194 protein-coding genes, 5 tRNA genes and 3 pseudogenes (1 of these 202 cut by a window edge) are annotated in these 230,686 nt (G+C 69.8%); 111 read left to right on the top strand and 91 right to left on the bottom strand.

Features of this window, described 5'->3' with window-relative positions:
- Positions 1 to 230: 230 nt before the first annotated feature.
- Entirely contained in the window at positions 231 to 851 is a 621-nt protein-coding gene (locus F9278_RS14935) for a hypothetical protein (RefSeq protein ID WP_226966746.1), read from the bottom strand.
- A 184-nt stretch (positions 852 to 1,035) separates the two neighbouring features.
- Here F9278_RS14935 and F9278_RS14930 point away from each other — a divergent pair, with 184 nt between their 5' ends.
- Positions 1,036 to 1,524 (top strand): hypothetical protein, encoded by a 489-nt coding sequence (locus F9278_RS14930; RefSeq protein ID WP_152168776.1) that lies wholly within the window; start codon positions 1,036 to 1,038, stop codon positions 1,522 to 1,524.
- Positions 1,525 to 1,700: 176 nt separating this feature from the next.
- Here the strand turns inward: F9278_RS14930 and F9278_RS14925 are convergent, their stop codons facing one another.
- The 3 genes from F9278_RS14925 to F9278_RS14915 form a co-directional block, all read right to left on the bottom strand.
- Positions 1,701 to 2,270, bottom strand: a complete 570-nt coding sequence (locus F9278_RS14925; RefSeq protein WP_152168775.1) for a hypothetical protein — start codon at positions 2,268 to 2,270, stop codon at positions 1,701 to 1,703.
- Positions 2,271 to 2,333: 63 nt separating this feature from the next.
- Positions 2,334 to 2,570, bottom strand: a complete 237-nt coding sequence (locus F9278_RS14920; protein ID WP_152168774.1) for a DUF397 domain-containing protein — start codon at positions 2,568 to 2,570, stop codon at positions 2,334 to 2,336.
- Positions 2,567 to 3,424 (bottom strand): helix-turn-helix domain-containing protein, encoded by an 858-nt coding sequence (locus tag F9278_RS14915; RefSeq protein ID WP_152168773.1) that lies wholly within the window; start codon positions 3,422 to 3,424, stop codon positions 2,567 to 2,569. The genes F9278_RS14920 and F9278_RS14915 overlap by 4 nt, the downstream gene beginning before the upstream one ends.
- A gap of 246 nt (positions 3,425 to 3,670) precedes the next feature.
- Between F9278_RS14915 and F9278_RS14910 the strand changes: the two genes are divergently transcribed.
- From F9278_RS14910 to F9278_RS14855, 13 genes are all read left to right on the top strand, one after another.
- Positions 3,671 to 4,051, top strand: a complete 381-nt coding sequence (locus F9278_RS14910; protein ID WP_193241489.1) for an ATP-binding protein — start codon at positions 3,671 to 3,673, stop codon at positions 4,049 to 4,051.
- A gap of 237 nt (positions 4,052 to 4,288) precedes the next feature.
- Entirely contained in the window at positions 4,289 to 5,026 is a 738-nt protein-coding gene (locus F9278_RS47055) for a hypothetical protein (protein ID WP_226966745.1), read from the top strand.
- A 5-nt stretch (positions 5,027 to 5,031) separates the two neighbouring features.
- Complete coding sequence (locus tag F9278_RS14900) at positions 5,032 to 5,697, top strand: dTMP kinase (RefSeq protein ID WP_152168771.1); 666 nt, start codon at positions 5,032 to 5,034, stop codon at positions 5,695 to 5,697.
- Positions 5,694 to 6,569, top strand: coding sequence for an isocitrate lyase/phosphoenolpyruvate mutase family protein (locus F9278_RS14895; RefSeq protein WP_226966744.1), 876 nt, complete (start codon positions 5,694 to 5,696; stop codon positions 6,567 to 6,569). Before F9278_RS14900 ends, F9278_RS14895 begins: the two co-directional genes overlap by 4 nt.
- 113 nt (positions 6,570 to 6,682) lie before the next feature.
- A complete protein-coding gene (locus tag F9278_RS14890) occupies positions 6,683 to 7,153 on the top strand; it encodes an NUDIX domain-containing protein (protein WP_152168770.1) in 471 nt (156 codons plus the stop codon).
- A 2-nt stretch (positions 7,154 to 7,155) separates the two neighbouring features.
- Positions 7,156 to 7,845 (top strand): TylF/MycF/NovP-related O-methyltransferase, encoded by a 690-nt coding sequence (locus F9278_RS14885; protein ID WP_152168769.1) that lies wholly within the window; start codon positions 7,156 to 7,158, stop codon positions 7,843 to 7,845.
- On the top strand, positions 7,842 to 8,786 hold the full coding sequence (locus tag F9278_RS14880) for an NAD(P)-dependent oxidoreductase (RefSeq protein WP_193242113.1): 945 nt from the start codon (positions 7,842 to 7,844) through the stop codon (positions 8,784 to 8,786). The genes F9278_RS14885 and F9278_RS14880 overlap by 4 nt, the downstream gene beginning before the upstream one ends.
- Positions 8,783 to 9,691 carry a nucleotidyltransferase domain-containing protein gene (locus F9278_RS14875; RefSeq protein ID WP_152168767.1) on the top strand — a complete coding sequence of 303 codons (909 nt, stop codon included), beginning with the start codon at positions 8,783 to 8,785 and terminating at the stop codon, positions 9,689 to 9,691. Before F9278_RS14880 ends, F9278_RS14875 begins: the two co-directional genes overlap by 4 nt.
- Positions 9,692 to 9,725: 34 nt before the next feature.
- Positions 9,726 to 11,606 carry a radical SAM/SPASM domain-containing protein gene (locus tag F9278_RS14870; protein WP_226966743.1) on the top strand — a complete coding sequence of 627 codons (1,881 nt, stop codon included), beginning with the start codon at positions 9,726 to 9,728 and terminating at the stop codon, positions 11,604 to 11,606.
- The gene (locus F9278_RS14865) at positions 11,603 to 12,316 is read left to right on the top strand and encodes a 2OG-Fe(II) oxygenase (RefSeq protein WP_152168766.1); all 714 of its coding nucleotides are present in this window, start codon (positions 11,603 to 11,605) and stop codon (positions 12,314 to 12,316) included. The genes F9278_RS14870 and F9278_RS14865 overlap by 4 nt, the downstream gene beginning before the upstream one ends.
- 81 nt (positions 12,317 to 12,397) lie before the next feature.
- The gene (locus tag F9278_RS46160; RefSeq protein WP_193241488.1) at positions 12,398 to 12,574 is read left to right on the top strand and encodes a hypothetical protein; all 177 of its coding nucleotides are present in this window, start codon (positions 12,398 to 12,400) and stop codon (positions 12,572 to 12,574) included.
- A gap of 94 nt (positions 12,575 to 12,668) precedes the next feature.
- Positions 12,669 to 13,577, top strand: coding sequence for an aKG-HExxH-type peptide beta-hydroxylase (locus tag F9278_RS14860; RefSeq protein WP_152168765.1), 909 nt, complete (start codon positions 12,669 to 12,671; stop codon positions 13,575 to 13,577).
- Between the two features lie 104 nt (positions 13,578 to 13,681).
- Complete coding sequence (locus F9278_RS14855; RefSeq protein ID WP_152168764.1) at positions 13,682 to 14,287, top strand: 2'-5' RNA ligase family protein; 606 nt, start codon at positions 13,682 to 13,684, stop codon at positions 14,285 to 14,287.
- Here F9278_RS14855 and F9278_RS14850 read toward each other — a convergent pair.
- The 29 genes from F9278_RS14850 to F9278_RS14710 form a co-directional block, all read right to left on the bottom strand.
- Complete coding sequence (locus F9278_RS14850; protein ID WP_152168763.1) at positions 14,284 to 16,731, bottom strand: site-specific integrase; 2,448 nt, start codon at positions 16,729 to 16,731, stop codon at positions 14,284 to 14,286. The two genes, F9278_RS14855 and F9278_RS14850, sit on opposite strands and share 4 nt — an antisense overlap.
- The gene (locus F9278_RS14845) at positions 16,728 to 17,081 is read right to left on the bottom strand and encodes a helix-turn-helix domain-containing protein (RefSeq protein WP_152168762.1); all 354 of its coding nucleotides are present in this window, start codon (positions 17,079 to 17,081) and stop codon (positions 16,728 to 16,730) included. Before F9278_RS14845 ends, F9278_RS14850 begins: the two co-directional genes overlap by 4 nt.
- A gap of 66 nt (positions 17,082 to 17,147) precedes the next feature.
- Positions 17,148 to 18,110: a tyrosine-type recombinase/integrase gene (locus F9278_RS14840; protein WP_319023107.1), complete on the bottom strand. Its 963-nt coding sequence runs from the start codon at positions 18,108 to 18,110 to the stop codon at positions 17,148 to 17,150.
- Between the two features lie 203 nt (positions 18,111 to 18,313).
- Positions 18,314 to 18,832, bottom strand: coding sequence for a 2'-5' RNA ligase family protein (locus F9278_RS14835; protein WP_152168761.1), 519 nt, complete (start codon positions 18,830 to 18,832; stop codon positions 18,314 to 18,316).
- Positions 18,829 to 19,806, bottom strand: a complete 978-nt coding sequence (locus F9278_RS14830; protein WP_152168760.1) for an endonuclease/exonuclease/phosphatase family protein — start codon at positions 19,804 to 19,806, stop codon at positions 18,829 to 18,831. The genes F9278_RS14835 and F9278_RS14830 overlap by 4 nt, the downstream gene beginning before the upstream one ends.
- Before the next feature lie 42 nt (positions 19,807 to 19,848).
- Positions 19,849 to 20,409: an NUDIX domain-containing protein gene (locus F9278_RS14825; protein WP_226966741.1), complete on the bottom strand. Its 561-nt coding sequence runs from the start codon at positions 20,407 to 20,409 to the stop codon at positions 19,849 to 19,851.
- On the bottom strand, positions 20,406 to 20,573 hold the full coding sequence (locus tag F9278_RS46155) for a hypothetical protein (protein WP_193241487.1): 168 nt from the start codon (positions 20,571 to 20,573) through the stop codon (positions 20,406 to 20,408). Before F9278_RS46155 ends, F9278_RS14825 begins: the two co-directional genes overlap by 4 nt.
- Positions 20,574 to 20,639: 66 nt before the next feature.
- A complete protein-coding gene (locus F9278_RS14820) occupies positions 20,640 to 21,809 on the bottom strand; it encodes a bifunctional class I SAM-dependent methyltransferase/NUDIX hydrolase (protein WP_152173869.1) in 1,170 nt (389 codons plus the stop codon).
- Between the two features lie 406 nt (positions 21,810 to 22,215).
- Positions 22,216 to 24,129 carry an ATP-binding cassette domain-containing protein gene (locus F9278_RS14815; RefSeq protein WP_404818888.1) on the bottom strand — a complete coding sequence of 638 codons (1,914 nt, stop codon included), beginning with the start codon at positions 24,127 to 24,129 and terminating at the stop codon, positions 22,216 to 22,218.
- A gap of 663 nt (positions 24,130 to 24,792) precedes the next feature.
- A complete protein-coding gene (locus F9278_RS14810) occupies positions 24,793 to 27,285 on the bottom strand; it encodes a DEAD/DEAH box helicase (protein WP_152168759.1) in 2,493 nt (830 codons plus the stop codon).
- Positions 27,286 to 27,458: 173 nt separating this feature from the next.
- Entirely contained in the window at positions 27,459 to 28,343 is an 885-nt protein-coding gene (locus F9278_RS14805) for a zinc-dependent metalloprotease (protein WP_193241486.1), read from the bottom strand.
- A gap of 369 nt (positions 28,344 to 28,712) precedes the next feature.
- Positions 28,713 to 29,942 carry an acyl-CoA dehydrogenase family protein gene (locus F9278_RS14800; protein ID WP_226966740.1) on the bottom strand — a complete coding sequence of 410 codons (1,230 nt, stop codon included), beginning with the start codon at positions 29,940 to 29,942 and terminating at the stop codon, positions 28,713 to 28,715.
- A gap of 65 nt (positions 29,943 to 30,007) precedes the next feature.
- On the bottom strand, positions 30,008 to 30,544 hold the full coding sequence (locus tag F9278_RS14795) for a GAF domain-containing protein (protein ID WP_193241485.1): 537 nt from the start codon (positions 30,542 to 30,544) through the stop codon (positions 30,008 to 30,010).
- On the bottom strand, positions 30,541 to 31,170 hold the full coding sequence (locus F9278_RS14790; protein WP_152168756.1) for a GTP-binding protein: 630 nt from the start codon (positions 31,168 to 31,170) through the stop codon (positions 30,541 to 30,543). Before F9278_RS14790 ends, F9278_RS14795 begins: the two co-directional genes overlap by 4 nt.
- Positions 31,151 to 31,516, bottom strand: a complete 366-nt coding sequence (locus tag F9278_RS14785; protein WP_152168755.1) for a DUF742 domain-containing protein — start codon at positions 31,514 to 31,516, stop codon at positions 31,151 to 31,153. Before F9278_RS14785 ends, F9278_RS14790 begins: the two co-directional genes overlap by 20 nt.
- A gap of 1 nt (position 31,517) precedes the next feature.
- Positions 31,518 to 32,000: a roadblock/LC7 domain-containing protein gene (locus F9278_RS14780; RefSeq protein ID WP_193241484.1), complete on the bottom strand. Its 483-nt coding sequence runs from the start codon at positions 31,998 to 32,000 to the stop codon at positions 31,518 to 31,520.
- Between the two features lie 88 nt (positions 32,001 to 32,088).
- A complete protein-coding gene (locus F9278_RS14775) occupies positions 32,089 to 33,573 on the bottom strand; it encodes an ATP-binding protein (RefSeq protein WP_193241483.1) in 1,485 nt (494 codons plus the stop codon).
- A gap of 300 nt (positions 33,574 to 33,873) precedes the next feature.
- Positions 33,874 to 34,050 (bottom strand): hypothetical protein, encoded by a 177-nt coding sequence (locus tag F9278_RS14770; RefSeq protein WP_404819043.1) that lies wholly within the window; start codon positions 34,048 to 34,050, stop codon positions 33,874 to 33,876.
- Between the two features lie 447 nt (positions 34,051 to 34,497).
- Entirely contained in the window at positions 34,498 to 35,634 is a 1,137-nt protein-coding gene (locus F9278_RS14765; protein ID WP_152168751.1) for a hypothetical protein, read from the bottom strand.
- Positions 35,631 to 36,632 (bottom strand): thiopeptide-type bacteriocin biosynthesis protein, encoded by a 1,002-nt coding sequence (locus tag F9278_RS14760; RefSeq protein ID WP_152168750.1) that lies wholly within the window; start codon positions 36,630 to 36,632, stop codon positions 35,631 to 35,633. Before F9278_RS14760 ends, F9278_RS14765 begins: the two co-directional genes overlap by 4 nt.
- Complete coding sequence (locus tag F9278_RS14755; RefSeq protein ID WP_152168749.1) at positions 36,614 to 37,840, bottom strand: lanthionine synthetase C family protein; 1,227 nt, start codon at positions 37,838 to 37,840, stop codon at positions 36,614 to 36,616. The genes F9278_RS14760 and F9278_RS14755 overlap by 19 nt, the downstream gene beginning before the upstream one ends.
- Positions 37,837 to 40,887 (bottom strand): lantibiotic dehydratase, encoded by a 3,051-nt coding sequence (locus tag F9278_RS14750; protein WP_152168748.1) that lies wholly within the window; start codon positions 40,885 to 40,887, stop codon positions 37,837 to 37,839. The genes F9278_RS14755 and F9278_RS14750 overlap by 4 nt, the downstream gene beginning before the upstream one ends.
- Before the next feature lie 87 nt (positions 40,888 to 40,974).
- Positions 40,975 to 41,181, bottom strand: a complete 207-nt coding sequence (locus tag F9278_RS14745) for an FxLD family lanthipeptide (RefSeq protein ID WP_107446631.1) — start codon at positions 41,179 to 41,181, stop codon at positions 40,975 to 40,977.
- 58 nt (positions 41,182 to 41,239) lie between these two features.
- Complete coding sequence (gene fxlM, locus F9278_RS14740; RefSeq protein ID WP_152168747.1) at positions 41,240 to 42,463, bottom strand: methyltransferase, FxLD system; 1,224 nt, start codon at positions 42,461 to 42,463, stop codon at positions 41,240 to 41,242.
- A gap of 584 nt (positions 42,464 to 43,047) precedes the next feature.
- Complete coding sequence (locus F9278_RS14730) at positions 43,048 to 43,890, bottom strand: SAM-dependent methyltransferase (RefSeq protein ID WP_152168745.1); 843 nt, start codon at positions 43,888 to 43,890, stop codon at positions 43,048 to 43,050.
- A complete protein-coding gene (locus F9278_RS14725) occupies positions 43,880 to 45,049 on the bottom strand; it encodes a protein-L-isoaspartate O-methyltransferase family protein (protein WP_152168744.1) in 1,170 nt (389 codons plus the stop codon). The genes F9278_RS14730 and F9278_RS14725 overlap by 11 nt, the downstream gene beginning before the upstream one ends.
- Positions 45,046 to 45,537, bottom strand: coding sequence for a LuxR C-terminal-related transcriptional regulator (locus tag F9278_RS14720; RefSeq protein ID WP_152168743.1), 492 nt, complete (start codon positions 45,535 to 45,537; stop codon positions 45,046 to 45,048). Before F9278_RS14720 ends, F9278_RS14725 begins: the two co-directional genes overlap by 4 nt.
- 312 nt (positions 45,538 to 45,849) lie before the next feature.
- Entirely contained in the window at positions 45,850 to 46,515 is a 666-nt protein-coding gene (locus F9278_RS14715; RefSeq protein WP_152168742.1) for a DUF6415 family natural product biosynthesis protein, read from the bottom strand.
- A gap of 578 nt (positions 46,516 to 47,093) precedes the next feature.
- Entirely contained in the window at positions 47,094 to 47,528 is a 435-nt protein-coding gene (locus F9278_RS14710) for an ATP-binding protein (RefSeq protein ID WP_152168741.1), read from the bottom strand.
- A gap of 206 nt (positions 47,529 to 47,734) precedes the next feature.
- Between F9278_RS14710 and F9278_RS14705 the strand changes: the two are divergent.
- From F9278_RS14705 to F9278_RS14695, 3 genes and pseudogenes are all read left to right on the top strand, one after another.
- Positions 47,735 to 48,538, top strand: a pseudogene (locus F9278_RS14705) (aminotransferase class IV family protein).
- A gap of 15 nt (positions 48,539 to 48,553) precedes the next feature.
- Entirely contained in the window at positions 48,554 to 49,312 is a 759-nt protein-coding gene (locus tag F9278_RS14700) for an SUMF1/EgtB/PvdO family nonheme iron enzyme (protein WP_226966739.1), read from the top strand.
- 40 nt (positions 49,313 to 49,352) lie between these two features.
- Complete coding sequence (locus tag F9278_RS14695) at positions 49,353 to 50,594, top strand: helix-turn-helix transcriptional regulator (protein ID WP_152168740.1); 1,242 nt, start codon at positions 49,353 to 49,355, stop codon at positions 50,592 to 50,594.
- Between the two features lie 46 nt (positions 50,595 to 50,640).
- Here F9278_RS14695 and cutA read toward each other — a convergent pair whose 3' ends face one another.
- Complete coding sequence (gene cutA, locus F9278_RS14690) at positions 50,641 to 50,964, bottom strand: divalent-cation tolerance protein CutA (protein WP_152168739.1); 324 nt, start codon at positions 50,962 to 50,964, stop codon at positions 50,641 to 50,643.
- Positions 50,965 to 51,311: 347 nt separating this feature from the next.
- On the opposite strand from cutA, the gene F9278_RS14685 reads away from it, so the two are divergent.
- The gene (locus tag F9278_RS14685; RefSeq protein ID WP_152168738.1) at positions 51,312 to 51,677 is read left to right on the top strand and encodes a hypothetical protein; all 366 of its coding nucleotides are present in this window, start codon (positions 51,312 to 51,314) and stop codon (positions 51,675 to 51,677) included.
- Positions 51,678 to 51,742: 65 nt separating this feature from the next.
- Here F9278_RS14685 and F9278_RS14680 read toward each other — a convergent pair whose 3' ends face one another.
- Positions 51,743 to 53,188 carry an NF041680 family putative transposase gene (locus tag F9278_RS14680; protein WP_152168737.1) on the bottom strand — a complete coding sequence of 482 codons (1,446 nt, stop codon included), beginning with the start codon at positions 53,186 to 53,188 and terminating at the stop codon, positions 51,743 to 51,745.
- 261 nt (positions 53,189 to 53,449) lie between these two features.
- On the opposite strand from F9278_RS14680, the gene F9278_RS48705 reads away from it, so the two are divergent.
- From F9278_RS48705 to F9278_RS14665, 3 genes are read left to right on the top strand one after another with little or no spacing between them, the layout of a single operon-like run.
- Entirely contained in the window at positions 53,450 to 53,878 is a 429-nt protein-coding gene (locus F9278_RS48705) for a transposase (protein WP_404818886.1), read from the top strand.
- A complete protein-coding gene (locus F9278_RS14670; protein ID WP_152168736.1) occupies positions 53,875 to 54,279 on the top strand; it encodes a hypothetical protein in 405 nt (134 codons plus the stop codon). Before F9278_RS48705 ends, F9278_RS14670 begins: the two co-directional genes overlap by 4 nt.
- Positions 54,276 to 54,845 (top strand): class I SAM-dependent methyltransferase, encoded by a 570-nt coding sequence (locus tag F9278_RS14665; protein WP_152168735.1) that lies wholly within the window; start codon positions 54,276 to 54,278, stop codon positions 54,843 to 54,845. Before F9278_RS14670 ends, F9278_RS14665 begins: the two co-directional genes overlap by 4 nt.
- Positions 54,846 to 54,885: 40 nt before the next feature.
- Here the strand turns inward: F9278_RS14665 and F9278_RS14660 are convergent, their stop codons facing one another.
- On the bottom strand, positions 54,886 to 55,575 hold the full coding sequence (locus F9278_RS14660) for an HAD family hydrolase (protein ID WP_152168734.1): 690 nt from the start codon (positions 55,573 to 55,575) through the stop codon (positions 54,886 to 54,888).
- 108 nt (positions 55,576 to 55,683) lie between these two features.
- Between F9278_RS14660 and F9278_RS14655 the strand changes: the two genes are divergently transcribed.
- Together F9278_RS14655 and F9278_RS14650 are read left to right on the top strand one after the other, a co-directional pair.
- Complete coding sequence (locus F9278_RS14655) at positions 55,684 to 56,433, top strand: helix-turn-helix domain-containing protein (RefSeq protein ID WP_152173866.1); 750 nt, start codon at positions 55,684 to 55,686, stop codon at positions 56,431 to 56,433.
- 15 nt (positions 56,434 to 56,448) lie between these two features.
- Positions 56,449 to 56,919 (top strand): NUDIX hydrolase, encoded by a 471-nt coding sequence (locus F9278_RS14650; RefSeq protein ID WP_152168733.1) that lies wholly within the window; start codon positions 56,449 to 56,451, stop codon positions 56,917 to 56,919.
- A gap of 15 nt (positions 56,920 to 56,934) precedes the next feature.
- On the opposite strand, the gene F9278_RS14645 is transcribed toward F9278_RS14650, so the two are convergent.
- Together F9278_RS14645 and F9278_RS14640 are read right to left on the bottom strand one after the other, a co-directional pair.
- A complete protein-coding gene (locus F9278_RS14645) occupies positions 56,935 to 57,492 on the bottom strand; it encodes an HD domain-containing protein (RefSeq protein WP_152168732.1) in 558 nt (185 codons plus the stop codon).
- A 126-nt stretch (positions 57,493 to 57,618) separates the two neighbouring features.
- A complete protein-coding gene (locus F9278_RS14640) occupies positions 57,619 to 58,632 on the bottom strand; it encodes an NAD(P)H-dependent glycerol-3-phosphate dehydrogenase (protein ID WP_152168731.1) in 1,014 nt (337 codons plus the stop codon).
- A 920-nt stretch (positions 58,633 to 59,552) separates the two neighbouring features.
- Here F9278_RS14640 and F9278_RS48700 point away from each other — a divergent pair.
- Both F9278_RS48700 and F9278_RS14630 read left to right on the top strand, forming a co-directional pair.
- Positions 59,553 to 60,002 carry a helix-turn-helix transcriptional regulator gene (locus F9278_RS48700; RefSeq protein WP_404818884.1) on the top strand — a complete coding sequence of 150 codons (450 nt, stop codon included), beginning with the start codon at positions 59,553 to 59,555 and terminating at the stop codon, positions 60,000 to 60,002.
- Positions 60,002 to 61,396: a tyrosine-type recombinase/integrase gene (locus F9278_RS14630; protein ID WP_226966738.1), complete on the top strand. Its 1,395-nt coding sequence runs from the start codon at positions 60,002 to 60,004 to the stop codon at positions 61,394 to 61,396. Before F9278_RS48700 ends, F9278_RS14630 begins: the two co-directional genes overlap by 1 nt.
- Before the next feature lie 252 nt (positions 61,397 to 61,648).
- On the opposite strand, the gene F9278_RS14625 is transcribed toward F9278_RS14630, so the two are convergent.
- Positions 61,649 to 61,724: transfer RNA gene (locus F9278_RS14625), tRNA-Arg, on the bottom strand.
- A 272-nt stretch (positions 61,725 to 61,996) separates the two neighbouring features.
- On the opposite strand from F9278_RS14625, the gene F9278_RS14620 reads away from it, so the two are divergent.
- The 7 genes from F9278_RS14620 (at position 61,997) to F9278_RS14590 (ending at position 71,120) form a co-directional block, all read left to right on the top strand.
- Positions 61,997 to 63,667 carry a dynamin family protein gene (locus F9278_RS14620; protein WP_152168729.1) on the top strand — a complete coding sequence of 557 codons (1,671 nt, stop codon included), beginning with the start codon at positions 61,997 to 61,999 and terminating at the stop codon, positions 63,665 to 63,667.
- Complete coding sequence (locus F9278_RS14615; protein ID WP_152168728.1) at positions 63,664 to 65,706, top strand: YfjP family GTPase; 2,043 nt, start codon at positions 63,664 to 63,666, stop codon at positions 65,704 to 65,706. The genes F9278_RS14620 and F9278_RS14615 overlap by 4 nt, the downstream gene beginning before the upstream one ends.
- Before the next feature lie 223 nt (positions 65,707 to 65,929).
- Positions 65,930 to 66,427, top strand: a complete 498-nt coding sequence (locus tag F9278_RS14610; protein WP_152168727.1) for a single-stranded DNA-binding protein — start codon at positions 65,930 to 65,932, stop codon at positions 66,425 to 66,427.
- A gap of 262 nt (positions 66,428 to 66,689) precedes the next feature.
- Entirely contained in the window at positions 66,690 to 68,123 is a 1,434-nt protein-coding gene (locus F9278_RS14605; protein WP_226966737.1) for a TQXA domain-containing protein, read from the top strand.
- Between the two features lie 226 nt (positions 68,124 to 68,349).
- Entirely contained in the window at positions 68,350 to 70,014 is a 1,665-nt protein-coding gene (ettA, locus tag F9278_RS14600; RefSeq protein WP_152168725.1) for an energy-dependent translational throttle protein EttA, read from the top strand.
- Positions 70,015 to 70,020: 6 nt separating this feature from the next.
- Entirely contained in the window at positions 70,021 to 70,431 is a 411-nt protein-coding gene (locus F9278_RS14595; protein ID WP_152168724.1) for an acyl-CoA thioesterase, read from the top strand.
- Positions 70,428 to 71,120, top strand: coding sequence for a hypothetical protein (locus F9278_RS14590; RefSeq protein ID WP_152168723.1), 693 nt, complete (start codon positions 70,428 to 70,430; stop codon positions 71,118 to 71,120). Before F9278_RS14595 ends, F9278_RS14590 begins: the two co-directional genes overlap by 4 nt.
- 19 nt (positions 71,121 to 71,139) lie before the next feature.
- On the opposite strand, the gene F9278_RS14585 is transcribed toward F9278_RS14590, so the two are convergent.
- Positions 71,140 to 71,544 carry a globin gene (locus tag F9278_RS14585; protein ID WP_152168722.1) on the bottom strand — a complete coding sequence of 135 codons (405 nt, stop codon included), beginning with the start codon at positions 71,542 to 71,544 and terminating at the stop codon, positions 71,140 to 71,142.
- 119 nt (positions 71,545 to 71,663) lie between these two features.
- Here F9278_RS14585 and F9278_RS14580 point away from each other — a divergent pair, with 119 nt between their 5' ends.
- Positions 71,664 to 72,644 carry a methyltransferase domain-containing protein gene (locus F9278_RS14580; RefSeq protein WP_152168721.1) on the top strand — a complete coding sequence of 327 codons (981 nt, stop codon included), beginning with the start codon at positions 71,664 to 71,666 and terminating at the stop codon, positions 72,642 to 72,644.
- A 64-nt stretch (positions 72,645 to 72,708) separates the two neighbouring features.
- Here the strand turns inward: F9278_RS14580 and F9278_RS14575 are convergent, their stop codons facing one another.
- From F9278_RS14575 to F9278_RS14505, 15 genes are all read right to left on the bottom strand, one after another.
- The gene (locus tag F9278_RS14575; protein ID WP_152168720.1) at positions 72,709 to 74,412 is read right to left on the bottom strand and encodes an FHA domain-containing protein; all 1,704 of its coding nucleotides are present in this window, start codon (positions 74,410 to 74,412) and stop codon (positions 72,709 to 72,711) included.
- Positions 74,413 to 74,484: 72 nt separating this feature from the next.
- The gene (locus F9278_RS14570; protein WP_152168719.1) at positions 74,485 to 75,831 is read right to left on the bottom strand and encodes a vWA domain-containing protein; all 1,347 of its coding nucleotides are present in this window, start codon (positions 75,829 to 75,831) and stop codon (positions 74,485 to 74,487) included.
- Positions 75,832 to 75,940: 109 nt separating this feature from the next.
- Complete coding sequence (locus F9278_RS14565; RefSeq protein ID WP_152168718.1) at positions 75,941 to 77,260, bottom strand: PP2C family serine/threonine-protein phosphatase; 1,320 nt, start codon at positions 77,258 to 77,260, stop codon at positions 75,941 to 75,943.
- Positions 77,261 to 79,960, bottom strand: coding sequence for a serine/threonine-protein kinase (locus tag F9278_RS14560; RefSeq protein ID WP_152168717.1), 2,700 nt, complete (start codon positions 79,958 to 79,960; stop codon positions 77,261 to 77,263).
- Complete coding sequence (locus tag F9278_RS14555; RefSeq protein WP_152168716.1) at positions 79,957 to 81,282, bottom strand: hypothetical protein; 1,326 nt, start codon at positions 81,280 to 81,282, stop codon at positions 79,957 to 79,959. The genes F9278_RS14560 and F9278_RS14555 overlap by 4 nt, the downstream gene beginning before the upstream one ends.
- Before the next feature lie 81 nt (positions 81,283 to 81,363).
- A complete protein-coding gene (locus F9278_RS14550) occupies positions 81,364 to 82,413 on the bottom strand; it encodes a glutamate ABC transporter substrate-binding protein (protein WP_152168715.1) in 1,050 nt (349 codons plus the stop codon).
- Between the two features lie 20 nt (positions 82,414 to 82,433).
- Positions 82,434 to 83,915: a hypothetical protein gene (locus F9278_RS14545; RefSeq protein ID WP_193241481.1), complete on the bottom strand. Its 1,482-nt coding sequence runs from the start codon at positions 83,913 to 83,915 to the stop codon at positions 82,434 to 82,436.
- Positions 83,916 to 84,192: 277 nt separating this feature from the next.
- Complete coding sequence (locus F9278_RS14540; RefSeq protein ID WP_152173863.1) at positions 84,193 to 85,149, bottom strand: N-acetylglucosamine kinase; 957 nt, start codon at positions 85,147 to 85,149, stop codon at positions 84,193 to 84,195.
- 104 nt (positions 85,150 to 85,253) lie between these two features.
- Complete coding sequence (locus tag F9278_RS14535) at positions 85,254 to 86,519, bottom strand: 6-phospho-beta-glucosidase (RefSeq protein ID WP_152168714.1); 1,266 nt, start codon at positions 86,517 to 86,519, stop codon at positions 85,254 to 85,256.
- 7 nt (positions 86,520 to 86,526) lie between these two features.
- Entirely contained in the window at positions 86,527 to 87,441 is a 915-nt protein-coding gene (locus F9278_RS14530; protein ID WP_152168713.1) for a carbohydrate ABC transporter permease, read from the bottom strand.
- Positions 87,441 to 88,421: a carbohydrate ABC transporter permease gene (locus F9278_RS14525; RefSeq protein ID WP_152168712.1), complete on the bottom strand. Its 981-nt coding sequence runs from the start codon at positions 88,419 to 88,421 to the stop codon at positions 87,441 to 87,443. Before F9278_RS14525 ends, F9278_RS14530 begins: the two co-directional genes overlap by 1 nt.
- 39 nt (positions 88,422 to 88,460) lie before the next feature.
- Entirely contained in the window at positions 88,461 to 89,798 is a 1,338-nt protein-coding gene (locus F9278_RS14520; protein ID WP_152168711.1) for an ABC transporter substrate-binding protein, read from the bottom strand.
- A gap of 147 nt (positions 89,799 to 89,945) precedes the next feature.
- Positions 89,946 to 91,178 carry an ROK family transcriptional regulator gene (locus F9278_RS14515; RefSeq protein WP_152168710.1) on the bottom strand — a complete coding sequence of 411 codons (1,233 nt, stop codon included), beginning with the start codon at positions 91,176 to 91,178 and terminating at the stop codon, positions 89,946 to 89,948.
- 152 nt (positions 91,179 to 91,330) lie between these two features.
- Complete coding sequence (locus tag F9278_RS14510; protein ID WP_152168709.1) at positions 91,331 to 92,170, bottom strand: hypothetical protein; 840 nt, start codon at positions 92,168 to 92,170, stop codon at positions 91,331 to 91,333.
- A 198-nt stretch (positions 92,171 to 92,368) separates the two neighbouring features.
- The gene (locus F9278_RS14505) at positions 92,369 to 92,905 is read right to left on the bottom strand and encodes an HNH endonuclease (RefSeq protein ID WP_152168708.1); all 537 of its coding nucleotides are present in this window, start codon (positions 92,903 to 92,905) and stop codon (positions 92,369 to 92,371) included.
- A gap of 315 nt (positions 92,906 to 93,220) precedes the next feature.
- Between F9278_RS14505 and F9278_RS14500 the strand changes: the two genes are divergently transcribed.
- Positions 93,221 to 94,318: a mechanosensitive ion channel family protein gene (locus F9278_RS14500; protein WP_152168707.1), complete on the top strand. Its 1,098-nt coding sequence runs from the start codon at positions 93,221 to 93,223 to the stop codon at positions 94,316 to 94,318.
- 65 nt (positions 94,319 to 94,383) lie between these two features.
- Here F9278_RS14500 and F9278_RS14495 read toward each other — a convergent pair whose 3' ends face one another.
- The 3 genes from F9278_RS14495 to F9278_RS14485 are packed head-to-tail and all read right to left on the bottom strand — an operon-like array spanning position 94,384 to position 97,018.
- On the bottom strand, positions 94,384 to 95,742 hold the full coding sequence (locus F9278_RS14495) for an ABC transporter permease family protein (RefSeq protein WP_152173862.1): 1,359 nt from the start codon (positions 95,740 to 95,742) through the stop codon (positions 94,384 to 94,386).
- Between the two features lie 32 nt (positions 95,743 to 95,774).
- Entirely contained in the window at positions 95,775 to 96,488 is a 714-nt protein-coding gene (locus F9278_RS14490) for an ABC transporter ATP-binding protein (RefSeq protein WP_152168706.1), read from the bottom strand.
- Positions 96,485 to 97,018 carry a PadR family transcriptional regulator gene (locus tag F9278_RS14485; RefSeq protein ID WP_152168705.1) on the bottom strand — a complete coding sequence of 178 codons (534 nt, stop codon included), beginning with the start codon at positions 97,016 to 97,018 and terminating at the stop codon, positions 96,485 to 96,487. The genes F9278_RS14490 and F9278_RS14485 overlap by 4 nt, the downstream gene beginning before the upstream one ends.
- Positions 97,019 to 97,180: 162 nt before the next feature.
- On the opposite strand from F9278_RS14485, the gene F9278_RS14480 reads away from it, so the two are divergent.
- The 3 genes from F9278_RS14480 to F9278_RS14470 all read left to right on the top strand — a co-directional run bounded on the left by F9278_RS14480 (position 97,181) and on the right by F9278_RS14470 (position 100,037).
- Entirely contained in the window at positions 97,181 to 97,417 is a 237-nt protein-coding gene (locus F9278_RS14480; RefSeq protein WP_152168704.1) for a hypothetical protein, read from the top strand.
- Positions 97,418 to 97,447: 30 nt separating this feature from the next.
- Positions 97,448 to 99,505, top strand: coding sequence for a 4-alpha-glucanotransferase (malQ, locus tag F9278_RS14475; protein ID WP_152168703.1), 2,058 nt, complete (start codon positions 97,448 to 97,450; stop codon positions 99,503 to 99,505).
- Positions 99,506 to 99,773: 268 nt separating this feature from the next.
- Positions 99,774 to 100,037 (top strand): hypothetical protein, encoded by a 264-nt coding sequence (locus F9278_RS14470; RefSeq protein ID WP_152168702.1) that lies wholly within the window; start codon positions 99,774 to 99,776, stop codon positions 100,035 to 100,037.
- 67 nt (positions 100,038 to 100,104) lie between these two features.
- On the opposite strand, the gene F9278_RS14465 is transcribed toward F9278_RS14470, so the two are convergent.
- Positions 100,105 to 100,692: a TetR/AcrR family transcriptional regulator gene (locus F9278_RS14465; RefSeq protein ID WP_152168701.1), complete on the bottom strand. Its 588-nt coding sequence runs from the start codon at positions 100,690 to 100,692 to the stop codon at positions 100,105 to 100,107.
- Between the two features lie 123 nt (positions 100,693 to 100,815).
- Here F9278_RS14465 and F9278_RS14460 point away from each other — a divergent pair, with 123 nt between their 5' ends.
- A complete protein-coding gene (locus F9278_RS14460; protein ID WP_152168700.1) occupies positions 100,816 to 102,357 on the top strand; it encodes an FAD-dependent monooxygenase in 1,542 nt (513 codons plus the stop codon).
- A gap of 25 nt (positions 102,358 to 102,382) precedes the next feature.
- Here the strand turns inward: F9278_RS14460 and F9278_RS14455 are convergent, their stop codons facing one another.
- Positions 102,383 to 102,901 (bottom strand): MarR family winged helix-turn-helix transcriptional regulator, encoded by a 519-nt coding sequence (locus F9278_RS14455; protein ID WP_152168699.1) that lies wholly within the window; start codon positions 102,899 to 102,901, stop codon positions 102,383 to 102,385.
- A gap of 112 nt (positions 102,902 to 103,013) precedes the next feature.
- On the opposite strand from F9278_RS14455, the gene F9278_RS14450 reads away from it, so the two are divergent.
- Entirely contained in the window at positions 103,014 to 103,997 is a 984-nt protein-coding gene (locus tag F9278_RS14450) for an EamA family transporter (RefSeq protein WP_152168698.1), read from the top strand.
- 98 nt (positions 103,998 to 104,095) lie between these two features.
- Here F9278_RS14450 and pepN (F9278_RS14445) read toward each other — a convergent pair whose 3' ends face one another.
- On the bottom strand, positions 104,096 to 106,675 hold the full coding sequence (gene pepN, locus F9278_RS14445) for an aminopeptidase N (protein WP_152168697.1): 2,580 nt from the start codon (positions 106,673 to 106,675) through the stop codon (positions 104,096 to 104,098).
- A gap of 315 nt (positions 106,676 to 106,990) precedes the next feature.
- Here pepN (F9278_RS14445) and F9278_RS48160 point away from each other — a divergent pair.
- Together F9278_RS48160 and F9278_RS48155 are read left to right on the top strand one after the other, a co-directional pair.
- Positions 106,991 to 107,134: pseudogene (locus F9278_RS48160) on the top strand (type II toxin-antitoxin system PemK/MazF family toxin); the annotation flags it as partial.
- A 22-nt stretch (positions 107,135 to 107,156) separates the two neighbouring features.
- Entirely contained in the window at positions 107,157 to 107,345 is a 189-nt protein-coding gene (locus F9278_RS48155) for a type II toxin-antitoxin system PemK/MazF family toxin (RefSeq protein WP_264300168.1), read from the top strand.
- A 55-nt stretch (positions 107,346 to 107,400) separates the two neighbouring features.
- Here the strand turns inward: F9278_RS48155 and F9278_RS14430 are convergent, their stop codons facing one another.
- Positions 107,401 to 108,420, bottom strand: coding sequence for an aspartate-semialdehyde dehydrogenase (locus tag F9278_RS14430; protein ID WP_152168696.1), 1,020 nt, complete (start codon positions 108,418 to 108,420; stop codon positions 107,401 to 107,403).
- Positions 108,421 to 108,778: 358 nt separating this feature from the next.
- Between F9278_RS14430 and F9278_RS14425 the strand changes: the two genes are divergently transcribed.
- Positions 108,779 to 109,309, top strand: a complete 531-nt coding sequence (locus F9278_RS14425) for an RNA polymerase sigma factor (RefSeq protein WP_404818882.1) — start codon at positions 108,779 to 108,781, stop codon at positions 109,307 to 109,309.
- 1 nt (position 109,310) lies between these two features.
- The gene (locus F9278_RS14420) at positions 109,311 to 110,300 is read left to right on the top strand and encodes a hypothetical protein (RefSeq protein ID WP_226966736.1); all 990 of its coding nucleotides are present in this window, start codon (positions 109,311 to 109,313) and stop codon (positions 110,298 to 110,300) included.
- A gap of 111 nt (positions 110,301 to 110,411) precedes the next feature.
- Here F9278_RS14420 and F9278_RS14415 read toward each other — a convergent pair whose 3' ends face one another.
- A complete protein-coding gene (locus F9278_RS14415) occupies positions 110,412 to 113,756 on the bottom strand; it encodes a S8 family serine peptidase (protein WP_152168694.1) in 3,345 nt (1,114 codons plus the stop codon).
- A 228-nt stretch (positions 113,757 to 113,984) separates the two neighbouring features.
- On the opposite strand from F9278_RS14415, the gene F9278_RS14410 reads away from it, so the two are divergent.
- The 3 genes from F9278_RS14410 to F9278_RS14400 all read left to right on the top strand — a co-directional run bounded on the left by F9278_RS14410 (position 113,985) and on the right by F9278_RS14400 (position 117,875).
- The gene (locus tag F9278_RS14410) at positions 113,985 to 114,449 is read left to right on the top strand and encodes an NUDIX hydrolase (RefSeq protein ID WP_152168693.1); all 465 of its coding nucleotides are present in this window, start codon (positions 113,985 to 113,987) and stop codon (positions 114,447 to 114,449) included.
- 327 nt (positions 114,450 to 114,776) lie between these two features.
- Positions 114,777 to 116,558: a TIGR03767 family metallophosphoesterase gene (locus F9278_RS14405; RefSeq protein WP_152168692.1), complete on the top strand. Its 1,782-nt coding sequence runs from the start codon at positions 114,777 to 114,779 to the stop codon at positions 116,556 to 116,558.
- A 114-nt stretch (positions 116,559 to 116,672) separates the two neighbouring features.
- Entirely contained in the window at positions 116,673 to 117,875 is a 1,203-nt protein-coding gene (locus tag F9278_RS14400) for a serine hydrolase domain-containing protein (protein ID WP_193241479.1), read from the top strand.
- 90 nt (positions 117,876 to 117,965) lie between these two features.
- On the opposite strand, the gene F9278_RS14395 is transcribed toward F9278_RS14400, so the two are convergent.
- From F9278_RS14395 to pepN (F9278_RS14385), 3 genes are all read right to left on the bottom strand, one after another.
- Positions 117,966 to 118,433 carry a hypothetical protein gene (locus F9278_RS14395; RefSeq protein WP_152168691.1) on the bottom strand — a complete coding sequence of 156 codons (468 nt, stop codon included), beginning with the start codon at positions 118,431 to 118,433 and terminating at the stop codon, positions 117,966 to 117,968.
- Positions 118,434 to 118,615: 182 nt separating this feature from the next.
- Entirely contained in the window at positions 118,616 to 119,677 is a 1,062-nt protein-coding gene (locus tag F9278_RS14390; RefSeq protein ID WP_152168690.1) for a hypothetical protein, read from the bottom strand.
- Positions 119,678 to 120,013: 336 nt separating this feature from the next.
- On the bottom strand, positions 120,014 to 122,620 hold the full coding sequence (pepN, locus tag F9278_RS14385; RefSeq protein WP_152168689.1) for an aminopeptidase N: 2,607 nt from the start codon (positions 122,618 to 122,620) through the stop codon (positions 120,014 to 120,016).
- A gap of 161 nt (positions 122,621 to 122,781) precedes the next feature.
- Here pepN (F9278_RS14385) and F9278_RS14380 point away from each other — a divergent pair, with 161 nt between their 5' ends.
- Positions 122,782 to 123,447, top strand: a complete 666-nt coding sequence (locus F9278_RS14380; protein WP_152168688.1) for a mycothiol-dependent nitroreductase Rv2466c family protein — start codon at positions 122,782 to 122,784, stop codon at positions 123,445 to 123,447.
- A 42-nt stretch (positions 123,448 to 123,489) separates the two neighbouring features.
- On the opposite strand, the gene F9278_RS14375 is transcribed toward F9278_RS14380, so the two are convergent.
- The 8 genes and pseudogenes from F9278_RS14375 to F9278_RS14340 all read right to left on the bottom strand — a co-directional run bounded on the left by F9278_RS14375 (position 123,490) and on the right by F9278_RS14340 (position 130,883).
- Positions 123,490 to 123,723, bottom strand: a complete 234-nt coding sequence (locus tag F9278_RS14375; protein ID WP_152168687.1) for a hypothetical protein — start codon at positions 123,721 to 123,723, stop codon at positions 123,490 to 123,492.
- A 138-nt stretch (positions 123,724 to 123,861) separates the two neighbouring features.
- Positions 123,862 to 124,221: pseudogene (locus tag F9278_RS14370) on the bottom strand (superoxide dismutase); the annotation flags it as partial.
- 31 nt (positions 124,222 to 124,252) lie between these two features.
- Positions 124,253 to 125,203 (bottom strand): TauD/TfdA dioxygenase family protein, encoded by a 951-nt coding sequence (locus tag F9278_RS14365; protein WP_226966735.1) that lies wholly within the window; start codon positions 125,201 to 125,203, stop codon positions 124,253 to 124,255.
- Positions 125,204 to 125,214: 11 nt separating this feature from the next.
- Positions 125,215 to 126,621 carry an LLM class flavin-dependent oxidoreductase gene (locus F9278_RS14360; RefSeq protein WP_152168686.1) on the bottom strand — a complete coding sequence of 469 codons (1,407 nt, stop codon included), beginning with the start codon at positions 126,619 to 126,621 and terminating at the stop codon, positions 125,215 to 125,217.
- Positions 126,621 to 127,430, bottom strand: coding sequence for an ABC transporter ATP-binding protein (locus tag F9278_RS14355; protein ID WP_152168685.1), 810 nt, complete (start codon positions 127,428 to 127,430; stop codon positions 126,621 to 126,623). Before F9278_RS14355 ends, F9278_RS14360 begins: the two co-directional genes overlap by 1 nt.
- Complete coding sequence (locus F9278_RS14350; RefSeq protein WP_404819011.1) at positions 127,406 to 128,347, bottom strand: ABC transporter permease; 942 nt, start codon at positions 128,345 to 128,347, stop codon at positions 127,406 to 127,408. Before F9278_RS14350 ends, F9278_RS14355 begins: the two co-directional genes overlap by 25 nt.
- Before the next feature lie 5 nt (positions 128,348 to 128,352).
- Entirely contained in the window at positions 128,353 to 129,417 is a 1,065-nt protein-coding gene (locus tag F9278_RS14345; RefSeq protein ID WP_152168683.1) for an ABC transporter substrate-binding protein, read from the bottom strand.
- Positions 129,418 to 129,647: 230 nt separating this feature from the next.
- Complete coding sequence (locus tag F9278_RS14340; RefSeq protein WP_152168682.1) at positions 129,648 to 130,883, bottom strand: ROK family protein; 1,236 nt, start codon at positions 130,881 to 130,883, stop codon at positions 129,648 to 129,650.
- Positions 130,884 to 131,345: 462 nt separating this feature from the next.
- Between F9278_RS14340 and F9278_RS14335 the strand changes: the two genes are divergently transcribed.
- Positions 131,346 to 131,927, top strand: a complete 582-nt coding sequence (locus tag F9278_RS14335) for a biotin transporter BioY (protein WP_152168681.1) — start codon at positions 131,346 to 131,348, stop codon at positions 131,925 to 131,927.
- Positions 131,928 to 132,126: 199 nt separating this feature from the next.
- Here F9278_RS14335 and F9278_RS14330 read toward each other — a convergent pair whose 3' ends face one another.
- Positions 132,127 to 132,864 carry a cell wall protein gene (locus tag F9278_RS14330; protein ID WP_152168680.1) on the bottom strand — a complete coding sequence of 246 codons (738 nt, stop codon included), beginning with the start codon at positions 132,862 to 132,864 and terminating at the stop codon, positions 132,127 to 132,129.
- Positions 132,865 to 133,092: 228 nt separating this feature from the next.
- Here F9278_RS14330 and F9278_RS14325 point away from each other — a divergent pair, with 228 nt between their 5' ends.
- Entirely contained in the window at positions 133,093 to 134,775 is a 1,683-nt protein-coding gene (locus F9278_RS14325; RefSeq protein WP_450372066.1) for a serine/threonine-protein kinase, read from the top strand.
- A gap of 125 nt (positions 134,776 to 134,900) precedes the next feature.
- Here the strand turns inward: F9278_RS14325 and F9278_RS14320 are convergent, their stop codons facing one another.
- Entirely contained in the window at positions 134,901 to 136,340 is a 1,440-nt protein-coding gene (locus tag F9278_RS14320; protein ID WP_152168678.1) for an amino acid permease, read from the bottom strand.
- 277 nt (positions 136,341 to 136,617) lie between these two features.
- Here F9278_RS14320 and F9278_RS14315 point away from each other — a divergent pair, with 277 nt between their 5' ends.
- On the top strand, positions 136,618 to 137,103 hold the full coding sequence (locus tag F9278_RS14315; RefSeq protein ID WP_152168677.1) for a ribose-5-phosphate isomerase: 486 nt from the start codon (positions 136,618 to 136,620) through the stop codon (positions 137,101 to 137,103).
- Positions 137,104 to 137,321: 218 nt separating this feature from the next.
- The gene (locus F9278_RS14310) at positions 137,322 to 138,143 is read left to right on the top strand and encodes an Fpg/Nei family DNA glycosylase (protein ID WP_152168676.1); all 822 of its coding nucleotides are present in this window, start codon (positions 137,322 to 137,324) and stop codon (positions 138,141 to 138,143) included.
- Positions 138,144 to 138,300: 157 nt separating this feature from the next.
- Here the strand turns inward: F9278_RS14310 and F9278_RS14305 are convergent, their stop codons facing one another.
- Positions 138,301 to 139,548 (bottom strand): GNAT family N-acetyltransferase, encoded by a 1,248-nt coding sequence (locus F9278_RS14305; RefSeq protein ID WP_152168675.1) that lies wholly within the window; start codon positions 139,546 to 139,548, stop codon positions 138,301 to 138,303.
- Between the two features lie 225 nt (positions 139,549 to 139,773).
- Between F9278_RS14305 and F9278_RS14300 the strand changes: the two genes are divergently transcribed.
- Together F9278_RS14300 and F9278_RS14295 are read left to right on the top strand one after the other, a co-directional pair.
- Complete coding sequence (locus tag F9278_RS14300) at positions 139,774 to 140,946, top strand: PP2C family protein-serine/threonine phosphatase (RefSeq protein ID WP_152168674.1); 1,173 nt, start codon at positions 139,774 to 139,776, stop codon at positions 140,944 to 140,946.
- Between the two features lie 251 nt (positions 140,947 to 141,197).
- On the top strand, positions 141,198 to 141,686 hold the full coding sequence (locus F9278_RS14295) for an HD domain-containing protein (protein ID WP_152168673.1): 489 nt from the start codon (positions 141,198 to 141,200) through the stop codon (positions 141,684 to 141,686).
- A gap of 16 nt (positions 141,687 to 141,702) precedes the next feature.
- Here the strand turns inward: F9278_RS14295 and F9278_RS14290 are convergent, their stop codons facing one another.
- Complete coding sequence (locus tag F9278_RS14290) at positions 141,703 to 142,905, bottom strand: acyltransferase family protein (protein WP_152168672.1); 1,203 nt, start codon at positions 142,903 to 142,905, stop codon at positions 141,703 to 141,705.
- Positions 142,906 to 143,484: 579 nt separating this feature from the next.
- On the opposite strand from F9278_RS14290, the gene F9278_RS14285 reads away from it, so the two are divergent.
- Positions 143,485 to 143,679: a hypothetical protein gene (locus F9278_RS14285; RefSeq protein WP_152168671.1), complete on the top strand. Its 195-nt coding sequence runs from the start codon at positions 143,485 to 143,487 to the stop codon at positions 143,677 to 143,679.
- A 103-nt stretch (positions 143,680 to 143,782) separates the two neighbouring features.
- On the opposite strand, the gene F9278_RS14280 is transcribed toward F9278_RS14285, so the two are convergent.
- Positions 143,783 to 143,853: transfer RNA gene (locus tag F9278_RS14280), tRNA-Gly, on the bottom strand.
- Positions 143,854 to 144,041: 188 nt separating this feature from the next.
- On the opposite strand from F9278_RS14280, the gene F9278_RS14275 reads away from it, so the two are divergent.
- The 5 genes from F9278_RS14275 (at position 144,042) to clpX (ending at position 149,015) form a co-directional block, all read left to right on the top strand.
- A tRNA-Pro gene (locus F9278_RS14275) sits at positions 144,042 to 144,118 on the top strand.
- Positions 144,119 to 144,316: 198 nt separating this feature from the next.
- Positions 144,317 to 145,741, top strand: a complete 1,425-nt coding sequence (gene tig / locus F9278_RS14270; protein ID WP_152168670.1) for a trigger factor — start codon at positions 144,317 to 144,319, stop codon at positions 145,739 to 145,741.
- A gap of 409 nt (positions 145,742 to 146,150) precedes the next feature.
- Positions 146,151 to 146,765, top strand: a complete 615-nt coding sequence (locus F9278_RS14265) for an ATP-dependent Clp protease proteolytic subunit (RefSeq protein WP_152173859.1) — start codon at positions 146,151 to 146,153, stop codon at positions 146,763 to 146,765.
- Between the two features lie 79 nt (positions 146,766 to 146,844).
- Positions 146,845 to 147,525 (top strand): ATP-dependent Clp protease proteolytic subunit, encoded by a 681-nt coding sequence (locus F9278_RS14260; protein WP_152168669.1) that lies wholly within the window; start codon positions 146,845 to 146,847, stop codon positions 147,523 to 147,525.
- Between the two features lie 203 nt (positions 147,526 to 147,728).
- On the top strand, positions 147,729 to 149,015 hold the full coding sequence (gene clpX, locus F9278_RS14255; RefSeq protein WP_086762710.1) for an ATP-dependent Clp protease ATP-binding subunit ClpX: 1,287 nt from the start codon (positions 147,729 to 147,731) through the stop codon (positions 149,013 to 149,015).
- 76 nt (positions 149,016 to 149,091) lie between these two features.
- Here the strand turns inward: clpX and F9278_RS14250 are convergent, their stop codons facing one another.
- Positions 149,092 to 150,042, bottom strand: a complete 951-nt coding sequence (locus F9278_RS14250; protein WP_152168668.1) for a hypothetical protein — start codon at positions 150,040 to 150,042, stop codon at positions 149,092 to 149,094.
- A 137-nt stretch (positions 150,043 to 150,179) separates the two neighbouring features.
- Between F9278_RS14250 and F9278_RS14245 the strand changes: the two genes are divergently transcribed.
- From F9278_RS14245 to F9278_RS14170, 15 genes are all read left to right on the top strand, one after another.
- Positions 150,180 to 152,810 carry a valine--tRNA ligase gene (locus F9278_RS14245; protein WP_152168667.1) on the top strand — a complete coding sequence of 877 codons (2,631 nt, stop codon included), beginning with the start codon at positions 150,180 to 150,182 and terminating at the stop codon, positions 152,808 to 152,810.
- A gap of 196 nt (positions 152,811 to 153,006) precedes the next feature.
- Positions 153,007 to 154,515 (top strand): bifunctional tetrahydrofolate synthase/dihydrofolate synthase, encoded by a 1,509-nt coding sequence (gene folC / locus F9278_RS14240; RefSeq protein ID WP_152168666.1) that lies wholly within the window; start codon positions 153,007 to 153,009, stop codon positions 154,513 to 154,515.
- A 10-nt stretch (positions 154,516 to 154,525) separates the two neighbouring features.
- A complete protein-coding gene (locus F9278_RS14235; protein WP_152168665.1) occupies positions 154,526 to 154,873 on the top strand; it encodes a DUF4233 domain-containing protein in 348 nt (115 codons plus the stop codon).
- Positions 154,874 to 155,090: 217 nt separating this feature from the next.
- Complete coding sequence (ndk, locus tag F9278_RS14230) at positions 155,091 to 155,504, top strand: nucleoside-diphosphate kinase (protein ID WP_152168664.1); 414 nt, start codon at positions 155,091 to 155,093, stop codon at positions 155,502 to 155,504.
- Positions 155,505 to 155,880: 376 nt separating this feature from the next.
- Positions 155,881 to 156,900: a rod shape-determining protein gene (locus F9278_RS14225; protein WP_005479350.1), complete on the top strand. Its 1,020-nt coding sequence runs from the start codon at positions 155,881 to 155,883 to the stop codon at positions 156,898 to 156,900.
- Between the two features lie 174 nt (positions 156,901 to 157,074).
- Positions 157,075 to 158,028 carry a rod shape-determining protein MreC gene (mreC, locus tag F9278_RS14220; RefSeq protein WP_152168663.1) on the top strand — a complete coding sequence of 318 codons (954 nt, stop codon included), beginning with the start codon at positions 157,075 to 157,077 and terminating at the stop codon, positions 158,026 to 158,028.
- Positions 158,029 to 158,056: 28 nt separating this feature from the next.
- Positions 158,057 to 158,728: a rod shape-determining protein MreD gene (gene mreD / locus F9278_RS14215; protein WP_152168662.1), complete on the top strand. Its 672-nt coding sequence runs from the start codon at positions 158,057 to 158,059 to the stop codon at positions 158,726 to 158,728.
- A gap of 117 nt (positions 158,729 to 158,845) precedes the next feature.
- Complete coding sequence (gene mrdA, locus F9278_RS14210; RefSeq protein WP_152168661.1) at positions 158,846 to 161,116, top strand: penicillin-binding protein 2; 2,271 nt, start codon at positions 158,846 to 158,848, stop codon at positions 161,114 to 161,116.
- The gene (gene rodA, locus F9278_RS14205) at positions 161,113 to 162,309 is read left to right on the top strand and encodes a rod shape-determining protein RodA (protein WP_152168660.1); all 1,197 of its coding nucleotides are present in this window, start codon (positions 161,113 to 161,115) and stop codon (positions 162,307 to 162,309) included. The genes mrdA and rodA overlap by 4 nt, the downstream gene beginning before the upstream one ends.
- Before the next feature lie 95 nt (positions 162,310 to 162,404).
- Positions 162,405 to 164,006, top strand: a complete 1,602-nt coding sequence (locus F9278_RS14200; protein WP_152168659.1) for a CYTH and CHAD domain-containing protein — start codon at positions 162,405 to 162,407, stop codon at positions 164,004 to 164,006.
- Positions 164,007 to 164,084: 78 nt separating this feature from the next.
- Positions 164,085 to 166,025 (top strand): TIGR03960 family B12-binding radical SAM protein, encoded by a 1,941-nt coding sequence (locus tag F9278_RS14195; protein WP_152168658.1) that lies wholly within the window; start codon positions 164,085 to 164,087, stop codon positions 166,023 to 166,025.
- 283 nt (positions 166,026 to 166,308) lie between these two features.
- The gene (locus tag F9278_RS14185; RefSeq protein WP_226966734.1) at positions 166,309 to 166,914 is read left to right on the top strand and encodes an SMI1/KNR4 family protein; all 606 of its coding nucleotides are present in this window, start codon (positions 166,309 to 166,311) and stop codon (positions 166,912 to 166,914) included.
- Between the two features lie 611 nt (positions 166,915 to 167,525).
- On the top strand, positions 167,526 to 169,640 hold the full coding sequence (locus tag F9278_RS14180; protein WP_152168656.1) for an ATP-dependent nuclease: 2,115 nt from the start codon (positions 167,526 to 167,528) through the stop codon (positions 169,638 to 169,640).
- Positions 169,637 to 171,418 (top strand): UvrD-helicase domain-containing protein, encoded by a 1,782-nt coding sequence (locus F9278_RS14175; RefSeq protein ID WP_152168655.1) that lies wholly within the window; start codon positions 169,637 to 169,639, stop codon positions 171,416 to 171,418. Before F9278_RS14180 ends, F9278_RS14175 begins: the two co-directional genes overlap by 4 nt.
- Before the next feature lie 312 nt (positions 171,419 to 171,730).
- The gene (locus F9278_RS14170; RefSeq protein WP_152168654.1) at positions 171,731 to 172,645 is read left to right on the top strand and encodes an aminoglycoside phosphotransferase family protein; all 915 of its coding nucleotides are present in this window, start codon (positions 171,731 to 171,733) and stop codon (positions 172,643 to 172,645) included.
- A 5-nt stretch (positions 172,646 to 172,650) separates the two neighbouring features.
- On the opposite strand, the gene F9278_RS14165 is transcribed toward F9278_RS14170, so the two are convergent.
- On the bottom strand, positions 172,651 to 174,024 hold the full coding sequence (locus tag F9278_RS14165) for a sporulation protein (protein ID WP_152168653.1): 1,374 nt from the start codon (positions 174,022 to 174,024) through the stop codon (positions 172,651 to 172,653).
- Positions 174,025 to 174,230: 206 nt separating this feature from the next.
- On the opposite strand from F9278_RS14165, the gene F9278_RS14160 reads away from it, so the two are divergent.
- Positions 174,231 to 174,788, top strand: coding sequence for an ATP-binding protein (locus tag F9278_RS14160; RefSeq protein WP_152168652.1), 558 nt, complete (start codon positions 174,231 to 174,233; stop codon positions 174,786 to 174,788).
- Positions 174,789 to 175,117: 329 nt separating this feature from the next.
- Positions 175,118 to 175,417 carry a hypothetical protein gene (locus tag F9278_RS14155; protein ID WP_152168651.1) on the top strand — a complete coding sequence of 100 codons (300 nt, stop codon included), beginning with the start codon at positions 175,118 to 175,120 and terminating at the stop codon, positions 175,415 to 175,417.
- Positions 175,418 to 175,827: 410 nt separating this feature from the next.
- On the opposite strand, the gene F9278_RS14150 is transcribed toward F9278_RS14155, so the two are convergent.
- Positions 175,828 to 176,607, bottom strand: coding sequence for a GntR family transcriptional regulator (locus F9278_RS14150; protein WP_152168650.1), 780 nt, complete (start codon positions 176,605 to 176,607; stop codon positions 175,828 to 175,830).
- A 180-nt stretch (positions 176,608 to 176,787) separates the two neighbouring features.
- Here F9278_RS14150 and F9278_RS14145 point away from each other — a divergent pair, with 180 nt between their 5' ends.
- From F9278_RS14145 to F9278_RS14130, 4 genes are all read left to right on the top strand, one after another.
- Complete coding sequence (locus F9278_RS14145; protein ID WP_152168649.1) at positions 176,788 to 177,138, top strand: SCO3933 family regulatory protein; 351 nt, start codon at positions 176,788 to 176,790, stop codon at positions 177,136 to 177,138.
- Positions 177,135 to 178,436, top strand: a complete 1,302-nt coding sequence (locus F9278_RS14140; RefSeq protein WP_152168648.1) for an FtsK/SpoIIIE domain-containing protein — start codon at positions 177,135 to 177,137, stop codon at positions 178,434 to 178,436. Before F9278_RS14145 ends, F9278_RS14140 begins: the two co-directional genes overlap by 4 nt.
- On the top strand, positions 178,433 to 178,630 hold the full coding sequence (locus F9278_RS14135) for a hypothetical protein (RefSeq protein WP_152168647.1): 198 nt from the start codon (positions 178,433 to 178,435) through the stop codon (positions 178,628 to 178,630). The genes F9278_RS14140 and F9278_RS14135 overlap by 4 nt, the downstream gene beginning before the upstream one ends.
- Positions 178,631 to 178,934: 304 nt before the next feature.
- Positions 178,935 to 180,308, top strand: coding sequence for a replication initiator (locus F9278_RS14130; RefSeq protein WP_152168646.1), 1,374 nt, complete (start codon positions 178,935 to 178,937; stop codon positions 180,306 to 180,308).
- A gap of 200 nt (positions 180,309 to 180,508) precedes the next feature.
- Here the strand turns inward: F9278_RS14130 and F9278_RS14125 are convergent, their stop codons facing one another.
- On the bottom strand, positions 180,509 to 182,128 hold the full coding sequence (locus F9278_RS14125; RefSeq protein ID WP_152168645.1) for a recombinase family protein: 1,620 nt from the start codon (positions 182,126 to 182,128) through the stop codon (positions 180,509 to 180,511).
- Between the two features lie 226 nt (positions 182,129 to 182,354).
- Complete coding sequence (locus F9278_RS14120; RefSeq protein ID WP_152168644.1) at positions 182,355 to 183,878, bottom strand: collagen-like domain-containing protein; 1,524 nt, start codon at positions 183,876 to 183,878, stop codon at positions 182,355 to 182,357.
- A gap of 252 nt (positions 183,879 to 184,130) precedes the next feature.
- Between F9278_RS14120 and F9278_RS14115 the strand changes: the two genes are divergently transcribed.
- From F9278_RS14115 to obgE, 6 genes are all read left to right on the top strand, one after another.
- On the top strand, positions 184,131 to 185,111 hold the full coding sequence (locus F9278_RS14115) for a hypothetical protein (protein WP_152168643.1): 981 nt from the start codon (positions 184,131 to 184,133) through the stop codon (positions 185,109 to 185,111).
- A 48-nt stretch (positions 185,112 to 185,159) separates the two neighbouring features.
- A complete protein-coding gene (locus F9278_RS14110; protein ID WP_152168642.1) occupies positions 185,160 to 185,984 on the top strand; it encodes a TIGR03936 family radical SAM-associated protein in 825 nt (274 codons plus the stop codon).
- A 245-nt stretch (positions 185,985 to 186,229) separates the two neighbouring features.
- A complete protein-coding gene (locus tag F9278_RS14105) occupies positions 186,230 to 190,351 on the top strand; it encodes an Rne/Rng family ribonuclease (protein WP_152168641.1) in 4,122 nt (1,373 codons plus the stop codon).
- Between the two features lie 280 nt (positions 190,352 to 190,631).
- Complete coding sequence (rplU, locus tag F9278_RS14100) at positions 190,632 to 190,952, top strand: 50S ribosomal protein L21 (protein ID WP_007381993.1); 321 nt, start codon at positions 190,632 to 190,634, stop codon at positions 190,950 to 190,952.
- Positions 190,953 to 190,966: 14 nt separating this feature from the next.
- A complete protein-coding gene (gene rpmA, locus F9278_RS14095) occupies positions 190,967 to 191,221 on the top strand; it encodes a 50S ribosomal protein L27 (protein WP_020115438.1) in 255 nt (84 codons plus the stop codon).
- A 198-nt stretch (positions 191,222 to 191,419) separates the two neighbouring features.
- Positions 191,420 to 192,856, top strand: a complete 1,437-nt coding sequence (gene obgE, locus F9278_RS14090; protein WP_152168640.1) for a GTPase ObgE — start codon at positions 191,420 to 191,422, stop codon at positions 192,854 to 192,856.
- Positions 192,857 to 192,971: 115 nt separating this feature from the next.
- Here obgE and F9278_RS14085 read toward each other — a convergent pair whose 3' ends face one another.
- A complete protein-coding gene (locus tag F9278_RS14085; protein WP_152168639.1) occupies positions 192,972 to 195,029 on the bottom strand; it encodes a hypothetical protein in 2,058 nt (685 codons plus the stop codon).
- Positions 195,030 to 195,456: 427 nt separating this feature from the next.
- Here F9278_RS14085 and proB point away from each other — a divergent pair, with 427 nt between their 5' ends.
- The 5 genes from proB (at position 195,457) to F9278_RS14060 (ending at position 200,599) form a co-directional block, all read left to right on the top strand.
- On the top strand, positions 195,457 to 196,563 hold the full coding sequence (gene proB, locus F9278_RS14080) for a glutamate 5-kinase (protein ID WP_152168638.1): 1,107 nt from the start codon (positions 195,457 to 195,459) through the stop codon (positions 196,561 to 196,563).
- A 173-nt stretch (positions 196,564 to 196,736) separates the two neighbouring features.
- Positions 196,737 to 197,204, top strand: a complete 468-nt coding sequence (locus tag F9278_RS14075) for a hypothetical protein (RefSeq protein WP_152173857.1) — start codon at positions 196,737 to 196,739, stop codon at positions 197,202 to 197,204.
- Between the two features lie 84 nt (positions 197,205 to 197,288).
- Positions 197,289 to 198,575 (top strand): glutamate-5-semialdehyde dehydrogenase, encoded by a 1,287-nt coding sequence (locus F9278_RS14070; protein WP_152168637.1) that lies wholly within the window; start codon positions 197,289 to 197,291, stop codon positions 198,573 to 198,575.
- A gap of 229 nt (positions 198,576 to 198,804) precedes the next feature.
- A complete protein-coding gene (locus tag F9278_RS14065; RefSeq protein ID WP_152168636.1) occupies positions 198,805 to 199,407 on the top strand; it encodes an SCO2584 family spore wall biosynthesis protein in 603 nt (200 codons plus the stop codon).
- Between the two features lie 121 nt (positions 199,408 to 199,528).
- Entirely contained in the window at positions 199,529 to 200,599 is a 1,071-nt protein-coding gene (locus F9278_RS14060) for an SCO2583 family membrane protein (protein ID WP_152168635.1), read from the top strand.
- Between the two features lie 187 nt (positions 200,600 to 200,786).
- Here the strand turns inward: F9278_RS14060 and F9278_RS14055 are convergent, their stop codons facing one another.
- On the bottom strand, positions 200,787 to 201,884 hold the full coding sequence (locus F9278_RS14055; protein ID WP_152168634.1) for a M48 family metallopeptidase: 1,098 nt from the start codon (positions 201,882 to 201,884) through the stop codon (positions 200,787 to 200,789).
- A gap of 98 nt (positions 201,885 to 201,982) precedes the next feature.
- Between F9278_RS14055 and F9278_RS46145 the strand changes: the two genes are divergently transcribed.
- The 9 genes from F9278_RS46145 to F9278_RS14015 all read left to right on the top strand — a co-directional run bounded on the left by F9278_RS46145 (position 201,983) and on the right by F9278_RS14015 (position 207,538).
- Positions 201,983 to 202,153 carry a hypothetical protein gene (locus F9278_RS46145; protein WP_193241477.1) on the top strand — a complete coding sequence of 57 codons (171 nt, stop codon included), beginning with the start codon at positions 201,983 to 201,985 and terminating at the stop codon, positions 202,151 to 202,153.
- A 177-nt stretch (positions 202,154 to 202,330) separates the two neighbouring features.
- Positions 202,331 to 202,498 carry a hypothetical protein gene (locus tag F9278_RS14050; RefSeq protein WP_045557516.1) on the top strand — a complete coding sequence of 56 codons (168 nt, stop codon included), beginning with the start codon at positions 202,331 to 202,333 and terminating at the stop codon, positions 202,496 to 202,498.
- 58 nt (positions 202,499 to 202,556) lie between these two features.
- Entirely contained in the window at positions 202,557 to 203,267 is a 711-nt protein-coding gene (gene nadD, locus F9278_RS14045) for a nicotinate-nucleotide adenylyltransferase (protein ID WP_193241476.1), read from the top strand.
- 16 nt (positions 203,268 to 203,283) lie between these two features.
- Positions 203,284 to 205,107 (top strand): LCP family protein, encoded by a 1,824-nt coding sequence (locus F9278_RS14040; RefSeq protein ID WP_152168633.1) that lies wholly within the window; start codon positions 203,284 to 203,286, stop codon positions 205,105 to 205,107.
- 155 nt (positions 205,108 to 205,262) lie between these two features.
- A complete protein-coding gene (gene rsfS / locus F9278_RS14035) occupies positions 205,263 to 205,709 on the top strand; it encodes a ribosome silencing factor (RefSeq protein ID WP_152168632.1) in 447 nt (148 codons plus the stop codon).
- Positions 205,706 to 206,374, top strand: coding sequence for a histidine phosphatase family protein (locus tag F9278_RS14030; protein WP_152168631.1), 669 nt, complete (start codon positions 205,706 to 205,708; stop codon positions 206,372 to 206,374). The genes rsfS and F9278_RS14030 overlap by 4 nt, the downstream gene beginning before the upstream one ends.
- A gap of 139 nt (positions 206,375 to 206,513) precedes the next feature.
- Positions 206,514 to 206,586, top strand: a tRNA-Ala gene (locus tag F9278_RS14025).
- Between the two features lie 399 nt (positions 206,587 to 206,985).
- A complete protein-coding gene (locus F9278_RS14020; RefSeq protein WP_005479297.1) occupies positions 206,986 to 207,219 on the top strand; it encodes a hypothetical protein in 234 nt (77 codons plus the stop codon).
- 246 nt (positions 207,220 to 207,465) lie between these two features.
- Positions 207,466 to 207,538, top strand: a tRNA-Ala gene (locus F9278_RS14015).
- A gap of 122 nt (positions 207,539 to 207,660) precedes the next feature.
- Here F9278_RS14015 and F9278_RS14010 read toward each other — a convergent pair.
- Both F9278_RS14010 and F9278_RS14005 read right to left on the bottom strand, forming a co-directional pair.
- Positions 207,661 to 209,274 carry an NADH-quinone oxidoreductase subunit NuoF family protein gene (locus F9278_RS14010; RefSeq protein ID WP_152168630.1) on the bottom strand — a complete coding sequence of 538 codons (1,614 nt, stop codon included), beginning with the start codon at positions 209,272 to 209,274 and terminating at the stop codon, positions 207,661 to 207,663.
- Positions 209,271 to 210,713, bottom strand: coding sequence for a ferric reductase-like transmembrane domain-containing protein (locus F9278_RS14005; protein WP_193241475.1), 1,443 nt, complete (start codon positions 210,711 to 210,713; stop codon positions 209,271 to 209,273). Before F9278_RS14005 ends, F9278_RS14010 begins: the two co-directional genes overlap by 4 nt.
- 413 nt (positions 210,714 to 211,126) lie before the next feature.
- Here F9278_RS14005 and leuS point away from each other — a divergent pair, with 413 nt between their 5' ends.
- The 8 genes from leuS (at position 211,127) to holA (ending at position 222,219) form a co-directional block, all read left to right on the top strand.
- Positions 211,127 to 214,006, top strand: coding sequence for a leucine--tRNA ligase (gene leuS, locus F9278_RS13995; RefSeq protein WP_152168628.1), 2,880 nt, complete (start codon positions 211,127 to 211,129; stop codon positions 214,004 to 214,006).
- 217 nt (positions 214,007 to 214,223) lie between these two features.
- Positions 214,224 to 215,048, top strand: a complete 825-nt coding sequence (locus F9278_RS13990) for a hypothetical protein (protein ID WP_152168627.1) — start codon at positions 214,224 to 214,226, stop codon at positions 215,046 to 215,048.
- 99 nt (positions 215,049 to 215,147) lie between these two features.
- A complete protein-coding gene (locus tag F9278_RS13985) occupies positions 215,148 to 215,993 on the top strand; it encodes a DegV family protein (protein ID WP_152168626.1) in 846 nt (281 codons plus the stop codon).
- A gap of 162 nt (positions 215,994 to 216,155) precedes the next feature.
- Entirely contained in the window at positions 216,156 to 217,262 is a 1,107-nt protein-coding gene (locus F9278_RS13980) for a ComEA family DNA-binding protein (RefSeq protein ID WP_152168625.1), read from the top strand.
- A 95-nt stretch (positions 217,263 to 217,357) separates the two neighbouring features.
- A complete protein-coding gene (locus F9278_RS13975) occupies positions 217,358 to 219,838 on the top strand; it encodes a ComEC/Rec2 family competence protein (RefSeq protein ID WP_152173853.1) in 2,481 nt (826 codons plus the stop codon).
- A gap of 4 nt (positions 219,839 to 219,842) precedes the next feature.
- Positions 219,843 to 220,661 (top strand): arylamine N-acetyltransferase family protein, encoded by an 819-nt coding sequence (locus F9278_RS13970; protein ID WP_152168624.1) that lies wholly within the window; start codon positions 219,843 to 219,845, stop codon positions 220,659 to 220,661.
- 155 nt (positions 220,662 to 220,816) lie between these two features.
- Positions 220,817 to 221,062 (top strand): hypothetical protein, encoded by a 246-nt coding sequence (locus F9278_RS13965; protein ID WP_152173854.1) that lies wholly within the window; start codon positions 220,817 to 220,819, stop codon positions 221,060 to 221,062.
- A 170-nt stretch (positions 221,063 to 221,232) separates the two neighbouring features.
- The gene (holA, locus tag F9278_RS13960) at positions 221,233 to 222,219 is read left to right on the top strand and encodes a DNA polymerase III subunit delta (protein WP_193241474.1); all 987 of its coding nucleotides are present in this window, start codon (positions 221,233 to 221,235) and stop codon (positions 222,217 to 222,219) included.
- A 338-nt stretch (positions 222,220 to 222,557) separates the two neighbouring features.
- Here holA and rpsT read toward each other — a convergent pair whose 3' ends face one another.
- Entirely contained in the window at positions 222,558 to 222,824 is a 267-nt protein-coding gene (gene rpsT / locus F9278_RS13955; protein WP_152168622.1) for a 30S ribosomal protein S20, read from the bottom strand.
- A 228-nt stretch (positions 222,825 to 223,052) separates the two neighbouring features.
- Between rpsT and lepA the strand changes: the two genes are divergently transcribed.
- Together lepA and F9278_RS13945 are read left to right on the top strand one after the other, a co-directional pair.
- Positions 223,053 to 224,921 carry a translation elongation factor 4 gene (gene lepA, locus F9278_RS13950; protein ID WP_152168621.1) on the top strand — a complete coding sequence of 623 codons (1,869 nt, stop codon included), beginning with the start codon at positions 223,053 to 223,055 and terminating at the stop codon, positions 224,919 to 224,921.
- 300 nt (positions 224,922 to 225,221) lie between these two features.
- Positions 225,222 to 227,111 (top strand): AMP-dependent synthetase/ligase, encoded by a 1,890-nt coding sequence (locus F9278_RS13945; protein WP_193241473.1) that lies wholly within the window; start codon positions 225,222 to 225,224, stop codon positions 227,109 to 227,111.
- 96 nt (positions 227,112 to 227,207) lie between these two features.
- On the opposite strand, the gene F9278_RS13940 is transcribed toward F9278_RS13945, so the two are convergent.
- Together F9278_RS13940 and F9278_RS13935 are read right to left on the bottom strand one after the other, a co-directional pair.
- Positions 227,208 to 227,780: a response regulator gene (locus F9278_RS13940; protein ID WP_152168619.1), complete on the bottom strand. Its 573-nt coding sequence runs from the start codon at positions 227,778 to 227,780 to the stop codon at positions 227,208 to 227,210.
- Entirely contained in the window at positions 227,777 to 229,945 is a 2,169-nt protein-coding gene (locus tag F9278_RS13935; RefSeq protein ID WP_193241472.1) for an ATP-binding protein, read from the bottom strand. The genes F9278_RS13940 and F9278_RS13935 overlap by 4 nt, the downstream gene beginning before the upstream one ends.
- Before the next feature lie 235 nt (positions 229,946 to 230,180).
- Here F9278_RS13935 and F9278_RS13930 point away from each other — a divergent pair, with 235 nt between their 5' ends.
- A protein-coding gene (locus tag F9278_RS13930) for an ATP-binding SpoIIE family protein phosphatase (protein ID WP_193241471.1) crosses the window boundary here: on the top strand, positions 230,181 to 230,686 show its 5' portion. Its footprint extends 1,615 nt past the window's final position; 506 of the gene's 2,121 nt are visible here — the first part of the coding sequence; it begins with the start codon at positions 230,181 to 230,183; the stop codon falls past the right edge of the window.

Genomic DNA, 230,686 nt, shown 5'->3' with positions numbered 1-230,686 from the left:
GGGGGTCGGGGATCTCGCCGGCCTGCTGAGCGCCTGGACCCGTCGTTCGAACTCGACGCGGAGGTGAGCGTAGGGGCGGGTGCCGTAGAACGCGGTGCGGTCGACGGCGGCTTCGTTGGCGAGGGTCTTGATGTCGCACTTTCCGCCGGGCGGGATCTCGCCTCGGAGGAGCCGGTCCATAGCGGCTCGGATGCGGTTCTCGTTCTCGGTCCGCTGGGCTGCGGAGATTCTCATGCGGATTCCTCGTCCATGGTGGCGCTGCCGGCGTCGATCTCGGCGACGACACGGAGAGCCCGGTCGTAGTCGGCCTGGAGCCGGGTGCGTTCGGTTTTGCGTGTGGTGCCGAGCTGGCCGAGGAAGGTCTCGGTGCGTTCTGCGTGCTGGGCCCAGACGGGGCGGTGACAGGGGTGATGGGTGGGCTGCGGGCAGCGGGCGGACTCACACATCCCGACGAGCGGACGGTCTGCCGTCGGGGTGCCGGCCAGCTTGAGGCAGAGTGCCCGGGACGGGTCGGTGAACCAGCAGTAGTTCGCGGGCCCGAGGTGGAGGACCTTGGCGCGTTTGGTCAGCAGGTTGAGCACGTCGCGGTCGCTGCGTTGGGTCTTCGGCGCTTTCACGGCGGTCGCGTCGAGTTTGGCGTCGATGCGCGCGAAGAACTCGGTGAGGCTGCGGGCTCCGGGGCCCGCTGGGAGGATGCCCTGCTGGTAGTTTCGGAACTCGGCGAGGACGAGGTCGAGGTTGCGGTCGCTCTCATGCTTGTTGACCTCGGCGAGAAGCTCAGCCTGGGCACCGCCAGGGCGGGATAATGGTGCAGTCGGGTATCGGAACTCTCCGAATAGCTCGGACAGCATGGAGACTCCTCTGTCGGGTCTGTACATGGCGAGTTGGGCTGGCGGAAGCCTCGGCACGGATGTCCAGAGCGGGCCCCTGTGCTCCGGGCGTTGTGGTCCTGCCGAGCGCGTGTCCCATCTCCGCAGGGTGATTTGACGCTGAACGGGGCAGTCAGCCTCGGTCGGAGCTGTCACGCTGGGAGCTGTGAGCGGTGCCCAGCGCGGTGATGACGACCTTCTCGATGAGTTGCTGGCTCTCCGGCGGGAGACTATGGCGCGTGTTGTCGAAGAGCTGTATCAGTGGTGGCCGTGGGACAAGCACCGCGAGATGCACCTGTGGAGCGAATACAACGACGGCATCACCGATCCGGAGCCTCCAGATGTCCGCCTGACGGATGCCGCCCTGGCGTTGCCGGCGGCCAGTGACCCTGTGGCCTTGGCGATGCTCCAGGAACTCGGTGAGGTGGCGGAGGAACACGCAGCCGGTCTGATGGCCAAGGAGGCTGTGCAGGTGCGTCAGGCGTGGCCACCGGGTGGTGACGTCAAGGTGCTGCTGGTCACCACCCATTGGTGGAGTCTTGCCGCCCGGCACCCCGGAGGCCCCGTGGTGGTGATGATGGACGGCATCCTCGGCTTGTATGACGTGACCGGAAACCCGCAGGCCACCGGGCCGGTGGCCAGGCTGTCCAGCTGATCCAGCCCGACGGATGTGACGGGTGCCGGGGGCCGGCTGGCGGCCTCGCGTGGCGGCATACGTGCATCCACGCTGGGGTGGGTTCGTGAGCGGACGGGCTGTCGGGACAGGCCGCGTCGTCGGGCTGCCGTGGTCAGGCGCTGGAGGTAATCGGTGGGCTGTGGCCCGTTCGGGGCTCATGTCCGTGGTCCGAGCCGGGAGGCGATGCGCCGTGCCAGGGTGTCGGGCAGTGTGATGTCGGCCTTGTGGTACTCCTCGGCGAGATAGGCGTCGAACTCTTCCGGGTGGGCCTCCCGCAGGCGCTGGACCGCGAGCTGGCCGACCTCGCCGCGGCGGCGGCGTTCCGCGGTGGATTCCTCCAGCCGGTGTTCCCGCTGTTCCGGGGTTTCTGCGGTGTGCCGGTTGCGGGGGTTGGCGGCTTCGGCTTCGTACTTGCGTTGACGCAGCGAGCTGTGCACGGTATTGGCCCGTTTGCGCCATTCGTTCGCGGCCGGATCGTCCTTGTTCTGCGCGAACTGGCGGTCGAGGGCGGTGATCGCGGACTTGATGGCCTTCAGCCAGCGCACGCGCATGTCGGGGTGGCGCAGGGCGAGCACGGTGAGCGGGTCCGCCCGCCCTTTGGCTTCAGCCATCACCGCTTCCAGGAACGCCTCCTCGGCCATCCCGGCCAGCTGATTCACTCTGCTGAGGAGCGCGATCTGCTCCTCGCCGAGGATCGCTCGCAGTTCCTGCCCCTCGTCGTGCATCGTGCCGAGTCCCCCTTCATCAGGCCGTACTGGTGTGTGGTGGGCGCCCGCTGTGGGGGAAGGTCAGCGGCGGCGGAGTTCGCCGTGCATGATGCCGCTGACGAACATGTCGTACTCGGAATCAGTGAACAGATGTGCGGGCTTGTTGGGATTCTTCGAATCGCGGAGGGCCACGATGCCGTCGTCGAGGAAGGCGATCTGGACGCAGTTGGTGCCGCCGCTGCTGAAGCTGCTGGTCTGCCACTGGGCGTCACGCAGCTGGGACTCGACCCAGGCCGGGTCGAGTTCGTTCTTGTTCATGCAAGGTCCTTGGCGATGGTGGTGAGAAGTGGCAGCGACGCTTTCTGGGAGAGAGCGTCGGATTTGAGCAGGTCGCTGGTGGTGCGGTACACCTCGACCGTCTCCGGCTCGTTGAGGTGGAGCGAGGCCCGCATGGACTCGATGCACACCAAGTCCCGCCCGGTCGGGAAGGATATGAGCATGAACGGCCCGTCCATCCCGGCGTGCGCGCCGGCCCGGTGCGGCAGGACCTGGATGGTGATGTTGGGGGCCGTGCGGGCGAGGTCGATCAGATGCTCAACCTGGGCGCGCATGACGGGCCGGCCGCCGACTTCCTGACGCAGGAGCCCTTCGGGAAGGACTGCCCAGATCTTCAGCGCCGGGTCGCGCTCCAGCATGTTCGTCTGGTGCTCCTGGCGCATGGACACGAAGCCGTCGATGTCCTCGGGTGTCTTCCAGGCCCGGCTGCCTTCGGTCACGGCGCGGGCGTACTCCGGGGTCTGAAGCAGTCCGTGGATGGCTGCGGGGTTGAAGACGAACAGGTTGCTGGCGGTTTCCACCAGGGAGAGGTAGTCGCCGAGCGGGTCGTCGACGACGCCTTGGTAGCGCTGCCACCAGTCGGCTTCCCCGGCCCGGCGGACCAGGCCGCGCAGTTCCTCGCGCAGTTCGGGGTCGGTGATCCTGTATACCTCGAAAAAGTGCGGCAGCTGCTGGATCTTGAGGCCCTGCACCCCCTTCTCGATCTTGCTGACCGTCGAGAAGGACCGGTAGCCGAGATGGCTCGCCGCCTCCTCCTGCGTCCAGCCCAAGGCTTCGCGGATGCGCCGGAGTTCAGCACCCAGGCGTCGGCGCCGAGGTGTCGGCTCGACCGGCATCCCTCACCTCCTCCTCAATCTTGACGCCAGACTAGCGGCTGGGCCAGTTCGTGAATATGCCAAGTCCCCGAGAGGAATGACTTTCCTCAAGGACTGCTTGTCGAAAGGGTAGTTGGCCGTCATTATCGAAGCTCACCCAGCGGACGGTGGCGCCCCGGTTACGCCGCGCCATCTCCGCCGTGGACGCACGCGCCACCTGGAGGGTCAGTGCCTGTGATGGCGGTCAGCCCAGTTCGGCAGCACCACATGGTGCTGCCCGCAATCGGCCCCGAGAGCATGGAATGCGTCCGGGAGATCGTGCGGGTCCTCCTGCGGATGTGGCGCAAGAGCGAGCTGGAGTTCGTCACCGAGCTCGGCGTCACCGAGCTGCTGACGAATGTCTTGAAGCACACGCCGGGCGACTGCGAGCTGCTGGTGCGGGAGACGCCGGACGGCATCCTGGTCGGCGTCACCGACTTCGAGGACGCGCTGCCGACCGTGAAGGACCCCGACGGGGACGCCGAGGGCGGCCGGGGCCTGTTCCTGCTGTCCTGCCTGGCCGACGAGCTTCAGAGCCAGCCCCTGCTGTACGGGAAGCAGGTCTGGTTCCGGATCGGCCATGCCGCAGGCCGGGAGGAAGGTCGATGACGGTCGCTGGCGCGATGGCTCCGATCGAGCCAACTTCCTTATTACGTACGGAAGTTCGAGCGCTCTCGTGCTTCGGTGGCACCCTCCCGCGAGATCTAGAATCAGAGTCGTTTGCCCGGTTTCGGCCTCCAGCTGCCCGGGCTGCACGCGGCCGTGCCCCATGATCGCGGGCACTGTGTCGCGTCCGGTCCTGACGAATCCAGAAAGGGCGTCCTCACGCCCGAGAAAGGAGCCCGTGTGGCCCTCTCCCCACCCGGCCCGAACCTGTGCGCGTCCTGGGAGACGCTCGCTGACGGACTGCAGGTCCAGCGCCTGGCCCTGCACCTGCCGCAGCTGCGCGAGCAACTCCTCGCACCGCCCAGCAGCATCGCCTTGTTCGCGCAGACCCCGCCGAGCGCGCTGACCGCGCGCCCCGCCCCGCTCGCCGAACCGCCGGCCGAGGCCGTCATCGACCAGGCCGGCCTTCAGCACTGGCTGCACATGCCGGCCGAACACGGAACGACCGACGCCGGGACGAACCCCTTGGCCGCAAGCGCCGACCAGGTCGCCGACACCCTCCTCGAGGGCGTCACCGATCCGGTCGTCCGCGCTGCGGTGGCCGCCGTGTGCACCGCGTCGGCCTGGTGGACGGGCGCGTTCGCTGTCATCCGCCACCTCGGCGTCCACCACACCTCCCTCCAGCCCGTCGATACCGCGATCACTCTGAACACGCTGCAGAGCGCGACGAGCATCGTGGCCCTCGGCACCGCCCAGCGGATCCTCTCCGAACAGCTGCGCACCGCTTCGGCGGACGAGGCCGTACGCATGGCCTACTGCCGCGCGATCACCGAGAGCATCGTCATCGAGAGCCGACTCCCCGAACTGCTGGACGAGCTGGGCGAGCTGCGGCTGGTCGACCTGGTATCGACGTCGATCCCATGGCGTGGCCGGTTCACGAAGTACGCCGGGGGCACCGGCGCCGGGCAGGTGGAGTAAAGCCGATGGACCGCTACCCCTTCATCGTCGTCGAGGGCCTGGACGGCACCGGCAAGACGACCCTCCGCAAGGGCCTGTTCCGCCTCTTCGAGGGCCTGTACCGCATCACGCCACTCGCCGTGCTGACCACCAACTTCCTCAACGCGGCAGTCGCGCTGGACCTGGTGGAGGGCAAGTACCAGCCCACCGAGGAGAACCGGGACCGCTACCTGGCGGCACTCGCGGCGGACAAGCAGGCCACCGCCGACCGGCTGATCGCCCCCAGTCTGCCGACCCGCCCGGTCATCGCGGACCGGTGGCTGCTGTCCGAACTGGCCTTCTTCGCGGTCAAACACGACCGCGCCCCTAAAGAGACATACGCCCATCTCACCGAGCAGCTCCACCTGGTGCCCGACCTCACGCTCGTCCTGGACATCACACCTGAGACCGCGATGGAACGGGCTGCCGACCGCTCGGGGGACGCCACCCGCCCCGACTGGGACGTGATGGACGTTCAGACCAGGGTCCGGGAGGTCTACCAGTCCGTGGCCGACACGCCTGGCGCGTTCCCCGCCTTGGGAAAGGTCGTCCGGATCAATGCCGCGCAGGACCGCGCCACCGTCCTGCACACCGCCTGGGAGGCCCTGACCCAGCACGGCCTGCTGCCCGACCGTGAAGGAGCCGCGTCGTGACCGCCCCCACCAAGGCCGACATAGCCCCGCTCGTTGCGCGGCTCACCGCCGCGGCGGACGCCCGCCGCCCGCTGCGGGCGATCGGCGCCGCGAGCGCGGTGGCCGCCAAGGTCGCCGTGGAGACCGGCTTCGACGCCCTGTGGGTGTCCGGCCTGGAGGTCTCCACGGCCTTGGGCCTGCCGGACGAGAACGTGCTGGGACCGCGCGACCTGGCCGACACCGTCCTCGCCCTCACCCGTACGGCGGCGCTGCCGGTGATCGTGGACATCGACAACGCCGGCGGCACCCCGGCCACCGCTCGCCGGTTCGCCGGTGACCTCACCCGCGCCGGAGTCGCCGCCCTCTGCCTGGAGGACAGCGCCTACCCCAAGGTCAACTCCTTCGCCCTCCACCGCAGCCAGGCGCTCGCCCGCACCGACACGGTGACCGAACAGCTCGCCGCGATGCGCGACGTCGCCGGCACTCAGGTAGCCCTGATCGCGCGGACCGAGGCCCTGATCTGCGGCGGGAGCGTCGCAGAGGCAGTGGAGCGGGCCGCAGCGTACGCGGCTTGTGGAGCGGACGCGGTGCTCATCCACTCCAAGGACCCCACCGGGCAGCAGGCCCTGGCCACGGCCGCAGCCTGGACGGGCGCGGTGCCGCTGGTGACCGTGCCCACCGCGTTTGCGCACCTGGCCCCGGACGATCTCGGCACGGCCGGATTCGCCCTGGCCATCTACGCCAACCAGCTCTCGCGCGCCGCGCTCGCCGCCATGCGGCGCGCCGCAGCATCCTTCCAGACCACCGGCTCCTTCACCGCCGACGGAACGCCACTGTCCGACGTCGCCGACCTCCTCCAGATCGCCGACCCGACCGCCCGCGCCTGCCTGTAGAAGGCGCCGGGCTCCGCTGCTCCACAGGTTTCGCTCTGCTCCATCCCCGCACCACCAGCACTCGCCGGGCAGTCGGCCGCGGCGGGCTCGACGAGGGAAGGAACACCCGCGCCATGACACCTCTGCCCCGCATCAGCGTGTCGGTCAAGGCCGCGATCGTCCACCAGGGCCGCATCCTGCTCATGTCGTACGACGACCACTCCGGCTTCCACTACAACCTGCCCGGCGGCAAGGCGAAGGTGGGTGAGCCGCTGCGCGACGCGGTCGTGCGCAAGGTCAAGGAGGAGACCGGCCTGCGGGTGCGCACCTCGCGGCTGTTATTCGTCGTCGAGTACGTCCCCGAGCAGTACAACGACGAGTTCGGCACCGTCCACAAGACCCAGCACAACTTCCTCGCCGAGCTCCTCGACGAGGACACCACCCCGCGCAAATCCGATCCACCCGACCCGATCCAGGTCGGCTTCGAGTGGGTGCCCCTGGAGGAGTTCGGCGGCAAGTACCTGCTGCCGCGGGTCAACCAACAGGTGCTCGACGCACTCGCCGGGAACCCGGCCGACCGCGACGTCCTCGTGGACCGGTGGTGACGATGCACCTCCCTCCCACCACCGTGCCGAGCCTCGCGGAACTGCACGACTGGCTCCTCGAACACCACGGCGACACCGTGGATGCCGACCGCCTGCCCGCCATCCGCACCGAACTCGAACAGCTCGCAGCCCGTAAGGTGCCCGGCGCCGTGATCGAACTCGGCTGCTACCAGGGCGCCATGGCGCTGTGGATGCGCGCCGTCCTCGATGCCACCGGACAGCACCAGCGGAGCGTCCACGTCTACGACTCCTTCAAGGGCCTGCCCGAACGCGGAACGAAGGACCCGGACCTGTTCGAGACCGGGTACCTGCGCGCCGAGCCGGAACAGGTGCTCGCCCTCCACGACCGCTGGGGCCGCACCCCGCCGGCGATCCACCCCGGATGGTTCGCCGACACCCTCCCCGGCCGGCTCCCGGACCAGATCGCCTTCGCCTACTTGGACGGCGACTACTACGAATCCATCCACACCTGCCTGACCGCGTGTGTCCCGCGCATGGCCCCCGGCGGCACGCTGATCGTCGACGACTACGCCGACCTGGAGGCGAACCCGAAGGCATGGAACGGGCTGCCCGGCGTCAAGACAGCCTGCGAGGACTACTTCCGCGCGCCCTCACCCCTTCAGGTCATCACCGGCGCCGGGGACCTGGCCTTCGGCCGCTACACCGCGCCCGCCGACGGGACGCAGCAGTGAGCGCGGTGCGCGAGGCGCCGCTGCTCGTGAGCGTGCGGGGCGCGGCCGACACCGCGCTGTTGCAGCAACGCCTCCCCGGCTGCGCGATCCGGGAGATCACCGCGCTCGCCACCGCGGATCCGGAACTTGCCGCCCGGGCCGAAGTGCTGGTGCTGCGGTCGGGGCACCGGCTGGACACCGAGCGCCTGAGCCAGTGGCCGGCGCTGCGGCACGTGATCCGGGCCGGCTCCGGACTGGACGGCATCGACATCGACGGCCTGGCCGCGCGGGGCATCAGCGTGCACCGCAACCCTGAGCCGGCCGCCGGCGCGGTCGCCGAATGGGCCCTGGCCGCGCTGCTCGCGCTCGCTCGCCGGATCCCGTACGGGCACGCCGCCCTGCTCCAGGGGCGGCACGCGAAGCAGCATTGCCTCGCCCCGCCCGTCTCCGCGATGCGGCTGGCGATCTGGGGCGCCGGGCCGGTCGGCCGGGCCTGCGCGCACGCCCTCGCCCCGCATGTCGCCGAGATCGCCTTCGCCGCCCGGCCGAGCCTGCCGGACACCCTGCCCTCGCGGCCCGGCAACGAACTGCCCGCCTGGGCAGACGCCCACGTCGTGGCGCTCCCGCTCACCGACGAGAACCGAGGCTGGTTCGGGACCGGGTTCCTCGCCGCGGCGCGGCAACGGCATCCGCTGCTGATCTGCGTCGGCCGCCTTGGCACGCTCGACCTCGATGCCTGTCTGCGCGCGCTCGCCGACGGCCGGCTCGGCGGTCTCGCCCTCGATCCCGTCGAGGAATCGGATCTGCCGCTGTGGCCGGCTGACGCCCTGCCCGGGCCGCTGAACCTGATCGCCACCCCGCACATCGGCGCCCAGCGCAGCGACGTCCGCGCCCTCCTCGACCGCTGGGTCGCCACGACCGCCGCCGGTGTCCTTGCCGGTGCAGACAGGACAGCCCGATGACCGCCACCCCGTGGCTGGATACGCGGCTTGCCGTCGCCGGGCACGCCGCCGCTGCCCTGGCAGACGAGTACGCCGGTGCCGACGTGTGGCTGGTGGGCGCGCTCGCCGAAGGTCTGGCCCACCAGCACAGTGACGTGGATCTGCTCCTGATCACCCCCGAGCCCGTCCCCGGGCCGGGCTCCCGCCTCATCCGCGGCATCCGCGCCGACGTACGGGCGGTGAGTGAGAGCACCGTGGACGACTGGCGCACGCTGCTCGACGCGTTCACCGTGACCCGCGACGGCATCGAGACGTTCCGCACCGTCCGGGCCCGGCTGAGCGACCTGACCCTCCTGCGCACGGCCCGGCCGCTCTCCCCGGTACCGGCCCCTGCGGAGGTCCTGGTGCCCGGGCAGCGGGCGGCCTATCAACGGTGGGCGCTTGCGGACCGATGCGAGGTGGCGGCGAGCCTGGCCGAGGACCTTCTCGGTCTGGCCCAGGCGGGCCTGTACCCCCACGCTGACCTGGTGTGGGACCAGCTCGCCCGCGTCGTTGCCCAGGCCGAGACCGTCGCCGCCGGCGCTCCGTTGCTCGGTGAGAAATGGCTGCCGAGCCTGCTGAGCCAAGACGACGCTGAACCGTTCAGGCCCGTGCCCGCGTTGCCCGAGCCGCGGTGGCTGAGCGCCGCCGCGCACAGTCCCTTCTTCGCCTCCGTCCAGACCCGTCTCGCCGACGCCCTGCTCGCGCTGTGGCCCACCGATGCCGAGCCGGAGCCGGTCGACGAGGCAGGGCTCGGCGGCTTCGGCTGGCTGCCGCAGCGATACAGCGACGGCTGGTTCCTGCGCCGCGGCGATGACCGCGTCCCGCTCACCGACGGCCGGATGCGCGCCTGGCAGCAGTCCGCCGCACGACGCGCCCGCACCTGAACCCATCCGCCCACCCTCGACCGGGGAGGTCCCGATGCCCAGCACGCTCACCACCCCCACGACGACCGTCGGCGCCGAAATGTGGCGGCCTCTGGAGGACACCGACCACGCCGCGGCGGTCTCCGTCGTCCTCAAGCTGCGCGGCGAGACCTGCGACGTCGACTGCCTGTACTGCTTCGAGAAACGCAAACTCGCCCCCGGCGGCGCCCAGATCACCGTCAAGCAGATACGCCGCCTCGGCCAGATCTTCGGTGAGCGGCCTCTCGCGATCGAACTGCACGGCGGGGAACCCCTGACCGTCAGCAAGGACGCCATGGCCGCCCTCCTCGACGAACTCGCCGCCCAGCCCACCGTGCACCGCGTCCACCTGCAGACCAACGGCGTGCGGCTGGACGGCGAGTGGCTCGACCTGTTCGACGCCCACTACCCGGGCCTGCACATCGGCATCTCCATGGACGGCGACGAACAGGGAAACTCCTGGCGGATCGGCTACGACGGCACCGCTATCTACCCGCACATCGTGAACGCGCTGAATCTGCTTGCCGAGCGCGGACGCACCTGCGGCATCGTCACCGTGGTCACCCCCGCCGTCCTGGGCCGCGCCGCAGAGGTCATCGACCACATCGCCACCTTCGACGCGGTACGCGCCGTGCACCTCCTGCCCGCCTTCGACACCACCGTCACCCGACCGCTCACGGCGTCCGGCCGCCGTACCAGCCCCAGCCGCCTCCTCCAGGCCCGTGCGGTCGGCACCGACGGCGCGGCCTGGGCGATCACTCCCGTCCAGTACGCCGAGTTCGTGCTTGAGGCCGCCGCTCGCTGGATCGGCGCCGGCCACTTCCGGCGGATCAAACTCGACCCGGCCGTCGCCACGATCCGCCGACTCAAGGGCCTGGACAGCGCCCACTGCCACTTCGCCGCGCACAAGTGCTCCCACGTCTTCACCGCCTACCCCGACGGCCGCTTCGGCTCATGCGACGAACTTCCCTGGCCCCAGGCCCACCTGCTGCCGCTCGCCGCCGCGCGCAGCGAGAGGGACGTCACCGAGGCCCAGCACGCCAACCCGCAGCTCACTGCCGGACGGGAGCTGATGACGAAGTGCGTCTCCTGCCCGTACCAGGCGGTCTGCGGCGGCGGGTGCACCGCGACCCGCTGGCGCATGGTCCAGGCGACCGGCAGCGATGACGCGTACTGCGACCACCGCGGGCGCCTCATCGACGGAATGGCTCACCTGCTCGCCGCCCCCGCCCACCCGGCCGGCGCTCACTGCCTGCGCGCCCACTGGCGGCCCCTCGGCCCGAACGTCATGGACGACGTGGACGCCTTCCTCGCCCGCTGGGACGATCCGGCATCTCCCCGTTCCCCGGCCCGGCTCCGGGCGAGCTACCACGGCAACATCAACGCCGCCGGCCTGCCCGGCGAGCAGGCGGCCGACGACCTTGACCCGCACCACCCCCAGTGGGGCGAGGGCATCGAGGACCGCGTGTGGCCGCTGGTCGACACGATCACCCGCAGCTGGAAGGCCGTCACCTACGACTCCTGCCAGGGCCACGCCCACACCGGCACGAGCCTGCCCCCGTCCGCGTTTCGCGTCGGCCTGCTGCCGCGCACCCGCACCGAGTACGCCGCGCTCGCCGCCCGACTGTGCCACACGCTCGCCGCCACCGACGGCTACCTGCCCGCCGCCATCACCGCACACATCGCACGCACCGACCTGACCAGCGCCCACACCGGCCACCACCACTCCGTCCTCAACCTCACCCTCACCCCTGCCCCCGGCAGCACATGGGCCGACTACTTCACCGGCCTCGACCAGGCCGTTCGCACGCTCACGCACGTCGCCCGCCACACCCCGGCGGTCACCGGATGCGCCTGCGCCCTCCGCCCGCCCCGCCCTACCCGGGAGGCACGATGATCCACATAGCGGAGACGCTCACCGTCTCCAGCATCGAGAACTTCCTCACCCCCGGCGAGATCACCACCCTGATCAGCGCCGTGGACGACGCCCTCGGCGATGACGGCCTGCGCCGTTTCGACACCGAGCGCACCACCACCCTGCACTCCATCCCCGGCCAGACCAGCGAGCAGGCCATGGCCGTCTACGAACCAGCCGGCCGCCTCGAAATCCACCCGCCGCCCGAGACCGCGGCCAAGGTCCTCGCCCACGCCGTCGAGCGGGCGATGCCCGTACTGCGGCGCGCCCTGCCCGCCCTGACCTCCTGCCGCGAATGGATGTACGTCGAGTACGCGCCCGGACAGCACATCACCCCGCACGTCGACGGCATCGCCCCCCACCCCGCCGACCCTGTCCGCCAGCTCGCCGGGATCAGCGTCGTCCTCGAACACGCCGAAGACGGAGGGGAGTTCTTCGTCGAAACCACCTCCAACCCCGCCCTGTGGAGCGACCAGCACGGCGGCGACGGCTACGACCCGGCCATGGCGTTCACCCACGACGGAGCCGACCACTCCGCCGACTGGTTCCGCACCATGCCGCGCACCCGCTGGAACGTGCACCCCGCCCCCGGCACCGCGCTGCTGTACGGATCCCAGGTCACCCACGGCACCGAGCCGGTCCGCACGGGGCGCGAACGCAAGTTCATCAGCTGGCTGATCAGCGAAGCCTGACCGGCCATGTCCCCGCCCATCCGCAGCCCGCCCCTCGCGGCGCTACGTCCGGACCAGTCCCTGCAACCCATGGAGGAAGAGATGACGACCGATGCGTGCGGCGAGTTCCTCGCCGCGGTGGACCAGCTGCGCGACGACGACGGCACCGTCCGCCTGACCGCCCACACCTCCAGCGTCTCCGCAGACGCCTGGAGCACCCCGGCCACCGGCGCCGAATCGGCGCCGGCCGCCACCGCGGAGGCGGACAGCGCCAGCTGATCGGGCCGGGCCACTCGGCCTGCCCCACATCTCAGACCCGGTGCCGGCGCCCCACGGCCTGGCACCGGGGCCCGCTGCCAAGGAGCCTCCCGACATGAACGACGTCGCCGCCGCCCTCGATCTGGACGCCATCACCACCCACCGCCGCGAACGCACCGCCGCCGCGCTGACCCTGCTTCACCCCGGTTCCGTCACACCTCCGGACGACGAGGCGCTGCCCTTGGCCTACGCCCTGGCATACCACAGGCTCGAAGGCGCCGAGAGCGCCGCCCGCCGCCGCGACACGACCACACTCGACTGGTACCGCAACACCGCCGGGCCTACCCTGGCCCGCCTGGCCCACTCCTCCCGCCTCGGCCCGCGCATCGTGATCGCCCCGAATGCGGACGAGATGATCCGCGGCCCACACTCCGACACCCCGTACTACGTCCTCGGCCCCGACATGACCGGCGCCGCCGAGTCCCTGGCCGTGCTGGCCGACGATGCCTTCGGCCACATCGCAGCCACCGGCCTCGACGCTCTCGTCGCAGCGCACGCCGCCGTGATCTGCCTGACCGGCCGACGCCGTCCCGACCAGACCCTGCGCAGCTTCGCCATCACCCGGCTCCCGGCGACCGTCTTCACCGACCACACCGGTGACGCTGCCGTACTGGGCCGAGACCTTGTCCACGAAGCCGCCCACAACTGGCTCAACGACGCCCTCGCCGCGCTCCACATCACCATCCCCGACGACGAGACGTACTTCTCCCCGTGGCGCGGCACCCAGCGGCCCGCGTACGGGTTCCTCCACGCCTGCTTCGCCTTCCCCCTCACGATGATCTACGCCGCCCGGGCCCGGCCCGGCGCCACCGGGGCCGCAACCGTCCTCGCCGACCACGAACGCCAACAGCGGCCCCAGCTGGCCGCCGCCCAGGACGACTTCACCCGCGCCGTGAAGTTGATTCCCGACCCCGCGCTGCGCGAACGGCTCAACAACGTCTTCCAGCACGCCCGCACACTCTGAACCACCCGCAGAGCGCGAGAACTTCAAGAACCTCCCGGCGCAGAACACACCCAGCCTGCCGCCACTGTCCAGGACGGCAGCTTCACCACATCAGGAGCCCGACGTTGGAGAACTTCTTCACCCCCAAGAAGATCTGGAAGGACGGAGGCCCCTTCCCGCACGTCCTCGTGCTCCTCGGCGAATACCCGGAGTTCCGCGAGTACGCCCGCGCTCACCACGAGCTGCTCTCGCAGTATGCGGAACAGCTCGGAGTGATCCCCGAGGAATGGCTGCACTCCACGGTCCAGGGCATCCACCACGCGGTCGACGATGGCCAGACGGACAAGCTACGCGTCACCCTGCACGAGGAACTGGCCGACATGCAGCCGTTCCAGGTCCAGCTCGGCCCCGTATGGCCGGGTATCACCGCCGTCACTGTCGCGGTCTACCCGGAGGACGGAATGGCCGAGCTCAACGGGCGCGTCCGCACGGCGATGGAGAAGGTTCCGGGGGTCACTCTGAGGGCCCCTGAGCTGCGGTTTTGGTCCCATGCGTCGCTAGCGTATGCGCGTCAGGACTTCACCGACCGAAAGCTCAACCGGGCGCTTCGCGCGCTGCGCCCCCCGCGGGTGGACATCACGATCGACCGCGTCCACCTCGTCAACCAGTACCAGCGCCCCGACCTGGGCTATTACACGTGGGACGAGGTCGAAGAGGTGCAATTCGGCTAAGAGGAAGGGGCGGTCGCCGGTTTGGCGCGTGTGGCGGATCGGGCGGCGACGGCGGCAGCGTACGTCATCCAGTCCCCGCCGCTCGCACGCTGCCAGGTGACGGCCACCCCCACGTGCACGCCGAGCATCTTGGCCAACTGCCCCGCCGGGAGTTGCTGGGCGAGCGCGAACAACGCCGTGCTGCGGCCCTGGCGCGACTTGACGCCCACCGCGTGAAGCCGTCGCAGCAGCTGCGTCTCGTGGATCGGCCGGCCTACCGAGCGGCCGGGGAAGAGCCAGTCGCCCTCATGGCGGATCAACGTGTCGGTGCCCCTGGATGCGACCAAGTCGAGCATGAAGCGGTCCAGCGGCGCTGGCAGCTGGATCGGCTGGTCGCCCAGGTGGAGCAGGACGTGGTCGTCGTCCTGTGTGACGCGGTCGGTGGTCAGGCGGTGGATGCTGCTGGCCGTCTGCGCGTACAGCAGCACCAGGAGGCCGGCGACACGGTCCGCCGTGGCGACGGACTCGTCGTTCAGCAGCCGCCGGGCGACGGCCCACCGTTCGTCCTGGTCGTGCGGGCCGGCCGGGCCCGTCCAGCGGATCGCGGGTGCCTTGATGCCCTTCGGGGCGTACCGGCGGCGCACCGCCCACCGGACGAAGGCAGAGCACTTCTTCGGGTGCGCGGGCTTGGTGCTGAGGTAGCTGTCGACGTCCGTCTGCGTGCAGCCGCTCAGCGACTTGTCCCGGCCTTCCAGCCAGCGCAGGAGTCCGTCGGCCCCCGCCAGGTGGGCGCGGACATTCTGGATCTGCTGGACGCTGGTGGGCTTGTCCTGCAGCCGCCCGCGCAACCTCCGCATCAGATGCCACAGGATGAACCCGCGCAGAGCTCGCGGGTGCTCACCCGGGATGTATCCGTCGAGGGTCTCCTTCAGCTCCCGCTCGAGACGTACCAAGCCCTCGTCACGAAACTCCAAGGCGCCGACGGAGACCAGCATGGAGCGGAAGTGATCAAGCGTCTTGCTCGGCGGCATGGCGTCGAGTGCGGCGTGGCTGATCTGGGGGTGCTCGCGCACCACTGCGGTGATGGTGGACTGGACGTTCGCCTTCCGCAGCCAGGTGATCGCGTAGATCGGACGGTCGACCTGGACAAGGCGCTCCCGCAGCCGGTCGAGCTCGGGCGCGATGGTGCCGTCGTCGGCCGCGAAGACCTTGCGCAGACGGGCGTCGAGACTGCATCGGGTACAGGGCGCGGTCGTCAGCTGCCACGTCGTGTTGCAGATGCGGCATCGCTTCCAGAAGTCCGGGTCGGGGTTGACGCAGCGGGCGCACAGCGGCTCCTTGAGCGTCCCTCCGCGGACGAGGCCGCCGTCTCCGCACCCGGAACAGACGATCCAGTGCCCCTTGCACAGGTCACACAGCGGTTCTCCGGTGGCCCGGGAGATGGTGACCCGGCCGGTGCGGCCGCAGATGCCGCACACCCGCTCGCTCCGCGGGCGGCACCGCAAACAGACCGCACCGTCGCCGGTCCGTCCGTAGACACGGCGCCGATTGCCGCATCCGACACAGACCTCCAGGTTCCTCGAGTCACTCGCCCAGCAGTACTGACAGAAGGCGTCGCCGTTCTCGTCGCGATGGTTGATCGGCTTCTGTTTGCCGCAGCGGGAGCAGATCGAGGCCCCCGCCTTCGCGGCGCAGTTGCTGCACACGCGTACGGCTCCGAGCGGTCGCTCCAGCGGCCTGGCGCGACCGCAGCCGGGGCACGGCGGAACGACCACCGACGTAGCCCCGGCCCTGCGCAACTCGTCGAGGAAACGCAGGACCCCCTGAACGGGTGCCAAGGCGCCTTCGCCGGTGAGGAGTTCAGGACGCTCGACTACAGCGGCAGCAATCTGGCGGCGCCCGACCTGGCGTTGGTGGGCACGCTCCAGAGCCCCGAGAACCACCTCAGCGTTCACCTCCGGCGCGATCCCGATCACCACGTCCGCCAGCAGCTTCGCCACGTCGTCGTCGACGAAGCACGTCCGGCAGAAAGGGCGGCCGTCCCGGTCCCGCGCATGCACATCCCGTTCCTGCCCACACCCCGTGCAGGCGGCCAGACTCGGCGATGAAACACAACGCGAACACCCCCACGTGCGCCTCGCGAAGGCCAGGGTGCGAGGCTCTCGCCCGCACACGCCACAGACTGGGGCGGCGAGTTGTTCCGCGCCGGCTTCCTTCAGGGCGAGCAGCAGCTTGCCGACCATGATGGCCGCGGGCGGCCTCCCGGTGCGCAGCACGTCGGGAGCCTCGGCCAGTTCGGCGGCGAGCCGGCGCTGCCGAGCACGTTGCCGAACGACACCGGCCGTCACCGCACGAACGGCTCCACGGCCGAGTGACGTCTCGACCTGGCACAGCACATCCACAAGCGCGTCCAGCGGCTCCCGCTCCGCCTCCGCGTTCCGATCGTGCGCGGCGGCCGTCGTCACTGATCACTCCTGATGATCCTGGCCCGCTTGGGCCGCAGATCCCCCAGGCCCGTCGACGACGGCTCGGCCGAACTTCCGCCTGCCGCCGCCTTCTTCGGGCGAGCACCGGCCCCCGCCGCCCTGACGGGCTCGATCAGCTCGTCCATGCGGCAGTCCAAGATGTCCAGCAGGGCCATGAGGATCTTGAGGCTGAGGCGCTCCGGACGTTCCACGACCAGGCGGTAGATCTGACTCGAGGAGAGCTGGATACCGCGCTCCTCCAAGGGCTCCGTGAGGTCGGTGGTCGAGAACATCCCACGGTCGGCCATGACCTTGCGCAGGTGCCACTGATAGTCGAGCTTGGCAGTCATCGCGGTATCCCTCTTCTCGTCACACCCCAGCGAAGGCCGGAGCCAGGGCATTCTGCAGAGAAGTGTTCATGAAGTCGTTGCTGACGTGCGTGTAGATGGCCAGGGAGCTATCGCACTCGTGGCCGACCTGCTGCTGAAGCGCTGCGGGTAGTCGAACTCCACCAGGTGCGTGATGTACGAGTGCCTTGTGTCCGCAGAGGTCAACTCCTTCGGCAGCCCCAGGGCATCGCGATACTCCTCGAACCGGTCGTTGATCGAACCCGGTCTGAGCCGGCCGCCGCGCTCGGTGACCCACAGCGCGGGCTGGTCCGGAAAGCCGAAGCGAGGCCGCACGTTCACGACGTAGTCCTCGACCGACTCGACGGCCCAGTCCATGACAGACAACACGTTCCGCCGACGCGGCGGCTGCCCCTTCTTCGCCTTGCCGTAGCGGACGTTGAGCGTCCCGTACCGGCCGAACTGCGGCGCTTTCGGGTTCCTGCCGAAGTCCACTAGGTCCAGCTTCGACGTCTCAGTCCGGCGAAGCCCCCACCCGTAGATGACCTTGAACAAGGTGGCGTCCCGGTAGGCGGCCAGCGAGCCCTTACGCCCGCTGCGCTGCGCCCGTTCGACCTGGTCGTCCGCGAAGTCGAGGAACATCTGCAGTTCCTCGCGCGTGAACGGGCGAGCCTCGGGATCGCCTTCGTAGCCCTGGAGATGCGGGATTGTGTTCCACTCGTGAGCGATCGCCACGGGGTACGTCCCGAACTGCTCCTCGCAAACCAGCGCCCAGTCATAGCGGGGGTCGATGAGGTACTCGGAGAACAGCCGCACCGTGCCCTGGTAGCCGCGCACCGTCGACGGCGCGAGGCCCTTCTCCGAGGTCAGGCTGGCCGACCACTCGTCCATGTGGGCCGGCGTCCAGAGCCACGGGTACTCATTCGTGTACGTCTGGAAGGCGCGGACCAACTTCTCGCGCGGCTCGTACGTGCCCTTCTTGAGGTTGCGGGCCTGCTGCTGCGACCTCCAGCCGTTAGCATCGCTTCCCACACCGTGTCCTCAGGCCGAAAGCGCAGCAGCCCGGAGACGAGCTCCAGATTGGCCGATCCGGCCAGCTCCGTACCCGGTCGTCGCATCATGGCGCGATCCCTTCTGACGCGCAAATCATGCATCAGAAGGGATATACTTGACAAACTTGCAGGTGGAGGCGGGTAGTTGTGGTGCTGTGCGAGTAGGATCGAAGGGCTCGCCGATCAGGCGACCAGCACGAACGCTCTCATCTGATGCAATTCCCGAGGCTTGCCGTAGCCGCCGGTCATGTGGCACCAGTAGGGTCTCTCGGCCTGGGGGAGGGATAGCCCGGCTGTCAGGAGCCCCGCGCGGACCCGGTCATAGAGGTCCTGCGGACTCGGTTCCGGCCAGATCTCCACGACGGCTGCCGACCCGCTGGCCCGCGCCGGACCGATCTCGATACCGAAGGGTTCCAGAGATGCCAGTTCCGCGCGGAGCGCGTCGGCTGCGGCGTGGAGGCGCGTGCAGGTGACGGGCTCACCGTGAATGTCGTGCGTGTCGATCTTCTGGAGGGTCATGTGCAGGTCCGCGTCGGCGACCGGGGTGATGACGTCGGGGTAGCGGGCGAGGATGGCCCTGAGCCGCGCGAAGTAGGCCAAAACCTGGGGTTGGCGGTGCGGAAGCCACAGCACATGCGCTTTGACCCGGTCGCCTCGGGCGTCGGGCTCCCACAGCCGGGTCTCGCTCAGGAAACGTCTCACCAGTGTCCTTTCTGTATCCGGGAGGGGTCGACGGTGATCCACGGCATCAGGTGGTCGGATGCGGCCCGCGCGGCGGTGCTGCCGTGGATCCCGTACGCCGTCAGGGCGGGGGCGACGGGGCGGCTGGCGAGGATGAGGTCGATTCGGCGCTTGCCCCACGGGTCGGGGTCGCCCTGGCCGTCTTGCACGTGGCCGACGGTGGGATGCCAGGGCTCATCCAGGTGCGCGGCGGCGTCGACCATGTACCCGCCTCGCAGCAGGTTCTCGGTCTGCTGTCTGTATGCCAGTTGTCTGCGGAATCGCTTGCCGATCCGGTGGGGCTGGACCTGGTATTCGAGATCGTCGTGACGCTGTTTCAGATACGGCTCGGCGTCGTAGTACTTTCGGCGCCAGTGCCACCATCGGCGTCGCCTCAGAGCAGCGGACACGGAGTTGAAGTCGCCGACTACGACGGCGGGATTCACGCCTCCGGTGCGGCGCAGGAGGCCCTTGATGCGCAGGCCCTCCTCCGTGCGCCAGTTCGGACGGAACGGGTCCCCGTGGTAGACGACGACGATGAGGAGCTCACCGACGCCGATATCGAAGGCCACGACGGTCAGCCCGTGCCAGAAGTCCGGGCTGCCCAGAGGCCGGTAGCTGCCCGGGGCGAAGGGCATCGTGTCGGGGTTCCACAGCGCGGCGGTGTACCAGGCGCGGTGTGTGTTGGCGGCCATCGCGACCCCGTGGGGCCGGCCGGGGGTGGCGGGAACGGCCGCGGTCAGTCCGCAGTCTGCGGCGAACGCGGCGATCGTCTCGGCGGCCTCGGCATCCCACTGGTCGCGGGATGTAGCGGCCTCGTCGATCACGACTTCCTGGAGGCCGAGGAAGTCAGGAGCCAGCTCGCGGACGGCAGTGACGCGTGCTTTCCAGGCGTCGGTGCCACGGTCCTTGAGGCCGAGTTTGTAGGCGTTGAAGTTACCTATGCGTAGAAGCACGAATGGCCTTTCACAGAAGGCAAGTTGACCTGAGCCGGTGAGTCAGGAAGTGGGTGGCGGCGGTGTGATCGGATAGCAGTCGTTGAGCACCACCGCGCCGTCGATGGCGCGGGCGTGGAGAGCGGCCAGGGCACGGCGGGCGTTCCCTGGAGCCATCAGGTCGGGAAGGTCGGCAGGGTCGACGAAGTCGATCGCCTCGATCTCGCTTGTGCGCAGACGGATCGAGGCGATCTGTTTGCTGCCCCAGGTGCCGCCGTCGAAGACATAGATGATCTCGCCGGGAAAGTGGACGGCGGGGTCGTTTCCAGGTGTGCTGAACGGGACCCAGTCCACAGCCAGGGCCCGGCTGATCGGTAGGCGGACGCCGAGTTCCTCCAGGACCTCGCGTGCAGCGGCCTCGGTGGGGGCTTCCTTGGCGTCCACGCCGCCACCGGGCAGCAGTCGCGTGGTGCGGTAGGTGACACGCTGGAGCAGGATGCGGCCGACCGTGTCGGTGATGAGCACGGACACACCGGTCCACAGGGTGGCCCGGGAGGCCCCGTACGCGGCGGGCGACATCGCGGTGCCGTGTGGCGCGGGGCCGCTGGACGGTGAAGAGGTCATTCGGGCTCCGATTCATCAGAGGCATGCGGGACTTCGCGGTCGATCGGGCGGAGGCGCAGGGAAGTGCCGGACGGTGGCGGAAACCAGTCGGAGGCGCGGAAGGGCGTTTGCTGGTTCCGGGTGAGGAAGAACTGGGTGTGGTGTTCATCCAGTGAGGTGGTCATGGCGAAGTTCGTCGATGGTGCGGGTTGCGGGCTGGACGGTGAGGTGGGCGGCTGTCTGCCACGTCATCACGCGACGGTGTCCGCCGTGTCGGCGAAGGGGGTGAAGTGTGCGGGCGGGTGGTCGATGTTCAGGTCGGGCCGCCAGGTGGTCAGGACTTGGGCGCTGCACTCGAACAGGCCGGAGGGCAGTGCGTCCAGGGGCCACCAGCGCCAGTCGCTCACGCTCTCGTCCTTCTGGTCGGCGGGGGTTCCCTGCCACGTGGTGAGGACGGCGGCCACGGTGATGCGGACGACGTCGCCGACGTGGTCGAGAAGCATGCCGAGCAGGCGTACGTCCTCCGGGCGGCCGGTGAGGCCGGTCTCCTCGGCGAGTTCGCGCACGACGGTCTCCCGCAGTGATTCGCCGGGCTCAACGGTGCCGCCCGGCAGCTCAATCGTGCGCCGGCGGTGCCGGCCCAGTAGTACGCCGTCCGGCCCGGACAGGATGATGCCGACGCCGACTGCCGCGTGCGCTACGGGCGGCCGGGTGGTGCGCGGGCGGGACGTGACGCGTACGGGGCGGCGGACCTGGAAGAGCCGGTAGGAGGCGTGGTTGCCCTCTTCCGGGGCGTCGAGGACGGTGATGCTCTCCACTCGGAGCCCGTAGTGGACCAGCAGGTCCTCCCACAGTTCGGGTGTGAGGACCCACATCTGGACGGTCAGTTCCGGGCCGTCGGCCAGCCGCAGGGTCTCCGACCGCGGGACGAGCGCGGTGGAGGGTCCCTCGCCATGGGAGTTGGTGTGCAGGACGGTGAAGCACAACCTGGCGCCGGGTTTGAGCGCCGCGCTCAGGGCGGGCAGCAGCCGGTGCGGGTCGATGTAGGGGACGGAGTGGACGGAATAGATCACGTCGTACGGGGCGGCGGCGCGCAGGTGCTCGACGGCGTCAGCGAGTACCACGTTCAGACCGGGCAGCTGGTCGTAGCGGGTGCGGGCGCGTTCGATCTGCGTGGGTGAGGAGTCCACGGCGTCTACGAGCGCGCCGTGGTCGCGGGCGAGGTGGGCGGCGTGCCGGGTGAGCCCGCAGCCCAGGTCCAGCACCCGCCGGCCGTCAAGGTCGCCGAGGATCGCATCCCCCGGACCGGTGGCGCCGGGGCCCCAGTCGATCCGGTCGACTTCCGGCAGGTGGGTGCCTCGCCGGCGGTGGTGGTGGCCGTAGGCGGTCCATGCCTCGGTGTTGATCTCCTCGGGCTTCATCGCGCCGTCCTCCCGGCCGGCGTCGACCAAGCGAAGGCCGACTGTGGCTGCCGGGCGTCTTGCTCGTGTCGTCTGGTCGTCATCAAGGTCCTTCGGGAAGGGGGAATCCGGGATCGGTACGAAGGCGGGTGCCGCACCGGCATATGACGGGGCGGTGTAGGTTCCGCGGTTCTGTGAGCACTGCGTCCTGCAGAAACGCCGGAATCCGGGCTTCATTAGCACTGCCCCTGTCGGCCGATCATGAGCACCAACGTGGTCACGAAGCTGGGAGCCGGGCCCGTGGATACGGCGAGCCCGCAGGTGATGAGACCGACTGCTCATCGAGCCGCGGATTTGCTACTCCACTGCTAACGAACTCCTCTCATTGCTAACGAAGTCGCGGACCCTACAGGCGGCACCCGGCCGGTCAGCGGTCTTGTGACAGGGCCAGCAGCCGCGCGAAGGTTCCGTCGCCGCAGGCGAGGTCCTCGTAGGTGCCGTGCTCGGTGACCCGGCCTTCCTCCATCACCACGATCTCGTCAGCGATCTTGGTGTTCTCCAGTCGGTGCGTCACCACGATCGTGATGCGGTCCGCCGCCATGGCTTTGAGCGTCTCGAATGCCCGGTGTTCGCCTTCCGGGTCGACCTGAGAGGTCGGCTCGTCCATGATCAGCAGCTCCGGGAGCCGGTGCAGCCCCCGGGCGCACGCCACCCGCTGCCACTGTCCGCCGGACAGCTCCACCCCGCTGAAGATCTCCCGCGCCAGCAGGGTGTCGAGCTGGTCGGGCAGGTCCTCGACCGCCTCGCGCAGTCCGACGGCGTCGATCGCCTCCCACACCGGCACATCGCCACCGGAGCGGGGCTGGCCGAGATTGACGTTCTCCCGCAGCCTGAGCGGCCACTGCGCGAAGACCTGCGGGACCAGACCGGTAAGCGCCCACACGGTGTCCGGGTCCACCTCGGCGAGGTCGGTCCCGTTCCAGGTCACCGTGCCCTCGTCGGCCAGGAGGATCCCGGCGAGCAGGCGAGTCAGGGTGGTCTTGCCGGAACCGTTCACGCCGACCAGCGCCAGGATCTGCCCGCGCTTGAGCGTCAGCGACACCCCGTCGAGGGCCGGCTTGTCCTTGCCCGGGTAGTGGTACACCGCCCCCCGCACGCAGACCTCGTCGAGGGGCGCCCGCACCGTCAACTCCCCGCGGTGAGGGGCCTTTTCCTGGGCCTCGTCGAGGAAGGTGGTCATGTCGCCGAGGTAGAGGCTGGTGTGGAAGACCGCGGCGGCGCTGCGGACCAGCTGGGTCAGCGCGCCCAGGGTGGTCCGCACGGCGAAGACCGCGGTCGCGGCGATCGCCACCGCGATCTGGCCGGTGGCCGCCAGCCAGTACAGCGCCGCCCAGGTGGCCACCAGGAACAGCCCGCCGCACGCGGCTGAAGCGAGGTTGATCCGCAGGATCCGGGGAGCTGCGGCCAGCGAGCGCTCGTCCGCCTGTTGCGACAATATCCGGTACCAGTACAGCAGGTAGCCGGACATCGAGTTGGCGCGGACCTCGTCCCCGTATTTCGGGCTCGTCGCCCACCAGCGCATCATCCCCCGGGCGTTGCGGTTGGCGATGTTTGCGTAGTGGATCTCGTAGTCGACGCGCGCGGTGAGCACCGAGCCGACGCCGGCCGGGAGGACGGCCAGCAGCAGGAACGGCAGCAGCCGCCAGTCCAGCACGGCCAGGACCGAGCACGCCGTGACCAGTTGGATCAGTGAGGACATCAGCTGCTGGGCGTCGGCGACCATCACATGGGTGCGGATCACGCCCATCTCGGCGGCTTCCTGCCGGTCGTGGAATCCGTCCTCGCTGTAGGCGGCGGCCTCCACCTGGCACACCGAGGAGACCAGTGTCGTGTCGGCCTCGGTGGTCAGCTTCGGGGTGATGCGCCGGTCACCGTAGGCCGAGACCGCACTCGCGGTGCGGGACAGGGCGGCCATCACCGCGACGAAGATCAGCGCCGGCAGCGCCTGGTGCAGCCGCTCCTGTACCGTTCCGTCGCCGAAGAGCGAGCGCATGACGTCCGACGTGGCGGTCAGCTGTCCGGCCGCCGACAGGCCGACCGTCACCTGGCATACCACCAGCAGGACGACCGCCGTCCGGTCGACCGCCCATGACATGCCCGCGATCCGTTTCATCACCGACGGGATCCGGGCGCACAGGGCCCTAAACGAGACCCCGTCCATGGGGTTGACCGAGTACTGGCCGGTGTACTTGATCTCCGCGGGTGCCGGCGGCGCAACTGCGGTCATGGCGGCGTCGGACGGGGGGCGGGAGCCCTGCGCGGGCACCGTCGGCTGCGTCATGACGTGCCTCCGCTCGCCGACACGGTGAGAGCGGTGTATCGCCGCCCGGCGGAGATCCTCTCCAGGACTGCTCGCTTATAGGGGTGGCAGCCCCCGGGCGGGTTCATGGCGGCGCTCATGCCCCCCACCTCGGATCCGGGTGTGACATAGCCGTGGTGCCGGCCGCGGCGCTGTCGCGCATCGTCACGAGGGGTCGAGCAGCAGCCGTCTGGACGGCCCAGCGCGCTCCAGGGAGGGGAGGAGGGGCGATAGCGAGGGCGGGGTTCATCGAGACTCCTGACGTTGACCGGACGAGAGAACGCAGGCGTGCCGGTGGCTGGCGCGCACGGCGGCCACCGGCACGCATCACCAACAGGGCAGCCTGCAGGCCGGGTTGGGGATGACTGATGATGACCGGGACAACGAGCCGGCCACCGCTTTCGAACGCGCGTGTTTGAGTCGTGTCCGTGCCCCACGGCTGTGGGCCGCGGATGTCGCGCATCCCTGAATTGAGCCGCGGACGAGGGTCCAGGTTGTGGCCGAATCGCTGCGGACCGGTAGCCCTGTGCCACGCAACGTGACGGTGCTACGGGACCTGGACACCCGGACCGGTTGGAGTGCCGGCCCTCGATGGCTTCGAGTGAGCGGTGGGGGTCCAGGGGGCTTCGGATGCGACTTCGTCCATCAGGCCCTTTCTTCCGCCGCGGCCAAGGGGCGACTCTGCTGCTGAAGAGCGGATTTCAAGCGGGCATCGAACTGGGCGTCTTTCTTTCGCGCCGTCGCAATGGAGGAAGCGGACAGGGAGAGAATTTGGCGGGCTTTTCGGATTGAGGTTCCGGATGCGACTTCGTCGATCAGAGCTTGCTTTTCCGACTCGTCCAGGACGCGGTACTGGGCCCGGAGAGCGACTTTCAGGCGGACGTCGAACTCTGTGTCCTTCTGCCGTGCCGTGATGACTGCGGAATCGCTGATGCCGAGTGCTTTGCGGGCGTCCTTGAGTTGCGTTCCGGCTTGGACTTTCTCGACCAGGGCCGTCTTGAGGTCCTGGTCCAGGGCAGTGACCCGGAAGTCCAGGACAACTCCACGTCTCTCCAGCTCGGTACGCTGGTCGGCATCCAGGGTCCGCGCGTTTCCCTCCCGGTCTTTGACGGTGCCCTGAGCGACGGAGCGCACGTAGGAGAGGGCCGGGCCGAGGCGGTAGCCTTCGGTGTCGACGTATTTGACCGGTACTTCGAGATTTCCGAAACGCTGGAGGTAACGGTCGCAGGCGTCCAGCAGTTCCTGCTTCTTGGCGGCTTGCGGGTCCCAGCGCATTCCCAATTCGTCCAGCGCGCGGACCAGGGGCTGGTGCAGGCGGCCTTCACGGTAGGCGGTACGCAGTGCCTTGAACTGCGAGCCCAGCAGCCTCCCCTCGGGCGTGACATGGCTGTCGGGCACGTCGATGTTGCCGTGTTTTTGCTGGTAGGCGCGGGCATCGCTGAGCAGTTGCTGCCGCCGGGCATCCAGTGGTTCCCACTCCATGCCGATGCGGTCCATGGCGTCGATACGGTCCTGGGGAACCCACCCCTTGCGGCGATGCCTGCGCAAGGTGGCTATCCATGCGGTCAGCTGGCGGCCACTGGCGCCGAGCTGGTTCTCCGGCACGTTCAGGTGGCCGTGCTCCTTGTGGAAGGCGACCGCGTCCGCGTATCCCTCCCACCAGGAGGAGGTGGAGTTGCGTACCGTTAGCAGACGCAGCTGATGGAGGATACGGTCGGATGTGCCCTCCGGCAGGTGGAAGGTGATCCTCTTCGGTAGGTCGGATTCCTCCCCTTCCTGCGCTCCGGGTCCCTCGGCGCCCTTCCTGCCGGCGGTGCGCAGCGACAAGTTCGCGCGTTCCCGGTCCAGTTCGGCGCCGAAGACGTCGTCGTGGGCCCTGAGGGCACGTACGACTTCGAAGAGAGCTTCGAAGTCGCCGGCGTCGAGTTCGTCGTCGACCTCGGCGGTGGTGTCCGGAACGATGACCGGCACGATGATCGTGGCGATGGAGGCTGTGTGGCGGCTTCGGCGCATGGCCCGGCCCACGGCCTGGGTCACCTTGGCCGCGGACCGGGACGGGTGGGTGAAGACGATCGTGTCCACCGCCGGAACATCAACGCCCTCGGTCAGGCACTGCGCGTTGGAGACCACCGTCCATCCGCCGGCGGGCGGCTGCGCCAGCCGCGCCATGATGCCCTCCCGCTCGGCGGTGTCCATCGCCCCGCTGATGTGGGTAGCGTGGACCATGCCCGCCGGCTGCTTGGCGGCGGGCAGGCGGGCGATGGTGGCGGGAAGGGTGCGTGCGAAGTCGGCGGCCTGCTGCACCCGGGGGTGGAAGGTGATGGCGCGCTCGGTGCCGTAGGTGTTGCGGGCGTGTGCCAGCGCGGCCTGCGCGACGACGGTCCTCAGAGCGATCTCGCCGTCTACGTAGTCGGATGCGGTGTCGGCGAGCAGGGCACGGGCCTCGGCGTCGCTGATGCCCAGCACCACCAGCCGGTAGTCCTTCAGATACCCCTCGGCGATCCCGCGGGCGAAGGGGTACCGGTACAGCACCGGCCCGAACAGTTCCTCGCTCTGCCAGGTCAACGCATCCCCGGCCTGGCCGCCTGTCACGTTCGGCGTTGCCGTCATCACCAGTCGGCTGCGGTGGGGCAGGAAAGCCGAGTCGGTGACGACCCGACGACGGGCGGCATCCCGTTTGCCGAACAGGTGGTGCCCCTCGTCGCACACCAGCATGTCGACTTCGAGACCGGCCTGCCGCAGACTTTCACCGATCCGGGCGGCAGATGCGTAGGTGCCGAAGATGATCCGGCGCCTGCCACCGCTCAACCAGGAGGTGATCACGTCCGGATCAGTACTGACCGGCACCTCGAAATCCTCGGTCCGTACCGGGACGTCGGAGACCTTCTCGTCCGAGCAGACCGCCATCGCACGGAACCCGACCACGCCGGCGTCCTGCCACTCCCGCAAGATCTGCGCGACCAGAGCCAGTGACGGGGCCAGGACCACGATCATCCCGTCTCCCGGGACCAGTTCCTCCACCGCACGCAGCGCCATGAAGGTTTTGCCGGACCCGCACGCCGCGTGCAGTTGTCCCCGGGTCCCGTTCGTCAGCCCGGTGACAACCGCGTCGTGCACCTCCTTCTGATACGGACGCATCGAGGGAAGCTTCCGCGGGGCGGAACGACGGGGTGTGTCCGAGGCGGTCAACCGGGTCACTGATGATCCTTTCGTGCTGGTGTGGTCGGTATGGGAATGGCGTTACGCGGGACTGAGGCCGAGAGGGGCCCGGCCGGGGGAGTGGGAGCGGAGGCTCCTCAGCGCGGCGGCGGTTACAGGAGCGCTGGTCCTTCGATGCTGACGCGGCTGAACCATGCCTCGGGATGGGTGATTTCCCGGTTCGTGGGGGCGAGCGAGGGGTCGGTCCAGATCCGGTTGAACGGGGCGACGCTGCCGGAGACTTCGATGACTGCCTGGACAAAACTCGCGCCGTCTTCGCGGGCCGGTGGACTCGGATCCGCTGCTCGCGCGCACATCAGCGAGGTGAGATCCGCAGGGGGCTGCAACCAGGGGATCAGTCGGGCATGCTGCCGGTACCGCCATGAGCGCGGCACTTCTCGGGGCCGGTGCTCCCGGCAGAATCCGAAGTAGGCGCCTGCCACTTTCTGTTCGGCCCAGGTGGCATGCCCCTCCATCAGGGTCCTCGTGGCCGAGTCCTCGTGCACGCGGGCAGCAGCACGGATCGGGGGCGGGGGGAGCGTGCCTGTGCTTGCTGCGATCTGAGCGTGGTGGACACCGGCGTGGACGACGAAGCGGATCAGCGCGGTGCGGTCGTAGCGGACCCCCGTGTGGTGCAGGGCCTGCGGTGTGATCAGCGTGCGGGGTTCGCCGTAGTGGTCGGTGATCGTCAGGCCGGGGTTCATCGGCCAGCCCGGGCGCAGGTCGCTGGCGTCCCATGCCGTGAGCCGGCCGCGCACCCGGTCGGCTTCCGGCGCGGTGAGGCGGGCCTGTGCAAGGTCTTCCTCCAGCGACCGCTCGGCCCATGCCCGGATCTCGGCCCTCCAGGCGCGGGGAGTGAGCAGCCGGAACACCAGCGTCGGGCAGGACAGGTCCGTGACCTCCTGGATCAAAGACGCGGTGTCCCGCAGGATCTGCTCGATTTCCTCGGCGAGCCCGGAGTGGCCCCGTGTCTCATTGGGGACGTCGATGATCGTCACACCCCCGTCCCCCTGACCGTGATCGGTACCTGGCCGGGCTGTGGGCAGATTGGGACGGCGGCGCGTGTGACCACGAGGTTGCTGCTCGGTGCGGCGCTGAGGTGGAGGTGTCCTGGGAATCCATGCCCGGTGCGGGCTTTGGGCTGCCACCACAACAGGGGAGACAGGGGCGCTCGGCTCTTCATCAACTGGCTTTCGGCGGAACGGACAGGGAGGCGGCTGGTGGCGGGCACCGGGACCGGCCGCGCGGTTGGCAGGCCCCACGTGGCGGGTGGGGCCTGGAGGCGGACGGTGGGTCCCGGAGGAAGACATTGCGGGCGGGAGTTCCCGCAGCTGGTTGTTGTGTTGGAGGGCGTGGGTGTCTGGGAGTCAGGCGGCTGTGCTGGTGGGGAGGAAGAGCGAGGTTTTGGCGGCGAGCCGTTCGGACCACTGGATGGGAGGGGCACCGAGCTCGGTTTCCGCCAGGCGCTGGCGCTGTACCTCACCGGTTCCGGCGGGCGCGTAGGTGTGCTGGACGTCCCGCCACAGCCGTTGGAGGGGGTAGTCCGTGCGCAGGGCGTGGGCGCCGTGCAGTTCCATGGCGTCCTGGCCCGATTGCACGGCCCATTTGTGGTTGAGGTACTTGGAGTTGATGAGGAGGTCGTCGCAGGGGCGGCCGGAGTCGAGCATGCGTACGGCGTGGTGGGCGAGGTCGCGGCTCGCCATGAGCCGGGACTTCATGTCGCCGACCCGGTCGCGCAGGACGGGAAGGTCGGCGAGGGCGCCGTTGTAGCGGCGGCGGCCCTGAAGGAAGCCGGCCGCGCATTCCATGATCGCTTCGTGGATGCCGAGGGAGACCGCGGCGAGGTTGGGCCGGCCGTAGAGGATGCTGCTGCTGTAGGCGATGTCTTTGCCGTCGCCTACTTCGCCGATCACGTTGGCCTCGGGTATGCGTACGCCGTCGAAGGTGAGCTTGCCGAAGGTGAAGCCGTGCAGGCCGAGGGCGGGCCGGTGCGGTTCGACGGTCAGTCCGTCGCGGTCGTGTTCGACGAGGAACGCGGTCAGGGCGCGGGAGCCGGCCGTGTCGGCGGAGGCGGTGCGGGCCACGACGCAGTGGAAGTGGGCGATGTGGCTGTTGCCGATGTGGACCTTGCTGCCGTCGAGGATCCAGTCGTTGCCGTCGCGGCGGGCGGTGGTCTCCATGCCGAGCACATGGCTGCCGGTCTCCTCTTCGGTCACCGCGATCGACAGCAGCGTGTCCCCGCAGGAGACCTGGGGCAGCAGCAGGGCCTTCTGCTCGTCGCTGCCGAAGTGGATGAGCATCGATACGGGCAGCTGGCTGGCCTGCAGGATGGCGCCGGCCGCGCCCGAGGCCCGCGCCATCCTCTGGATCATGAGGGTTTTGGCGAGATGTCCCGCGTGCATACCGCCGTACTGGCGGGGGATCGTGGCGCCGAACCATCCCTGTTCGGCCATGAGCAGGGCCAGGTCGCGTTCCACGGCGTGGGGGGAGGACTCCATGCGCTGGACTCGGGGGGCGACTTCCGCGGTGGCGAACTCGTCGAAGTGCTGGACCAGGGCTTCGTAGTCGGGCGTGAGATCCGCAGTCGTGGACGACATCGTGGGCATCGTGGTCTCCCCCTTGGGGTGGTGGTCGCGAACGGTGCTGCTGGGCGCGGGTCCTGCTACGGGCTGGTACGGAGGTAGAGCTCGGTCATGAGCAGGTCGCGCATGTGGTCGATGCGCGTCCACACCGGGCGGCCTTGCGAGCGAGCGCGCGGCTCGATGTCGATCCCGCAGACGGTGCCCCAGACGTGGTTCGTACGCTTGTCGATGAGGGGGGCTCCTGCGTACATGCGGACCCCGAGTTCGTCGACGACCGGGTTGCCGGCGAAGGCATCGAAATCGAGGACGTCGGTCAGAACCAGCGAGCCCCGGCGCTGGACGACGTGCGGGCAGAAGCCGTGGGTCAGCGGCAGGGTGCGGCCCAGCACGGGCAGTTCGCTGTCGGCGGGATTGGCGAGACCGAGGAAGTACTGTTCGTCGCCGACCCAGTTGAGCATGGCGTAGGGAGTGCCGAGCACGTCGGCGACCTGCCGGGCGAAGGCGTCGAACGCCTCCACGGGCGGAGCCATGGGGTCGAAGACCTCGGGCAGGTGGCTCTGCCAGTCGGTGTCGTGCCTGGTGGTGGACAGGAGATCGGACGGAGCGTGGGGGTTCACAGCTGTGCTCCCTGGAGAACGGCGGCAGGAGAATACGAGTGGGTGAGCACGTGGTCGATGAGACGGGCGAGTACGCCGGTCGCGTCCGTGCTCAGACGGGCATCGCACAGCACGACCGGAACCGTGGACGGCAGCGCCAGGGCGGAGGCGACTTCGTCGGGGTCGTAGTGGCTGGCGTCGTCGAACACGTTCACAGCGACCAGGAAGGGCAGGCCGAGCCGCTCGAAGTAGTCGACCGCGGGAAAGCTTTCGTCGAGGCGGCGGGTGTCGACGAGGACCACCGCGGCGAGGGCTCCTCGCGTGAGCTCGTCCCACATGAACCAGAACCGGGTCTGCCCCGGGGTGCCGAACAGCATCACGACCGCGTTCAGCTGAGGGAAGGTGATCCGGCCGAAGTCCATGCCGACGGTGGTCGCCGTCTTGTCGACCAGCAGGCTGAGGTCGTCCACGCCCTCGGAGACCCTGGTGATCACGGCCTCGGTGCGTAGCGGGGTGATTTCGGAGACGGCGCTCACAAACGTGGTTTTGCCGACCCCGAACCCGCCGGAGACGACGATCTTGACGGGGGTGGGCTTCGCGCGGCCGAACCGGCGTGCCGGCCGGGGGTCAGAGCTTGAGGAGTCCATTGCGAAGGGCCTTCAGGAGAGCGACGTCGGGAAGGTCGGCGGAGTGCGGGGTGGTCACGGCGCTGAGTGCACCGATGTCGATCAGCCGGGACATGAGGATCCTGGTGATCTGGAAGGGCAACCCGATCAGGGCGCTGATCTCAGCGACGGCCAGGGGCTGCTCCCGGCACAACGCCATGGCCTGGTCGGCTTCCGGCGGCTGGCCGGAGGGCGGTTCTCCCTCGGCCCACAGCAGCGTCTCGATCTGTAGGTCGTGTGTGGGCCTGGTCTGGCCGCCGGTCAGGACGTAGAGGCTGGGGGCCTCGGTGTCCTCGACGGTCCAGGCCGGGCTGCTTGCGGACGCCATCTCACTGGCCGTCACCGGAAGGGGCCCCGCCCGCGCGCGCTGGTGTGGCCAGCAGCTCGCCCATCCGCTTGATCATGTTGGCCATCGCGAAACCGACGGTTCCCTCGTCCGCCCGGGTGTTGGTCAGCACCCCCAGGACGCTTTCGACCTTGTCCGGGTCGCGGCCCGCGTTCAGGGCCACCGCGGCCGGCGGGCTCCCGGCGCTCATGATGAACAGCAGGAAGTTGGTCTTCCTGATCAGGACCTGTTCGACACGGCCCTCGCCGTCGTCGACTCCGTGAGCGATCGAGTACAGGCCGTTGATCACCGCGGCCAGGCGGTCAACCATCTGGCCGTCCATACCCGGTCCCGCATAAGCCAGCCGCAGGCCGTCCTGCGAGCCGAGCAAGACGCCCGTCACGTCGGGCACCTTGGCGAGGTCGTTGAGGAGCTCGTCCACAACCCGGTCCGGCTGGGCTGCCGTGGAGTCGGTGGTCATCGTCATCGCAATTCTCCGTATCTCCGTACGTCGTACGGACTGGTGCTCAGGCGCGAAACCCGGCACGAAAGATGGGTGGGGCGCGCTGCGGGGGTCAGCCCGCGCTCGCCTCGGGCGGTCGTGCCTCGCGGCCTGCCGCGGCTTGTTCCGCGCGATGCACGCCCTGGGCGAACTTGCTGACGAAGGATGGATCCGGCGGCGCGAGCGGGACGGGAGTGGCCTCAGGCTCCGCAGGGGCCGCACGCTCATGGACCGTTGCCTGTGGCGTCCGCTGCGGCAACCGGGGGCGAGAGCCAGGTGCTGCTCCCCGGGAAGGCGTTGCCCTGGTCGTTGCCGAAGCGGCGGGTTGCTGAGCCGGGGCGCGCCGGGCGTTACGGGAGGGCAATGACGCCGTCCCTACCGGGGCCGGGGGACTGGGCCTCGGCCCGCCGGCCGGCCGGGGGCCGGGGCGTCCCGCGGACAGCGCCGACGGGCCCGGTACCGCGGCAACGTCTGCGGCAGGCTCAGCATGGGATACGGGCGCCGACTCGCCCGCCCAGAGCAGGAGCTTGTCCGGCACCACCACCAGTGCTGTCGTGCCGTGCATGAGATTCTTCTGCAGCTGCACGTGGATGCCGTACCGGCGGGCGAGTTTGGCCACCACGAGCAGGCCGGTCTGGCGCTGGGCCAGCTGCTCGGCCAGGTCCCTGTCCCGGGGATCGGCGAGCATCCGGTTGTAGCGGTCGAGTTCGCCCTGGGCCATGCCGATGCCCCGGTCCTCGATCTCCACAGCCAGACCCGCGGTGACCCTCGACGTGCGCACCACGACCTTGCTGTCCGGCGGCGAGCAGAGGGTGGCGTTCTCCTCCAACTCGGCCAGCAGATGGATCAGATCGGGTCCGGCGAAGCCCGGTATCTGCACATCCAGGGTGGACGTATGCATGCGAACCCGGGCGTACTTCTCGATCTCGCCGGATGCGCCACGCAGCAACTGCACCAGCCCGAGCGGCTGGTGCAGCGTGCGCGCCTTCACGCCACCCAGAACCGCGAGGCGTCCGGCCGACCGCCGCATCCGCTTGAGCAGATTGTTGACGTCGTACACGCGGTACAGCAGGTCCGGGTCCTGGACCTGATTGGTCAGCTCGGTCACGATGCCCAACGCGCGCACGAGCAACAGGGTCATGCCCCCGGCGATATAGACGAGCGCTTGCGGCAGCTCCGCCTGCCGCCCGTTCACCACCGCCCGCCATGCCTCCGCGTGCAACTGGTAAAGAGCGACCTCCGCGTCGCTCCACGGATTGCTGCCAGAGCCCGCCTGTCCCGCGCTGAAGGCGGGAGGAGTAGGCCGCTCACCCCGGTTGAGCTGCTCAACAGCGGCGCTGATGCTCTTGCGGCCTTCGTCCACACCGGACTGGAAGTGCCGCAGCCAGCCATGCACGGAATCGCTGTACTCGCTGCGCTGCCGGTGCAGCTCAGCCGCCGTGCGCACGGCCAGCCAGTCCGCGCCGACCAGCACGCCCAGGCCAGCGGCTGCCACCACCGCTCCGATGATCCAGCCATCCACATGGACGCGTGCCGTCGTGCCGACGGCCACCGCCATACACACGATCGCCGTGACCAAGAAGGAGGGCACAAGCACCAGAAGCCTCAACCGCAGGCGCAGCCCCTTCTCGGTGCGTAGCGGCTCAGCGCCGCGCGCACGCCGGCGCTGGCCACGTCGGTGACCGACTGGTCGCGGGCATGGCAGATCAGACATGGGTGACCTCGCGGAACGTGGTCCTGACAGGGAGGAGGGAATGCCGGGCATGGGGGAGTGGCCGCCGGGGCACGCGCGCCAGACTGCAGCCGACGGGGGAGGCGGCGTACGGCCCGGGCCCACAGGGGTGCCCCGACGCCCGGTCTATATACGGATCCCGCTGAGCATCTCGGCCACACTCTGCACACCGCGGCTGATGGACGGAGCGAGCGAGCTGTCGCGGAGATAGAAGCCGAGGAGCACGGCCGCTATTGCGTGGCCGACCTTGAGACCGCCTTTGCGGATCAGCAGCCACACCGCGACGGCCAGCACAACACCCAAAGAGAAAGTGACGCTCACGGAATCGGGTTTCTGCTGGGCGATTACGTCCGCGGGGCCCCGTATTACCAAGCAGGTCGGCGGCGATGACCTTCGCAGCTGCGGGACTTGAGGCGTCAGCGCGCCTGAAGGATGGCGCGCCTGCGCAGCTGGTGACCGCATTGGTCCAGGCGCGGCCTAGATAGGCCGCCATGCCGGCTACGGCGAGAAACGGGGCGGGCACGATGTCCTCCGGGGGCGCAGACTTGTCGTCTCGCGTCATGTCCGCGACGCCCGGGTGACCGTTTCCGGCCTTCGTTGATTTTACAGGTAAACCAGGGAAATAATCGATGCTCTCAGGTCAGAAGCCTGTGAAAAATACATGGTGCACAAGGAGGTTGGCTCCCAGAACGGAAAATAACGTTGTTCTGCCTGATCGGTGATGCTGGTCACCCGGGCTGAAATTCCTCTTCAATCCTGAGTGAGGCACTGGGCGAGGTTCGCCCCAGCCGTGCTGACAGCCCGCATCATCGTGGACAGCACCGGTTCCGGCAGCGTGCCCCGGCCGAGGCCGCTGTCGTGGACGATCGCCTCCAGTTCGTGGCGTGACCGCTGTTCGGCCGGTGGGGCGGGGTGGCGGAGGATTTCGCGTGCCGCGTACGCGTCGCACGCCTGTGTGGTGTCGCTGACGATCGCGTCGTACAGGGGACGTGCGAGGATTTCGCAGCCTTCCGGTACCAGGTCGATCGCCGCCAGAGCCAGCCGCACCCGGAACATGCGTAGATGCGGCGGGGCCGGTTCCAGCGCATCCCGCACGGCGAGTGCCGTAGCGGCGAACCCCTTTGCTGTGGCGCGGCACGCAAGGCGGTCGGCGTAGTGGCGGAGGATCTGCGCGACGGCTTCCTCCCACGGTTCGGTGATGGTGGCCTTGTCGATCAGAAAGTTGGTCATGTCCTGGGCGTCCGTATGCAGGCTCGCCACGACGTGTGCTTGCCTGCTGCCGTACAGCCGCTCGGGTTCCTTGTCGTAGGCGGTCGCGTGCTCTGCCGCTTGACGCCAGTGGCCGGCGGCGACCAGGAGCCGGGTTCCGTCGTCGAGCAGGAGGTCGTGGAGCCAGGGCCGGATGTGGTCCAAGGTGGCTTCGGTGGTGAAGCCGGTCAGGTCGATGGTCTGCCCGTGGACGGTCACGGTGCCGCCGTCATGCGCGGCGCGGTGCACGTTCATGAGCTGCTGATAGGCCGCCTGCGGGTCGCCCGTTCGGGCGGTCAGTCGTACGAGGTTGACGATGGGCTGGAGGCTGGCGATGGCGGTGTCCTCGGTGACGGGCCATGCTGCCTGGAAGAGACGGAGCTGACGCAGGCAGAGGTCTGTCGCCAGGTTGGTCAGCCCGCAGTCGGAGGCGATCAGTGCGGACAGGTTCCAGGTGGCGCATGCGAGGTTGATCCGGTCAACGAGGGGTCCGTCCTGCGCCGACTTCTCCCCGCAGGTGCGGACTTCGTCGATCCGTGCGGCGAAGCTGGGGTAGACGAGGTGGGACCGGCTGACCAGGGGGAAGCGCCTGGAGAGCCGACGGATCCTTGCCTGTGAATGGTGTGGTGGCGGGGTCACAGCATCGGCCTTTCCGTGGGGTCAGCGGGATGCAGGATCGCGGTACGTGCCGCGTGAGCGAGAACGCTCTGGGTGCGGGCGGACAGGCCGATCCGGTTCCAGTGGAAGATCACGTGGTAGGAGATGACCTCGCGCAGGCCGCGGTCGAGGGCTCCGTCCCGGGCGGCTGTGCCGAGGTCTCCTCCGGCCTGCCGAAACGCACTCACCCAGTCGGTGGCGGGCTTGAGAGTGCGGTCCGAGTGGAGCATGGGGCCAGAAGCGCTGGTATCGGCGATGAGCAGCTGTCGGAGGCTGTCGGCCATGGCGTGGACTTTGGCGGCCGGTACGTCTGAGAGGAGGGGCCGTTCCCGGGTGACGCGATGCCAGACGTCTCCTTGCTCGTACCACTCCAGTCCGGCGGCGCGCATCAGGGTGGCGCACAGCAGCAGTGACAACTCTCGGCGGCCCAGCTCGCCATGAGTTGTGGTGAGGATGGCGTGGCTGTCGGCGTGGAACAGGGTGTGGGCGATGGTCATGCTGGTGTCGCCGCCGAACGCTGCGGTTTCGGGCTCGTAGATGCCGGGCCACCAGCGGTGGACTCGCCCAGCAGCCGTGAGTTCGTCGAGCGTGTCGGCCAGTGCCGGGGGGAGCTGTGTCCCGACGGCCGGGAGCAGCCGCATCCGCCAGCACGGGTGCTTACGGATGAACCACCACCCGTTGATCAGAGCGTCCTGCTGGGCCAGATCAAGGACGGGGGCGATGTACTCGGCGGCGGTCTGCTCGGCCTTGCCCCAGTCGGTGAACCGGATGAACAGCTGACGCCATGCCAGGGGCCCTGACTGCTGGGCGAGGGCCTGTTGCCCGGCCTGCTGATAGACGGCGACGGCGGCGTCCAGGTCGGCGGGCTCGAGTCCGGCGCGGGCTGCGGCGGTGTCCGTGTCGGTGCCGGCCAGGACGTCCAGCACGGCGTGCAGAGTCGCTTCCAGGAGGGAGGGTTGGTTCAGTCGATCAGTAGGCATGTGTCCCATCCCGAGGTCGGCGCAGCGTCGTGGGCCGCGGTGGTCAGGGCGAGGGCGGTGCCCGCGGCGCCTTGCAGGAGGCCGGGGTCGTGGCCGGGTTGGGTGTGCCGGGTCAGGGCGGCGGCCAGGTCGGGCAGGGTGGCGCGCAGGGCCGGGGTGGCGGCGTCGTGGGCGGCGCGGAAGGCGGTCTGGTAGACGCCCGCCCAGCCGTGGCACAGGCCGGCGTCGGTGATCTTGGACAGCTGATCGGGATCGGTCAGGCAGCGGACCAGGGCGTCCTCGTACAGGCGCTGGCGAGCCGGGTCGCGGCGGGCGAGGGCGGCGAGCTGTCCGGCGCGGGCGATGCCGGGGGCGCCGTAGCACCAGCTGGGCCGTGCCGGGCCGCGTTGGGAGGGACGGCCGGTGCGGAGTTCACCGAGGCGGAGGTGCTCGGGCCACCAGAATCCGGCGGGTCCGTCCTGCCGCCACGTATCGAGCCAGTGAAGGATGGTGTCGATGGCGTCTTCCTGGCTGTCGACCTTCACGTCTTGGCGCAGGGCGCGGGCAAGGAGCAGCAGCGGGCCGGTGATGCCGTGGGCGGCTCCGAAGTTGGCGTGGCCGGCGGGGACGGTGGACGGGGTGAGGTCGGGCTGGTGATCGACCCACCAGCCGGGCAGCATCCCCTGGTCGCCGTGGCGGATGGGGCGGGTGAGCTGTACGAGGTAGGCCAGGACGCGTGCCATCGCGGTGCCGGACGGGGACCGGCGCAGCAGGTAGGCGCCGATGCCGGTGAGCCCGTAGAAGATGTCGTACTCGTGGAAGCCGGCTGGACGGCCTTGGCGGATGCGAGTTTGCGCTGCGTCGCATCTGCGGTGGGCGAGTTGAGCCACATGGTGGTCCAGGGCTGCCAGCGCGTCCTGATACCGGGGTGCCTCGGCGGTGACGGCGCATTCGAGCATGAACGCCGCCGCAGGCGCCCCCAGGTACAGGCCGCTGGTGTCGGCGGCGCTGACGGGGGTGGCGACGGCGGTCTTGATCCAGGGGTGTGCCTGCTGCCAGGTGCCGTCCCCGGTACGGGCGCGCTCGATGTGCAGGAGCGCGGATCCCGCAGCGCCGGCGGCTAGGTCCTGCGCCGCCCAGGGCTGGTCTTCGGGCGGCGGGACCGGGGTGGCCAGGTGGCGGGCGAAGGTCTCCGCCAGCACGGCTGGGCTGGTTGTTGCGGTGGTCACGGCTGCCGCTCCCGGTGTCGCAGGGCACAGGCCCGGGCGAGCCGGCCGGTGGCGCGTTCGTGATCGGGGGCGACGGGCAGCGCCCGCACACAGTGCTCGTGCAGCAGCGACCGCAGCACGCTGTCGGCGTTGCGCTCGGTGGACAGCTGCTGCCGGTAGGCGGTCAGGGCGGCAGCGCGCTGCCCCCAGGCGGCGATGACATCGGGGCCGCCCGGCAGGGCTTGGAGGACAGCGTGCTCGGGATCGGCCAGAGCCAGGGCCAGCGTGACGCGCTCCCGGGCGAGAGGGCCGTGTTCTTGAGGCAGGGCGCGGATCAGCCAGTCCGACGCCTGATCTGCGTCGCCGGTGAACCGCACCGTCAGGTCGAACATGCTCGCAGCGGTCAGGGCCTGCCCGATGGCGGCGTCATCCGCAGCGGCACGGATCTGCGCCACGCCGGCGGCGGAGTCCGCGGCGAACACCAGGTGCGCGGCGTCCAGAGCGGAGCCATGCCCATACGGGCCGGACTTTGGCGGGTAGGTGGTCAACTCCAGGTGGCTCGCCAGACGTTGGCTGCCGAGGGCGTCTGCCCAGCCGGTGACCTGTTGGGCGGCTGCGCCGAAGGCGGCTGGATCGGGGAGGCGAAGGTACAGATCCAGATGCTGGTCGGAGGCCGGGCGGATTGTGTCGCGATGGCGCCTGAACCACCAGAGCGGCATGGTGTCAAACTGGTCGAGCAGAGTGGGCAGGTGGCCGGTCAGGATCTCGTCGTAGCGCTGGGGGTGCGCGAACAGACGGGCATACAGGACGGTGGGCTGGCTGGGCGTCCCGGTGGCGGCGGCAGCGGCCTCCGGCAGACGGGGCGCGTCGGCGGGGGTGGAGTTCGCTAGAGGGATCAGGAGCTCGTGGGGGCGGCCGATCCATGCCCAGTCCCGCGCAGTGGTGCTTTCGCGTAGTTCGACAACGCGGTTGCGGTCCACGCCGGCGCGTAGCAGCGCCCGGTGGATGCGCTGGTCGAAGTCGAGGGGCAGCTGCTGGCCGTCTTCGACCAGAGCAAGGTGATCGGGGACGCAGAGCCGTTCGCGCCATCGGGCCAGTGCCTTGTCCCAGTCGGCCATGGGGGCGGACCGGCCGGGCAGTTCCTCGGCGGACAGCAGCCAACGGGCAGGCGCGAGGATCGTCCGCTTGTACCGCACGCGTGGCAGGTAGGGCAGGGTGGCGGCGACGCCGAAGGTGAACGCCCTGTAGGCGGCGCTGCGGGCGGTGGTGATCTCCGCCAGGAACCGGGCGAGCGGCGGTGTGTGGACGGACGCTTCCAGCGCATGGGTGACGCGAGGCTCGACGTGCTGCCCCGTTGACCTGCGCACCAGATAGAACCGGCGGGTATCGGCGGTCACCGCCAGGTCGTCGAGCGGGATCACGCCGGGGCCAGGCTCGTGGTGCTGGCCGAGAGGGATGGTGAAGGGCAGGACCTGCATGGTGCGGGTGATGTTCTCGTTGCGGCGCCGGCGAGGGGTGAACGACAGCTGCGCCGCGATGGCGCCGGGGCCGGCGGTCGCGTACGAGTCGGTGAGCGCGCTCTGCGCGGACGGCGGGAGCAGGTGCGCGAACCGGCCGAGCATGCTGCTGCCGGGGCGGGGGGCGCCGGTGACCAGCAGCCGGTAGTCGCCGCCCTGCACGGCCTCCAGGCTGGGGGCGTGGATCTCCACGGCGATCTCGGCCCGGGGCATGGGCAGGAGCGGTTCGGTGTGGCCGGCGGTCAGGTCGGCGATCGTTGCCCGGGTGAGGAGCAGCTCGCGCCTCCCGTCGAGCATCGCCTCCTGGAGCAGGCGCAGGATCTTCTCGTCCCGGTCGGTCATCTCATATGGCGGGCGGGCGCGCTCGGAGCCCAGGAAGCCCGCAGGCAGGCCGAGGCCGCTGTCCGCGATCAAGTCCAGTACGGACACGATTGCCTCGCTGCCGTATCGGTCGAGGAACCGCTGGTGGTAGTCGCGCCATTGGGGATACCCGTATGGATGAGGCGACAGCTGATGCATGACCTGGGCTGCCTCGGCGGCTTCGGCCAGGAGGGCTTCGGGGATGTGGGTGGTGCAGTCCAGTGCGGCGTCGACCAGTAGCGGGACGCGGCCGGTGGCGATCACGTGCTGCATGCTCTGCGTCAGCGGGTCGCTGAGCGTCCAAGGGGCGACGGTGTCCGGGTGCTTCAAGCCGCCCCGGATCGAAGCGAGCTGGGAGGCCAGCTCTGCGCTGTCGGGTATGCCGGTGGCGTCTGCTTTCTCCAGCTCATCGCATATGTGGGCGAGCGTGTCGACGGACGTCATCGGGGGCCACAGGCTGCTGATCAGGATGTGCTTGTTCAATAGGTCGGCGATCAGGCCGGCGAGCTGCTCGGGGCGTGCGGTGGGGAACTGCCCGGACAGACGGTGCACGAGCAGCTCGTACGGGATCGGGGTGCGGGCAGCCTCCAGCACGGCGGCCACGGGCCGGGTGAGGCGGACCGACAGCTCGATGGGGGCGTAGCCGGAGGTGTGCGCGTCGGCAGGCATCCCGTCCACCACGTGCCGGTTGCCGCGGGAGCGGCCGGTGTTGTTGGCCACGACCGTCAGCCGGGCCAGCAGAGCGGGGTGGCTCTCCAGGCGGGTAATGACGTCCGTCAGCCAGTCGGAATCAGGCCGCAGAACAGTCCGGTACCCCTCACCCCACAGAATGTGGGCGGCTTGAGCGGGCTCAGCGGGGGCGACGCCGGCGAATACCCCGAACGGGGTGGGCCGGTGGTTCCACCGCAGGAGGTACGCGGCAACAGACCGGACGGCCCGCCTGATACGGCGGCCGTCGGTGACGGTGCCGTTCAGGATCTCGGCGACGCGCTGACACAGGACGGGGCTGGCTGCGGACAGCGCCGTCGGCACTGGAGCGCGCCATACCTCCTCCAGCCACTGCCGACTGCGGATCGTGGCGTCGTCGCCGTGCAGGTCAAAGTCCGGCACGGGGATCGGCCGGGAAGCGGTGGAGGCGCGCAGCAGCATTCCGGGCTGCCACTGATACGTGAGGGGTATTCCGTGGGCCACCGGTGTCCCTTCCTGTTGTGGGGTGCGCGGACGGGGGGTGCCGGGGCGGCAGCGATGATCGGCTGTCGCCCCGGCGGACGCCGCGTGTCAGGCGGCGTCCTCGATGGAGGACTGGCAGGCGCTGGCCCCGTTCACGCAGGTGTTGCCGCAGCCGTCGCTGGTGGGGCACATGAAGACGGTGAGGGGGCTCTCGGAGATGACGACCCGGATGTCGAGCTCGAAGTCGTCGTCGGCGAGGGCGTCGACCGGCAGGCCGACCGGGGCGGGGACGCTGTGCAGTACGGCGGTGGTCATGTGATCACTCTCTTTGTCCGATGGGATGGTGCAGAACGCCCTGGCCCAGCGCCGCGGTTCAGACGGCCGGCCAGGAGATCGAAATCCGGCTGTGCCTCTTGTCGATGATCCGGTCGCCGGTGATCCGGTCATCGGGCGTGCCCGCCGGGTAGACGGCGATGCGCGGGCCGTCACTGCCGCGGACCTTTTCGCCCCAGGTGCGGAAGATGTCGGTGATTCGCTCAGCGAACTCGGCCGCGTCGGGTCCGAAGGCGTGGACCCCGTACTCCGCGGTCTTCTTCTCGGTGTCGCGGCGCACGACGGTGTAGGCGAAGTGCGGCCCGTCGATGGCGACCATGGACCAGCCGCTGCCCGTGGGACCGATCCTGCCGGTGGTCAACTCAGGGTCGGCGGACATGAAGCAGTACGTCGGGACCTGCGTGGACAGATACATCTGGAGGGTGCCGATGGGCTCCTGGCTGGCGACGGTCACCCCGGTCCACGTCTCGGCGCGGGCGCTGTCCAGTACGCCGTCCAGCAGCGACGGGTTGGCGGGCAAGCCCTCGTCGAAGCGCAGCGTGACGCCCTCCTCTCCGGGGAACTGCATGACCTGCTGCGTGTGCGAGCCTGCGCCCTGTGCCGCCACGAAACCGCACACGTGGGCGCTGGTGGCGACGAGATGGTCAGCCTGCCGGACGAACCCGTACGTGCGGGTGAGGCCGTTGATGCGCAGCGGCACGACAAGCCGGCCGTCGTCCTTGAGCTGGTCGATCCAGGCGGGCGGGATGTCCCAGGCGCCGACCGTCACCACGATCGCGTCGTAGGGGGCGTTCCCGGGAAGTCCGTTCTCGGCGTCGGCGACGACGACGTTGACGCCCGTGTAGCCGGTCTCGGTGAGGAACCGCTTGGCTCGGTCGGCGGGCGCGGGGTCGATGTCGACGGTGGTGACCTGACCGGTGGGCCCGACCAGCTCCGCGAGGTAGGCGGCGTTCGGCCCGTTGGTGCCGATCTCCAGCACGTTGTCGCCCGGGCGGATGCTGGCCTGCTCCAGCTGCATCGCCTGGATCTGCGGAGCGGACACCGAGCTGGTGTGATTGCCGTGCTCGTCCTCCTTGGTGATCACGGCATTGTACGTGCTGTATGCGTCGCTGAGCGGCGCCTCGGGCACGGCTAGGTGCCGGGGCACCTTACGCATGGCGGCTTCGACCGCCGGCGACACGATCGTGCCGTCCTCCTTGAGCTGGTCGACGACCTTGTTGCGGAGCCGGGTGGCCTCGTCGGGGGCCACGGTCACATCGGTCATAGAGGGGTTCCTTACGGGGCCTCGTGCGCCTTCGCCTCCGGCGTCGGCGCCAATTGCAGGGTGGTTCGGCGATGGATGCCGACTGGCGGAAGCCGGCTGCTGTTCAGCGCCCCAGGGGCAGCTCCTGGATCCGTTCGAAGGTGTAGGCGTGGCGGTCGGGATTCTGGGTTTCCAGGCAAGCCCAAGGCATAGGTGTCGCCCGCCCTCCGGCTCAGCAGCACCTCGCCGCCACGCCGCAGGATGAGATGGACGCCGACCGGCTCCCGGTGGCGCTGCGCCATGTCGTCCCCGCCTCGATGCGAGGCTGTCGGCCTGTTCACCGCTGGCCTGCCAGACGGGGGTGCGGCCGACACCGACTCGCGTCCGGGCACCATGGCGTGGCATCGGCCAACCGACCCACAAAGGGGTTTATGGGAACGCGCGAGAAGGGACGGGTATTGGGCATGCGGATCTCCGGGGTGCAGACGTGACGTCCAGCGTCAGTGACCGCGACGCCCGGGTGCCCGTTTCCGGACGCCACGGATTCTAGCCGGGACACCATGGGGAGTTGGCTGGTCACCGGCTTGATCACGTCGGTCTTCTGATCAAACAGCTCGGCCATGCGCGGTCTCCTTTCGGGCCGTGCCGGCGTACGAGGCTGCCTGGGGCAGGACCGGGTATTCGAGTGTCAGTGTCTGTGGCGCGGTCAGGCCCGGGGCGGTCAGTTGCCAGCCGTCGAACAGCCGGGAGATCTGTTCCTTCGTCCGCAGGTGGACGGGGCAGCCGGCTGCCGTCATGGTCTTGGCGAATTTGCGTACGGGTTTGCCCGAGACGTCGGCGGTGGCGTGCGTGATGACGAGAGCGCTGCCGGTGGCGGCGACGTGTTTGTATTGGTCGACGAGGACGGTCAGGGGCTGCGTCTCGGTGTCCTCGATGTGGTGGAGCACGCTGCCGAGGAGAAGGATGACCGGTTCTCGCCAGTTGATCGTCTCCAGGATTTCTCTGGAAACGAGGATCGATTCGGGGGCGCGTACGTCGGCGCACAGGCTCGCCACGACAGCGGGCGCCTTGGCCGTCATCATTCCTTCGGCGTGGGTGTGCACCAGCACGTCGTTGTCGATGCACACGGCGCGGGCGTCGGGATGAATGCGGGTCAGGACATCCACCGGCGTTGGGCCGTGGGGAAGGCCGCAGCCGAAGTCGACCAGCTGCCGGATGCCCGCGATGGCCAGGGCCTGCACCATCAGGAGCACGTACCTGCGCTCGTGGCGGACGGCGCTCTCCAGGAACGGCATCCGGTCGGCCGCCCGACGGGCGCCGTCACGGTCGACGATGTAGTTGTCCCGCCCGCCGAGCAGGTAGTTCTGCATCCGGGCGCTCGACGGCCGTGCCTGCAACTCAGCGATCGCTGCGGAGGGGTGGAGGAGCATCGGATGGTCAGGTCGCATGCCGCTCCACCTCGCCGGTGATCGTGTGGAGTTCGGGCAGACGCCACGACGGACCGTCCGGTGCACCCAGCCACAGTGTGTGTTCGGTCTCCGTGATCGTCACGCCCAGTTGCTCAACCTCTGGTTCTCCGGCCGCGTGCCACTGACCGAGCGCGTCGAACAGATCAGAGCCGAGATCGCGCGGCCCCCACTCGTAGATGCGGGGGGAGTGTAGGAAGACCACTGCCCGAGACGCCTGGTGGTCATGAATACGCAGGCGGTCGGCAACGTCGCCTTCGAGCTGCGCAACGCCGCGCACGACCTGCATCCGAAGGTCAGGGCGAAGCAGACCGGCGAACAACCTGGCCGCCGGCCGTACGTGCGCCCTCCTCGCGTCCAGGGCTTCCGACGCCCGCGGGCTGCCCTGCGACTCGACGGAGGTGCCCTCACCAGGGCGGTGCTCGCGAAGCCACACGGTCTGCGGAGCCGGTCCGGCGTGGAACCGTCCACTGGCCGACGCCCCGTCCCGCGCCACGGTCAGGACGAGCAGCGTGCTGGATCCGCCCAGAGCGGTACGCACGGGCAGGCACACTCGGCCGCCCGGACGAACCCGGGTGACCCACTCCCACGGCACGCGGCGTACCGCACGATGGGACAGGAGCCCGTGGAACGAACCCGCCGGACCCAAGACCCCGGCGGCGGGCCCGCTGACCACCCGCACCCGCGGGTAGGGGCGCAGGCGCTGCCGGGCGATCTCGGCGAGACGTTCTGTGTCCGCGACCGTCACCACCTGGCCGCCCTGGAGAAGGTGCTCCAGACAGGCTGCCGTCCAGCCGCAGTCCGTGCCGATCTCGGCCACGGCCGTCCCCAGCACTGGAGCGAGTGCGGCCAGGCGCGCCGCAACGTCTTCTTTGGACGAGATCACTCCCGTGACGATGCCGGGGCCGCCCTCCCCTCCGTCGTCGACGTCGAACACGAGCATCTCGGAGCGATGGACGAACTTCGCCCACTCCCCGGCGTTCTTACTCCGGTCCACCCTGCGCCAGCGCCCACCTCGGTGCGTACGGATCACGTTGGGCACGAAGTCCTGTCGCCGGTCGCAGGTGAACACGTCCCCCGCGTGCTGGTGAACGTGGCCACTGCCCGGTCGCAGGCTGCCGGCCTCGACGCGGGCGTTCATGCCTGTCCTGCCACGGAGACGACGTTTCCGGAGTTTTCACGGCCAGTCGCGGGGCCCAGGAGACGGAACTGCCATCCTCGCGTGACCGTGTGCGCGGCCGAGGAAGCACCCAGCGCCCGCAGCAGGCGTCGAGCGTCCTTGCGCACGTCGTCCAGCGGACGCTTCTCGTCGGCCGCGATCTCCTCGACGGTCTTTCCGCCGGCGAGCCCGGCCAGGACGGTGCGCTGCTCCTCCGGCAGCTCGACGACGTGGTCCACAGGCCCGGGGACGTCCAAGTGCCCGTGACGGTAGGCGAGGTCCACCATGCCCGCCCGCTCGCAAGTTCCGAGCTTTCCGCCGATCCGGAGGATGTACGTCTTGACCGTGCTGTCGGACACTCCCATGTCGCAGGCCGTCTCTGAGGTCGTCCTCCCCTGAGAGATGCCCAGCAGAGCCTCCCGCTCCTGAGGGGAAAGCGGCGGCGAGATGGTCTCGTCCGGGGCCGGCATGGTCGTACTCCTTCGGTGTTCTGGAACAGTCGTCGTCTTATCGGGGCCGGCCCACTTTGCTGGTCGGCTGGTTGGGGCGTGAGCTACGAACCGCCGTAGAGCTGCAGGGCGAGTTCGGCGAGGACGTAGACGGTAGGCAGGCTGATGGCGGTAGCGAGGAGGACGGCGCCTCGGTGCGCGCGAGCCTGTCGCCAGCCACGTCGGACGCGCCCTGGGGCTGGCTCGTCTTTGCGGGGGGAGCCCGAATTTGGTGGGGAGGCCGGAGCACGGTGAATCCGCTGAGGGTGCGCCGCGCGATAGGTCCTGGCCATGTCACTCACCGTCCCGCTCGCAGTCCTGTTCGGCGTAGCGCAGCAGGGCCTCGGTGTGGACCGCGAGACGGTATGCGTGCTTCCTCGCCGCCTTGAGCCCCTCTGCCGGAGCGACATCGCGGGCCTCCTGCGAGCGTTCGATCGCCCCACCGCATGCGGACCACCCTCGACTCCCGGCGGAGAGCGATTCCATGTGGATCGAGACGTAGGGGACGAGCGTCGTGACGTAGCCGCTGAGCGCTTGCGTGACCGCCGCGAGGGTGTGCGGATGCGGGTACACCCCCGCCTGCTCCCAGGATTTCGCCGCACGAATGGCTTCGCGGATACGCGTCGAATCGAACCCGGCGCACACAGTCCTGCCCCACCCGTCGACCACGTCGTCAGAGGCGTCGACAGTAGGAAGGATGGCGAGCAGTTCCCGCCCGACCTCGGACATCCGCCGGTGCAGGGGCGCCGCATGCACGGCGTCGCCGGGAATCTCTTCGTCGAGTAGGGCACGCACGCGTGAGACCAATCGATCCCCTTCTAGGGGAGGCTCGTTGGCATCGACGGGAACGACTGCTCCGAGCAGTCGCATCAAGTGGCCGCGCATGAGAAGTAGTTGGACATGTCGCTCGTCCGGGTCTTCGCTGACGGAGGCAGTCTCGATGAAGACCAGTCTGGTCACTTCATGATGAAGGGTCTCCTGCACCGCGAGGGGCGACGGCCTGGGTGCGAGGGTCGATACAACGGTCCTCAGTTCACAGCCAAGTTCCTGGAATGAGCCCTCCGGCCAGGAGCCGCCGTCCACCTGCCGACCGCCGACTGGAGGGGCCGAGGTTGTGGTGCGAGGCATAAGGACAACTCCACTAGCTAGGTCCGAAGTTGGCGATCGGGGCGTCGCCTCGGCGGCCCCTGAAGAGGAGCCGCCGAGGCATTTCGAGCCGCCACTCGCCGACAAGGGCGGTTCGTTCAAGGAGGACACGGTGCGGCGAGCTACAAGGGCATCGTTCAGGGAGCTCGGAGACGCCGGTACCGCCGCACAGGACTCTGTCGGGACGTCCTGGGACGTCCTGCCGTCCGGATCACTATCGGGGTCAAGCAACCCAACCGCGGCGCGTCGTTGAGGCTGAGGCTTTCTGATCCGCCCCTCAGATGGCGCTGTTGAGGACATGGAAGGGGATGAGGATGCAAGTAATGCATTCACATCGTTGGTGGAGCGTCGCTGGCTCATTCCTGCTGCGGCTTCAGGAGTGACTGGGGTCATCACGACCTCCTCGCAGGGACGCGGAAGACGCACCACGTCGTCCTGCCGTCGTCGCTGACGCCCCACGTCCGTGCGAGGACGGCGATGAGGAACAGGCCGCGGCCCGACAGTTCCTCGTCGTCAGCGTGGCGCAGTTCGGCTGGGGCCGGGTTGTCGTCAGTGACCTCGATCCGCAATTCGCCGTCGGGGTACTGGATCCGGAGTCCCACGTCTCCGGTCCCGTGCTCGACGGCGTTGGTGACCAGCTCGGAGACGGCGAGCACGATGTTCTCGGCCAGTTCGCCGTTCACGTTCCACAGACGCAGGAATGCGCGGGTGATCCTGCGTGCCTGTCTGACAAGGGGTGGGGCAGGGGTAAAGGCCAAGTCGAAGGCGCGCGACGTCTGCGGCGGCGCCTTCGTGGCTGCCGGCGCGACGGCTGTAGCCGGGCTCATCGAGGGCCTCCCGAGTGGGCGGTGTGGGGGATCGTGCGGCATACGTCGTCATTGCGTCGCGTGGCACGCCTCGTTCCATCGATCACCAGGCGTGTTCGCACGGTGACAAGCGAACACTGTGTGGCATCGCAATGGGAAGGAAGTTTCAACGAAGTTGACTCGTCAGTAACCCCGATTGGGGTGCCGGAGGAATGGACGGCCCTGAGATGCTGGGTGGCGTGGCAACTCTTGATGGAAACCCCGTGTCCGCAGACGACTTGCTCCCCCTGGCCCTGACCAACTTCGGTCACTTCACGTCCATGCGCGTCGATGGCGACGGCAGCATCCGGGGCCTGACGCTGCACATGGAACGACTCGTACGGGACTGCAAGACCGTGTGGGGCGCGGACCTGGACACCGCGCTCGTTCGCGATTACGTCCGCCGGGGCCTGGAGGGGCAGAGCGGCCCGTGCGTCGTCCGAGTCACGATCTACGACCCGAGGGCCGAGATGGGACACTCGGCCGACGCCGACGAGCCGCACATCCTGGTGTCCGTACGCAGTGCCGGCGCCCTGCCCCCAGAACCACTGCGTGCCATGAGCGTGCCGTACGAGCGCGACCTGCCCGAGGTAAAGCATGTCGGCCTCTTCGGTGCCCTGAACGCCTGAGGGGCAGCGCAGCGCGCAGGGTTCGGCGACGCCTTGTTCGTCGGCCGCGACAGTCTCGTGAGCGAGGGCGGCACCTGGAACGTCGCCTTCATCGACGGCAACGGAACGGTGGTGTGGCCGCAGGCGCCCGTCCTGCCCGGTGTGACGATGGCGCTCCTCCAGAAGCACGCCAATGGCGTCGAGCACCGCACCGCCCCCGTCACCCTCGATCAGGCCAAGCAGATGGCGGCGGTCTTCGCGACGAACACCAGCATCGGGGTTCGGGCCCTGTCTGCGATCGACGATAAGGAACTGCCGACTGAACACCCCGTGCTGACTGTGCTCCGTGAGACGTACCTGGCCATCCTCGGCGAGACCCTGTAGCCGTAGGGGGCGAGCGTGACAACGGGGGTCACACGGTGGACCGGCCGGGAAGTCGCTCTGCTGCGCGAAGCGCTGCGCATGATCGGTAAGGACTTCTCCGCCAAGGTCGGCATCAGCACCAGGCAGCTCGTGAACTGGGAGGGGCGGGGTGAATCGATCAAGCCCCACCCCAACAATCAGGCCGCGCTGGACACCCTGCTCTCCACATCGTCCCCCGACGCCCAGTGGCGGTTCGCTCAGCTCCTCACCGAGCAAGCCGCGGTGGGGCACGACGAGCGAACCGAGGAGCTGCTGCGCCGCGATCCGCGCACCATAAGACATCTGGTCGACGGCAAGGTCATGGTGCTGATCGAGGAAGGCATCTACCCGACGACTAACCTTGACTACGAGCAGTTCATCCGTGCCACGGGGCACCGGCCCCCGCAGCACTGGACCGGGCGGCGTTGCCCCAGTGCCCTGTACGACCATCCCGTGGTCTGGGTGACGTGGCACGACGCTGACGCGTACGCCCGCTGGGCGGGAAAGGCGCTGCCCACCGCCAGCCTTCTCTTGGGCAAGAAGGAGCGAGCCTCGACCCGACAGCCTGGCTGCGTTGCAGAGTCGGTCTCTCCTCAGCCAAGGTCCGGCCGACGGGATGGTCCTCCTCGTGAGCGGGGGCGGTGCCGCCCTGCGGAACGTCGTCATGGGCCCATCGCATCGCGTGTCCGGGCCCCGGACCAGGGGAATTCGGAGGGGGAAAAATCTGTCAAGGGGGGAAACTGGAGGGGGAATTGAAGCCATGATTGGATTCCACTCCCGGACAGAGGTCACACTCATGGCAGATCCGTTCGCCGAACTGCTCCTCCGGCTCCGGAAGGACGCAGGCCGGACGCAGGAGCAGCAGGCAGCCGCCATCAACGCTGTCTCCGGCCGGGACACCATGACCCGTCGAGAGATCAGCCGTTACGAACGGTTCGAGAACGTCCCGACCAACCACACGCTTGAACAGATCGCGGCGGCCTGCGGCGTCTCATTCGAAGACTTGAGGCGGGAGGCCAAGGCCGCTCGCGCCAGGAAGAGAAAGGACTCCGCTCGTGAAGAGGAGGACCAGGAGGACGTGAAGCGCCGCACGTTGTTGGGGGGCGCTGCCATCGGAGTGAGCGCGGCTGCCGAGCCATGGGGACGGCTCGCTCTCGCCCTCAGTAGGGGTTCCAAGGCCGACGCGCCTTCCGTGGCCGCTCTCGTCGACCGAGCCGCTGAGTTGCACATCCAAGAACTCGGACTCAGCGCACGCCGGTTGCAGCGCACGGTCGAGTCTCACCTTGACGCGATCACGGCAGCTTTGCCCCGTGCCGGAGAGCACGAACGGGCTCTTACTGTCGCCGCCGGAGAAACCGCAGCCCTGGCCGGGTGGGTGGCCTGGGACCTGGGGGAGACCAACAAGGCTGATGCTTACTACCAGGTCACGTCGGAGTGTGCATCGGCTGCCGGACACCCTCCGCTCCGAGCCCTGGCCCTGACCTACGCCAGCTACGGAACTCCGACGCCCAAGGAGAGGCTGAGGCTTCTTTCCCAGGCAGCCCAGGACGTTCGAGGCCACGGCAACGCCACGGCCGCCGCCTGGGTGCTCGGCAGGCACGCCGAGGAGGCTGCGGCGCTCGGCGACGACACAGAGGCACTGCGTGCATTGGAACGAGCGCGTTTCGCCTACGACTTTGCGGATCACACAAGTGAGCAGGCATGGGTCCGATTCGTGACGCCTTACCGCATGGACTCACTGGCACTCTCCGTGTACGGACAGTTGGGACGATCCGAGCTGAGCGCCACGGCCGACACCGCCGTCGAACGCCTCGGGGATGGCCTATCGGATGGAGGTGTTGTCGTGCTCGGCGACCTCGCTTCCGCGCTGCTACGCGGTGGAGATGTCGAACAAGGTGTCTACGTAACACGTCAGTTTGCGGCTGCGAGTCAGGCCAAGCCCAATACGATGGGCAAGGAGCGTGCCCGAGCCATCGCGACCTGGCTACCCGACAACGAGCGAGAACTTGCCGATCATCTAAGGAAGTTCGCGTCTTGAGGCTCGTGCCACATCCGTCGCAGAACTCGCCCAAGAGGCGAGCGCGTCAGCGCTGGGTCGTCTGCTCAACGACCCAGGACAGGTAAGCGTCCGATCCGCCTGTCACGGGAAGGGTGACCCACTGGGGCACCTCGTACGAGTGCCTCTCGGACACCCACGCCTCCAGCTCCGGCAGGCGGCCTGCGGTCGTCATGTACGAGATCCGCCACTCCCGCGCCGTCTCGATCTCACTCTTCCACCAGTAGACGGCGGTGATGGGTGCGTCGATGTGAGCGCCCGCTGCCAGCTTGCTCTCAACCGCGCCCCGAGCCAGTGCCTTCGCCTGGTCCTCGTCGTCGATGGTCGTCTGTGCAATCACGATGTCGGTCATGCCACTTCCTCTCAAGCTGGGAGTACCCGACCCTATCCAGCGGCTTCCCGTGGGTGCGCACGTACCAGACTGCGAGCTGACCAGAATGCGCACGGGCCCGATGCCGCACCCATTTGGGGAGTTGGAGACTCAGCGCGGGGATGGGTGCCGGTGACCTCCGCCGGCCATTGGGGCCACCGACGAATCCTCCCTCATCGCACCGACGAAACCCTCGGGCGGAGGCACGAGGAAGGACCTCGTGAGCGCGGCTCCGCAGTCCGGCAGGTGGTGTGACTTGCATCACAAATTCAAGATTCATTGCCGGTTTGGGTCCGTGCCGAGCCTGAAGAGTGAAGGTATCGCTCAACTTGGCGCTGGAGGACTTGATGATCCCGTCGAAGATGCTTCTGCCGACGATTACGCCGGAGGGGACGTACGGGCAGCTCGTGGAGCTGATCACGGCTGTTTCGGAGCTCGACGATCAGGCGGCAGAAGGGCTTGTGGACAGCCTGCTGTCCCGGCTGGGGCTCTATGGCCCTACCCCTGAACGGGTGGACGATCTGTGTGCGGCGATGTTGTTCGACGCCGACCTGGAGGACGGCGGCTGGGTGCAGTGCGGCAAGACGCCGGGGCACATCCGGCGTGGAGACCCGTTGCACGAGGGCTGGTGGAGCGGACGGTGTTGGCGCGACAACCACCGGCAGGCCGTGGCCGCTGACGACGAGGAGGGCTGACATGGCGGCGGCCGGAGCAGCTGGCTCCGGCCGCCGCGCCAGCCTTCGGCCCCTTAGCTTGACGTTTATCCTCGGCGGGCCTGGTGTTCCTTGATGGTTTCGGCGCGTTTGACGGTCTTGCCGACGTCGTGGCGCTTGGCGCGGTTGCTGTTCTTCGAACCGGGTGGCCGTCCCGGGCCGGGGCGGGACGGTTTCGGCGCGGCTGCCGGGCAGGCCGTGGTCGGTCGGAGGTTGCGAAACCCGCGGCGGACGCGGGCGGGAGTGAGGCGGCGGGGTTCGGTGCGCCGTTCCCAGGGGCGGCGGAGGTCTTCGGCGAGGGGGCGGGCGAGGCGGAGCTGGGTGTGGGCGGCGATGACGAGCCAGGTCCACAAGTCGGCGGTGTCGGCGTGGCGGACCTGCGGGGCGGTCCACCCGAGTGTCTGTTTCATCAGCCGGAATGTGTGCTCAAGATCGAATCTGCGCAGGAAGGACTGCCACCACAGGTCCACCTGAGCGCTGGTGGCGGCGGTGGCGGAGCACCACAGCCAGACCGGTTTCGGGTCACGGTCGCCCGGCAGGCGCTCGACCTTGAGACGGATCAACGTGCCGTGCAGAACGGGCAGTTCCTCCTGAGCGTGGTCCAGCCATGGACCGCGGTGGGTGAGCCTTGGGTGCATCCGGTCCCAGGCGATCGCTTGGGCCTTGCCGTAGCGGGTGGTGTCCGTGACCGCGGTGACGTCGGGCTCGTGCCAGCTGTCGGGCTTGGCGAAGGTGAGGACGCCGCCGTGCCGGCGGGGCCGTCCGCCCTTCGGCCCGGAGCGGGCCGGGCCCGGGTCGCGGAGCATGACGCGGTCCGAGCGCAGGCGCCCGACCAGCACGACCGGCAGATCCGCGAGGGCGTGGGAGAGGTAGGCGACGTCGTAGCCGGAGTCCATCACGATCAGGATTTCGGGATCGCCGGGATGCCAGTGCCCGGCCTGCGTCAACCGCCGGATGACATCGCGTAGTTGGGCGGCGGTGACGGCGGTCGCGTCATCGGCGGGGCCCAGGCGCACGGCGTCCAGCAGCGCGACCCACGAGGTGCGGCCGGTCTCCATCGCGCCGACGAAAGAGTACGGCCATCCGGGAATCAGCTGGTCCGTCTTGCGGTCACCGCGTCCATAGACGTGGCAGAACAGCCGGTCGTCGCTGGTGGGAGCGTCCGGGCGCAACCAGTTGGACACGTCCACGGCCAGCACGACGCGCCCGTCGGCCGCCCTTGGCAGCGGCAGGCCGGCCAGGGCCCGGCGCAACCGCGTCGGCTCCGTCCAGCCCCGGTCCAAGGCTGCGTACAGGGCACCGTGCCCACGGCGATGCTCGACCGCCAGCGACAGCTCGACCAGCGTCTTCACCGGCCCGTCCGCGCACAGCACCGCGTCGGTGAGCTCGAAGAGCGCATCCGCGCGGGCGTAGAGGCATTCGTAGAACTCGACCCGAAAGCGGGACAACACGTCCAACGCCTCGCCTGCGGGCGCGTCGACAGACAGACTCATACACAGCGGCCGTTCTCTTGTACTTCATGACTCGACATCTCGAAGCGTGGAGAACGGCCGCCTCCGCTGTCCGGGAAAGAACAGCAGGTCGGGTGACCTGCGACGTTAAACGTCATGCTTAGAAGCTGTTGTCTTTTCGATCTTGAGAGATGCGCTTCGAACGGGAGTCCCGATCGGGTGGTCGTGAGGCGCTTGGCGCATACGGACAGGGCCTCCTGAACAGCTCGTTGGTGTCGAATCACCGAGCAGCAGGAGGCCCTGATGCAGCAGTCTTCCGTGTTGGCGGTCGGGCAGTCCAGCTCGGTCACCTGGGAGTGTGACTGTCTGGCTCACCGGTTCGGAAACGCCGCCGACAACGGGTTGCGGCAGCCGCGCTACCCGACGGACATGACGGACGCGGAGTGGGCGGCCGTCCGGCCGTTGCTCCCGGTGCCGGGCTGGATGCGCGGTCGCGGCGGCAGGCCGGAGGCGTACTGCCACCGGGCTGCACTCGATGCGATCCGCTACCTCGTGGACAATGGCATCAAGTGGCGGGCGATGCCGGCCGACTTCCCGCCGTGGGACCGGGTGTACACGTTCTTCCGCCGCTGGCGCGACCATGGCCTGGTCGAGGAGTCGGCGGCGTCGGCGGCATCCTCGGAGCCCTCGTCTGGCAGCCCCTGGAACGACGCTGGGGCCCGGGCCGGGTGATGCTCGGCGCGCTCGCCCTCAACCCACTCGCCCAGATTCCGCTCGTCCTCGCCGGCCCCGGGCTCGGCGGGCAGATCGCCATCGGTGTCGGCATGGTCATCCAAACCGGCGCCGCCGTGTGCCACGGCGGACTTCAGCGTGCCGTCCGCCAGGAACTCGCCCCCGACTATCTCCAAGGTCGGGCCCAGGCCACCGGCTCCTGGCTCGCCTTCAGCCTGCGCCCGTTCGCCGCGCTCGCTGCCGGCGCGCTGGGAACCCTGTTCGGCCTGCGCCCCACGCTCACGCTCATTACCGCGGCCCTGGCCGTCCCGTTCCTCGTGCTGTGGAAGTCGCCCGTTCGGACTCTCGGCTCGGCCGCCGCCATCTCCCTGACCCCGACCGAGGAGCCCGCCAACCCATGACGATCACCAACCCGGCCGAATACTGGGACCCGCTGTGGGCATCGGGGCGCCGCTACCGCGGCGTCGGCCCGGAGGAACGGCAGCTGACAAGCCGCTTCCTCGGCGCCGGCAGGGGCCGGCCTGCGCTCGACATTGGCTGCGGCGACGGTGTCCTTGCCCGGTACCTGCATGGTGACCTGGGATACCGCACCACAGCGATCGACTGTGCCTCCGCCGCGCTGGAGATCGCCCAGGCCGAGCAGGACACGTCCGACGGTCCACATTTTCAGCGGCTGGACGTCGAGACCGAGGACATCCGAACGTTGCCGGAGGCGGGCTACGCCGCCGTCACCTGCCGCTTGGTGTTCGCCTTCATCAAGGACAAGGCGGCCTTCCTCGCCCGCATCCGATACCTTCTCCCACCCGGCGGGACGTTCTGGGTCGTCACCCCACTCGCTGAACGCCTCCCGGACGAAAGGAAGTCCATCGGGATCAGCCCGCAGCACGCCGAATTGCTGACCGCGTCCTGGTCCTCGGTCCACAGCGAAGACCTGGACACGCTGCGCTGCTACGCGTTGCGCCCCTGACCCGGCCACCGGTCTCTGGTTACGGAGCTCCGCTGTCCACTCAGGTCAGGACTTCCCGCAGGAGGGTCAACAAGCCCTCCGTGTCGGTCAGATCAGGGACGACAACGTCGGCCCCGGCGGTGCGGAGTTCTGCCACCGAGTGGATCCCGGAGGCGACGGCGATGCAGTGTGCCTTGGCGTCATGCGCGGCGCGCACATCGCGGGGCGTGTCCCCGATCAGGACGGTCGGCGCAACGAGTGGGATGCCGTGGGCTGCATGGATACGGGCACGGGCGGCGTCGACGAGACGCGCTCGATCGTCGCTGTCCTCGCCGTACCCGCCAACAGCCATGTCGAGCAGGCCATCAAGCCCGAACGCACGGAGCTTGACGCGGGCATTGGCCGAAATGTTGCCGGTGAGGACCGAGGAACAGATAGCTGGGTCCGCCGCGAGTGCCTTCAACGCGTCCTCGACACCGGGCAGGACATGACCCCGCCGTCGCAGATCTTCCTCGCGGCAACGGCCGGCTTTCTCCAGCGCCTGCTGCGCCCGCTCCCAGTCAGGATCCGGCAAACCGTGCCGGGTGAACATCTCGCGCATGATCGCCCGATCCGTACGCCCTTCCGTTGGAGCAGGCAACTCGGCCTCCCGCCCAGCTAGTGCCTTGAAGGCGCTGGCGTAGATCTCCTTGCTCACACCGGAGTTTTCTACAAGGGTGTGGTCCACGTCCCACAACACAATTCGCTGCACGGGACCAGGGTAGGCAGCGTGAACTACCTGTTAGAAGTGACCTTGTGGGACGTCCTGGCGTCCCGCAAGATCTTGCCGCGTCCCCGGACGTCCTGCGAGGATGCGATGGTGAACGAGCGGTTGCGTACGGTGATGCTCCAGCGGCAGGTCACCCCCGAGGACCTCGCGGCCTCGTGCCAAGTTGATGTCAAGACGGTGGAGCGCTGGATCAGCATCGGCCGACAGCCACTCCGTCGGCACCAATGGGCGGTTGCGAAGCATCTCGGTGTGGACATGTCGTACCTGTGGCCGCCCGAGGAGGACGAGGCGCAGGGGCAGCCGACCGAGCAGACCGAACTGGTCGCTGCCTTCCCGAACCGCGCGAGCTTCCCGCAGAAGTCCTGGGTCCGCCTCCTGAAGACCGCTCAGGAACATATCGACGTACTGGTGTTCAGCGGCACGTTCTTCGCCCAGACCAACCCGCGCGTTGCAGCGATGCTTGCCGAGCGCGCCGACGCCGGAGTTCAGGTCCGCCTCTGTTTCGGTGACCCATCGGGCAAGGCGGTCGCCGTCAGGGACGATGAAGAAGGCATCGGCGGCACCCTCTCAGCAAAGATCAGGGCGTCCCTCACCTACTACCGCAAGCTGATCGGCACGCCCGGGTGCGAGGTGCGCCTCCACGACACCACCCTCTACAACAGCCTCTTCCGCTTCGATGACGTGCTCCTGGTCAATCCGCACGTCTGGGGGCAGCCCGCCAGCGCAAACCCCCTGTTCGAGCTGCGGCGCCTGGAGGAAGACGGCTGGTTCGACCACTACACCGGCAGCTTCGACGCGGTCTGGGAGACTGCAAAGCCCTGGTCACCCGAGTCCATGTGAGGAGCGCAGCCCGCGATGGGACGTACGGAGTACTGGTACGACGAGAACGCACCCAAGCCGAACACTTTGATCCCGGCGTGCAACATGCTGGTAGTCCGGGAGGCGGACGGGGCGATCCTCCTACAGCGGCGCCGCGACACGGGGCAGTGGGCTCTGCCCGGGGGAGCCATGGACATAGGGGAATCCCCATCGCAGTGCGCAGTCCGGGAATGCAAGGAAGAGACCGGAATCGACGCCGAACCCACCGGGCTCCTCGGCGTGTACTCGCTCCCTGAGCATGTGGTTGCCTATACGGACGGGGAGATCCGGCAGGCATACGAGGTCACCGTGATCGGCCGGCCGGTCGGAGGCGAGCCCACGATCAACGACGAGGCCGATGGCGTCCGCTGGATCCTGCCCGGCGAACTGGACTCCTACGACATCCACCACTCCATGCGGAAGCAGATCGCCCACTACCTGGACGGGATGTTCCCTCACGTCGACTGAGTACCGTGCCCTCCCTTACCGCTCTGCCAAGATCAGCCGGGCTTCGACTCTGTGTACAGCAGCTCGGAGATCCTCATCGGCTCGGCGGATGAATCGGCCGACGACACTGTCGCAGTCGTACCGAGTGACGATCTCCGCCAGCCGGGCATCCACGGTCGTGGGGGTACCGTCCGGGGTGGTGGTCATGTCGCAGTACACGAGAGCATCCACCAGCCCGGCGTGGTCGAGGATCGGGAACTCGCCCTCCAGCTCTTCCCGCAGCCCGCGCTCCTCCGCCTCCAACAGCGCGTACGAGTGGTTGGCGACCAGCCGTACCAGGCGCTCGTCCGCGGCCGAACAGTCGCGCAGGTAGCGGGCGCCGTCCAGCGGATGGAACCCCGTCGTGGCGAGCGACGGCGTGTAACCGATGTCGTGCAGCATCGCTGCGGCCCACAGGAGTTCCGCATCGTCGCCCAGGATTCCCGCCAGCAACTGCGCCCTTGCGGCAACCCCCTGAGAGTGTGCCCAGCGCCGAGGCAGGGGCTCGGCGAGGAGAGACCCGGCCAGATCACGGGCCCAAATGGTGAGATCCATGCTCGGCAGACTATGACGTAAGGTGCGAGGGCCGGGCGGTGATCGGCCGGACGTCCTGGGACGTCTTCCGCTTCGATCCGCGGCTGCGATGGCCTACAGCATCGTCTCCGGGACGAGCAGCGGGGGTCAGCACTCGGGCTTTGGGGGCCGCTGCATCAGCGCGGCTGCGGCCTCGTCGAGGGTGACCTTCTCGTACAGCAGGGCGGAGATCACTTGGGTGATCGGCATCTCAACGCTGTGGGCATGAGCCAGGGCGAGAATCGCCTCGGCGGATTTGACGCCCTCGGTGGTCTGCCGGGTGGCGGCGGTCGCCTGTTCGACGCTCAGGCCGTGCCCGAGGTGGGTGCCGAAGGTGCGGTTGCGGGAGAGCGGGGACGAGCAGGTGGCCACCAGGTCGCCGAGGCCGGCAAGCCCTGCGAGGGTGGCCGGGTGGGCGCCCATGGCCACAGCCAGCCGGGTGGTCTCGGCCAGCCCGCGGGTGATGAGCATCGCCGAGGCGTTGTCGCCCAGGCCCATGCCCGAAGCGATGCCGACCGCCAGGGCGATGACGTTTTTCACCGCGCCGCCCAGCTCGCAGCCGATCACGTCGGTGCTGGTGTAGGGCCGGAAGTACGAGGTGTGGCACGCCTGCTGGAAGCGGCGGGCGGCGTCCTCGTCGGGACAGGCGACGGTGGCGGCGGCAGGCTGGCCGTCCATGATCTCGCGGGCAAGGTTCGGGCCGGACAGCACCGCGACCCGGTCCGCGCTCACGCCGGTTACCTCGGTGATGACCTGGCTCGCCCGTTCCCCGCTGCCCAGTTCGATGCCCTTCATCAGGGACACGATCAGGGTGTCGGGCCCGACGTGCGGCGTCCACAGAGCGAGGTTGGTCCGCAGGGACTGTGCGGGGATGGACAGCACGAGGTAGTCCGCACGGTGAAGCGCGGCGGCAGGGTCGGTCGTGGCCGCCAGGGAGGCGGGCAGTTCGACGTCCGGGAAGTAACCAGGGTTGCGGTGAACCGTATTGATCGCCTCGGCGATCTCGTCCCGTCGGGCGTGCACGATGACGTTGGTGCCGGCGTCGGCCAGGATCTTGGCGACTGCGGTACCCCAGGAGCCGGCCGAGAACACCGCCGCACGGGCGGAACGGTGCTGGCTCACTGCGGGGTCCTCTCGCCGGGCACGGGCCCCGCACCGGGGTGGCGGCCGGGCCCGGACATTCTATCGGCCGTGCCAGGCACGGCCGGAACGTCGAGGGGCGCCGCAAGGTCAGCAGGACGGTGCGACGGCTCGTCAGCGCGGGCAGCACCCGGTGCGCCTCGCGCAGCGTTTCCTCTGTATCTAGCCCTGCTCGCGCACTGCCGCTTCCCGTTTCCGCGGCGCGGCTGAGGCGTCGATACATGTGCAGCGAGGCCCCGAACAGCGAGTGAGTATCTGCCGGAGACCTTCACTTCGCCCACGGCAGACGAGAAAGAGCCCGAAGAGACTGGAACCTGCTCCGGAAGCATGTCAACGTACAACATCCCGGAAATACCAGGTCATTGGAGGGGCGGGCTTTCGGGTCGGCAGGAGGCCGACCACGATGTTAGCCAGCCGGTATCTCACGCTGCTCGGCCTCCTCGTAGAGGCCCTGAACAAGGAGCATCACCTGTCGAATGCGACTCTCCGATCCGCCCGTTTCCCTGCTCCCCATCCGCTTGGCGACCTGGGCGCGTGGAGCGCATAGGGGCGATAGGACTGTGGCGCCCTTTCCGCAGTGATGACTTTCTGTGTTCGCACTGCCGGGCTGCTCGGTGAGGGCTTGTTGCTACGCGGCGGACCGCCGGTACCGAGCGGTCTTCGCGCACTCGGCCCACCCCGGAGCCGCACCCCAGACGTCGCCCGGGTGTCAGTGTTCCCGGCCCTGGGTTTCTGGTCGTACTGGCTGTTCTTCTGAGCTGTGTGGGGCGAAACATAGACCACGATCGCCGGTTAGCCAAACCGGCGATCGTGACGACCATTGAGGGTGTTCGCAGCGGCTGTGCTTGGCGGTGGAGCCGTGGCGGATGCAGTAGACAGTGCCGCAAAGACGCAAGGAGGCAATGAGCGGCTCCTGCCTGCTGCTGCCCTGTTATCCGCAGCGCCTGTTCGCTGAAGAGAAGCGATGTCCTTGCCGTGCCGCATGGGCTCTCAGCGCTGTTGGTTCCGCTCCGTCGCCCCGCGCGCTCTTTCGCAAGGAACACCCACCTCATGTGCCGATCCGCGATACCCCCTGCCCTTTTTCGCCCCGGGCTGGCAGGTCCGCCCTCCTTGTACGCCGACTCCTTGTCCATCTGGGACCGCGTGGCGGCGTCATGGCGGTAGCGGTTCGACCTGGGCAGAAGCTGACGGTCGACGAGGTTTGCGACGAGCTGCAGATCGCCCGATCGACCTTCTACGACTGGCGCCAGAAGGGGCGCGGCCCGCGCTGCATTCGACTGCCCAACGGCTCCCTTCGGATACGGCGCAGCGATTTCGAGAACTGGCTTATGGATTGCGAGGACGCTTCTTGATGGACAACAGCTCGTTGGACGTTCGCTTCTACCCCGTTGAGACGAACAAGCGGGCCAAAGGCAACACCTACACCGTCCGTTGGAAGGTCGCCCACAAGAAGCACAGCAAGACGTATAAGAAGAGCGCGGTCGCCGATGACGAGCGCTCGAAGCTGATGGCCGCGCACAGGAAGCGTGAGCCGTTCGACATCGAAACGGGTCGGCCGATCGCCTGGATGTCCAAGGCCGCCGAGGTGAACTGGTACGACTTTGCGGTCGAGTACGTCAACTGGAAATGGCCCCAAGCTGCCAGTAACACCCGAAAGAACCTGGCCAAGGCGCTCACTCCTGCGACCATCGCCCTGTTGCGCACGACACCGCCGATGCACTTCGAACCGGTGGCGGTCCGTAAGGCGCTGCGGGAGTACGCCTTCAGCGTCAGGGGGCGTGCCCACACCGACAAACCCATACCTGTCGAGGTGCAGACGATCCTCGACTGGATTCAGCGCAACTCCCTCCCAATGAGCGCGTGGGAGAAGGCCGAGAACGTTGACAAGGTCGTCACGGCCCTCAGCACGCGCCTCGACGGCACCGCGGCAGCCGCCAGCTCCATAAGACGCAATGACCGGATCATGAACCTGGTCATGGGGTACGCGATCAAGCACAGCTACCTGAAGGTCAACCCTCTGCCGAAGGAGAAGGGTGAGCGTACTGCTCCGAAGGTGGCCCAAGCCATCGACAAGCGCTGTCTGCTGAACGGAGACCAGGTCGCGAAGATGCTGGACTGGATAGGCCGGCGCCCGCGCCGCGGGCGCCTCTACCGGGCCTTCTTCGCCACCCTCTACTACGCCGGCCTCCGGCCTGAGGAGGCGGTCGCCCTCCGTGTGGGGGACGCCACGCTGCCTGAGACGGGATGGGGCGAGTTCCTGGTCCATGAGGCTCAGCCCGAAGTCGGCCGTCAGTGGACCGACACTGGTGACGTCCATGAGAAGCGGCACCTCAAAGGACGGGCAGAGGGCGACACGCGTCTGGTCCCCATCCACCCGGTTCTCGTCGTGATCCTTCGCGAGATCATCAAGAAGTATGACCTCGGGTCGGCCGACCTCCTCTTCCCGGGCGAGAAGGGTGACATGCTCGCGGGGTCGGTCTTCAGGCGCGTCTGGGCCAAGGCGCGCGAGGAGGTCCTGTCCGACCACGAGTTTCGGTCACCGACGGGCAAGCGCGTGTACGACCTGCGTCACACTTGCCTGACGGCCTGGATGAACGAGGGCATCCCGCACTCAGAGGTCGCCGAGATGGCCGGCAACAGTGTGCCGGTCCTGCAGGCTATCTATGCGCGCTGCGTCGTTGGCCAGCGGGAGCTCTACCTGAAACGCGCCGAAGCCGCTCTGAGGCTCCCACAAGTGGCGTCGTGAGAAGCGGAGCGGCCTCGGTCCCCCGAAGAGGGGACCGAGGCCGCTCCGCTTTGTGTGCTGAAAGGAGTGTCGGGTTGTCTCGCGCCCCCAGATTTTGTGGGACGTATGTGGGACGGACACCCGTAGAAGCCCGGTTTTGACCGGTGCCAGCCGGACTCAGCCCCAGGCGGAGGCGAAGAATCCGATTAACGTGGAAAGCCAGGTAAACGCAGTCTGACCTGCGGAAACGTCGCCAGTCAGACCGACGGTCAGTGGCGCCCCCGGCAGGACTCGAACCTGCGGCCAAGCGCTTAGAAGGCGCCTGCTCTATCCACTGAGCTACGGGGGCCGGGTGTGGTGGCCTCTGTCCTGGTGCCCGGGTGTGGGCTGATCCGTGACGTTGCCGGGGACAAGGATAGGGCTCCCGAGTCCGTGTCCCTGTTGCTTCACCTCCGTGGCTCAATGTGGAGGTTCGGTGAAGCGGTCCTGATAATCGCAGGCAGGTGCGAATCGTGCACCTCTTTTGGCGCCTCGGGCCTCGGGTGTTGTGCACTCGTTATGCCTGCGCCCCTCTCGTCCCCTCCGTCCCGTGTGTCCTGTCGGCGCGCAGACGTAACTTATATGCTTCAGAATGTCCACAAAATTGGGCATTCTTCGCATGTGGTGACCTTGGACGTACGGCCTCAGCTGCTCGACGCGCTCTCCGCCCTGCGCGACCGTGTCGCCGCCGCGCGCTTTCCGCTGCCCCTGGCAGGGGCCCCGCGCGCGCGTGCCAACCGCGACGAACTGCTCGCGCAACTCGACGACTACTTGGTGCCCCGGCTGCGGCAACCCGAAGCGCCGTTGCTGGCCGTTGTCGGGGGGTCGACCGGAGCCGGCAAGTCCACTCTCGTCAACTCCCTGGTGGGACGGAAGGTCAGCGAGGCCGGCGTGCTGCGGCCGACGACCCGCACGCCCGTCCTGATCTGCCATCCCGAGGACCATCACTGGTTCAGCGGTATGCGCGTCCTGCCCAACCTCACGCGTGCGTGGACACCTCAACGGCATCCCGGGCGGGACCCGGGCGACGACTCCTTCCCGTCGGACGGCGACGGTGGCAAGGGCGGCGAGCGCGTCCTGCGCATCGAGACGGCCGACAGCCTTCCCCCCGGTCTCGCCCTCCTGGACGCGCCCGATGTCGACTCCCTGGACGCCGACAACCGCGTACTCGCCGCCGAACTCATCTGCGCCGCCGACATCTGGGTGATGGTCACGACTGCCTCCCGCTACGCCGACGCCGTGCCGTGGCATCTGCTGCGGTCCGCGAAGGAACACCGGGCCACCCTGGTCACCGTGCTCGACCGCGTCCCCCACCAGGTCGTCTCCGAGGTCTCCCGGCAGTACGGGGCGCTCCTGACCAAGGCCGGGCTCGGCGACGTACCCCGGTTCACCGTGCCCGAACTCCCCGAGTCCGCCTGGGGCGGCGGGCTGTTGCCGGGCACGGCCGTCGCCCCGCTGCGGACCTGGCTCGTCCAGCAGACCACCGATCCGGGAGCCCGGCACGAGACCGTCGCCCGCACCGCGCACGGGGTTCTCGACTCGCTGCGGTCCCGGATGCCCGAACTGGCGAGCGCGGCAGCCCAGCAGTACTCCACCGCCCTCCGCCTCACCGCAGCCGTCGACACGGCGTACGACAGCGAGCACGCGCGCGTGAAGGGACGTCTGCAGTCGGGGGCCGTGCTCGCGGGCGACGCCCTCAAACGGTGGCGCAGCTATCCGCTCGACTGCACCGCCGGTGAACTGCTCGACGCCCTCGTCGAAAGCCTCGGCACGCTGGTGCTGTGCGCCGTCACCGCCGCCGACGAGCGGATCGGCGAGGCCTGGAGCCGCGAACCGGCCGCCGTGTCCGCCGGGCTGACGGAACGTGAGGTCACCGGGGAGAGCGTCGAACACCGGATCGGGATGACCGTACGGCGCTGGCGGCGCGTCCTGGAGGAGTACGCCGAGGAAGAGGTGCGCGACCTCGAACGGAGCGTCGCGCCCGACGCCGAGGTGGTGGCCGCCCTGGGCGCCACCGCGCTGCTGGGTGGCCGCCGGGCCCGGTCCGCGGGGGAGGGCCTCGCCGAACGGATCGGCGCGCACGGCGCGTTGCGGCTGCGCGACCGGGGCGGGCGGCTGCTCACCGAGTACCTCGACCGGGCCCTCGACACCGAGCGGGAACGCCGCCTCGCCCCGCTCGACGCACTCGACGTCCACCCCGAACCACAGGCCGAACTCATCGCCGCCCTGTCCGTACTGCAGAAGGAGAGGTGACCGCTGTGACCGCCGTCACTGACCACACGGATCAGACCGGAGACGACGTCCCCGAGAAGGCCGAGGAGAGGAAGGCCGAGGAGAGGAAAGGCCACGCGAGGGCGGGCGACGGTGAGAAGAGTGGGACGAAGGGCGACAAGAGGGGGGACGGAGGTTCGTCGGCGGGCGCCGAGGGCGGGCGCTCCGGGACGGGCGTGAACGACGTCCACGCGCGCGTCCCCGATCGTCCCGGCAACGGCAACGGCAACGGCAACGGCAACGGCAACGGCAACGGCAACGGCAACGGCGACGGCGTTGGCAGTGGCGCGTCCTGTGATTCGTCCGCGCGTTCGGAAGCCGGGGAACCCTGGGACGACGGGCTCATCGCCCGGCGCGTCAGCGACATGAGTGCCGCCGAGCGGGGGTCGGCCGCGGAGCCCAGGGCCTCGACCGCGCAGCCGGTCACCCCGCTCGCCTACGACGGGCGGCTGAGGTCGCGGCTGGACGCGCTGCGGGAGCTGGTGGGGCTGTCCCGTACCCGGCTGGACAGCACGACGCTGGCCGAGGCCGGACGGGTGCTGGACGAGGCGGCGGCGCGGCGCAGGCTCTCCGGGCAGCACACCGTCGTCGCCATCGCGGGCGCCACCGGCAGCGGCAAGTCGACGCTGTTCAACGCGCTCGCGGGGGTGGCGATCTCGGAGACGGGCGTACGCCGGCCCACCACGGCCGCGCCCATCGCGTGCAGCTGGAGCGACGGAGCGGCGAGCCTCATCGACCGGCTGGGCATCCCGGGGCGGCTGCGGCGACGGCCGTTGCAGAGCCCGGAGGCGGAGGCACAGTTGCGCGGACTCGTGCTGGTGGATCTGCCCGACCACGACTCGGCGGCGGTCCAGCACCGGGAGCAGGTCGACCGGATCCTGGCGCTGGTGGACGCGGTCATCTGGGTCGTCGATCCGGAGAAGTACGCCGACGCCGTTCTCCACGAGCGCTATCTGCGGCCCCTGGCCGGTCACGCGGAGGTCATGTTCGTCGTCCTCAACCAGGTGGACCGGCTGCCCGGCGAGGCCGCCCACCAGGTGCTCGACGATCTGCGGCGCCTTCTCGACGAGGACGGGATCGCGCTCGGGGAGCACGGCGAACCGGGCGCCGCCGTGCTCGCGCTGTCCGCGCTCACCGGGGACGGGGTGGGGGAACTGCGCGACGCGCTGGAGCAGTTCGTGGCCGAGCGGGGTGCCCCCGCCCGCCGGGTCCGCGCCGATCTGGACGCGGCGGCGGCACGGCTGTGGCCGGTGTACGCGAATCAGCGGAGCGCGGGGCTGAGCGAGCGGGCCCGGGACGAGTTCGCGGCGCGGCTCGCGGACGCCGTCGGCGCCACCGCGGCGGGCGAGGCCGCCGAGCGCGCCTGGCTGCGCAACGCCAACCGCGCGTGTGGGACGCCCTGGCTACGGCTGTGGCGGTGGTACCAGGACCGGAGCGAACCCCCGACCGGACGGCTCGCCCTGACGGCGCCGGTGGACGAGGAGGCGACCGCCAGGCAGCGCGTCGAGCACGCCGTACGGACCTTGTCGGAGCGCGCCGCCGCGGGGCTGCCCATGCCCTGGGCCCAGGCGGTGCGGGAGGCGGCCGTCCGCGGGGCGCAGGGGCTGCCCGAGGCGCTGGACGAGCTGGCGGTACGGGTCGGGGCGCCGACGGGACGGCCGCCGCGGCCGGGCTGGTGGCCGGGGGCGGTTCTCGCGCAGGCCTCCATGACGCTCCTCCAAGTCATCGGCGGGCTGTGGTTGCTGGGGCAGATCATCGGCTTCATGGCACCGAATCTCGGGGTTCCGGTGCTGTTGATGGTGATCGGCATCGTCGGTGGTCCGGCCGTCGAGTGGGGCTGCCGACTGGCCGCACGCGGTCCGGCGCGGCGGTACGGCCACGAGGCGGAACGGCGGCTGCGGGAGGCGGCGGCCGGGTGCGGTCGGGCGCGGGTGCTGGACCCGGTGGCCGCCGAACTGCTGCGGTACCGGGAGGTGCGGGAGCAGTACGGGCGGGTGCTCGGGGCGGCGCCGGTGGGGTGACCGGCGGCTCCCGGACGGGCGGTTCACTCCGTCGGGTGACGGAGTTGTCCACAGCCGGCCGGTGATGCACAGGGCTCAGCGGGCTCGGCCCGACGGCGGCAGTCTGAACACGCGGCGATCACAGCACCGCCGCACGACGGACGCGACAGCCGTACGGGACGGGCCCGTACGCGTGTCCGGCCGGCATCGGGATCGGTGCCGATGCGAAGGAGGGGTTCGCGAGATGAACGAGACGACGGTGTGCGTGGTGGGGAACGTGGCGACGCAGCCGGTCTGCCGGGAATCGTCGACGGGGTCGTCGGCCCGCTTCCGGCTGGCGGTGACCTCGCGGTACTGGGACCGGGAGAAGAACGAGTGGACCGACGGACACACCAACTTCTTCACGGTGTGGGCGCGGCGCACGCTCGCCGCGAACGTGGCGTCGTCCGTCGCGCTGGGCGATCCGGTGGTGGTGCAGGGCCGGTTGAAGGTGCGCACCGAACAGCGGGACGGGCAGAGCCGGGTCTCGGCGGACGTTGACGCGATCGCCATCGGCCACGATCTGTCGCGGGGCACGTCGGCGTTCCGAAGGACACCCAGGGGAGAGGCGTCGGCGGTGTCTCAGGCCAACTACCCACCCCCGTCGCAGCCGGAGCCGGAGCCGAACTGGGAGACACCGCCGCCCGGAAGCCGGCTCGACGCGGCCGGTGAACTCCGGCCGGAGCCGGCCGGGGTGACGTGACCTCAGTTCGCGCGCGATGGTGCGTTATCGGCGAATGCGTCGTGAAGAGTCCATGTGTGCGGCTGATCAATTTGTCGACAAGTGCTGTTCATGGGCTGTGTGAGCGATAACGATTCCGATTCGGATCGGTTGTCCGACGATACGACCGGGAAGAGCGGTGCGCCGCGTCCCTAGGATGCCGGGCATAGCTCACGGGGCTTCTGATTCTGCTGGTGGGACCACAACCCCCCACGTCAACGGGTCCTGCTCGAAGGGAAATTCTGTGGTTTCTTCGTTCTCGGCGTCGTTCTCCGGGTGGTCCGGGTGGGCCGCGCGCAGGCGAGGGGCGACTCGCCTCGCCGCCGTGTCACTCGTGTCCGGACTCCTCGTCGCGGGTGCGATCGTCACCGCGGGCCCGGCCGCCGCCGACGGGACACCGCGGAACTCCGGTGGGGCGACCGCGACCATAGGCGGGCTCAAGACGTACGGGACGGCCGTGCTCCGGACCGGCGACGGACAGGAACAGCGGCTCCCCGCAGGGCTGTTCGAGATGTTCGTCGACGGCGGGGGCACCCTGCAGACCTACTGCGTGGATGTCCAGAACCCGACGCAGAAGGACGCCAAGTACCAGGAGACCCCCTGGAGCGGCACCTCGCTGGGCGCCAACAAGGACGCCGGGAAGATCCGCTGGATCCTCCAGAACTCCTACCCGCAGGTGAACGACCTCGCGGCACTCGCCGGCAAGGCCGGGACCAAGGGGCTCACCGAGGAGGAAGCGGCGACCGGAACCCAGGTGGCGATCTGGCGCTACTCGGACGCGGCCGATGTGACCGCCCTGGACCCGGAGGCGGAGAAGCTCGCGGACTACCTGGAGAAGAGCGCGCGGAGCCTGGCGGAACCGGCCGCGTCCCTGACCCTGGACCCGGCCGCGGTCTCCGGTCGGCCGGGCGAGCGACTCGGCCCGGTCACGGTGCACACCAACGCGGACGCCGTGACCGTGACCCCGCCCTCGGACGGGACGGCGGACGGGGTGAGGGTCGTCGACGCGGACGGTGAGGCCGTGACCTCGGCCGGTGACGGCGGTGAGCTGTACTTCGAGGTGCCCGAGGACGCCGCGGACGGCACGGCCGAACTGACCGTGCAGGCCTCGACGACCGTGCCGGTGGGCCGTGCCTTCGCCTCCGAGACCCGCAGCCAGACGCAGATCCTCGCGGGCTCCAGCGAGTCCACGGTCTCCGCGACGGCGACCGCGCACTGGGCCGGGAAGGGCGCGATACCCGCACTGTCGGCCGAGAAGAACTGCGCCGAGGGCGGCCTCGACATCACGGCCGCCAACCAGGGCGACAAGCCCTTCGTCTTCGAGCTGATGGGGATCACGTACACCATCGACACGGGTGAGACCCGCACGGTGACGATCCCCTTGCAGGAGGACCAGGCGTACGACTTCACCATCGAGGGGCCGAACGGCTTCGCGAAGCAGTTCCGGGGCGTGCTCGACTGCCGGACGGAGACCGCGGCCGACGCGGACGGGGACTCGGTCCAGACGCTGAGCGAGCCCAGCCCGGCGACCGTCGGCGGCAACGCGGCCACGGCGTCCGACACCGATCTTGCTGAGACCGGCAGCTCCGGCGCCACCCCGCTGATCGGGGGCGTCGCCATCGGGCTTGTCGTGATCGGCGGCGCGGTGGTGATCCTTCTCCGCAAGCGGAACCCGTGACGAGGAATCGGCGGGCGCCGCAAGGCGAAACAGCTCCTTGGCAACTCAACAGTGAGTGACCGCGCGGTGACGCACGCGTGCGACGCGGCCCCGGTAGGCCTCCGAGGCGCCGGGGCCGCGTCGTTCCCGCGACGGCTTCACCATCCGGTTTCCGTCGAGGGCTGGCAGTGCGGCAAGATGGGTGGTACTGCCCACTGCCAGATTTCAAGTTGCCGGACGGTTTCTCTTGGCTGAGTACATCTACACGATGCGCAAGACACGCAAGGCGCACGGCGACAAGGTGATCCTTGACGACGTCACGCTGAGCTTCCTGCCCGGCGCGAAGATCGGTGTGGTCGGTCCGAACGGTGCCGGTAAGTCCACCGTTCTGAAGATCATGGCGGGGCTCGAGCAGCCCTCCAACGGTGACGCGTTCCTGTCGCCCGGGTACAGCGTCGGCATGCTCCTCCAGGAGCCGCCGCTGGACGAGTCGAAGACGGTCCTGCAGAACGTGCAGGACGGCGCCGCCGAGATCATGGGCAAGCTCCACCGCTTCAACGAGGTCGCGGAGCTGATGGCGACCGACTACTCGGACGCCCTCCTGGACGAGATGGGCAAGCTCCAGGAGGACCTGGACCACGCGAACGCGTGGGACCTGGACACCCAGCTGGAGCAGGCCATGGACGCCCTGGGCTGCCCGCCCGGCGACTGGCCCGTCACCAACCTCTCCGGTGGTGAGCGCCGCCGCGTCGCGCTCTGCAAGCTGCTGCTCGAAGCCCCCGACCTGCTGCTGCTCGACGAGCCCACCAACCACCTGGACGCCGAGTCGGTGCAGTGGCTGGAGCAGCACCTCGCGAAGTACCCCGGCACCGTCGTCGCCGTCACCCACGACCGGTACTTCCTCGACAACGTCGCGGGCTGGATCCTGGAGCTCGACCGAGGCCGCGCCATCGGCTACGAGGGCAACTACTCCACGTACCTGGAGACCAAGCAGACCCGTCTCAAGGTCGAGGGCCAGAAGGACGCCAAGCGCGCCAAGCGGCTCAAGGAAGAGCTGGAGTGGGTCCGCTCCAACGCCAAGGGCCGACAGGCCAAGTCCAAGGCGCGCCTGGCCCGTTACGAGGAGATGGCGGCCGAGGCCGACAAGATGCGGAAGCTGGACTTCGAGGAGATCCAGATCCCGCCGGGCCCCCGTCTGGGCAGTGTGGTCGTCGAGGTCAACAACCTCAGCAAGGCCTTCGGCGAGAAGGTCCTCATTGACGACCTCTCCTTCACGCTCCCGCGCAACGGCATCGTGGGCATCATCGGCCCGAACGGCGCCGGCAAGACGACCCTCTTCAAGATGATCCAGGGTCTGGAGGAGCCCGACTCCGGTTCGATCAAGGTCGGCGAGACCGTCAAGATCTCCTACGTCGACCAGAGCCGCGAGAACATCGACCCCAAGAAGACGCTGTGGGCCGTCGTCTCCGACGAACTGGACTACATCAACGTCGGCCAGGTCGAGATGCCCTCCCGTGCCTATGTCTCAGCGTTCGGCTTCAAGGGCCCGGACCAGCAGAAGCCGGCCGGGGTGCTCTCCGGCGGTGAGCGCAACCGCCTCAACCTGGCGCTCACCCTCAAGCTCGGCGGCAACCTGCTGCTCCTCGACGAGCCGACCAACGACCTCGACGTCGAGACCCTGTCGTCGCTGGAGAACGCGCTCCTGGAGTTCCCCGGCTGCGCCGTGGTCGTCTCCCACGACCGCTGGTTCCTGGACCGGGTGGCGACGCACATCCTCGCCTACGAGGGCGAGTCCAAGTGGTTCTGGTTCGAGGGCAACTTCGAGTCGTACGAGAAGAACAAGATCGAGCGACTCGGCGCCGACGCCACCCGTCCGCACCGCGCCACCTACAAGAAGCTGACCCGGGGCTGATCGATCTTGCGGCACATCTACCGCTGCCCACTGCGCTGGGCGGACATGGACGCGTACGGCCACGTCAACAACGTGGTGTTCCTCCGCTATCTGGAGGAAGCCCGTATCGACTTCCTGTTCCGCCCGGAGAAGGATTTCAAGCAGGGGTCCGTGGTGGCGCGCCATGAGATCGACTACAAGCGGCAGTTGGTGCACCGGCACAGGCCGGTGGACGTCGAGCTGTGGGTCACGGAGATAAGGGCGGCCTCGTTCACGATCACCTACGAGGTCAAGGACCCCGAGCAGGTCTACGTCCGGGCCTCGACGGTGATAGTGCCGTTCGACTTCGCGACCCAGCGGCCCCGGCGGATCACCGCCGAGGAACGTGAGTTCCTGGAGGAGTACAGAGACGACAAGGCGGAGGCCGTCGCCGCATGACGGTGCTCCACCTCGCCGACGAGGGGGAGGCCGCGGATCTCGCGGCCTTCCTCTCCCGGCTGCTCCACTACGACCGTGGAGCAGCGGTACGCCTCCAGGCGGCCGGTACGGCCCTGGCCGTCTTCGGCAGGCCACCGTCCTTCGAGGTCCTGGCGATCCGGGCCGTGCGCCTGGCCAAGCCCTACGAGAACGGTCTCGACGTCACTCTCGACGCGACCGTGTCGGCCGGTGAACTCCTGGAGTCCGTAGACGAGTCGGCGGGCACGGCACTGGTGCCGGACGCGGTGACCGGGCCGCCGTGGGCCGGGGTGCTGCCCCCGCGCGGCGGCTGGCGGCCGGAGGCGGGGCTGCCCGCGCCGGACGTGCTGCGGGCGATGGTCTCCGCGGCGGTACGCGAATTCCGGTCCCGTACGGAGCAGTTGGTGCCCGAGCGGCGCACGCGGGCCGAACTCGACCGGATAGGGCGGGAGATCTGGTCCCGGACGGTCGGCGACACCCCGCTGCCGGTCCGGGCCGTGCACGCGGCCCAGTCGCTCGGCTTCCTCCGCACCGCCCGCACGGCCGGCCCGCCCGGGGCGGCGTCACCGGGACTCTTCTCGTCGGGCGCGTGGCTGCGGCTGCGCACGCCGTACGGGTCGATCGCGGTACGCAGGGCGGGGCTCGGCACCTTGGGCGTCAGCGTCCGCTGAGCCGGCCGTCCGGGGCCGCTCAGCCCGGGGAGTTCACCATCGAGGCCGCGGCGTAGGTGAGGTAGTTCCAGAGGGTGTGCTCGTGCTCCTCGGACAGGCCCAGCTCGTCGACGGCGTCGCGCATGTGCTTCAGCCAGGCGTCGTGGGCGGCGCGGTCCACGGTGAACGGGGCGTGGCGCATCCGGAGCCGGGGGTGGCCGCGGTTCTCGCTGTACGTGGTGGGGCCGCCCCAGTACTGCATCAGGAACAGCGCGAAGCGGTCCTCGGCAGGGCCCAGGTCCTCCTCGGGATACATCGGCCGCAGGAGCGGATCCCCGGCCACACCCTCGTAGAAACGGTGTACGAGGCGTCGGAAGGTCTCCTCGCCGCCGACCTGCTCGTAGAAGGTCTGCTCCTGAAGCGTGCCGCGCCGAATCTCATTCACGTTCCCATGGTCTCAGACGCGGCGACGGAGGACTTGCGGCCTAGGTCCAGGACCGGTGGATTCCGGGCCGGAGGGTCCCGGTGCTCGCCTCCGGGGGCGTCCGGCCGCACAGTGGAGGTATGGGCTCGGACACCGTGGACCACGATCTGGAACGCCTCGCCGCCGAGGCCCGGTCGGCGCTGGTGCGGGAGATCGAGGCGAGCGGGGCGTGGGACGCCGACCTGGAGTGGCGGAAGGCGTTCGAGAGCGTTCCCCGGCATCTCTTCGTGCCCTACTACTACGTGGGCGGTGTGGGTGGATTCGAGCGGCTGTGGGGCGAGGAGCGCGACCCCGGGCGGCGGGCCCGCTGGGTGCGGGGCGCGTACGCCGACGCCCCGCTCGCCACGCGGGTGCGGAACGGGGAGCTGATCTCCTCCAGCAGCCAGCCGTCGCTGATGGCGATGATGCTGGCCGAGCTGGGGGTGGAGGACGGCGACCGGGTGCTGGAGATCGGCGCGGGCACCGGCTACAACGCCGCCCTGCTGGCGCACCGGCTGGGGGACGACCTGGTCACGACCGTCGATCTGGACGCCGACATCACGGAGGCGGCGCGCACGCATCTGCACGCCGCCGGGTACCACCCGACCGTCGTCACCGGGGACGGCGCGCGCGGGGTGCCCGAGCGGGCGCCGTACGACCGGATCATCGCGACCTGCACGCTGCACTCGATCCCGCGCGCCTGGCTCGCCCAGTGCACGCCCGGCGCGCACGTCCTGACCCCGCTGGCCACCGGGCTGGTGCGGCTGCGGGTCGAGGACGCCGAGCACGCCGAGGGGCGCTTCCTGCACACGTCGGCGTACTTCGTGCCGCTGCGCGGGGGCAGTGAGCCGGAGGTGGTGCGTCCGCATCTCGGCGGGCTGCCGCACCGGGCCAGGGACCATGAGCTGTTCCGGTTCCTGCTGGCGCTGACGGCGGCCAGTCTCGACCCGCACGAGGCGCTCGCCCTGTGGCAGCGCGAGGGCATGCCGTCCCGTGAGCGCTACGGCATCACGGTCCGCGGCGACCGCGCCTGGGCCTGGCTGGACGACCCCGAGGGGGCGTACGCCTGGCCGCTGCCGTGAGACGGCTCGGGGCCGGCCGAAGTCGCTCGGCCGGCCCCGGTCGTGATCACCGTGGTGGGGTGGTTCAGCCCCGGCGGATCGTGATCGTCGTCCACGCGCCCACGTGGACCCGGTCCCCGTCCTGGAGGGGGATCGGGACGAAGGGCTGGATGGGGTCCTCGGAACCGTTGACCGTGGTGCCGTTCGTGGAGTTCTGGTCGACGACCGCCCAGCTGCCGTCGGGCTGCTGCACCAGCACCGCGTGCTGGTGCGAGACGCCCGGGTCCTCCGGCGGCACCGACAGATCGATGTCGGGGGTGTCGCCGGTGGAGTGCCGGCGGCGTCCGATGGTGATCTGGTTGCCGGTGAGGGCGCGCCGCTGCTCCGGGGAGTACGCGGGCAGGTTCAGGCCCGCCGCCTCGGGGCCCGAGCGCTGCATCATCGCCATGAAGTAGTCGCGGTCCGGGCCGATGGTCGCGCTCCAGGTCGTCGGCGCCTGCGGGTACGCGGGGCCGGGCGGGGCCTGGGTGGCACCGGGCTGCGGGTAGCCGTAGCCACCGGGTCCACCGGGTCCACCTTGACCGCCGGGGCCGGTCGACGGCGGGGAGATCACCCAGTCGTCGTCGCCACCGAAGGAGGGTCCGCCACCGGGACCCTGACCACCGGGACCGGGGCCGGGTCCACCCGGTCCGCCGGGGTTCCCGGGCTGCGGTCGCCGGGTCTCCTGCGGGAAGGCCGGCGGAGCGGACGCCCCCGCCTGCTGGTAGCCCTGCGGTGCCCCACCGGGGCCGCCCGGTCCGCCGCCCTGGCCTTGGCCACCGGGGAATCCGGGTCCACCGGGTCCACCGGGACCCTGACCGCCCGGTGTGGGACCGGGCGGCGGAGGAACAGGCCGGGAGGGGTCGCCGAAGCCGCCGGGGCCGGGCCGCGAAGGGTCGCCGCCGAAGCCGGAGGGGCCGGGCCGCGAAGGGTCGCCGCCGAAGCCCGAGGGGCCGGGGCGTGAAGGATCGCCGCCGAACGCCGACTGGCCGGGCTGCCCCGGACCGGGACGGCCGGGCTGGCCCGAAGGCCCACCGCCGAACCCGGAGGAACCCCCGGGCCCCGGCGGGCCACCGGGGCCGCCAGGACCCCCGGGCCCACCCGGACGGCCCGGTCCACCCGGACCCTGACCGCCGTGTCCACCGGGGCCACCAGGACCTCCGGGTCCACCAGGACCGCCGAACCCACCGTTTCCGCCCGGTCCCCCGGGGCCGCCCGGACCCGACGAATCGCCGCCGAACGGTCCCGGCGGGATCGGTTCGGCGGGGCGGTTCATCTGGGAGGGGCGGGAGCTCTGGTAGTCGTACGCGTCACCGCCGCCGAAGGACGGCGGAGGCGGCTGTTGCTGCTGGAACCGGAGCGCCGGGTTCCCGCCGGGGCCGGGACCCTGACCGGGGCCGGGGCCGCCGGGACCGGGCGGCCCCGACCGGGGCGCGGCCGGGGTGTACGTCGTCGCGGTGTTGGTCAGGAAGTTCCACCGGCACTCCTCGCAGAAGGGCGCGCCGCCCTCGCGGGGCGTGCGGCACTGCGGGCAGAGTTCCGGCTCGGCGGCGAGGTGCGGGCGTCCCCCGGGGCCGCCGGGACCGCCCCCACCGGGAGGCGGGGGAGGGGAGCCGGGCGGCGGGTATCCGTAACCGGCGCCCGGGGGCGGCGGTGGAGGCGGCGGGGGTACGGCACCGGCCATACGGTGACCGCAGACCTCGCACCAGTCGTCGGAACCCGACTGGTGTCCGTTCGGGCAGGTCGGCATGTCGGCGCTTCCCCCTCTCCTTTCCGGCCTCACGGCCGGTTCCTGTGGCCGCGACGGGCCGGTGTGGTCTGCCTACTTCTTTACACGAACAGTCTTTGTGGACCGGGTCTCGAGAGTCATCTCGTCGGCCTCCGTGACCTTCGCCTTCAGTCGCACAGTACCTGTCGCCGCGTCGACCACGTCCACCACCTTCGCAAGCAGTTTCGCAGTATCCGCGTTCCCCGACGCGCTGGCGAGCTGAACGGCTCGTCCCAGCTTGGCCGTTGCCCCGTCGAAATCACCTGATTTGCGGGCATCCAAACCCTGCTGGATGACTTGTGCCAGTTCGGCCTGGCCCGTGTAGTGCGCGACCTGGGGGTTGATCGACGTCGACGCGACCATGTCGTCGGTCCACACCGCCTTCACCAGACCCTGGGCGCCGAGGTTCTGGACGGTGCCGTCGGGCTGCGGGATCACCAGGGAGACACGGGCGGCCAGCATCTCCTGGCCGAGGTCGGCGGACGGCACCTCGACACACACGTGGTAGTCGCGGGACTCGTCACCCCACGACCCGGTCGGGTAGTCCCCGGCACGCGGTCCGGCCTCCGTGCGACGGTCGGTCAACTGCTCGACCGTGGGTGCCACTTGCTTGACGAACTTGATCTGCGTACCGACCGGGGTCCACAGTCGCAGGGCGACGTCCGCGACCTCCTTGCCCATGGCCGCCTCCATCATCTGCGTGAAGTCGGCGGACAGGGCGGCCGGGTCGGCGACGATGTCGGCGGTGCCGAGCAGCGCGGAGGCGATCCCCGTGACCTCCTTCACCTCCCAGTCGGTGCCCACTCCACGCGCGTCACACGTGAACCGTCCGGCACAGGCGTCCAACGCGGCCTTCAAGTCCTCGGGCGACTCGTGCTCGTTGCGGCCGTCGGTGAGCAGGATGCCGTGGCGGATGGCGACGTCCGCCGAGGCGAGCAGCCGGTCCGCGAGCTTCAGCCAGGTGCCGATGGCGGTGCCGCCGCCCGCGCTGAGCCTGCGCAGCGCCTGCTTGGCCTGCTCCCGGGTGGCGGAGTCGGCGACCGCGAGCCGGCCGTTGCCCGGGTAGACCTCCCGGGCCACATGGGTGCCGTCGATCACCGCGAAGTGGACGCCGTCGCGCAGGGTGTCGATCGCGGCGGCCGTGGCGTCCCGGGCGTTGCGCATCTTGGTCGGCGGGTAGTCCATCGACCCCGAGCAGTCGACCATGAGCGCCACGGCGGCGGACGGGCCCTGGCCTGGCGAGTAGAGGTGCGGCGCGGCGACCGCGCTGCCGATGGTGCCGCCCCCCGTCGCGCTGACCGTCACGATGGCGTTGACCTCGCGGCCACCCTCGGGCAGGTACTCGTTCTGGTACACCTCGACCGAGAACCGCGGCACGTTCGACTTCGAGAAATTGGCCATGCCTACTCAGATCCCCCTAGCAGCCCCACTGTTGGCCCCACGGCACGTGGGGTGATGCCTGTCGTGCCCGTTCCGGACCGGTCCCCTCCGGTCCTCGTGGGCCGGGTGCTCAGGCCGATCCTGCCCCCTGAGGAGGGGCCGGGAACGGCAGGACGGCCACTGTTACGTTGTCGTGGCCCCCGCCGTCGAGCGCCCGGCCGACCAGGACCTGCGCGCAGTGCAGCGGTCGCCCGGCCGCGTCCGGCGGCACGGCCTCGGCCATGTCCTCGGCGGCCTCCGCGTAGTTCCACAGTCCGTCGGTGCACACCACCACTACACCCGGCCGGTCCGGCTTGAAGGAAGCGGTGTGCGGCTCCAGTTCGTACGCGTCCGCGCCGAGCCAGCCGGTGATCGCGTGGGCGCGCTCGTCGGCGTACGCCTCGGCCTCGTTCATCAGTCCCGCGGACACCATCTGTGCCGCCCACGAGTCGTCCTCGGTGAGCCGGGCCGGGGGCGCGCCGCGGTCCACCGGGACCCAGTAGGCCCGGCTGTCGCCGACCCAGCCGACCACGAGCAGGCTCGGGGTGATGATCGAGCCGACGATGGTGCAGGCCGGCGCGTTCTGGTGCGGGGCGTGCTCCTGGGCCGTCTCCGGCTCCTCCGCCAGGGCGTTGACCGCGCCCGCGGCGGCGATGATCGCGTCGTGCATGGCCTGTTGCGGGTGGGTGCCGCGCGGCAGGGAGTCCAGCACCGTCTCGTTGGCGACGCGGGCCGCGGCGAGCGAGGCGTCGTCGGGGCGGGTCGCGGAGGAGACGCCGTCGCAGACGATCGCGACGACCGCGGGGGAGCCGTCGGGCAGCGCCGTCGAGGAGATCGCGAACGCGTCCTCGTTGCGGTGGTGCCGCAGGCCCCGGTCGCTGACCGCGGCGACCGCGCCCAACTCCAGTTCCATGTGGTCGCGTTCGCGCGGCTGGGCGTGCCCGCAGTTCTCGCAGTAGCCGTCCCGGTCGACATGGCCCGCGCGGCAGGCCACGCACAGCTTCGTACCGGCCGGCGGGGTGGCCAGGTCGGCGGTGCGCGGGTCCGGCGGCAGGGGCGCGGCCAGCGGGTACTCGTCGGGCTCGCGGGGCCGGTCGAACCGTACGCCCCGCCCCGCGCCGGGCAGTTCGCCGCCGCCGGAGTCGGTGCCCGGGATGTCGGTGGGGCGGACCACCGGCGGGGGCGTGTCGGAGCTGGGCTCGGAGGCGAGGGGCCAGGCCACGGACGCGGCCTCGTCGGGCGCCTCGCCCGCCGTCCCGTTCATGGTGATCGTCGGCTGGTCCTCCGGCGGCGCGGGCACCGCCGAGAGGTCATGGCCGCACGCACCGCAGAAGCGGTCCTCCGAGGCGAGGGGCCACTCGCAGATCGGGCACTTCGTCAGCGCGGTCGGCTGGGGCATCTGGGACATCAACTACACCCACGTCCGGGGGCGGTAACGGTTGGCACGTTCCACCAGGTCGATCCTCTCCTCGCCGCCTTGGGCGAGCCGGGCCAAAGTGCGGTACGACCGCTCCAGTCCGAAGCGGAGGCCACGCTCGTCCAGCGCGCTGCCGAGCAGCACCCGCTCGGCCGCCGGGGGCGCGGCACCCTGGCTACCGGAGAGTACCCAGTCCAGGGCGCAGCCAAGGACCTCTGTGGACAACTGCTCACGGCGCACCGCGTCCAGACCGTACCCGCCGAGCGCCTCGATCTGCCCGGCGGCAGCGGTCAGATCGTCCAGGAACGGTGCGTCCGGGACGGCCCCGGACGGCACGGTCGCGGAGGGCGAGGCCCCGGACGGCACGGTTCCCGACGGAGCGGCCCCGGACGGCACGGGCGTCGCCTCCGTGCGGTGTCTGAGCCGGGCCCGTACGGCGGCGACCCGGGCGGCGGTGTAGTGGATGGACGCCTCAGGTACGGACTCCAGGACCTGGACGGCGTTCTGCCGGTCCCCGGCGGTCAGCCGCACCCGGGCCAGCCCGAACGCGGTGCTGACGAAGCTCGGGTCGGTCGTCCACACCAGACGGTAGTACTCGGCGGCGTTGTCCAGCTGCCCGAGCACCTCCGCGCACAGGCCGAGGGCCAGCTTGGGGGCCGGCTCGCCGGGGAAGGCGTCGTAGATGGCGTCGAAGGACAGCGCGGCGTTCTCGTGGTCGCCGGTGGCCAGCGCGGCCACGCCCCGGTACCAGACCACCCGCCAGTCGTCGGGGTGGTCCCGCTCCAGGGCGTCCAGGGTGGCCAGCGCGATGGTGAACTCGGCCATCTCCAGCCGGGCCCGCAGCTCCCGCAGCCGCAGCTCCAGCGAGCCGCTGGGCGCCGAGTGCAGCGCCGTGATCAGCTCGGTCGGCGCGGAGGTCATGAGCCCCGCCAGGAACCCGGCGTTCGGGTCCCCCGGGTCCACGCGCGGGACGGGCAGCGCGAGAGCCGCGGCGGCGGTGTCCAGCTCCCGGGTGAGCCGGGCGGGCACGGCCGCGCCCCCGGTCAGCGGCGCGGGCGTACCGGACGGCGAAGATCCGTTACCGACGGCCGGCGTGGCGGGCGAACTCCCGTTCCCGGCCGCCCCCTTGCCTCGCCACGGCCCCTTCCCCACCGGAATCACCCGGGTCCCCAGCCGGGACACCTCGCCGTCCAGCTTCGCGAACAACTCCGTGTCCGTGACCCGCACTTCCGGGCCGAAGATCGTCGACATGGCGGGGCGGGCCCGACCCGTCTGGAGCGAGACGACCTCCCGCAGCACACCCGTCAGCTGCTCCGACATCTCCTGCGCGGAGGCGAACCGGCGGGCCGGGTCGGGGTCGGTGGCACGTACCAGCAGCCGGTAGAAGGACTCGTACCGGCGGAAGACCTCGATGTTGTCGGGGTCGGGCAGGGAGTCCACGAAGACGTTCGTGTACCCCTGGAAGTCGAAGGTGAGGACCGCGAGCGTCCGGGCGACCGTGTACAGGTCGGAGGCCACCGACGGGCCCACGTCGGCGACTTCGGGCGCCTGGTAGCCGACCGTGCCGTAGATGGCCGACTCGTCGTCGTCCATCCTGCGCACCGCGCCCATGTCGATCAGCTTGAGCTGGTCCTCGGTCTGGATCGCGTTGTCGACCTTGAAGTCGCAGTACAGCAGATTGCGGCTGTGCAGATGCCCGAGCGCCTCCAGCGCCTCGATGCCGTACGCGCACGCCTGCTCGACCGGGAGCGGATCGCGGCGGCCGTCCGTCGTGCGACGGCCGTTGGCGATCTCCTTCAGCGACTTTCCGCCGACGTACTCCATGACGATGTACCCGTCCAGCGAACCGGTGCGCTGGTCGAGGTGCTCGACGAAGTTGTAGATGCGGACGATGTTGGAGTGTTCGATCTCGGCGAGGAAGCGGCGCTCGGAGATCGCGGCGGCCATCGCGTCCTGGTCGCCGGTGTCCAGCAGACCCTTCAGCACCACCCAGCGGTCCGACACCGCCCGGTCTATGGCCAGATAGATCCAGCCCAGACCGCCGTGCGCGAGACAGCCCACGACCTCGTACTGGCCGCGCACGATGTCGCCCGAGTGCAGCTTCGGCACGAACGAGTACGGATGGCCGCACTTGGTGCAGAAGCCCTCCGTGCGCCCCGGCCGCTCACCGCGCGCCCGGCCGACCGGCGCCCCGCAGTCGGAGCGCGAGCAGAACCGCTTCCGCTCGGGCACCTCCGCGGACTCCAGCACCATCGAACGCGGGTCCGGGCGCGGTACGTCCGGGACCTGGACGAGACCGACGCCCAGCCGCGCCCGACCCGAGGAACCGGCGGTCTTGCCGGAGCTGCGCACCGACACCGAGCGGCCCGTCGACCTGCCCGACAGGGCCCGCGAGAGACGGCCCGAGACCGAGCGCCGGGACTGCGAGGAGCGCGCGGACGTCCGTGAGGAGCGCGAGGAGCGCGAGGAGCGCGAACTGCCGGAACCGGAGCCGCGCGAGCCCCGGCCGCCCCCGGTGATACCGGTGGGCGGCGAGTTGACCATGCCGCTCGCCGAGACGACCGGCGCCAGACCGCACTCGTCGCAGTACAGCTCGCCGCCGCCCACGTCCTCGTAGCCGCCCGAGCAGCCGGGCCGCTGACACGGCTGCCGCGCGGCCTCCTCGCTCGTCGGGTTCTCCTCGGTCTGACTCACGATTCCTCCTCCCGCCGGTCCTGGGGCGCGCGCGGGGCGGGCACCGAACCGCCCAGCAGTTCGACCGCCGCGTGCTGGTAGCGCAGCACCGCCATCTCGGCGACCCGCAGGTCGCAGGGGGCGCTCCACAGCATGCGGCGCGCCGCGTCGTACCGCTCGACCAGCAGCGAGTCCTCCGCGAAGCCGTGCCGGGCGACCTTCGCCTTGTACGCGTCGAGCCGGCCGCGCAGCTCCGCGCGGACCGCCAGCGGCGCGGTCACCGCCGTCAACGACTCCCGGGCGCGCAGCAGTTCGTCGTCCGCCTTCTGCTCCAGGGACTCCAGCAGAGGGGACAGCCGGTGCCACTGCGCGTGTCTGCGGTACTCCGCCGCCATCGCCAACTGCTCCTGCAGCACCGTCGGCGGGCCGCTCACCACGGGCACCTCGGTCGCGGCGATCTTCGCCAGCACCTCACCGCGCGCGCTGCGCGCCTCGGCGAGCGTACGGTCCGCGCGGCTGAGCACGTCCCGCAGCTTCACCAACCGCGACTCGGCGTCCTGCCGGACCGTCAGCACGGCGTCGATCTCCCGCCGTACGTCCTCCAGGGCGCGCGCCTCGCGGTCGTACGTCGTGGTGTCCGGACGGCCGCCGCCGGGCGCCGAACTGCCCGGTGCCGGGACCCAGAAGGCCAGCGGGTCGGAGACGACCTGCTCACGGAGGCGGGTCAGGGTGCGGGTGATCCGCTCCAGATCGTCGCCGGCCGGGTGCTCGCCGGGGCGTACGCCCACGGAGTGCGCGAGCTGGCGGGTGCGCTGGAGCTCGGCGGCCAGTAAATCGATCCGCGCGGGCAGCGCGGACCACACCGCGTCGGCGGCCACCACCATGTCCAGCGAGGACGCGTACAGGTCGTTCATCCGGTCCACGAGGCTGACCAGCGAGAACTGTTCGCTGAGCCGACTCCCGCCTTGGAGCGTCGGCGCGTTGGCCATCGCCGTCGCGGAGCCGGCCACCGTGACGGCCTCGCCGCGCAGCAGCTCGGTCAGCTCCACCAGGTCCTCACGGCTGGACCAGCGGCGCCGCGAACGGATCTCCCGGGCGGAGCGCAGCGCGTCCGTGTACGCGTCGAAGTACGCCCACAGCAACGTGATCGAGGCGTCCGCGGACGTCCAGCGCTCCTTGGTGACGCCGGTCAGCGCGGCGCCTTCGAGCAGCCTGCGGCCCGCGTGGTCCTGGAGGGCGAGCAGCGAGGTCTCGATGGCCTCGTGCTCCGCGCCGAGCCGCGCGAGCGCACGGTCCACATCGTCCCGGTCCATCACCGGCCCCGTGGATCCCGCGACGCCCATCGATCACCTCTCGCTGCTGTCGGTGTCCGTCTGTGGAAAGCGGTCCTTGTACGTCTGGTCCTGGTACGTCGGTCCTGTACGTCAGTCGCTGTACTGCTGTGGGGAAGGCGGCCGGGAGTTCGCCGAGTCGTTGCCGAGCGTCCCGGACAGCCAGGTGTCGTACGAGGTCTTCCAGCCGTCCTTGAGATAGTCCACCAGCACCTGGTTGACCCGGCGTACCAGATCCGTCGCGTCCTTGTTCATCGCCACGCCGTAGTACTCGGTGGTGAACGGCTCGCCCACCAGCTTCACGGTCGGATCCTGCGCCGCCTGGCTCGCGGCGAGGGCGCCGTCGGTGACCACGGCGTCGACCTGGCCGAGCTGGAGCCGTACCAGGCAGTCGAGTTGGTTGGGGACGGTCAGGGAGATGTCGGTGGAGTCGGGCAGCTTCCCCGTGTCCTTGCCGTCCTGGAGGGTGGACAGTGCCGTGGAAGTGGCCGCCGTGCAGATCTTCTTGTCCGCCAGCGTCTTGCCGTAGCCCTCGATCGTCGTCGACTTGGGGGCCAGGATCTGCTGCCCGGTCTCGAAGTACGGCTGGGAGAAGGCGACCTGCTTCATGCGCTCGCAACTGATCGTCATCGTGCGGACCACCATGTCGACCTCCCCCTCCTGGAGCGCGGGGATGCGTCGGCTGGTCGGAATCGCCTTGAAACGCACCTTCGTCCGGTCGCCGAGTATCTCCTCGGCGATGCGGTGCGCGATGTCGATGTCGAAGCCCTCCAGCTGGGCGTCGTCGTTGGTGCTGTTCGGGTCGCGATAGCCCCAGCGGTAGCTGTTCTGGTCGACGCCGACCGTGATGAAGTCGTTCTTCTCGATGCGCTCGATCGCCTTGTCGGACGCGTCGGAGGAGGGCCGCAGACTCTGGTTCTCCGGGGCCTTCATCGTGGCGCACTTGTCCGCCCGAGCCTGGGTGCCCCGGGCGGTCCCCTGGCCGCCGGTGGCCGTCGCGCCCTCGCCGCGGGTGCCCTTCACCGGCAGCACCAGGGCGAAGACCAGGGTCAGTGCGCAGAGGACCGCCATCGCGCCCACGCCGCCCCAGCCACTGAGACCGGCCCGCAGGCGCCGTACCGCTTTCATCGCGAGCCCTTCCACCGTGCCTCCTCCCGCCGCCGTCACCGGTACTCCGAAAGCCTGCGTCCGATGCCCAGCACCGCGCCCGCCGCGCCCAGCACGGCCAGTACGGCGGCACCGACGGGAAGACCCAGCATCGCCCTACGGCCGCCCTCGGCCGCCAGTTTGAACTCGTTCTTCTCGTACGCGCTCGCGATGCCCAGGTTCTTGTCGACCTCGTCGAAGCACTCGCCGGTCGGCTTGTCACCGTCCGGGCACTCGGACGTGGACCTGCCGCCGATCACCTGGGCGAGGGCGCACTGGTAGTCGCCCCTGTTGTCGGCGGCGCGGGCGTTCGCGTGCCGGTTCTGCCACGCCTCCATGCTCGCGCCGGCGGCCCGCACGGGCTTCGCTCCGCTGTCGTCGTCGGCCAGTCGTTCGGCGGCGGCCAGATGCTTCGTGAGCCCGGCCATCTCCACCTTGAACTGGTTGTCGAACTCGTCGACGTCCGTGGGCTTTCCGTCGACCATGATCTCGGTGGTCTGCGCGCCCCGGCTGATCAGCGTCAGGTTCTCGTTGCCGCGCGCGGTGAGGGAGGCGATGCGCGCGTCGTTCAGGACGGTCAGCGACCGCACACCGTGCTCATAGGACTCGTTCAGCCCCGAGCGGGCGACGGTGTGACCTCCGGCCAGCCACAGCAGCACGACGGTGGAGGCGGCCGTCGCCGCGACCAGGCCGTGGTTCAACACCCGGTTGGTGCGCCGGTAGTTGCGGCGCTGCGCCCAGACCAGGCCGCCGATGGCGATGACACCGAGACCGATCGCGGCCCACGGGTACGAGGTGGCGTCCGCGTAGTCGTCACGGAGCCGCTCGTTCTCGTTGTCGTAGATGCTCTGTGCCTCGCCGAGCATCTTCTGCATCTTGTCGTTGGCGTACCGCAGATAGGCGCCGCCCAGCGGGTACCCCAGCCGGTTGTTGGCGCGGGCCCGCTCCACCAGGCCCTTGTACTCGGGCAGCAGGCTGTTCAGTTCGGCGATGCGCTGCTCGGAGTCGGAGCCGGACTCGGACGCGGTCGCGGCGAAGGCCAACTGCTTCGCGGCCTCACCCATCTCCCGCTCGTAGTCCTCGCGCGACTCCTCGGTCTCCTGCCCGCCGGCGAGGAAACCGCTGGAGGCCGCCGTGTTGGCGGCGGCCAGCGAACTGTAGATCTCCGCCGCGGCCGAGCTGAGCGGCTGGCTGCCGTGCAGTACGTCGTCGGCGGCGGCGGCGCGGTCGGTCATCTGCCAGGCGGTGACGGAGCCGAACGCCACGACCAGGAGGGCGAGAAGGGCACCGATGATGCGCAGCCGGCCAGGCTCGGTCGTCGCGGCGGCACGCAGTTGGTCGACGCCCTCCGCGAACGCCGTCCGGCGGGGCGGGCCGCCGTCCGGGGACGGAGCCGGCCGGGGCGTCCCGGACGCGGGCGAGTTCTGTGGCGGCACGGCGGGGACCGGGCCCGCGGGTGGTGCCGTCGGTGGCGCGCTGCCCTCCGGCGTGAATGTCACCTGACCTCCCCCTGGTCATCCGTCCGTCACTTCCGCCCGCACGCACGGACAGAGGTGCACGGCCGCAAGTATCGCCGCCGGGACTGACAACGCACAGACCCTGACTCGATCTTGTTCCCCGATCGTGTCCGTATGCGCCGCGCCGGTCGCGTTCCGGCGCAGCACAAGGCTTCCCGCACCACCCCCCGCCCATGAATACGCGCTCCGGTCGGGTTCGGTTCCCTGCGACCTCGAACGCGTTCGAGGAGGGGAAACGAGGGGTGGCGCGGGGTGCGGGTCACCCTCCTTCGTAGTGCGCCCGCACGCGCGCGTGCACGGTCCTCGGCGCTCTCACCCGGTCGAGGCCGAGCAGCGCCGCGCCCAGCACCGGGGCGGCCGTGACCACCCGGGGGACGGCCTTGGGCGCGGCGGCGGCGAGCGCCTCCCGGATCCGGGCGTCGAGGAGGGGGTGCCGGGCGGCGAGGACCCCGCCGCCGAGGAGGACGGGGGTCTCCTCGCCGAGGAGGTCCAGGCGGGTCAGGGCCACCGTCGCCATGGCCACCACCTCCTCGGCCATCCGGTCCACCAGCGAGCGGGCCACCGGGTCGCCGGCGGTCGCCGTGGCGAACAGGACCGGGGTGAGCTCATGGCGGCGCGGGGCCGGGATGTGCTCCAGGTGCAGGGCCTCCACCAGCGCGTACACGGAGTCCAGGCCGAAGTGCGCGGGCAGGGTGTCGGCGAGCGCCGTGGGCCCGCCCCGGCCGTCCTCAGCGCGGGACGCGTGCCACATCGCCTCCTCGGCGAGGCCCCAACCGCCGCCCCAGTCCCCGGAGACGCGGCCGAGCGCCGGAAAGCGGGCGGTGCGGCCGTCGGGGCGCATCCCGACGCAGTTCACACCGGCCCCGCACACCACGGCCACGCCCCGGGGCTCGGCCACGCCGGCCCGCAGGATGGCGAAGGTGTCGTTGCGGACCTCGACGGTCGTGCCCCACGCGCGCGTGCCCAGCGCCGCCGCGAGCCGCTCCTCCTCCACGGGGAAGTCGGCGTTGGCCAGACAGGCCGAGACATGGTCGACCGAGCCGATCCCGGCCTCGGCGAGGGCCCGCCGTACGACCTCCGCGAGGCCGTCGACGGCCGTGGTCACCCCGACCGCCGGCGGCTGGAATCCGCCGCCGCGCGCCGCGCCCAGCACCTCCCCGTCCGGCGCGATCACGGCGACATCGGTCTTGCTGTTGCCGGCGTCGACGGCGAGCACGCTCCCACGCCCGCCGTCCCGCCCGCGCACGCCCGCTTCCGCAGCCGTACGCCCGCGCACGCCCGCTTCCGAAGCCGGACGCACGCCGTCGTCCACCCCCTCGCTCACGCCCACGCGAGGTGCTCCCGGTTGTGTGCGATCAGCCGGTCGGTGAGGGCCTCGGCGTACTCGTACTGGCCGATCAGGGGGTGCGAGAGCAGCGCCCGGAACACCCGGTCCCGGCCGCCGCGCAGGGCCGCGTCCAGGGCCAGGTCCTCGTACGCGGTCACGTTCGCCATCAGGCCCGCGTACAGCGGGTCCACGGCCTCCACCGGCAGCGGCGCGGCGCCCTGCCTGCCGACGGCGGCCTGCACCTCGATCACCGCGTCGGCGGGGAGGAAGGGCAGGGTGCCGTGGTTGAGGGTGTTCACCACCTGGTAGGTGCTGCCCCCGTCGCCCAGCAGCGACGCGGCGAGGTCGACGGCCGCCTCGGAGTAGAAGGCCCCGCCGCGCCTGGCGAGCAGCGCGGGCTTCTCGTCGAGCGCCGGGTCGGCGTACATCTCCAGCAACTGCCGTTCCATCGCCGCCACTTCGGCGGCCCGGGACGGCTTGGTGCCCAGCTCCCGCACGACCTCGTCGTGGGCGTAGTAGTAGCGCAGGTAGTAGGAGGGGACCACGCCGAGGCGGTCCAGGACCGGGCGGGGCAGGCGCAGATCGGCTGCGATCGTCTCGCCGTGGTCGGCCAGCAGCTTCGGCAGGACGTCCTCGCCGGAGGGGCCGCCGAGGCGGACCCCGGTCTCCCAGGTGAGGTGGTTGAGGCCCACGTGGTTCAGATGGACCTCGGCCGGGGTCACCCCGAGACGCTCGGCGAACTTCCGCTGCAGGCCGATCGCCACGTTGCACAGACCGACCGCCTTGTGGCCGGCCTTGAGCAGCGCCCGGGTCACGATCCCCACCGGGTTGGTGAAGTCGATGATCCAGGCGTCCGGGTTGGTCCGGCGGACCCGTTCGGCGATGTCCAGGACGACCGGGACCGTGCGCAGCGCCTTGGCGAGGCCGCCCGCGCCGGTGGTCTCCTGTCCGACGCAGCCGCACTCCAGCGGCCAGGTCTCGTCCTGCTCCCGGGCGGCCTGGCCGCCGATCCGGAGCTGGAGGAGGACCGCGTCGGCGCCCTCGACGCCCGCGTCCAGGTCACCGGTGGTGACGATCCGTCCGGGGTGGCCCTGGCGGGCGAAGATCCGCCGGGCCAGACCGCCGACCAGCTCCAGCCGGTCGGCGGCCGGATCGACGAGCACCAGCTCCTCGATCGGCAGCGTGTCCCTGAGCCGGGCGAACCCGTCGACGAGTTCGGGTGTGTAGGTCGAGCCTCCGCCGACCACAGTGAGCTTCATATGCGGATCAACCCTTTACTCCGGTCAGGGTGACGCCCTCGACGAACGCCTTCTGCGCGAAGAAGAACACGAGGATCACGGGGGCCATGACCAGCACGGTCGCGGCCATGGTCAGATTCCAGTCGGTGTGGTGCGCGCCCTTGAAGGACTCCAGGCCGTAACTGAGCGTCCACGCGGCCGGGTTCTCGGAGGCGTAGATCTGCGGGCCGAAGTAGTCGTTCCAGGCGTAGAAGAACTGGAACAGGGCGACGGCCGCGATGCCCGGCTTGGCCATCGGCAGGACGACCCGCAGCAGGGTGCGCAGTTCGCCGCAGCCGTCTACCCGGGCCGCGTCGAGGTACTCGTTCGGGATGGTCGTCAGGAACTGCCGCAGCAGGAAGATGGAGAACGCGTCACCGAACGCCATCGGGATGATCAGCGGCCACAGTGAACCGGACAGGTCCATCTGCTTGGCCCAGAACAGGTACATCGGGATCACGACGACCTGCGGCGGCAGCATCATCATCGAGATGACCAGCATCAGCGCCAGATTACGGCCGCGGAAGCGGAACTTGGCGAGGGCGTACGCCACCGGGATCGACGACACGACGGTCAGGACGGTGCCGAGGCCCGCGTAGATCAGGGTGTTCTTCCACCAGGTCAGGAAGCCGGGGGTGTCCAGCACCTGCCGGTAGTTGCTCCACTCCCAGGTGTCCGGGAGCAGATCGCGGGTCAGCGCCTGCTGGTCGCTCATCAGCGAGGTCAGCACGACGAAGACGAAGGGCAGGGTGAAGAAGAGCGCGGCGGCCACGCCGAGCGAGTGGACGGCGATCCACTCCAGCAGGGCCCGCCGGCGGGCGGTCCGCTCGCTGTCCGCGGCGGCCGGTGACACCACGGGCCTGTCGCGTACGGACTTGCCCTGCGCGTCGAGTGGTTGGGTCATCAGTCACCCGCTCCGATCAGTCCGCCCCGGCGCCGCATCAGCAGCGCGGTGAACACCATCGACAGGGCGAACAGCACGAGGGCGACCACACAGGCGGAGCCGTAGTCGAAGCGCTGGAAGCCGAGGTTGTAGACGAGCTGGGGCAGGGTCAGCGTCGACTTGTCCGGGTAGCCCGGCTCGAACTGCTGACCGGAGCCGCCGATGATGCCGGAGGCGACCTTCCCGGCGACCAGGGGCTGCGTGTAGTACTGCATCGTCTGGATCACGCCCGTGACCACCGCGAACATCACGATCGGCGAGATGGTCGGCAGCGTCACGAACCGGAACCGCTGCCAGGCCGACGCCCCGTCCAACTCGGCGGCCTCGTACTGCTCCTTCGGTACGTCGAGCAGCGCGGCCATGAAGATGACCATCAGATCGCCCACGCCCCACAGCGCGAGCGCGGTGAGCGCCGGCTTGGACCAGGTGGGGTCGGTGAACCAGCCGGGTGTCGGCAGACCCAGGTCGCCCAGGATCGCGTTGACCGGTCCGGTGCCGGGGTTGAGGAGGAAGACGAAGGCGAGGGTCGCGGCGACCGGCGGGGCCAGGTACGGCAGATAGAAGAGGGTGCGGAAGACACCCGTACCCGTCCTGATCTTGGTGATCAGCAGACCGATGCCGAGCCCGAACAGCACCCGGCAGGTCACCATCACCAGGACCAGCCAGAGGGTGTTGCGCAGGGCCGGCCAGAACATCGGGTAGTCGGTGAAGACGTAGGACCAGTTGCCCAGGCCGCGGAAGGACGGTGTACCGAAGCCGTCGTACTTCATCAGCGAGAAGTACACGGTCGACACCAGCGGATAGGCGAAGAAGACGCCGAACCCGATCAGCCAGGGTGACAGGAAGGCCACCGTTCGAAGCGCCGACCGGCGGCGCTTCGAACGGAGCGTGTGCGTGGACGCGGTGGACGCGAGCGACACGCGCGGGGAGTGCGTGGACATCGGAGGGATCCCGTTTCCCGTATCCGGTATTCCGTACCGCTACTTCGCCTGGGCGATGTCGGTGTCGATCTGCGCCGCGGTCTTCTCCAGACCCTTCTGCAGATCCGTCACCTTGCCGGACTCGTACTGGTAGCCGAAGTCCTGGAGCGTCGTCTGGTACGTGGAGCCGTTGATGGAGGCCGGCGGGGTGTTCGAGTGCGTGTTCTGGGCGATGTCCAGGAAGGTCTGGAAGCCCTCGTCCACCTTCAGGTCGGGCGACTTCAGGGCCGCGAACGTGGACGGCACGTTGTGGATGGCGTTGGCGAAGGAGACGACGGCGCCGGTGTCGGTCGTCAGGTACTTCACCAGCTCCCAGGCCGCGTTCTGCTTCTCGCTCTGCGGGGCGATGCCGATGATCGTGCCGGAGAGGAAGCCCTTGCCGTACTCGTCGACCTCGTCGTCGGCCACGGGCATGGGCGCGGTGCCGATCTCGAAGTCGGTCCCGGCGGCCTCCGCCATACCGAGCCGCCACTCGCCGTCCAGCTGCATGGCCACCTGGCCGGTCTGGAACGGGTGCTTGGCGCCCCACTCGTCACCGAAGGTGTTCCGGTACTTCTCCAGCTTCTCGAAGCCGCCGAGCGAGTCCACCAGGCTCTTCTGGTACGTGAACATCTCCGCGAACGCCGGGTCCTCGGAGATGTTCGACTTGCCCTCGGAGTTGAAGTAGGAGTGGTCCCACTGCGACATGTAGTGGTCCACGACCGTCTCGTAGCCGTGGTAGTTCGGCATGAACCCGAGCTGCGCGTAGCTGTCGCCCTTGGTCTTGGTCAGCTTCTTGGCGACCTTCGCGAACTCCGACCACGTCTTCGGCGGCGCCTTGATGCCGGCCTTCCGATACGCGTCCTTGTTGTAATACAGCCCGTACGCGTCACCCAGCAGCGGCAGCGCGCAGCGGGTGCCCTCGAACTGGGTGTAGTCCAGCATCGGCTTCGGGATGATCTTGTCGAGGTCCAGCTTCGACTTCTCGATGAACGGCTTCAGGTCGAGGAACGCCCCGGACGAGCAGAACTTGCCGATGTTCGACGTCGTGAACGACGACACCACGTCCGGCCCGCTCGAACCGCCCGCCCGCAGCGCCTGGTTGAGCTTGTCGTCGTTGATGTTCCCGACGACCTTCACCGTGATGTTCGGGTGCTCCTTCTCGAACTTGTCCACGTTCGCCTGGATCGCCTTCACCTCGGCGGGCGCGCTCCACCCGTGCCAGAAGGTGATCGTCGTCTTGGCGTTCGGGTCGTCGGAGGCACGGGAGTCGGCCTGACCCGTACACGCGGTGGCGAGCAGGGAGAGGGAGGCGGTGGCGGCGAGCGCGATGGCGGCTTTCTTGGATATTCCGGACATTGCGGAGTCTCCTGAGGGAGGGGAGGGGTGATCTGCGAGGAAGGGAGTGCGCCCGGGAAACCCAGGGGGTGCGGGGCTGTATCGATGTGCGGCTCCGCCGCGTGGGCGCGACCAGCCACGAACGGCCCGCATGCTCTGAACGATCGATCAGCGCGAGGTGTCGAAGACTTCGTCACGCGTCGCGGCGAGCGCGCTCTCCAGCGCCCCCCGCAGCACAGGGTGTTCACGTACGTCACCGAGGACGAGCCGGGGCCGGGACGCGGCCAGCTCCGCCAACTCGGCCTCGACGAGCCCCCGCAGCGGCTCACCACCGGCGGTGAGCGCCGTACCGCTGAGGACGACGAGTTCGGGATCGAGTACGGCGATGAGGGCGGCGATACCCGTGGCGAGCCCGGTGGCGTACGTGGCCAGAAGTCGCCGGTGGGACCCGGAGTCGGGGTCGGCGGCGGCGCGGGCCACCAGCTCCGCCGCGACCTCGGCGTACGGCCCCTCCGGGATCGGGGAGATGCCCAGCTCACGGGCGAGCCGGGGGATGATCTGCGAACCGGCGAGCTCCTGGAAGCCCCCGCTGTTCGCCTTGGTGACCTGACGGACCAGCGGCACCCCGGGCACGGGCAGGAACCCGACCTCGCCGGCGCCCCCGGTGAAGCCCCGGTGCAGCCGTCCGCCCAGTATCACGGCCGCGCCGAGACCGCCCTCGTTCCACAGCAGGACGAAGTCCTCGTGGCCCTTGGCCGCGCCCAGCCGTTGTTCGGCCAGCGCGGCGAGGTTCACGTCGTTCTCGTACTCCACCGGCATCGGCAGCGCGGCGGCGAGTTCACCGAGGAGGGCGGGGGAGTGCCAGCCGGGCAGATGCGAGGCGTACCGCAGCCGTCCGGTGCCCGGGTCGAAGGCGCCGGGTGTGCCGATGACCAGGCGGCGCACATCGGACCGGACGAGCCCGGCGGCCTTGACCGCCCCGTCGAGCGCGGTGGTGACCTGTCGTACGACGGGTTCGGCGGGGCGTCGTCCGGGGGTGGGGACGGCGTGCTCGCCGACCGTGCGGCCGGTGATGTCGGCGACGGCGGCCAGGACGCGTTCGGGGGTGACGTCGAGCCCGGCGGCGTAGGCGGCGGTCGGGTCGACCGCGTAGAGCTGGGCGTTGGGGCCGGGTCGGCCCGCGCCCGAGTCGCTCGCGCCGGCGCCGGACCCGTCCGTGCCGGTGCCCGTGGCGATCACGAGTCCGGCGGCTTCGAGTCGGGCCAGGAGCTGTGAGGCGGTCGGCTTGGACAGCCCCGTCAGCTTGCCGAGCCGGGTCCGGGAGAGCGGCCCGTGCTCCAGCAGCAGGTCGAGTGCGGCGCGGTCGTTCATGGCGCGCAGTACGCGGGGGGTTCCTGCCATGGTCCGCCACCTGCCCAACTGTTAGGAAAGTTTCCTGTCGGATGCCAGGACGATAGGACTAGACCAGGTGAGCGTCAATATCCGGCCAACAAAAACCGCCCCCGGCAACGGAGTCGTTACCTGGGGGCGGTGTCGGCCACGGAGGCCGAGGACTACTTCACATCGACGTAATCCGCCGCGGACGTCACGGCCGCGGTGGTGGTCGTGCCCGCGAACCTGTAGCGGTACGAGCCGTCCTTGGACGCCTTCACGGTGGTCTTGAGGGCGCCGGCCGTACCGGAGGTCACCGTCTTCACGTCCGTGTAGGCGGTGGCGCCCTTGGCCTTGAACTGGAGGGTGGCCTTCTGGCCCTTGTAGCCCGCGTACTTGCCGGTGTTCCAGTCCGCGCGGGTCAGACCGCCCTTGACGGTCAGGGTCCCGCCCTTGACGACCGGCTCCGGGGTGGCGTTGACGGTGGCCTTGGCGAGCCGCTGGAGCTTGGCGGTGCCGAGCGGGCCCCACGCGTCGAAGCCGGTGTGCAAGCTGATGTGCCCGTCGGAGTCGTCGAGGTCGGCCGCCGACTCGACGTAGAAGGCGGAGGCCTTCCAGGTGGTGGCGTCCGCGCCCTCGAAGAGGTACTCGCGCGGATCGACGGTGAGCTTCGTCGAGCAGGACTCGGCCACCGTGGTGTCGGTGGTCGCGGTCGTGGTGCAGGCGGGCTTCTTCGAGGAACTGTCCAGAGCGTTGTCGGGCTCAATGAGTGACTTGCCCCGGTAGAGGACGATGCCCAGGAAGTTGTTCTTGTAGTCGATCACGAGGTCGGCCGGCCGGGTGAAGCTGTACGTGACCGGCACGGTCACGGCGGCCCTGGTGCCGACCACGATCGGCTTGCCGTTGTTGACCGTGACGGCGCCGAAGGTCAGGTCCGGCGAGTCGGCCAGCGCGGCGGGCGCGGCCAGACCGGTGAGAGCCAGGGCGCCGGACACGGCGGCACCTATGGCGAGCTTGCGCATGAGTCCCCACATTCGCGGCGGGCCCCTGGGCGTTGCGCTCCAGAACAAGGGCCCGCTGTTGGGGTGACACTAAGCGATCACATGTGCGGGAGGAACACGGGGTACCTGTGAAGACGGTAACGAATCCGCAGGTCAACCGGATGTGAGCGTTCCGGGCGCCCCGTCGCGGGGCACCCGGTCATGCGAAGACCCGGACCGTCAGGCGGAGATGCCGTCGATCCGGGCCATCGCGTCGTCCGCGCCGAAGGGCTGTAGGTAGGGCAGCCAGCGCGGGTCCCTATGGCCCGTGCCGATGATGCGCCAGGCCAGCCCGGTGGGCGGGGCGGGTTTGTGGCGGAGCCGCCAGCCGATCTCGACGAGATGGCGATCGGCCTTGACATGGTTGCAGCGGCGGCACGACGCGACGACGTTGTCCCAGACGTGCTTGCCCCCGCGGCTGCGCGGGATGACGTGGTCGACGCTGGTTGCGACGCCACCGCAGTACATGCACCGGCCCCCGTCACGGGCGAACAGCGCCCGACGGGTCAGAGGAACGGGCCCCCGATAGGGAACCCGGACGAATCGCTTGAGCCGGACCACGCTGGGTGCGGGGATTGTGACGGTCGCGCTGTGCAGATAGGCGCCGGATTCTTCCAGGGAGATCGCCTTGTTCTCCAGGACGAGGACGAGCGCGCGGCGGAGCGGTACGACACCGAGCGGCTCGTACGACGCGTTGAGGACCAGGACGTGCGGCACGGATGCCTCCTTGTACGCCGGCGGCGCGTGGCTCGCGCCGTGGACGATCCGTAGTCAGTCTCCCCTCATGCCTGGTGGAAGCGCCACCATGTCCCGGTAACGGGCTGGGAGTGTTTTCGACCACACCCTGATTCATCCCCCGCCGTGTGCGCCCTTCACTCCCTGGTGAGCGCCCTGTCTCCCTCGAACATGGCGACGACCTCCACGCAATGCCCCGTTAGTGTGGTGGGCCTGCCCGTCCGGTGACCTTTCCGTGACCCGATGGATCTTGACCGCCGTGCCGGAGGGCAGATAACGCACCTGGAGGTTCCCGCCGTGTCGTCCGTTTCTTCCCTGTCCCTCCTCCTGGCCGCCTCGCCGTCGCCGTCTCCCTCCGAGACGTCGACGACGCCCGCCGTGCCCTCGCTGGAGGATGCCCAGGAGAGCGCGACCAACGCCGCCAGCTGGGTCGAGGAGAACTGGTCCACATGGCTGGCCATCGGTCTCCGCGTCCTGCTGATCGTGGTGATAGCGGCGGTGCTGAGAGTGGTGGTCCGGCGGGCGATCACCAAGCTGATAGACCGGATGAACCGCGCGGTCCCGGGCGTCGAGGGCGGCGCCCTCGGCGGGCTGCTGGTCAATGTCGAGCGCCGCCGCCAGCGCTCCCAGGCCATCGGCTCGGTACTGCGCTCGGTGGCGTCCTTCCTGATCCTGGGCACCGCCGCCCTGATGGTCCTCGGCACCTTCGAGATCAATCTCGCCCCGCTGCTGGCCTCCGCCGGTGTCGCGGGCGTCGCCATCGGTTTCGGCGCCCGGAACCTGGTCACGGACTTCCTCTCCGGTGTCTTCATGATCCTGGAGGACCAGTACGGCGTCGGCGACACCGTGGACGCGGGCGTCGCCTCCGGCGAGGTCATCGAGGTCGGCCTGCGCGTCACCAAGCTGCGCGGCGACAACGGCGAGATCTGGTACGTCCGCAACGGCGAGGTCAAGCGCATCGGCAACCTCTCCCAGGGCTGGGCCACCGCCGGCGTCGACGTCACCGTCCGTTACGACGAGGACCTCGACAAGGTCCGCCGCACCCTCGTGGAGGTCGGCGAGGCGATGAGCAAGGAGGACCCCTGGAACGAGCTGCTCTGGGGTCCCATCGAGGTCCTCGGCCTCGACGACGTGCTGCTGGACTCGATGGTCGTCCGCGTCTCCGCCAAGACCATGCCGGGCAAGGCCCTCACCGTCGAGCGCGAGCTGCGCTGGCGCATCAAGAAGGCCTTCGACGCCGCCGACATCCGCATCGTCGGCGGTGTCCCGGCCCTCGTCGCCGACGAGGACGCCGACCCGACGGCCGGCGTCTCGGCCCCGTCCGTCTACGCCAACACGGCCTCGCCCCAGTCGGAACGGGCCACGCCGATCGCGCCCTCGGGCGTGCCCAAGTAGCGCGAGGGCGCGCGGAGGCTCGTGCGTGACAGTGGGGGCGCCCGGATCTCTCCGGGCGCCGGGTCCTACGCGTACCGCAGCTCCGTGGGCCGGACCGTGCGGCGCAGCAGGGGCAGGGCCGTGGCGGCGGCGAGGAGGCAGGCGCCGTAGACCGCGAGCGGCACCAGGAAGGCGCCGTAGGGGACGACCAGGCCGTCACCGAGGGCCGTGGCGTACACCACGGCGATCGCCGTGCCACCGAGACCGGCGACCAGCACCGACGGCGCCAGCGGCAGGGCCGTCTCCAGCAGCAGCGCGCGGCGCAGCACCCCGTACGGCACCCCGGCGGCGACCTGGGCGGCCAGGCCCCGGCGGCGGGTGGCGAGGGACTCGGCGGTGCCGACGGCCAGGGCGAAGAGGGTGATGGCGAAGCCGACGAGGATGGCGGCGGCGGTGAGGTTGAGGCCGGTGACGTAGAAGTCGTCGCGCTCGGCCAGGTAGTCATACGTGGCGATGTCCGTGAGCAGCGCCCGCCGTACGCCGATGAATCCGCTGCCGGCCACGACCCCCATGAGGACGGCCGCATGGGTCCGGGCCGCCGCCCACGGGTCGTCGCGCAGCCGCTCGGCGGCGATCAGCACCGCCGGGCTCCCGGTGCGCCGGGCCAGCAGCCGCCCGGTGAGCAGCGAGACCGCGCCGGACAGCAGCACCGCGCCCGCGCCCACCGCGAGCAGCGCGCCGCCGACGATCAGCGGTGCCTGGCCGAACTTGCCGCCGGGCATGTAGCGGTTGGTGTTGGCGACGGCGAGCAGCGCCCCGAGCACCACCAGGGCCACCGCGCCCAGGAACACCCACCCGGGCCCGCGGCCCGTGTCCGGCCGCACCCTGCGCACCCGGCCCAGCGGCGAGGCGACCACCCGGCGCAGCGCCAGCACGCTCGCGCCCGCGCCCAGCGCCGGTACCCCGAGCGCCACCACGGCGACACCGGCCCAGGCCAGGGCGGGCGGGGTCCATGTGCTCAGCAGGAGCAGCACGAAGAAGACCGTGGTGACGAGGGAGCCGAGCAGACAGGCCACCCCGGTCTCCAGCGCCGCGATCCGCCGCACCTGGGCCGCCGACGCCCCGGCCAGCCGCAGCCCCGCCAGCCGCCGGTCGCGGTGGACGGCGCCGACCCGGGTGCACTGGCCGAGGAAGCCCAGCACCGGGACCAGCAGGAGCAGCAGGGTGACGATCACCCCGGAGCGCTCGCCGGGGTGATCGAGCAGACCGTGGCCGAACTCCACGCTGTACTGGCCCTCCAGCGAGGCCAGCGTGGCCGCCGCGGTGCCGAAGCCGGTGGCCAGGGCCGCCCCGAGGGCCGTCAGCGTCACCCGCCACCACTCCCGCCGGTCGGACCCCCGGACCAGCAGAAGGGCGAGACGGAGATCGTTCGCCGGCGCCTTCACCGGCGTGTGCGCGGGTGTCCTCACCGGCGGCTTCACCGGGACACCTCCAGTGCCGCGCCGGCCTCCGACACCACGACCCCGTCCTTCAGCGTGACCTCGCGGTCCGCGTACGCCGCGGTCTGCGCGTCGTGCGTGATCAGCAGCACCGCCGTACCGGACTCCCGGGCCGCGTGCGTCAGCGCCACCATCACCTGCTCGCCGGCCAGCGAGTCCAGCGCCCCGGTCGGCTCGTCCGCGAACACCACCCTGGGCGTGGTCACCAGCGCCCGCGCCAGCGACACCCGCTGCGCCTGGCCGCCGCTCAGCTCACCGGGCCGCTGCTCCTCCTGCCCGCGTACGCCGAACCGCTCCAGCCACGCACCGGCCCGCTCCCGCGCCTCCTGCCGGGACGTGCCGGCCAGCAGCAGCGGCAGCGCGACATTGTCGACGGCCGTCAGCTCGGGTATCAGCTGCCCGAACTGGAAGACGACCCCGAAGTCCGTCCGGCGCAGCTCGCTCAACTCCTTCTCGGGAAGCCGGTCGAGCTGCTTCCCGGCATATGTCACCGCGCCCTCGTCCGGCCGGACGATGCCCGCCAGACAGTGCAGCAACGTGGACTTCCCGCTGCCGCTGGCCCCGGTCACGGCGAGGATCTCGCCCTCGCCCAGCTCCAGCGAGGCGCCGCGCAGCGCCTTCGTCCTGCCGTGCGCCTTGACGAGCCCGCGCGCCGCGAGCAGCGGCAGGGGACCCGCGTTCTTCTCGGTCATGCTGCGTCGACCTCCGCGGTCAGGGTGGTCAGCCGGGCCGCCGTGGTGTTCATCCAGCGGAGATCGGCGTCGAGATGGTTGAGGGCGTAGTCCGCCGCGAGCACGGTCGCGAGATCGGCTCCCGGCGCGGTCTTCACGCCGGTCAGCTCACGCATGCGCGTCATGTGCGCCGTGCGCTGCGCCCGGAGGTGGGCGGCCGGGTCGCCGCCGGCCAGGATCGAGACGACGAGCTTGGTGAAGATCTCGTTGGTCACGAACGGCGCGGGCGGGGTGATCGCCCCGGCCCACGCGGTCAGCTCGCGCGCCCCCTCGGCCGTCGAGCGGTACATGGTCCGCTCCGGGCCGCTGTCCGCCTCGGTGCCGTCGATCTCGGCGAGCCCGTCGCGGACCAGCCGCTGCAGGGTCGTGTAGACCTGCCCGTAGGCCAGCGGGCGGGCCTGCGGAAAGCGTTCGTCGTGCCGTCGCTTGAGGTCGTAGCCATGGCTCGGCCCACCGGCGAGCAGCCCCAACAGGATGTGACGGGTGCTCATGCCCTCCAGTATGCACCGAGTATATGTACTGAGTGAATAGTGACCGCGGGAGTGAGCAAAGCCACGATGTCCGCCCACCCACGTCTGCGGTGGCGCGCGCTGGGTAGGGCTGGAGTACCCCCGGACCCGCATCCATCGCCGTACGACGACAAGGAGGCCCCCGTGGCCGCACCGGCTCACCTTCCGACCCAGGCCCGCTCCAAACGCACCGCGGAGCCGTACGAGCTCCACGAGCCCCACACTTGCGTCTTCAGCGCCGAGGGCCCCTGCGCCGACGCCCCGCTCACCAGCGAGCCCCCGCTCCCCGACGCCGAGCCCCTCACCAGCGAGCCGCCCCTCACCGACGCGGCACCCCTCACCAGTGAACCCACGTCCCACGGCGCCGCAGCGGGGGTCTAGATGCACGAAGATCCAGGGGGTTCGAGCCCGATGCCCGGCACCCCACTGGCCCGGCTCGCCGCACTGCACGGCGTCGCCACCTCCTACAGCCCCTCACCGGACCGTACGGTCGCGGCCTCGGACGGCGCGGTCGTCGCCGCCCTCGCCGCGCTGGACGTCGACGCGAGCACCCCGGAGGCCGTGACGGCCGCCCTCGCGGCACGCGAACGGCAGTTGGACGCACGGCTGTTGCCGCCCACCGTGGTCCGGTGGGCCGACGGCGCGCCGCCCGCCGCGCTGACCGCCCTCCCGGACGGCACCCGGCTGCGCGTCGAGACCGAACAGGGCGAAGTCCGTACCGGCATCGAGAACCTGCCCCCGGGCGTGCACGCCCTGCGCGCCACCACCCCCGACGGCCGCACCGCCGGCACCCACCTCGTCGTGGCCCCGGCCCGGCTGCCCGCCCCGCCCGGCCGCACCTACGGCCTCCTCGTCCAGCTCTACTCGCTCCTCTCGCGCCGCAGCTGGGGCATGGGCGACCTCGGCGACCTCGCCGAACTCACCGCCTGGGCCGGCCGCGCACTCGGCGCCGGATTCGTCCAGGTCAACCCGCTGCACGCGGCCGTCCCCGGCACCCCCACCGACCCCTCCCCGTACCGCCCGTCCTCCCGCCGCTATCCGGACCCGGTCCATCTGCGCGTCGAGGACATCCACGAATACCCGTACGCCCCCACCCCGGACTCCTTGCGGGAACGGGCCGCGCGGCTGCGGGAATCCGTCCTGGACAAGGGTGAGCTGATCGACCGGGACGCCGTGTGGGACCTCAAGCGCGAGGCCCTGGAACAGGTGCGCGCCGTGGAACTCGGCCCCGGGCGACGGGCCGCGTACTGGGACTTCCTCGCCGAGGAGGGCGAGGCGCTGGAGGACCACGCCACCTGGTGCGCGCTCGCCGAGGTCTACGGCTCCGACTGGCAGCGCTGGCCGGCGGGCCTGCGCGACCCGCGCTCCGCCGAGACGGCGCGCGCCCGGGGCGAGCTGATGGACCGCGTCGACTTCCACACCCGGCTGGCCTGGCTGACCGACGCCCAGCTCGGCACCGCGCAGCGCTCCGCGCGCGACGCGGGCATGCCGATCGGACTCGTCCACGACCTGGCCGTCGGCGTGCACCCCGGCGGTGCCGACGCCTGGGCGCAGCAGGAGTTCTTCGCGGCCGGCATGTCCGTCGGCGCGCCCCCCGACGCCTTCAACTCCCGGGGCCAGGACTGGGGCCTGCCGCCCTGGCGCCCCGACCGTCTCGCCGAGTCCGGATACGCCCCCTACCGCCACCTCCTGCGCGCCCTCCTGCGCCATGCGGGCGCCCTCCGCATCGACCACGTCATGGGCCTGTTCCGCCTCTGGTGGGTGCCCCAGGGCCAGGCCCCGACCGAGGGCACCTACGTCCGTTACGACGCGGACGCCATGCTCGCGATCCTGGTCCTGGAGGCGTCACGGGCCGGGGCGCTGGTGATCGGCGAGGATCTCGGCACGGTCGAGCCGGGGGTTCGCGAGGCCCTCGACGCGCGCGGTGTGCTCGGCACGTCCGTCCTGTGGTTCGAGCGCGACTGGGAGGGCACGGGCCGCCCCCTGCCGCCGGAGCGCTGGCGCGCGAACTGTCTCGCCACCGCCACCACGCACGACCTCCCGCCCACGGCGTCCCGGCTGACCTGCGACCACGTCGATCTCCGCCACGGGCTGGGGCTGCTCACCCGTTCGCTGGCCGAGGAGCGGGCCGAGGCCGCGGCCGACGCGGGTGAGTGGCTGGCCCTTCTCGCCCGGCTGGGCCTGCTGAAGGGGGCGGGCGGGGGCATCTCCACGACCTCCGAGGAGGACCGGATCCAGGCTGTCCACCGGTTCCTGCTCCGTACGCCCGCACGCATGATCGGACTCTGGCTCCCCGACACGCTCGGCGACCGGCGTCCGCAGAATCTGCCCGGCACGTGGGATCAGTATCCGAACTGGCGCCTCCCGATCGCCGACGCGACGGGTCGCCCCGTGACACTGGAGGACCTGGCGGCGTCCCCTCGGCTGTACGCGTTGGTGGATGTATTGAGGGGCGGGGGCGCGTCATAGCTCCGCCGGGGGTGCGTTGTCGGGTGCGGGTGCGTGGGGGCTGGTCGCGCAGTTCCCCGCGCCCCTGGAAAGCAGGGGCTGCGCCCCTTGCTTTCCAGGGGCGCGGGGCCGTGGTCTTTCAGGCCCGCGGGGGCCTGAATCTTTCAGGGGCGCGGGGAACCGCGCGAGAAGCCCCACGCACCCGCACCCGCCCACGAACCCCCACCCCCCCGAGCCATTAGGCGCCCCCGGTTCAGCGAAGCTCACCCGCGTTCGTTACCTTTAGCGCGTGGACAAGAAGAACGCCCTGCGCGCCGGCGCCCTGGCTGCCGGTACGACGCTGATGATGCTGCTCATGTCGTCCCCCGCCCTCGCGCTGACGCCCGACGACGGCGACGACCCGGGTCCGGGCCTCAGCGTGATCGAGACGCTCGGCCTCTTCGTCGTCGCGCCGCTCGCCCTGTTCGCGGTGATCACCGGTCTCGTGATGGTCCTGGACGGGTCGACGGACCGTCAGCCGAAGGCCAAGGCCAAGGCGAAGGCCAAGGCCTGACTGCCTTGAGGGCACCCTCCGCACACCGGTGCGGAGGGTGCCCTCGACGCGTTCCCGGCACGCGCCGCTACGGCCGGGGCGCCGTGAGATACCGCCGCACCGTCGGCCCCAGCCACTCCACGATCTCCTCACGGCTCAGCGCGACGGCCGGCCCGAACCGCAGGACATAGCGCGCCAGCGCCAGCCCCAGCACCTGTGACGAACACAGCGCCGCCCGCGTCGGCGCCTGTTCGGGGTCCGGGCACACCCGCCGCGCGAGCGGCAGCAACTGGTCCCGGAAGACACCCTGCATCCGCTCGGCGCCCGCCTGGTTCGTCGCGCCGACCCGGAGCATCGCGGTGAGCACCTCGTTCTCCTCCCAGAGGTCGAGGAAGTGGCTCACCAGCACCCGGCCCACGTCCCCCGCGTCGAACGAGTCCGGGTCCGGCAGCCGCAGATCGACGTCGAGGGCCGCCGCGTACAGGCCCTCCTTCGAGCCGTAGTACCGCATGACCATCGACGGATCGATCCGCGCGTCCTTGGCGATGGCCCGGATGGTGGCCCGGTCGTACCCGTCGGCCGCGAACCGCTCGCGCGCGGCCCGGAGGATCGCCTGCCGGGTGGCGTCGGAGCGGCGGGGTGTTCGCGCGGGAGGCGCGGCTTCCGTATCGGTCATGCCAACAAACGTAGGCCAACGCGTGTTGACAGTCCAGCCGGGTGTCCTTACGTTGACAACAGGTGTTGGCCAACAAACGTTGGCAAGCAGCCGTCGAGTCACCCGCGTCGGCAGGAGGCCGCCATGAACGGAGAGACCAGCGAGCGCCACGTCATCGTCGTGGGCGCGGGCCCCACCGGGTTGTTGCTGGCGGGCGACCTCGCCGCCGCCGGTGTCCCCGTCACGCTCGTCGAGAAGCGAGGTCACCGGATCAGCAACCTCTCCCGGGCCTTCGTCGTGCACGCCCGCACGCTGGAGCAGCTCGACGCCCGGGGCCTCGCCGACGCGCTGGAGGCAAAGGGCCGCACCCTCGACCGCATCAACCTCTTCGGCCGCCTCTCCGTACGCCTCGATACCCTCCCCTCCCGCTTCAACCATCTGCTGGTCATCCCGCAGTACGAGGTGGAGGAGGTCCTGGAGCGCCGGGCGGTGGAGGCCGGGGTGCGGTTCCGGTACGAGACGGAGGTGACCGCCATCGAGCAAGGCACGGACGCGGGCACGGCCACGGGCGTGGGAGCGGGCGGGGAAGAGGGCGGCGTCACGGTCGTCGTCCGCACGGCCGACGGCGGGACGGACCGGCTCATCGCCGCGTACGTCGTCGGGACGGACGGGCACCGCAGCGCGGTCCGTACGGCGGTCGGGCTGCCGTTCCCGGGGAAGTCGGTCATCCGTTCGGTGGTCCTCGCGGACGTACGGCTCGACGAGGAACCCGCCCAGGTGCTGACCGCGAACGCCGTCGGCGACGCCTTCGCCTTCATCGCGCCCTTCGGCGACGGCTACCACCGGGTCATCGGCTGGCACCGGGGCCACGACGTCCCCGACAGCGAGCCGCTCGGCCTCGACGAGGTCAGGGAGATCACCCGGCTCGCCCTCGGCCGTGACTACGGTATGCGCGACGCCCGCTGGATGTCCCGCTTCCACAGCGACGAGCGCCAGGCCCCCGCGTACCGCGTCGGCCGTGTCTTCCTCGCCGGTGACGCCGCCCATGTCCACACCCCGGCCGGCGGGCAGGGCATGAACACCGGTCTCCAGGACGCCGCGAACCTCGGCTGGAAGCTCGCCGCCGTCCTGGGCGGCCACGCGGACCCCGCGCTCCTCGACACCTACGAGGCCGAACGCCACCCCGTCGGCCGGGCCGTGCTCCGCAGCAGCGGGGGCATCGTCCGCCTCGCCATGGCCAAGTCCCCCTGGATGCTGGGGCTCCGCACCGCCCTCACCACCCTGGTCAACCAGGTCGCCCCGGTCCGCACCAGGGCGGTCGGCCGGATCACCGGTATCGGCTACCGGTACGCGGCACCGCGCGGTGCCCACCGCCTGGTCGGCACCCGCGTCCCGGACGTCGCCCTCATCACCGGCCGCCTCCACGAGTCCCTGCGCGGCGGCCGGTTCGTCCTCGTCACCCCGCCCGGCCGGGAGCCCGAGGGTGACCGGGGCGACCGCCTCGCCGTCGGCCACTGGACGAGTGATTGTCGTACGACCGTGCTGGTCCGGCCCGACGGATACGTGGCCTGGGCGGCGGACGACGCCGTCGACGACGCGACGGTCGAGGCGGCGCTGAGGGAGTGGCTGGGGGAGCCGCTGGGGGAGTCGCTGGAGCCGGGGAAGCCGCTGGGCTCCGAGGTGTGATCCGGCCGCCGTCCGGGCCGCTCCTCTACGCCCCCGTCCCCACCACCAGCGTCCTCAACAGGCCGGCCAACTGGCCGGCCTGTTCGTCGTTCAGCGGGGAGAGCGCCTCGGTCTGGATGGCGAGCCCCGCGGCCACGGCGTCGTCGACGAGACGCAGGCCCTCGTCGGTCAGGGTGACCTGGAGGGCGCGGCGGTCGTGCGGGTCGGGGGAGCGGCGGAGCAGATCCGCGCGTTCGAGCTTGTCGAGGCGGCCGGTCATCCCGCCGGTGGTGAGCATCAGGGTGGCGGAGAGTTCGCGGGGCGAGAGCGTGTACGGCTCGCCGGACCGCCGCAGGGTCGCGAGCACGTCGAACTCGCCGCGCGAGATCCCGAACCGCGCGTACGCCTTCTCCATCCGGTCGCCGAGCGTCCGTGCGAGCCGGTTGACGCGGCCGAACACCTCCATCGCGGTGGTGTCCAGATCGGGCCGGGCGAGCGCCCACTGGTCGATGATCGCGTCGACGGGGTCGCGAAGGGGCCGGTCGGGCTCGGGGCGCGCGTTCATGGGGTGAGTATCGGCCGCCGACGGGTCGGCCGCAAGAAAGTGGCTTGACGGAAAGTTGCTTAGCGTTAAGCTAATTGCAAGCAAGCTAATCGAGTCGCGAAGGATGCGCCCCATGACCGCGCCCACCCCGCTCACCGCGCGCGCCACGCCCACCGCGGGTCGACCCCCTCTCATCGCCCTCACCGCGCTCGCCCCCATCTCCTGGGGCACCACCTACGCCGTGACGACGGAGTTCCTGCCGGCCGACCGCCCGCTGTTCACGGGCCTGGCGCGGGCGCTGCCGGCGGGGCTGCTGCTTCTGGCGCTCTCGCGCAGGCTGCCCAGCGGGGTCTGGTGGGGGAAGGCCGCGGTGCTGGGCGCGCTGAACATCGGCGCCTTCTTCCCGCTGCTCTTCCTCTCCGCGTACCGGCTGCCGGGCGGTATGGCGGCGGTCGTCGGCTCGGTCGGCCCGCTGTTCGTCGCGGGCCTGGCGACCGTGCTGCTGGGGGAGCGGCCGACCGTACGCACCCTGCTCACCGGGATCGCGGCGGCGCTCGGCGTCAGCCTGGTCGTCCTGAAGGCGGCGGGCGCGCTGGACCCGGTCGGCCTGGTCGCGGCGCTCGCCTCCACCGCCTCCATGTCCACCGGCACGGTCCTGACCAAGCGCTGGGGCCGCCCGCCCGGCGTCGGCCCGCTCGCCCTCACCGGCTGGCAACTGACCGCCGGCGGCCTGCTGATCGCCCCGCTCACCCTGCTGATCGAGGGCGCGCCCCCGGCCCTGGACACCCGGGCGATCGGCGGCTACCTCTACCTCGCCCTCGCCAACACCGCCGTCTCCTACTGGCTCTGGTTCCGGGGCATCGGCCGCCTCTCCGCCACCCAGGTCACCTTCCTCGGCCCCCTCTCCCCCCTGACCGCCGCCGTCGTCGGCTGGGCGGCCCTCGGCCAGTCCCTCACCCCGCTCCAACTCCTCGGCATGACCATCGCCTTCGGCGCGACGGTCCTCGGCCAACTCCGGCCACACCGCACACCGCCACGGAACGACCGCCCACTGGCGGCACCACGCGGCACGGCACACCGGCCGACGCCGACCGTCCGGCGCCCGTCCGGCGCCTGACGTCGCCCCGGCCGACCGGCACGGAAAGGGGGCGCCCGGTGACATCACCGGGCGCCCCCGTCATACGCCGGGTGGCGTGGTCGTGCGGGCGGTCCTCGCTACGCCGAGGGCGCCGCCGCGTCCGCCGCCTGGGCCCTCAGGGCGCGTTCCACGCCCGAGCGGGACTCCGAGACCAGACGGCGCAGGGCCGCGGTGGGCTCGGCGCCGGTCAGCCAGGTGTCGGTCTTGCGCAGGGTGTCGGTCGAGACCTGGACGGTCGGGTAGAGGCCGATGGCGATCTGCTGGGCGATCTCGTGGGAGCGGGACTCCCAGATCTCCTTCACCACCTCGAAGTACTTGTCGGTGTACGTGGCGAGCAGATCGCGCTGATCGGTCTGGACGAAGCCGCCGATGACCGCTTCCTGGAGGGCGTTGGGCAGCTTGTCCGACTCGACGACCTGGGCCCAGGCCTCCGCCTTGGCCTCGGCGGTCGGGCGGGAGGCACGGGCCGTGGCCGCGTGCCGCTCACCGGCGGCCGTCCTGTCCCGCCCGTACTCGCCGGCGATCTCCGCCTCGTCGTACCGGCCCACCGCCGCGAGCCGCTGCACGAAGGACCAGCGCAGCTCGGTGTCGACGGCGAGGCCCTCGATCGTCTGCGTGCCCTCCAACAGGCCCTCCAGGAGGTCCAGTTGCTCGGGGGTGCGGGCGGTCGCGGCGAACGCGCGGGCCCAGGCCAGCTGGTGGTCGGAGGCGGCCTCGGCGGCGCGCAGATGCGCGAGCGTGGCGTCCGTCCAGCGGGTCAGCAGCGCCTCACGGGCCGTCGGGTCGGCGTACAGCTCGACCGCCAGCTTCACCTGGCGGTGCAGGGACTGCACGACACCGATGTCCGACTCCTTGCCGATGCCGGAGAGGACCAGGGACAGGTAGTCGCGGGTCGCCAGCTCCGCGTCACGTGTCATGTCCCAGGCCGAGGCCCAGCACAGCGCGCGGGGGAGGGAGGCCTCGAAGTCGCCGAGGTGCTCGGTGACGAACGCGAGGGACTGCTCATCGAGGCGGACCTTCGCGTAGGAGAGGTCGTCGTCGTTGAGGAGGACGACCGCCGGGCGGCGCTTGCCCACCAGCCGCGGTACGGCGGTCAGTTCGCCGTCCACGTCCAGCTCGACGCGCTCGTCACGGACCAGCTTGCCACTGGCCTCGTCCAGTTCGTACAGGCCGACCGCGATGCGGTGCGGGCGGAGCGTCGGCTCGCCCTTCGCGCCCGTGGGCAGCGCCGGGGCCTCCTGACGGATCGCGAAGGCCGTGATGACGCCCTCCCCGTCCGTCTCGATCTCCGGGCGCAGGACGTTGATGCCCGCCGTCTCCAGCCACGCCTTCGACCAGGCCTTCAGATCGCGGCCCGAGATCTCCTCCAGGGAGCCCAGCAGATCGGACAGTCGCGTGTTGCCGTACGCGTGCGCCTTGAAGTACGCCTGCACGCCCCGGAAGAACTCGTCCTGGCCGACATAGGCGACGAGCTGCTTCAACACGCTCGCCCCCTTCGCGTACGTGATGCCGTCGAAGTTGACGAGGACGTCGTCCAGGTCGTTGATCTCCGCCATGATCGGGTGCGTGGACGGCAGTTGGTCCTGCCGGTACGCCCAGGTCTTCATGGAGTTGGCGAACGTCGTCCAGGAGTGCGGCCACCGCGAGCCCGGCGCGTCGGCCTGGCAGGCGATCGACGTGTACGTGGCGAACGACTCGTTCAGCCAGAGGTCGTTCCACCACTCCATCGTCACCAGGTCGCCGAACCACATGTGGGCCAGCTCGTGGAGGATGGTCTCGGCGCGGACCTCGTACGCGGCGTCCGTCACCTTCGAACGGAACACGTACTGGTCGCGGATGGTCACCGCGCCCGCGTTCTCCATCGCGCCCGCGTTGAACTCCGGCACGAACAGCTGGTCGTACTTCTTGAACGGGTACGCGTAGTCGAACTTCTCCTGGAACCAGGCGAAGCCCTGCCGGGTGACCTCGAAGATCGCGTCGGAGTCCAGGTGTTCGGCGAGGGACGGCCGGCAGTAGATGCCGAGCGGCACGCTCTGCCCGTCCTTCTCGTACACGCTGTGCACGGAGTGGTACGGGCCCACGACGAGCGCCGTGATGTACGTCGAGATACGGGGCGTCGGCTCGAACACCCAGACGTCGTCCTTGGGCTCCGGCGTCGGCGAGTTGGAGATGACGGTCCAGCCGGACGGGGCCTTCACGGTGAACTGGAAGGTCGCCTTCAGATCCGGCTGCTCGAAGGACGCGAAGACGCGGCGGGCGTCCGGGACCTCGAACTGGGTGTACAGATAGGCCTGGTCGTCGACCGGGTCGACGAACCGGTGCAGACCCTCACCGGTGTTGGTGTACGCGGCGTCGGCCACGACCCGCAGGATGTTCCGGCCCTGCAGCAGGCCCGGGAGCGCGATCCGGGAGTCCGCGAAGACCTCCGCCGGGTCCAGCGCGTCGCCGTTGAGGGTCACCTCGTGGACCGCCGGGGCCACCAGGTCGATGAAGGACGCCGCGCCGGTCTCGGCGACATCGAAGCGCACCGTGGTCACGGACCGGTAGGTGCCGCCCTCCTGCGCGCCGGAGAGGTCGAGATCGATCTCGTACGAGTCGACGCTGAGCAGCGCCGCCCGCTGCTGAGCCTCGTCGCGGGTCAGGTTTGTGCCAGGCACGCGGTCATCTCCTCGGTATGTGTGGGTTGCGCCATCCTTCCATGGGGTGGGGGTGTGCGGGTATGTAGTACCGACGGGCCTCATCAGTAGCATTCTTGGTATGAAGATCAGCGTCAGTCTGCCCCAGGAGGATGTCGCGTTCGTCGATGGGTACGCGGCTCGGAAAGGACTGTCCAGGTCCGCCGTGAATACGTGTCGCCGTCCAGTTGCTGCGCGAGTCCGCTCTGGAGGAGGACTACCTCGCGGCCTGGGACGAGTGGTACGCGAGCGGAGACGCGGAACTGTGGGACCGCATGGCAGGGGACGGTCTCTCCGATGCGTCGAGGTGACATCTACCTGGCTGATCTGGCGCCGGTCGTCGGCAGTGAGGCGGACAGGAAGCGTCCGGCGGTCCTCGTCACCAACAACGCAGCCAACCGCATGGCCGGCCGAGCGGGGCGTGGGGTCTTGGCGGTGGTGCCGGTGACCTCCGACATCTCCCGTGTCTGGCCCTTCCAGGTCCGCCTGCGCGCTGCGGACTGCGGCCTGCGGCCTGCGGAAAGACTCCAAGGCGCAGTGCGAGCAGATTCAGGTGCTGGACCTCTCACGGTTCGGCCATCGGATCGGCGTCGTACCGCCGCACGTGCTCAAGGAGATCGACCGGGCCCTGCGGCAGCAACTGGCCCTCTGACCACGCAAAGGGGCGCCCCCGGCATCCGGGGGCGCCCCTTCCGCGTACCGACCGCCTACTTCTCGTTCAGCTCCGCCGCCACCAGCTCCGCGATCTGGACCGCGTTCAGCGCGGCGCCCTTGCGGAGGTTGTCGTTGGAGACGAAGAGGGCGAGGCCGTGTTCGACCGTCTCGTCGGCGCGGATACGGCCCACGAAGGACGGGTCCTGGCCGGCGGCCTGGAGGGGGGTCGGGATGTCGGAGAGGGCCACACCGGGCGCGCCGCCGAGCAGTTCCGTCGCGCGCTCCACCGGGATCGGCCGGGCGAAGCGGGCGTTGATCTGGAGGGAGTGCCCGGAGAAGACCGGGACGCGGACACAGGTGCCGGAGACCTTGAGGCCGGGGATCTCCAGGATCTTGCGGGACTCGTGGCGGAGCTTCTGCTCCTCGTCCGTCTCGTGCAGACCGTCGTCGACGATCGAACCGGCGAGCGGGATGACGTTGAAGGCGATGGGCCGCTGGTAGACACCGGGCTCGGGGAAGTCGACCGCCGAACCGTCGTGCGTCAGCTTCTCCGCGTCGCCCGCGACCTTCTGGACCTGGCCGTGCAGCTCCGCGACGCCCGCGAGACCGGAGCCGGAGACCGCCTGGTAGGTGGCGACGACCAGCGCTTCGAGGCCCGCCTCGTCGTGCAGCGGACGCAGCACCGGCATCGCGGCCATCGTCGTGCAGTTCGGGTTGGCGATGATGCCCTTGGGGCGGTCGGCGATCGCGTGCGGGTTCACCTCGGACACCACGAGGGGCACCTCGGGGTCGCGGCGCCAGGCGGAGGAGTTGTCGATCACGACCGCGCCCTGCGACGCCACCTTCTCGGCCAGCGCCTTCGAGGTCGCGCCGCCCGCCGAGAACAGCACGATGTCGAGGCCGGAGTAGTCGGCCGTCGCCGCGTCCTCGACCGTCACCCCGTCGATGACCGAACCGGCGGAACGGGCGGACGCGAACAGACGCAGCTCGCGCGTCGGGAAGTCACGGTCCTTGAGGATCCTGCGCATGACCGTGCCGACCTGACCGGTGGCTCCGACGATTCCGACCCTCACGGCGACTCCTTTTACGTGGCTTGTGTGTGTCTGCGGCGTGACCGAGGCGTTTCCATCATGCGGTCAGTCCCGGCCCGCGTGTCCAATCCTTTGACCGGAACGTTCGAGGGACGGGACGCGACCGCCCCCGGCGGCGGAGCCGCTTCTATGGCCTCCACCCCGGCTGAGCTGGAGAAATTCGCCCCGTGACGGCCCCGTACCGCAAGCTGTGCTGCCTCGACCCTGCCCACGGCACCCGGGTGCACGCGAAGGTGTGACGTACGCCTCCGCGTCCGACCGGGAAGTCGGGCCGGGCCGGCCGAACGTTTCGGGCCGTGCCGGCGTCGTAGGGGAAACGCGGGAGGGGGGAGGGGTGGCTGTGCTGCGCAGAAAGGCGCGCCACGTCGAGGGGGTCACGGAGGCGGACGACCCACTGGACGCGGCCCAGGAACGGCGGGTGCGGGCCGTGCTCGCGCTCGGCGGTGTGCCGCAGTCGGACCTGCTGGACGGGGTGCAGCAGGTACGGCTGCGGCTGCTGGAGCGGGCCGCGAGCGGCCGGGAGGCACCGCGGGACGTGTCCGCGTGGGCGGCGGTGGTGGCCTCCAACCTGGCGATGGACTGGCATCGCGCCAAGCGGCGCCAGGAACGCCTGGGCGAACGGCTGGCCTCGCTGCGCCAGCACGAGCACCCCTCCGGCGAGGACTCCAGCGTGCTCTCGCTCGCCGTCGCACGGGGCCTGGACGAACTGCCCGACGCCCTGCGCCAGGTCCTCGTCCTGCGCTTCTACGCCGACCTGCCGGTCCGTGGGATCGCCGACGAACTGGGCATCCCCGAGGGCACGGTCAAGAGCAGGCTCCACTCGGCGGTCCGCGCGCTGCGCACCCGCCTGCACGAGGACGAGGTGGTGTGACGTGTCCGCCCAGGAAGAAAGCCGACACGACGCCGGGCACGAGACTCCGACGTACGACGGACCCACCTCCGACGGCTCCGCCCTCGACGAATCCCCCCTCGACGAATCCCCCCTTGACGAATTCACCTTCGACGAGCCCGACTTCGACGGCCCCCTCCACTCCGGTATGGACGCGCTGATGGCGGCCCTGCTGGACGAACCGCTGTCCGAGGAGGCGCTGCGGGACGGCGAGTTCGTGGCGGCCCGGGACACCGCCGCCGGGGACATCGCGCTGCTGCGGGAGCAGCTGGGGCTGATCGGTGACGCGCTGGCGGCCACGGGACAGGAGGCCGCGGCCGGGGGTTCGGCGGGGCGACCCGTGGCCGCGCGGCCGGGGGACGCGGCCGGTGCCCAGACGGACCCCGGGCGGGTGTCCGGGCCCGCGGCGGCCCCCACCGCGTCGGTGACACCCCTGTCGCCGCGGCCGTCCCGCGCCCGGCGCGCCCTGAGGATCACCTTCGGCACCCTCGCCGCCGCCGCGGCGGCCTCCGTCGTCCTCGGCATCGGCTGGGTCGTCGTCCAGACCGGCGGCGGGGCGAACGGGACGTCGTCCGACTCGGGCGCCGCCAGCAAGTCGGACGGCGGGGCACAGCGCGACGAGAGCGCGGACACCGACTCCGGCCTGCTCACCGAGGAGGGGTACGTCGCCTGCGCCCGGCTCATCGTCGAGGGCACCGTCACCGGGGTCGAACCCGTGCCCGGGGCCGCGCACGACCGGATCACGGTCGAGGTGGACCGCTGGATCAAGCCCGGCGAGGGCGAGAAGCGGATCGACTTCCCCATGGCCCACGACGTCGAGCCCCGGCTGCGGCAGGGCGACCACGTCCTCGTCGGCATCCCGGAGGACAGCGCGCAGCCGGACATCTGGACCACGACGGAGTCGGAGATCGCCCGCGACCGGGCCTGGATCGAGGAGGCGCTGCCGGGCTCGAAGGGGCTGGGATGCGAGTGACCCGCTGAGGCGGGAGGACCGGACGACGGAGGGGCGGGTGTCCTGCCGGACACCCGCCCCTCCCCTTCACTCACGCACCACCGGAGTACTTACCGGAGTACTACCGGCGCACTACGGCGTGACCTTCTCGATCCGTACGCTGCCGGTGCCCGCCGCGGTGCCGCGCGCGTTCACCAGCTGGACCTGGCCGAAGAACTCCCGGCCGGCCGGGGCCTCGGCCGCCGCGACGACCTCACCGGAGACGGTGGCCGTCGCGCCCGTGCCGAGCTTGACGGCGGTGTCCGCGACCTTGATCCCGCCCAGTGCGGAGGAGAAGAACACATCGCGGTAGTCGTACGCGGTCGACCCGGACGGCACCGCGTAGCCGACGACCTCGACGGTGTACGTACCGGCGGCCGGCTTCGGGATGGAGACGGACTCCTCGGAGTCGCCGTCCGCCTCGAACGCCACCTGGGTGCCCTCGGCGTCGTACACGTACAGGTCCAGGTCGGCGCCGGTGTCCGCCGTGTTGCCGATGGCGACGTCCAGGGAGTCGGCGCCCGCGGGCACCTCGACCGTGGAGGTCTGGGTGACACCGGTGGCGATGGTCGGCCGGTCGCTCTTGGCCGAGCCCAGCGGGCCGCCCGTCAGCTTGCCGTCGACGGGGGCGAGGTCGTTGGTGACCTTCCAGGAGGCGGCGGTCGGGGTGCCGACCTTGGCCTCGGGCACGGTCACGACCTCCGGGTCGAAGCTCGCGCCGTACACCGAGAAGTCCAGCTTGAACGTGTTGTCGAGCACCGGGGAGGTCCGGCGCGACTCGACCTCGATCTCCCAGACGCCGGGCTGCGGGTCGGCGTACGCGCGCACGTCCGGCCGGCAACCGCTGCCGTCGAGGTAGTTGCTGTAGCAGTACGGCGAGCCGGTGTCCTCGACCGCGGTGCCGTACGGGTGGTTGGCGATGAAGCGGGTCTGGCTCTTGTCCTTCAGCCCGCTGATCGCGACCTCGAGGGTCTTGGCGCCCTCGGGGACGGTGATGAAGTACGACTTGAAGGAGTTGCGCTGGACCGTGCCGGACGCCGAGTGGGTGTACTTCAGCGGCGCGGAGACGACCACCGTGTTGAGGACCTGACGGTCGATGCCCTCGGTCTTCGGGTCGTCGATCTCCAGGATCGCGCTGGTGAGGCCCGCGTCCTTCGGCTTGGCGGCGATCTTCACGGTGACCGGCACGTTCAACGGCAGCGAGACCGAGTGGGAACCGACGATCCGGAACGGGTGGTGCCCGTTGTTCTCCAGGCGCAGCCGGTGGCGGATCGCCTTGTCGGCGCCGGAGGTACGGGTGATGGTCACGTCGTACGTCTTCTGCTGCCCGACCTCCAGGCCGCCCTCGCGGTCGTAGACGCCGGTGCCGAAGCCCGGGGTCTTCAGCGCGAAGTCGATCGCGGTGTCGACCGGGGCCTTGACCGCGTACTCGTGGGCCGTCGCGCCCGCCTTGACCGACTTCCACGCGTCGACGATGTCGATCAGGCCCGCGCCCTCGGCGTACGCCTGGACACCGTCGATGTGGTCGGCGGTCGAGGTCAGCGCGGTCCGCAGCTTCAGGGGCGTCAGGTCGATGCCCTTCTGCTTGGCGGCGCTGAGCAGCAGCGCGGAGGCGCCGGCGGCCTGCGGGGAGGCCATCGAGGTGCCGTTCAGCATCTGGTAGCCGGCCGGGAGCGTGTAGCCGGCCTCGGGGGCGATGAAGCCCGGCAGCCAGGTCTGCGTGGTGTTGACGGCGGCGCCGGGCGCCACCAGGGTCGGCGTGAAGCCGCCGTCCTCACGCGGGCCGCGCGAGGAGAAGTTGAACAGCTGGTAGTCCTTGGTGACCTGCGAGCCGTAGTTGGAGGCCCAGGTCTCCTTGGAGATCGCCGCGCCGACCGAGATGACCTTGTCGGCCAGGCCGGGGTCGCCGATGGTGTTGGCGCCGGGGCCCTCGTTGCCGCCGGCGATGACCAGCTGGACGCCGTAGGTGTCGATGAGGCGGGTGTAGAGCGCGGCGCGCGCGTTGTTGCCGTCGTTCAGCGCCGGGAGGCCGCCGATGGACATGTTGACGATGTCCACGCCACGGTTGACGACGAGGTCGATCATGCCCTCGGTGAGCGCCACGTTGGAGCAGCCGGGGCCGAACTGGCAGGCGCGGGACGAGACGAGCTTCGCGCCGGGCGCGGCACCGTTCATCCTGCCGCCGAACAGCCCGTTCGCGGCGGTGATGCCGGCGACGTGGGTGCCGTGCTCGCTGGAGATGAGACCGATGTTGACGAAGTCGGCCTTCTTGCCGACCCAGTCGCCCCCGAAGGGGTCCATCGGGACGTCCTTGCGGAACTCGACGACGAACGGCTGGCGTTCGGCGACATCGGTCGACGGGTCGTCGGTGCCGAAGTAGCCGACCTGGTAGCCGTCCTTGTACGGCTTCATCGGCCGGTCGTCGGTGAAGTCGAAGTTCTGGTTCACGTCGACGGTGACCGTGCCGGCCGCCGCGTCGTAGAGCACGCCCCACGCGTCGGTGGTGTCGCCGTCCCGGTTCACGTCACCGGCGGCGTCACCGGCCGCCGTGACGGACTCGCGGAAGGTGTTCACCGAGTACGTGCCCGAGGGCGCGGTCCAGGTCCGGCCGCCGAAGGTGAACGTCGGCCCGGAGACCGAGTTCGTCATCGGGCGCCAGCTGCCGTCGCCGTCGGTGATCGGGTCGGTGGACGTCACCCAGTCGACGATCTTGCGCTCGCCGGTGGTGGTCTTCCGCAGCGCGGGGTGCGCGAGGTCGACACCGGAGTCCAGGACGCCGATGGTGATGCCCCGGCCGTCCGCCTTCGGGTTCTGCTTCACGAAGTCGACGGCGCCCGTCTCGAAGGACGGGTTGTACGGGTTCTCGGCGGGGGTGTTCTTGTCCGGCGCCGGGTACGTCTTGGCGACCGTGGTCTGCGTCTTCGCGCCCTCGGCGGTGTCCGCGGCCGGCGAGGGGTCGTCGAGGACGATCTGCTGGCGCAGGTCGATGCCCTGCACCGAGGAGAGCTTCGCGGCGGCCGAGATGGCCGAGTCGGCGCTCTTGGTCGGGACCGTGGCGCGGACGTAGCCGAGCTTGTCGTAGGTACGGCCCACTGAGCCGCCCTTGACCGAGTCCAGCTGCTCGGCGACCTGTTCGGTCCTGCCGGGCGCGGTGGCGATCATCATCGTGATGTTCTTGTCGCCGTCGGCCTTGGCCTCGGCGAGCAGGTCGGCGTCGGTCGCGCCGAGCTTGTCGTGCGCGGACTTGACACCGCCGTCCGCCGGGACGACCGCTGAGGGTACCTCCCACGCGTTTGGCCGTGGGGGAGGGTCGTCCGCCGAGAAGGCCATGGGTATCGGTCCTGCCGCGGAGAGCGCGGCGACGAGTCCCGCGGCCACGGCTACGCGTGCCACGCGTCTCGCACCCGGCCGGGGGCCGGGGTGGGGGGTGAGGGTCATCAGCGTCCCTGTGGGTGAGATTCAGGTGAGAACGAACATTGATGATCCGAGCGGCGGTTTCGGATCGGTCCGGTCCGTTATGCGATACCGGATGATCGCTCAGCCTTACCGAAGTGACACATGTTTGGGGAGTGTTGACCGAGGCGGAATTGTGTCATGGCGTAAACCCGCCACCGATGCGGTCGCCGTCGGCCGCGCCTGAGCGGACATTTTGGCTAACGTCTGGTCATGCGCGAGGAGTTGAGAGTGGCGGCCTACGCCGTCTGCGTCCGCGACGGACACCTGCTGCTGGCCCGCTGGGTCTCCCCGGACGGACGCGAGAAGCGGTGGACCCTGCCCGGCGGCGGCATGGAACACGGCGAGGACCCGTACGACACGGTCGTCCGCGAGGCCACCGAGGAGACCGGCTACACCATCACCCCCACCACCCTCCTCGGCATCGACACCAGGCGCCACCACCACCCCCGCCGCCTCGGCGCCGCCGTCGACTTCCAGGCCCTCCGCATCGTCTACGAGGCCCACATCACCGGCGGCGACCTCCGCCACGAGACGAACGGCTCCACGGACCTGGCCGCCTGGCACCCCCTGGACGAGATCCCGGCCCTGGACCGCGTGGACCTGGTGGACGCGGCTCTGGGCCTGTGGAGGGAGCGCCCGGAGAACGGCCACCTGCAACCACCGGTGTCCGCTTAGGGGCGCGGGGAACCGCGCGAACAACCACGACGCACCCGCACTCACGGCACCACCGAAGCCCCCACGGCGAACAGGTGCCCTACCCCGCCAGATGAACAAGGAGTGACCGACTCCCTTCCCTCCCCCTCACATTCGGGAACCCCCAGTGAACGCCCCCGTACCCGAAGATCCACGTACGGTGATCGGCGCCACCCGTTGCGACGTCGTTAACGTCCAGGCCACCCCGGCTGCCAAGCATCAAGGAAGAGCGGGAACCCCACTCCGGCCCCCACCGCGGAGCGGCCCCGCGACCACTTCCGACGCGTTCGCACTCGGGGAGACCGCGCCATGTCGCGCATACGCTCAGTCGCTGCCGCCGCCACCAACCCTGACCGCCGGGCCTTCCTCGCCGCCACCGGCGCGGTCGGCCTCGCCGCGGGGGTCGGCTTCGCCCTGCGGCCGGAGACCGACGCCCACGCCGCCACCACCGCCGCCGACCGCGCCGCGGCCACCGAGGTCCCCCTCGCCAACCTCTCCAACAGAGAGGCCCCGGCCGCACCCCTCGCGCCCTACACCCGAGGCACCACCCTCGCCTCGGCCGCCGCCCCCCGCAACTCCTCCGGCTACCGCCGCCTCGGCGGCGGCCCGGCCTGGAAGCGGGTCGTGCGCGGCGACCTCGCGACCCCCAAGTCCGGCCGCGAGAACCGCCGTACGGCACTGGCCTCCTTCGTGCAGTTCACCGACCTGCACGTGGTCGACGTCCAGCACCCGCTGCGCTACGAGTACCTCCGCGCCCAGACCGCCAGCGCCTGGCGCCCGCAGGAGGCGCTGTCCGTGGCCGGCGCGGTCTCGCTCGTCGAGCGGGTGAACGCGCTGCGCGGCGCCCCGGTGACCGGCTCACCGCTGCACTTCGTGATGACGACCGGCGACAACACCGACAACAACTCCAAGACGGAACTGGACTGGTTCCTGAAGGTGATGAGCGGTGGCCGCGTCACCCCCAACTCCGGTGACCCGCGCCGCTACGAGGGCGTCCAGAACTCCGGCCTGAAGCTCTACTGGCAGCCGGACGCGGCCCTCCGCGACGCCGACAAGCAGCTCGGCTTCCCCCGCCTGAACGGCTTCCTGGCCGCCGCGATCCGCGAGGTCAACAGCCCCGGCCTGAACGTCCCCTGGTACTCCACGGTCGGCAACCACGACTCCCTCCCCGGCGGTTGCTACGCCCCCGGCGACTCCTGGTTCGCCGAGTTCGCCGTCGGCGGCAAGAAGTTGATGACCCTGGACGAGCAGGTCGGCAAGGCCATCTGGGACAACGTCAAGAGCGGCGGCGACCCCCGGGGCGCCGAGTGGAAGGCCATCCTCAAGGCCCAGGCGAAGAAGATGCGTGCGGTCACCCCGGACGAGAACCGCGCCCCGTTCACCCCGCAGGAGTACCTGAAGGCCCACCTGGACCCGGCCCACACGGGCCCCGGCCCGGTCGGCCACGGCTACTCGAAGGCCAACCTGGACGCCCGCACCCAGTACTACGCCTTCCGCGTAGCCGACGACGTCATCGGCATCAGCCTCGACTCCACCGACCCCGGCGGCCACTACGAGGGCTCGCTCGGCACGGCTCAGCTCAAGTGGCTGGACAGCACGCTGAAGGAGGCGGCCAAGGACGGTTCGTACGCCGTCGTCTTCAGCCACCACACCAGCAAGTCGATGCGGAACCTGCGCAAGGACCCCGCCCGCCCCACCGAGGCCCGCCACGGCGGCGACGAGGTGCTCGCCCTGCTCGGCCGCCACCGCTCCGTTCTGGCCTGGGTGAACGGCCACAGCCACCGCAACCGCGTCACCCCGCACTCGGCGGCGAGCGGCGGCTCCTTCTGGGAGATCTCCACGGCCTCCCACATCGACTTCCCGCAACTCGCCCGGGTCATCGAGCTGGTGGACAACAAGGACGGCACGCTCTCCCTCTTCACCACCCTGATCGAATCGGCCGCCCCGCACGCCACGAACTTCACGGACCTCTCGCAGACCGGCCTCGCCGCCCTCTACCGCGAGCTGTCCTACAACGCCCCCGGCCGCCGCGACACGCTCACCGGCACGGCCGGCGACCGCAATACGGAGCTGGTCCTCCGGAAGGGCTGAAAACGGCTCAACGGCCGCGGACCGCTCAACCCGGCGCGGACCACCGGTGTCCTGTCCCCAGACCGAACCGTTCTCGGAACAGCCGAGAACGCCGGCCGAAGGGGGAACACCCACATGCCCGCACGCCCGCCCCGCCCCACTCACACGCCCCGCACCTCCCGCTCGTCCCGCTCGATCCGTACGACTCTGCTGGCGGCGACCGCCGTGGCCGCCGCGCTGGCGCTGGCCGTCCCGGCGGTGGCGGCCGTCCCCACCGCCGCTCCGGGGAGAGGCGACCACGCCGCCACCCGGAAGGCGCTGGACGCCAATGTGAAGGACGGAGTCGTCGGCATCGCCGCCCAGGCCAAGGACGAACACGGCGTCTGGAAGGCCACCTCGGGCGTCGGCGACCTGAAGACGGGCGAACCGCGCTCCGCCCGCGACCACTTCCGCGTCGGCAGCATCACCAAGACCTTCGTCTCCACCGTGCTGCTGCAACTGGAGGCCGAGGGCGGGCTGTCCCTGGACGACAGGGTGGAGAAGTGGCTGCCGGGCGTCGTCCGGGGCAAGGGGCACGACGGCCGCGAGGTGACGCTGCGCCAACTCCTCAACCACACCAGCGGAATCGCCGAGTACACCTCGGACGACCGGTTCGTGAAGGACGTCTTCCTCGCCGAGGGCTTCTTCAAGAACCGCTACCGCACCTGGACCCCGCGCGAACTGGTCGGCATCGCCATGAAGCACAAGCCGGACTTCGCCCCCGGCACCGACTGGAGCTACTCCAACACCAACTACGTACTCGCCGGCATGGTCATCGAGAAGGCCACCGGACACTCGTACGGCCACGAGATCCGGGCCCGCGTCATCAAGCCCCTCGGCCTGACCGACACCGAGGTCCCCGGCACCGACCCCACCCTCCCGAAGCCGCACAGCCGCGCCTACTCCAAGCTCGCGGAGACGACGGACGGAAAGACCTACGACGTCACCAGGTTCAACCCCTCGGCGGCCGGCGCCGCCGGCGGGATGATCTCCGACGCCGACGACCTCAACCGCTTCTACTCGGCGCTGCTGCGCGGCAAGCTCCTCCCGAGGAAGCAGCTCGCCGAGATGAAGAACGTCATCCCCGTCGACGGCGAGAACGGCGGCTACGGCCTCGGCCTCATCACCTACGAGCTCTCCTGCGGCGTCCAGCTCTGGGGCCACAGCGGCGGCATCCACGGCTCCCTCTCCGAAACCGCCACCACCGCCGACGGCCGCCACACCCTCACCTTCAACTTCAACGGCGACTGGACGGGCGACAGCCTGTCGATCGTCGAGGCGGAGTTCTGCGAGAAGTAGGAGGAACCGGCCGGGGCCGCGCCGAGGAGGCGGCGGGCGACGGCGGAAGGGGCCCGGCCATGGGTGGCCGGGCCCCTTCCGGCCGCTGGCTCAGGCCCAGGTCCACCTGTCGTCCGAGCATGTCCGGTGGGTGCCCTCGACGATGCAGACGCGGACGCCCAGGAAGGTCTCCTCGGGCATGTTGTCGGTCTCCCACAGGGAGCAGTGGGGCGCGTTCATGCCCCGAGTGGTGGCCATGGTCTGCCAGGAGCCGCCCTCGAACTTCCGCTGGACCTCGATACCCTTGCCGTCGGCGTACTTGTCGCACGCCTGGAACGCGTCTCCGGGGACCGGGTTGACGAGACCGTGCGGGTCGGCGTTGAAGACGCCGTAGCCGCGGAAGGTGCCGTCGCGGTGCAGGTCGATCTCGATGTCGTCGTTGCCCTCGGTCCAGTACACCCACTGGTCGGCCGCCATCGCCGGCGCGTTGGCGAGCAGCACCATCCCGAAGGCCGCCCCCACCGCGAGCCCGCCTCTGGCCACGGACCGGAGTGCCTGTCTCTTCAGCTGCTTCTTCATCTTTCCCCCTGATGAGTCGAACAACAGTCCCGCCGCGCGAATGATCGACCGGCGGGTGATCGGGGACCTTACCCGGACCGCCCGACTCCCGGGAAGGTGAATTCCTCCTGTACGCATGAGGAGGGGCCGCCGAAGTGATCGGCGGCCCCTCCTCTCCCCTCCTGGTGGTCCGGGTTACCCGATTACCGGGGAAGCACCACGACATACGCGGCCGGGTCGCGGTCGCACGACGCCATCAGGGCGGTGCGGACGACGGTCGCCTGCTGCTCCAGGGAGTCGCGGAGCTTGCCGGGGGTGACATGGACGACGGTGATGCCGAGCCGCTCCAACATCTCCCGCTTGCGGGCGTACTCGGACCACAGCGCGTCGTCCTCCTGGCGCGGCGCGCGGGTGTCCAGCTCGACCGCGACGGCCTGCTCCGGCCAGTACGCGTCGAGACCGCCCAGGTGGGGGCCGCCGGGCAGCCGGAGGTCCACGTTCCAGACCGGGTCGGGCAGGGCGTACTCGCGGACCATCCGGTACAGCCGGTCCTCCGCGATGGCCCGCCCCTCGGCGACCAGCGAGTCCACGGCGTCGGCGACATGCGGCCGGCTCAGCAGCCGCGCCCGCGTCAACTCCCTGACGACAGCGGCCGGTTCCGTGTGACCGCCGCGCACCGCCTCCGTCAGCAGCCGGCGTGCGGCACCCGCGTCGGAGAGTTCCGCGACCGCGTCGGCGAGGGCGCGCGGCACGGGGGCGACGGGCAGGCCGGTCACGTACGACGGGGCCGGCATGGCCGGGGTGCGGACGATCCGGGCGCAGCCCACGGTCCGCAGCCGGCGCAGACGCGGGACCAGGACGTCGATCACGTCCAGGGAGGGGAGCGGGGGAGCGGACGTGAAGCCGTGCAGCGTCAGCGCGGCCAGGCCCGTGATCACCGCGTCCGGGTAACGGGGCGTGGGGCGGGGCTCGTCCGCGTTCGGCTGGGCCGGGACACCGGCGACACCGGTGGCCGTCTCGCGGAACGGTGAGCGGGCCGCGTACGACAGCACCGCGTGCAGCCGCTCCTCCGAGGTGGGCGGGCCCGGGTGCAGCAGGAACACACCCGGCAGGATCTGCTGCCAGGAACCACCGGGCCGGCACTGCTCGTTCGTCTCGGCCGCGGTGACACCCTGCGCGCGCAACTGCGCGGCCGTCAGCACCCGGCGCGTGACGTCCGAGAGGCGACGGAGGGGGCGGGGGGAGAGCGGGGTGTTGTGGGTCATGACCCGGAGGTTCCCGCTCCGGAGCCGCCCATGAACCTCTGTTACACGCCCGTCGACAAACCCGGACAAGACCGCACTAAAGTACGTGCGTTCGACTGCCGATACCCGCTGGTCCGTACGGGGATCAGAAAAGGTTACGGCTCCGATTACCCGAATTCCGTAACCCGTAACCGGGCGAGGACATGACGGATGAGCCGCCGTAGCCGCGGGCAGTCGTGCCGCTGGGGGCGGTGGGGGAGGGTGGGCGCAGCGGCACCCGGCAAGCGCCGGTGAGCGCACCCGACCCCCGCCCAGCGGCAGCCGCCGGGTGCGCGACACACAAGACCTCAGCCGCACTTACCGCCCGGCCGCCCCGTCACACTCCTGCCCCCGCAACCCCCGAGCCAGATCGTCCCGAGCCTCGATCACCAGCCTCCGCAACGCCGGCGCAGCCGCCCCGTGCGAGGCCAGCCACGCGTCCGTAGCCTCCAGCGTCCCGGGAGAGTCCTGGAGCGACGGGAACAGCCCCCGCACCACATCCATCCCGATCTGGATGGACCGCTCGGCCCACACCCGCTCGATCACCTCGAAGTACTTCGCGGCGTACGGCGCCGTCAACTCCCGCTGCGACGGCCGGGCGAACCCCGTGATCGTCGCCTCGACCAGCGCGTTGGACAGCGTGTCCGACTCCACGACCGAGGCCCACGCCTGCGCCTTGACCGCGGCGGACGGCCGCGCCGCCAGACACCGCACCTGATGCCGCTTCCCGGAGGCCGTGTCGTCCCGCGCCAACTCGGCGGCCAGCACCCGCTCGTCGGCCACCCCGAACGTGGCCAGCGGCTCCAGGAACGCCCACCGCAGCTCCTGGTCGACGTCCAGCCCGTCGATCCTCTCGGTCCCGGCCAACAGCCCCTGCAACACGGCGAGATCGGCCTCACTCGACGCCACCGAGGCGAAGAAGCGGGCCCACGTCAGCTGATGCTGGCTCCCCGCCTCGGCCGCCCGCAGCTCCCGCAGCGCCCCCTCCGCCAGCAGCCGCGCCCCGGGCTCCCGCCACCCCGGTGCCGCGTAGTGCGTGAGCGCGGAGTTGGCCCACGCGTGCAGCATCTGCAGCACCCCGATGTCGGACTCCCGCCCGGCGAACCGCAGCACGAGGTCGACGAAGTCCCGCGCCGGGAGCAGCGCGTCCCGGGTCAGGTTCCACAGCGCCGACCAGCACAGCGCCCGCGCCAGCGGGTCCGTGATGTCCCCGAGCCCGGCCCGCAGGGTGTCCAGCGACCCCGTGTCGAACCGGATCTTGCAGTACGTCAGGTCGTCGTCGTTGACCAGCACCAGCGCGGGCGCCTCGGCCCCGGCCAGCTCGCCCACGACCGTACGCGGCCCGTCGACGTCCACCTCGGCGCGCGCGTACCGCTCCAACGCGCCGGAGCCGTCCCCGCCGGACCGCCGGTACAGACCGATCGCCACCCGGTGCGGGCGCAGTTCGGGGTGGTCCGCCGGGGCAATGGGTGCCGCCTCCTGCACCACCGCCAGCTCGTCGATCCGGCCCTCGGAGTCCAGCAGCACCTGCGGGGTGAGGGAGTTGACGCCCGCCGTCTGGAGCCAGGCCCGCGACCAGGACACCATGTCCCGCCCGCTGGTCTCCTCCAGGACCGACAGCAGGTCGCCCAGCCTGGTGTTGCCGTACGCGTTCCGCTTGAAGTAGCGCCGGGCGCCCTCCAGGAAGGCGTCGCGCCCCACGTACGCCACCAACTGCTTCAGCACGGAAGCGCCCTTGGCGTAGGTGATGCCGTCGAAGTTCAGCTTGGCGTCCTCCAGGTCACGGATGTCGGCCGTGACGGGGTGGGTGGAGGGCAGCTGGTCGGCGCGGTAGGCCCAGGACTTGCGGTTGTTGGCGAAGGTCACCCAGCCGTTGGTGAAGCGGGTCGCCTCGACCATCGAGAAGGACCCCATGAAGTCGGCGAACGACTCCTTCAGCCACAGGTCGTCCCACCACACCATGGTCACCAGGTCGCCGAACCACATGTGCGCCATCTCGTGCAGGATCACGTTGGCCCGCCGCTCGTACGACGCCCGCGTCACCTTCCCCCGGAAGATGAACTCCTCGCGGAACGTGACCAGTCCCGGGTTCTCCATCGCGCCGAGGTTGTACTCGGGCACGAACGCCTGGTCGTACTTCCCGAAGGGGTACGGGTAGTCGAAGTGGTCGTGGAAGAAGTCCAGGCCCTGCTTGGTGATCTCGAAGACGTCGTCGGAGTCGAAGTAGGGGGCGAGACCCTTGCGGCACATCGCGCCGAGGGGGATCTCCAGCCGCGTACCGTCCGCGAAGGTTCGCTCGTACGTGTCCGTCACATAGTGGTACGGGCCCGCGACGACCGCCGTGATGTACGTCGAGATCGGCTTCGTCTCCGCGAACCGCCACACCCCGTCCGTCCGCTCGCCGACGCCGTTGCTCCACACGACCCAGTCCTCGGGCGCGCGCACCTCGAAGCGGAAGGGCGCCTTGAGGTCCGGCTGCTCGAAGTTCGCGAAGACCCGGCGGGAGTCCGCCGGCTCGTACTGCGTGTAGAGGTAGACCTCGCCGTCCTCGGGGTCGACGAAGCGGTGCAGGCCCTCGCCGGTGCGGGAGTAGGCGCACCGGGCGTCGACCACCAGCTCGTTCTCGGCGGCCAGGTCGTCGAGGGTGATCCGGGAACCGTCGAAGACCTCGCTCGGGTCGAGGTCCTTGCCGTTGAGGGAGACGGCCGTCACACTCGGCGCGATCAGATCGGCGAAGCTGCCGGCGCCCGGGTCGGCGCAGCGGAAGCGGATCGTCGTCACCGACCGGAAGGTGCGCGGCCCGCCACCGGGGCCACCGGAGTCGCCGACGGCGGACCGCAGATCGAGGGAGACCTCGTAACCGTCGACGGACAGCAGTGCGGCCCGCTCCCGGGCCTCGTCGCGGGACAGATTCTCACCGGGCACGGGCGGTACTCCCTCGGGGTGGTGTTCAGCAGGTGTTCAGTATGCGGACAGGCCCGATCCTGTCATGCGCCTCTGACGGCGGGCAGACGGGAATGCGACGCCAGGCCGTCGGTGTTGCCAGCTGAGACGAGTGCCCCAGAGCCCGCTTCCCGAGGAGAACCATGTCCGAGCAGACCTCCGCCACGCCCTCCGGCAAGACCCCCGTCGACTTCTGGTTCGACCCGCTGTGCCCCTGGGCCTGGATGACCTCGCGCTGGGTCCTGGAGGTGGAGAAGGTCCGGGACATCGAGGTGCGCTGGCATGTGATGAGCCTCGCCGTGCTGAACGAGCCCAGGATCGACGAGCTGCCCGAGGAGTACCGCGAGCTGCTGGCCACCAAGGCCTGGGGCCCGGTACGGATCGTCATAGCCGCCCGGCAGGAGCACGGCGCCGAGGTGCTGGGCGACCTCTACACCGCGCTCGGCACGCGTATCCACAACCAGGGCGAGGGCCCCGAGAAGGAGACGGTCGCCGCCGCCCTGAAGGATGTCGGCCTCCCCGAGTCCCTCATGGACCACTGGGACTCCACCCCGTACGAGCCGCAGCTGCGCGCCTCCCACAAGGAGGGCATCGACAAGGTCGGCCAGGACGTCGGCACCCCCGTGATCGCCGTCCCCGGCGCCGACGGCGAGCAGATCGCCTTCTTCGGCCCCGTCGTCACCCCCGCCCCCCAGGGCGAGGAAGCCGCCAAGCTCTGGGACGGCACCCTCCTCGTGGCCTCGGTCCCCGGCTTCTACGAGCTCAAGCGCACCCGCACCAAGGGCCCGGACTTCAGCAACCTGATCTGACCGACACGGCGCTGGGGCCGGCGACAGGGGCGGACCGGAGGGTCATTCCTTCTTGTCCGGCAGGCGCTTGGTGAGCGCGAAGTGCTTCTCGACCGAGTGCCTGCGCAGATTGAGGCAGATCCTGCCGTCGGGGAGACCGTTGACGCACTTGTAGAAGTCGTCCCCGATCCGGTTGCCCAGCTGACCCTCCAGCCACTTCTTCTCGTCGGGGGTCAGGGGCTCGTGGAGTTCCCGGGAGCGGCACGTCTGGCAGGTGAGTGTCTTCGGCTTCGGCATTGCGCAACGATCCACTGAAAGTCCCTTAAACCGGAAGACCCCCGCGAGTCACATCCTCGCGGGGGTCTTCCTCTGTGCCGCCTGCCCGGTGAAGGTTGAGAAGACGATCACGAGCAGGGCGTCCGGGGCGGGACGGCCTCAGGGGGTCAGCAGGAGGACGTCCGCGCGGGACTTGGCGGCCTCGTGGCGGCGGGCCGCGTCCTGCCAGTTGACGACGGCCCACACGGCGTCGATGAAGTCGACCTTCTGGTTCCTGTACTGGAGGTAGAAGGCGTGCTCCCAGGCGTCGAAGACCAGGATCGGGGTGGAGCCCTGGCCGACGTTGCCCTGGTGGTCGTAGACCTGCTCGACGATCAGACGTCCGCTCAGCGGCTCGTAGGCGAGGACGCCCCAGCCCGAACCCTGGGTGGTGGCGGACGCCTTGGTCAGCTGCGCCTTGAACCTGTCGAAGGAGCCGACAGTCTGGACAGCCCCTCCACACCCGTGGAGGGGCTGTCCGCTATCCGGACGCGACCGGCGCCTGCTGTGCCTACGCGGCTACGGAGGCGGCCTCCTCCCGTACGGCGACGGACGCGGCCTCGGGCGCGGGCCGCACGGCCACGGACGTGTAGTGCGAGGCGTCCCCCTCGATGGAGTGGCTCTCCCTGCCCTCGATACCGGCCGGCACGTCACCGGCGACGGTCACCCGGTGCAGCCGGCGCGGCAGACCGTCGTAGTTGTCGATGGCGTAGTGCTGGGTGACGCGGTTGTCGAAGACGACGAGCTGGTTCTCCGACCAGCGGTGGCGCAGCACGTTCTCCGGCCGGGTCACATACGACTGGAGCAGGTCGAGGATCTTGCGGGACTCACCGAGCGACAGGCCCACGATCCGCTGCGCGAACCCGCCGATGAACAGCCCGCGTTCACCGGTCAGCGGATGGACGCGGACGACCGGGTGGGCCGTGCGGTACTTGATCGAGGTGAACAGGGCGCGCTGTTCGGCCTTCTCCGCGTCGATCTCCTCGTCGGGCACCGCGTAGTCGTAGTCGTTGGTGTGCTCGGCCCACAGCCCGTCGGCCAGCCGGCGCAGCGGCTCGGGCAGATCCCGGTAGGCCGCCGCCGAGTTGGCGATCAGGGTCTCGCCGCCGTACGGCGGGATCGTGATGCTGCGCAGGGTGGTGGCCTGCGGCGGGTTGAGGACGAAGGTGACATCGGTGTGCCAGTGGTTGGCGCGCCCCCGCTCGCTGTCCACGGGCAGGACGTTGGCGGCGCCGTCGACGGCGGCGACCGTCGGGTGGGCGGTGGTGACGTCGCCGAAGTGGCGGACGAAGGCCTGGTGGGACTCGTCGTCGAGGTTCACGTCGTCGAAGACGAGCGCCTTGTGGACGTTGAGGGCCTCACGGAGAGCGGCGACCGTCTCCTCGTCGAGGGGCTTGGAGATGTCGACGCCGGAGACACGGGCGCCGATGTTCGCGGTGACCTTCTGGATCTCGATGGACATGGTCGGTCCTTTCAGACGAGGGCGGGCGCGGACGAGGACGAGGACGAGGACGAGGGCGCGGATGCGGGCGCGGATGTGGACGCGGGGGCGGGCGGGCCGACATGCTGGTTGGCGGGGCGCGGGAGGCCGTAGCGCTCCCGCAGGGTCCGGCGCGGGCCGTACTCCTCGCGCAGCAGACCCCGGGCGCGCAGCAACGGGACGACCTGGTCGACGAAGGCGTCGAGGCCGGACGGCAGGACCGCGGGCATGATGTTGAAGCCGTCGGCCGCGCCCCCGGTGAACCAGGCCTCGATCTTGTCGGCGACCTGCTCGGGCGTCCCGGCGAAGGTGAGGTGCCCGCGCCCGCCGCCCAGCCGCCCGATCAGCTCCCGCACGGTCAGCCGGTCGCGCCGGGCCAGCTCCACGACGAGCGTGTAGCGGCTCTTGGCCCCCTCGATCGCGCTCTCCGGCGGCAGATCGGCGGGCAGCTGGGCGTCCAGCTCCAGGGAACCGGCGGGCAGTTGCAGCAGCCGCTCCAGATTGCCCACCCCGTGCGTGTACACGATGTGGTCCTCCAGCACCTGCTCGGCGGCCCGCGCCTCGGCCTCCGTCGACCCGAGGACGGGCACGATCCCGGGCAGCACCTTGATGTGCCCGGGGTCCCGGCCGGCCGCGACCGTACGGGCCTTGAGGTCGGCGTAGAAGGCCCGAGCGTCCTTGATGGTCTGCTGCGCGGTGAACACGGCCTCCGCGTACCGCGCCGCGAACGTCTTGCCGTCCTCGCTTGACCCCGCCTGCACCAGCAGCGGATAACCCTGCGGCGAGCGCGGGACGTTGAGCGGGCCCTCGACACGGAAGTACGTGCCCTTGTGCCGGGGCGGATGGATCTTCGTGTCGTCGCCCCAGACCCCGGAGGCCTTGTCGGCGACGATCGCGTCGTCCTCCCAGCTGTCCCAGAGCTTCAGGGCCACGTCGAGGAACTCGGCGGCCCGCGCGTACCGCTGGGCGTGCGCGGGCTCGGCGTCCAGCCCGAAGTTGCGGGCGGCCTCCGCGCCCGCGGTGGTGACGATGTTCCAGCCGGCCCGGCCGCCGCTGAGGATGTCCAGCGAGGCGAACTTGCGGGCCAGGTTGTAGGGGGAGTTGTAGGAGGTGGAGGCGGTGGCGATCAGCCCGATGTGCTCGGTGGCCGTCGCCAGCGCGGTCAGCAGCGTCAGCGGCTCCAGGGCGCCCGCCGGGCGCTGGCCGACACTGCCCCACAGCTGCGGACCGTCGGCCAGGAACAGCGAGTCGAAGGTGCCCCGCTCCGCGATCCGGGCCAGCCGGACGTAGTGGTCCAGCTCGACATGCGCGTACGGGTCGGACTCCGGCAGCCGCCAGGAGGCCTCGTGGTGGCCGGTGTTCATCAGGAAGGCGTTGAGGTGGAGCTGTCTTGACGTCATCAGTGGTCCTCTTTCACCCCGAGCGCGGCCAGCAGCCGTTCGCGGTACTCGCCCAGCAGCGGGTCCCGGTACGAGCGGGGATGCGGCCGGTCGATGGTCAGGTCGAGGCCGATCCGGCCCTCTTCGAGCACGAGGACCCGGTCGGCGAGCACGATCGCCTCGTCGACGTCGTGGGTGACGAGCAGCACGGAGGGCCGGTGCCGCTCCCACAACTGCCTCAGCAGGGTGTGCATCTTGATCCGGGTGAGCGCGTCCAGCGCGCCGAACGGCTCGTCGGCCAGCAGCAGTTCGGGCTCACGGACCAGGGAGCGGGCCAGCGCCGCGCGCTGCGCCTCACCGCCGGACAGCTCGTTCGGCCAGGCCCGCTCACGGCCCTTGAGGCCCACCTCGGCGAGGGCCTCCCGTCCGCGTGCGGCGGCCTCCCTGCCCTCCGCGCCGAGCAGTACGTTGTCGAGGACCCGGCGCCAGGGCAGCAGCCGGGAGTCCTGGAAGACGACGGACACCCTGCTCGGCGCGGCGAGCCGGCCGCTGCCGACCACCTCGTGGTCGAGCCCGGCGACCGCCCGCAGCAGTGTGCTCTTGCCGGAGCCGCTGTGCCCGAGGAGGGCGACGAACTGCCCGGCGGGGATGTCGAGGTCGACCCCGTCGAGGACCTTGCGCCCGTCGAACGACCGGGTGAGTGCCCGCAGTTGTACGGCGGGACGGTCGGCGACGGCCGTGGCGGCGGACGCCGAAGCGGACGTGTCCGGGGTCGTGGCCTTCGGCGATTCGGGCCCGGTGGCCGTCAGCCGCTCAGTGTGCGTCGCCATGACAGCACCCTCCGTTCGATGAGACGGACCGCGCTGTCGGAGACCAGGCCGAAGATCCCGTAGACGACCAGGCCGACGAGGATGACGTCGCTCTGGCCGTAGTTCGTGGCCTGGAACATCATGTAGCCGAGTCCGTTGGTGGCGTTGATCTGCTCCAGCACGACCAGGCCCAGCCAGGAGCCGGTCACCCCGAGCCGCAGGCCCACGAAGAAGCCGGGCAGCGCGCCGGGGATGACGATCTGCCGGACGAACTGGAACCTCGACAGGCCCTGCACCTCGGCGAGTTCGACGAAACGGCTGTCGATCCCGGCCAGCGCGGCATGCGTGTTGAGGTAGATCGGGATGTACACGACGATGGCGATGATCGCGATCTTGAAGGTCTCGCCGATGCCCAGCCAGAGGATGAACAGCGGGATCAGACCCAGCGTCGGGATCGCCCGGTTGAGCTGGACCGTCCCGTCGATCAGCGCCTCGCCGGTCCGGCTGAGCCCGGAGACCAGGGCGAGCACGATCCCGGCGGTCAGCCCGATCGCGAACCCGGAACCGGCCCGCTGGAGCGAGGTCAGGATGTCCGTCGGCAGCGTCCCGGCCGTCCACAGCCGTACGCCCGCCTCCAGCACCGTCCAGGGTGCCGGGATCGCCGCCGGATCGAGCTGTTCGGCGGCGGAGGCGGCGGCCCAGAGGGCGAGGAACAGCACCGGCCCGACGAGCCGGGCGGCGGGCAGCCGCTTGCCGGGGGAGAGCCGCCGCCTGCGGACCTGCGCGTTCCCCTCGACGGCGCCGACGGCGGTCCGGTCGACCGGGGCGGCGTCCGTGGCGGCCTCGGTGGCGGTGGCGTCGGCGCCCTCGACCGGGGTGGCGTCGCTGGCTTCGGCGTCGGTGGCCGCGTCTCCCGCGGCCGTGGCACTCGTGGTCACGGCGCTCACTTCCGGTACTCCTCGGTCACGGCCTTCGCGGCGATCTCCTCGAACCGCCGGTCGAACAGCGTGTCGACGTCGAACTTCCTCACGAAGCCGCCCTCCGCCAGCAGATCCGCGGTCTCCTGCTCCCACTTGACCGCCTCGTCCCAACTCGGCGGGAACAGCGGCTTGTTGGCCAGCTCGGTGATCGACTCGGCCTGGGCGGGCGTCAGGTTCTGGGTCTTCACGTAGAACTCCTCGTTCCAGATGTCCGGGTTCTCGTACTGCCAGACCGCGGCCTTCGCCCAGTACGGGATGTACGCGGCGACGGCGGCCACCTTGTCGGCGTCGGCCAGCACGGAGGCCGGCGCCCACAGCAGGTTGAGCAGGTCCACCACATCGGTGGGGATCGTGCGGGCACCCTTGGCCCTGTACTGCCGCAGATAGGCGGGCGCCTGCTGGTTGGCGAGCGGGGCGACGTCCACCTGGCCCGACTGCAGGGCCGTCAGGAACTGGTTGCTGGTCAGCGGGACGAGTTCCGCGTCGTCGTAGGCGAGCCCCGCCTCCTTCAGCGCCCGCAGCAGGACGACGCCCTGCGCCTGCCCCTGCGAGAAGGCCAGCTTCTTGCCCCGGAAATCCTCGACCGAGGCGATGTCGCTGCCGGGCTTGGTGGCGAAGAGATAGTTCGGTTTCCGGGTCACGTTGATCGCGACGATCTTCGCGTCGTATCCCTGGTAATGCGCCTGGATCGGCGGAATTCCGGCGTTGTTGGCGACGTCCAGCGAACCCGAGCGGAAGGCGTTGATGACATCGGGTCCGGCGCCGATGTTCGCCCATGTGGTCACCTTGAAAGGCAGATCGTCGAGTTTCGCGAGCTTGAGCTGCAATTCCTGCGCCCCCTGGAAGGAGGCGATCTTCAGGCTCGTGCCCGAGGGGACCTTGGTGGGCAACGGCGCGTCGGCAGCCGCCTGGGCGGTCGCCGCGCTGCTGTCGGCGCAGCCGCTGAGCCCGGCCGCCGCGGCCGTGACGCCGAGCAGGGAGGTGAGGAAGAGTCGCCGGTCGAAACCGGGCGCGGCGGAAGAAGGCATGGGAGGACCCCCAGAGGGAAACGGTGGGACTGCGCACGGAATTGCGCACGGAAGAAATCCGCGGAAGCGGACGGAGAATTCAGACAGGAGAAAGTGCCGCGTCGGCCGGAGTGCGAGAGGGGCTCCGGAACGTCAACGTGTCAGCAACAGAGGGTGCGACAACTCGTGAGCAGCATGAATACGATGTTCCCGGTCCTCGGCAATGCCTGTCAACATTCGGAGTTTCTGAATTAACTCGCCTCGGCCCGGACGAGGTCCAGACGCGCCAAGGCCCCCAGTGGATCCCGGTAGAGCACGTCCAGGGCCACCGCTCCACCCGCCGTGGCCAGCACGGAGTCGGGGAAGCTCGTCGGCCCCACGGCCGCCGCCCGGTCCGCCCCGACGGCCTCGTGCACCGCGGCGAGACAGTCCGCCCGGCCGATGACCCCGATCTCGGTGACGACCACGGTCTCCGGGTTCAGCACATCGAGCAGCAGCTCCACCGCCCGCCCCACCATCCGCGCCCGCTCCACCAGCAGCCGTACGGCGGTCGCGTCGCCGTCCGCCGCCGCGTCCAGCAACCGCATCGGGTTCACCCCGTCGATGACCCCGGCCGCGCGGGCCCGCCGGCACAGCGTCCGCTCGCTCAACTCGACCTGGAGGCAGCCGATCCGCCCGCAGTCGCACGGCTCCGTACCGCCGCGCAGCGGCAGATGGGCGATCGCCCCGGCCTGTGAACGGGGCCCGTGGTGCACCTCGTCGTTGGTCGCGAACGCCGCGTCCACCACATTGCCGACGAACAGATGCAGCACACTCCGGCTGCCCCGCGCCCGCCCGAACAACTGCTCGGCACCCACCAACGCCCGCGCGTGCCCGTCCACATGGACCGGCAGCCCGGTCCGGGCGCCGAGCACCTCCCGCACCGGCACCTCGCGCCAGCCGAGCAGCGGATGCTCGACGACGGTCCCCGTCTCCCGGTCCACCCAGCCGCCGGCCGCGAAGCCGACGGCCAGGGCCCGGCAGCCGGGCGCCGCGTCCAGCAGGGCCCGCAGTTCGTCGGCGGCCCGCGCCAGGACCGTGGCCGGGTCGGTGGGGCCGTGCTTCGACCGCCGCTCCACGAGCACCCGTCCGCGCAGATCGAGCAGCGCGACCGTCGTGTACGGCACGGCCACATGCACCCCGCCCACCACGAACAGCGAGTCGTCCAGGTCGAGCGGCACATGCGGACGCCCCGACCCCTTGGACCGGCGGGGCGGTTGGGCCTCACGGATGAGACCGAGCCCCGTGAACCGGGCGCAGTAGTCGGTCACCGAGGCCGGCGACAGCCCGGTCACCCGGGCGATGGTGCTGCGCGCCACGGGCCCGTGCTCCAGCACGGACCGCAGCACCACACTGGCGCTGGTCCGCCGCCGGTCACTGTCGGCGACCCGGGGCACGGGAGAGGGAGCGTAGAGAGTGGTGGTGGGTGCTGTCGCGGCACGGGGCATGGCGATTCATCCTCGGGAACGGGTCCGACACTGCGCCGTCTCGGAAGGCGAGGCGTGCCGGAGCCGCCTCAGCCGGGTCGGCGACAGGTGGCCGCGCCCACGCGTCGCAGGTCGACGTAGCGACGCGACGAGAAGTACCGGGCCTGAGCAACCATGCGCTCGAAGCTAGCAAAACGGTCCACCGCTGCCCAGACGGCGACCGACGGGCGAGACGGCAGCGGTCCACGCCGACGGGCCGATTGGTGAAACCCTACAGATCCGCTCCGACGCCCCGTCAGGACCGCAGCCACGCCACCTCAGTGACCGGCATCACGCCGTACCAGGTGTAACCCGCATCCTTTGTTCGAAGCCCACCAAGCCGCTGATCCCCTCTTTGTCGAGCGCTGACGGTGTCCGGCACCCGGGCCCCGGGATAGCGTCACCGTGTCCCCGCCCTCGTCACCCGCCGGAGTGAGCCCGACCATGAGCACCGCCGCCACGACAGCCCGCCCCGGCGAGGTCCTCGCCGACCTCCTCCCCGTCTCCGGCACCCGTGCCCGTGACATCGCGCTCGTGGTCGGCGGCGCCGCGCTCACCGGGCTCGCCGCCCAGATCGCCGTACCCGTGCCGGGCTCCCCGGTCCCGGTCACCGGCCAGACCTTCGCCGCGCTGCTCGTCGGCACCGCCCTCGGCGCGGGCCGCGGTGTCGCCGCGCTCGGCCTCTACGCGGTGGCCGGTCTCGCCGGTCTGCCGTGGTTCGCGAACGGCACCTCCGGCGTCGGCGTCTCCTTCGGCTACATCCTCGGCATGATCCTGGCCGTCGCCGCCGTGGGCGCCCTGGCCCGGCGCGGCGGCGACCGCTCCACCCTGCGCATGGCGGGCACGATGCTCGTCGGCGAGGCGATCATCTACGCCGTCGGCGTCCCCTACCTCGCCGCCACCGCCCACATCGGCCTCGGCGCCGCCGTGGCCGCCGGCCTCACCCCCTTCCTGATCGGCGACGCCCTCAAGGTCGCCCTGGCCATGGGCCTGCTGCCGACGGCCTGGAAGCTGCTGAAGAAGTAACGGCGCCGCCCGGGCGGCCGGTCGACCGCCCACCGACGTACCGGTCCCCTCCGTCGCATCTAGGGGTCCTTCTGATGGATCTCCGTGGCGTCGCGACGCCCGGCACGCCGAGAGCACGCAGCGAACGCCGCTGCTTCTCCCGCGGAGACCCATCAGAAGGACCCCTAGTGCGCGCGGAGGGGACCGACGCGTTCGGCGGTCAGGACTCCGGGTGGGCCCGGCGCCGGTTCCACCACAGGCCCGCCGCGCCGAGCGACAGCACACGGTCGGCGGGACCGGTCTGCGGCAACTCGTCGGGCTTGCCGTCCTTCCCGCCTCCACTGTCACCGTTGCCGCCGTCACCGCCGCCCGGGGTGACCGGGCTGTTGTCGGTGCCGAGGAGCAGCGGGGTGGCGGGCTCGTTGGGCGACTGGTTGGCCGCGCCGAACGGGACGGGGCCCTGCTGCCAGTACGTCGTCGAACCGTCGGCGTTCTGCACCGGCAGACAGATCTTGCCCTGCTTGCTCAGGTCGTACGTGGCGTCGATCGCATAGCTCTTCGACTTTCCGGCCGGCAGATCGTCGATCGCGCATGCGAAACCGCTGTTCGCGCCGTCGGGAAGATCCCCCTCCGGAATTGCTGAACAACCCTCCACGTTCTTGACCGTCAGGCCGTCGAAACCGACCACGAGCAATCGGATTTCCCCGCTCGCCTTGCCGCCCTCGTTCTTCACGACACCGGTGATATCCGTTTCCCCGGACTTGTTGTCGACTTTGATCTCCTTGGACAGCAGCGTCGAGAGCTTCACGTCCGCCGGTGCCGCGTCCACGGTCTTTCCGCCATGATTGCTCAATCCCCCCTCGTCGTCCGCCGAGGCCGTGAAGCCGAGGACCATCACCGAGGTGAGCGACGCCGTGAGCAGCGATCCGACGATGGCAGCCCTACGATGAGAACTCATGTTCCATGCCCCCTTGTGTCCCCCTGGCCGTGCCTGAATTCACGGCCTATGAAGAGGTACCACAAGATTTCCCAGCACTATGCTGGTGCGGCACGAAGTGTGACCAATGCGCGACCGATTGGTTTTTCTGTGGCGCGTGCGGTCGGTTGTGGAAGGGTTGCGGACGGGATACGGAAGGGGGGCATGGGGGTGCCGGAAATAACGCGCGGCGGTGTTCCTGGTCTTGTCGTGAGCGACCGCTATCGACTGGTCGAAAGCATCGGTCAAGGCGGAATGGGCCGGGTCTGGCGGGCCACCGACGAAATGCTCGACCGGCAGGTCGCCGTCAAGGAAATGCGTATCGACGGCCTCGACCCGGAGGACAGCCGCACCCGACGCGAGCGGACCCTGCGGGAGGCCAGGGCCACGGCCCGCATCGACCACCCCAACGTGGTCCGCGTCTACGACGTGGTCGACGCGGGCGAACGGCTCTGGATCGTCATGGAACTGGTCGACGGCCGCTCCCTGGAACGTCTGGTGGCGGAGGACGGCCCGCTCGACGCGCGCGCCACGGCCCGCGTCGGCCTCGAACTCGTCGACGCGCTGGGCCAGGTGCACGCCCAGGGCGTGCTGCACCGCGACATCAAACCGGCCAACGTCCTGATCAAGCGCACGGGCCTCCACCGGGCCGTCCTCACCGACTTCGGCATCGCGGCCATCCAGAACGCCGAGGCCCTCACCATGGCCGGCATGCTCGTCGGCTCCCCCGACTACATGGCCCCCGAGCGGGTCTCCGGCCGCCCGCAGGGCCCGCCCTCCGACCTCTGGTCCCTCGGCGCCACGCTCTGCGCCGCCCTCGGCGGACGCTCCCCGTTCTCCCGCTCCACCACCCTCGCCACCCTCCACGCGGTGCTCTACGAGGAGCCCGAACTCCCCGCCGCCGCGGGCCCCCTCCACGACATCCTGGCCGCCCTCCTGAAGAAGGAACCCGAGTCCCGCCCCGACCTGCCCCGACTCGTCGACGCCCTCCACGCCATAGCCGCAGACCCACAACCGACCCCACCCGCACCCCCGGCACCGGCCACCCCCACGGACCCGGCCGAGACACCCCCGGAACCGACTCCGACCCCGACCCCGACCCCGACGGTACGGAACCGACCCGACCCCGAGCCACAGGCGAACCCCGAGGAACAGTCCCACCTGAGCCCCCCGCCCCCGAGCACCCCCGCCGAAAGCGACCTGCCGACCCGACCCAGGCCCACCCCCGTCCCCACCCCCGTCCCCACCCCCGTCCCCACCCCCACCCCCGGCCCCCGCCGCCGCCTCGCCCTCGCCCTGGCCACCGCCGTGGCCGTGACCGCCGCCGTCGCCGCCGTGGTCGTACCCGCGATGAACGACTCGCCCGGCGACAAGGGCGGCAAGGACGACAAGGCGTCCTCCGCGACCCCCTCGGCCTCCGCGACCCCCTCGGCCTCCCCGACCGTCGCCGGCACCTCCCGCCCGCCCGAACTGCCGCCCGGCGCCCGCACGGAGGCCGGTGTGTTCGCCTGGGTCCCGCCGGACGGCTTCTCGCGCGAGGTGCACGCCGGTGCCGAGGTGCACTACACCTCGCCCGACGCCCGCCAGGAGATCGTCGGCAAGGCCTCCCTCGCGCGCGGCGATCTGCTGGAGCAGTGGCGGAAGAAGGAGAAGAGCACGGGCGAGGGCCCGGGATACCACCGGATCCGTCTGGAGGAGACCGAGTTCCGGGGCGGGCCCGCCGTCGTGTGGGAGTACACGGTCACGGCCCAGGAACTCCCCTGGCACGTCCGCTCCCTGGGCTTCAACACCGGCGGCAAGTCCTACCAGCTCACCACCTGGTACCACCCCGACATAGAGGACCGGGCCCTCCCGGTCTACGAGAAGGTCGAGAAGACCTTCACCCCCGTGTGAGCGCGAACGGTGACGGGGCCCGGCGGCGTGCAACCGCCACCGGACCCCGTCACCGTCAGAGATTCAGAGATCAGAAACCGGACTCTCAGACTCTCAGACTCTCAAACGCTCAAACGCTCAAACGCTCAGACGTCGGCCTTCTTGCTGCCGCCGCCGATCCTCTCCTTCACCAGCGCGATACCGACGACCACCGCCGCGACCAGCAGCGACAGCAGCAGGATCTCGCGGTTGCCGTGCTCGGTGTCGGTGAGCATGTAGCCGAGGACGAAGAGGATCAACCCGATGGTGGCCCACGTCAGATACGGGTACAGCCACATCTTCACGACGAGCTTCTCCGGCGTCTCCCGCTCGATGATCCGCCGCAAGCGCAGCTGCGAGAAGCAGATGACGAGCCACACGAACAGGGCGACCGCACCGGAGGAGTTGACCAGGAAGAGGAAGACGCCCTCGGGGAAGAAGTAGTTGAAGACGACGGCGACGAAGCCGAAGACCACCGAGGAGAGGATCGCGGCCATCGGCACACCGCGCCCGTTCGTACGGCCGAACGCGCGCGGCGCGTCCCCGCGCTCACCCAGCGAGTACGCCATGCGTGAGGCGGTGTACAGACCGGAGTTGAGACAGGACAGCACCGAGGTCAGCACGATGAAGTTCATGATCTGCCCGGCGTGCGCGATCCCGAGGGAGTCCAGGGCGGCGACGTAGGAGCCCTTCTCCTTGATCGACGGGTCGTCCCACGGCAGCAGCGTGACCACGACGAAGATGGAGCCGAGGTAGAAGACACCGATCCGCCAGATGATGCTGTTGGTGGACTTGGTGACGGCCTTCTGCGGGTTCTCCGTCTCACCGGCGGCCAGCGTGGCGATCTCGCTGCCCATGAAGGAGAAGACGACCAGGAGCACACCGATGAGGATCGCGCCGGCCCCGTTGGGCAGGAACCCGCCGTGGTCGGTGAGGTTCGACAGCCCGGCCTTCCCGGTGTCGGCACCCGGCAGCAGCCCGAACACGGCCAGCCCGCCCACCACGATGAACGCGGCGATCGCGACGACCTTGATCCCGGCGAACCAGAACTCGAACTCGCCGTAGGAACCGACCGACACCAGGTTCGTGGCGGTCAGCACCACCATCACGATCAGCGCCCAGCCCCACTGCGGTACGGCCGGGATCCAGCCCTCCAGGATCACCGCACCCGCGGTGGCCTCGACCGCGAGCACGACGACCCAGAAGAACCAGTACAGCCAGCCGATGGAGAACCCGGCCCAGCGGCCGAGCGCGCGGTCGGCATGGGCGGAGAACGAACCCGAGGTCGGGTTGGCGGCGGACATCTCACCGAGCATCCGCATCACCAGCACCACCATCGTGCCGACGAGCGCGTACGACAGGAGGATGCCGGGGCCGGCGGTCCTGATGCCGGAGCTCGACCCGACGAACAGACCGGCACCGATCACACCGCCGATCGCGATCATCGACAGATGGCGGTTCTTGAGACCGGCGTGCAGACCGGGGGACGGGGGAGAGGAGGAGCCTTCGGTATCCGCCGGGGACGGCAGGGTCGGCTGCGAGGTCATGGGGGGAGGTTTCCTTTGCGCAGTTGTGGGGACTTCCGTGCGTCTGCCCAGCGACTGACCGATCGACTCTCGTAAGAGCGGGAAACGAGACCCGACAGCCGGGGTCCGGGTGGGCCGCTGTAAAGATCGGCCCAGTGAATCGGAGGTGAAAGGATTCCTGAACCTTTGAATCCGGATTGTTACTTGAGATTTACTTGAGGTTCCGTGGTGTGGCTCACGTTTTTACCTGCCCGCACCCCGTCGTGCCGCGCCGAAACACGCGTGTCACACTCGGACCATGCGCGTCTACCTCGGCTCTGATCACGCCGGATACGAACTCAAGAACCACCTCGTGGAGTGGGTGAAGGCCGCGGGCCACGAGCCCGTCGACTGCGGGCCCCACATCTACGACGCCCAGGACGACTACCCGCCCTTCTGCCTCCGCGCGGCGGAGCGCACGGCCGCGGACCCCGGGTCCCTCGGCATCGTCATCGGCGGCTCGGGCAACGGTGAGCAGATCGCCGCGAACAAGGTGGCCGGCGTCCGTGCCGCGCTCGCGTGGAGCGCCGAGACGGCCGCGCTGGGCCGCGAGCACAACAACGCGAACGTCGTCGCCGTCGGTGCCCGGATGCACTCCGAGGAGGACGCGACCAAGTTCGTCGAGACCTTCCTCAACACCCCGTTCTCCGGTGACGAGCGTCACATCCGCCGCATCGACATGCTCGCCGCCTACGAGACGACGGGCGACCTCCCCCCGATCCCGGCACACCACCCCCAGCCGTAGCTTCTGGGCCGCCCACGAGCTCGGGCGACCGGGCTCGGAGGGCGACCGCGGGCCCGGTGGGGCTTCTCGCGCAGTTCCCCGCGCCCCTCAACGGCATGGGTGGCGCCCGGAGTCTTTCAGGGGCGCGGGGAACTGCGCGACCAGCGCCCACCCACCCGCACCCGACCACGCACCCCGAACCACCCCCCACCCACCCTGCCGAACCCCCGGAGGGCAACGTGCCGGAGGGGCACACCATCCACCGCCTCGCCCAGGACTGCCGCGAACACTTCGGCGGAGCCGGGCCCACCCATGTCACCAGCCCCCAGGGCAAGTTCGCCGACGCCGCCGCGCTCCTCACCGGCACCCCCCTCCACACCGCCGAGGCCCACGGCAAACACCTCTTCCTGCACTTCGGCGACGAGGCCGCCGAGGAACGGGTCCACATCCACCTCGGCCTCTTCGGCAAGGTCACCTTCGGCCCGGCCCCCGCGCCCCCGCCCACGGACACCGTCCGCCTGCGGCTGCGCAACGACACCTCGTACATGGACCTCCGGGGCCCCACGACCTGCGCCCTGATCACCGACGCCGAGAAGCGGGCCGTCCACGCCCGCCTCGGCCCGGACCCGCTCCGCCCCGACGCCGACCCGGCCCGCGCCTACGCCAGGGTCTCCCGCAGCCGTACGGCGATCGCCGCGCTCCTCCTGGACCAGAAGGTGATCGCGGGCGTCGGCAACGTCTATCGCGCCGAGGTCCTCTTCCGGCACGGCATCGACCCGTACCGCGCGGGCAAGGACATCACCGCCGAGGAATGGGACGCGATCTGGGCCGACCTCGTCGCCCTGATGCGCGAGGGCGTCCGCCACAACCGCATCGACACCGTCCGCCCGGAACACCTCCCGGAGGCCATGGGCCGCCCGCCGCGCGTCGACGACCACGGCGGCGAGGTGTACGTGTACCGCAGGGCGGCCAGGGCCTGTCACATCTGCGCCGACGAGATCCGCACCGCCGACCTCGCCACCCGCAACCTCTTCTGGTGCCCGACCTGCCAGCGGCGATGAACCCCGGGCCGCCGCCGTCCCAGGGCCTGTCTGACAATTCCCGTCTGCCTCGCGACGCCATGCACGCTCCCCCGCTCTCGGCCTCGCTCGACCGGGAGGGGCCCCCACGACGCCGCGGGGCCGCCCTCCGGGCGACGACGGGAATTGTCAACAGGCCCTAGAACCCGTGCGGCAGCCAGGGTGCCGCGGTCGACGACAGGAACGCCAGGGACGCCTCCGCCAGCGCGCCTTCGCGCAGTTCCCGTACCCGTCCGGCCGCGGCCAGCGAGGACAGGCTCACCCCGCCCAGATAGGCCGACCCCAACTCCCGTACGGAGAGGGAGAGATCGGCGGCGTCGGCGGTCCGCTCGCAGGTGGCGCCCTTGGGGTCGCCGGTGAGCCGCCAACGCCCCTCGTTCCAGGGGCAGAAGGCGTCCTCGACCTCGAACACCACGTCCAGCGGTGCCTGATAGGTCCGCGCCCGCAGCGCCGCACCGACCTCCACGAGCCGCAGATACAGATCGTCCTTCATCCGCAGCCCGCACCGCCGGACGTCCGACACCAGATGCAGCAACGGATCGTCGACCGGCAGCCGAGGGGCGACCACGCACCGCGTCAGGTCGATGTCGAAGAGGAACCGCCACAACGCGGCCCGCGCGGCGGGATCCAGGGCCTCCAGCGAACCCACCTGGACGACGCCCTCCGCCCCGCCCGGCCCCCAGTCCGCCTTCACCCAGAACCGCGCGTACCCGACCACCCCGGAACCGCCCCCGTCCCCGGCCCGTTCGGCCACCACGCACTGCAGCGGCGACGCCCCTTGCCGCTGCTGCTCCGTGTCCAGCAGGTCCAACCGCTCCCAGCCGGGCCGCCGCTCCAGCATCCCCGGCCGCTCCGGCACCCGGCGCGCGTACACCGTCTCGCACGCGTCGAGCACCTCGGCGGGGTCCGCGTACCGCAGCCGTACGTCATCGGTGCCGGGCGGTACGGACAGCCGTACCCGGGTGGTGTCGATGTCCGCGCCGAGCCGCTGCGTGGCCAGGCCGTACCCGAACCGGCCGTAGATCACCGGCTCGGACGCCGTCAGCACGGCCACCGACTCCCCCCAGGAGCGGACGTCGTCCAACTGCCGCCGCATCATGGACGTCAGTACCCCGCGCCGCCGGTGCGTGGCCGCGACCCCGACCATCGTGACGCCCGCCACCGGCACGACGGCACCGCCCGGCACCGTGAGCCGGAAGTCGTACGCTCCGGCCGACCCCACGCACTGATCGCCGTCCCACACCCCGATCGAGCGGTCGTACGGCGTGAGCGCCTGCCACAACTCCCGTTCCTCGGCCGGTTCCGGGACTCCGCCGAAGGCGCGGAGGAGGTTGTCGTACCAGACGGTCCAGTCTTCCTTGCGCAGCGCCCGCAGCTCAGTCGTCATACGCCATGCCTAGCAGGGCAATCCGGTACGAGCGAGCGAATTTGCCCCGCGCGTCGCCGTTCGACGTGGGATCCTTCCCAGGTGCCGCACGGAGGGCGCACGGGGGCAGAAGAACACGTTCCGGTGTGAGATCTGTGTGAGATTCGTCGTGAACCGGCCCTCGGAAGGGGGACAAGTAGGACCTCCTGTGCACAGGGGCTGGTCCGATGGATAAGGTCCCGAACAATGGCAGCAGGACGAGAGCGGCGCGCGGCGGCCGATACGTTCACGGCCCGGATGAAGAAGCTGGTTCACCGGGCCCGCACCGGCGTGCGCAAATCCGCCGTCGACTACTTCCGCGGGGACGGCTCCGACTGGATCGCCCTCGCCGGTCTGCTGCTGATGATCCCGCTGATCGCCTGTCTCACCCTGATCGACGAGGTGTGGTTCTCACCCGCCGTCCTCGTCCTCCCCATCGTCGCGGGCGGTCTGCTGCTCCGCCCCGCGAGCCTCCTCAGCCTCTACGCCGCCGCCGCGACCGCGCTGATCATCGAGTCCGTGAAGCTCGGCCCCTACACCGAGGGCCCGGCCAGAGTCACCCCCGGCATAGTGCTGGTGGTCGCTGCCTGCGGTTTCTTCGGCCTGCTCATCGCCCAGTTCCGCAGCCGCGTCGGCGTCCCCTGGCGGCGCGGCGGCACCATGCTCTTCGACCTGCGTGAACGCATCCGCGTCCAGAGCAAGTTGCCGCAGCTGCCGGCCGGCTGGCATCGCGAGATGGCCCTGCGCCCGGCGGGCGGCCAGTCCTTCTCCGGCGACTTCGTCGTGGCCGCCCGTACGAACGGCGGTCGCACCCTCGAAGTCGTCCTCACCGACGTCTCCGGCAAGGGCATGGACGCGGGCTCCCGGGCCCTGCTCCTCTCCGGCGCCTTCGGCGGCCTGCTGGGATCGCTCCCACCGCACGCGTTCCTCCCGGCGGCCAACGGCTATCTCCTGCGCCAGGACTGGGACGAGGGCTTCGCGACCTCCATCCACCTCGTCCTCGACCTCGACTCCGGCGACTACGAACTCTTCTCCGCCGGCCATCCACCCGGCCTCCAGCTCAGTGCCGGCACCGGCCGCTGGGAGGAGAAGGCCGCCGAGGGCCCCCTCCTCGGGGTCTACGACGGCGCCCAGTTCGACCCCGTCAAGGGCTCCCTGCGCCCCGGCGACGTCCTGATGCTCTTCACCGACGGCCTCGTGGAGACCTCCGACCGCGACATAGTCGAAGGCATCGACCGCCTCACCGGCGAGGCCGACCGCTACGTGGCCGGCGGCTTCCACGGCGCCGCCTGGCACCTCATCGAAGCAGTGGCCAAGGACGTCAACGACGACCGAGCCCTACTCCTCATCTGCCGAGAAGGCCCCAGACCCCCCAGGTGACCAACCGCACCCCGTAAACGGCGCAGGGAACGACGCGCCCCTCAGGGGCGCGGGGAACTGCGCGACAAGCCCCGACGAACCCGCACCCGCCCCCAACCCCCCCCGCCCCCAACCCCCCGCCCCCCTACCCATTAGGCGCTCAAGGGGGTCAAAGGGGCACAGCCCCTTGAGGACGGGACGGGTAGGGGCGGCGGGGGCGACAACCAAACCCACACCCCACACCCCGAACCCCACCACCCCCAGGAGCCCCGATGCCCCCAACCCCCCTCACCCTCCCCGAAATAGAGACCCTCGCCAGAACCGCCCACGCCACCCAGACGGACAAGTCCGGCCACCCCTACACCGAACACCTCCAAGCCGTGGCGAACGGCGTAGGAACGAGAGGCGGCGACGAGGACCAGATCGCCGCGGCCTGGCTGCACGACGCCATAGAGGACGACGCCCTCACCGAGGAATGGCTCAGGGACGCCCCCCTGACCCCCCGCACGAAGGCCATTGTTCTGGCCCTCACCAAACGCCCCGGCGAACCCCCGGAGTCCTACGCCGCCCGCATCCTCAGCACCCCCGGCGCCCTCCTCGTCAAACAGTCCGACCTCGCCCACAACGCGAACCCGGCCCGCCTCGCCGCCCTGGACACCCCCACCCGCACCCGCCTGACCCACAAGTACGCCCACATGCGAAACCTCCTCGGCCTGCCGGACGAACCGACGGCCGAGGAGGCTGCGAACAACCAGAACTGAACGGGGGGAGTACCGCCTACGCCTTGGCCCCGACCTTCCCCCGCTCACGCGCCAACTCGGCCGCGTCCCGCTTGAACGCCCACTCCATCCGAGGCTCCATCGCGAACCGGAACATCCGCTGCACCGGCGGCGTGCACAACAACGTGATCACGGCCGCCGCGACGAACGTGACGAACAGCTCACCGGCCGGCTGGTACACCCACGCGTTCGTGTCGTACCAGTGCCAGAACCGGGAGCCCTTCGCGAGGAACCCGTGCAGCAGGTAGCCGTACAGCGTGCCCGCGCCCAGCACGGTGAACCACGTCTTCCGCCGGGGCACCCAGGCGAAGAAGCAGGTGGTGAGCACCATGGAGCAGCCGAACAGCGCGAAGGTCATGACGACCCCGGCCCACCACGGCGCACCCAGCTCCTGCGCGCTGTCCCGGTGGTAGAACCACGCCGAGTTCATGTCCGGCCCCAGCCAGTACGCCAGCGCCAGCGCGCCCGCCGCGACCGGCAGGGACAGTATCCGCACCTCACGGCGCCGCATGAACTGGAAGTGCGCGGGCTTCATGAAGAGACCGACGACGAAGAACGGCAGGAACTGCAGGACCCGTTGCAGATCCAGGTCGTCACCGATGTCGGGCGAGACCGAGGCGAGCGCCGCGATGCCGAGCGCCAACGGGATCGGCCAGCGCACCACCTTCCACAGCGGTGTCGTCAGCCGCCACACGAACAGCGCGATCAGGAACCAGGTGAGGTACCAGGGGTCGAGCAGGCTGATCGGGTGCGAGGGATCGTTGTCGCCGTACCGCTTGAAGAACGAGTACGCGATCTCGAACAGCACGTACGGCACGGCGATACCGGTGATCAGCCGGCGGAGCCGGTCCGGGCGCATGTCGAAGCTGCGCGAGAAGTAGCCGGAGATGATGATGAACGCCGGCATGTGGAACGTGTACACGCACATGTACAGCGCCTCGGCGGCGCGACTGTGGTCGGTCAGCGGCTCCCACGCGTGCCCCATCGCGACGAGCACGATGGCGAGGTACTTGGCGTTGTCGAAGAACGCGTCACGTTGTTTGGCCGGTCTGGCCTCCGGGGAGGCGCCACTTGGCGTCGGGTGGGGGGACGAGGACTTCAGCGAGCGCGGACTCGGCACTCCGTCGGCCGGCGACTGTGGTGACTGTGCCGGCGGGAGCGGCGCCCTGGACCGGTCGTGCGGTCGCAGCGAGTTCGTCACAGACCCTCCCGCCGGGCACTCCGGTGGGCGGTCCGAGCACTCGCTGCGCAAGTGGGGGACGAGGCAGCGGTGAACATCTGAGGCACCCTAGCGTTGTCTGTGCGATTTCGTAAAACCATCGACGTGAATCCTGTATTGAGGGGTACGTGTCACCACCGGGTACCCAGGATTCGGTGAAGTCGTCATCGGGCAGAGCATCACCGTCCGTACACCACAAGGCACATGACGCGCACCGTTCTGTCCGCATTCATCCCGACTAAATGGTGCATAACATGCGCAGGCGACTCTGGTGGAATGTCCGGTTAATTGCCGTCCTGCCCCTGTCTCTTGATGTGTCTGTGGCAACAATTCGAATTACCTGCGGCCGGGTTGTGTGTGCATGGAAACGATCACCCCGAATTCACTCCCGGCACCCTCCCGTTGATCCGTGGCCCGGGTGGCGCGCGTGCGGTGCCGTGGCCGACGTTGCCTCACCCGCTGCATATGACGGCCTGGTTGGTGGCACGATGGTTCTGGCGGGGTGCGCGTGGGGTCGGCGCCCCGGGCCGGGAGTGCGGACCGACCGAGGGTGTGATCTGTGTGGCCATTTCGCTGTCAGTGGTGCTCTTGCTGGGGATCATCCTGGTAGTCCTGATGCGAGGAGGGACGATCAAGGCCGGACCGGCCGTGGTCGCCATCCTCTTCGGCTTCTTCCTCGCCTCGACGGGTATGGCCGACGACATCCAACGCTTCCTGGACTCGATAGCGGACACGATCAACTCGATCCAGTTCTAGCGACCGTGACCGCCCGGATACGTCCGAACACCCGCCGTGAGGCGACAAAAAACCTCCGGCCCGGCGTCGAGGAATCCCTCGAAACCGGGCCGGAGGCCATAAGAGCGGGCGACGGGAATCGAACCCGCGTAGCTAGTTTGGAAGACTAGGGCTCTACCATTGAGCTACGCCCGCACAGCTCGCGCCGCAGGTCGGAGGACCGCGGCACTGAAGGCATCGTAGCGGGTCGGGCGCCCCGGCCGCACACCCCTTCCGGTCGCGCCCCTCGGCCACCCCGGCGCCCGCCGTCGCACACACCCGCGCACTCGGTAAATGCGGCAACCGCATGGCCTGCGGGCATGTACCCTACGTGTCGCACCAGACGGGGTGTGGCGCAGCTTGGTAGCGCGTCCGCTTTGGGAGCGGAAGGCCGTGGGTTCAAATCCCGCCACCCCGACCACCGTGCCGACGGGCGCGCCCGCCACCGGCAAGATCACCTTTTGGGGCGTGTACCGCCTGCGGTTACTATGCAAGCTGCGCGCCCGTGTGTCTGCACTCTCATGTCTCTCAGCGGCCGCGAATCTTGCTGAAGTCCCGTCGCACCCGGCGGGGAATGTCAGCAGAACCCAAAGAAGTCAGCCCCCAAGGAGACCGAACCGTGAAGAGCGCCGTGGAGACCCTGAACCCGACCCGGGTTCGGCTCAGCATCGAGGTGCCCTTCGAGGAGCTCAAGGACAGCCTCGACGCGGCGTACAAGAAGATCAACCAGCAGGTCACGGTGAAGGGCTTCCGCAAGGGCAAGATCCCGGCCCGCGTCATCGACCAGCGGTTCGGCCGCGGTGCGGTTCTGGAGGAGGCCGTCAACGACGCGCTCCCGAAGTTCTACACCGACGCGGTCAACGAGGCCGAGCTCAACGTCCTCGGCCAGCCCGAGGTCGACATCACGGAGCTGAAGGACGGCGAGACGCTGAACTTCACCGCCGAGGTCGACGTCCGCCCGACCATCGAGATCCCGGACTACTCCGGCATCGAGGTCGAGGTCGACGCCGTCGAGGTCACCGAGGAGGACATCGAGAAGGCGGTCGAGCAGCTGCGCGAGCGCTTCGCCTCCACCTCCCCGGTCGAGCGCGCCGCCGAGGACGGCGACGTCGTGACGATCGACCTGCAGGCCAAGGTCGACGGCGAGGTCCTGGAGGACGGCGTCGCCGACGGCGTCTCCTACACCATCGGCTCCGGCGAGCTGCTGGACGGCATCGACGACGCCGTGAAGGGCCTGGAGGCCGGTGGCGAGGCCACCTTCGCCTCCGAGCTGAAGGGCGGCTCGGCGGCCGGCAAGGAGGCTGAGGTCACCGTCAAGGTCACCCAGGTCGCCGCCCGTGAACTCCCGGCCCTGGACGACGAGTTCGCCCAGCTCGCCTCGGAGTTCGACACCCTCGAGGAGCTGCGCGCGGACAGCCGCAAGCGCCTGGAGAACATGAAGCAGTACGACCAGGCCACGCAGGCCCAGGAGCGCGTCCTCGAGAAGCTCCTGGACATCGTCGAGGTGCCCGTCCCCGAGAAGCTGCTCGAGGACGAGATCAACACCCGCAAGCACAACCTGGAGCACCACCAGCTCGGCCAGATGGGCCTCGACCTCGAGAAGTACCTCGAGATCCAGGGCAAGACGGTCGAGGAGTTCGACGCCGAGACCAAGGAAGCGGCCGTCAAGGGCATCAAGACCCAGTTCGTCCTCGACGAGCTGGTCGCCAAGGAGGAGCTGAACGTCAACCAGGAGGAGCTCACCGAGCACCTCATGCGGCGCGCGGCCTCCTCCGGCATGTCCCCGGACCAGTTCGCCCAGGCCGTCGTCCAGAACAACCAGGTCCAGCTCCTCGTCGGCGAGGTCGCCCGCGGCAAGGCCCTGGCCCTGGTCGTCGAGTCCTCCACGGTGAAGGACACCAACGGCGAGATCGTCGACCTGGACGACGACGAGGACGAGGCCGACTCCGTCGCGGAGACCGAGGAGACCGAGGAGACCCCGGCCGCCGCCGAGGCCGCCGAGGAGGCCCCGGAGGCCGCCGCCGAGGAGAAGAACGAGGCCTGATCCCCCGGTAGTCGGTGGATGGCTGTCGACGGGCCCCTGGATCACTTGTGACCCAGGGGCCCGTCGGCCTGCCCGAGGGGCGCGGGGAACGGCGCGACCGGCCACGTACGAGCCGCAGACGCGTCTGCCACGCCAGGCGCATCGGCGAGTGTGGCTTGTACGTGGCGGGCCGCGCAGTTCTCCGCGCCCCTTCCCGGGCCGGAGGCCACCAGGCACCCTGCTCAGCCCGGCGGAGCGCATGCGCTGACAGCGAACAGTTCCCTCTGCGGGATTCACCGGCGGAGCCACCGCGTTAGGGTCCATGAATACGAGGGCGGAGCCATCGGCGAACGGCTCGGCCCCCGGAAGGGAAACGTGAAGACGGCCCGGCGCCGTCGTAAGACGAGCAGGTGGATACGTGACGAATCTGATGCCCTATGCCGCCGGCGAGCCTTCCATCGGTGGTGGCCTCGGCGACCAGGTCTACAACCGGCTGCTTGGCGAGCGGATCATCTTCCTCGGCCAGCCGGTCGACGACGACATTGCCAACAAGATCACCGCACAGCTGCTGCTCCTTGCCGCAGACCCCGACAAGGACATCTACCTCTACATCAACAGCCCCGGCGGCTCGATCACGGCCGGTATGGCGATCTACGACACGATGCAGTTCATCAAGAACGACGTGGTGACCATCGCCATGGGCCTCGCGGCCTCGATGGGCCAGTTCCTGCTCAGCGCGGGCACCCCCGGCAAGCGCTTCGCGCTGCCGAACGCCGAGATCCTGATCCACCAGCCCTCCGCGGGCCTGGCGGGCTCGGCCTCCGACATCAAGATCCACGCCGAGCGGCTGCTGCACACCAAGAGGCGCATGGCCGAGCTGACCTCGCAGCACACCGGCCAGACGGTCGAGCAGGTGACCCGCGACTCGGACCGTGACCGCTGGTTCGACGCCTTCGAGGCCAAGGAGTACGGCCTCATCGACGACGTGATCCCCACGGCCGCCGGTATGCCGGGCGGCGGCGGCACCGGGGCCGGGCAGGAGTGACGGCACCCGCCGCCACCCCCACCCCCGCGAAGCCCCCAGCCGACCGCCTCAGCCCCTCTCAGGCTCCCAGGAGACACAAGTGAACGACTTCCCCGGCAGCGGCCTCCACGACGGCGCACGCTCCCAGTACTCGGGCCCGACGGCCGAGTCCCGTTATGTCATCCCGCGCTTCGTCGAGCGCACCTCGCAGGGCATCCGTGAGTACGACCCGTACGCGAAGCTCTTCGAGGAGCGGGTGATCTTCCTCGGGGTGCAGATCGACGACGCCTCCGCCAACGACGTCATGGCGCAGCTGCTGTGCCTGGAGTCGATGGACCCCGACCGGGACATCTCCGTCTACATCAACAGCCCCGGCGGCTCCTTCACGGCGCTCACCGCGATCTACGACACGATGCAGTTCGTGAAGCCCGACATCCAGACGGTCTGCATGGGCCAGGCGGCCTCCGCCGCCGCGATCCTGCTGGCCGCCGGTACGCCGGGCAAGCGCATGGCGCTGCCGAACGCCCGCGTCCTGATCCACCAGCCGTACAGCGAGACGGGCCGGGGTCAGGTCTCCGACCTGGAGATCGCCGCCAACGAGATCCTCCGGATGCGCGCGCAGCTGGAGGACATGCTGGCCAAGCACTCCACCACACCGATCGAGAAGATCCGCGAGGACATCGAGCGCGACAAGATCCTCACGGCCGAGGACGCGCTCTCGTACGGCCTGATCGACCAGATCATCTCCACGCGGAAGATGAACAACGCGGACGTCCGCTGACGGCGGAAAGGCTGTATTGTCTGCCGCCCCTTGGCATGGTTGGCACCGTTTGACCCAGTGCACGACAAGGTGCACGTCAAAGCGAACCGTGCCAAGGGGGGCCCGAACGGGGGGCCCGGCAAGGTACCGTCGACATAAGGCAGCACCAGGAGCCGCTGGATTTCAATTGTCCAGGCGTCTCCCAGGCGAAGGGGAAGCACACCGTGGCACGCATCGGTGACGGCGGCGATCTGCTCAAGTGCTCGTTCTGCGGCAAGAGCCAGAAGCAGGTCAAGAAGCTCATCGCAGGGCCCGGTGTGTACATCTGCGACGAGTGCATCGACCTCTGCAACGAGATCATCGAGGAGGAGCTCGCGGAGACCAGCGAGGTCCGCTGGGAGGAACTCCCGAAGCCTCGCGAGATCTACGAGTTCCTCGAGGGATACGTAGTCGGCCAGGAGGCGGCCAAGAAGGCGCTCTCGGTAGCCGTCTACAACCACTACAAGCGGGTCCAGGCCGGTGAGAACGGCGGCGGTCAAAGCCGCGAGGACGCCATCGAGTTGGCGAAGTCCAACATCCTGCTGCTGGGCCCCACGGGCTCCGGCAAGACCCTCCTCGCGCAGACCCTCGCGCGCATGCTGAACGTCCCGTTCGCGATCGCCGACGCGACGGCGCTCACCGAGGCGGGCTATGTCGGCGAGGACGTCGAGAACATTCTGCTGAAGCTGATCCAGGCGGCGGACTACGACGTCAAGAAAGCCGAAACGGGCATCATCTACATCGACGAGATCGACAAGGTCGCGCGGAAGAGTGAAAACCCCTCCATCACGCGCGATGTGTCGGGCGAGGGTGTCCAGCAGGCCCTGTTGAAGATCCTGGAAGGCACGACCGCCTCGGTCCCCCCGCAGGGCGGCCGTAAGCACCCGCACCAGGAATTCATCCAGATCGACACCACGAACGTCCTGTTCATCGTCGGCGGTGCCTTCTCCGGCCTGGAGAAGATCATCGAATCCCGGGCCGGCGCCAAGGGCATCGGCTTCGGCGCGACGATCCGCTCCAAGCGCGAGCTGGAGTCCAAGGACCAGTTCGAGGACGTCATGCCGGAGGACCTGGTCAAGTTCGGCATGATCCCGGAGTTCATCGGCCGTCTCCCGGTCATCACCTCGGTCCACAACCTGGACCGCGAGGCCCTCCTCCAGATCCTCATCGAGCCGCGCAACGCGCTGGTCAAGCAGTACCAGCGCCTCTTCGAACTCGACGGCGTGGAGCTGGACTTCGAGCGCGAGGCCCTCGAAGCCATCGCCGACCAGGCCATCCTCCGCCAGACCGGCGCGCGCGGCCTGCGCGCCATCATGGAGGAAGTCCTCATGTCGGTCATGTACGAGGTCCCGTCCCGCAAGGACGTGGCCCGAGTCGTCATCAACGCCGACGTCGTCCGCTCGAACGTCAACCCCACCCTGATCCCACGCGACGCGCGCGGCCGGGGGCCGGGGGAGCAGAAGACGGCGTAAGCCGTCGGCGGTACACGGACATCGAAAGGGGCCCCGGTCAACAGACCGGGGCCCCTTCGTGGTTGAGGCCACGTGATCAGATCTTGACGCGGACTTCCTTGCGGAGCTTGGCCGTGATGTCGGCCGCCTCCTCGGGAGCGGTGCTCTTGCCCGCGGCGATGTCGGCGAACTCCATCGGCAGGACGAAGCCGAGGGTGCTGTAGTCGCCCCACACGCAGTAGGTCATGTTCACCTTCTTCGGCTCGGTCGCCGAAGTGCTGTCGGAGTTGTCCATCTGGACCTCCTGGCACTTCAGGACGGCACCGTCGAGGGCGTCGGGCGTGTACGCCTTCGGGTCGCCGACGAAGGTGACTTCCTCGTCCTCGGACTGGGCGTCCTTCTTCATGAAGGCGAAGAAACCGTCGACCGCCGCCTCCGGGTCCTCGATCTCGCCGTAGACGCCGCCGAACGAGAGCATCTTCCCGGCGAGCGGGTTGCTCTCGTCGCCCGACTGGTAGCCGGCGCTGACGTCCTTGGGGTTCTTGACCCCCCAGTTCTCGGCGTCCTTCAGATCGTCCTCGGACATGGCGCCGCTGTCGCCGCCGCTGTCGGACTTCTTGTACTCGCTGAGCACCGTCGCCGGCGTGGTCAGCTTGTGCGGGCCGTCGTCCGCGATGTCGGCCCCGCCGCCGCCACCGATGACGAAGTACGCCCCCACGGCCACCGCCGCCACGACCGCGACCGCGCCGAGGATGATGCCGACCTTCTTGCCGCCACCGCCGGCGGCGGGCGGCTGGGGCACCGTCGGGTAGGGCTGCTGGCCGTACGGGGCCTGGGGCTGGCCGTAGGGCGGGGTCTGGGGCGGAACGCCCTGGGGCGCCTGCTGGGGGTATCCGTAGCCAGGCTGCTGCGGCGGCGCCTGCTGCGGGTAGCCGTAGCCGGGCTGGGGGGCGGCCTGCGGCGGCTGCTGGCCGTAGGGGCCCGGCTGACCGTACGGTCCGGGCTGCTGGGGCTGCCCGCCGTACGGGCCCGGCTGGTTGTGACTCATGTTCTGGGTTCCCCTCCAGATGCTTATGTGTTCCTGACATCCTGGCGCAAACACGAGGGGTCCCACGCACCGGGGGTCACACCGTTACGGAAGAATCGGGTTTCGGGACCACCCCGTGACACCCCTAAACTGAGCGGGTGACCGAGAACGCTCAGCAGCAGCCTCCAGCGCCCGCCACCGATCTGCCGACCCAGTACGCGCCGGCCGATGTAGAGGGGACGCTGTACGAGCGCTGGGTGGAGCGTGGTTACTTCGCGGCCGACGCGACGAGCGACAAGCCCGCGTACACCATCGTCATCCCGCCGCCGAACGTCACCGGCAGCCTGCACCTCGGGCACGCCTTCCAGCACACCCTCATGGACGCCCTCACCCGCCGTAAGCGCATGCAGGGTTACGAGGCCCTGTGGCTCCCCGGCATGGACCACGCCGGCATCGCCACGCAGAACAAGGTCGAGCAGCAACTCGCCGAAGAGGGCAAGTCCCGCCACGACTTGGGGCGCGAGGAGTTCGTCGAGCGCGTCTGGCAGTGGAAGGAGGAGTACGGCGGCAAGATCCTCGGCCAGATGCGCCGCCTCGGCGACGGAGTCGACTGGGACCGCGAGCGGTTCACCATGGACGAGGGCCTGTCCAAGGCCGTCCAGACCATCTTCAAGCGCCTCTACGACGACGAACTCATCTACCGCGCCGAGCGCATCATCAACTGGTGTCCCCGCTGTCTCACCGCGATCTCGGACATCGAGGTCGAGCACCAGGAGGACGCCGGCGAGCTGGTCTCCATCCGGTACGGCGAGGGGGAGGACTCCCTCGTCGTCGCCACCACGCGCGCGGAGACGATGCTCGGTGACACGGCGGTCGCCGTCCACCCGGACGACGAGCGGTACGCGCACCTCATCGGCAAGCTCATCAAGCTCCCGCTGACCGACCGCTCCATCCCGGTCGTCGCGGACACCCATGTCGACCCGGAGTTCGGCACCGGCGCGGTCAAGGTGACCCCGGCGCACGACCCGAACGACTTCGCGATCGGCCAGCGCCACGACCTGCCCGCCATGACGATCATGGACGAGCACGGTGTCATCACCGTCCACGGCCCCTTCCTCGGCCAGGACCGCTTCGAGGCCCGCTCGGCCGTCGTCGGCGCCCTGCGCTCACAGGGCCGGATCGTCGCCGAGAAGCGCCCGTACACCCACTCCGTCGGCCACTGCTCGCGCTGCAAGACCACGGTCGAGCCGCGGCTGTCGATGCAGTGGTGGGTCAAGGTCGGTCCCCTCGCCCAGGCCGCCGGTGACGCGGTCCGCGACGGCCGGGTCAGGATCCACCCCGAGGACATGTCGAAGCGCTACTTCGACTGGGTCGACAACATGTACGACTGGTGCATCTCGCGCCAGCTCTGGTGGGGCCACCGCATCCCGGTCTGGTACGGCCCGAACGGCGAGACGGTCTGCGTCGGCCCCGACGAGCAGCCGCCCGGCACGGAGGCCGAGGGCTGGACCCAGGACACCGACGTCCTGGACACCTGGTTCTCCTCCGGCCTGTGGCCGTTCTCCACCCTCGGCTGGCCCGAACAGACCGCGGACCTGCGGAAGTTCTACTCCACCGACGTCCTGCTCACCGGCCACGACATCATCTTCTTCTGGGTCGCCCGGATGATGATGTTCGGCCTGTACGCCATGGACGGCGAGGTCCCCTTCAAGACCATCGCGCTGACCGGCCTGGTCCGCGACGAGCGCGGCAAGAAGATGTCGAAGTCCTTCGGCAATGTCGTCGACCCGCTCGACTGGATGGACAAGTACGGCTCCGACGCGCTCCGTTTCACCCTCGCGCGCGGCGCCAACCCGGGCACCGACGTCCCGATCGGCGAGGACTGGGTCCAGGCCTCCCGCAACTTCGCCAACAAGATCTGGAACGCCACCCGCTTCGCGCTGATGAACGGCGCGACCGTCGAGGGACCTCTGCCGGAGGCCGCCAAGCTCTCCGCGACCGACCGCTGGATCCTCGCCCGCCTCAACGAGACCGTCGAGCAGGTCGACGCGTACTACGAGGACTTCCAGTTCGCCAAGCTCAGCGACGCCCTGTTCCACTTCGCGTGGGACGAGGTCTTCGACTGGTACGTCGAGCTGTCCAAGACGACGTTCCAGGCGGGCGGCGAGTCGGCCGAGGTCAGCAGGCGCGTCCTGGGCGAGGTCCTGGACGTCACCCTGCGCCTCCTCCACCCGGTCGTCCCGTTCGTCACGGACACCCTGTGGACGACGCTCACCGGCGGCGAGTCCCTCGTCATCGCCGACTGGCCGACGGACAGTGGCTTCCGCGACGACGTCGCCGAGCGGGAGATCGAGCTGGTCCAGCAGGTCGTCACCGAGGTCCGCCGGTTCCGCGCCGACCAGGGCCTCCAGCCCGGCCAGCGCGTCCCGGCCCGCCTGACGCTCGACGGTACGGTCCTGGCCCCGCACGAGGCCGCGATCCGTCAGCTCCTGCGCCTCCAGCCGGAGGGCGACGGCTTCTCGGCCACGGCGACCCTGCCGGTGGCGGGCGCCGAGGTCGCCCTCGACCTCTCCGGCGTCATCGACATCGCCGCCGAACGCAAGCGCCTCGCGAAGGACCTCGCGGCGGCCGAGAAGGAGAAGGCCCAGGCCACGGCCAAGCTCGGCAACGAGGCGTTCCTCGCGAAGGCCCCGGACCAGGTCGTCGACAAGATCCGTGGCCGCCTCACCAAGGCCGACGAGGACATCGCCCGCATCGCCGCACAGCTGGACCGCCTGCCGAAGGCGTAGCGGATCGTAGGTAGGCGGAGGCCCCGGTGCCGACCAGGCACCGGGGCCCTCGGCTGCCCGCAGGGAGCGGGGAACCTGGCGACCGCCGGTCACCCAAGGGGGTGCGGGGAACTGCGCGACCAGCCACACACCACCCGCAGCCGCTCTACAGCGGGTACCCCCGAGCTCTCAGGCGCCCGATCCGTAGACTGACCCCGTGAGTGAACGCAGTGAGTCGCAGCCCGAGCCGATCGACCCGTTCGAGGAGATCATCGCCGCGGAGACCGACAGGGATCCCGACCTCGCGGTGATCGAGGCCGGCAGCCGTACCCTGCGTGCCCAGGGCGGCGCGCCGGAGACCGACGTCCCCTCGCGCCCCACCGACCCGGCCCTCGACAAGGCGCTGCGCGCGGTCGAGACCGACCTCGCGACCCGCTGGGGCGAGACCAAGCTGGAGCCCTCGGTCACCCGGATCGCCGCGCTGATGGACGTCCTGGGCGAGCCCCAGCGCTCCTACCCCTCCATCCACATCACCGGCACCAACGGCAAGACCTCCACCGCCCGCATGATCGAGGCCCTCCTCGGCGCCTTCGAGCTGCGCACCGGCCGGTACACCTCCCCGCACGTCCAGTCGATCACCGAGCGCATCAGCCTGGACGGCGCCCCGATCTCCGCCGAGCGCTTCATCGAGACGTACGAGGACATCAAGCCGTACATCGAGATGGTCGACTCCCAGCAGGAGTACCGGCTCTCCTTCTTCGAGGTGCTGACCGGCATGGCGTACGCCGCCTTCGCCGACGCCCCCGTGGACGTGGCCGTCGTCGAGGTGGGCATGGGCGGCACCTGGGACGCCACCAACGTCATCGACGGGGACGTGGCCGTCGTCACGCCCATCGACCTCGACCACACCGACCGGCTGGGCGGGACGACCGCCGAGATCGCCGTGGAGAAGGCCGGGATCGTCAAGCAGGACGCGGCCGTGATCCTGGCGCAGCAGCCGGTGGACGCGGCGCAGGTGATGCTGAAGAAGGCCGTGGAGGTGGACGCGACGGTGGCCCGGGAGGGCCTGGAGTTCGGTGTCGTCGCCCGGCAGGTCGCCGTCGGCGGACAGATGCTCACCCTGCGCGGCCTGGGCGGCGAGTACCCCGAGGTGTATCTCCCGCTGCACGGCCCGTACCAGGCGCACAACGCGGCCGTCGCCCTTGCCGCGGTCGAGGCGTTCTTCGGCGTCGGCTCGCAGCGCCCGGAACCGCTGGACCTGGACACGGTCCGCAAGGCCTTCGCGGCGGTCTCCTCACCGGGCCGGCTCGAAGTCGTACGACGGTCCCCGACCGTCGTCCTCGACGCCGCCCACAACCCGGCGGGCGCGCGGGCCACCGCCGAGGCCGTCGGAGAGGCGTTCGACTTCAGCCGGCTGATCGGTGTGGTCGGGGCCAGTGGCGACAAGAACGTACGGGGTCTCCTGGAGGCCTTCGAACCGATCTTCGCCGAGGTCGTGATCACCCAGAACGCCAGCCATCGCGCGATGGACGCCGACGAGCTGGCCGGGATCGCGGTCGAGGTGTTCGGCGAGGAGCGGGTGCAGGTCGAACCGCGGCTGCCGGACGCCCTGGAGGCGGCGATCACGCTCGCCGAGGAGGAGGGCGAGTTCGCGGGCGGTGGCGTCCTCGTCACCGGTTCCGTCATCACCGTCGGCGAGGCCCGGCTGCTGCTGGGGAAGGGCTGAGTTCCACACCATGCGTACCCTCTGTGCTTCGACCCTGATCGGCGAGTTCTTCGTGATCGGCTTCGCCGGGCTGGTCGCCATGAAGGACCCGGAACTGTCCATGTCGACGGTCTGGACGGTCAGCGGCATCGCGATGTTCCTGTGCGTCCTGCTGTGCGGCCTCGTCACCCGGCCGGGCGGCGTCCAACTCGGCTGGGCACTCCAGATCGCGCTGATCCTCTCCGGCTTCTTCGTCCCGACCATGTTCTTCATGGGCGCGGTCTTCGCCGCCCTGTGGTGGGCCTCGGTCCATTTCGGCCGGAAGGTCGACGAGGCGAAGGCCCGGTTCGCGGCGCAGACGGCCGGCGACGCCGGGTAGGCGACGACTGTCGGTGCGGTGCGCTTCACTGGTTCCGGCACCCGGATTTTCCCCGCTGCCGCGGGGGTGGTCCCGGCTTTCCCTTCCGCTCGCCGTAGTGCGGGTCGTGCTCCCCGCGCATGCGGGGCTGCCGGCGGATCCGGGTGCCGCCCTGTCCATCACACCCTGTAACCTCGGCCCCACCGCATACCGTTCAGGCCTCAAGGAGCCGCACACCATGTCCCAGCGCACCCTCGTCCTGCTCAAGCCCGACACCGTTCGCCGGGGCCTGATCGGCGAGATCGTCGGCCGTATCGAGCGCAAGGCCGACTGGCGCATCACCGCGCTGGAGATGCGGGTTCTGGACCGTGCCCTGCTGGAGCAGCACTACGGCGAGCACGTCGGCCGCCCCTTCTACGAGCCGCTCGTCGAGTTCATGGCCTCCGGTCCGGTCGTCGCGCTGATCGTCGAGGGCGAGCGGGTCATCGAGGGGGTGCGGGCGCTGGCCGGCCCGACCGATCCGATCGCCGCCCAGCCCGGTTCCATCCGCGGTGACTACGGCGTCATCGTGCGCGAGAACCTCATCCACGCGTCGGACTCCGAGGAGTCCGCCGAGCGCGAGCTGAAGATCTTCTTCCCCGGACGCGCGTAGCCGCGTCCGCGACGGCGGGGGCCGGTGATCGGTCCCGCCCCCGCCCCCGCCCCACCTACTCTTCTCGCAACACGGCCACCACCCACACGGCCTACCCCGGCTGACCAGCCAACCCCCGCCGAAAATCCGGCCGTACAACGGCATACGCGGGGCGATCGAGGGAACGTGCACCCCCGATGGATCGTCTCCGCAGGCGAGGCGGCGCATCGCATGCCCACAATGGTGAAGACCCTCGCGCAGTGTTCGTGCGGGCGAGACTACGATGTAAGCCTTCACGTCACAGCACCCACTTCGCCGACCCGAAAAAGCCTGAAAGGCACTCAAAAGCCCTCAGTGCTCTCCTGGGAAGGCCACACGAATCCTGATGGGGAACTCAATGTCGTTCATCGGCCGTGACATGGCTGTCGACCTCGGGACCGCCAACACGCTGGTGTACGTCAGGGGTCGCGGGATCGTACTGAACGAGCCGTCCGTCGTCGCGATCAACACCAACACCGGTGGAATTCTCGCGGTCGGCGCGGAGGCGAAGAAGATGATCGGGCGGACCCCCGGCAACATCGTTGCCGTACGTCCGCTGAAGGACGGTGTCATCGCCGACTTCGAGATCACCGAGCGGATGCTCCGCTACTTCATCCTGAAGATCCACAAGCGGCGGTATCTCGCCCGTCCTCGGGTCGTCGTCTGCGTGCCGTCCGGCATCACCGGTGTCGAGCGTCGCGCCGTCATCGAGGCGTCCTCCCAGGCCGGCGCCCGTCAGGTGCACATCATCGAGGAGCCCATGGCCGCGGCCATCGGCTCCGGCCTGCCGGTCCACGAGGCCACGGGCAACATGGTGGTGGACATCGGCGGCGGCACCACGGAGGTCGCGGTCATCTCCCTCGGCGGCATCGTCACCGCCCAGTCCATCCGCGTCGCGGGCGACGAGTTGGACAACGCGATCATCCAGCACATCAAGAAGGAGTACTCGCTCCTCCTCGGTGAGCGGACGGCCGAACAGATCAAGATCACGATCGGTTCGGCGTACGACCTCGACGCTGACGAGCACACCGAAATCCGCGGCCGGGACCTGGTGTCCGGGCTGCCCAAGACCGTCGTCATCTCCGCCGGTGAAGTGCGGAAGGCGATCGAGGAACCCGTCAACGCCATCGTCGACGCCGTCAAGACGACCCTCGACAAATGCCCGCCGGAACTCTCCGGCGACATCATGGACCGAGGCATCGTCCTCACCGGCGGCGGCGCCCTGCTCCGCGGCCTGGACGAGCGGCTGCGCCGGGAGACCGGAATGCCCATCCATATCGCCGAGGATCCGCTGGACAGTGTGGCGCTCGGCTCCGGCAAGTGCGTCGAGGAGTTCGAGGCGTTGCAGCAGGTTCTCGACGCCCAGCCCCGTAGATGACATAACTCTTCGATTCCGCCGTACGGGACGTTCTCTTCTCGTGCGGCGGATCGTTGATATAGAGGCATAAGCTCCCACAAAGCGCCCCTACGGTTCCCCGCTCGGGATTCCTAGGGGCTACCCGAATTCCCCCAATCCTGTCGAATTCCTATGAGGAAGGCACGGCCGCCGCACGTGAGGGACACACGAGAGAGCCGGCTGCTCCTGGTGCTGCTGATCGCCGTCGCGTTCGCGCTGATCACGGTGGACATCCGCGGCGGGGAGGACTCACCGGTCGACGGTGCCCGACGTGCCGCCGCCACCGTCTTCGGCCCGATCGAGGACGGTGTGTCGACCGCCGTCGACCCGATCGGCAACGCCATAAGCGCCGTCCGCGACTCCGGTACCCGCCACGACCGCCTCGCCGCGCTGGAGAAGGAGAACGCCGAACTGAAGGCGTCCCTCGGCAGCGACGACCGCAACAGCAGCAGGCTCGAACAGCTCGACAAGATGCTGAAGACCGCGGCGAACGGCCAGTACGGCATCAAGGGCGCCGAGGTCATCGCCATAGGAGCGGCCCAGGGCTTCTCCTGGACCGTCACCATCGACATCGGCAGCGACGACGGCATCACCCGCGACATGACCGTCCTCAACGGCGACGGGCTCGTCGGCCGCGTCACCACCGTCGGACCGAACACCGCGACCGTGCTCCTCGCCAACGACCCCGACTTCACCGTCGGCACCCGTATGGAGGCCACCGACGAACTCGGCTTCGCCTCCGGCCAGGGCGACCGCCCGCTGCGCGTCGAACTCCTCAACGGAAAGGCCAAGGTGAAGGCCGGCGACCGCCTCGTCACCTTCGGCTCCCAGGCCGACAAGCCGTTCGTCCCCGGCGTCCCGGTCGGCATGGTCTCCAAGGTCGACCCCTCCGGCGGCGACCTCACCCGCACGATCTACGTCAAGCCGTTCGTGGCCTTCACCCAGCTCGACATCGTCGGCGTCGTCGTCCAGCCGCCCCGCAAGGACCCGCGCGACACCGTCCTGCCGAACAAGCCGAAGGCCACCCCCACGCCGACCGTGACGGTGACGGTCACGCCGGGCGCGGGCGAACCCGGCGACGGCACCGACGGACAGCCGCAAGAGCAGTAGACGTAGGACAGTAGGAGCTGACCCCTTCATGCGCTTCAACCGGATGCTGCTCTCCACCACCCTGGTGATCGTCGCCCTGGTGATCCAGGTGAGCGTCCTCGCCAGACTCCATCTCCCGGGCGCCGTCCCCGACCTGGTGCTCCTCACCGTGCTCGGCCTCGCCCTGGTCTACGGCCATGTCGGCGGCGCCCTCATCGGCTTCGGCGCCGGCCTGCTGTCCGACCTCGCACCCCCCGCCGACCACGCGGCCGGGCGGTACGCGCTGGTCCTCTGCGTCATCGGCTACCTCGCGGGCCTGGCGAAACCCGAGACCGGCCGGCTGAAGTCGGCGACCGGGCCGATGGCCGTGGTCGTCGTCGCCGCGCTCGGTGCGACCCTGCTGTACGCCGGGGTCGGCGCCCTCGTCGGCGACGACGCCGCCCGCCATGTCGGCCTGCCCAGCCTGCTGTTCACCGCCGCGCTCTACGACCTGCTGCTCGCGCCCTTCGTCGTCCCCGGCGTCATGGCGCTCGCCCGGCGCGCCGAGAACGACCCGCTCGCCGAGACGGGCAGCGCCACCAAGGCGTCCGACGTCTCCTCCGGCTGGCTCTCCGGCGGCACCGGCCTGCGCATCGGCAGTCAGCGCGGCGGCCTCCGCATGAAGGCCGCCCGCTCACGGATGGCCCGCGCGGGACGCATCAAGGGGGTCAAGCGGCTGTGACCACCGACGAGTTCACTCGAACGAGTGCGCCACGGTGGAACGGACGCTCACCGGCCGGCCGTTCTTCATGCGTAAGCGTCCACAGCCCGTCGTCGTACTGAGAGGGGGAGACAGGCAGTGACCAACATCCCCGAGACCGGGCGGACCCCACGGGTCCAGATCCGGCTCATCATCATCCAGATCCTCGTCTTCTCCCTCCTGGGCACCCTCGGCGGTCGCCTCTGGTACCTCCAGATCCGCGAGGGCGACGCCTACGCCAAGGAGGCCTCCGGCAACCACGTCCAGCAGGTCGTCCAGCCCGCCGTGCGCGGCTCGATCCTGGACGCGCGCGGAGTGCCGATCGCGGACAACGAGACCCGGCTGGTTGTCTCCGCCTCCCGCACCGACCTGCTGAAGATGGACGACGACGGCAAGGCCGTCCTCACCAAACTCGCCGGCGTCCTGGACATGAAGCCCCAGGACGTCATGGACAAGGTTCGGCTCTGCGACTCGAAGACACCCCAGCCCTGCTGGAACGGCTCGCCCTATCAGCCGATCCCCATCACCGACGAGGCCACCGCCAAGCAGGCCCTGCAGATCCGCGAACGCTCCGAGGACTTCCCCGGCATCACCGCCGAGCCCCAGGCCGTCCGCCGGTACGCCGGCCCCGGCGGCTCCAAGACCTCGCAGGTCCTCGGCTATCTCTCCCCGGTCACCGACGAGGAGATCACCAAGGCCCAGGACACCGACTCGCCGTATCTCCGCTCCGACCAGGTCGGCCGCTCCGGCCTGGAGCGCCAGTACGACAAGGAGCTGCGCGGCAAGGCCGGCGTCACCCGGTACGAGGTCGACAACCTCGGCCGTGTCATCGGCGAGGCCGAGGCGGACCCCGCCCAGCCCGGCGCCAACCTGGTCACCAGCGTCGACGCCCGCGTGCAGCGCATCGCCGAGTACGAACTGAACGAGGCGATGAAGGAAGCCCGCAAGCAGAACGACCGCAACACCGGGACGAACTACAAGGCCGACTCCGGCGCCGTCGTCGTCATGGAGGCCAAGACCGGCCGTGTCGTCGCCATGGCGTCCAACCCGGACTACGACCCCAACGCCTGGGTCGGCGGCATCTCCGCCAAGGACTACGCCAAGCTCACCGGCAAGAAGTCCAACTACCCGCTGCTGAACCGCGCGATCCAGGGCCAGTCGGCCCCCGGCTCCATCTTCAAGGTGGTCCCCACCGCCGCCGCGGTGAACGCCGGATACTCCTTCAACGGCCCCTACGAATGCTCCAGTTCGTATTCGATCGGCGGCCAGGTCTTCAAGAACTTCGAGTCCAAGGGATACGGCGCCATCAGCCTCGGCAAGGCGCTGGAGGTCTCCTGCGACACCGTCTTCTACCGGCTCTCCCACGAGGAGTGGAAGCGCGACGGTGGCATCAAGCCCAAGAAGGGCGCCAACGACTGGTTCTACAAGACCGCCCACCAGTTCGGCCTGGGCGCCGAGACCGGCATCGACCTGCCCAACGAGGTCACCGGCCGCATCCCGGACCGCAAGTGGAAGCTGGACTACTGGAAGGCCAACAAGGACGCCTGGTGCAAGTACGGCAAGAAGGGCGGCACGTACGCCGAGCAGATCGCGTACGAGAACTGCCTCGAAGGCAACCGCATGCGCGCCGGTGACTCCGTCAACTACTCCATCGGCCAGGGAGACACCCTCGTCACCCCCATCCAGATGGCCACCGTCTACGCGGCCATCTCCAACGGCGGCACCCTCTACGACCCCACCGTGGGCAAGGCGATCGTCAGCGCCGACGGCAAGAACGTGCAGGAGATCGCGCCCAAGTCGCACGGCAAGCTGCCGATAGACAAGAGCACGCTGGCCAAGATGGACGAGGCCCTCGAAGGAGTCGCGACCCGGGGTACGGCGGCCTGGCGGTTCGAGGGCTGGCCGCAGGAGCAGATCCCGATGCACGCCAAGACGGGTACGGCCGAGGTCTACGGCAAGCAGACGACCTCCTGGTTCGCCACGTACACCAAGGACTACTCGATCGTCATGACGATCTCCCAGGGTGGTACGGGCTCCGGCGCCTCCGCCCCCGCCGTGCGCAAGCTGTACAACGCGCTGTACGGCGTCTCCGAGGACGGCAAGATCGACAAGAAGAAGGCGCTGCTGTCCACCCCGCAGAAGGGCCTGCCCAAGATCGAGTCCGACGGCTCGATCGACGCCCCGAAACTGGAGAACTACCCGCCGAAGAAGAGCGCCGAGGAGCAGGCCGCCGAGGACGCGCAGACGGTGGCCGCCGGGCCGCTCGCCCAGCCGGTCTCCCTGGCCGACCTGGCGGCGATCGTCAGCACACGCGGCGGCAACGGCAACCGCGCGGCACGTCGACGCGAGAGGCGGAGGACGTCCGTATGACCGGCAACAGCTTCTCCGTCTCCGGGTACGGGCCCGAACGCTCCGGCTGGACCCGGCTGTTCGCCCGGGACTCGCTCGCCCGCCGGCTCGACTGGCCGATACTGTTCTCGGCCATCGCGCTCTCCCTGATCGGCGCGGCCCTCGTCTACTCGGCGACCCGCAACCGCACCGAACTCAACCAGGGCGACCCGTACTACTTCCTCTTCCGGCACCTGCTCAACACCGGCATCGGCTTCGCCCTGATGATCGGCACGGTCTGGCTCGGCCACCGCACCCTGCGCACGGCCGTGCCCATCCTGTACGGCATCTCGGTCCTGCTGATCCTTCTGGTGCTGACCCCGCTGGGCGCGACGATCAACGGCGCCCACGCCTGGATCGTCATCGGCGGCGGCTTCTCGCTGCAGCCCTCGGAGTTCGTGAAGATCACGATCATCCTGGGGATGGCGATGCTGCTGGCGGCCCGGGTGGACGCCGGCGACAAACCCCACCCGGACCACCGCACGGTCGTCCAGGCCCTCGGTCTCGCCGCCGTCCCGATACTGATCGTGCTGCTGATGCCCGACCTCGGCTCGGTCATGGTCATGGTGGTCATCGTGCTCGGCGTCCTGCTCACCTCGGGCGCCTCCAACCGATGGGTCCTCGGCCTCATCGGCACCGGGGCGATGGGCGCGATCGCGGTCTGGCAGCTCGGGGTGCTCGACGAGTACCAGATCAACCGCTTCGCGGCCTTCGCCAACCCCGAGCTGGACCCGGCGGGCGTGGGCTACAACACCAACCAGGCCCGGATCGCGATCGGCTCCGGCGGACTGCTCGGCACCGGGCTGTTCAAGGGCTCGCAGACCACCGGGCAGTTCGTGCCCGAGCAGCAGACCGACTTCGTCTTCACGGTGGCGGGGGAGGAGCTGGGATTCGTGGGCGCCGGGCTGATCATCCTGCTGCTCGGTGTCGTCCTGTGGCGGGCCTGCCGGATCGCCCGCGAGACCACCGAGCTGTACGGCACGATCGTGGCCGGCGGGATCATCGCCTGGTTCGCGTTCCAGTCCTTCGAGAACATCGGAATGACCCTCGGCATCATGCCGGTGGCCGGTCTGCCCCTGCCGTTCGTGTCGTACGGCGGGTCGTCGATGTTCGCGGTGTGGGTGGCGGTGGGGCTGCTGCAGTCCATCAGAGTGCAGCGCCCGATGTCGGCGTAGCGGTAACGCCGGGTGACGCGGAGGGAAACGGCGGTTGTCGGACGATCGGCTGGTTGGGACTGCCCAGGGAGGCGAAGTAGGACTAGATTCATTTCATGGCGGACACCAAGCGTGAGATCGAGCGGAAGTACGAGTCCGACGCGAGCGGCCTGCCGGATCTCACCGGTGTGGCCGGGGTCGCGACCGTCATCGACAAGGGCGTGGCGGAGCTGGACGCCGTCTACTACGACACCGAGGACGAACGCCTCGCCGCCGCCTCGATCACCCTGCGCCGCCGCACCGGAGGCAGTGACGCGGGCTGGCATCTGAAGCTCCCCGTCTCCACGGGTGTACGGGACGAGATCCGGTCCCCGCTGTCCGACACACTGCCCGACGACCTCGCCGGGCTGGTGCGATCCCGGGTCCGGGGGGCCGAACTGGTGCCGCTGGTCCGTCTGCTCTCCACCCGTGACGTCCGTGATCTGCTCGACGCGGACGGCACCCTCCTCGCCGAGGTCAGTGTGGACGCCGTGGTCGCCGAGCGGCTCACCGAGGACGGCCGCACCGCCCAGTGGTCCGAGATCGAGGTGGAACTCGCCGACGACGGCGACCCGGCCTTCCTCGACAAGGTCGACAAGAAGCTGCGCAAGGCGGGCGTACGCCCTTCGGCCTCGCCGTCCAAGCTGGCCAGGGCGTTGCAGGAGACGGCCCCCAAGAAGGCCAAGCAGGGCAAGAAGGCCAAGCAGGGCAAGAAGGCGAAGAAGGGCGACAAGGGCAGGAAGAAGGACCTGGGGAAAGCCGAGGCCGAGGCCGTTGCCGGGGCGGTGGCTTCGGGCGAGCCCGTCACCCCCGGTGATCATGTCCTCGTCTATGTCCGCGCCCAGCGTGACGCGATCGTCGCACTCGATCCCGCCGTCCGCCGGGACGTCTTCGACTCCGTCCACAGCATGCGGGTCGCCACGCGCCGGCTGCGCAGCACCTTCAAGTCGTTCGGGAAGGTACTGGACCGGACCGTCACGGACCCGATCGGCGAGGAGCTGAAGTGGCTCGCGGGGGAACTGGGCGTCGACCGTGACCAGGAGGTCCTGACGGAACGGCTCACCGAGGCGCTGGCCGGGCTCCCCGAGAGCCTGGTGACGGGCCCGGTCCGCACCCGGCTGCGCACCTGGTCGGAGAAGGACGGCGGAGGCACCGGCCCCGGGAGCGAGCTGATCGACGCGTTGAACGGACAGCGGTATCTGCGGCTGCTCGACTCCCTCGACGCGGTGATCGAGGATCCGCCGCTGCTCGAAGCGGCCGGGGGCGATCCCGAGAAGGTGATCACCAAGGCGGTCAGGAAGGACTTCGGCAAGGTGGCGGCCCTGGTCGAGCAGGCCCTGGCACAGCCGTCCGGAGCCGACCGCGACCTCGCGATGCACGAGGCCCGGAAGAAGGCCAAGCGCACCCGGTACGCGGCCGAGACGGCGAACCCGCTGCTCGGCAAGCCGGCCAAGGCGCTCGTCAAGGACATGAAGTCCCTGCAGACCCTCCTCGGCGACCACCAGGACAGCGTGATGACCCGCGAGACCCTGCGCGACCTTGCCCTCCAGGCCCATGAGGCGGGCGAGAGCGCCTTCACGTACGGACTGCTGTACGGCAGGGAGGAACGACGGGCGGAGCTGGCCGAGGGGGCGCTGCCGGAGACATGGAGGACGATCAGCGCGGACATGCCCTTCTGACGCGGGCGTGCGAGGGGTGTCTCCGGGGGCGTTAGGCTAGATGGTCACCCCTGTCAGCTCACGAAGGTAACTCCCGCGATGACAGTCGAGTCGGTCTTCCCACAGCTAGAGGCCCTGCTCCCGCATGTGCAGAAGCCGATCCAGTACGTGGGCGGTGAGCTCAACTCCACCGTCAAGCCATGGGAGTCCTGCGACGTCCGCTGGGCCCTGATGTACCCGGACGCGTACGAGGTCGGTCTGCCCAACCAGGGCGTCATGATCCTCTACGAGGTCCTCAACGAGCGTGAGGGCGTCCTCGCCGAGCGCACGTACAGCGTGTGGCCGGACCTGGAGGAGCTGATGCGGGAGCACGGCGTCCCGCAGTTCACCGTCGACGGCCACCGCCCGGTGAAGGCCTTCGACGTGTTCGGGCTGTCCTTCTCCACGGAGCTGGGCTACACGAACATGCTGACCGCGCTGGACCTGGCGGGCATCCCCCTGGAGTCCAGGGACCGCACGCTCGACGACCCGATCGTGCTGGCCGGCGGCCACGCGGCCTTCAACCCCGAGCCGATCGCCGACTTCATCGACGCGGTGATCATCGGCGACGGCGAGCAGGCCGTGCTCGACATGACCGGGATCATCCGCGCCTGGAAGGCCGAGGGCCGGCCGGGTGGCCGCGAGGAGGTCCTGTTCCGTCTCGCGCGGACGGGTTCGGTGTACATCCCGGCTTTCTACGACGTCGAGTACCTCCCCGACGGCCGCATCGGCCGCGTCGTGCCGAACCGGTCGGGTGTCCCGTGGCGGGTGTCCAAGCACACCGTCATGGACCTCGACGAGTGGCCGTACCCCAAGCAGCCCCTGGTTCCGCTCGCCGAGACGGTCCACGAGCGCATGTCGGTGGAGATCTTCCGCGGCTGCACCCGCGGCTGCCGCTTCTGCCAGGCCGGCATGATCACCCGCCCGGTCCGTGAGCGTTCCATCACGGGCATCGGCGACATGGTCGAGAAGGGCCTGAAGGCCACCGGCTTCGAGGAGGTGGGCCTGCTCTCGCTCTCCTCCGCCGACCACAGCGAGATCGGCGACATCGCCAAGGGCCTCGCGGACCGGTACGAGGAGGACAAGATCGGTCTGTCCCTCCCCTCCACCCGCGTGGACGCCTTCAACGTCGACCTCGCGAACGAGCTGACCAGGAACGGCCGGCGCTCCGGCCTGACCTTCGCGCCCGAGGGCGGCTCCGAGCGCATGCGCAAGGTCATCAACAAGATGGTCTCGGAGGAGGACCTGATCCGGACCGTCTCCACGGCGTACGGCAACGGCTGGCGTCAGGTGAAGCTGTACTTCATGTGCGGTCTGCCGACGGAGACCGACGAGGACGTCCTCCAGATCGCCGACATGGCCATGAAGGTGATCGCCGAGGGCCGCAAGGTCTCCGGCCAGAACGACATCCGCTGCACGGTGTCGATCGGCGGGTTCGTCCCCAAGCCGCACACACCGTTCCAGTGGGCGCCGCAGCTCTCCGCCGAGGAGACGGACGCGCGGCTGGAGAAGCTCCGCGACAAGATCCGCGGCGACAAGAAGTACGGCCGGTCCATCGGCTTCCGCTACCACGACGGCAAGCCCGGCATCGTCGAGGGCCTGCTCTCGCGCGGCGACCGCCGTATCGGCGCCGTGATCCGCGCGGTCTACGAGGACGGTGGCCGCTTCGACGGCTGGCGCGAGCACTTCTCCTACGACCGCTGGATGAGCTGCGCGGACAAGGCGCTCGCCGACGTCGGCCTCGACGTCGACTGGTACACCACCCGTGAGCGCACCTACGAGGAGGTCCTCCCCTGGGACCACCTCGACTCCGGCCTCGACAAGGACTGGCTCTGGGAGGACTGGCAGGACTCCCTCGACGAGACCGAGGTCGAGGACTGCCGCTGGACCCCGTGCTTCGACTGTGGTGTGTGCCCGCAGATGGACACGGCCATACAAATCGGCCCGACTGGGAAGAAGCTGCTGCCGTTGTCGGTGAAGAAGACGGTGCCCACCAGCTGAAACGGCCGCTGAGGTGAGCGAAGAGGCGTTGCGGCACGTCGTGGATGCCCTGGCAGACGTGACCGAGGAGGAGGCTGCTGCCATGCTCCGTGGGCTCGGTGCTCGCGGCGGGCGGCAGCGTTCCTTGCCGAAGAGGCCTAGGACGCCGTTGCCGCCGCCTGGGGACTCGCAGAGGGTCTACTCGGAGGTGGAGTGGGTCTGAGGGCGTTGAGGGCCTCTGAGCCGGCTGCCTGCCGGAAAGCATGAGGCGGGGGTGTCGGTGGCTCGTGGTACCCCTTGGCACGTGGAGGAAGCGACCTCGGGCGTGATGGCCCTGCTATGTGAAGCCTTTCCAGTTGAGACCCGCCGTCGCCCTCTGGGCTGGGAAGCCCTTGGGGCCTGGGAGAGCAGGCACGGCGTGGTGTTGCCGGAGCCGTATCGCACCTTCGTCGCCGAGATCGCGAACGGCACGGATGAAGGTCCACCTGAGACATGTGGCCTGTTGCCTCTGGGAGAGAAGCCGATGAGCTGGCTTTCCTGGGAGGCGGACTGCTGGATGAGCCCGGAGCCGTTCGACGGCACCGCCGAACGCGCGCCTGGTCGACCCTTCCCCTTGGAGGAGGAGTGGCAGTGGGAGTACGACTACTACGACCACGCCCTCCACTCGTCCCTGCTGCACCGGACCTACCAGGACGGTTCAGTGCTGCTGGGGGCCGACGGGACGGGTGAGTATTGGACGCTGGTGGTGACCGGGCCGCAGCGTGGCCGCGTGTGGTGGCTCCGCGACGGATGCGCCGCGCCTTACGCCGGTTCCCCTACAGAGCAGTCGGAAGGCGACTTCGCCCATTGGGCGAAGGACTGGCATGCCGGAATCGGCTGGTGGCGCACTGAGTCACATGGCTGCAACTGAGTGAGAGCGACAAGAAGCTGTCGCCGCTGTCGGTGAAGAAGGCTGCGACCAGCGAACACGCTCACTGAAGTGAGTGAGGCGTTGCGGCTCATCGCAGAGGCCTGGGGGACGACGGCGAGGAAGACACAGGTGCCGTCCTGAAGGCGCTCAGTGTGCAGAGTGGGTGGCAGGAGATCGTGCGGCAGACTCTGAGAACGCCCCTCCCGCCCCCTGGAGGCTCGTCGACTGTGGAGTGGGTCTGTGCCCCTCGCGAGCCTGCTAGGCGTCCTGACAACGTTTGGCGCCCCCTGTTCTGGGAGGGCGCCAAGAACCAATTTGCACCCCGTGCCGTCTGGTTGCGCTCATGCGATGCCGACAGAGGGCGGTCGAGTACCTCAGGGCTCACGGAGTGTGGCCAGTCTGATCCGCCAGCTCTCGGAAACTTGAGACCTCGACCGGTCCAATGAAGTAGATCGAGATCTTGTCCGTTTTCTCGCAAAGCTGCCCTCTTCGCCTGCCTACCGTGACAAACTGCCCCACTGGGAGCGCAAGTTATCCGCTTGCTCAAGCTCCTCAGGGGCACGAGCCATGTCGGGTAGAACTGCGGGCTCGGCGGTAGCTCGGGAGCGATCGTGAGCGTAGGGCAGTCGACACAACCCCAGCCGCAGCGGCGACCCGCTGTGACCAAGGTAGAAGTGAAAAACTTTCGCCTCCTCCGGGACGTAAGTGTCACTTTCGATGAAGACGTCACTGTGTGCGTGGGTAGAAATAACACTGGTAAGACGTCCCTCGCCGAAGTGCTCAGTAAATTCCTGCGACCCGGCGACATCAGCCTGCGGCTTGAGGATTTCTCCACAGAGTCATATATAGAGTTCGGCGACGCTTATCGGAACTTCATCTCCGGTGACGAAGTTGCTGCCCGAGAGGCTCTGCCAGAGATTTCCGTCAAGGTTTTCCTTTCCTATGACAGTGAGACCTCTGAGTACGGGAACCTTGGTCCGCTTATTGTCGATCTAGACCCGGATTGCAGCGAAGCCATTATCTCGATTCGTTACGGCCTGAAGCCTGGGGCAATGAAAGAGTTCTTTCGTGATGCTCCCCTCTCGCTGGCCGCCGATTGGGAAGAGTCGGTGCTCCTCTCACTCGTCGGCCCTCGGATTCCGCACCTCTACGAGCGCATGGCTATCGCCATCGACCCTACAGATACAACCAACTATAGAAGTGTCTCGATGGCGGAGGTATCTAAAGCTATCAAAGTTGACTTTGTTAAAGCTTCGCGTGGTCTCGATGACGAAAAGGAGCGGCCCAAGGACCAGATTGGCAAGATCCTGGAGTCGCTCTTCATGGTTGCTGCGAAGGCGGACGACGGGCACATTTTGAAAGATGTCGCCACCCAAGCTGAGAGCGCTTTGGAAGAAATCGTCGGGAAGCTTAATGAACATTTGCAAGACATGTACAGCAAGATGGCGCCTACAGTGTCAGATTTCGGATACCCAGGGTTAGGGAACAGGAATTTTTCCACTCGGACAACACTCGATTCGAAGCGGCTCCTGTCAAATTTCACCAGCATCAGGTATCCAGGCTCCGCTGGGGTAGAACTTCCTGAGTCCTACAGCGGTCTAGGATCGCGAAATCTGCTGCTGATCCTGCTGACCCTATTTAGCTACTATCGGGAGTACTCGGCGCAGGGAAGCAAGCCATGTGTGCATTTGGTTTTTATTGAGGAGCCTGAGGCGCACCTCCATCCCCAGATGCAGGAAATCTTTATTCATCAGCTGGGAGTCTTCAAGAAAAAGTTCCCCGTCGCAGATGGTGAAGATCAGGACTGGAATGCGCAGTTCCTCGTGACTACTCACTCAGCGCACATTGCTAACAGGGTTGGCTTCTCTGCTATCAGGTATTTTCGTCTGTGTGAAAGTGGCGAATCTCTGGAAGCAAGCAGTTCAAGCGTGCTCAATCTCGCCGACGCTTCAGGAGTCAACAAGGACTTCCTGCACAAATATCTCACTCTTACCCGGGCGGACCTCTTCTTTGCTGATAAGGCTATTCTGATCGAGGGTACGACTGAGCGTATCTTTATTCCCGCTGCGATTGCCGAGTTCGACGAGGAAGAGCGGAAGGCTGGCGGTAGTAGCCTTTCGAGTCAATATGTCAGCATCATGGAAGTGGGCGGCGCGCATGCTCACATCTTCTATCCCTTCCTGGATTTTCTTGGATTGCAGACGCTTGTTATTACGGACCTAGATCCGGCAAAGCCTGGCACCAAGAAGCTCGAACGGTGTTGCGTTCAGGAAGCAACAGCGACAACCAACCAAGGAATCAAGAAGTGGTTCGAGGAGAGGGAAGGTGAAATGGCCCCCGCCGAGCTGCTGAAGGAAGCAGAGAGTAGCCTTCCAGCTACCGGTATGCGTGCCCTTGCGTATCAGGTTCCTGAAGTAGCTGAAGGGCCATGTGGTCGAACTTTTGAGGACGCTTTCATTCTGGCGAACCCTGAAATCTTCGGCCTGAGTAGTGATGATGGTGAAAGTCCTTTGGATATTGAGTTGAAAGCGAGAGAGTTGGCGCGAGGGCGCAAGAAGAGCGATTTCGCTCTTATGTTCGCAATCGAGCAGCAGGGTTGGAAGATCCCGCGCTACATCAAGCGTGGTCTGGAATGGCTTCTCGACCAGGCGCCGGCTGAACAACGCGACGCATCTACACAGCCGGTTGGCGATTCTGATCCGACCAGTCAGGTGGCGATCCGGTGACTCTTGCCATTTCCGGACCGGCGACTGCTGAGCAAGAGAGTCAGAAAACTCTCCGCGACATTCTCGCGGCTCTCGAAGGCCGATCTAATTTCAAGTTGGAAGCCGGAGCGGGAGCGGGTAAAACTTACTCACTCATCGAGACGCTGCGTCACATTCTCAGCAATCGATCGGAATACCTTCCGCGGGATGGGCAACGAGTGGCGTGTATCACCTACACGAATGTCGCTCGCAATGAGATCATTCGACGCACTGATAGTAGTCCGCATGTTTTTGCCGAAACGATCCACGGGTTTCTTTGGGAGACGATATCCCGGTTCAGGAAGTCTTTGCTCCATGAGATTGAGACGCTACCTGGTTTTGCTAGGCTGCTGGAGGATCAAACATCTCTACAGGACTACAGCGTCTCCTACGATCTGGGATTCCGTAGTGTCGATGAGCACACAATTCGCCTTCATCACGATGACGTCCCGACACTCGCCGCTCGCCTCTTTGTCAAGCCAAAGTTTCGACGCCTTGTTGCAGATAGATTCCCCATCGTCCTCGTTGACGAGTACCAGGACACTCCGGCAGGCCTAGCTGAGGCCTTGCTGGGGGAACGGTCATCATTTTCAGGCGAGTCGACCTATGGGTTCTTCGGGGACCACTGGCAACAGATTTACGATAAGACATGCGGATCAATTGACCATCTTCCAGTCAAGCCCATTCAGAAGCGCGCCAATTGGCGATCCAGTCAGGCTGTCGTAGCCCTCCTAAACAACATGCGTCCGGAATTGCCTCAAGCCACCGTTGCCGATTCCATCAACGGCACGGTGACTGTCTACCACACCAATAATTGGACTGGTCCGAGAGGGACGCATTCGAAAAAGGGGCAGATCCCAGATCGGGCTCTTAAAGAGACGTTGCATTGGGTTTCTGAAGACGCTCGCCTGCGTCACGGAAAAGAGGCGACCGGGCCGACTAAGATTCTGATGCTGACCCACTCATCAATTGCTGCCGAGTTGGGCTTCGGGGGTATTGATAGATCTTTTAAGCGTAACGAGGATTATGTTCGTAAGAATGATGATGTCGTAGCTTTTCTGTTGGACTTTCTTGAGCCCTGCTGCGAATTCTTCAGCAAGAAGCAATATGGTCCAATGTTCGATCTTCTCAAGCGATCTCGACCTCGTCTGAAAAGGAGGAGCGACAAGACCGGCTGGGCAGATCTATTTGGTCAGATCAACGTAGCCCGGAGTGAGGGGAGCGTGGGTGATGTCCTTGATGTCTTGCTGGAGCAAGAATACTTTGCGCTTCCCCAAGAGGTTGTCGGTCGGCAGCGCAAGTGGGAGCTCGCTCTCCGCGATTTGGAAAGTGGGCAAGAACTCACTGAGCCTCGACGTCTGGTGGAGTATGGAAAATTTAGAAATGTTGGCTACCGCGAGGTCATAGCCCTCCGCGAATACGTCGAAGAAAATACGCCATTCTCTACACAGCATGGCGTCAAGGGGGCCGAGTATCCCAACGTTCTAGGTGTTTTTGGGGGAGGGTGGACCCAATACAACTTTCCTGAGATGCTGGCGAAGTTTCCGCAGCGGGACACGTTCGCCGATGATGAAAAAAAGCGCTTCGAAAGGTCACGGAATCTGTTCTACGTCGCGTGCTCGCGAGCCCGAGAGAACCTAGTCTTGCTATTTACGACGGAGCTCTCAGATGGCGCCATGCGGACGCTCATAGAATGGGTTGGGGAGTCGAATGTAATCGATGTCCGGTACTCGCCGGAGGGTGCCCCAGTAAGCGCTTAGTCGTCTTAGTGTCAAGCAGGGTCGATTCAGAGGGATTCGGAGTCAAATGATTCCGGTCCCTCTTCGTGTTTCCGACGTAGGGGACCGACCCTTCGGCGGTGGTGGCAAGCGCCTGTATAGCAGTAGCCCGCCCCGGTGTATCTCTCGAAGAGCCCTGGTTCGTCCATGGCTATAGGCAACGTCACGTCTCGGCTCGCCCTCGCCTTGGCTTGCCGCACATGGGTACGGTCAATGTCGTGTCTGGCGCGTTGGGTTGGTCCCCCATGGATGCGCGCCGGTTGATCGCGCGCGACTAGGGGAGCTGGTACGGGCATGGCGGTTGACGCTGCTCGATCGGGAGAAGGGTTCACGTCGGCGAGGGCTGCGCGGGTGATGAGTGCCGCGTGCCGGGCGGTGGGGCTCGACGGCAGAGACGCGGAGTTGATCAGGCTTGGGGAGAACGCGTTGTTCCGGCTGGGGTCGGCGCCGGTGATCGTGCGTGTGGCTCGTGGGCAGGAGTGGTTGCCGAAGGCTCGTATAGAGGTGGGCGTCTCGCGGTGGCTGGCGGAGGAAGGGTTTCCTGCTGCGCGTGTCGTTGAAGACCTTGAGCAGCCGGTCTTGGTCGATGGGCATCCCGTGACGTTCTGGCATCTGATCGTTGAGGGTGATCGGAAGGCGACGTACGGGGAGCTGGGGGGCGTCCTGCGGGATCTGCACTCCTTGACCGTGCCGGACGGGCTTCAACTGCCTTCCTTCGACCCCTTCGACAAGCAGGAACTGCGGCTCGACCGGGCTGTGGTGCCGGAGGATGACAAGGTCTTCCTGCGGAAGCGGTGGCGGGAGCTGCGCGACAAGTTCGCCGAGTTGCGGTTCGAGACTCCCAAAGGTCCCGTGCACGGGGACGCTCACGTGCAGAACCTCATGGTGGATCATCGGGGGCGCGTGATCCTGATCGACTTCGAGGCCTTCTGTTTCGATCATCCTGAGTGGGATCTGATGGTCACTGCTGTCGAGCATCACAGTCTTGGGTGGCAGACCGACGAGCAGTACGCCGACTTCGTGGCCGCGTATGGGCGTGACCTGTACGACTGGCACGGGTACGAGACGCTGCGTGGCCTGCAAGAGTTCGGCATGACGACGTGGCTCATGCAGAACGTGCAGGAGGACGAGCGGACGGCTGCCGAGTACGGCCGGCGTATCGCGGGGCTGCGCAATGACGACACGCCTCGGGACTGGCGTCCCTGGTAACCGCGCTACTCGTCGTCCTCCAGGCGGGCGAGTGCGTCGCGCACCTGGTCGTTGAAGGCGGCCACGACCGGGTTCGCCCCCTGGGCGCTCACCTCGGCCTGGAAGTCGGTGACGTAGCGCTGGAAGCGGGTCGACTGGAGGGCGTCGCCTCCCTCCACGGCCAGGCTGGCGGTTGTGACGGCGGCTTCCAGCTCGCCGTTCAGTAGGTGGCTCTGGGCGAGGACCATGCGGCAGAACCCCAGGGTGCGGGCGTACTTCGGGTCGGTGTCGTCGACTGCGCGTTGTGCAGCCTCGATCGACTCGCGGCGCATCTTGAGGTCGCGGAAGCAGTGGGAGATCTCGCCCATGAGTTCCGCGGAGTCGAAGTAGGCGAGCCACTCGGGGTCTTCGGCTGCCTCGGCGCGTTCGAAGTGGCGTTCTGCCTCGTTCATCGCGCGACCTGCCCCCACCGGGTCGTACGCGTTGGCCAGGGCGCGAGCCTCCATGGCCGAGTAGTTCGCCATGGCTCGGGGGGTGGCTCGGCCTTTCGCGCCCTCGACGGCGGCGCGGGCGAGTTGGATGGCCTGGGCGTGGTTGCCCAGGTAGTTGGCCTGGTGGCTGAGGTTGCCGAGTATGCGGGCGCCGAACATGCGGTCGTCGATGACCTGGGACAGGCGCAGCGTGAATGTCAGGTAGCGGTGGGCGAGCCGGTGGTTGCCGGTGTCGTACGCGGTCCATGCGAGCAACTGAGAGACCTCGGCGGCGGCGCCGAACAGTGCCGTGCCTACCTTCTCGCTGTAGCTGGCGTCTAACAGGGGGAGGACTTCGTGGCGGAAGTAGTGGCGGAGTGCCTTGTGGCCGTGGCCTCCGCCGTACTTGAAGTCGAGTTGCATGAACATGCTGGCTGCGTCTTTGATCGCGCGGACGTCCCGCATCCCGACACGTTGGTGGGCGGGCCTGTCGGCCTGGATGCCGTCGGGCCGTCCGATCATCCATGACAGGACGGCCGAACTGAGATCAGCGTCCGCGATCACCATGCGGCCGGGGTCGGACGTGTCGACTCGCTCGTCGGCAAGTCCCTCCAGTGCCGACAGCACATCGGGGACAGTGCTCGGGTAGCCCATCGCTTGGGGAACGGCCGGGCTTGAGTATTCGAAGAATCCGAGGTCGCCGGGTGTGATGCGGCGGCCGAGCTTGGCGCCGAGCACGTCCGCCATGATCGCCGCTGCCTCGGGTTGGATGCCTGAGCCGTTCCGCCATCGCTGTACGGCGACGTGGGTCGTCCCGAGTGTCGTGCCGCGCTGGGCGGCAGAGTCCTGCATCCGCTTCGCGAGGCCCTTGTTCGAGACTCTGGCCTCTTCCATGACTGCGATCAACTGCGCATTCGGCTCTCGGCTCATGCTCCCCTGCCAACCCGAGAATTACGGCGAGTGTTCATCGTGTCACAGGCGAATCGTCCTGGGGGTTCGTTGGTGAACCCCCTTTACGTTTGCCGGTGTTCACGTGAACCCCCTGGTGAACGCTCCCGACCGCAGGTCCTGCGTCGTTCACTGGTCGGCACAGTTCGGCGGGCTACAGGGCTCGTCAGTGCTCGGGAGGGAACGCGGTGGAAACACAGCAGAGCAAACACTTGGCGAATGCCTCGGTGGAGCCTCCTCCACGCCGTCGCTCGGCGCATGACCCGTCGACCGGGCACTTCCGGGCTCTGACGCTCTTCGCTGAGTCTCCGGACTGCTGCAAGGCGGCGCGGGACCTGGTCGGCTCCTACCTTCAGACCTGGAATCTGCCGCACGCGATCGACGACGCGGAACTCATCGTTTCGGAGCTGGTCGGCAACGTCGTGCATCACGCGGTGCCGGACAACCGGCTCTCGCTGCCGGGTGCCGCGCGGCGCATCGACGTGTCGCTGATGACGTATCCGGAGTTGCTCGTCATCGGAGTAGGAGACGAGGACTCGACTCCGCCTGAGCTGGCGGCGGGTGAGTTCATCTCGCCCGAACTGGCGGGTGACTTCTCTGAGGCGCTGGTGCCGGACCGGGGCCGTGGGCTGCTGATCATTCAGCGCCTGGCCGATGCGGTGTGGTGGTCACCCCGGAGCGGCGGCGGCAAGCACGTGTGGGCTCGCCTGGACCTTGAGCGGCTCTGGTCCGAGAGGTGGGGCTGACAACAAGCGCCGGGTCACTGTGCCGTCTGCTCCCACGCGATCGGGAGCGGAGAGTGACCCGGATTCGGGCCGGAACTGACCTTCCCCGGCCCAGAGGCGTGGCCCCTTTTCAGAACCTCGGGCTCCCCGGCTGAGAAGGGGCCGCGCCTTACAACCGAAGACCGAGACCGGGCCACCCCGTCAGCCGTGGAAAGCGAAGGGTGGCCCGGCAGGGGACGCGACGGTCCCCGGTGCCTGATGGTACCGGGGTCGTCGCGTTGCGTCGCTTCAGGCCCTGGAAGCAAGGGAGTTGATGGACTGTCGTGTGACATAGGGCTGAGGTGAACGCGGTGGCTGGCGCGGGTGAGGACTGGTTGAGCGATGGGCTCGACGACGTGGTGGGTGTGGAGTCCGGTCTGTGGGTGTCCGGGGTCGACTACGTCGCGGGGTGGCGGGTGGCGCGGGTGGCTGCCGAGCGGCTGAACCGGGCGTTGCTGGGTGCCGGGTTGGAGTTGTCGGCGGTGCGGGCGGTCGCCTCGACGGATGTGGAGGGGCGCGGGGTCGTACGTCTGGCGGGCTTGCCGGATGCCGTGGAGCGGCTTGCCGGGCTGCTGGAGTCGGTCGCGGACGGCGACGGCGGTGCGGTGTGAGCGGTCTTTTCGCTGGTGAGCGGTGTGCGTGGGCACGTCGCCGGCCGCAGAGACTTTGGGCGGTAGCTGCCATGGGGCGAGTGAACAGGGGGCCTTACGCTCGCCAGGCGAATCGGGCAGGCACGTGTGCTGCCCGCGTTTGTGCCCGATGGGCCCCCTGTTCTTCGAGGCTCGCCCCATGGGAGCTGCCTAAAGTCTCGGAGGCCGTCGACCCCCAGCCACCCACACCCCGGCCCAATACAACCGGGCGACGCCTTGTCTCCTCGGGCGGGCTGCGGTCGGGGGCGACCGGCGTCCGGACGGGACCGGCGGTCACGCCGCATGCCCGGCCGGGGCGGCCGGGCGTCCCGGCGCGCCGCAGGCGCGCCCTTGAGGAAGTGAAGACAGATTCGACCGATCGCCGTTGGCGCTCAGGCGCGGGTGCGTCGGGCGGGCTGCTTGTCGGCGGTGATCCGGTAGGCGAGTTCGGCACGGTCCGCGCCGATGCGCAGTTCTTCGAGGATCAGGGGGCGGTCGTCGGTGCCGTGTGCGACGCGGGTCAGGTGCAGGATCGGGGTCGCGTCCGGGAGCTGGAGGGTGGTGCGTTCGTCGGGCATCGGCATGCGGGCGCGGACCGTCTCGGACCACCACAGCTTGTGGCCGTCCTGGGCGAGCAGCCAGTAGACCGCCGCTGGGCGCCTGCACGGCTCCTCCGCGAGCAGCGGAACACTCTCTGCCACTTCGAACGGGATGAGCGTGCGGTGCATGGCGCGCGTGCCGGTGGCGGGGTCGGTCAGCAGGCGGTCACAGCCGAACAGGGCTTCCTCCTCGCCGAGTCCGAGCAACCGGCCTGTGTCCTTGGTGGTGCGGGTGCGGTAGGTGCCCGGCTGTTCGGTCTCGTCCCACACGTCGCCGTTGGGCATCACGAACCGGCCCTCGGCGGTGCGGCTGATGCGGCGCTCGATCGTGAGGGCGGGCTGGCCGTCGGAGCGTACGAAGCTGCCCTTGCCGTGCCGGACGTCGATGAGTCCTTCGGCGCGCAGGGCCGCGATGGCGTTGCGGACGGTCGGGCGCGAGACCTGGTAGCGGGCCATGAGCTGGGCCTCGGAGGGCAGCAGGGAATCGGGCGCGAACTCGCCCGACAGGATCGCTTCGCGGATGGCGGCGGCGACCTGCTGATAGAGGGCTCCGGGGCGCTGGATCTCCGTCATCTCGACACCTTCGGGTTGAGGTCGTAGTCACGTCGTCCTGGTGACGTCGCACGCTCGACGTCACTCGTCAGCATAAGTACTTGCGCTCTCGCCGTACAGCACTCCACACTCATCACTCGTTAGGACAAGTGACGTCCGAATGAGATCGGGCGTCTCGACTGGCCAAGGAGGCCGAACAGCATGCAGTCCATTCCCGTGGACACGGCGCGACTGGGCGTACTGCGGTGCGCCATCGCCCCCGAAGTGAAGATCAGCAACTCCGAGACACAGGAGGTGAAGAAGGACCGGGACGGCAACCCCGTCTACACCGTGGCCGTCACCGTGCGGCAGGACAGGCGGCGTATCTCGGTGATCGAGATCGCCGTGAGCGGCGAGCCGAAGGGCATCGAGGAAGGACAGATCGTCAAGATCACCGGGCTGACCGCGTTCGCCTGGTCGATGGGCGACCGGCACGGCGTCAGCTTCCGCGCCGACGCCATCACACCCGTACAGGCTGCTCCTGCGCAGACCAAGAGCGGTGATGCGCGATGAGCCCGACTCTGCTCGCCTTCGGGCTCGCGGTGCTGGCGTGGGTGCTCGTCGTCGGTGACCTGATGCGGCGCCACCGTCCCACCTGGCACTGGTACCTCGCCGGATACCCGGCGACGGCGTGCCGGGTGGTGTTCACCTGGCGCAAGGTCGCGATGCTCAACGACCTCGCCGTCTCCAAGCGTCCGCCGCGCGGGCTGCTCGGGGATGTGGTGGTCAAGGGTGACCCGCTGCGGCCGGTGGCCCCGAGGATCTCCTTCCCGCGTGCCACCCGCATGGGTCTGACCGTGCTCGTGCGCCTGCACGCGGGCCAGACCCCGGCGACGTACCTGAAAGCGGCGGACGCGCTCGTGCACGCCTGGCAGGTTCACGCGGTGCGGGTCACCTCACCGGAACGCGGCCTCGTGCTGCTGACGGCGACGGCCTCCGATCCGCTGGCGCGGCCCGGCTTAGCCACCGCTCCCACGGCGCTGCTGTCCGCACTCATCGGCGCGCTGGAGTCCGGCGGCGCCTGGGTGATGGACCTGCGGCTCGTCCCGCACTGGCTCATCACCGGGGCTACCCGTTCGGGCAAGTCCACCCTGCTGGCCCGGCTCATTACCCAACTCGCCCCGCAACCCGTCGCCCTGGTCGGCATCGACTGCAAGGGCGGCATGGAACTCGGCCTGTTCACCGGACGCCTGAGCGCGCTCGCTACCTGCCGACGGGAAGCGGTCGCGATCCTGAGCGCGCTCGTCATCGACATGCAGGACCGGATGGCTGCATGCCGGTCGGCCGGGGTCCGCTCCATCTGGGAACTGCCCGACAAACTCCGGCCGGTCCCGGTCGTCGTGATCATCGACGAGATCGCCGAGCTGTACCTGTCGGACGGCACCCGCGAGAGCAAGGCAGAAGCCGAGCAGTGCTCCACGCTCCTGCTGCGCCTGGCACAGCTCGGGGCCGCACTCGGCCTGCACCTCGTCGTCGCCGGGCAACGCGTCGGCTCCGACCTCGGCCCCGGCGTCACCGCCCTGCGCGCACAGCTCGGCGGCCGGATCTGCCACCGCGTCAACGACCCCGGCACAGCCGAAATGACCCTGGGCGACCTGAACAAGGACGCCGTGGCCGTCGCTCAGTCGATCACAGCATCGGAACAGGGCGTGGCCGTGTGCACCGGCCCGGACGGCGGCTGGAGCCGGGCCCGCTCCCACCTCACCACCACCGAAGAAGCCGTGACAACGGCACGGAAGCACGCGGCCATGGCACCGGAACTGCCCGCGCTCGACCGCGCCTTGGCGGCGCTGGAAGGAGACAGCAAGTGATCAGCGAAGGTACGGCGTTCACGTTCGCGGTGATCTTCGGGATCATCACCGTCCTCCTCGTCCGCTCCCGCGACGTACGCGCCTGGGAAGCGGTCTGCGTCGGCCTCTTCGGCCTCTACCTCGGCCAGACCCCCGTCCTCTACACCGTCCACGGGCTCCTCACCTGGATGATCAACGGCTTCTCCCACACCTGACCAGAACGGAGCAACGCATGCCCATGCCGCGCGTGAGGTGCCCCTTCTGCAAGGGCGACGGGGCCCGTAAGACCTGGACCGGCCGACGGCACCGCTGCCGCGTCTGCCGGGGCACCGGAACCATCCGCTAACCCCACCCCACCCCACCCCACACACACCCACCCAAGGAAGTGATCCCCATGACCGACTGCGCGCTACCCAGCCACATCCGTGCCGCTACGGCGGCCCACCCTGGAAGGTCACCACCATCACCCCGGAGCACACCCCGGCTGACAGGCGCGCCGTCCTCGACCGCGCGGCGCGCCTGCGTCAGCTCCCCGAAGCAGACCGCGACGCAATCCGCCTCGCCCAAGACCCCCAGTTCACACGCTGGCTGGACCAGATCACCGCCACCGGCGGCTGCTCCCACCCCGTCCACCTCTCCGGCTCAACCACCACCCTGGACACGGCAACCGGCGAGATCCTCAGCCAGTACGACACCCGTGCCGAACCCGGCGAACGCCTCCTCGTCCGCTGCCGCAACCGACGCGCAACCGTCTGCGCTCCGTGCTCCCGACTCCACGCGGGCGACACCTTCCACCTCGTCCGCGCGGGCCTGACCGGCGGCAAGAACATCCCCGCCACGGTCCGCCACCACCCCCGGCTCTTCATCACCCTGACCGCCCCCTCCTTCGGCCCGGTCCACCGCGCCGGAGACAACCGGTGCCGCCCCCGCCGCGACGGCAGCACCTGCGAACACGATCGCCCCCTCGGCTGCGCCGCCATCCACACCCCGGACGCCTCCCTCGTCGGCCAACCCCTCTGCACCGACTGCTACGACTACACAGCCCACGTGCTCTGGCACGCACACGCGGGCAAACTGTGGGACCGGTTCGTCATCGGCGTCCGCCGACACCTCGCCACCTCGGCGGGCCTCGTACAGTCCCGCTTCGCCGAGCACGCCCGGTTGTCCTTCGCACGCGTCGCCGAGTATCAGAAACGGGCGGCCGTCCACGTACACGCCGTCGTCCGCCTCGACGGCCCGGCCGGACCGGACGACGAGCCTCCCGCATGGGGCACTGCGGACCGGCTCATCGACGCCGTACGAGCCTCGGCCCGACGCGTCCTGGTCCGCACTCCCCACAGTCCTGCCGTCGGCGAACTCACCCTCCGCTGGGGCACCCAGATCGACGCCCGCCCCCTGCGCACTGACGGCGACGGCCCTGACGACGATGCCGTGGCCGCATACGTGGCCAAGTACGTCACCAAGGGAGCCGGAGAGACGGGCGCCGGCACCGACCACAGGGTCACTACCTGGGACGACATCTCCACAACACCCGTAAGCGATCACGTCCGCAACCTGATGCGAGCGTGCTGGCTCCTCGGCGGCCTTCCTGAATACGAGCCGCTGCACCTGCGCACCTGGGCCCACACCCTCGGCTACCGGGGCCACATCCTCACCAAATCCCGCGCTTACTCGACGACGTACGCAGCGCTACGCGCCGAGCGTGCTCACCACGTCGGCCGTGCCGACATCCCCGGCACGGTCACTGAAGCGCACTGGCGTTACGTCGGCTCCGGCCACACATCCGGTGCTGCGCTCATCGCGTCCGGAATCGCCGACGACCTTGCAGTGTCCCGGCGGCTCGGGGTGGAGGCGTTGAAAGAGGGGAGTGGGGTCAATAACCGCACTGCCTGAACCTCAACAGCCTTGGTGGTCGGTGCTACCCCGGTCTGGCGTCGGCAGGTCTACGAGCCTCATCGACAGCGAGATCGTGATCGTTGACGACGACGGTACGGAGGAACCGTTTGATCCCACGTCGTGGTCCGAGTGAGACGAGAAGCCGCCTCCCCATGGTCCTAGGAAGGCGGCTGCGCTCGCGTATCGGCTGGGCTGTCTCAGAAACCTTCCGCGAAGTCGTCCTCTTTGAGTATCAGGCGGTCTCGCACATCCCTGGGGATCAGGAGCTTCATGTGAATGCTCGGGGCGCGTACGCCCTTGACCTTGGTCCGCTTGACCTTGCACTTCACGCCGACCCGAAGAAGATCGGCAGCCATGGCCTCCATACCGCCTTCCTCCCAGTGAGCGCGGAACGACTTGCCGTTGTGCACGGCGACCCAGCGGTCCTTGGTGGACTCGGGGTCCATGGCCTCCAACTGCTTGATGAGGTCGTCCAGCGTCTTCTCAGCCCTTTCCTTGGTGAACCGCGTCTTCGTGAAGCGGCCGTCGGGCTCAAGGCCGGTCATGTAGTAGCTGACGGACTCTTCGAGCCGCTGCTGTTCCTTGCGCGCCTCGGCGCCCTGCCGGTACTCGCGCGTCATGACCGGCTCGTCGCCGAGAACCCTCAGCACGTCATCGACGAGCTTGCTGTAGACCTCCTGGGGGTTGGGCGCTCCCAGACCCCCGCCGCGACACTTGCCGCAACGCAGGTACTCGTACGACCTGCCTTTGGTGCGGGTCCTCTGCACCGTCATGTTGGTTTCGCAGTCCTGGCAGATCAGGACTCCGAGGAACTTTGTCGCGCCGTCCGGGTTGCGGGCGGGCTGGTTCTTCCCGCGTGTGTCCAATGACTTCTGGAGGCTCCCGAACTCGTCCTCCGTGAAGATGGGGTCGGCGACGCGGATGGGCTTCCCGTTGTTACCCAGGACGACCTTCGAGCGGCGCACGCCTCCGTTCTTGTCCTCTTCTACCCGGTACCCCATGAGCGCGGGGTTCCGAAGTCGGCGGAGCAGCGTCGCCGCTGTCAGTCCGGGGCCGCAGAGTCCGGCTCGTACGAGCACCTTGACCATGCGTCGAGCGGAAGCGGCCCTGGTCCTCATGGCGGCCTTGCGGCACCAATGCAGCGCCTTGGAGGCGTCGCTGTTGATGACGAGAACGACCTTGCCGTCCTCGTTCAACGCTGTCTCGTAGCCGTACGCGGGCTTGCCCACGAGCCAGTCGCTCTGTGTCTTCGTGTAGTCCCAGAGGCTGGCGACGCGCGTGCTCGTGTTGGCCGCCTCGATCTCAGCGATGCCGCCGATGATCGTGACCATGATCTTCCCGGCTGTCGTGGTCAGGTCGATCGAGTCGTTCTTGGAGACGAGATTCTTCCCGTACTTCAGGCACCAGTCGATCATGGTGCTGAGGTCCGAGAGGCGCCGCACGAAGCGGTCGAGCTTCCAGAAGAGAATCTCGTCGAACTCCGGCGCCTGATTGTTGAGCCAGTCCCCGAGTTCCTTGCGCTTCCAGGGCGGGACCTTCGTCGCCGACACGTTCAAGTCGCTGGCGACGCCCACCACGCGACAACCGCGCTCCCGGGCGAGCACACGCAGATCGAGTTCCTGCCTTACCGGCGACGTCGTGTCATCAGTAAGGACAGACAGCCGCACGGACAAGAGCGCTCTTGGAGCGTCGTCCGGTAACTGGGCCTCCGCCCTCTTCAAGTCCTCCAGAAGCGCAAGGTCTGCCTCCGTCCACTCGGCCTCGATGGCGTACTGCTTCTGCTCCGCCGCTGCTCGCGTCCTCGTGCGGGTTCCCATGTCATCAACGTAGCGTGGATTTTGGTGCGTTGGTATATGGCCGCAGATGGACACCCACATCCAGATCGGTCCGACCGGGAAGAAGCTGCTGCCGTTGTCGGTCAAGCAGCCGGTGGGGAGTGCGCGGCACAGCCACAGCCACTGACCGCCAGGGCCGTGCGGGCCCGGGTCTTGAGGGGTGTCCGGAGGGCCGGTCGGCCGTTCTCCGGGCACCCCTTCTCAGGTGCTACCGGCCGGTCACACGGGGGGTGACGATCGAGCCGCCGTTGACGATGTTGTCCGAGGGCTGGAGCTCGACCCGGTACCAGGGGCGCGGGTTGCCGCGGGCGTCGTCGCAGTTCAGGGTGGCGTGGGGGCGCGTGTCGACCGGGACGCAGGTGGTCTCCCAGACCTGGCCCACGGTGGTGACGACGTTGAACCTGACGAGGCCCTTGTCGGCGCTCGCGTGGTCGCCCTTGTACTGGCCCTTGTCCTCGCCGTGGTCCTTGCCGGTGTCCGTGCCGCCGTGCTGCTGGCTCGCGCTCTGCGTCTGGTCCTTGCCGGTGGTGGCCTGGCCCGTGCTCTGGGCGTGGCTCTGACCCGAACTCTGCCCGTGACTCTGGCTCTGGCCCGTCTGCGTCTGGCCCTGGCCCTGGCTCTGGCTCTGGCCGGTCTGCTGGGTGTGACCCTGGCTGGTGCCCTGGCTGTGGCTCTGGCCGCTGCCGTCGGCGTGCTCCTTGCCCGTCTCCTTGCCGGTGTCCTTGCCGGTTTCCTTCTGCCCGTGTTCCTTCTGGGCGTGTTCCTGGCTGTCGTCGGGCGAGTGCGTGCTGACGGAGACGCCGCAGGCGTGGCCGACGTGGCGGCCCTGCGAATCACGGCCGCCTGCGGGGAAGTTGGGGTGGCTGGTGAGGTCGGTCCACAGGAACGGGTGCTCTGCCTTGCCCTGGAGGTCGCGGATGCCCGCGAAGACCCGTCCCTTGGACAGTACGACCCGGAACTCGCGCTTCTTGGAGTCCTGCACCGCGTCGATGTCGGAGCAGGGGCCGGTGGGGCCGGCGGGGCCTGCGGGGCCCACCTTGCCGGGTTCGCCCTTCTCGCCCTTGTCGCCCTTCTCGCCGGTCTCGCCCTTCTCGCCCTGTTCACCGGGGTCGCCCTTAAGGCCGGGTTCGCCCTGCTCACCGGGGTCACCCTTCTCGCCCGGGTCGCCCTTGAGGCCCGGGTCGCCCTGTTCACCGGGGTCGCCCTTGAGGCCCGGGTCGCCCTTTTCGCCCGGGTCGCCCTTGAGACCGGGGTCACCCTTCTCTCCGGGGTCACCCTTCTCTCCGGGGTCACCCTTCTCTCCGGGGTCGCCCTTCTCCCCGGGCTTGCCCTGCTTCCCGGGCTCACCCTTCGGTCCGACCGGCCCGGGAGGCCCTGTCGGTCCGGGGGGTCCGGTCGGACCGCCGGGTTCCTGCTCGCACTGGTCGTCGTTGCCGCCGAGTGCCGTCGTGCGCGCGTGGCCGTCCTGGTCGTACCAGTCGGACGATCCGTCGTTCCCGGCCTGGTGCTGGCCGTCGTCGTGGTGCTCGCCGTGTTCGTCGGCGGGAGGGCATTCGTCGGTGCCGGCCCTCGTCGTGGTGGAGTGCTCGGACACGCTTCGCGTTGCCGCGGCGGCGGGGCCGGCCAGTGCGGCCGTCACCGCCAGCGCGAGTGAGGCGACGGTGCCGACCCTGGCGAATCTGTGGCGGGCCAGCGGGCCTATCAGCGAGATCGTCCTGCGCTCAGGACTCATCTATGTGCTCCTTGCTTCAACCGGTTTGGGGCTTTTCCCCGCACTCGATCGTGAGCCTCACCCCTGTCCACCGACCCGACCAGCGCGCTGGACCGGACGGGGACGTAGATCATCAAATCGGCGTAACTGGCCGTCCCGGGTGGGCTAATTCGGCGCTGTGAGCGGTTACTTGTGGGGTGCGAGGAGGTACGGCAGGTGAATTCGCGGGCGTCCGGGTGGATCCGGACAGGGCGCTGAGGCGTCTACGCCGTCATGGACCTGGAGAAGAGGCCCGCCCGGCAGCGGACGCCCGAGCGGCAGGCACCCGAGGGGTGTCTCGTCGTCGCCGTCCGGGTTCCCGTGCGGATCGTCGTGCTCGTGCTGGTCGTGCCGGTGCGGATGGTGTGGGACGCGTTGGTGGGGGGCGGGCGGTTCCTGACGGACACCGTGCTGCGACCGCTCGGCCGGGCGTCGCTGTGGCTCGGCCGGGTCGTCGTGTGGCCGTCGGTGGCGCTGTGGCGGTATGTCGTCGTGCCGGTCGCCAAGGCGCTCGGATGGCTCGGGTACCGGCTGCTCGTCGTGCCGGCGGTGTGGCTGTACCGGTGGGTGCTGACGCCGTTCGGACGGGGTGTCGCCTGGTTGGTGCGGTATCTCCTCGTCGTACCGGCCGTGTGGCTGTACGGGTACGCGCTGACACCCGTGGGGCACGCGATCGCGTGGGTGGCCCGGGGTGCGGTGTGGCTCGTGCGGATGATCCTCACCGGGCTCTGGCTCGGCGTGTACTGGACGCTGCGTGTGCTGCTCGTGCTGCCCGCGCTCGCCGTGTGGCGTTGGGTGCTCGGCCCGGTCGTGCGGCTGCTCGCCGTCGTCGGGCGGGAGATCGGCGACGCCCTCGGGCACGCGTGGCGGGTGGCCGGGCGGATCTCGCTCGCCTTCGGACGGTTCCTGGCGGAGCTGTTCCGGTGGATCCTCGTCGAGCCGACGCGGTGGGTGTACCGGACCGTTCTCACACCCGCGGGCCACTTCGTACGGGACGTCGTCCGGAAGCCGGTCGCGGAGGTCGGACGCGCTGTGGGCCGTACCACCCGGCAGGCCCTCGCCACCGCCCGAGAGACCGTCCGCCAGGCCCGCGCCGGCATACGGACAGCCCTCCTCGGGCGTCCTGCGGAGCCACGGCCTGTCCACAGGCGGGAACCGGAGGTCGCCGAGCCACGTACTCTTGGTAGGAGTACGACCGCTCTCACGAAGGACTGAACGACACTGGGCAAGCGACAGCCCGAAGGCCCGCCGCCCGCACCCGCGGTGCAGCGCATCCGACTGCGCTACACCAAGCGCGGCCGCCTCCGGTTCACCAGCCACCGTGACTTCCAGCGCGCCTTCGAGCGTGCGCTGCGCCGTGCCGAGGTGCCGATGGCGTACTCGGCGGGGTTCACGCCGCATCCGAAGGTGTCGTACGCCAATGCCGCACCCACCGGCACCGGCAGTGAGGCGGAATATCTGGAGATCGCGCTCACCGACGCGCGCGACCCGGAGAAGCTCAGGATCCTGCTCGACGAGTCGCTGCCCACCGGGCTCGACATCGTCGACGCGGTCGAGGCCCGGACCTCCGGGCTCGCCGACCGGCTCACGGCCTCCGTGTGGGAGCTGCGCCTGGACGGCGTGGACCCGGCGGACGCCGCGCGCGCGGTCGAGGCCTTCAAGGCGGCGGACCTCGTCGAGGTCCAGCGCAGGACCAAGAACGGCATGCGTACCTTCGACGCGAGGGAAGCCGTCGTCGCTCTCGAAAGCCGTGACGGACGGGACGGAAGCGACGGACCAAGCGGTTCCGAAGCGCCCGCTCCCCAGGCTGATAGGCCGACGGACCAGCCCTGTGCGATACTGCGGCTGGTTGTTCGGCACGTGACGCCTGCCGTTCGACCCGACGACGTCCTGTCCGGTCTCCGCGCCGTGGCCGACCTGGCGCCGCCGGTCCCCGCAGCGGTGACCAGGCTGGCGCAGGGGCCTTTCGATGAAGAGACCGGCACGGTGACCGACCCGCTCGCGCCCGACCGCGAGGCAGCGCCGGCCCTCTCAACGGCCGAACCCGCTGCCGCCGCGAAGGCGTCGGCGCCGGTAGGCCCCGCGTAGGGACGGACGCCGTAGCGCCGCCCTCTGATCCGGGAGCCACCTGGGTCGGGCAGCGCACCGACCACAAGACTTTCGCCAGGCCGTACGCAACATGGCGTACGGAACCGGCGAGACAGGACACAGAGAGCTCCCGTGCGGCGCCCGCGCCCCGGACGGCGGCAGTCGCGCACGACGCGAGCCGCGGACGTCACCGGCAATGCCGGACCGGGTGCGGCGCCCGGGAGCCTGACGGGAGAAACGCCCGCATGCCCGAATCGATCGAACCCGCCGAGCCCGCGCAGGGCTCCGACCACAACACGCCGAGCGACACCCTGCCGCCGCGCCGTCGCCGCCGTGCCGCGTCCCGCCCCGCGGGACCCCCCTCCGCCGCCTCCGAAGCGGCCGCGGAGACCACCGCGCCGGCCATACCGGCCGCCGATTCCGAGGACCTCGCGGCAGCCGAGGAGACCGCCGAGGTGGCCGAGGCCATCGCGGCCGACGAGGCCGCCGTGACCGCTGAGGCGGACGTGGACGAGGAAGCCGCCGAGGTCGAAGAGGTCGCGCCCGCTGGTCGTACGCGCCGTCGTGCGACCCGTCGCGCCTCCGCGCCCGCCGGTGCGCCCAAGGAAGCCGAGGCCGTCGAGGTCGTCGAGACGGTGGCCCCGGTCGCCGCCGTGACCGAGAGCGCCGAGACCCCCGCCGCCGAGGTAGAGGAGCCCGCGCCCGCCGGTCGTACGCGCCGTCGTGCGACCCGTCGCGCCTCCGCGCCCACCGGTGCGCCCAAGGCCGCCGAGGAGAGTGCCGTCGAGGCCGCGCCCGAGACCGGCGCCGTGACCACCGCCCCGGCCGAGGCACCCGCCGCTGTCGAGGAGGTCGCGCCCGCCGGTCGTACGCGCCGTCGTGCCACGCGGCGGGTGTCCGCGCCCGCCGGTGAGCCCGTGGCCGCCGAGGTCGTGGAGGCTCCGGCGGAGGCCGTGGAAGCCCCCGCCCCCGTCGCCGTTCCGGAGCCCGCGGAGGAGGCGGCCGAGGAGGCCGCGCCCAAGGGCCGTACACGCCGCCGGGCCACCCGCCGGGTGACCACCCCCGCCGGTGCGCCCGAGGGTGAGGCGGCTGCGTCCGTCGCGGCCGAGAGCGCCGCGCCGCAGACGGTGCAGGCTGCCGTCGCCGAGGCCCCCGCCGCCGAGACCGTTCCGGCCCAGGCCGCGCAGGAGTCCCCCGCCGCCGAGGCCGAGGACGCCGGGCCGCGCCGGGCCCGTCGCCGGACCACGCGCAAGGCCGCCGGTGGGTTCTCGGCGCCTGCCGCGCCCGTCGCGGAGGACGCGCCGTCGCGGCCGTCGCGGCCCGCCGTGGCCGTGTTCCAGGCGCCGGTGTTCACCGAGCCGATGTTCCAGACGCCGGAGCGGGCCGCCGCGCAGGCCGCCGCCGAGGCACGGGCCGAGACCCCGGTGGAGGTCGAGGAGCCCGCGGAGGCCGCCGCGACCACCGACCTCGGCGGGTTCGCCGAGGAGGAGAACACCGGCGGATCGCGTCGCCGTCGCCGTCGCCGGGGTGAGCCCGCCGAGGCGGAGCCGCCCGTGGCCGCCACCGTGGTGGCCGACGAGCCGGAGGAGCCCGAGGAGTCCGAGGAGTCGGAGGACACCGCCGAGGGCGACGAGTACGGCGAGGAGGAGTCCACCGGGTCGCGCCGCCGTCGCCGTCGTGGTGGCCGCCGCCGTCGCCGCGGCGAGTCGGCCGACGCCGACGACGCCGCCGAGGGTGACGAACTCGCCGCCGAACAGGCCGCGCAGGACGCCGAGGACACCGCCGAGCAGGTGGACGAGGACGCCGAGGACGAGGCCGACGAGCGCGAGGACTCCGGTTCCGGCTCCAGCAGCAGCCGCCGTCGCCGTCGCCGCCGCCGGCGCGCCGGGGACTCCGGGGGCGACGCCGAGTCGACGCCCGACGACCCCGAGCGCACGGTCGTCAAGGTCCGTGAGCCGCGCGAGCGGCGCGCCAAGGAGACCGAGTTCTCCGACGAGGTGCAGTCCATCAAGGGCTCGACCCGTCTGGAGGCCAAGAAGCAGCGCCGACGCGAAGGCCGCGAGCAGGGGCGCCGTCGCGTCCCGATCATCACCGAGGCCGAGTTCCTCGCCCGCCGCGAGGCCGTCGAGCGCGTCATGGTCGTCCGCCAGAGCGGCGAGCGCACCCAGATCGGCGTCCTCGAGGACAACGTGCTCGTCGAGCACTACGTCAACAAGGAGCAGGCGACCTCGTACGTCGGCAACGTCTACCTCGGCAAGGTGCAGAACGTGCTGCCGTCGATGGAGGCCGCCTTCATCGACATCGGCAAGGGCCGCAACGCCGTCCTGTACGCCGGCGAGGTCAACTTCGAGGCGCTCGGCATGGCCAACGGGCCGCGCCGTATCGAGTCCGCCCTGAAGTCCGGTCAGTCCGTGCTCGTCCAGGTCACCAAGGACCCGATCGGGCACAAGGGCGCGCGTCTGACGAGCCAGGTCTCCCTGCCCGGCCGGTATCTGGTCTACGTCCCCGAGGGGTCGATGACCGGGATCAGCCGCAAGCTGCCCGACACCGAGCGGGCCCGGCTGAAGACCATCCTCAAGAAGATCGTCCCCGAGGACGCGGGCGTCATCGTGCGCACCGCGGCCGAGGGCGCGAGCGAGGACGAGCTGCGCCGCGACGTCGAGCGGCTGCAGGCGCAGTGGGAGGACATCCAGAAGAAGGCCAGGAACGGCAACGCGCCGACGCTGCTGTACGGCGAGCCGGACATGACCGTCCGGGTCGTCCGCGACATCTTCAACGAGGACTTCTCCAAGGTCATCGTGAGCGGCGAGGACGCCTGGGAGACCATCCACGGATATGTCTCGCACGTCGCGCCCGACCTGGCCGACCGACTGACGAAGTGGACCTCCGAGGTCGACGTCTTCGCGACGTACCGCATCGACGAGCAGCTGATGAAGGCGCTGGACCGCAAGGTGTGGCTGCCGAGCGGTGGTTCGCTGGTGATCGACAAGACCGAGGCCATGATCGTGGTCGACGTCAACACCGGTAAGTTCACCGGCCAGGGCGGCAACCTGGAGGAGACGGTCACCAGGAACAACCTGGAGGCGGCCGAGGAGATCGTGCGTCAGCTGCGGCTGCGCGACCTCGGCGGCATCGTCGTCATCGACTTCATCGACATGGTCCTGGAGTCCAACCGGGACCTGGTGCTGCGGCGCCTGCTGGAGTGCCTGGGCCGCGACCGTACGAAGCACCAGGTCGCCGAGGTCACCTCGTTGGGCCTGGTCCAGATGACCCGCAAGCGCGTCGGGCAGGGCCTGCTGGAGTCGTTCTCCGAGACCTGTGTCCACTGCAACGGGCGCGGCGTGATCGTGCACATGGACCAGCCGACGGCCGTCGGCGGTGGCGGTGGTGGCGGCAAGCGCCGCAAGCGCGGGCGTGGCGGTGCCGAGCACGACCACGAGCACGTCACCGAGGCCGTCGAGTCGGCGGAGTCGGCCGAGCTGGTCGAGGCCGAGGTGGCCGCCGAGGTCGCCGAGCCCGTGGCGCTGCCCTCGCCGGAGTACGAGCCCGACGAGGAGCTGTACAGCAGCGTCGCCGAGGCCGAGGCGGCGGTCGGGCGCGGCCGTTCGCGGCGCCGTGCGACCCGGCGGGCGTCCGCGCCCTCGGGTGCGCCGAAGTCCCGTGAGGCCCTGGCCACCACCGTCTCCGAGGACCGTGCCCCGAAGTCGCGGGAGGCCGCCGAGGCGGAGCCCGTCGCGGTGGAGGACCCGGTCGTCGAGGCGCCGGCCGCCGCGCCGGTCGCCGAGGAGGCCGCGCCGAAGGGCCGTACGCGTCGGCGGGCGACCCGGAAGGTGTCCGCCCCGGCGGGCGCGCCGGCCGGTGCCGCCGCGGACGACGCCGTGGTGACGGTCGTCGAGCCGGTCGCGGAGCCCGTGGCCGAGCCGGTCGTCGAGAAGGCCGCCGAACCGGTCGCCGAGCCCGTGGCCGAGTCGGTCGTGGAGCCCGAGGCGGCTGCCGCCGAGAGCGCGGCTCCGGCCCGTCCTCGTCGGCGTGCCGTGCGCAAGGCGACGGCGCCCACCGCGTCCGCCGAGGCGGCCGTGGTCGTGGTTCCCTCCGCACCGGTCGAGGAGGCCGCTCCGGCGGCCGGGGAGACCGGGGAGGCCGAGGCCGAGGCCGAGGCGCCCGCCAAGAAGACGGCGGCGCGCAAGACGGCCAAGAAGGCCACCGCGAAGAAGGCCGCCACGAAGAAGACGGCGGCTGCCAAGAAGACGGTCGCCAAGAAGGCCACGGCCAAGAAGACGGCGACGAAGAAGGCCGCCACGAAGAAGACCACGGTGGCCGCCGAGCAGTCGTCGGCCACGGTCACCGCGTCGACCGACGAGAGCTGAGTCACACGGGGCGGGCGTCTCGCGGTCCGCTCCAACTGGTGCCCCCGCCGGGTGGTTTCACCACCGGGCGGGGGCACCGGTGCGTCGGGGAGAGGGCTCGGTTTGACCCCTTCGGGCGTGGCCCCGTAACCTTGACCGTCGGCGTGTCCGTAGGTAGAGACGCGTCACATCCCCGTAAACCTCATTCCTTCCGCGCGCCGGGCGCCGTGGGAGAGGCCGTCCGTTCGTCGGGCGGCTGGACTGCGGGGGTGCCGTTCCCGAGCGAGAGAGTGAGATCCGCGTGTACGCCATCGTGCGCAGCGGTGGTCGCCAGCACAAGGTTGCTGTCGGCGACATCGTTGAGGTTGACAAGATTTCCACTGCCAAGGTTGGCGACACGGTCGAGCTCTCGACCCTGCTCGTTGTCGACGGCGACGCTGTGACCAGCGACCCGTGGGTCCTGGCCGGCATCAAGGTCCAGGCCGAGGTCGTGGACCACCACAAGGGCGTCAAGATCGACATCCTTCGCTACAAGAACAAGACCGGTTACCGCCGTCGTCAGGGCCACCGCCAGCAGTACACGGCGATCAAGGTCACTGAGATCCCCGCGGCTGCGAAGTAAGGGACTGAGGAGAGATGGCACACAAGAAGGGCGCATCGTCCACCCGGAACGGTCGCGACTCCAACGCTCAGCGGCTCGGCGTGAAGCGCTTCGGCGGTCAGGTCGTCAACGCCGGTGAGATCCTGGTCCGCCAGCGCGGCACGCACTTCCACCCGGGCTCGGGTGTCGGCCGCGGCAAGGACGACACGCTGTTCGCGCTGAACGCCGGCGCGGTCGAGTTCGGCACCAGCCGTGGTCGCAAGGTCGTCAACATCGTTCCGGCCGCCTGAGTCTGCTGACTCGCCCGGTCCTCGGACCAAGGCTTCCGTAGAGCGATACGTCGAGGCGGACCTCACTTCTCGTACGGGATTCCGTGCGGGAAGCGGGTCCGCCTTTGACGTGTTACAGGTAAGACATTTCCGCACACCACGCACAGCGCGTGTACGGGCTCACCGCCCGTACGGAGCGCGTATCTGGAGGCACTCACCATGACCACCTTCGTGGACCGCGTCGAGCTGCATGTCGCCGCGGGTAACGGAGGCCACGGCTGTGCCTCCGTCCACCGGGAGAAGTTCAAGCCGCTCGGCGGCCCCGACGGCGGCAACGGCGGCCGGGGCGGCGACGTCATCCTGACCGTCGACCAGTCCGTGACGACTCTCCTCGACTACCACCACTCCCCGCACCGCAAGGCCACCAACGGCAAGCCCGGCGAGGGCGGCAACCGGTCGGGCAAGGACGGGCAGGACCTGGTCCTGCCCGTGCCGGACGGCACCGTGGTGCTGGACCGGCAGGGCAACGTCCTCGCCGACCTCGTCGGCCACGGCACCTCCTTCGTCGCCGCGCAGGGCGGCCGGGGCGGCCTCGGCAACGCGGCCCTCGCCTCCGCCCGCCGCAAGGCGCCCGGCTTCGCGCTGCTCGGTGTGCCGGGTGACATGGGCGACATCGTCCTGGAGCTGAAGACCGTCGCCGATGTGGCGCTGGTCGGCTACCCGAGCGCGGGCAAGTCCTCGCTGATCTCGGTGCTGAGCGCCGCCAAGCCGAAGATCGCGGACTATCCGTTCACGACGCTCGTCCCGAACCTGGGCGTGGTGACGGCCGGTGACACCGTCTACACGATCGCCGACGTCCCCGGGCTCATCCCCGGCGCCAGCCAGGGCAAGGGCCTCGGCCTGGAGTTCCTGCGCCATGTCGAGCGGTGCAGCGTCCTCGTGCACGTCCTCGACACGGCGACGCTGGAGTCGGACCGCGACCCCGTCTCCGACCTCGACATCATCGAGGAGGAGCTGACGCAGTACGGCGGGCTCGGCGACCGGCCCCGGATCGTCGTCCTCAACAAGATCGACGTGCCCGACGGCAAGGACCTCGCCGAGATGGTGCGGCCGGACCTGGAGTCCCGTGGCTACCGGGTCTTCGAGGTGTCCGCGGTCGCCCACACCGGGCTGCGGGAGCTGTCCTTCGCGCTCGCCGATCTGGTGGGCGGGGCGCGGGCGGCCAGGCCGAAGGAGGAGGCGACGCGGATCGTCATCCGGCCCAAGGCCGTCGACGACGCGGGCTTCACGGTCGTACGCGAGGAGGACGGGCTCTTCCGGGTGCGCGGCGAGAAGCCGGAGCGCTGGGTGCGTCAGACCGACTTCAGCAACGACGAGGCCGTGGGCTATCTCGCCGACCGGCTCAACCGGCTGGGTGTCGAGGACGAGCTGATGAAGGCGGGCGCCCGTTCCGGTGACGGCGTCGCCATCGGGCCCGAGGACAACGCGGTCGTCTTCGACTGGGAGCCGACCGTCATGGCGGGGGCGGAGATGCTCGGGCGGCGTGGTGAGGACCACCGGTTCGAGGAGCCCCGGCCGGCTGTGCAGCGGCGGCGGGATCGGCAGGCGGAGCGGGACGAACTCCAGAAGGAGTACGACGACTTCGAGCCGTTCTAGGGCGACCGGGGGTGGTTCCCGGGGGTTCCCGGGTGCCCGCAGAGGGTGCAGGGCGGACAAAGGGGCCCCGGAGGTGTTCCTTCGCCTCCGGGGCCCCTTCCGTTGTTCCTGGGGGCTACGCGAGGGCCTCCGTGGGTTCGCCCTCCGTGAGTTCGTCGCCGATTTCCCGGGGGGACGGCATCTCGTCGACGAGGCGGGAGTCCATGCGGACGCGGCGGGCGTCGGCCTTGGCGCACAGGGCCTTGACCGCGCGGTCGAAGCGGACGAGCGACGGCGGGTCCGAGGGGCCGAGGAGCTGTTCCTTGAGGTCGGCGCGGGCCTTGGTGAAGCGGTCCTTCTCGGGGTCGCGCACCGAGTCGAGGAGGGCCGGGACACCGTCCGCCTTCGGCGTCAGCACGACACCCGCGGAGACGGTCGGGAAGGCCGTGCGGAACGCCTCCTCCGACAGCCCGGACGTGTTGGCGACCGAGTACGGCTTCTCGCTGGACAGCCAGTCGGAGACCACCGACGAGACATCGCTGATCAGCAGGTCCGACACATTGAAACAGGCGAAGATCGCGGGCCGTGCCTCGGTGACGATCCGGTGCTCCCATTCCGGGAACGACGCCCAGTACGCCTTCTCCCAGGCCAGCGTCGCCTCGAAGATCGCCGCCTCCCGGTCGCCGCTGGGCGTGCCCTGCAGCAGCATCCGCTCCATCTCGTCCGCGCTGGACCGGAAGGAGGTCGAGGTGAGCTTGTCCAACTCGGCGGTCCGGCGCACCAGTTCGGCGGCGGCCTCGGCGCCCGGCCGGGCACCCGACCGCTTGGTGTTGGCCTCGCGGATCATCGCCTTGATGCGCTCGTTCGCGGCGCCCGCGCGCGGGTCGACCGAGCCGGTCATCGGGTGCGGCTTGTAGAGCAGCCGGACCTTGTCGTCGGAGAGGAGGCCCCGGACGATGTTCTCGCCGGCCAGGACCACGGAGGTGTTGCCGGGGTTGCCGTCCCAGCCCTCCCAGGTGGGGGCGTAGAGGACGGTCGTGAAGGTGCCGGTCGGCGGGCCCGCGTACGGGCGGATCGGCGCCAGCTGCGGACGGCCGACCTCGACGATGTCCTTGTCCTCGACCCCGACCTCGGCGAGCGCGTACCGCTCACGCGCGGCGGGACCGGCGACCCACACCTCGTCGTACGCCTTCGCGTACGGGTTGCAGGAGGACAGCTTGTCGCTCTCGCCGTGGTTGATGAAGGCGTGCTTGACGGTGGGGATGCGCAGCACCTGCGAGGTCTTCGCGGCGTTGGCCGGGTGCAGCATCATCTTCAGCGTCGAGTTCTCCAGGGAGAACATCGTGGAGACCTTCGGGAAGCAGATGACCGGCACGTCCGTCGCGTCGATCTTCTGCACCATGAAGCGCTCCCGCAGCACGATCAGCGGCCTCTCCAGCTGGGAGAGCGTGGAGAGCCACATGTTCGCCTGGTACGCCGACGTCGTACCGCCGGAGAAGTACATCGCGGTGGTCGGCCGGTAGTCGGCGAGCCACTTGTCCAGCCACTCCATGACCTGCTGCTCGTTCTTCGCCCGCTTCTTCGGCAGCAGCCAGGTCGCCAGGTACGCCGTACCGACGACGAGAGCGCCGAGCGAGGCGCCGAGGCCGAGGCCGCCCCAGGTGGCGTCCTCGGTGGCCGCGCTGAGCACCAGGCCGGCCGTGATCGGCAGCGAGAAGGTCAGCAGCCGGTGGGCCTGGCGGCGGGCCAGGATGCGCGGCGGGGAGGCGGTGAGCCGCAGCGCGGAGGCGTCGATGTTGCGGGTGACGATCGGCAGGGTCCGGGTGCGGCGGACCAGTACCGAGACGGCCTGGCAGGTGAAGTGCACCGCGTAGAAGAGGAGCAGGCCGACCACCAGGGGGGCCTGCTCGCGCAGCGGCATGCCGTCGATGCGCAGCAGCCCCACCAGGATCAGCATGTCGCGCAGCAGCTGGCGGACCAGCGCGTCGAAGCGGATCTTGCCCAGCGGGGCGAGCAGACCGGGATCCCGGTACTGCAGGAAGTTGTCCAGGACGAGGCCCGCCACGCTCGCGGCGACGAACAAGGGAATGTTCGGCAGCAGCGCGGAGACGGTCTGGACCGTGAAGAGCGCGAACATCGCGAACAGCGCTGACAGCTGCGCGATGCGGCGGGGTGCGAGGCCTGCGGAGGGCACGGGCTGGGCTCCTGCGGAGGGTGCGACGGACGGAGGAGAGGAGGGTGAGTCTGGGGGTGGCCTGAAGGAGGCCGATCCCTGACCGTATGACCTAGGGAGGCCGGGGAGCAATCTTCGGTGGGAGCAATCGCCGGTAGTCGGACATAACGCGTGGAACCCCGGGAGGTGTCTCGGCATCTCCTTCTGAAGGGCCCGGGGGCGGACCGCCGCCGCCCGTCCCCGGGGACCGCCGCCGTCCGCCCCTCGAAATGAGGACGCTGCCGGTCCGCGTGCTCCCGTAGATTGCTGAGTACACGCGCCGGGTGCACGCACCGGGTGCACACCGGGCCGGTTCGGAACATTGGGGATACGGGTGTCAGCGGCAACAAGGGCAGGAGGGGCGGCCCGAAGGGCCTCGGTCGAGGGTGGTGGTGGGAGACGGGCGGGCGTGGCGGAAGCGCACCGGATCGTCGTCAAGGTGGGCTCCTCGTCGCTGACGACGGCGTCCGGCGGCCTCGACGCGGACCGGGTGGACGCCCTGGTGGACGTCCTCGCCAAGGCCCGCAGCGGCGGCGAGCGGGAGGTCGTGCTGGTCTCGTCCGGTGCCATCGCCGCCGGGCTCGCGCCGCTGGGCCTGCGCCGCCGCCCCAAGGACCTCGCCCGGCAGCAGGCCGCCGCCAGTGTCGGCCAGGGCCTGCTGGTGGCCCGCTACACGGCCTCCTGCGCCCGTTACGGCATCCGGGTCGGTCAGGTGCTCCTGACCTCCGACGACATGAGCCGTCGCGCCCACCACCGCAACGCCTCCCGCACCCTCGACAAGCTTCTCGCGATGGGCGCGCTGCCGGTCGTCAACGAGAACGACACCGTTGCCACGGACGAGATCCGTTTCGGCGACAACGACCGCCTCGCCGCCCTCGTCGCCCACCTCGTACGGGCGGATCTGCTGGTCCTGCTGTCCGACGTGGACGGCGTGTACGACGGCGATCCGGCCCGGCCCGGTACGTCGCGGATAGCGGAGGTACGGGGGCCCGAGGACCTCGCGCACGTGGAGATCGGCAGCGCCGGCAAGGCGGGCGTCGGCACCGGCGGCATGGTCACCAAGGTCGAGGCGGCCGGGATCGCCACCGGGGCGGGCATCCCCGTGGTCCTGACCAGCGCCGTCCACGCGGCGGACGCGCTCACCGGCGGTGACACCGGCACCTACTTCCACCCCACCGGCAAACGGTCCGCCGACCGGCTGCTGTGGCTGCAGCACGCCTCCACCCCGCAGGGCGCGCTCGTCCTCGACGACGGGGCCGTGCGCGCGGTCGTCGACCGCCGCACCTCGCTGCTGCCGGCCGGTATCGCGGCCGTCGAGGGCGATTTCACCGCCGGTGACCCCGTGGAGCTGCGCGACGGCGCGGGCCGGGCGGTCGCGCGGGGCCTGGTGAACTTCGACGCCAAGGAGATCCCGCAGCTGATCGGCCGCTCGACCCGGGAACTGGCGCGCGAGCTGGGTCCCGCGTACGAACGAGAGGTCGTACACAGGGACGACCTCGTCCTCCTGCGCCCCTGACCAGCGGCCCCATGGAGGGGCCGGAGCACCGGCCCCGGCGGTGCGCGTTCCGTAAAACCGCCACGCGAAGCCCCTGAGCCTGCTCAACTTTGTCCCAGGGAGATTCCGCACGACCCATTGCACGACCCATAGCCAGGCACGAAATCGTTGCGAAGGAGGCCGTCGTGAGACGAGTGCGCCCCGGGGCCGCGGCGTCCCGTGGTGGTGGTACCTCCCGTGCGGCCGGCGAGGAGCGGACGCTCACCAGCGTCGCCGCCTCGGACACGTACGAGGGCGAGAGCGTCGAGAAGCCGCAGGACCTGCCCCGGCTCTGGCATGTCACGCTCAGTGTGTCCGGGCCCGAGGCCCCCCTCAAGGAGGTCCGGCGCGGCCTCGAACAGCTGGCCCACGACCACCCCTTTCTGCTGACCAGCCGCTATGCCAACGACCACGCCGAGATCCGCTACTGGGAGGAGGCCCGCGACCTCCACGACGCGGCGGCCGTCGCCCTGCGCCTGTGGGGCGAGCACCGCCGGACGGCCGGGCTGCCGCCCTGGGAGATCGTCGGCCTGGAGGTCATCGACCGCCAGACGTACCACCTGCGTATTGCCGAGGGCTTCGGCCAGCCCCCGGCCACGCCCGTGGGGGTCCATCCCTTCTGACCGTCCCGCCAGGGGCCCCGGGGGTGTGTCTCGCGCTGTGGAACAGCCGATGAACGCCTCCGCCGGGCGCACTACCCTTTCTCCATGACCTCGCTCTCGCCGTACGACTCCATGACCCCGGTCACCCGGGCCGCCTACCGTGCCAAGGCCGCCGCCGCCGATCTCGCGCCGCTCCCGCGCGCCGACAAGGACGACGCGCTGCTCGCCATCGCGGACGCGCTGGAGGTCCGCACGAGCGAGATCGTCGAGGCCAACGCCAAGGACATCGAGAAGGCCCGTCAGGCAGGCACCAGCGAGGCGATCGTCGACCGGCTGACGCTCACCCCGGAGCGGGTCCGCGCGATCGCCGCCGACGTCCGTGACGTGGCCGCGCTGCCCGACCCGGTCGGCGAGGTCGTCCGCGGCTCCACCCTCCCGAACGGCATCGACCTGCGCCAGGTCCGCGTCCCGCTCGGCGTCGTCGGCATCATCTACGAGGCCCGCCCGAACGTGACCGTGGACGCCGCCGCCCTCTGCCTGAAGTCCGGCAACGCGGTCCTGCTGCGCGGCTCGTCCTCCGCCTACGAGTCCAACACCGCCCTCGTCCGGGTCCTGCGGGACGCCGTCGGCGGGGCCGGCCTGCCCGCCGACGCCATCCAGCTCGTCCCCGGCGAGAGCCGTGACTCCGTGCGCGAGCTGATGCGCGCCCGCGGCCTGGTCGACGTGCTCATCCCGCGCGGCGGCGCCTCCCTGATCCGTTCGGTCGTCGAGGAGTCCACCGTCCCGGTGATCGAGACCGGTACGGGCAACTGCCATGTCTACGTCGACGCCCAGGCCGACCTGGACACGGCGATCGAGATCCTGATCAACTCCAAGGCCCACCGGGTCAGCGTCTGCAACGCCGCCGAGACCCTCCTCGTCCACCAGGACATCGCCCCCGAGTTCCTGCCCCGCGCCCTCGACGCGCTCGCCGACGCCGGGGTCACCGTCCACGCCGACGAGCGGGTGCTCGCCTTCGCCAAGGAGAGCCGGGCCACGGTCGTCGAGGCCACCACGGAGGACTGGGAGACCGAGTACCTGTCGTACGACATCGCCGCCGCCGTCGTCGACTCGCTCGACCGGGCCGTGGAGCACATCCGGCTGTGGAGCTCCGGCCACACCGAGGCGATCGTCACCACCTCCCAGCAGGCCGCCCGCCGCTTCACCCAGCTGGTCGACTCCACGACGGTCGCCGTCAACGCCTCGACCCGCTTCACGGACGGCGGCCAGTTCGGCTTCGGCGCCGAGATCGGCATCTCCACCCAGAAGCTGCACGCCCGGGGCCCGATGGGCCTGCCCGAGCTGACCAGCACGAAGTACATCGTCACGGGCGACGGGCACGTACGGCGCTGACCGGGCACGTACGGCGCTGAGCGGGTGAACGGGCACGCACGGCGCTGAACGGGTGAACGGGCACGTACGGCGCTGAACGGGTGAACGGGCACGTACGGCGCTGAACGGGGGCGCACGGGTCCCGTGGGGCGCCGGTCGGTTCCTGTGAACAGCCTGGCGCCCAGCTGGCAAAACGGATGAATTTCCTTACCGTCTGCCCAAATTGACCACCCCGGTCTACTCTGGATCCGTGCCGGAGGACGTGGGGGGCACGCCGTTCCCGAACGGCTGGGAGCCCGACGACGACCGCGACCGCGGGGGTATGGACGAAGAGTTCGCCTCCGTGGTCTTCGACGAGGACTTCGTACGGGCGGCGGTGGTCCACGAGCCGACCGCGATCGAACGTCTGCTCGCGGCGGCGGAGGCCCGAGCCGCGGCCCAGGAGGCCGAGGCCCGCCGGGCGCACTCCAGAGGCGCACGCGGCGACGACGACCGCTACGACGACGGCTTCGGCCCCGACGGCCCCGATTTCGGCCGCGGCCGTGACGACGACTTCGACGACCTCGACGACACCGAGATCCTGGAGGGCCGCTACGGCGCCGACGGGGCCTACGGCAGGCCGTACGGCAAGCAGACCCGCTGGCACCGGCCCGTCGCCTGGATCCTCGCCCTGGTCATGGGCATCGGCATGGTCGCGCTGGCCTTCACCGCGGTCTACCGGGGCGCCTCCTCCGGGCGCGGCGAGATCCCGCTGCCGCCCGCCACCGGCGTGGAACAGGGCACCCCGACAGGCCCCTCCGCCTCCGCGGACTACTCCCAGCCGGCGGTGTCGGCGGACCCCCGCACCCCCTGAGGGGCCGCGCGCGGGCCCCGGGGCGCGGTGCGCCGCCGGTGCGCGAACCTGGTGAGGACCTGTCAGAACTTGTGGTGTACCAGCGCGTTTACCGAGGCCCCGGAAGACCTACTCTCCATGTATGGGCGGGCCTGGAAACCCACCTGAGGGGAGTCCCGAGGGCGCCCCCGGCGGTGGAGAGGACGAATACCGATCCGTCGTCTTCGACGAATCGTTCATCCGTGCTGCCCGCCTCCAGGAGTTCTCCGCCCAGGAGCGCCTGACCGACCACGCCCCGGCCGTACGCCGCCGCCCGGCCGTACGCCGCGGTCTCTCCCGGCAGGCCCTGGTCCTCGTCCTGCTGATCGCCCTCGCCTTCGGCACCGCGATCTACATGGGCGTCCGCCATCCGTACGACACACCGGCCGCGCAGCCCACCGAGCCGCTGCGGATGACGGTGATCCCGCTGTCCCCGCAGTCCGCGGTGCCCGGCGCCGCGGAACCGGAGACGCTGTACGCGCACAGCCCGGCCGCCCAGTTCCGGATCGGCGCCGAGGGCATCACGATGCCGGCCACCCGGCGTACCGAACACTTCACCGACAGCCAGGTCGTCTCCGCGCTGACCATCGCCAAGGAGTACCTGGTCGCCTCCGCGCTCGACCCGGAGGTGCTCGGCGGCACCACCGTCCAGCCCGTGCGGCGGCTGCTCGACTCGGAACAGCTCGACCAGTTCGAGCAGAGTTTCGATAATCCGGCGGCGGACGGGCGGCACGCGCCCACCGGCTGGCTGGTCCGCTTCGACCCGTCCCGTGCGCAGCTCGCCGACCGGAAGATCCGTGTGCAGGGCACGCTGCAGGCCGCCGAGTTCGACTCCGGCACGCTGGAGGTCGTCGCCGCGCACACCCTCGTGTACGCGCTGCGGCCGTCCGGCGGACCGGCCGACGCGGAGGCCTCGCTGTTCACGGTCCGGCGTGAGCTGCACTTCCGCTTCGACCAGGACGATCTGCGCACCCACCAGGTCGAGGTCGTCGTCTCCTATGCCCAGGCCGGGCCGCTGGCCTGCGCGGACGATGCCACGAACCATCTGCGGCCGCTGCTCGCCGGGCAGACCGCGAAGGCGGGCGGTCCCTCCGCCGGGACCGATCCCTATGGCACGGGTGCGGCTACGGCGTTGTGCGGGACGCTGGCGGAGAGTGCGCAGCCGAAGGTGTGAGGCCGGGGGGTGCGTGGTCGGGTGCGGGTGGGTGGGGCTTCTCGCGCGGTTCCCCGCGCCCCTGAGAAGCAGGGGCTGCGCCCCGTGCTTTTCGGCCCGAAAGGGCCGGAGGCCCTTAAGAGGCGCGGGGAACCGCGCGACCAGCCCCCACGCACCCCCACCCGACGTCCTGCTCGCCCTACCCGCCCTACTCGTTCTCGTCGTCCCGGGGCCGGTCCTCCTGGGCGGTGGCCGCACCGCCGCCGCCGAACCCTCGGCGGACCCGGCCGCCGAGATCGCCCGCGCCGCCCGCGATGTCGGTGACCAGCTTCATCAGCGGGTCCTTGGAGTTCTTGACGCTGCTCGTGTAGTGCGAGGCCGAGTCGCGGAAGGAGTCGGTCACCGAGGTGTCCTTGTCCTCGCTGCGCCGCGGATAGTGCCCGTCCATGATCCGCTGGAAGTCGCGGGACTCGGCCCACTTCTTCAGCTCGGCCGCGCGCACGGTCGTGAAGGGGTGCGAGCGGGGCAGCACGTTAAGGATCTTGAGGACGGAGTCGCGGAGGTCGCCCCCGGCCTCGTACTCCTCGGCCTGCGCGAGGAACGCGTCCACGTTCATCTCGTGCAGGTGGTTGCCGCCCGCGATCTTCATCAGGCCGCGCATCGACGCCTTGAGGTCCTGACCGACCAGCAGACCCGCGCGGTCGGCGGACAGCTCCGACTTGCGGAACCACTCCCGCAGCGCGGTCACGATCGCCATGATCGCCAGGTTGCCCAGCGGGATCCAGGCGATCTTCAGGGCGAGGCTCGTCAGGAAGAGCAGTATCGTCCGGTACACCGAGTGGCCGGAGAGCGCGTGGCCCACCTCGTGCCCGATGACCGCCCGCATCTCCTCCTCGTCGAGCAGCTCGACGAGGCCGGTGGTGACGACGATGATCGGCTCGTCCAGACCGATGCACATCGCGTTGGGCTGCGGGTCCTGGTTCACGTACATCGCCGGGACCTTCTCCAGGTCCAGGATGTAGCACGCGTCCCGCAGCATCGTGTTGAGGTGGGTGAACTGCTGGTCCGAGACCCGTACGGAGTCGGACAGGAACAGCAGCCTCAGGCTGCGCTCCGGCAGTAGACCGCTGAGTGCCTTGAACACCGTGTCGAAGCCGCTGAGCTTGCGCAGCGCCACCAGCGCCGAGCGGTCCGCGGGGTGTTCGTACGCCCGGGAGGAGATCCCCTCGAAGCGCCTGCGCTGCCTGCTCGGCACGTTCTCGTGGCCGTTGTCGGGCCCGTTCTGCTCGTGGCTGTCGTCCGGCATGTTTCCCCCATGCTCTGTTTGCCCAAGTTGCCCCCGAAGCGGGGTCCAGCCTAGGCGGAGTTACCGTGGCAGGGCATCAACCGTAAGGAGCGATCTCCATGGGACATCTCCCGCACCCGCCCGCGTCCGCCTGGCTCACCGACGCGGCCGACCTCGCCGCGAAGGAACAGGGGCCGGGCAACCTGCTGCGTGTGGTGCTGATCGTGATGGTCCTGGGCTCCGTCCTGATGGCGTGGTTCCTGCTGCGGGGCTACAAGCGGGACGACTGACGCCCGCCGAGGAGAAGGACGTCCGGAGTCCGCGAACGGTTGTCTCCTGAGGGAAGTACGCGCGTGGCGGTGCCCGCGTTCACTCCTGTGCGGAGTCGGCGTGATCGCCGACGGGCCCCCCGCTTACGATGGGCGGGTCTTTATCCCGATCCCACACCCGGATAGGTCACGCCGACGATGAGCTTCCACAGCACCGCTGCCGACTTGGTCACTCTCGCCGCCGAGGGCGGCGGGGAGCACGGCGGCAACCACGAGAGCCTGAGCCCCTACCTGACCGGCGGCGGAGCCTTCGTCGCCCTGATGCTGCTGCTGTGGATCACCACCCGCTTCAACCGCGATCGCTAATCCGCGCAAAAGGACGTTCGAACGGTGCGCGTCGGCCGGGCCGGTAGGCTCTCCACGCATGGGAGAGCAGGAAATGCCTACCGGTCCGGAGCACGACAAGGCGGCGGGCCAGGCACACGACACCACGGACGGCCGGGGCGACAGCGTCTCCGGCGCACCGGGAAACCGCCCGTCGGAGCACGGCCGGCGCCGGCTCGGCGTCATGGGCGGCACGTTCGACCCGATCCACCACGGGCACCTCGTGGCGGCCCAGGAGGTCGCCGCGCAGTTCGGTCTCGACGAGGTCGTGTTCGTACCGACCGGCCAGCCGTGGCAGAAGTCCCACCGCTCGGTCTCGGCGGCCGAGGACCGCTATCTGATGACGGTCATCGCCACGGCCGAGAACCCGCACTTCTCCGTGAGCCGCATCGACATCGATCGCAAGGGCCTCACCTACACGATCGACACCCTGCGCGAACTGCACGAGCTGAACCCCGAGTCGGACCTCTTCTTCATCACCGGCGCCGACGCCCTCGGCCAGATCCTCACCTGGCGCGACGCCGAGGAACTCTTCTCCCTCGCGCACTTCATCGGGGTCACCCGTCCGGGTCACACCCTGACCGACCCCGGCCTGCCCGCGGGCGGGGTCTCCCTGGTCGAGGTCCCCGCGCTCGCCATCTCCTCCACAGACTGCCGTGCGAGAGTCGGCAAGGGCGATCCCGTCTGGTACCTGGTGCCGGACGGCGTGGTGCGCTACATCGACAAGCGGCAGCTGTACCGCGGCGAGTGAGCCGAGAGGGGCACCGGTGAACGACCGATACGACGGCGGCTACGCGGGCGACCAGAGTTACGAACTCGTCGGCTACGACGAGTACGGACAGCCGGTGTACCGCCAGGCACCCGCCCAGCAGATGCCGCAACAGCAGGTGCCCCAGCAGCAGGCCTACGACCCCTACGACCCCTACGGGACACAGCAGCCCCAGGGGCAGTACCAGGGCGGCTACGGCCAGGGCCACGGCTACGACCCGTACGCCACCGGCCAGGTCCAGCAGCAGCACACCCAGGGATACGGCCAGGCCCAGACGTATGGGCAGGGCTACGACACCGGTCAGCAGACGCCGGGGCCCGGCTACGACCCGTACGACCCCTACGGGCAGACCGGGACCACCGGCCGGCAGGCACCCGTCACCGAACAGACCGCCTACATCCCGCAGCAGTCGGCGCCGCCGGAGACCGCCGAGCAGGACGCGCCCGGGACCGGGGGCGCCTCCCCGGAGCCGGGCGTGGCCGAACCGGACTACCGCACCGAGCAGTTCGCCTTCGTCGAGGAGCCCGACGGTGACTCCGAGGACGTCATCGACTGGCTGAACTTCACCGAGAACCGCACCGAGCGCCGCGAGGAGGCCAAGCGGCGCGCCAGGAGCAGGATGATCGTGCTGGCCGTGGTCCTCGCGCTGGTCGCGGTCGGCGGCGTCGGCTACCTGTGGTGGTCGGGCGCGCTGCCCGGCACCTCCTCGGACGAGCAGACCGGCACCACGACCTCCGCCGCCGCCCAGAAACGGGACGTGGTCGTCGTCCATCTGCACGACACCAAGGACGGCGGCACCTCCACGGCGCTGCTCGTCGACAACACGACCACCGGGCGCGGCGCCACCGTCCTCATCCCCAACGCGCTCGCCCTGACCGGCGACGACGGCACCACGACCACCCTCGCCAAGTCCGTCGACGACGACGGCTCCTCCGGCACCCGGGACGCCCTCGACACCGTCCTCGGCACCGACATCGAGGGCACCTGGCGGCTCGACACCCCGTATCTGAACAACCTCGTCGGGCTCGTCGGCAACATCGACATCGACACCGACGCCAGCGTGCCCGACCCCGAGGCGAAGAAGAAGGGCGCGGCCCCCCTCGTCACCAAGGGCAAGGCACAGACCCTCAGCGGCAAGATGGCCGTCGCCTACGCCACCTACCGGGCCTCCGGCGAGTCGCAGGACGCGCAGCTGAAGCGGTTCGGGCAGGTCATGCAGGGCGTGCTGCGCAAGCTGTCCTCCGACTCCCAGGCCGCCACGGTCACCGTGCAGACGCTGGCCCAGATCCTCGACCCCTCGCTCAGCGACAAGGACCTCGGCACCTTCCTCGCCAAGCTCGCCGACCACGCCAAGGGCGGCGACTACGAGACCGAGCTGCTGCCCGTCCAGCAGGACGGCACACTCAGCGCCGAGGACTCCGACAGCGTGGTCAAGGAGCTGCTCGGCGGCGCCGCGAAGAGCCCCGACGCCGGGGACGCCGTCCGGGTCGGCATCCGCAACGCCACCGGCGAGAAGGACGCCACCGAACAGGCCCGCGTGGTCGTCCTCAACGGCGGCTACACCTTCCTCGACGCCGGCACCACCGCCACCGCCCAGGCCACCTCCCAGGTCACCTACTCCGACGCGGCCCGCAAGCAGGACGCCGTCGAGGTCGCCAAGACCCTCGGCCTGCCGACCAGCGCCGTCAAGAAGGGCGAGACCACGTCCAACGCCGATGTCTCCGTCGTACTCGGCCAGAACTACGAGACGACGGACGCGACCGGGACCACGGGGACGACCGGGACGACGGGCACCACCGGAACGACGGGAACCACGGGCTGACCGGGCCGGCGTGATCGGTGATCAGGCCCCGGAGCAGCCGACCCGTCGGCGCCGCTCCGGGGCCTGATCGCTTAACACGTGGGGCGGTGTCGGTGGGTCATGAGACCCTTGGGGTAGCCCGTGAGGGTTCCTGACCGACGACCGAAAGCCGTGTAGTGACCGCCACCGACCGCTCCCTCGAGCTCATCACCACCGCCGCGCAGGCGGCCGCCGACAAGCTCGCGCACGACGTCATCGCGTACGACGTCAGCGATGTGCTGTCCATCACGGACGCCTTCCTGCTCGCCTCCGCGCCCAACGACCGCCAGGTCAAGTCGATCGTCGACGAGATCGAGGAGCGGCTGAACAAGGACCTCGGCGCCAAGCCGGTCCGCCGTGAGGGCGACCGCGAGGCCCGCTGGGTGCTGCTGGACTACGTCGACATCGTCGTGCACGTCCAGCACAGCGAGGAGCGGGTCTTCTACGCCCTGGAGCGGCTCTGGAAGGACTGCCCCGAGCTGGAGCTGCCCGCCGACGCCAAGGCCACCCGGGGCAAGGGCGCCGAGCACGCCAAGCTGCGCGCCGCCGAGGAGGAGGCAGAGCTGGGCGGGGAGCTGCGGTGACCGACGGCATCGACACCGCCGGACGCAAGGGCCGGGGCCGCCGCGTCATCCTCTGGCGGCACGGCCAGACCTCGTGGAACGTGGAGCGCCGCTTCCAGGGCACCACGGACGTCGAGCTGACCGAGACCGGCGTCGGCCAGGCCCGCCGCGCCGCCCGGCTGCTCGCCTCCCTCCAGCCCGACGCGATCGTCGCCTCGGACCTCAGGCGCGCCGCGAACACGGCAGCCGAGCTGGCCGCGCTCACCGGCCTGGAGATCAGCCACGACGAGGGCCTGCGCGAGACCTACGCGGGCGTCTGGCAGGGCCTCACACACGACGAGATCATCGCCCGGCACGGCGACGAGTACGCCGCGTGGAAGCGCGGCGAGCCGATCCGCCGCGGCGGCGGCGAGCTGGAGACCGAGGTCGCCGACCGCGCCGCCCCCGTGGTCCTCCGGCACGCCGACAAGCTCCCGGAGAACGGCACCCTGGTGGTGGTCAGCCACGGCGGCACCATCCGTACCACCATCGGGCGTCTCCTCGGCCTGGAACCCCACCACTGGGAAGGGCTCGGCGGGCTCTCCAACTGCTGCTGGTCCGTCCTCGGCGAGGGCGCCCGCGGCTGGCGGCTCCTGGAGCACAACGCCGGCACGCTCCCCGAGCCCGTGCTCGGCGACGACGACTGACTCCCGTGGGCGACCGAGCCCCGAAGGCGACCGAGGCCCGTAAGAGGCCTGGTCACGCGGCCAGGGGCCCGGATTTCACTTTCCGGCAGGTCGCAGGCTAAAGTTCTTCTTGTTCGCCCGCCGAGCGGGAAGAGCGCAAGGGGCTATAGCTCAGTTGGTAGAGCGCCTGCATGGCATGCAGGAGGTCAGGAGTTCAATTCTCCTTAGCTCCACAGATCGGTACAGAAGATCCCGTTCCCGCGAGGGAGCGGGATTTTTCGTGTGTGACCTGCGTCCCTTCTTGAGCAGGTCCGGCCCTGGAGGCGTATACCTCTGCGGACGGCCTTCTTTCCCGCTCCGTGCCCGGACTGGTACGAAGGCGTCGCTGACCGTATTGGTCCGGTCGTGGCAGAATCAAACGGCCGGAAGGGGGCGCGGCCCGACGGGAGGGAGAAGCGATGCCTGCGAGCATCCGCGGGAGGGTCCACGACCTTCCCGCAGTGGTGGTGATGCGGAGCAGGACCATCCTCCTCTGCCCTTCCTGCGGCTCGCTCCACGTTGCCCAAGTCCTCGGTGACAACGGAGGGATCTCCTACGTGTGCACGGCCTGCGGCCACAGCTGGAGCTGATCGATGGGTGCACACAGGAGGAAGTGCGACTGGTGCGGCAGCGGCACGCCCATCGTCCGCGACATGGAGCCCGTCAACGCCGACTACCAGTACTGGTGCGAGGAATGCGCACGGGCGCTGATCATAAAAGGCGACCCCATCGAGACCTACCGCGAGCTGGAGGGCGAGCCGATCTACGGCCGGCTCCTCGAAGAGCACTGCACACTCAAACGCTTCTATTCGTTCGTGACGGCCTGAGCGTCAACTCGGCGCCCTGCTCCGGCCGTCGCCGGTTCACGGGCCGCTGCGGGCGCCCCAGGGCCCTCGTGACGGCCGTCGGCGACGGAGGCGTGAACGGCGGGCGCGAGGCCGGGGGGCCGATATCCCGCAAAGGCCGCCAAATCCACCCGCAATTCGCACCCGCCGGAATCGATTTGGTGGTGCGCGCGGGGGACCGGTAATGTTGGCGTCGTCGCCAGGGAGACCGGGCGGACAGCGAGGCAAGGGGCTATAGCTCAGTTGGTAGAGCGCCTGCATGGCATGCAGGAGGTCAGGAGTTCAATTCTCCTTAGCTCCACAGAAAAGACCCCGTCCAAGTGGACGGGGTCTTCGCGTTGTTGGGGGACGGCACACACCGCGGAGGGCGACCGCACGACGTGTGGGCCACCCCGCCCGGGGTGGCCCACACGACGACGGGGTTCAGCGACCGCTGCCCAGGGCCCGGCGGCCACGGCCCTGGGAGAGGACCGGGAGGTTCCGGGACGGGGCGGCGGGACGGTTGTCCTCCTCGATGCGCAGGGCGAGCGCGGGGCAGCGACGCACCGCGCGCAGGGCCTTGGCCTCGGCGTACTGGGGGACCTTCGCCTGGGCGACGGTGGGGAAGCCGTCGGCGCCGAGCTGGAAGACCTCCGGGAGGATGTCGGCGCACAGGCCGTGGCCCCGGCAGAGCGTCCAGTCGACGAAGATCTTCTGGCGGCTGCCGCTCTCCTCCTCGGGCGCGCCGCCCGGGATGCCCGTCGGCATCCTGCCGCCCTCGAAGAGCGGGAGCACACCCTCGACGGGACGGCCGCAGCCGTTGCCGAGGACATGGGCGGCGAGGTCGTCCGTGAACGCCTTGACGGTCGACTCAAGGAACATCGCGGAGCCGTCCGGGTGCGAGCACGCGCCGCGCCGCTTGACGTTCTTCGCGACCTGCTTGAGGGCCTCCAGGGCGGCCGGACCGCCGCCGTTGAGGATGTCCTCCATACCGCGCGCGGCGGCCGGCAGACCGAGGTAGCAGGGACCGCACTGTCCCGCGCTCTCCTCGGCGAGCCACTTGGCGACCTGCAGCGACTCACCGAGCGGGCAGGTGTCCTGGCTGATCGGCAGGATCGCGCCCGCGCCGAGCGCACCGCCCACCGCGTCCAGCGAATTGCGGGAGACCACCGCCTCGTTGACCGTCGCCGCGTCGATCCACTTGCCGTGGTAGCCGCCGGTCAGCACGCCCTGAGGGACCGGCGGGGCGCCGGCCAGCTGCAGGATGTAGCGCAGCGGCACACCGGTGGGCGCCTCGATCACCATGGGGCGGGCGACCGCGCCGGACACGGTCAGCATCACGGTGCCCGGCTCGTCGTACAGGCCCGTGTTGCCGTACCGCTCGGCGCCGATACGGGCGCCGATGGCGAGCTGGGCGAAGGTCTCGGCGTTGGAGAGCAGGGTCGGCGCGCCACCGACACCGCTCTTGGACGCGCTGGTCTTGCGGCCGGGCGGGATCGGCGGACCGCCGTCGATGGAACGGATCAGCGAACCGGCCGCGCCGGTGACCATCCGGACCGGGTTGCGCTGCACGCTCGCGCGGATCGCGGCGCCACGCCGGTTGCTCAGTCCGCGCTCGGCGAGGGCCGCCTCCATCGAGCGCTCGGTGGATTCACGTGTCACCCCGATGACCAGCTGCCGGGCGCCCAGGGCCTCGGCGACCAGCAGGGCGCCGTCCAGGATGAGATGCGGGGCACGGTTGATGAGCACCGTGTCCTTGCGGCAGGCGGGTTCGTCCTCACTGCCGTTGACGACCACGACGGGCCGGATGCCGCGCTTGATCGCCGACTCGGCGACCGACCGCAGTTTCTTGTGGAACGGGAAGCCCGCGCCACCCCTGCCCTTCAGGTTGATCCGTTCGGACAGTTGGGCGAGTTGCTCGCCGCCCATCGGTTCGAGCGGACCGTGCACCTTCAGGTGCATGGGGAGGTCGAGTCTCTCGACGAGGTCGAAGCCCGACGTGAGTTGGGGGAGCCCCACCACACGGACCTCGGGGACGTCGGGAAGGGCCTCGTTCACTTAAATCCTCCGGAAGGCGCGTTCCAGGGTTCGCCTGATCCCGGCTGGTTGTAATCGTCGTAGCCGGACAGCGCATCAGTGGCGGGACCGCTGTTGTACGTGTCGTTCGGGTTGTACGTGCCGTAGGGGGCGTTCGTCTCAGCCGTTCCGTAGGAAGTTTCGGAGACCACCGGGTTCGCCCCCGTGTTGTACGTCTCCCCCTGGTAGGCCTGGCCCGGGTACGCCTGTCCCTGGAACGACTGGCCGCCCAGCGGCTGTCCGGCGAAGGTGTCCTGCATCGGGTCGTACGACGACGGGGGCGCCTCGCCGACCGGCGGCGGGGACGGGGCCGGCCAGCGGGTGCTGCCGGTGGTCGAGCCGTCGTCCATACGGGGCATGGCCTGCGTGGGCTGCATGTCCAACGGCGGCTGCTGCTGGGTCAGATAGGGCGCGGTCGGCTCCGCGGCGCGCGGGGTCATCGACACCGCGCGGTAGGCCGCGGCGAAACCGGGGCCGCTGTCGGCGGCTGCGGCTCCCGCGCGCTGCGGGGGCACCAGGGGGTCGCCGAGCGGGGGGTTGCCCTGTCCGCCGCCGAAGCCGGGCAGCGGGAACTGGCCGGTGTCGCGCATCTGGTCGCGCTGTCCGCCTTCGCGCTGTCCCCCTTCGCGCTGTCCCCCTTCGCGTCGGCCGCCCTCACGGCGTCCGCCGGGCTCGTCCACGCTCTGGAGGGCGGAACGGGACTGCATGAGTCCGTCGACCTCGGGGGGACGCTGGCCGCCGGTGCCCAGGATGCCGGTGATCTGTTCGATCACCTGGTTCTTGACCGAGCGGGGCGCGGCACGCAGCAGCAGCGCCGCGGCGACGGCGACCAGTCCGATGGAGTACAGGGTGACGAAGATCGGCTTGGCTTCGCGACCCGCGTAGAGTCCGTGCACCAGGGCGAAGCACCAGGCCGGGTAGGCCATCATGTGCATCGCGCGCCAGCGTGCCGCGACCGGCGCGGGGGAGGCGAAGTTGCTGCGCAGCGCGCCGGTGATGGCGACGAAGATCATCATGGCGCCGGCGGTCGCGCCGAAACCGATGAGCGCTCCCGTGCCCGTCACGCCGAGGGCGAAGGGGAACAGGGCGATCGCGGACACGTGGTTCAGCGCCAGCTTCACCGAGACGTGCAGTACGAGGAACGCGACCGAGGCGATGGCGGTCGTCCGGTGGACGGCCTGGCCGATGATCCGCTGGCGCACGGTGAGCAGGGTGCGGTCCTGGGCGACGAGCCCCCAGAGCACCGAGAGGGTCAGTGAGACGAGCGAGAGAACGCCCGCTCCGAAGTCGAGGAACTCCCGGTACGCGTCACCTCCGACCACAACGCTTACGGGTATCAGCAGCAGAGCGGCAGCCGTGGCTATCCCATAGGCCGAGCGGCCTGGCTGGGGCAGCGAGCTGTTACTGCGACGAGGGTTCATGGGGGCAACTCCGAACAGTTCGGGAAAGCGGTCCCGTCGTCGAACTGTAAGTGGTGCCAAACCGAGCGGTACGAGGTTTCAGTTATTGCGCTGTTATCAAGGGCCAATCTCACATCTGTGTTGCCCCTTAGAGGTTGTTACGCGAAGTAAGTTTTGAATAATGTTCAACTTTTTTGGCCGGATCGCGTGGCTGACACGCCGCTGGTCGATGCCCACCGGGGCTGCGGTACCCTGGCCTCATGCGTGCCGTACGCCTTCTGCTTAGCGAGCCGCGCTGATCAGTCCCGACCGTCGATGAACGGCGTGGTCGGCATCAGCGCGGCGTCCCCTCCTGTGCGAGGGGATTTTTCGTTTCCGGGACGAAACCGGACGAACACCCGCCGGCAGAGACGATCGATGGAGCCTTGAGGATCATGAGCGAGACGAACCCCGCTGTCACAGGTGCGGCGGTGGATGCCGCGCCACACCGCTACACGGCCGCCGTCGCGGCCGAGATCGAGGCACGCTGGCAGGACTTCTGGGACGTCGAGGGCACCTACGCCGCGCCGAACCCGAGCGGCGACCTGGCGGGCGACCCCGAGCTGGCCGCCAGGCCCAAGAAGTTCATCATGGACATGTTCCCGTACCCCTCCGGTGCGGGCCTGCACGTCGGCCACCCCCTGGGCTACATCGCCACCGATGTCTTCGCCCGCTTCCAGCGGATGACCGGCCACAACGTCCTGCACACCCTGGGCTTCGACGCCTTCGGCCTGCCCGCCGAACAGCACGCCGTGGCCACCGGTGAACACCCCCGGATCACCACCGAGGCCGCCATCAACAACATGAAGTCCCAGCTGCGCAGGCTGGGTCTGGGCCACGACAAGCGCCGCTCGTTCGCCACGATCGACCCGGACTACTACAAGTGGACCCAGTGGATCTTCCTGCAGATCTTCAACTCCTGGTACGACGACGAGGCGAACCGGGCCCGCCCGATCGCCGAACTGGTCGCCCAGTTCGAGTCCGGTGAGCGCGCGCTGCCCGACGGCGGCTCCTGGAGCGCGCTGAGCGCCGCCGAACGCGCCGAGGTCCTGGGCGAGTACCGCCTGGCGTACGCCTCCGACGCGCCGGTCAACTGGTGTCCCGGTCTGGGCACCGTGCTGGCCAACGAGGAGGTCACCGCGGACGGCCGCTCCGAGCGCGGCAACTTCCCCGTCTTCAAGGCCAAGCTGCGCCAGTGGAACATGCGCATCACCGCCTACGCCGACCGGCTGCTGGACGACCTGAACGAGCTGGACTGGCCCGAGGCCATCAAGCTGCAGCAGCGCAACTGGATCGGCCGCTCCGAGGGCGCCCGCGTCGACTTCCCCATCGACGGCGAGAACATCACCGTCTTCACCACCCGCCCCGACACCCTGTTCGGCGCGAGCTACATGGTGCTGGCCCCCGAGCACCCGCTGGTCGAGAAGTTCACGCCCCAGGAGTGGCCCGAGGGCACCCGCGACGTGTGGACCGGCGGTCACGCGACCCCGGCCGAGGCCGTCGCCGCGTACCGCGCGCAGGCCGCCTCCAAGTCCGACGTGGAACGACAGGCCGAGGCCAAGGACAAGACCGGCGTCTTCATCGGCTCGTACGCCACCAACCCGGTCAACGGCGACCGGATCCCCGTCTTCGTCGCCGACTACGTCCTGATGGGCTACGGCACCGGCGCGATCATGGCCGTACCGTGCGGAGACCAGCGCGACTTCGAGTTCGCGCGCGCCTTCGAGCTGCCGATCCGCGCCATCGTCGAGCCCACCGACGGCCGCGGCACCGACACCTCCACCTGGGAGGGCGCCTTCGGGTCGTACGACGCGAAGATCATCAACTCCTCCGGTGACGGTGTCTCCCTGGACGGCCTGGGCGTCGTCGAGGCCAAGGCGCGCATCACCGAGTGGCTGGAGCGGTCCGGTGTCGGCCGGGGCACCGTCAACTTCCGGCTGCGCGACTGGCTGTTCAGCCGTCAGCGCTACTGGGGCGAGCCCTTCCCGATCGTCTACGACGAGGACGGCGTCGCCCACTCGCTGCCCGAGTCGATGCTGCCGCTGGAGCTGCCCGAGGTCGAGGACTACTCGCCGCGCACCTTCGACCCGGACGACGCCGACACCCGGCCCGAGACGCCGCTGTCGCGCAACGAGGACTGGGTCAACGTCACCCTGGACCTGGGCGACGGCCGTGGCCCGCGCGCGTACCGGCGCGAGACCAACACCATGCCCAACTGGGCCGGTTCCTGCTGGTACGAGCTGCGCTATCTGGACCCCCACAACTCCGAGAAGCTGGTCGACCCGGAGATCGAGCGCTACTGGATGGGCCCGAGCGAGGGCCGGCCGCACGGCGGTGTCGACCTGTACGTCGGCGGCGCCGAACACGCCGTGCTGCACCTGCTGTACGCGCGCTTCTGGTCCAAGGTCCTGTTCGACCTGGGGCATGTCTCCTCGGCCGAGCCGTTCCACAAGCTGTTCAACCAGGGCATGATCCAGGCCTTCGTCTACCGCGACAGCCGCGGCTTCCCGGTGACCGCCGTCGAGGTGGAGGAGCGCGACGGCGCCTACTACCACCAGGGCGAGAAGGTCAGCCGCCTGCTGGGCAAGATGGGCAAGTCCCTGAAGAACTCGGTCACTCCGGAGTCCATCTGCGCGGAGTACGGCGCCGACACGCTGCGCCTGTACGAGATGGCGATGGGCCCGCTGGACGTCTCCCGGCCGTGGGACACGCGCGCGGTGGTGGGCCAGTTCCGGCTGCTGCAGCGGCTGTGGCGCAATGTCGTCGACGAGGCCACCGGTGAGGTGACGGTCGTCGACACCGAGCCCGGCGAGGACACCCTGCGGGCCCTGCACAAGGCCATCGACGGCGTCCGCCAGGACCTGGAGGGCATGCGCTTCAACACGGCGATCGCCAAGGTGACCGAGCTGAACAACCACCTGACCAAGGTGGGCGGCCCGGTGTCCCGGTCCGTCGCCGAGGCCCTGGTCCTGCTGGTCGCGCCGCTGGCCCCGCACGTCGCCGAGGAACTGTGGCGCAAGCTGGGGCACACGGACTCCGTCGTGCACCGGGACTTCCCCGTCGCCGACCCCGCGTACGTCGTCGACGAGGCCGTCACCTGCGTCGTCCAGATCAAGGGCAAGGTCAAGGCCCGTCTGGAGGTGTCGCCGGCCATCTCCGACGAGGAGCTGGAGAAGGTGGCCCTGGGCGACGAGAAGGTGGTCGCGGCGCTGGCCGGGGCGCCGATCCGCAAGGTGATCGTGCGGGCGCCGAAGCTGGTGAACATCGTCACCTGAGCATCGGCACGCAGAGCGTTACGCGAGATCGCCACGCGAGATCGTCACGTGAGATCGCCACGTGGGATCCTCACGTGAGGGTGGCCGCCGGTGACTTCCGGTAGCCGTTCGGCTGTCGAGGGGCGCGGTTCGGGGGCTTCCCCTACGGGCAGGTTCCGGGTTCGGATGGAACTCGGGACCTGCCTGTTGCGTTTACCGTTGAAGAGCGCCGCAGCACATGCCGTGCCGGTCGGAGAAGGAGCGCGTCGTGGAAGCCGTCATCGCAGTCGTCGCCCTGTTCTTCGTGCTGTTCGTGGGCGTGTACGCCACGGTGAAGGCGGTCGGCGCGGCCAAGCGCGGCGTGGACCGCACGATCACCCAGGCCAAGCGGACCGTCGAGGACACCACCCTGCGCGCCAGAAGCCTGGCCCAGCCGGGCCCGGTGGGACAACTGGCCGATCTGCGGCTGAAGTTGCGCACCTCGATGCGGTCCACCCAGGAGGCGTTGCAGGCGGGTGTGGGCGAGGACGAGTCCCTGAAGGAGTCCCTGGCCCTCTTCGAGCAGCTCAGCAAGCACGGCCGGGAGCTGGACGACGAGCTGCGGCGCCTGGAGCCCGAGCCGGACCGGGGCAAGCTGGCCCAGCGGCTGCCCGCGCTGCGCGAGCGCACGGAGCGGATCGTCAAGTCCGCCGACTCACTGCGCTGGGCCGCGCACGACCGGGCCCGCAAGTTCGCCGAGGACGACCTGGACACGCTCAGCGCTCAGATCGACGTCGAGGCGGGCGCGCTGCGGCACTGGACGACGGAACCCGCCTCGGTGTGGCCCGAGGCGCCGAAGCCCGAGGCCACGGCCTCCACGGGGCAGACCTGGCAGGAGACCTCAGGGGCGCGCGGCGGTGACTCCGGCGGCGGTGTCGGTGGTGACGGCAAGGGCGTGGGCGGTGGTGTCGGCGGCGCCGGGGCCCGTGGCGCCCAGGAGCCGCCCAGGCCCGCGATCACGCCGCCGAGCGCGCGGCCGACGTACCCGTGGCAGAAGAAGCCCCGTCCGGAAAGCACGACTTGAGCCGGCCGGCGCGGCCGTCCCGGTCGGTTCGCTCCGCCCGGTCGCAGGTGAGAGGGGGCGGGCTGCCGTCCCCGGGGCTCGACGGGTAACCTCCAGCTCATGTCCCGCCATGTCGCGATCGTCACCGATTCAACGGCCTACCTGCCGCCGCCGGCGATGGAGCGTCACGGCATCACCGCGGTACCCCTGACCGTGGTCCTCGGCGGCGAGGCGCTCGACGAGGGCACCGAGATCTCGGCGCGCTCCCTGGCCCAGGCACTGCAGAAACGACGGTCCGTCACCACCTCCCGCCCCAGCCCCGAACTGTTCGCGGAGACCTACCGCAGGGTCGCCGAGTCGGGCGCCACGGGCATCGTCTCCCTCCATCTCTCCGCCGAGTTCTCGGGCACCTACGACGCCGCCGTGCTCGCGGCGCGCGAGGCGCCCGTGCCGGTGCGCGTCGTGGACACCGGGATGGTCGCGATGGCCCTCGGATTCTGCGCCCTGGCCGCCGCCGAGTCCGCGGAGGCGGGCGGCACGGTGGACGACGCCGTCACGGCCGCCGAGAAGCGGGCCGCGGGTACGTCCGCGTTCTTCTACGTCGACACCCTGGACTATCTCCGCCGGGGCGGACGCATCGGTGCGGCACAGGCGCTGTTCGGGTCCGCGCTGGCGGTCAAGCCGCTGCTGCAGCTGGACGGCGGCCGTATCGAGATGCTGGAGAAGGTCCGTACGGCGTCCAGGGCCATCGCCCGCCTGGAGGAGATCGTCGCCGAGCGGGCGGGCGGCGCGCCGGTCGACATCGCCGTCCATCACCTCGCCGCGCCCGAGCGGGCCTCGGCGCTGGCGGAGCGGCTGCGGGACCGGGTGCCCGGCTTGGCCGACCTCTATGTGAGCGAGGTCGGGGCGGTGATCGGGGCGCATACGGGGCCCGGGTTGCTGGGGGCGGTTGTGTCGCCTCGGTGAGGTGCGTCTTGCTTCGGTGAGGCGATCGATGGGGGTGCGGGGTGCGGGCTGTCCGTTGGTCGATCACTCGTGTGAGTGACGGAGTTGTCCACAACTGGGTAGTAGTCCACGGGAATTGAGCAAGATCATCGCGAGTGGGCGAAGTTGCCCGATCCTCGTCGCATGGCACTTCGATCACGTTCGCGTTCACGTTCACAGTCATGTTCACGTACGGCGGCGGTCACCAGCGGTCCGGGCCGGGGGCCGTCCTCCGACGGGCGCGCACGGCACCGCTCCTCCCGACAGCCGCGCGGCAGGGTCGGCCGGCGGCAGGCGTCGGCGGAGACGCTCCGTCTGCGGGCGGAGGCGCTCTTCCCCGAAAGGGACGGGGAGCCAAGGGAATTGGGGCACGATCCGCCGGGGGAGCGTGGGGCCCTTGGGGCGCGTACGGCGAGCACGGCTGGTGAGGTCGGCGACAGCGCTGCGGGTCGTGAGGAGCGGGGCGCGTGGCGGGAGCGGGTGGGGCCGGCCGTGCGGGAGCGGCTGCCGTTGTGGTTGCAGGTGCGGTGCGGCATCGAGCGCAAGAGCGTGGTCGCGCTGAGCGTGGTGCTCGTCGTCGCGGCGGTGTTCGCGGCACAGCACTTCTGGGCGGGCCGGACCCAGCCGGTGAGCGCGCCCGAGGTGGTGCGGGTGGGTGTACCGGGGGCCTCGGGGGCCTCGGGGGATTCGGAGGACTCCGGGGGACCGGCGGCCTCGTTCGGGGCGCCCGGGGACGGACGGGCGGCGGGAGCGGGTGCCTCCCTCGGGGCGGGCGCTTCCACGGCCGGGCCCGCGATCGTGGTGGACGTCGGCGGGAAGGTGCGCCGACCGGGGATCCAGCGGTTGCCCGCCGGTTCCCGGGTGGCCGACGCCCTGCGCGCGGCGGGCGGGGTCCGGCCGGGCGCGAACACCGACGGGCTCAACCGCGCCCGGCTCCTCGTGGACGGCGAACAGGTCCTGGTCGGCAGCCCGGCACCGGTGCCCGGCCCGGGTGCGGTGCCCGGAGCGGGGGCGGGAGCGAGCGGTGGTGGTGTGGTCGGGAGCGGGGCGGCTCCGGCGGCTCCCGTTTTCCTCAATACGGCCACCGCCGACCAGTTGGACACCCTGCCCGGCGTCGGCCCCGTCCTCGCCCAGCACATCATCGACTACCGCGCCCAGCACGGCGGCTTCCGCTCGGTCGACGAACTGCGCGAGGTGAACGGCATCGGCGACCGCCGCTTCGCCGACCTGCGGAATCTCGTACGGCCATGAGGCCGAGCGAGGGCGAGGTGCCCACGGCCGCGGCCGGGGTGCGGGGCGCTCCACGGCAGGGCGTTCCACGGCAGGGGGTTCCCTCTCGACCCGCCGTGCACGCGGCCTCCGGCAGCCGGCTCGGTGACGCGCATCCCCGGCAGGAGGGGCCGACGGATCTGCGTCTCGTGCCTCCGGCGCTGGCCGCGTGGGGTACGGCGGCGCTGATGGTGCACGCCTCGCCCGGCTGGGTCACGGGAGTGGTCGTGGTCTGCCTGGTCGTGGGCTCGGCGCTGCTCGTTCCCCGACTAGGGCGAGGGCGAGGGCGAGGGCGAGGACGGAGGTGGGCTGGGGGCTGGACGCGGGTGTCCGTCGCGGCCGTGCTGCTGTGTGCCGGTGCGGCTGCCGCATCCGCCGGGCTGCACGGGGCGGATCTGCGGCGGGGGCCGGTGCCCGCCCTGGCCGAGCGGTACGCCCCGGTGACCGCGGAGGTCGCGCTGACGTCCGACCCACGGCTCACCCGCCCCCGGATCAAGGGCAATCACGCGGCCCCGACCGCCGTGCTCCTCCAGGCCGAGGTACGCCGGGTGCGGGGCCCGGACGGGGCGGTCGTGGACACACGGACACCGGTGCTGGTCATCGTCGATGCGGAGGGAGGGTCCGCTCGGGCGGCCTGGCTCTCGCTGCTGCCGTCCACCCGGGTGCGGGTGAACGCGCGGGCCGTGCCTGCCATGGTCGGGGGCGACCGGGTGGCGGCCGTGCTGCGGGTACGGGGCGGTGGGGTGCCGGTGGTGGTGGAGGAGCCGAGCGCGGCGCAGCGGGTCGCGGGGCGGCTGCGCGCGGGGCTGCGGGAGGCGACCGACGGGCTGGACGCGGACGCGCGGGCACTGCTGCCGGGGTTCGTCGTCGGGGACACCTCGCGGGTGCCGACCGAGTTGGACGAGGCGTTCAAGGCGACCGACCTCACGCATCTGCTCGCTGTGAGCGGGGCGAATTTCACGATCCTGCTGGCCCTGTTCATCGGGCCGCCGGGGCTGGCGCAGCGGGCCGAGCGACGGGGGCTCGCGCCCCGGCTCGGGATTCCGCTGCGGGCGACCGCGCTGGCCGGCGGTGCGCTGACGCTCGGGTTCGTGATCGTGTGCCGACCGGAACCGAGTGTGGTGCGGGCCGCGGCCTGCGGTTCGATCGCGCTGCTGGCCATCGCGACGGGGCGCCGCAGGTCCCTCGTCCCCGCGCTGGCGACGGCGGTGCTGCTGCTGGTGCTCTACGACCCGTGGCTGGCCCGTAGTTACGGCTTCCTGCTGTCCGTGCTCGCGACCGGGGCCCTGCTCACCCTCGCCCCGCGCTGGAGTGCGGCGCTCCAGCGGCGCCGGGTGCCACCGCGTCCGGCCGAGGCGCTGGCGGCGGCGGGAGCCGCGCAGGCGGTGTGCGCGCCGGTCGTCGCCGTGCTGTCGGCCAAGGTGAGCCTGGTGGCGGTGCCGTGCAATCTGCTGGCGGAGTTCGCGGTGGCCCCGGCCACGGTGCTGGGATTCGCCACGCTGGCGGCGGCCCCGGTGGCGATGCCCGTGGCCGAGTGCCTCGCCTGGTGTGCGGGCTGGCCCGCCGGCTGGATCGCGGACATCGCCCGCACCGGGGCCTCGCTTCCCGGCGCGGGGGTGGACTGGCCGGGCGGCTGGACCGGCGCGCTGCTGCTCGTCCTGGTCACCGTGGTTCTCGTCCTCGTCGGGCGGCGGCTCCTGAGCCACCCGTGGCTGGTGGGGGCCTGCATGGTGGCGTTCCTGCTGGTCGTGGTGCAGCCGCCGCCGCTGACCAGGGTGATCACGGGGTGGCCGCCGCCGGGCTGGCGCTTCGTGATGTGCGATGTGGGACAAGGGGACGCGACCGTCCTCGCGGCGGGCGACGGCGCCGGGGTGGTCGTGGACGCGGGTCCCGATCCGGTGCTGGTCGACCGCTGTCTGACATCGCTCGGCATCACCAGGATCCCGCTGGTGGTCCTCACACACTTCCACGCCGACCATGTGGTGGGGCTGCCGGGAGTGCTGCGAGGGCGTTCGGTGGGCGCGATCGCGGCGACGGGCTTCGAGGAACCCGCGGACCAGGCCGCGTTCGTGCGCGCGGAGGCGGCGGCCCGGCGGATCCCGCTGACCCGGGCCGTGGCCGGGGAGGAGCGGCGCACGGGAGGCCTCACCTGGCGGGTGCTGTGGCCGCCGGGCGACGCCGCCGCACCGGACGGGCCGAACGACGCCAGCGTGACCATGCTGGTCCGCTCGGCCGGGCTGACCCTGCTGCTCCTCGGCGACCTGGAACCACCCGGCCAGCGGGAACTGGCGAGATCCCCGGAGGCCGCCGCCCTGGGTGCCGTGGACGTCGTGAAGGTCGCCCACCACGGTTCGGCCTACCAGGACCCGGGACTGATACGGGCGATGGCACCACGGCTGGCCCTCATTTCGGTGGGCGCGGACAACCCGTACGGTCACCCGGCCCCCAGCACGGTCGCGGCGCTGCGGGCCGGGGGTGCCACGGTGCTGCGTACGGACGAGGACGGCGCGATCGCCGTCGCGGGTACGTCGAAGGAGCTGCTCGTGGCGAGAGACTGAGGGCATGGAAACCGCAGAGATTGACGCCTACCTCCGCCGCCTCGGGGCCGAGCAGCCGGCCTGGCCCACTGTCGACGTACTGCGTGAACTGCACCTGCGCCATCTGCGGGCGGTGCCGTTCGAGAACCTGTCGATCCACCTCGGGGAGGAGATCGTCCTGGAGGAGAAGCGCCTGCTGGACAAGGTGGTCGGGGAGCGCAGGGGCGGCTTCTGCTTCGAACTGAACGGGTTGTTCGGGGCGTTGCTGGCGGCGCTCGGGTTCGATGTGACGCTGCTGGCGGCGCGGGTGTACGACGAGGAGGGGCGGCTGGGTGTCCCGTACGACCATCTCGCGCTGCGGGTACGGACGGTGGACGGTGGCGACTGGCTGGCGGATGTCGGGTTCGGGACGAACAGCCACCGTCCGTTGGAGTTCGGGGACCGGGGGGAGCAGGCGGATCCGGGTGGGGCGTTCCGGGTGGCGGAGGCCGACCGGGAGAGCGGGGGGCGGGAGTTCGGGGACCTGGACGTGTTCCGGGACGGCAAGCCCCGGTACCGGCTGGAGGTGCGGCCGAGGGTGCTCGGGGACTTCGTGGTCGGGGCCTGGTGGCACAGCACCTCACCGGCCTCCCACTTCACCCGGTCCCTCGTCTGCTCCCGGGTCGCCGAGGACGGCGGTCGCATCACCCTCAGCGGGCGCACGCTGACCCTCACCTCGGCGGAGGGCGACCGGGAGGTGACCGAACTCCCGACGGACGCGGAGGTACTGGCGGCATACCGGGAGCGGTTCGGAATGGAACTGAGCCGGGTGCCGGAGGTGGGCGCGGGGCGCGGGGGGCGTTGAGGGGGAGGGGCGGAGGGACGGAGGGGGCGTTGAGGGGGAGGGGCGGAGGGACGGAGGGGGCGTTGAGGGGGAGGGGCGGAGGGGGCGGGACGGGGAGGGGAGGGGAGGGGAGGGGGAGGGCCCCGGTGGGGTGTGCGTCGCGGAAGAATGGGGGCGTGAGTGATGTGAGGCATGTGCTGGTGTTGCCCGATCGGGAGGCGGCCGAGGAGGTCGTGGAGGTGCTCGGGGAGCGGTTCGGGCTGGATGAGGAGCCGCAGGTGGTGCGGGACGCGCTGGCCGGGGAGGACGACGCCGAGGACGCGCAGTGGCTGGTGGTGCTGCGGGACGAGCGGGGGCGGCTCGATCCGGTGGCGTTGGACGAGTTCGCGGGGGAGTGGGAGGGGTGGCGCGAGGAGCCGTGACGCCTCCGCTGGGGGCCGGTTTCCTGGTCGGTCGTTCGTCGGGTGCGGCTTCGTGGGGGTTGCTCGCGCAGTTCCCCGCGCAGTTCCCCGCGCCCCTTGAGGGCCTACGGCCCTTACGGGGCGCGGTTGTCGCGAGTGGACTGTCAGTGGGGCGTGGGATGCTGTCCCGGATGGCCAAGAAGAGTGTGAATGACGACCCTCTCGCCCCCGTGACGCTCGCCGTGGGCCAGGAGGATCTGCTGCTGGACCGGGCCGTGCAGGTGGTGGTGGCCGCGGCGAAGGCATCCGACGCCGACACGGATGTGCGGGATCTGTCCTCGGAGCAGTTGCAGCCCGGCACGCTCGCGGAGCTGACGAGTCCGTCGCTCTTCGCGGAGCGCAAGGTCGTGGTCGTACGCAACGCGCAGGATCTGTCGGCCGACACCGTCAAGGACGTGAAGGCGTATCTGGGGGCTCCCGCCGAGGAGATCACCCTGGTGCTGCTGCACGCGGGCGGGGCCAAGGGGAAGGCGCTGCTGGACGCGGCGCGCAAGGTGGGGGCGCGGGAGGTGGCGTGCCCCAAGATGACGAAGCCGGCGGATCGGCTGGCGTTCGTGCGGGGGGAGTTCCGGACGCTGGGGCGGGCCGCCACGCCCGAGGCGTGCCAGGCGCTCTGCGACGCGATCGGGAGTGATCTGCGGGAGTTGGCGTCCGCGGCGGCGCAGTTGGTCGCGGATGTCGAGGGGACGATCGACGAGGCGGTGGTCGGGCGGTACTACACCGGGCGGGCCGAGGCGTCGAGCTTCGAGGTGGCCGATCGGGCCGTCGAGGGGCGGGCGGCGGAGGCGTTGGAGGCGCTGCGGTGGTCGCTTTCGACCGGGGTGGCACCGGTGTTGATCACCAGTGCGCTGGCGCAGGCGGTGCGGGCGATCGGGAAGCTGTCGTCGGCGCGGGGTGGGCGGCCGGGGGATCTCGCGCGGGAGTTGGGGATGCCGCCGTGGAAGATCGATCGGGTGCGGCAGCAGATGCGGGGGTGGACGCCGGATGGGGTGGCCGTTGCCCTGCGGGCGGTGGCCGCGGCGGATGCGGGGGTGAAGGGTGGGGGGGATGATCCCGAGTACGCGTTGGAGAAGGCGGTTGTGACGATCGCGCGGGCGGCGCGGTCTCGTCGGGGGTGAGTTTTCGCCCCCGCCGCCCCTACCCGTTCCGTCGTCCAGGGGCGCTGCCTCTTCGCCCCCGGAGAGATGGGGGAGGGGAGCGGCTGTGGGTGGGTACGTGCGGGAGCGTCGTGGCTTGTCGCGCAGTTCCCCGCGCCCCTGACGCGCACCGGGGTGAGCCATATGCCAAAGGCCCCGCATCCGTCTCTGGGGAAGGGACGGGGGCGGGGCCCTGGTTCAGGATGGTGGACCCATACCCGCGTGGCGAACGCAGGCCGCGTACGGGTCCGGGGTGCCGGGTGGGAGCGGAGTGAGAGGGCCCGCTCGGGTCCAGCCGGCGATCAGATCAAAGGTGGAGCTCAGCCCTTGAGGGAAGCGACCTTGGAAGCAAGCGCCGACTTCTTGTTGGCGGCCTGGTTCTTGTGGATGACGCCCTTCGAGACGGCCTTGTCGAGCTGACGCGCGGCAGCGCGCTGGTACTCGGTGGCCTTCTCGGTGTCACCCGCGGCAGCGGCCTCGCGGGCCTTGCGGATCGCGGTCTTGAGCGACGACTTGACGGCCTTGTTGCGAAGGCGCGCCTTCTCGTTGGTCTTGTTCCGCTTGATCTGGGACTTGATGTTCGCCACGAATGAGCCTTTTCAGCTTGATCTTGCTTGATCTTCTTGGGATGTGCCTCCTGCTGAGAGGGCATGAGACACAGCCGCCCACGCTACCAGCCGTCCACGGGTCGGCCCAAACCGGTCGCAGCTCTCCGCCCGTGGGACCATGGTGCCTACGTACCAGACTCGTCAGACCCTCCAGATCCGACCCGAGACCGCAGACGGCTGCGGACACCTCAAGAATCAGGACCCTGCGTGCCCGCGATCCCTAGCCATGTGCCCGAGCCGAGCCGTACCGACCCGGCTCTGATCCGCAACTTCTGCATCATCGCGCACATCGACCACGGCAAGTCCACGCTCGCCGACCGGATGCTTCAGCTGACCGGTGTGGTCGAGCAGCGGCAGATGCGTGCTCAGTACCTCGACCGCATGGACATCGAGCGTGAGCGTGGCATCACGATCAAGTCCCAGGCGGTGCGTCTGCCCTGGGCGCCGACCGACGATCCGGGCAGCACGCACATCCTCAACATGATCGACACCCCTGGGCACGTCGACTTCACGTACGAGGTGTCGCGGTCGCTGGCGGCCTGTGAGGGGACGGTCCTCCTCGTCGACGCGGCCCAGGGCATCGAGGCCCAGACCCTCGCCAATCTGTATCTGGCGATGGAGAACGACCTCAAGATCATCCCTGTGCTGAACAAGATCGACCTGCCGGCCGCGCAGCCGGAGAAGTTCTCCGAGGAGCTGGCCAACCTCATCGGCTGTGACCCGGCGGACGTGCTCAGGGTCTCCGCGAAGACCGGTCTGGGTGTCGAGGCGCTGCTGGACCGGGTGGTCGCCGAGGTTCCGGCGCCCGTCGGTGTCCAGGACGCCCCGGCGCGCGCCATGATCTTCGACTCGGTGTACGACTCCTACCGCGGCGTCGTGACGTACGTCCGTGTCATCGACGGTCAGCTCAACAAGCGTGAGCGGATCCGGATGATGTCCACGGGCGCGACCCATGAGCTGCTGGAGATCGGGGTCTCGGCCCCCGAGATGAAGGCGGCCGACGGGCTCGGTGTCGGGGAGGTGGGTTATCTCATCACCGGTGTGAAGGACGTCCGCCAGTCCAAGGTCGGTGACACCATCACCACCCTGCACAAGGGGGCGACCGAGGCGCTCGGCGGTTACAAGGACCCCAAGCCCATGGTCTTCTCGGGGCTCTATCCGCTCGACGGCTCGGACTATCCCGAGCTGCGTGACGCGCTCGACAAGCTTCAGCTCAACGACGCCGCGCTGGTGTACGAGCCGGAGACCTCGGCGGCGCTGGGGTTCGGGTTCCGTGTCGGTTTCCTCGGGCTGCTGCACCTGGACGTGATCCGGGAGCGGCTGGAGCGCGAGTTCGGCCTCGATCTGATCGCGACCGCGCCCAACGTGGTCTACCGCGTGGTCATGGAGGACGGCGCCGAGCACACGGTCACCAACCCGAGCGAGTTCCCCGAGGGGAAGATCGACTCCGTGTTCGAGCCCGTCGTACGGGCCACGATCCTCGCGCCCTCCGAGTTCATCGGTTCGATCATGGAGCTGTGCCAGACCCGGCGCGGCACCCTGCTCGGGATGGACTATCTGTCGGAGGACCGGGTCGAGATCCGGTACACCCTGCCGCTCGCGGAGATCGTCTTCGACTTCTTCGACCAGTTGAAGTCCAAGACGCGCGGATACGCGTCGCTGGACTACGAGCCCACCGGTGAGCAGGCCTCCAGCCTGGTCAAGGTCGACATCCTGCTGCACGGCGACAAGGTGGACGCCTTCTCGGCGGTCACGCACAAGGACGCGGCGTACGCGTACGGGGTGCGGCTCGTCGCCAAGCTGCGCGAGCTGATCCCTCGGCAGGCCTTCGAGGTGCCCATCCAGGCGGCCATCGGGTCGCGGGTCATCGCCCGCGAGACCATCCGCGCCATCCGCAAGGACGTCCTCGCCAAGTGCTACGGCGGTGACATCTCCCGTAAGCGGAAGCTGCTGGAGAAGCAGAAGGAGGGCAAGAAGCGGATGAAGATGGTGGGCTCCGTGGAGGTTCCGCAGGAGGCCTTCATCGCCGTCCTGTCCAGCGACGAGAGCGCCGGTGGCGGCAAGGGCAAGAAGTAGCCAACGGCGGCGGCCGTCGCCGATTGTCGGGGGATTCCCTGTTACCCCTGGAAACTCGGGCGGAATGCGGGCCCGTCGCGTTTCGGCGCGGCGGGCCCGCAGGTCGTCCGGGGGGCGTCGGTGCGTGTCCGCCCGGTCGTTCTCGGTGGAAAGTGACTGCCCGCCGCCCCTTACGAACCGGCCGACCGCGCTCTACCCTGATCACCACTCGATGGTTACTCGCGAGTTAAACAACAGCCGCTTTGAGCCAGCCGCACAGTCCATGAGCCAGCCGCACTGTCGCGTGCCCCGGAGGATGTCGTGAGCGACACACAGACCCTGATCGAGAACCGTCCGCCGTCCATGGCGGCCCTCTTCCTGGAGCGCGTGGCGGCCACGCCCGATGCCGAGGCGTTCCGGTACCCGGTGCCGCCCGCCTCGGGCCAGGGCCCCTCGGAGTGGAAGTCGCTGAACTGGACGCAGGCGGCCGAACGGGTCAACGCCATCGCGGCCGGCCTCGTCGAGCTGGGTGTACAGCCCGAGCAGCGCATCGCCCTCTCCTCCGCCACCAGGATCGAGTGGATCCTCTGCGACCTCGGCATCATGTGCGCGGGAGCGGCCAACACCACGGTCTACCCGCAGACCAACGCCGAGGAGTCCGCGTACATCCTGTCCGACTCCGGCAGCCGGGTCCTCATCGCCGAGGACGCCGCGCAGCTCGCCAAGGCCCGTGAGAGGAAGGCCGAGCTGCCCGAGCTGACCCATGTCGTCGTGATCGACCCCGAGGGCGCCGACCTCTCGGAGGACTGGGTGCTCTCCCTCGCCGAGCTGGAGAAGCGCGGCGCCGCGTACCTGGAGAAGAAGCCCGACCTGATCAAGGAGAAGGTCGGCGCGATCACCAAGGACCAGCTCGCCACCCTCATCTACACCTCGGGCACCACGGGCCGCCCCAAGGGGGTGCGCCTGCCGCACGACAACTGGGCGTACATGGCCAAGGCCATCGGCGCGACCGGCCTGCTGGAGCCGGCGGACGTGCAGTACCTGTGGCTGCCGCTCGCGCACGTCATGGGCAAGGTGCTGCTCGCCGGGCACATCGAGGTCGGGCACATCACCGCCGTCGACGGCCGCGTCGACAAGATCATCGAGAATCTGCCGGTCGTGCAGCCGACGTACATGGCCGCCGTGCCGCGCATCTTCGAGAAGGTCTACAACGGCGTCGTCGCCAAGGCGCGCGCGGGCGGTCCGGCCAAGTACAAGATCTTCCAGTGGGCGGCGGGGGTCGCCCGCGAGTACGCCAAGGTCAGCCAGGACAACTTCCGCCGCACCGGTACCGCGTCCGTCCCGTTCGGGCTGGAGGCCAAGCACAAGGTCGCCGACGCGCTGGTCTACAAGAAGCTGCGCGAGGCGTTCGGCGGTCGGCTGCGCGCCTGTGTCTCCGGTTCGGTCGCGCTGGCGCCCGAGATCGGCTTCTTCTTCGCCGGCGCCGGCATCCCCATCCTGGAGGGCTACGGCCTCACCGAGTCCTCCGCCGCCTCCTTCGTCAACCCCGGCGAGGCCTACCGCACCGGCACGGTCGGCAAGCCGCTGCCCGGCACGGAGGTGCGCATCGCGGACGACGGCGAGATCCTGCTGCGCGGCCCCGGCATCATGGAGGGCTACCACGGGCTGCCGGAGAAGACGGCGGAGGTGCTGGAGGCCGACGGCTGGTTCCACACCGGGGACATCGGTGAGCTGTCGCCCGACGGGTATCTGCGGATCACCGACCGGAAGAAGGACCTGTTCAAGACGTCCGGCGGCAAGTACATCGCGCCGACCGAGATCGAGGGGCGGTTCAAGGCGCTGTGCCCCTTCACCTCCAACGTCATGGTGATCGGCGCCGACCGTAACTTCTGCACGGCGCTCATCGCGCTCGACGAGCTGTCCATCCAGGCGTGGGCCGCGGAGAACGGGCTGACCGGGAAGTCGTACGAGGAGGTCATCTCGGCGTCGGCGACGGTGGAGATGGTGCAGGGGCATGTCGCGCAGCTGAACGAGGGGCTGCAGCGGTGGCAGACGATCAAGAAGTTCCGGCTGCTGCCGCGGGATCTCGATGTCGAGCACGGTGAGTTGACGCCGAGTCTGAAGTTGAAGCGGCCTGTGGTGGAGAAGGAGTACCAGCACCTCATCGATGAGATGTACGCGGGGACTCGGGAGTCGCAGCGCTCCGCTTGAGGGCCGGGAGAACTGCGGGCCGTCCGTCAGCTGCGGCATCGTCGTGGCTTGTCGCGCCCACGCGGCGGAGCCGCATATCGATACAGCCCCGCGCCCCTAAAGGGCGCGGTTGGTCTCCACCAGGGTTTGAAGGCCGCGTATTTGAATGCGTACCTCTGTCAAGTCCGGTGCGGGCGTGGTCAGTTGTTTTTCCAAGGCTGCCAGGCGGGCGTTGACCTGTTCCGCGTGCTCCCGTTGCCTCGCCAAGAGACTTTCCAACTCCCGGGTCTTGCGGTGGAGGTCGAGGAAGACGCTCACCTTGGCTCGTAGGACCCACGGGTCGAAGGGCTTGGTGAGGTAGTCGGCGGCGCCGGTGGCGTAGCCGCGGAATGTGTAACCGGCGTCGGCGTCCGTGCCGGTGAGGAAGATGATCGGGACGTCCTTGGTCTGGTCCAGGCGCTTGATGTGGGCGGCGGTCTCGAAGCCGTCCATGCCGGGCATGCGGATGTCGAGGAGGACGACGGCGAAGCGCTGCCTCAGGAGGGCCTTCATCGCCTCCTCGCCCGAACGGGCGCGTACGAGCGGCTCGTTGAGGGATGCCAGGACGGCCTCCAGAGCGATCAGGTTGTCCTCCATGTCGTCGACGAGGAGGATGCCCGCGCTTCCGTCGGTCCGGTCCTGAGTGGTCATGGTGAGGGTGCCTCGTTCTCTTCGGTGCGTATCTCGGGAGACGGCCCGGCGCCGCCCTCCGGGCCCTCCGCGCCGTCCGGGTCCAGTACCGCGCAGACGACCGTGAGCAGTTGGTCGACGTCCACCGGCTTCGGTACGTAGTCGTTGGCGCCGCGGACGATGGACTTCTCGCGGTCGCCGGGCATCGCCTTGGCGGTGAGGGCGACGATGGGCAGGCCCGCCCAGCGCGGGGTGCGGCGGATGGCGGAGATCGTCTCGTAGCCGTCCATCTCCGGCATCATGATGTCCATCAGGACGAGTTCGACGTCCGGGTTGCGCTCCAGGGTCTCGATGCCCTCGCGGCCGTTCTCCGCGTACAGGACGGGCATACCGACGCGGCCGAGGACATGGGTGAGCGCGAAGACGTTGCGGATGTCGTCGTCGACGATCAACACCCGGCGGCCGGGCAGCACTTGACCCGCGCGGCCCGCCTTCCACGCCTCCAGTTTGGTGGGCGCGGGCCAGGTGTCCTCGGTGTCGTGGGCCGCCGGGTACGGCTCGGTGGTCAGCTGCTCGGGCACGAGGCCGCCGGGCTCCTCGGCGCTATGGCCGGTCACCCCGTGGCCGGGGCTGACGACGGGCACGTACAGCGTGAAGGTGGAGCCCTTGCCGGGGACGCTCTCGGCGATGATGCGTCCGCCGAGCAGACCGGCGATCTCCCGGCTGATGGACAGACCGAGGCCGGTGCCGCGGTACTTGCGGTTGGTGGTGCCGTCGGCCTGCTGGAACGCCTCGAAGATCACCGGGAGTTTCTCCGCCGTGATGCCGATACCGGTGTCCGCGACGGCGAAGGCGATCACCTCGGCGTGGTCCTCGCGGGTGAAGCGGTGGTCGGTGTCCTTGACCCGGCTGACGGTCGGCTCGACCCGGCCGGACGCGGTGAACTTGATCGCGTTGGAGAGGAGGTTGCGCAGGATCTGCTGGAGGAGCTGCTCGTCGGAGTACATCTCGCGGGGGACGTCCTCGCCGACCGTCACCTCGAAGGCCAGGCCCCGGTCGAGGGTGAGCGGGCGGAACGTGGCGTGGACGTAGTCCAGGACCTTGATGAGCGGCAGGCGCTTCGGGCGTACGTCCATCCGGCCGGCCTCGATCTTCGACAGGTCCAGGATGTCGTTGATCAGCTGGAGGTCCGAGCCGGAGCGGTGGATCGTGGTCGCGAACTGCACCTCCTGGTCGGTGAGATGGCCGTCCGGGTTGTCGGAGAGCAGTCGCGCCAGGATCAGCAGGGAGTTCAGCGGGGTGCGCAGTTCATGGGACATGTTCGCCAGGAACTCCGACTTGTACTGCGAGGAGGTGGCCAGCAGGGCTGCCTTCTCCTCCAGTTCGGCGTTGGAGCGCTGCAACTCCGCCTGCTGCGTCTGGAGTTCGTCGGAGCGCTCCTGGAGCCGCATCGCGAGGCGCTGGGACTCGCCGAGCAGGGACTCCGTACGGGTCAGGTCGCCGCGCGCTACCGAGGTGGTCACCAGCGCGATGTCCCGCACCTGCGCGGTCAGCCGGGCGGCCATGGTGTTGACCGCCTCCGTCACATCCCGCCAACTTCCGGACAGACCACGGACCTTGGCCCGGCCCCCGAGCCGCCCCTCGGTGCCGACCTCGCGGGCCACCCGGGTCACCTCACCGGTGAACAGCGACAACTGGTCGACCATCTTGTTCACGGCCCGGCCCAACCGCCGGAGATCGCCACGGAGTTGGCGGTTGCCGTCGTGCAGGTCGACGCGCTGGGTCAGATCGCCGCCGGCCACCGCGTCCAGCACACGGGTGGCGTTCGCGGCGGGGGCGACCAGCGCGTCGAGCGTCTGGTTCACATCGTCGACCCGGGGCGCCCAGGCACCCTGGCCCGGACTCGCCGACAGCCGCTCGTCGAGTCGGCCGTGCCGGACCAACTCCCGCCGTACGCGCTGCACTTCACCGCCGAAGTGAGTGCTACGGCCGATGATCTGGTTGAAGAGGGCGCACAGCTCCGCCACCGGCGCGGGGCCCGTCTCCGGGGTCTTGGTGAAGCTGCCGTCGCGGGCGGCGGTCATGGCCGCGGTCAGCGCACGGAGATCGGACGCGCGGATCAATCCGTCCGATTGGCTGTCCTTCTGGCCGTTTTCGAGCACCCGCGTAGCACTGTTCTCACTCATGGTGGCCCACTTCGGTAACTCGGCGCTTATGGGCGGGGCCAGTCTGTCACTCTGTCCGTGCCGCCTGAGGCCCATTCGTCCGAACTTTCTCAGGGAGCCGCTCAGTGGGGGCCATTCCGACGCAACGGGACATCGTGTCCTGTGCTTCCGATGTGCCGGCGCGCGTCGGGTCCGAGTCCCTGTACGCCGCGCCGTGCGCCACGCCCGCGTACGCGGGCGTGGCGCACGGCGCGCGATGGCGCATGTCCTGCTTCCCGGCGGTCCGCTCGCGCCGGGAGCCGCCCGGCGCTTCATGGGCGCCGCGCTCGCGGAGTGGGCCGAGCTCGAACTGCCGGGCGCCGCCGCGCTCTCCGCCCGTCTCGTCGAGGACGCGCTCGTCGTGGTCAGTGAACTGGTCACCAACGCGGTCGTCCACGCGGGCACCGACGTCGATCTGCTCTGCCGTCTCGGCCGCGACGACCCGACCGACGCCGGGTGGCTGCTCGTCGAGGTCTCGGACCACCATCCCTCCCGGGAGGTACGCGAGGAGGGCGCCGAACGGCCCTACCTCGTCGAACGGCCTTACGGGGCCGCCGAGTACGGGCGCGGTCTGCGGCTGGTCGCGGCGCTCTCCGAGGCATGGGGGATCACCTACCGGACCGGCGTGAAGACCGTCTGGGCACGGCTGTCGGTGGACGGGGTGCTGGCGGCCGACGGGGCCCTGGCCGTGGAGGGCGCGTTCGAGACGTACGGCGGGGATGA

The sequence above is a fragment of the Streptomyces phaeolivaceus genome (assembly GCF_009184865.1).
GTDB lineage: Bacteria > Actinomycetota > Actinomycetes > Streptomycetales > Streptomycetaceae > Streptomyces > Streptomyces phaeolivaceus.
Note: the sequence above shows the minus strand (reverse complement) of the source record. Positions and strands in the feature narration are given on the sequence as shown.

Excerpts from the sequence above, each read along its gene's own strand:
- F9278_RS14935 (WP_226966746.1), bottom strand. The coding sequence starts at position 851 with ATGCTGTCCGAGCTATTCGGAGAGTTCCGATACCCGACTGCACCATTA.
- F9278_RS14925 (WP_152168775.1), bottom strand. The coding sequence starts at position 2,270 with ATGCACGACGAGGGGCAGGAACTGCGAGCGATCCTCGGCGAGGAGCAG.
- F9278_RS14920 (WP_152168774.1), bottom strand. The coding sequence starts at position 2,570 with ATGAACAAGAACGAACTCGACCCGGCCTGGGTCGAGTCCCAGCTGCGT.
- F9278_RS14915 (WP_152168773.1), bottom strand. The coding sequence starts at position 3,424 with ATGCCGGTCGAGCCGACACCTCGGCGCCGACGCCTGGGTGCTGAACTC.
- F9278_RS14910 (WP_193241489.1), top strand. The coding sequence starts at position 3,671 with ATGGTGCTGCCCGCAATCGGCCCCGAGAGCATGGAATGCGTCCGGGAG.
- F9278_RS14900 (WP_152168771.1), top strand. The coding sequence starts at position 5,032 with ATGGACCGCTACCCCTTCATCGTCGTCGAGGGCCTGGACGGCACCGGC.
- F9278_RS14890 (WP_152168770.1), top strand. The coding sequence starts at position 6,683 with ATGACACCTCTGCCCCGCATCAGCGTGTCGGTCAAGGCCGCGATCGTC.
- F9278_RS14885 (WP_152168769.1), top strand. The coding sequence starts at position 7,156 with ATGCACCTCCCTCCCACCACCGTGCCGAGCCTCGCGGAACTGCACGAC.
- F9278_RS14875 (WP_152168767.1), top strand. The coding sequence starts at position 8,783 with ATGACCGCCACCCCGTGGCTGGATACGCGGCTTGCCGTCGCCGGGCAC.
- F9278_RS14870 (WP_226966743.1), top strand. The coding sequence starts at position 9,726 with ATGCCCAGCACGCTCACCACCCCCACGACGACCGTCGGCGCCGAAATG.
- F9278_RS14865 (WP_152168766.1), top strand. The coding sequence starts at position 11,603 with ATGATCCACATAGCGGAGACGCTCACCGTCTCCAGCATCGAGAACTTC.
- F9278_RS46160 (WP_193241488.1), top strand. The coding sequence starts at position 12,398 with ATGACGACCGATGCGTGCGGCGAGTTCCTCGCCGCGGTGGACCAGCTG.
- F9278_RS14860 (WP_152168765.1), top strand. The coding sequence starts at position 12,669 with ATGAACGACGTCGCCGCCGCCCTCGATCTGGACGCCATCACCACCCAC.
- F9278_RS14845 (WP_152168762.1), bottom strand. The coding sequence starts at position 17,081 with ATGACTGCCAAGCTCGACTATCAGTGGCACCTGCGCAAGGTCATGGCC.
- F9278_RS14825 (WP_226966741.1), bottom strand. The coding sequence starts at position 20,409 with ATGACCTCTTCACCGTCCAGCGGCCCCGCGCCACACGGCACCGCGATG.
- F9278_RS46155 (WP_193241487.1), bottom strand. The coding sequence starts at position 20,573 with ATGACCACCTCACTGGATGAACACCACACCCAGTTCTTCCTCACCCGG.
- F9278_RS14820 (WP_152173869.1), bottom strand. The coding sequence starts at position 21,809 with ATGAAGCCCGAGGAGATCAACACCGAGGCATGGACCGCCTACGGCCAC.
- F9278_RS14815 (WP_404818888.1), bottom strand. The coding sequence starts at position 24,129 with ATGACGCAGCCGACGGTGCCCGCGCAGGGCTCCCGCCCCCCGTCCGAC.
- F9278_RS14810 (WP_152168759.1), bottom strand. The coding sequence starts at position 27,285 with ATGCGTCCGTATCAGAAGGAGGTGCACGACGCGGTTGTCACCGGGCTG.
- F9278_RS14800 (WP_226966740.1), bottom strand. The coding sequence starts at position 29,942 with ATGTCGTCCACGACTGCGGATCTCACGCCCGACTACGAAGCCCTGGTC.
- F9278_RS14790 (WP_152168756.1), bottom strand. The coding sequence starts at position 31,170 with ATGGACTCCTCAAGCTCTGACCCCCGGCCGGCACGCCGGTTCGGCCGC.
- F9278_RS14785 (WP_152168755.1), bottom strand. The coding sequence starts at position 31,516 with ATGGCGTCCGCAAGCAGCCCGGCCTGGACCGTCGAGGACACCGAGGCC.
- F9278_RS14780 (WP_193241484.1), bottom strand. The coding sequence starts at position 32,000 with ATGACGATGACCACCGACTCCACGGCAGCCCAGCCGGACCGGGTTGTG.
- F9278_RS14775 (WP_193241483.1), bottom strand. The coding sequence starts at position 33,573 with ATGGCGGTGGCCGTCGGCACGACGGCACGCGTCCATGTGGATGGCTGG.
- F9278_RS14760 (WP_152168750.1), bottom strand. The coding sequence starts at position 36,632 with ATGCCTACTGATCGACTGAACCAACCCTCCCTCCTGGAAGCGACTCTG.
- F9278_RS14745 (WP_107446631.1), bottom strand. The coding sequence starts at position 41,181 with ATGACCACCGCCGTACTGCACAGCGTCCCCGCCCCGGTCGGCCTGCCG.
- fxlM (WP_152168747.1), bottom strand. The coding sequence starts at position 42,463 with ATGACCGATGTGACCGTGGCCCCCGACGAGGCCACCCGGCTCCGCAAC.
- F9278_RS14730 (WP_152168745.1), bottom strand. The coding sequence starts at position 43,890 with ATGCGACCTGACCATCCGATGCTCCTCCACCCCTCCGCAGCGATCGCT.
- F9278_RS14725 (WP_152168744.1), bottom strand. The coding sequence starts at position 45,049 with ATGAACGCCCGCGTCGAGGCCGGCAGCCTGCGACCGGGCAGTGGCCAC.
- F9278_RS14720 (WP_152168743.1), bottom strand. The coding sequence starts at position 45,537 with ATGCCGGCCCCGGACGAGACCATCTCGCCGCCGCTTTCCCCTCAGGAG.
- F9278_RS14710 (WP_152168741.1), bottom strand. The coding sequence starts at position 47,528 with ATGAGCCCGGCTACAGCCGTCGCGCCGGCAGCCACGAAGGCGCCGCCG.
- F9278_RS14695 (WP_152168740.1), top strand. The coding sequence starts at position 49,353 with ATGGCAGATCCGTTCGCCGAACTGCTCCTCCGGCTCCGGAAGGACGCA.
- cutA (WP_152168739.1), bottom strand. The coding sequence starts at position 50,964 with ATGACCGACATCGTGATTGCACAGACGACCATCGACGACGAGGACCAG.
- F9278_RS14680 (WP_152168737.1), bottom strand. The coding sequence starts at position 53,188 with ATGAGTCTGTCTGTCGACGCGCCCGCAGGCGAGGCGTTGGACGTGTTG.
- F9278_RS48705 (WP_404818886.1), top strand. The coding sequence starts at position 53,450 with ATGCAGCAGTCTTCCGTGTTGGCGGTCGGGCAGTCCAGCTCGGTCACC.
- F9278_RS14665 (WP_152168735.1), top strand. The coding sequence starts at position 54,276 with ATGACGATCACCAACCCGGCCGAATACTGGGACCCGCTGTGGGCATCG.
- F9278_RS14650 (WP_152168733.1), top strand. The coding sequence starts at position 56,449 with ATGGGACGTACGGAGTACTGGTACGACGAGAACGCACCCAAGCCGAAC.
- F9278_RS14645 (WP_152168732.1), bottom strand. The coding sequence starts at position 57,492 with ATGGATCTCACCATTTGGGCCCGTGATCTGGCCGGGTCTCTCCTCGCC.
- F9278_RS48700 (WP_404818884.1), top strand. The coding sequence starts at position 59,553 with ATGAGCGGCTCCTGCCTGCTGCTGCCCTGTTATCCGCAGCGCCTGTTC.
- F9278_RS14630 (WP_226966738.1), top strand. The coding sequence starts at position 60,002 with ATGGACAACAGCTCGTTGGACGTTCGCTTCTACCCCGTTGAGACGAAC.
- F9278_RS14620 (WP_152168729.1), top strand. The coding sequence starts at position 61,997 with ATGCTTCAGAATGTCCACAAAATTGGGCATTCTTCGCATGTGGTGACC.
- F9278_RS14610 (WP_152168727.1), top strand. The coding sequence starts at position 65,930 with ATGAACGAGACGACGGTGTGCGTGGTGGGGAACGTGGCGACGCAGCCG.
- F9278_RS14590 (WP_152168723.1), top strand. The coding sequence starts at position 70,428 with ATGACGGTGCTCCACCTCGCCGACGAGGGGGAGGCCGCGGATCTCGCG.
- F9278_RS14580 (WP_152168721.1), top strand. The coding sequence starts at position 71,664 with ATGGGCTCGGACACCGTGGACCACGATCTGGAACGCCTCGCCGCCGAG.
- F9278_RS14575 (WP_152168720.1), bottom strand. The coding sequence starts at position 74,412 with ATGCCGACCTGCCCGAACGGACACCAGTCGGGTTCCGACGACTGGTGC.
- F9278_RS14570 (WP_152168719.1), bottom strand. The coding sequence starts at position 75,831 with ATGGCCAATTTCTCGAAGTCGAACGTGCCGCGGTTCTCGGTCGAGGTG.
- F9278_RS14555 (WP_152168716.1), bottom strand. The coding sequence starts at position 81,282 with ATGGGCGTCGCGGGATCCACGGGGCCGGTGATGGACCGGGACGATGTG.
- F9278_RS14535 (WP_152168714.1), bottom strand. The coding sequence starts at position 86,519 with ATGAAGCTCACTGTGGTCGGCGGAGGCTCGACCTACACACCCGAACTC.
- F9278_RS14530 (WP_152168713.1), bottom strand. The coding sequence starts at position 87,441 with ATGACCCAACCACTCGACGCGCAGGGCAAGTCCGTACGCGACAGGCCC.
- F9278_RS14525 (WP_152168712.1), bottom strand. The coding sequence starts at position 88,421 with ATGTCCACGCACTCCCCGCGCGTGTCGCTCGCGTCCACCGCGTCCACG.
- F9278_RS14520 (WP_152168711.1), bottom strand. The coding sequence starts at position 89,798 with ATGTCCGGAATATCCAAGAAAGCCGCCATCGCGCTCGCCGCCACCGCC.
- F9278_RS14515 (WP_152168710.1), bottom strand. The coding sequence starts at position 91,178 with ATGGCAGGAACCCCCCGCGTACTGCGCGCCATGAACGACCGCGCCGCA.
- F9278_RS14510 (WP_152168709.1), bottom strand. The coding sequence starts at position 92,170 with ATGCGCAAGCTCGCCATAGGTGCCGCCGTGTCCGGCGCCCTGGCTCTC.
- F9278_RS14490 (WP_152168706.1), bottom strand. The coding sequence starts at position 96,488 with ATGACCGAGAAGAACGCGGGTCCCCTGCCGCTGCTCGCGGCGCGCGGG.
- F9278_RS14485 (WP_152168705.1), bottom strand. The coding sequence starts at position 97,018 with ATGAGCACCCGTCACATCCTGTTGGGGCTGCTCGCCGGTGGGCCGAGC.
- malQ (WP_152168703.1), top strand. The coding sequence starts at position 97,448 with ATGCCCGGCACCCCACTGGCCCGGCTCGCCGCACTGCACGGCGTCGCC.
- F9278_RS14465 (WP_152168701.1), bottom strand. The coding sequence starts at position 100,692 with ATGACCGATACGGAAGCCGCGCCTCCCGCGCGAACACCCCGCCGCTCC.
- F9278_RS14460 (WP_152168700.1), top strand. The coding sequence starts at position 100,816 with ATGAACGGAGAGACCAGCGAGCGCCACGTCATCGTCGTGGGCGCGGGC.
- F9278_RS14455 (WP_152168699.1), bottom strand. The coding sequence starts at position 102,901 with ATGAACGCGCGCCCCGAGCCCGACCGGCCCCTTCGCGACCCCGTCGAC.
- F9278_RS14450 (WP_152168698.1), top strand. The coding sequence starts at position 103,014 with ATGACCGCGCCCACCCCGCTCACCGCGCGCGCCACGCCCACCGCGGGT.
- F9278_RS14415 (WP_152168694.1), bottom strand. The coding sequence starts at position 113,756 with ATGACCCTCACCCCCCACCCCGGCCCCCGGCCGGGTGCGAGACGCGTG.
- F9278_RS14410 (WP_152168693.1), top strand. The coding sequence starts at position 113,985 with ATGCGCGAGGAGTTGAGAGTGGCGGCCTACGCCGTCTGCGTCCGCGAC.
- F9278_RS14405 (WP_152168692.1), top strand. The coding sequence starts at position 114,777 with ATGTCGCGCATACGCTCAGTCGCTGCCGCCGCCACCAACCCTGACCGC.
- F9278_RS14400 (WP_193241479.1), top strand. The coding sequence starts at position 116,673 with ATGCCCGCACGCCCGCCCCGCCCCACTCACACGCCCCGCACCTCCCGC.
- F9278_RS14395 (WP_152168691.1), bottom strand. The coding sequence starts at position 118,433 with ATGAAGAAGCAGCTGAAGAGACAGGCACTCCGGTCCGTGGCCAGAGGC.
- F9278_RS14390 (WP_152168690.1), bottom strand. The coding sequence starts at position 119,677 with ATGACCCACAACACCCCGCTCTCCCCCCGCCCCCTCCGTCGCCTCTCG.
- F9278_RS14380 (WP_152168688.1), top strand. The coding sequence starts at position 122,782 with ATGTCCGAGCAGACCTCCGCCACGCCCTCCGGCAAGACCCCCGTCGAC.
- F9278_RS14375 (WP_152168687.1), bottom strand. The coding sequence starts at position 123,723 with ATGCCGAAGCCGAAGACACTCACCTGCCAGACGTGCCGCTCCCGGGAA.
- F9278_RS14365 (WP_226966735.1), bottom strand. The coding sequence starts at position 125,203 with ATGTCCATCGAGATCCAGAAGGTCACCGCGAACATCGGCGCCCGTGTC.
- F9278_RS14360 (WP_152168686.1), bottom strand. The coding sequence starts at position 126,621 with ATGACGTCAAGACAGCTCCACCTCAACGCCTTCCTGATGAACACCGGC.
- F9278_RS14355 (WP_152168685.1), bottom strand. The coding sequence starts at position 127,430 with ATGGCGACGCACACTGAGCGGCTGACGGCCACCGGGCCCGAATCGCCG.
- F9278_RS14345 (WP_152168683.1), bottom strand. The coding sequence starts at position 129,417 with ATGCCTTCTTCCGCCGCGCCCGGTTTCGACCGGCGACTCTTCCTCACC.
- F9278_RS14340 (WP_152168682.1), bottom strand. The coding sequence starts at position 130,883 with ATGCCCCGTGCCGCGACAGCACCCACCACCACTCTCTACGCTCCCTCT.
- F9278_RS14335 (WP_152168681.1), top strand. The coding sequence starts at position 131,346 with ATGAGCACCGCCGCCACGACAGCCCGCCCCGGCGAGGTCCTCGCCGAC.
- F9278_RS14330 (WP_152168680.1), bottom strand. The coding sequence starts at position 132,864 with ATGAGTTCTCATCGTAGGGCTGCCATCGTCGGATCGCTGCTCACGGCG.
- F9278_RS14320 (WP_152168678.1), bottom strand. The coding sequence starts at position 136,340 with ATGACCTCGCAGCCGACCCTGCCGTCCCCGGCGGATACCGAAGGCTCC.
- F9278_RS14315 (WP_152168677.1), top strand. The coding sequence starts at position 136,618 with ATGCGCGTCTACCTCGGCTCTGATCACGCCGGATACGAACTCAAGAAC.
- F9278_RS14305 (WP_152168675.1), bottom strand. The coding sequence starts at position 139,548 with ATGACGACTGAGCTGCGGGCGCTGCGCAAGGAAGACTGGACCGTCTGG.
- F9278_RS14300 (WP_152168674.1), top strand. The coding sequence starts at position 139,774 with ATGGCAGCAGGACGAGAGCGGCGCGCGGCGGCCGATACGTTCACGGCC.
- F9278_RS14295 (WP_152168673.1), top strand. The coding sequence starts at position 141,198 with ATGCCCCCAACCCCCCTCACCCTCCCCGAAATAGAGACCCTCGCCAGA.
- F9278_RS14265 (WP_152173859.1), top strand. The coding sequence starts at position 146,151 with ATGCCCTATGCCGCCGGCGAGCCTTCCATCGGTGGTGGCCTCGGCGAC.
- F9278_RS14250 (WP_152168668.1), bottom strand. The coding sequence starts at position 150,042 with ATGAGTCACAACCAGCCGGGCCCGTACGGCGGGCAGCCCCAGCAGCCC.
- F9278_RS14235 (WP_152168665.1), top strand. The coding sequence starts at position 154,526 with ATGCGTACCCTCTGTGCTTCGACCCTGATCGGCGAGTTCTTCGTGATC.
- ndk (WP_152168664.1), top strand. The coding sequence starts at position 155,091 with ATGTCCCAGCGCACCCTCGTCCTGCTCAAGCCCGACACCGTTCGCCGG.
- F9278_RS14225 (WP_005479350.1), top strand. The coding sequence starts at position 155,881 with ATGTCGTTCATCGGCCGTGACATGGCTGTCGACCTCGGGACCGCCAAC.
- mreD (WP_152168662.1), top strand. The coding sequence starts at position 158,057 with ATGCGCTTCAACCGGATGCTGCTCTCCACCACCCTGGTGATCGTCGCC.
- rodA (WP_152168660.1), top strand. The coding sequence starts at position 161,113 with ATGACCGGCAACAGCTTCTCCGTCTCCGGGTACGGGCCCGAACGCTCC.
- F9278_RS14200 (WP_152168659.1), top strand. The coding sequence starts at position 162,405 with ATGGCGGACACCAAGCGTGAGATCGAGCGGAAGTACGAGTCCGACGCG.
- F9278_RS14195 (WP_152168658.1), top strand. The coding sequence starts at position 164,085 with ATGACAGTCGAGTCGGTCTTCCCACAGCTAGAGGCCCTGCTCCCGCAT.
- F9278_RS14170 (WP_152168654.1), top strand. The coding sequence starts at position 171,731 with ATGGCGGTTGACGCTGCTCGATCGGGAGAAGGGTTCACGTCGGCGAGG.
- F9278_RS14165 (WP_152168653.1), bottom strand. The coding sequence starts at position 174,024 with ATGAGCCGAGAGCCGAATGCGCAGTTGATCGCAGTCATGGAAGAGGCC.
- F9278_RS14150 (WP_152168650.1), bottom strand. The coding sequence starts at position 176,607 with ATGACGGAGATCCAGCGCCCCGGAGCCCTCTATCAGCAGGTCGCCGCC.
- F9278_RS14145 (WP_152168649.1), top strand. The coding sequence starts at position 176,788 with ATGCAGTCCATTCCCGTGGACACGGCGCGACTGGGCGTACTGCGGTGC.
- F9278_RS14140 (WP_152168648.1), top strand. The coding sequence starts at position 177,135 with ATGAGCCCGACTCTGCTCGCCTTCGGGCTCGCGGTGCTGGCGTGGGTG.
- F9278_RS14125 (WP_152168645.1), bottom strand. The coding sequence starts at position 182,128 with ATGGGAACCCGCACGAGGACGCGAGCAGCGGCGGAGCAGAAGCAGTAC.
- F9278_RS14120 (WP_152168644.1), bottom strand. The coding sequence starts at position 183,878 with ATGAGTCCTGAGCGCAGGACGATCTCGCTGATAGGCCCGCTGGCCCGC.
- F9278_RS14115 (WP_152168643.1), top strand. The coding sequence starts at position 184,131 with ATGGACCTGGAGAAGAGGCCCGCCCGGCAGCGGACGCCCGAGCGGCAG.
- F9278_RS14105 (WP_152168641.1), top strand. The coding sequence starts at position 186,230 with ATGCCCGAATCGATCGAACCCGCCGAGCCCGCGCAGGGCTCCGACCAC.
- rpmA (WP_020115438.1), top strand. The coding sequence starts at position 190,967 with ATGGCACACAAGAAGGGCGCATCGTCCACCCGGAACGGTCGCGACTCC.
- obgE (WP_152168640.1), top strand. The coding sequence starts at position 191,420 with ATGACCACCTTCGTGGACCGCGTCGAGCTGCATGTCGCCGCGGGTAAC.
- F9278_RS14070 (WP_152168637.1), top strand. The coding sequence starts at position 197,289 with ATGACCTCGCTCTCGCCGTACGACTCCATGACCCCGGTCACCCGGGCC.
- F9278_RS14060 (WP_152168635.1), top strand. The coding sequence starts at position 199,529 with ATGGGCGGGCCTGGAAACCCACCTGAGGGGAGTCCCGAGGGCGCCCCC.
- F9278_RS14055 (WP_152168634.1), bottom strand. The coding sequence starts at position 201,884 with ATGCCGGACGACAGCCACGAGCAGAACGGGCCCGACAACGGCCACGAG.
- F9278_RS46145 (WP_193241477.1), top strand. The coding sequence starts at position 201,983 with ATGGGACATCTCCCGCACCCGCCCGCGTCCGCCTGGCTCACCGACGCG.
- F9278_RS14050 (WP_045557516.1), top strand. The coding sequence starts at position 202,331 with ATGAGCTTCCACAGCACCGCTGCCGACTTGGTCACTCTCGCCGCCGAG.
- nadD (WP_193241476.1), top strand. The coding sequence starts at position 202,557 with ATGGGAGAGCAGGAAATGCCTACCGGTCCGGAGCACGACAAGGCGGCG.
- F9278_RS14020 (WP_005479297.1), top strand. The coding sequence starts at position 206,986 with ATGGGTGCACACAGGAGGAAGTGCGACTGGTGCGGCAGCGGCACGCCC.
- F9278_RS14005 (WP_193241475.1), bottom strand. The coding sequence starts at position 210,713 with ATGAACCCTCGTCGCAGTAACAGCTCGCTGCCCCAGCCAGGCCGCTCG.
- leuS (WP_152168628.1), top strand. The coding sequence starts at position 211,127 with ATGAGCGAGACGAACCCCGCTGTCACAGGTGCGGCGGTGGATGCCGCG.
- F9278_RS13990 (WP_152168627.1), top strand. The coding sequence starts at position 214,224 with ATGCCGTGCCGGTCGGAGAAGGAGCGCGTCGTGGAAGCCGTCATCGCA.
- F9278_RS13985 (WP_152168626.1), top strand. The coding sequence starts at position 215,148 with ATGTCCCGCCATGTCGCGATCGTCACCGATTCAACGGCCTACCTGCCG.
- F9278_RS13980 (WP_152168625.1), top strand. The coding sequence starts at position 216,156 with ATGGCACTTCGATCACGTTCGCGTTCACGTTCACAGTCATGTTCACGT.
- F9278_RS13970 (WP_152168624.1), top strand. The coding sequence starts at position 219,843 with ATGGAAACCGCAGAGATTGACGCCTACCTCCGCCGCCTCGGGGCCGAG.
- holA (WP_193241474.1), top strand. The coding sequence starts at position 221,233 with ATGGCCAAGAAGAGTGTGAATGACGACCCTCTCGCCCCCGTGACGCTC.
- F9278_RS13940 (WP_152168619.1), bottom strand. The coding sequence starts at position 227,780 with ATGACCACTCAGGACCGGACCGACGGAAGCGCGGGCATCCTCCTCGTC.
- F9278_RS13935 (WP_193241472.1), bottom strand. The coding sequence starts at position 229,945 with ATGAGTGAGAACAGTGCTACGCGGGTGCTCGAAAACGGCCAGAAGGAC.